The 230,686-nt window shown below is 37.3% G+C and carries 203 protein-coding genes, 12 tRNA genes and 7 pseudogenes (1 of these 222 running past the window's edge); 175 read left to right on the forward strand and 47 right to left on the reverse strand.

The window, feature by feature from the left end; genetic code table 11:
• Both FFM61_RS00255 and FFM61_RS00260 read left to right on the forward strand, forming a co-directional pair.
• Positions 1–308, forward strand: the end of a protein-coding gene (locus FFM61_RS00255; protein ID WP_074426681.1) for a TrkH family potassium uptake protein. It extends 1,036 nt beyond the left edge of the window; the window shows 308 of its 1,344 coding nt (coding positions 1,037–1,344); its start codon lies beyond the left edge, outside the window; its stop codon occupies positions 306–308.
• A gap of 36 nt (positions 309–344) precedes the next feature.
• Entirely contained in the window at positions 345–1,163 is an 819-nt protein-coding gene (locus FFM61_RS00260; protein ID WP_074426680.1) for a Cof-type HAD-IIB family hydrolase, read from the forward strand.
• A gap of 234 nt (positions 1,164–1,397) precedes the next feature.
• Here FFM61_RS00260 and FFM61_RS00265 read toward each other — a convergent pair whose 3' ends face one another.
• Positions 1,398–2,096: a ribonuclease H1 domain-containing protein gene (locus tag FFM61_RS00265; protein ID WP_074426679.1), complete on the reverse strand. Its 699-nt coding sequence runs from the start codon at positions 2,094–2,096 to the stop codon at positions 1,398–1,400.
• Positions 2,097–2,223: 127 nt separating this feature from the next.
• Between FFM61_RS00265 and FFM61_RS00270 the strand changes: the two genes are divergently transcribed.
• The 6 genes from FFM61_RS00270 (at position 2,224) to FFM61_RS00295 (ending at position 6,026) form a co-directional block, all read left to right on the forward strand.
• Positions 2,224–2,595 carry a GntR family transcriptional regulator gene (locus FFM61_RS00270; RefSeq protein ID WP_074426678.1) on the forward strand — a complete coding sequence of 124 codons (372 nt, stop codon included), beginning with the start codon at positions 2,224–2,226 and terminating at the stop codon, positions 2,593–2,595.
• 9 nt (positions 2,596–2,604) lie between these two features.
• Complete coding sequence (locus FFM61_RS00275; RefSeq protein ID WP_074426677.1) at positions 2,605–3,312, forward strand: ATP-binding cassette domain-containing protein; 708 nt, start codon at positions 2,605–2,607, stop codon at positions 3,310–3,312.
• On the forward strand, positions 3,312–4,025 hold the full coding sequence (locus tag FFM61_RS00280) for a hypothetical protein (RefSeq protein ID WP_074426676.1): 714 nt from the start codon (positions 3,312–3,314) through the stop codon (positions 4,023–4,025). The genes FFM61_RS00275 and FFM61_RS00280 overlap by 1 nt, the downstream gene beginning before the upstream one ends.
• Before the next feature lie 195 nt (positions 4,026–4,220).
• Positions 4,221–4,736 (forward strand): flavodoxin, encoded by a 516-nt coding sequence (locus tag FFM61_RS00285; RefSeq protein ID WP_074426675.1) that lies wholly within the window; start codon positions 4,221–4,223, stop codon positions 4,734–4,736.
• Between the two features lie 31 nt (positions 4,737–4,767).
• On the forward strand, positions 4,768–5,622 hold the full coding sequence (locus tag FFM61_RS00290; RefSeq protein WP_074426674.1) for an aldo/keto reductase: 855 nt from the start codon (positions 4,768–4,770) through the stop codon (positions 5,620–5,622).
• Between the two features lie 11 nt (positions 5,623–5,633).
• Complete coding sequence (locus FFM61_RS00295; RefSeq protein WP_074426673.1) at positions 5,634–6,026, forward strand: MerR family transcriptional regulator; 393 nt, start codon at positions 5,634–5,636, stop codon at positions 6,024–6,026.
• A gap of 169 nt (positions 6,027–6,195) precedes the next feature.
• Here FFM61_RS00295 and FFM61_RS00300 read toward each other — a convergent pair whose 3' ends face one another.
• Positions 6,196–6,876, reverse strand: a complete 681-nt coding sequence (locus tag FFM61_RS00300) for a DUF6198 family protein (protein WP_074426672.1) — start codon at positions 6,874–6,876, stop codon at positions 6,196–6,198.
• Positions 6,877–7,139: 263 nt separating this feature from the next.
• Here FFM61_RS00300 and FFM61_RS00305 point away from each other — a divergent pair, with 263 nt between their 5' ends.
• On the forward strand, positions 7,140–8,447 hold the full coding sequence (locus FFM61_RS00305; RefSeq protein WP_074426671.1) for an NCS2 family permease: 1,308 nt from the start codon (positions 7,140–7,142) through the stop codon (positions 8,445–8,447).
• Positions 8,448–8,673: 226 nt separating this feature from the next.
• On the opposite strand, the gene FFM61_RS00310 is transcribed toward FFM61_RS00305, so the two are convergent.
• The 3 genes from FFM61_RS00310 to FFM61_RS00320 form a co-directional block, all read right to left on the reverse strand.
• Positions 8,674–9,669 (reverse strand): D-2-hydroxyacid dehydrogenase, encoded by a 996-nt coding sequence (locus FFM61_RS00310; RefSeq protein WP_137604580.1) that lies wholly within the window; start codon positions 9,667–9,669, stop codon positions 8,674–8,676.
• Positions 9,670–9,684: 15 nt separating this feature from the next.
• Positions 9,685–10,833 (reverse strand): aminotransferase class I/II-fold pyridoxal phosphate-dependent enzyme, encoded by a 1,149-nt coding sequence (locus FFM61_RS00315; protein ID WP_074426670.1) that lies wholly within the window; start codon positions 10,831–10,833, stop codon positions 9,685–9,687.
• 185 nt (positions 10,834–11,018) lie between these two features.
• The gene (locus tag FFM61_RS00320) at positions 11,019–11,981 is read right to left on the reverse strand and encodes a 2-hydroxyacid dehydrogenase family protein (protein ID WP_074426669.1); all 963 of its coding nucleotides are present in this window, start codon (positions 11,979–11,981) and stop codon (positions 11,019–11,021) included.
• Between the two features lie 140 nt (positions 11,982–12,121).
• Between FFM61_RS00320 and FFM61_RS00325 the strand changes: the two genes are divergently transcribed.
• A complete protein-coding gene (locus FFM61_RS00325) occupies positions 12,122–12,718 on the forward strand; it encodes a TVP38/TMEM64 family protein (RefSeq protein WP_074426668.1) in 597 nt (198 codons plus the stop codon).
• Positions 12,719–12,756: 38 nt separating this feature from the next.
• On the opposite strand, the gene FFM61_RS00330 is transcribed toward FFM61_RS00325, so the two are convergent.
• Entirely contained in the window at positions 12,757–14,355 is a 1,599-nt protein-coding gene (locus tag FFM61_RS00330) for an APC family permease (RefSeq protein WP_074426667.1), read from the reverse strand.
• Between the two features lie 443 nt (positions 14,356–14,798).
• Between FFM61_RS00330 and FFM61_RS00335 the strand changes: the two genes are divergently transcribed.
• The 3 genes from FFM61_RS00335 to FFM61_RS00345 all read left to right on the forward strand — a co-directional run bounded on the left by FFM61_RS00335 (position 14,799) and on the right by FFM61_RS00345 (position 16,814).
• Positions 14,799–14,981: a hypothetical protein gene (locus FFM61_RS00335; RefSeq protein ID WP_074426666.1), complete on the forward strand. Its 183-nt coding sequence runs from the start codon at positions 14,799–14,801 to the stop codon at positions 14,979–14,981.
• On the forward strand, positions 14,974–16,071 hold the full coding sequence (locus tag FFM61_RS00340) for an SLC13 family permease (RefSeq protein ID WP_074426665.1): 1,098 nt from the start codon (positions 14,974–14,976) through the stop codon (positions 16,069–16,071). Before FFM61_RS00335 ends, FFM61_RS00340 begins: the two co-directional genes overlap by 8 nt.
• A 137-nt stretch (positions 16,072–16,208) precedes the next feature.
• On the forward strand, positions 16,209–16,814 hold the full coding sequence (locus FFM61_RS00345) for a sugar O-acetyltransferase (RefSeq protein ID WP_074426664.1): 606 nt from the start codon (positions 16,209–16,211) through the stop codon (positions 16,812–16,814).
• 91 nt (positions 16,815–16,905) lie between these two features.
• Here the strand turns inward: FFM61_RS00345 and FFM61_RS00350 are convergent, their stop codons facing one another.
• Positions 16,906–17,502: a sugar O-acetyltransferase gene (locus FFM61_RS00350; RefSeq protein ID WP_074426663.1), complete on the reverse strand. Its 597-nt coding sequence runs from the start codon at positions 17,500–17,502 to the stop codon at positions 16,906–16,908.
• A 274-nt stretch (positions 17,503–17,776) separates the two neighbouring features.
• Here FFM61_RS00350 and FFM61_RS00355 point away from each other — a divergent pair, with 274 nt between their 5' ends.
• From FFM61_RS00355 to FFM61_RS00365, 3 genes and pseudogenes are all read left to right on the forward strand, one after another.
• Positions 17,777–17,968, forward strand: a complete 192-nt coding sequence (locus tag FFM61_RS00355) for a hypothetical protein (protein ID WP_137604581.1) — start codon at positions 17,777–17,779, stop codon at positions 17,966–17,968.
• Positions 17,922–19,096 (forward strand): annotated as a pseudogene (locus tag FFM61_RS00360) (aminotransferase class I/II-fold pyridoxal phosphate-dependent enzyme). Before FFM61_RS00355 ends, FFM61_RS00360 begins: the two are co-directional and overlap by 47 nt.
• A 21-nt stretch (positions 19,097–19,117) precedes the next feature.
• Complete coding sequence (locus tag FFM61_RS00365) at positions 19,118–20,110, forward strand: D-2-hydroxyacid dehydrogenase (RefSeq protein WP_074426662.1); 993 nt, start codon at positions 19,118–19,120, stop codon at positions 20,108–20,110.
• 57 nt (positions 20,111–20,167) lie between these two features.
• Here the strand turns inward: FFM61_RS00365 and FFM61_RS00370 are convergent, their stop codons facing one another.
• Entirely contained in the window at positions 20,168–20,671 is a 504-nt protein-coding gene (locus FFM61_RS00370) for a YbhB/YbcL family Raf kinase inhibitor-like protein (protein WP_074426661.1), read from the reverse strand.
• A gap of 83 nt (positions 20,672–20,754) precedes the next feature.
• Positions 20,755–21,507, reverse strand: a complete 753-nt coding sequence (locus tag FFM61_RS00375) for a GntR family transcriptional regulator (protein ID WP_074426660.1) — start codon at positions 21,505–21,507, stop codon at positions 20,755–20,757.
• 279 nt (positions 21,508–21,786) lie between these two features.
• Here FFM61_RS00375 and FFM61_RS00380 point away from each other — a divergent pair, with 279 nt between their 5' ends.
• The 8 genes and pseudogenes from FFM61_RS00380 to FFM61_RS00420 all read left to right on the forward strand — a co-directional run bounded on the left by FFM61_RS00380 (position 21,787) and on the right by FFM61_RS00420 (position 29,842).
• Entirely contained in the window at positions 21,787–22,764 is a 978-nt protein-coding gene (locus tag FFM61_RS00380; RefSeq protein ID WP_074426659.1) for an SIS domain-containing protein, read from the forward strand.
• A 14-nt stretch (positions 22,765–22,778) separates the two neighbouring features.
• Positions 22,779–23,594, forward strand: coding sequence for a PfkB family carbohydrate kinase (locus FFM61_RS00385; protein WP_074426658.1), 816 nt, complete (start codon positions 22,779–22,781; stop codon positions 23,592–23,594).
• A gap of 149 nt (positions 23,595–23,743) precedes the next feature.
• Positions 23,744–25,384, forward strand: coding sequence for a peptide ABC transporter substrate-binding protein (locus FFM61_RS00390; RefSeq protein ID WP_074426657.1), 1,641 nt, complete (start codon positions 23,744–23,746; stop codon positions 25,382–25,384).
• A 138-nt stretch (positions 25,385–25,522) separates the two neighbouring features.
• A pseudogene (locus FFM61_RS09040) lies at positions 25,523–26,335 on the forward strand (ABC transporter permease).
• Positions 26,336–26,340: 5 nt separating this feature from the next.
• Complete coding sequence (locus FFM61_RS00405; RefSeq protein WP_137604584.1) at positions 26,341–27,264, forward strand: ABC transporter permease; 924 nt, start codon at positions 26,341–26,343, stop codon at positions 27,262–27,264.
• A gap of 12 nt (positions 27,265–27,276) precedes the next feature.
• Entirely contained in the window at positions 27,277–28,347 is a 1,071-nt protein-coding gene (locus tag FFM61_RS00410) for an ABC transporter ATP-binding protein (protein WP_074426656.1), read from the forward strand.
• Positions 28,340–29,230, forward strand: coding sequence for an ATP-binding cassette domain-containing protein (locus FFM61_RS00415; protein WP_074426655.1), 891 nt, complete (start codon positions 28,340–28,342; stop codon positions 29,228–29,230). Before FFM61_RS00410 ends, FFM61_RS00415 begins: the two co-directional genes overlap by 8 nt.
• 363 nt (positions 29,231–29,593) lie before the next feature.
• Entirely contained in the window at positions 29,594–29,842 is a 249-nt protein-coding gene (locus FFM61_RS00420) for a hypothetical protein (protein ID WP_074426654.1), read from the forward strand.
• 154 nt (positions 29,843–29,996) lie between these two features.
• On the opposite strand, the gene FFM61_RS00425 is transcribed toward FFM61_RS00420, so the two are convergent.
• Both FFM61_RS00425 and FFM61_RS00430 read right to left on the reverse strand, forming a co-directional pair.
• Positions 29,997–30,923, reverse strand: a complete 927-nt coding sequence (locus tag FFM61_RS00425) for a ketopantoate reductase family protein (protein WP_074426653.1) — start codon at positions 30,921–30,923, stop codon at positions 29,997–29,999.
• Between the two features lie 15 nt (positions 30,924–30,938).
• Positions 30,939–31,871 carry a LacI family DNA-binding transcriptional regulator gene (locus FFM61_RS00430; RefSeq protein WP_074426652.1) on the reverse strand — a complete coding sequence of 311 codons (933 nt, stop codon included), beginning with the start codon at positions 31,869–31,871 and terminating at the stop codon, positions 30,939–30,941.
• Positions 31,872–32,104: 233 nt separating this feature from the next.
• On the opposite strand from FFM61_RS00430, the gene FFM61_RS00435 reads away from it, so the two are divergent.
• The 4 genes from FFM61_RS00435 to FFM61_RS00450 all read left to right on the forward strand — a co-directional run bounded on the left by FFM61_RS00435 (position 32,105) and on the right by FFM61_RS00450 (position 37,177).
• The gene (locus tag FFM61_RS00435) at positions 32,105–33,457 is read left to right on the forward strand and encodes an SLC45 family MFS transporter (protein ID WP_174855254.1); all 1,353 of its coding nucleotides are present in this window, start codon (positions 32,105–32,107) and stop codon (positions 33,455–33,457) included.
• Between the two features lie 387 nt (positions 33,458–33,844).
• Entirely contained in the window at positions 33,845–34,978 is a 1,134-nt protein-coding gene (locus tag FFM61_RS00440) for a 5-methyltetrahydropteroyltriglutamate--homocysteine S-methyltransferase (protein WP_074426651.1), read from the forward strand.
• A 203-nt stretch (positions 34,979–35,181) separates the two neighbouring features.
• A complete protein-coding gene (locus tag FFM61_RS00445) occupies positions 35,182–36,537 on the forward strand; it encodes a dihydrolipoyl dehydrogenase family protein (protein ID WP_074426650.1) in 1,356 nt (451 codons plus the stop codon).
• A gap of 199 nt (positions 36,538–36,736) precedes the next feature.
• Positions 36,737–37,177, forward strand: coding sequence for a MarR family winged helix-turn-helix transcriptional regulator (locus FFM61_RS00450; protein ID WP_074426649.1), 441 nt, complete (start codon positions 36,737–36,739; stop codon positions 37,175–37,177).
• Positions 37,178–37,246: 69 nt separating this feature from the next.
• Here FFM61_RS00450 and FFM61_RS00455 read toward each other — a convergent pair whose 3' ends face one another.
• Positions 37,247–37,843: a hypothetical protein gene (locus FFM61_RS00455; RefSeq protein ID WP_074426648.1), complete on the reverse strand. Its 597-nt coding sequence runs from the start codon at positions 37,841–37,843 to the stop codon at positions 37,247–37,249.
• A gap of 3 nt (positions 37,844–37,846) precedes the next feature.
• Positions 37,847–38,305 (reverse strand): annotated as a pseudogene (locus FFM61_RS00460) (GNAT family N-acetyltransferase).
• A 182-nt stretch (positions 38,306–38,487) separates the two neighbouring features.
• Between FFM61_RS00460 and FFM61_RS00465 the strand changes: the two are divergent.
• A complete protein-coding gene (locus FFM61_RS00465) occupies positions 38,488–39,423 on the forward strand; it encodes a nucleoside hydrolase (RefSeq protein WP_074426647.1) in 936 nt (311 codons plus the stop codon).
• A 101-nt stretch (positions 39,424–39,524) separates the two neighbouring features.
• Positions 39,525–40,214, forward strand: a complete 690-nt coding sequence (locus FFM61_RS00470; protein WP_074426646.1) for an N-acetylmannosamine-6-phosphate 2-epimerase — start codon at positions 39,525–39,527, stop codon at positions 40,212–40,214.
• A 112-nt stretch (positions 40,215–40,326) separates the two neighbouring features.
• Here FFM61_RS00470 and FFM61_RS00475 read toward each other — a convergent pair whose 3' ends face one another.
• From FFM61_RS00475 to FFM61_RS00485, 3 genes are all read right to left on the reverse strand, one after another.
• Positions 40,327–40,566 (reverse strand): hypothetical protein, encoded by a 240-nt coding sequence (locus FFM61_RS00475; protein WP_074426645.1) that lies wholly within the window; start codon positions 40,564–40,566, stop codon positions 40,327–40,329.
• A 21-nt stretch (positions 40,567–40,587) separates the two neighbouring features.
• Positions 40,588–41,997, reverse strand: a complete 1,410-nt coding sequence (locus tag FFM61_RS00480; protein ID WP_074426644.1) for a glycoside-pentoside-hexuronide (GPH):cation symporter — start codon at positions 41,995–41,997, stop codon at positions 40,588–40,590.
• A gap of 186 nt (positions 41,998–42,183) precedes the next feature.
• Positions 42,184–43,314, reverse strand: coding sequence for an ROK family transcriptional regulator (locus FFM61_RS00485; RefSeq protein WP_074426643.1), 1,131 nt, complete (start codon positions 43,312–43,314; stop codon positions 42,184–42,186).
• A 225-nt stretch (positions 43,315–43,539) separates the two neighbouring features.
• Between FFM61_RS00485 and FFM61_RS00490 the strand changes: the two genes are divergently transcribed.
• Together FFM61_RS00490 and FFM61_RS00495 are read left to right on the forward strand one after the other, a co-directional pair.
• A complete protein-coding gene (locus tag FFM61_RS00490; protein WP_074426642.1) occupies positions 43,540–44,319 on the forward strand; it encodes an SDR family oxidoreductase in 780 nt (259 codons plus the stop codon).
• 80 nt (positions 44,320–44,399) lie between these two features.
• On the forward strand, positions 44,400–45,932 hold the full coding sequence (locus FFM61_RS00495; RefSeq protein ID WP_074426641.1) for an FGGY-family carbohydrate kinase: 1,533 nt from the start codon (positions 44,400–44,402) through the stop codon (positions 45,930–45,932).
• Positions 45,933–45,998: 66 nt separating this feature from the next.
• On the opposite strand, the gene FFM61_RS00500 is transcribed toward FFM61_RS00495, so the two are convergent.
• Genes FFM61_RS00500 through FFM61_RS00510 form a run of 3 tightly spaced genes read right to left on the reverse strand, consistent with a single transcriptional unit; the run spans position 45,999 to position 47,845 of the window.
• On the reverse strand, positions 45,999–46,352 hold the full coding sequence (locus tag FFM61_RS00500) for a CHY zinc finger protein (RefSeq protein WP_074426640.1): 354 nt from the start codon (positions 46,350–46,352) through the stop codon (positions 45,999–46,001).
• Entirely contained in the window at positions 46,297–47,274 is a 978-nt protein-coding gene (locus FFM61_RS00505) for a biotin--[acetyl-CoA-carboxylase] ligase (protein WP_074426639.1), read from the reverse strand. The genes FFM61_RS00500 and FFM61_RS00505 overlap by 56 nt, the downstream gene beginning before the upstream one ends.
• Before the next feature lie 10 nt (positions 47,275–47,284).
• Positions 47,285–47,845, reverse strand: a complete 561-nt coding sequence (locus FFM61_RS00510) for a biotin transporter BioY (protein ID WP_074426638.1) — start codon at positions 47,843–47,845, stop codon at positions 47,285–47,287.
• Between the two features lie 212 nt (positions 47,846–48,057).
• On the opposite strand from FFM61_RS00510, the gene guaD reads away from it, so the two are divergent.
• The 3 genes and pseudogenes from guaD (at position 48,058) to FFM61_RS00525 (ending at position 52,369) form a co-directional block, all read left to right on the forward strand.
• Entirely contained in the window at positions 48,058–49,401 is a 1,344-nt protein-coding gene (gene guaD, locus FFM61_RS00515; RefSeq protein WP_074426637.1) for a guanine deaminase, read from the forward strand.
• A 50-nt stretch (positions 49,402–49,451) separates the two neighbouring features.
• Positions 49,452–50,792, forward strand: a complete 1,341-nt coding sequence (locus FFM61_RS00520) for a uracil-xanthine permease family protein (protein WP_074426636.1) — start codon at positions 49,452–49,454, stop codon at positions 50,790–50,792.
• A gap of 224 nt (positions 50,793–51,016) precedes the next feature.
• A pseudogene (locus FFM61_RS00525) lies at positions 51,017–52,369 on the forward strand (MFS transporter).
• A gap of 196 nt (positions 52,370–52,565) precedes the next feature.
• Here FFM61_RS00525 and FFM61_RS00530 read toward each other — a convergent pair.
• Complete coding sequence (locus tag FFM61_RS00530) at positions 52,566–53,255, reverse strand: hypothetical protein (protein ID WP_074426635.1); 690 nt, start codon at positions 53,253–53,255, stop codon at positions 52,566–52,568.
• A gap of 509 nt (positions 53,256–53,764) precedes the next feature.
• On the opposite strand from FFM61_RS00530, the gene FFM61_RS00535 reads away from it, so the two are divergent.
• From FFM61_RS00535 to FFM61_RS00555, 5 genes are all read left to right on the forward strand, one after another.
• Positions 53,765–54,898 (forward strand): vitamin B12 independent methionine synthase, encoded by a 1,134-nt coding sequence (locus tag FFM61_RS00535; RefSeq protein ID WP_074426634.1) that lies wholly within the window; start codon positions 53,765–53,767, stop codon positions 54,896–54,898.
• 96 nt (positions 54,899–54,994) lie between these two features.
• Positions 54,995–55,252 (forward strand): hypothetical protein, encoded by a 258-nt coding sequence (locus FFM61_RS00540; protein WP_074426633.1) that lies wholly within the window; start codon positions 54,995–54,997, stop codon positions 55,250–55,252.
• A 130-nt stretch (positions 55,253–55,382) separates the two neighbouring features.
• A complete protein-coding gene (locus FFM61_RS00545) occupies positions 55,383–55,892 on the forward strand; it encodes a transcription repressor NadR (protein ID WP_074426632.1) in 510 nt (169 codons plus the stop codon).
• Positions 55,893–56,060: 168 nt separating this feature from the next.
• On the forward strand, positions 56,061–57,191 hold the full coding sequence (locus tag FFM61_RS00550; protein ID WP_083194385.1) for an MFS transporter: 1,131 nt from the start codon (positions 56,061–56,063) through the stop codon (positions 57,189–57,191).
• A gap of 155 nt (positions 57,192–57,346) precedes the next feature.
• Complete coding sequence (locus FFM61_RS00555; RefSeq protein ID WP_074426630.1) at positions 57,347–58,102, forward strand: MerR family transcriptional regulator; 756 nt, start codon at positions 57,347–57,349, stop codon at positions 58,100–58,102.
• 109 nt (positions 58,103–58,211) lie between these two features.
• Here the strand turns inward: FFM61_RS00555 and FFM61_RS00560 are convergent, their stop codons facing one another.
• The gene (locus FFM61_RS00560; RefSeq protein ID WP_074426629.1) at positions 58,212–58,886 is read right to left on the reverse strand and encodes a matrixin family metalloprotease; all 675 of its coding nucleotides are present in this window, start codon (positions 58,884–58,886) and stop codon (positions 58,212–58,214) included.
• A 234-nt stretch (positions 58,887–59,120) separates the two neighbouring features.
• On the opposite strand from FFM61_RS00560, the gene FFM61_RS00565 reads away from it, so the two are divergent.
• From FFM61_RS00565 to FFM61_RS00585, 5 genes are all read left to right on the forward strand, one after another.
• On the forward strand, positions 59,121–59,630 hold the full coding sequence (locus tag FFM61_RS00565) for a TetR/AcrR family transcriptional regulator (protein WP_074426628.1): 510 nt from the start codon (positions 59,121–59,123) through the stop codon (positions 59,628–59,630).
• Between the two features lie 17 nt (positions 59,631–59,647).
• Positions 59,648–60,703 (forward strand): ABC transporter permease, encoded by a 1,056-nt coding sequence (locus FFM61_RS00570; protein WP_074426627.1) that lies wholly within the window; start codon positions 59,648–59,650, stop codon positions 60,701–60,703.
• Positions 60,704–60,705: 2 nt separating this feature from the next.
• Positions 60,706–61,380, forward strand: coding sequence for an ABC transporter ATP-binding protein (locus FFM61_RS00575; protein ID WP_074426626.1), 675 nt, complete (start codon positions 60,706–60,708; stop codon positions 61,378–61,380).
• Positions 61,381–61,551: 171 nt separating this feature from the next.
• Positions 61,552–62,721, forward strand: coding sequence for a hypothetical protein (locus FFM61_RS00580; protein WP_074426625.1), 1,170 nt, complete (start codon positions 61,552–61,554; stop codon positions 62,719–62,721).
• Positions 62,722–62,735: 14 nt separating this feature from the next.
• On the forward strand, positions 62,736–63,902 hold the full coding sequence (locus FFM61_RS00585; RefSeq protein WP_074426624.1) for a metal-dependent hydrolase family protein: 1,167 nt from the start codon (positions 62,736–62,738) through the stop codon (positions 63,900–63,902).
• Positions 63,903–64,144: 242 nt separating this feature from the next.
• Here FFM61_RS00585 and dsdA read toward each other — a convergent pair whose 3' ends face one another.
• Positions 64,145–65,458, reverse strand: a complete 1,314-nt coding sequence (gene dsdA, locus FFM61_RS00590) for a D-serine ammonia-lyase (RefSeq protein ID WP_074426623.1) — start codon at positions 65,456–65,458, stop codon at positions 64,145–64,147.
• A gap of 167 nt (positions 65,459–65,625) precedes the next feature.
• On the opposite strand from dsdA, the gene proB reads away from it, so the two are divergent.
• The 4 genes from proB to FFM61_RS09230 all read left to right on the forward strand — a co-directional run bounded on the left by proB (position 65,626) and on the right by FFM61_RS09230 (position 68,838).
• Positions 65,626–66,471: a glutamate 5-kinase gene (gene proB / locus FFM61_RS00595; protein ID WP_074426622.1), complete on the forward strand. Its 846-nt coding sequence runs from the start codon at positions 65,626–65,628 to the stop codon at positions 66,469–66,471.
• Positions 66,452–67,699: a glutamate-5-semialdehyde dehydrogenase gene (locus FFM61_RS00600; protein WP_074426621.1), complete on the forward strand. Its 1,248-nt coding sequence runs from the start codon at positions 66,452–66,454 to the stop codon at positions 67,697–67,699. Before proB ends, FFM61_RS00600 begins: the two co-directional genes overlap by 20 nt.
• A 335-nt stretch (positions 67,700–68,034) precedes the next feature.
• Positions 68,035–68,700: a hypothetical protein gene (locus FFM61_RS00605; RefSeq protein ID WP_306452589.1), complete on the forward strand. Its 666-nt coding sequence runs from the start codon at positions 68,035–68,037 to the stop codon at positions 68,698–68,700.
• A gap of 3 nt (positions 68,701–68,703) precedes the next feature.
• Positions 68,704–68,838, forward strand: a complete 135-nt coding sequence (locus tag FFM61_RS09230) for a TraX family protein (protein ID WP_306452588.1) — start codon at positions 68,704–68,706, stop codon at positions 68,836–68,838.
• 172 nt (positions 68,839–69,010) lie between these two features.
• Here FFM61_RS09230 and guaA read toward each other — a convergent pair whose 3' ends face one another.
• Positions 69,011–70,564: a glutamine-hydrolyzing GMP synthase gene (guaA, locus tag FFM61_RS00610; RefSeq protein WP_074426620.1), complete on the reverse strand. Its 1,554-nt coding sequence runs from the start codon at positions 70,562–70,564 to the stop codon at positions 69,011–69,013.
• Positions 70,565–70,863: 299 nt separating this feature from the next.
• Between guaA and FFM61_RS00615 the strand changes: the two genes are divergently transcribed.
• The 6 genes and pseudogenes from FFM61_RS00615 to FFM61_RS00640 all read left to right on the forward strand — a co-directional run bounded on the left by FFM61_RS00615 (position 70,864) and on the right by FFM61_RS00640 (position 78,199).
• A complete protein-coding gene (locus FFM61_RS00615; protein ID WP_074426619.1) occupies positions 70,864–71,943 on the forward strand; it encodes a BMP family lipoprotein in 1,080 nt (359 codons plus the stop codon).
• A gap of 182 nt (positions 71,944–72,125) precedes the next feature.
• Complete coding sequence (locus tag FFM61_RS00620; protein ID WP_074426618.1) at positions 72,126–72,800, forward strand: GTP pyrophosphokinase; 675 nt, start codon at positions 72,126–72,128, stop codon at positions 72,798–72,800.
• 30 nt (positions 72,801–72,830) lie between these two features.
• Positions 72,831–74,270: a 23S rRNA (uracil(1939)-C(5))-methyltransferase RlmD gene (rlmD, locus tag FFM61_RS00625; RefSeq protein ID WP_074426617.1), complete on the forward strand. Its 1,440-nt coding sequence runs from the start codon at positions 72,831–72,833 to the stop codon at positions 74,268–74,270.
• Positions 74,271–74,711: 441 nt separating this feature from the next.
• On the forward strand, positions 74,712–76,082 hold the full coding sequence (locus tag FFM61_RS00630; RefSeq protein WP_074426616.1) for an FAD-binding oxidoreductase: 1,371 nt from the start codon (positions 74,712–74,714) through the stop codon (positions 76,080–76,082).
• Positions 76,083–76,101: 19 nt separating this feature from the next.
• Positions 76,102–77,251: pseudogene (locus tag FFM61_RS00635) on the forward strand (aminotransferase class I/II-fold pyridoxal phosphate-dependent enzyme).
• An 18-nt stretch (positions 77,252–77,269) separates the two neighbouring features.
• A complete protein-coding gene (locus tag FFM61_RS00640; protein ID WP_074426615.1) occupies positions 77,270–78,199 on the forward strand; it encodes an L-lactate dehydrogenase in 930 nt (309 codons plus the stop codon).
• Between the two features lie 256 nt (positions 78,200–78,455).
• Here the strand turns inward: FFM61_RS00640 and FFM61_RS00645 are convergent, their stop codons facing one another.
• On the reverse strand, positions 78,456–79,313 hold the full coding sequence (locus FFM61_RS00645) for an aldo/keto reductase (RefSeq protein WP_074426614.1): 858 nt from the start codon (positions 79,311–79,313) through the stop codon (positions 78,456–78,458).
• A gap of 157 nt (positions 79,314–79,470) precedes the next feature.
• Here FFM61_RS00645 and FFM61_RS00650 point away from each other — a divergent pair, with 157 nt between their 5' ends.
• Together FFM61_RS00650 and FFM61_RS00655 are read left to right on the forward strand one after the other, a co-directional pair.
• The gene (locus FFM61_RS00650) at positions 79,471–80,052 is read left to right on the forward strand and encodes a TetR/AcrR family transcriptional regulator (RefSeq protein WP_074426613.1); all 582 of its coding nucleotides are present in this window, start codon (positions 79,471–79,473) and stop codon (positions 80,050–80,052) included.
• A gap of 201 nt (positions 80,053–80,253) precedes the next feature.
• Positions 80,254–81,516 carry a Fic family protein gene (locus FFM61_RS00655; protein ID WP_074426612.1) on the forward strand — a complete coding sequence of 421 codons (1,263 nt, stop codon included), beginning with the start codon at positions 80,254–80,256 and terminating at the stop codon, positions 81,514–81,516.
• A 76-nt stretch (positions 81,517–81,592) separates the two neighbouring features.
• Here FFM61_RS00655 and FFM61_RS00660 read toward each other — a convergent pair whose 3' ends face one another.
• On the reverse strand, positions 81,593–82,342 hold the full coding sequence (locus FFM61_RS00660) for an amino acid ABC transporter ATP-binding protein (protein ID WP_074426611.1): 750 nt from the start codon (positions 82,340–82,342) through the stop codon (positions 81,593–81,595).
• A gap of 5 nt (positions 82,343–82,347) precedes the next feature.
• Complete coding sequence (locus FFM61_RS00665) at positions 82,348–83,049, reverse strand: amino acid ABC transporter permease (protein ID WP_074426610.1); 702 nt, start codon at positions 83,047–83,049, stop codon at positions 82,348–82,350.
• 412 nt (positions 83,050–83,461) lie between these two features.
• On the opposite strand from FFM61_RS00665, the gene FFM61_RS00670 reads away from it, so the two are divergent.
• The 12 genes from FFM61_RS00670 (at position 83,462) to FFM61_RS00725 (ending at position 96,453) form a co-directional block, all read left to right on the forward strand.
• Positions 83,462–84,274: a transporter substrate-binding domain-containing protein gene (locus FFM61_RS00670; protein ID WP_074426609.1), complete on the forward strand. Its 813-nt coding sequence runs from the start codon at positions 83,462–83,464 to the stop codon at positions 84,272–84,274.
• Positions 84,275–84,359: 85 nt separating this feature from the next.
• Complete coding sequence (locus FFM61_RS00675; protein ID WP_074426608.1) at positions 84,360–84,635, forward strand: acylphosphatase; 276 nt, start codon at positions 84,360–84,362, stop codon at positions 84,633–84,635.
• Between the two features lie 95 nt (positions 84,636–84,730).
• Entirely contained in the window at positions 84,731–85,627 is an 897-nt protein-coding gene (locus FFM61_RS00680) for a prenyltransferase (RefSeq protein ID WP_074426607.1), read from the forward strand.
• Between the two features lie 254 nt (positions 85,628–85,881).
• Positions 85,882–87,033, forward strand: coding sequence for an AI-2E family transporter (locus FFM61_RS00685; RefSeq protein ID WP_074426606.1), 1,152 nt, complete (start codon positions 85,882–85,884; stop codon positions 87,031–87,033).
• A gap of 99 nt (positions 87,034–87,132) precedes the next feature.
• Positions 87,133–88,587 (forward strand): glutamate--cysteine ligase, encoded by a 1,455-nt coding sequence (locus FFM61_RS00690; RefSeq protein WP_074426605.1) that lies wholly within the window; start codon positions 87,133–87,135, stop codon positions 88,585–88,587.
• A gap of 56 nt (positions 88,588–88,643) precedes the next feature.
• Positions 88,644–89,054, forward strand: coding sequence for a DUF6508 domain-containing protein (locus FFM61_RS00695; protein WP_074426604.1), 411 nt, complete (start codon positions 88,644–88,646; stop codon positions 89,052–89,054).
• 267 nt (positions 89,055–89,321) lie between these two features.
• A complete protein-coding gene (locus FFM61_RS00700; protein WP_074426603.1) occupies positions 89,322–90,671 on the forward strand; it encodes an amino acid permease in 1,350 nt (449 codons plus the stop codon).
• A 70-nt stretch (positions 90,672–90,741) separates the two neighbouring features.
• Entirely contained in the window at positions 90,742–91,635 is an 894-nt protein-coding gene (locus FFM61_RS00705; RefSeq protein WP_074426602.1) for an alpha/beta hydrolase, read from the forward strand.
• A 14-nt stretch (positions 91,636–91,649) separates the two neighbouring features.
• On the forward strand, positions 91,650–91,865 hold the full coding sequence (locus FFM61_RS00710; protein WP_074426601.1) for a hypothetical protein: 216 nt from the start codon (positions 91,650–91,652) through the stop codon (positions 91,863–91,865).
• 281 nt (positions 91,866–92,146) lie between these two features.
• A complete protein-coding gene (locus FFM61_RS00715; RefSeq protein WP_074426600.1) occupies positions 92,147–92,896 on the forward strand; it encodes a LytR/AlgR family response regulator transcription factor in 750 nt (249 codons plus the stop codon).
• Between the two features lie 1,116 nt (positions 92,897–94,012).
• The gene (locus FFM61_RS00720; RefSeq protein WP_074426597.1) at positions 94,013–94,957 is read left to right on the forward strand and encodes a YihY/virulence factor BrkB family protein; all 945 of its coding nucleotides are present in this window, start codon (positions 94,013–94,015) and stop codon (positions 94,955–94,957) included.
• Between the two features lie 125 nt (positions 94,958–95,082).
• On the forward strand, positions 95,083–96,453 hold the full coding sequence (locus tag FFM61_RS00725) for an NAD-dependent succinate-semialdehyde dehydrogenase (RefSeq protein ID WP_074426596.1): 1,371 nt from the start codon (positions 95,083–95,085) through the stop codon (positions 96,451–96,453).
• Positions 96,454–96,511: 58 nt separating this feature from the next.
• Here the strand turns inward: FFM61_RS00725 and FFM61_RS00730 are convergent, their stop codons facing one another.
• Together FFM61_RS00730 and FFM61_RS00735 are read right to left on the reverse strand one after the other, a co-directional pair.
• On the reverse strand, positions 96,512–96,814 hold the full coding sequence (locus FFM61_RS00730; RefSeq protein WP_074426595.1) for a hypothetical protein: 303 nt from the start codon (positions 96,812–96,814) through the stop codon (positions 96,512–96,514).
• Positions 96,815–96,957: 143 nt separating this feature from the next.
• Positions 96,958–98,019, reverse strand: coding sequence for a tRNA dihydrouridine synthase (locus tag FFM61_RS00735; RefSeq protein ID WP_074426594.1), 1,062 nt, complete (start codon positions 98,017–98,019; stop codon positions 96,958–96,960).
• A gap of 220 nt (positions 98,020–98,239) precedes the next feature.
• On the opposite strand from FFM61_RS00735, the gene FFM61_RS00740 reads away from it, so the two are divergent.
• The 5 genes from FFM61_RS00740 (at position 98,240) to FFM61_RS00760 (ending at position 104,112) form a co-directional block, all read left to right on the forward strand.
• Positions 98,240–99,247, forward strand: a complete 1,008-nt coding sequence (locus FFM61_RS00740; RefSeq protein ID WP_074426593.1) for a YeiH family protein — start codon at positions 98,240–98,242, stop codon at positions 99,245–99,247.
• Between the two features lie 171 nt (positions 99,248–99,418).
• On the forward strand, positions 99,419–99,970 hold the full coding sequence (locus FFM61_RS00745) for a 3'-5' exonuclease (RefSeq protein WP_074426592.1): 552 nt from the start codon (positions 99,419–99,421) through the stop codon (positions 99,968–99,970).
• Positions 99,971–100,145: 175 nt separating this feature from the next.
• Positions 100,146–100,658, forward strand: coding sequence for a GNAT family N-acetyltransferase (locus tag FFM61_RS00750; protein WP_074426591.1), 513 nt, complete (start codon positions 100,146–100,148; stop codon positions 100,656–100,658).
• Between the two features lie 368 nt (positions 100,659–101,026).
• Complete coding sequence (locus tag FFM61_RS00755) at positions 101,027–102,427, forward strand: APC family permease (protein WP_074426590.1); 1,401 nt, start codon at positions 101,027–101,029, stop codon at positions 102,425–102,427.
• A 212-nt stretch (positions 102,428–102,639) separates the two neighbouring features.
• Positions 102,640–104,112: an MDR family MFS transporter gene (locus FFM61_RS00760; protein ID WP_074426589.1), complete on the forward strand. Its 1,473-nt coding sequence runs from the start codon at positions 102,640–102,642 to the stop codon at positions 104,110–104,112.
• A gap of 90 nt (positions 104,113–104,202) precedes the next feature.
• On the opposite strand, the gene FFM61_RS00765 is transcribed toward FFM61_RS00760, so the two are convergent.
• Positions 104,203–106,269: a BglG family transcription antiterminator gene (locus FFM61_RS00765; RefSeq protein WP_074426588.1), complete on the reverse strand. Its 2,067-nt coding sequence runs from the start codon at positions 106,267–106,269 to the stop codon at positions 104,203–104,205.
• A 361-nt stretch (positions 106,270–106,630) separates the two neighbouring features.
• Between FFM61_RS00765 and FFM61_RS00770 the strand changes: the two genes are divergently transcribed.
• Genes FFM61_RS00770 through FFM61_RS00780 form a run of 3 tightly spaced genes read left to right on the forward strand, consistent with a single transcriptional unit; the run spans position 106,631 to position 110,054 of the window.
• The gene (locus FFM61_RS00770; RefSeq protein ID WP_074426587.1) at positions 106,631–108,430 is read left to right on the forward strand and encodes a PTS mannitol transporter subunit IIBC; all 1,800 of its coding nucleotides are present in this window, start codon (positions 106,631–106,633) and stop codon (positions 108,428–108,430) included.
• A gap of 35 nt (positions 108,431–108,465) precedes the next feature.
• Positions 108,466–108,909: a PTS mannitol transporter subunit IIA gene (locus tag FFM61_RS00775; RefSeq protein WP_074426586.1), complete on the forward strand. Its 444-nt coding sequence runs from the start codon at positions 108,466–108,468 to the stop codon at positions 108,907–108,909.
• Entirely contained in the window at positions 108,909–110,054 is a 1,146-nt protein-coding gene (locus tag FFM61_RS00780) for a mannitol-1-phosphate 5-dehydrogenase (RefSeq protein ID WP_074426585.1), read from the forward strand. The genes FFM61_RS00775 and FFM61_RS00780 overlap by 1 nt, the downstream gene beginning before the upstream one ends.
• 254 nt (positions 110,055–110,308) lie before the next feature.
• On the opposite strand, the gene FFM61_RS00785 is transcribed toward FFM61_RS00780, so the two are convergent.
• Complete coding sequence (locus FFM61_RS00785; RefSeq protein ID WP_074426584.1) at positions 110,309–112,156, reverse strand: FAD/NAD(P)-binding protein; 1,848 nt, start codon at positions 112,154–112,156, stop codon at positions 110,309–110,311.
• On the reverse strand, positions 112,153–112,815 hold the full coding sequence (locus tag FFM61_RS00790; protein ID WP_174855257.1) for an NAD(P)H-hydrate epimerase: 663 nt from the start codon (positions 112,813–112,815) through the stop codon (positions 112,153–112,155). The genes FFM61_RS00785 and FFM61_RS00790 overlap by 4 nt, the downstream gene beginning before the upstream one ends.
• 138 nt (positions 112,816–112,953) lie before the next feature.
• On the opposite strand from FFM61_RS00790, the gene FFM61_RS00795 reads away from it, so the two are divergent.
• Together FFM61_RS00795 and FFM61_RS00800 are read left to right on the forward strand one after the other, a co-directional pair.
• Positions 112,954–113,292 carry a hypothetical protein gene (locus FFM61_RS00795; RefSeq protein ID WP_074426582.1) on the forward strand — a complete coding sequence of 113 codons (339 nt, stop codon included), beginning with the start codon at positions 112,954–112,956 and terminating at the stop codon, positions 113,290–113,292.
• 116 nt (positions 113,293–113,408) lie between these two features.
• The gene (locus FFM61_RS00800) at positions 113,409–114,113 is read left to right on the forward strand and encodes an MIP/aquaporin family protein (RefSeq protein ID WP_174855255.1); all 705 of its coding nucleotides are present in this window, start codon (positions 113,409–113,411) and stop codon (positions 114,111–114,113) included.
• A gap of 600 nt (positions 114,114–114,713) precedes the next feature.
• Here the strand turns inward: FFM61_RS00800 and FFM61_RS00805 are convergent.
• Positions 114,714–115,199 carry a phosphatidylglycerophosphatase A family protein gene (locus tag FFM61_RS00805; protein ID WP_074426581.1) on the reverse strand — a complete coding sequence of 162 codons (486 nt, stop codon included), beginning with the start codon at positions 115,197–115,199 and terminating at the stop codon, positions 114,714–114,716.
• Positions 115,200–115,260: 61 nt separating this feature from the next.
• Positions 115,261–116,178, reverse strand: coding sequence for an NADP-dependent oxidoreductase (locus FFM61_RS00810; protein WP_074426580.1), 918 nt, complete (start codon positions 116,176–116,178; stop codon positions 115,261–115,263).
• Between the two features lie 388 nt (positions 116,179–116,566).
• On the opposite strand from FFM61_RS00810, the gene FFM61_RS00815 reads away from it, so the two are divergent.
• The gene (locus FFM61_RS00815) at positions 116,567–117,895 is read left to right on the forward strand and encodes an APC family permease (protein WP_074426579.1); all 1,329 of its coding nucleotides are present in this window, start codon (positions 116,567–116,569) and stop codon (positions 117,893–117,895) included.
• Positions 117,896–118,001: 106 nt separating this feature from the next.
• On the forward strand, positions 118,002–118,448 hold the full coding sequence (locus FFM61_RS00820; RefSeq protein WP_074426578.1) for a transposase: 447 nt from the start codon (positions 118,002–118,004) through the stop codon (positions 118,446–118,448).
• A 69-nt stretch (positions 118,449–118,517) separates the two neighbouring features.
• Here the strand turns inward: FFM61_RS00820 and FFM61_RS00825 are convergent, their stop codons facing one another.
• Complete coding sequence (locus FFM61_RS00825; protein ID WP_074426577.1) at positions 118,518–119,909, reverse strand: amino acid permease; 1,392 nt, start codon at positions 119,907–119,909, stop codon at positions 118,518–118,520.
• 443 nt (positions 119,910–120,352) lie between these two features.
• On the opposite strand from FFM61_RS00825, the gene FFM61_RS00830 reads away from it, so the two are divergent.
• From FFM61_RS00830 to FFM61_RS00845, 4 genes are all read left to right on the forward strand, one after another.
• Positions 120,353–121,744, forward strand: coding sequence for an APC family permease (locus FFM61_RS00830; RefSeq protein ID WP_074426576.1), 1,392 nt, complete (start codon positions 120,353–120,355; stop codon positions 121,742–121,744).
• 135 nt (positions 121,745–121,879) lie between these two features.
• A complete protein-coding gene (locus FFM61_RS00835; protein ID WP_074426575.1) occupies positions 121,880–122,869 on the forward strand; it encodes an asparaginase in 990 nt (329 codons plus the stop codon).
• A 23-nt stretch (positions 122,870–122,892) separates the two neighbouring features.
• Positions 122,893–123,207 (forward strand): YdbC family protein, encoded by a 315-nt coding sequence (locus FFM61_RS00840; protein WP_074426574.1) that lies wholly within the window; start codon positions 122,893–122,895, stop codon positions 123,205–123,207.
• A gap of 180 nt (positions 123,208–123,387) precedes the next feature.
• Positions 123,388–123,957: a hypothetical protein gene (locus FFM61_RS00845; RefSeq protein WP_074426573.1), complete on the forward strand. Its 570-nt coding sequence runs from the start codon at positions 123,388–123,390 to the stop codon at positions 123,955–123,957.
• On the opposite strand, the gene FFM61_RS00850 is transcribed toward FFM61_RS00845, so the two are convergent.
• The gene (locus tag FFM61_RS00850; protein WP_074426572.1) at positions 123,954–124,328 is read right to left on the reverse strand and encodes a PaaI family thioesterase; all 375 of its coding nucleotides are present in this window, start codon (positions 124,326–124,328) and stop codon (positions 123,954–123,956) included. The genes FFM61_RS00845 and FFM61_RS00850 overlap by 4 nt on opposite strands.
• Before the next feature lie 132 nt (positions 124,329–124,460).
• On the opposite strand from FFM61_RS00850, the gene menB reads away from it, so the two are divergent.
• From menB to FFM61_RS00880, 6 genes are all read left to right on the forward strand, one after another.
• Positions 124,461–125,279, forward strand: a complete 819-nt coding sequence (gene menB / locus FFM61_RS00855; protein WP_074426571.1) for a 1,4-dihydroxy-2-naphthoyl-CoA synthase — start codon at positions 124,461–124,463, stop codon at positions 125,277–125,279.
• Between the two features lie 90 nt (positions 125,280–125,369).
• On the forward strand, positions 125,370–126,821 hold the full coding sequence (locus FFM61_RS00860) for an o-succinylbenzoate--CoA ligase (RefSeq protein WP_074426570.1): 1,452 nt from the start codon (positions 125,370–125,372) through the stop codon (positions 126,819–126,821).
• A gap of 155 nt (positions 126,822–126,976) precedes the next feature.
• On the forward strand, positions 126,977–127,624 hold the full coding sequence (locus FFM61_RS00865; RefSeq protein WP_240005950.1) for a GNAT family N-acetyltransferase: 648 nt from the start codon (positions 126,977–126,979) through the stop codon (positions 127,622–127,624).
• Positions 127,625–127,847: 223 nt separating this feature from the next.
• Complete coding sequence (locus tag FFM61_RS00870; protein ID WP_074426569.1) at positions 127,848–129,200, forward strand: APC family permease; 1,353 nt, start codon at positions 127,848–127,850, stop codon at positions 129,198–129,200.
• Between the two features lie 208 nt (positions 129,201–129,408).
• On the forward strand, positions 129,409–130,104 hold the full coding sequence (locus FFM61_RS00875) for a response regulator transcription factor (protein WP_074426568.1): 696 nt from the start codon (positions 129,409–129,411) through the stop codon (positions 130,102–130,104).
• A complete protein-coding gene (locus FFM61_RS00880; protein ID WP_074426567.1) occupies positions 130,104–131,327 on the forward strand; it encodes a sensor histidine kinase in 1,224 nt (407 codons plus the stop codon). Before FFM61_RS00875 ends, FFM61_RS00880 begins: the two co-directional genes overlap by 1 nt.
• Positions 131,328–131,400: 73 nt before the next feature.
• Here FFM61_RS00880 and rpiA read toward each other — a convergent pair whose 3' ends face one another.
• Entirely contained in the window at positions 131,401–132,102 is a 702-nt protein-coding gene (gene rpiA, locus FFM61_RS00885) for a ribose 5-phosphate isomerase A (RefSeq protein WP_074426566.1), read from the reverse strand.
• 125 nt (positions 132,103–132,227) lie between these two features.
• Here rpiA and mutY point away from each other — a divergent pair, with 125 nt between their 5' ends.
• The 11 genes from mutY (at position 132,228) to FFM61_RS00940 (ending at position 141,463) form a co-directional block, all read left to right on the forward strand.
• The gene (gene mutY / locus FFM61_RS00890) at positions 132,228–133,328 is read left to right on the forward strand and encodes an A/G-specific adenine glycosylase (RefSeq protein ID WP_074426565.1); all 1,101 of its coding nucleotides are present in this window, start codon (positions 132,228–132,230) and stop codon (positions 133,326–133,328) included.
• A gap of 66 nt (positions 133,329–133,394) precedes the next feature.
• A complete protein-coding gene (gene rihC, locus FFM61_RS00895; protein ID WP_074426564.1) occupies positions 133,395–134,294 on the forward strand; it encodes a ribonucleoside hydrolase RihC in 900 nt (299 codons plus the stop codon).
• Between the two features lie 118 nt (positions 134,295–134,412).
• Positions 134,413–135,132, forward strand: a complete 720-nt coding sequence (rsmG, locus tag FFM61_RS00900) for a 16S rRNA (guanine(527)-N(7))-methyltransferase RsmG (protein WP_074426563.1) — start codon at positions 134,413–134,415, stop codon at positions 135,130–135,132.
• Positions 135,133–135,145: 13 nt separating this feature from the next.
• Positions 135,146–135,916: a ParA family protein gene (locus FFM61_RS00905; RefSeq protein ID WP_074426562.1), complete on the forward strand. Its 771-nt coding sequence runs from the start codon at positions 135,146–135,148 to the stop codon at positions 135,914–135,916.
• A complete protein-coding gene (locus FFM61_RS00910) occupies positions 135,903–136,808 on the forward strand; it encodes a ParB/RepB/Spo0J family partition protein (RefSeq protein ID WP_074426561.1) in 906 nt (301 codons plus the stop codon). Before FFM61_RS00905 ends, FFM61_RS00910 begins: the two co-directional genes overlap by 14 nt.
• Before the next feature lie 10 nt (positions 136,809–136,818).
• Positions 136,819–137,004 carry a DUF951 domain-containing protein gene (locus FFM61_RS00915; RefSeq protein ID WP_074426560.1) on the forward strand — a complete coding sequence of 62 codons (186 nt, stop codon included), beginning with the start codon at positions 136,819–136,821 and terminating at the stop codon, positions 137,002–137,004.
• Positions 137,005–137,027: 23 nt separating this feature from the next.
• The gene (ychF, locus tag FFM61_RS00920; RefSeq protein ID WP_074426559.1) at positions 137,028–138,131 is read left to right on the forward strand and encodes a redox-regulated ATPase YchF; all 1,104 of its coding nucleotides are present in this window, start codon (positions 137,028–137,030) and stop codon (positions 138,129–138,131) included.
• An 11-nt stretch (positions 138,132–138,142) separates the two neighbouring features.
• Entirely contained in the window at positions 138,143–138,883 is a 741-nt protein-coding gene (locus tag FFM61_RS00925; protein WP_074426558.1) for a DUF1129 domain-containing protein, read from the forward strand.
• 33 nt (positions 138,884–138,916) lie between these two features.
• Entirely contained in the window at positions 138,917–139,606 is a 690-nt protein-coding gene (locus tag FFM61_RS00930) for a response regulator (RefSeq protein WP_074426557.1), read from the forward strand.
• Between the two features lie 18 nt (positions 139,607–139,624).
• Positions 139,625–140,737 (forward strand): sensor histidine kinase, encoded by a 1,113-nt coding sequence (locus FFM61_RS00935; RefSeq protein ID WP_074426556.1) that lies wholly within the window; start codon positions 139,625–139,627, stop codon positions 140,735–140,737.
• A 30-nt stretch (positions 140,738–140,767) separates the two neighbouring features.
• Complete coding sequence (locus tag FFM61_RS00940) at positions 140,768–141,463, forward strand: phosphatase PAP2 family protein (protein WP_074426555.1); 696 nt, start codon at positions 140,768–140,770, stop codon at positions 141,461–141,463.
• A gap of 122 nt (positions 141,464–141,585) precedes the next feature.
• Here FFM61_RS00940 and FFM61_RS00945 read toward each other — a convergent pair whose 3' ends face one another.
• Positions 141,586–142,104: a DUF1836 domain-containing protein gene (locus FFM61_RS00945; protein ID WP_240005951.1), complete on the reverse strand. Its 519-nt coding sequence runs from the start codon at positions 142,102–142,104 to the stop codon at positions 141,586–141,588.
• Between the two features lie 197 nt (positions 142,105–142,301).
• On the opposite strand from FFM61_RS00945, the gene FFM61_RS00950 reads away from it, so the two are divergent.
• Positions 142,302–143,528, forward strand: coding sequence for an MFS transporter (locus tag FFM61_RS00950; RefSeq protein ID WP_074426554.1), 1,227 nt, complete (start codon positions 142,302–142,304; stop codon positions 143,526–143,528).
• A gap of 117 nt (positions 143,529–143,645) precedes the next feature.
• On the opposite strand, the gene FFM61_RS00955 is transcribed toward FFM61_RS00950, so the two are convergent.
• The 3 genes from FFM61_RS00955 to FFM61_RS00965 all read right to left on the reverse strand — a co-directional run bounded on the left by FFM61_RS00955 (position 143,646) and on the right by FFM61_RS00965 (position 144,693).
• Positions 143,646–143,718: transfer RNA gene (locus tag FFM61_RS00955), tRNA-Gln, on the reverse strand.
• Positions 143,719–143,727: 9 nt separating this feature from the next.
• Positions 143,728–143,810 (reverse strand) — tRNA-Tyr (locus FFM61_RS00960).
• A gap of 55 nt (positions 143,811–143,865) precedes the next feature.
• Positions 143,866–144,693: a metallophosphoesterase gene (locus FFM61_RS00965; protein WP_074428120.1), complete on the reverse strand. Its 828-nt coding sequence runs from the start codon at positions 144,691–144,693 to the stop codon at positions 143,866–143,868.
• 176 nt (positions 144,694–144,869) lie between these two features.
• On the opposite strand from FFM61_RS00965, the gene FFM61_RS00970 reads away from it, so the two are divergent.
• The 12 genes from FFM61_RS00970 to FFM61_RS01025 all read left to right on the forward strand — a co-directional run bounded on the left by FFM61_RS00970 (position 144,870) and on the right by FFM61_RS01025 (position 157,476).
• A complete protein-coding gene (locus tag FFM61_RS00970) occupies positions 144,870–146,315 on the forward strand; it encodes a peptide MFS transporter (protein WP_074428121.1) in 1,446 nt (481 codons plus the stop codon).
• A gap of 140 nt (positions 146,316–146,455) precedes the next feature.
• Positions 146,456–146,538: transfer RNA gene (locus FFM61_RS00975), tRNA-Tyr, on the forward strand.
• A gap of 9 nt (positions 146,539–146,547) precedes the next feature.
• Positions 146,548–146,620: transfer RNA gene (locus tag FFM61_RS00980), tRNA-Gln, on the forward strand.
• Between the two features lie 195 nt (positions 146,621–146,815).
• A complete protein-coding gene (locus FFM61_RS00985; RefSeq protein ID WP_074428024.1) occupies positions 146,816–147,562 on the forward strand; it encodes a DUF975 family protein in 747 nt (248 codons plus the stop codon).
• A gap of 80 nt (positions 147,563–147,642) precedes the next feature.
• Positions 147,643–149,529 carry an acyltransferase family protein gene (locus tag FFM61_RS00990; protein ID WP_074428023.1) on the forward strand — a complete coding sequence of 629 codons (1,887 nt, stop codon included), beginning with the start codon at positions 147,643–147,645 and terminating at the stop codon, positions 149,527–149,529.
• Positions 149,530–149,666: 137 nt separating this feature from the next.
• Positions 149,667–150,128: a MarR family winged helix-turn-helix transcriptional regulator gene (locus FFM61_RS00995; protein ID WP_074428022.1), complete on the forward strand. Its 462-nt coding sequence runs from the start codon at positions 149,667–149,669 to the stop codon at positions 150,126–150,128.
• A complete protein-coding gene (locus FFM61_RS01000) occupies positions 150,125–151,045 on the forward strand; it encodes a metal ABC transporter solute-binding protein, Zn/Mn family (protein ID WP_074428021.1) in 921 nt (306 codons plus the stop codon). The genes FFM61_RS00995 and FFM61_RS01000 overlap by 4 nt, the downstream gene beginning before the upstream one ends.
• On the forward strand, positions 151,042–151,734 hold the full coding sequence (locus FFM61_RS01005; protein WP_074428020.1) for a metal ABC transporter ATP-binding protein: 693 nt from the start codon (positions 151,042–151,044) through the stop codon (positions 151,732–151,734). Before FFM61_RS01000 ends, FFM61_RS01005 begins: the two co-directional genes overlap by 4 nt.
• Entirely contained in the window at positions 151,727–152,509 is a 783-nt protein-coding gene (locus tag FFM61_RS01010) for a metal ABC transporter permease (RefSeq protein WP_074428019.1), read from the forward strand. The genes FFM61_RS01005 and FFM61_RS01010 overlap by 8 nt, the downstream gene beginning before the upstream one ends.
• Before the next feature lie 140 nt (positions 152,510–152,649).
• A complete protein-coding gene (locus tag FFM61_RS01015) occupies positions 152,650–154,281 on the forward strand; it encodes an ABC-F family ATP-binding cassette domain-containing protein (protein ID WP_074428018.1) in 1,632 nt (543 codons plus the stop codon).
• Positions 154,282–154,602: 321 nt separating this feature from the next.
• A complete protein-coding gene (locus FFM61_RS01020) occupies positions 154,603–155,973 on the forward strand; it encodes a sugar porter family MFS transporter (RefSeq protein ID WP_074428017.1) in 1,371 nt (456 codons plus the stop codon).
• A gap of 162 nt (positions 155,974–156,135) precedes the next feature.
• Positions 156,136–157,476, forward strand: coding sequence for an MATE family efflux transporter (locus FFM61_RS01025; RefSeq protein WP_074428016.1), 1,341 nt, complete (start codon positions 156,136–156,138; stop codon positions 157,474–157,476).
• Positions 157,477–157,548: 72 nt separating this feature from the next.
• On the opposite strand, the gene FFM61_RS01030 is transcribed toward FFM61_RS01025, so the two are convergent.
• The gene (locus tag FFM61_RS01030) at positions 157,549–158,631 is read right to left on the reverse strand and encodes a GntR family transcriptional regulator (protein ID WP_074428015.1); all 1,083 of its coding nucleotides are present in this window, start codon (positions 158,629–158,631) and stop codon (positions 157,549–157,551) included.
• Between the two features lie 226 nt (positions 158,632–158,857).
• On the opposite strand from FFM61_RS01030, the gene FFM61_RS01035 reads away from it, so the two are divergent.
• The 21 genes from FFM61_RS01035 to FFM61_RS01135 all read left to right on the forward strand — a co-directional run bounded on the left by FFM61_RS01035 (position 158,858) and on the right by FFM61_RS01135 (position 182,433).
• Positions 158,858–160,471 (forward strand): xylulokinase, encoded by a 1,614-nt coding sequence (locus FFM61_RS01035; protein ID WP_074428014.1) that lies wholly within the window; start codon positions 158,858–158,860, stop codon positions 160,469–160,471.
• Between the two features lie 3 nt (positions 160,472–160,474).
• Positions 160,475–161,170: an L-ribulose-5-phosphate 4-epimerase gene (locus FFM61_RS01040; RefSeq protein WP_074428013.1), complete on the forward strand. Its 696-nt coding sequence runs from the start codon at positions 160,475–160,477 to the stop codon at positions 161,168–161,170.
• A 45-nt stretch (positions 161,171–161,215) separates the two neighbouring features.
• Complete coding sequence (gene araA / locus FFM61_RS01045; protein WP_074428012.1) at positions 161,216–162,640, forward strand: L-arabinose isomerase; 1,425 nt, start codon at positions 161,216–161,218, stop codon at positions 162,638–162,640.
• Positions 162,641–162,826: 186 nt separating this feature from the next.
• Positions 162,827–163,675, forward strand: coding sequence for an aldo/keto reductase (locus FFM61_RS01050; protein WP_074428011.1), 849 nt, complete (start codon positions 162,827–162,829; stop codon positions 163,673–163,675).
• 164 nt (positions 163,676–163,839) lie between these two features.
• Entirely contained in the window at positions 163,840–164,076 is a 237-nt protein-coding gene (locus FFM61_RS01055) for a hypothetical protein (protein WP_137604586.1), read from the forward strand.
• Positions 164,077–164,089: 13 nt separating this feature from the next.
• Positions 164,090–164,347 (forward strand): hypothetical protein, encoded by a 258-nt coding sequence (locus FFM61_RS01060; protein ID WP_074428009.1) that lies wholly within the window; start codon positions 164,090–164,092, stop codon positions 164,345–164,347.
• A gap of 302 nt (positions 164,348–164,649) precedes the next feature.
• Positions 164,650–165,381, forward strand: a complete 732-nt coding sequence (locus FFM61_RS01065; protein WP_074428008.1) for an amino acid ABC transporter ATP-binding protein — start codon at positions 164,650–164,652, stop codon at positions 165,379–165,381.
• Positions 165,382–165,397: 16 nt separating this feature from the next.
• Complete coding sequence (locus tag FFM61_RS01070; RefSeq protein ID WP_074428007.1) at positions 165,398–166,879, forward strand: ABC transporter substrate-binding protein/permease; 1,482 nt, start codon at positions 165,398–165,400, stop codon at positions 166,877–166,879.
• 193 nt (positions 166,880–167,072) lie between these two features.
• Positions 167,073–167,567: an aminoacyl-tRNA deacylase gene (locus FFM61_RS01075; RefSeq protein ID WP_074428006.1), complete on the forward strand. Its 495-nt coding sequence runs from the start codon at positions 167,073–167,075 to the stop codon at positions 167,565–167,567.
• A 2-nt stretch (positions 167,568–167,569) separates the two neighbouring features.
• Complete coding sequence (locus FFM61_RS01080) at positions 167,570–168,283, forward strand: hypothetical protein (protein WP_074428005.1); 714 nt, start codon at positions 167,570–167,572, stop codon at positions 168,281–168,283.
• A gap of 20 nt (positions 168,284–168,303) precedes the next feature.
• Entirely contained in the window at positions 168,304–168,972 is a 669-nt protein-coding gene (locus FFM61_RS01085; RefSeq protein ID WP_074428004.1) for an HD domain-containing protein, read from the forward strand.
• A gap of 88 nt (positions 168,973–169,060) precedes the next feature.
• A complete protein-coding gene (locus FFM61_RS01090; protein WP_074428003.1) occupies positions 169,061–169,792 on the forward strand; it encodes a GntR family transcriptional regulator in 732 nt (243 codons plus the stop codon).
• A 147-nt stretch (positions 169,793–169,939) separates the two neighbouring features.
• Positions 169,940–172,399: a phosphoketolase family protein gene (locus tag FFM61_RS01095; protein WP_074428002.1), complete on the forward strand. Its 2,460-nt coding sequence runs from the start codon at positions 169,940–169,942 to the stop codon at positions 172,397–172,399.
• A gap of 122 nt (positions 172,400–172,521) precedes the next feature.
• The gene (locus FFM61_RS01100) at positions 172,522–173,247 is read left to right on the forward strand and encodes a DUF4811 domain-containing protein (protein ID WP_074428001.1); all 726 of its coding nucleotides are present in this window, start codon (positions 172,522–172,524) and stop codon (positions 173,245–173,247) included.
• A gap of 147 nt (positions 173,248–173,394) precedes the next feature.
• The gene (locus FFM61_RS01105) at positions 173,395–175,290 is read left to right on the forward strand and encodes a M13-type metalloendopeptidase (protein ID WP_074428000.1); all 1,896 of its coding nucleotides are present in this window, start codon (positions 173,395–173,397) and stop codon (positions 175,288–175,290) included.
• A 185-nt stretch (positions 175,291–175,475) separates the two neighbouring features.
• Positions 175,476–175,913, forward strand: a complete 438-nt coding sequence (locus tag FFM61_RS01110; RefSeq protein WP_074427999.1) for a CopY/TcrY family copper transport repressor — start codon at positions 175,476–175,478, stop codon at positions 175,911–175,913.
• Positions 175,914–175,936: 23 nt separating this feature from the next.
• Positions 175,937–176,308, forward strand: a complete 372-nt coding sequence (locus FFM61_RS01115; protein ID WP_074427998.1) for a cupredoxin domain-containing protein — start codon at positions 175,937–175,939, stop codon at positions 176,306–176,308.
• Between the two features lie 25 nt (positions 176,309–176,333).
• Entirely contained in the window at positions 176,334–176,603 is a 270-nt protein-coding gene (locus tag FFM61_RS01120) for a cupredoxin domain-containing protein (RefSeq protein ID WP_074427997.1), read from the forward strand.
• 8 nt (positions 176,604–176,611) lie between these two features.
• The gene (locus FFM61_RS01125; RefSeq protein WP_074427996.1) at positions 176,612–178,531 is read left to right on the forward strand and encodes a copper-translocating P-type ATPase; all 1,920 of its coding nucleotides are present in this window, start codon (positions 176,612–176,614) and stop codon (positions 178,529–178,531) included.
• A 278-nt stretch (positions 178,532–178,809) separates the two neighbouring features.
• Complete coding sequence (gene adhE / locus FFM61_RS01130) at positions 178,810–181,503, forward strand: bifunctional acetaldehyde-CoA/alcohol dehydrogenase (RefSeq protein WP_074427995.1); 2,694 nt, start codon at positions 178,810–178,812, stop codon at positions 181,501–181,503.
• A gap of 99 nt (positions 181,504–181,602) precedes the next feature.
• A complete protein-coding gene (locus tag FFM61_RS01135) occupies positions 181,603–182,433 on the forward strand; it encodes an exodeoxyribonuclease III (RefSeq protein ID WP_074427994.1) in 831 nt (276 codons plus the stop codon).
• A 55-nt stretch (positions 182,434–182,488) separates the two neighbouring features.
• On the opposite strand, the gene FFM61_RS01140 is transcribed toward FFM61_RS01135, so the two are convergent.
• A complete protein-coding gene (locus tag FFM61_RS01140) occupies positions 182,489–183,025 on the reverse strand; it encodes a TetR/AcrR family transcriptional regulator (RefSeq protein WP_074427993.1) in 537 nt (178 codons plus the stop codon).
• 142 nt (positions 183,026–183,167) lie between these two features.
• On the opposite strand from FFM61_RS01140, the pseudogene FFM61_RS01145 reads away from it, so the two are divergent.
• Both FFM61_RS01145 and FFM61_RS01150 read left to right on the forward strand, forming a co-directional pair.
• Positions 183,168–184,649: pseudogene (locus FFM61_RS01145) on the forward strand (DHA2 family efflux MFS transporter permease subunit).
• Position 184,650: 1 nt separating this feature from the next.
• Positions 184,651–185,181 (forward strand): DUF4811 domain-containing protein, encoded by a 531-nt coding sequence (locus FFM61_RS01150; protein WP_074427992.1) that lies wholly within the window; start codon positions 184,651–184,653, stop codon positions 185,179–185,181.
• 252 nt (positions 185,182–185,433) lie between these two features.
• Here FFM61_RS01150 and FFM61_RS01155 read toward each other — a convergent pair.
• A tRNA-Glu gene (locus tag FFM61_RS01155) sits at positions 185,434–185,505 on the reverse strand.
• Positions 185,506–185,542: 37 nt separating this feature from the next.
• A tRNA-Glu gene (locus FFM61_RS01160) sits at positions 185,543–185,614 on the reverse strand.
• Positions 185,615–185,800: 186 nt separating this feature from the next.
• Here FFM61_RS01160 and FFM61_RS01165 point away from each other — a divergent pair.
• The 5 genes from FFM61_RS01165 to FFM61_RS01185 all read left to right on the forward strand — a co-directional run bounded on the left by FFM61_RS01165 (position 185,801) and on the right by FFM61_RS01185 (position 192,535).
• A complete protein-coding gene (locus FFM61_RS01165) occupies positions 185,801–186,472 on the forward strand; it encodes a histidine phosphatase family protein (protein ID WP_074428103.1) in 672 nt (223 codons plus the stop codon).
• Between the two features lie 7 nt (positions 186,473–186,479).
• On the forward strand, positions 186,480–187,766 hold the full coding sequence (gene hflX / locus FFM61_RS01170; protein WP_074428104.1) for a GTPase HflX: 1,287 nt from the start codon (positions 186,480–186,482) through the stop codon (positions 187,764–187,766).
• A 330-nt stretch (positions 187,767–188,096) separates the two neighbouring features.
• The gene (locus FFM61_RS01175; protein ID WP_074428105.1) at positions 188,097–189,824 is read left to right on the forward strand and encodes an ABC transporter ATP-binding protein; all 1,728 of its coding nucleotides are present in this window, start codon (positions 188,097–188,099) and stop codon (positions 189,822–189,824) included.
• Positions 189,814–191,601, forward strand: a complete 1,788-nt coding sequence (locus tag FFM61_RS01180) for an ABC transporter ATP-binding protein (protein WP_074428106.1) — start codon at positions 189,814–189,816, stop codon at positions 191,599–191,601. Before FFM61_RS01175 ends, FFM61_RS01180 begins: the two co-directional genes overlap by 11 nt.
• 199 nt (positions 191,602–191,800) lie before the next feature.
• On the forward strand, positions 191,801–192,535 hold the full coding sequence (locus tag FFM61_RS01185; protein ID WP_074428107.1) for an SDR family NAD(P)-dependent oxidoreductase: 735 nt from the start codon (positions 191,801–191,803) through the stop codon (positions 192,533–192,535).
• Between the two features lie 49 nt (positions 192,536–192,584).
• Here FFM61_RS01185 and add read toward each other — a convergent pair whose 3' ends face one another.
• Positions 192,585–193,595: an adenosine deaminase gene (gene add, locus FFM61_RS01190; protein WP_083194561.1), complete on the reverse strand. Its 1,011-nt coding sequence runs from the start codon at positions 193,593–193,595 to the stop codon at positions 192,585–192,587.
• Between the two features lie 182 nt (positions 193,596–193,777).
• On the opposite strand from add, the pseudogene FFM61_RS01195 reads away from it, so the two are divergent.
• Positions 193,778–195,129, forward strand: a pseudogene (locus FFM61_RS01195) (NCS2 family permease).
• Positions 195,130–195,154: 25 nt separating this feature from the next.
• Positions 195,155–196,933, forward strand: a complete 1,779-nt coding sequence (locus tag FFM61_RS01200; RefSeq protein ID WP_074428109.1) for an adenine deaminase C-terminal domain-containing protein — start codon at positions 195,155–195,157, stop codon at positions 196,931–196,933.
• Between the two features lie 209 nt (positions 196,934–197,142).
• Here FFM61_RS01200 and FFM61_RS01205 read toward each other — a convergent pair.
• Together FFM61_RS01205 and FFM61_RS01210 are read right to left on the reverse strand one after the other, a co-directional pair.
• Positions 197,143–197,214 (reverse strand) — tRNA-Asn (locus tag FFM61_RS01205).
• Between the two features lie 47 nt (positions 197,215–197,261).
• Positions 197,262–197,333, reverse strand: a tRNA-Asn gene (locus FFM61_RS01210).
• Between the two features lie 391 nt (positions 197,334–197,724).
• On the opposite strand from FFM61_RS01210, the gene FFM61_RS01215 reads away from it, so the two are divergent.
• The 30 genes from FFM61_RS01215 (at position 197,725) to FFM61_RS01360 (ending at position 230,660) form a co-directional block, all read left to right on the forward strand.
• Positions 197,725–198,447, forward strand: coding sequence for a MucBP domain-containing protein (locus FFM61_RS01215; RefSeq protein WP_074426734.1), 723 nt, complete (start codon positions 197,725–197,727; stop codon positions 198,445–198,447).
• Between the two features lie 20 nt (positions 198,448–198,467).
• Positions 198,468–199,433 carry a type I phosphomannose isomerase catalytic subunit gene (locus FFM61_RS01220; protein WP_074426735.1) on the forward strand — a complete coding sequence of 322 codons (966 nt, stop codon included), beginning with the start codon at positions 198,468–198,470 and terminating at the stop codon, positions 199,431–199,433.
• 147 nt (positions 199,434–199,580) lie between these two features.
• A complete protein-coding gene (locus FFM61_RS01225; RefSeq protein ID WP_074426736.1) occupies positions 199,581–200,933 on the forward strand; it encodes a MurT ligase domain-containing protein in 1,353 nt (450 codons plus the stop codon).
• A 4-nt stretch (positions 200,934–200,937) separates the two neighbouring features.
• The gene (locus tag FFM61_RS01230) at positions 200,938–201,645 is read left to right on the forward strand and encodes a type 1 glutamine amidotransferase (RefSeq protein ID WP_074426737.1); all 708 of its coding nucleotides are present in this window, start codon (positions 200,938–200,940) and stop codon (positions 201,643–201,645) included.
• 233 nt (positions 201,646–201,878) lie between these two features.
• Positions 201,879–202,481 carry a thymidine kinase gene (locus FFM61_RS01235; protein WP_074426738.1) on the forward strand — a complete coding sequence of 201 codons (603 nt, stop codon included), beginning with the start codon at positions 201,879–201,881 and terminating at the stop codon, positions 202,479–202,481.
• A gap of 19 nt (positions 202,482–202,500) precedes the next feature.
• Positions 202,501–203,586: a peptide chain release factor 1 gene (gene prfA / locus FFM61_RS01240; RefSeq protein WP_074426739.1), complete on the forward strand. Its 1,086-nt coding sequence runs from the start codon at positions 202,501–202,503 to the stop codon at positions 203,584–203,586.
• A 4-nt stretch (positions 203,587–203,590) separates the two neighbouring features.
• On the forward strand, positions 203,591–204,451 hold the full coding sequence (prmC, locus tag FFM61_RS01245; protein WP_074426740.1) for a peptide chain release factor N(5)-glutamine methyltransferase: 861 nt from the start codon (positions 203,591–203,593) through the stop codon (positions 204,449–204,451).
• 2 nt (positions 204,452–204,453) lie between these two features.
• The gene (locus tag FFM61_RS01250) at positions 204,454–205,482 is read left to right on the forward strand and encodes an L-threonylcarbamoyladenylate synthase (RefSeq protein WP_074426741.1); all 1,029 of its coding nucleotides are present in this window, start codon (positions 204,454–204,456) and stop codon (positions 205,480–205,482) included.
• A gap of 29 nt (positions 205,483–205,511) precedes the next feature.
• Positions 205,512–206,762, forward strand: a complete 1,251-nt coding sequence (glyA, locus tag FFM61_RS01255) for a serine hydroxymethyltransferase (protein ID WP_074426742.1) — start codon at positions 205,512–205,514, stop codon at positions 206,760–206,762.
• A gap of 46 nt (positions 206,763–206,808) precedes the next feature.
• Positions 206,809–207,438, forward strand: coding sequence for a uracil phosphoribosyltransferase (upp, locus tag FFM61_RS01260; RefSeq protein ID WP_074426743.1), 630 nt, complete (start codon positions 206,809–206,811; stop codon positions 207,436–207,438).
• A 302-nt stretch (positions 207,439–207,740) separates the two neighbouring features.
• On the forward strand, positions 207,741–209,018 hold the full coding sequence (locus FFM61_RS01265) for a solute carrier family 23 protein (protein ID WP_074426744.1): 1,278 nt from the start codon (positions 207,741–207,743) through the stop codon (positions 209,016–209,018).
• A 382-nt stretch (positions 209,019–209,400) separates the two neighbouring features.
• Entirely contained in the window at positions 209,401–210,111 is a 711-nt protein-coding gene (atpB, locus tag FFM61_RS01270) for a F0F1 ATP synthase subunit A (RefSeq protein WP_074426745.1), read from the forward strand.
• A gap of 38 nt (positions 210,112–210,149) precedes the next feature.
• Positions 210,150–210,368 carry a F0F1 ATP synthase subunit C gene (gene atpE, locus FFM61_RS01275; RefSeq protein WP_002828033.1) on the forward strand — a complete coding sequence of 73 codons (219 nt, stop codon included), beginning with the start codon at positions 210,150–210,152 and terminating at the stop codon, positions 210,366–210,368.
• Positions 210,369–210,393: 25 nt separating this feature from the next.
• On the forward strand, positions 210,394–210,909 hold the full coding sequence (gene atpF, locus FFM61_RS01280; RefSeq protein WP_074426746.1) for a F0F1 ATP synthase subunit B: 516 nt from the start codon (positions 210,394–210,396) through the stop codon (positions 210,907–210,909).
• Positions 210,909–211,451 (forward strand): ATP synthase F1 subunit delta, encoded by a 543-nt coding sequence (gene atpH, locus FFM61_RS01285; protein ID WP_074426747.1) that lies wholly within the window; start codon positions 210,909–210,911, stop codon positions 211,449–211,451. The genes atpF and atpH overlap by 1 nt, the downstream gene beginning before the upstream one ends.
• Positions 211,452–211,517: 66 nt before the next feature.
• Complete coding sequence (atpA, locus tag FFM61_RS01290) at positions 211,518–213,029, forward strand: F0F1 ATP synthase subunit alpha (protein ID WP_074426748.1); 1,512 nt, start codon at positions 211,518–211,520, stop codon at positions 213,027–213,029.
• 17 nt (positions 213,030–213,046) lie between these two features.
• Positions 213,047–213,928, forward strand: coding sequence for a F0F1 ATP synthase subunit gamma (locus tag FFM61_RS01295; RefSeq protein ID WP_074426749.1), 882 nt, complete (start codon positions 213,047–213,049; stop codon positions 213,926–213,928).
• 46 nt (positions 213,929–213,974) lie between these two features.
• Positions 213,975–215,375 carry a F0F1 ATP synthase subunit beta gene (atpD, locus tag FFM61_RS01300; RefSeq protein ID WP_074426750.1) on the forward strand — a complete coding sequence of 467 codons (1,401 nt, stop codon included), beginning with the start codon at positions 213,975–213,977 and terminating at the stop codon, positions 215,373–215,375.
• Between the two features lie 17 nt (positions 215,376–215,392).
• Positions 215,393–215,809, forward strand: coding sequence for a F0F1 ATP synthase subunit epsilon (locus FFM61_RS01305; protein ID WP_074426751.1), 417 nt, complete (start codon positions 215,393–215,395; stop codon positions 215,807–215,809).
• A 139-nt stretch (positions 215,810–215,948) separates the two neighbouring features.
• Positions 215,949–216,602, forward strand: a complete 654-nt coding sequence (locus tag FFM61_RS01310; RefSeq protein WP_074426752.1) for a deoxynucleoside kinase — start codon at positions 215,949–215,951, stop codon at positions 216,600–216,602.
• 10 nt (positions 216,603–216,612) lie between these two features.
• A complete protein-coding gene (serS, locus tag FFM61_RS01315) occupies positions 216,613–217,896 on the forward strand; it encodes a serine--tRNA ligase (protein WP_074426753.1) in 1,284 nt (427 codons plus the stop codon).
• Between the two features lie 256 nt (positions 217,897–218,152).
• Positions 218,153–218,235, forward strand: a tRNA-Leu gene (locus FFM61_RS01320).
• Between the two features lie 22 nt (positions 218,236–218,257).
• Positions 218,258–218,330 (forward strand) — tRNA-Thr (locus FFM61_RS01325).
• 6 nt (positions 218,331–218,336) lie between these two features.
• Positions 218,337–218,409, forward strand: a tRNA-Gly gene (locus FFM61_RS01330).
• A gap of 32 nt (positions 218,410–218,441) precedes the next feature.
• Positions 218,442–218,515 (forward strand) — tRNA-Arg (locus FFM61_RS01335).
• Positions 218,516–218,677: 162 nt separating this feature from the next.
• Positions 218,678–219,154: a CtsR family transcriptional regulator gene (locus FFM61_RS01340; RefSeq protein WP_074426754.1), complete on the forward strand. Its 477-nt coding sequence runs from the start codon at positions 218,678–218,680 to the stop codon at positions 219,152–219,154.
• A gap of 1 nt (position 219,155) precedes the next feature.
• Complete coding sequence (locus FFM61_RS01345) at positions 219,156–221,645, forward strand: ATP-dependent Clp protease ATP-binding subunit (protein ID WP_074426755.1); 2,490 nt, start codon at positions 219,156–219,158, stop codon at positions 221,643–221,645.
• 257 nt (positions 221,646–221,902) lie between these two features.
• Positions 221,903–225,517, forward strand: coding sequence for a DNA-directed RNA polymerase subunit beta (rpoB, locus tag FFM61_RS01350; RefSeq protein WP_483409862.1), 3,615 nt, complete (start codon positions 221,903–221,905; stop codon positions 225,515–225,517).
• Positions 225,518–225,665: 148 nt separating this feature from the next.
• On the forward strand, positions 225,666–229,322 hold the full coding sequence (gene rpoC, locus FFM61_RS01355) for a DNA-directed RNA polymerase subunit beta' (RefSeq protein WP_074426757.1): 3,657 nt from the start codon (positions 225,666–225,668) through the stop codon (positions 229,320–229,322).
• Between the two features lie 141 nt (positions 229,323–229,463).
• Positions 229,464–230,660, forward strand: a complete 1,197-nt coding sequence (locus FFM61_RS01360) for an iron-containing alcohol dehydrogenase (RefSeq protein ID WP_074426758.1) — start codon at positions 229,464–229,466, stop codon at positions 230,658–230,660.
• Positions 230,661–230,686: the final 26 nt, after the last annotated feature.

The following is a 230,686-nucleotide window of genomic DNA, read 5'->3' on the forward strand; positions in this document are numbered from 1 at the left end:
AGGCGATGATGTTAGCAGTTATTTCAATTGTTTTTGTCGCTGTTGTGTCATTGTTATTAACAATGACTGAAAAAATTCCGCAAGGACAAGGTTTAGAATATATTGTGTTTGAAGTAATTTCAGCATTTTCAACGACTGGTTTTTCTTTGGGCCTAACCCCTCATCTAACAGAATTTGGAAAAGTTGTGATTATGATTGTAATGTTTATCGGTCGTGTTGGTTTATATACAGTTATGTTTTCTGTCATGAATATTCGTGACAAACCACGTAAATTCCAATATCCGACTGAGGAAGTAATTATTGGCTAAAATAAAGAAAATATGAAAATGATGGGAGTTTAAAGCATGACAGAAATTAAAATGATTGCGTCAGACTTGGATAGTACGTTTTTAAATGATAAAAAGCATTATCATAAACCACATTTTACGGCTATTTTAAATCGATTATTGGCACAAAATGGTCACTTTGTGGTTGCAAGTGGTCGCGATGTTGCATCGGTAGATCCAATGTTTAAGTCCTTTGCGGGTCAATATGATTTAGTTGCTGATAACGGTGCAGTTGTCCGCACGGCTAAGGGAGAGATTATTCAAATGGTTGGATTACATGTAAAAGATGTAGCAGTCATTATGGAAGTTGTTAACACATTACCTTTTCAGCCGATACATGGCGCTATTTTCACCGGGATAACACAACCTTATATGTTAAAATCACAAGCGCGCATTAATCTGACTCACAAAGCTAAAATGGCTAAATTGTATCCGAATTTAAAATTTATTGATTCAGTTGACCAAATTAATGAGCCAATTTTAAAAGTAACAATTACGTACGAAGAAAATAAAATGCAGGCATTTATTGATGCAGCTCGTTTAACTTTAGATGATCGTGGTCATGTGACAACTTCTGGATATGGTTCAGTTGATATTGTGGCGCCTAAGATTAATAAAGCAAATGGCTTGCAGGTATTAGCTAGTCATTACGGCTTTAAACTAAATGAAAATTTAGCGGCATTTGGTGATGGTTTAAATGATGCTGAAATGTTAGCTGCAGCTGCCCGCCCATTTGCGATGATTAATGGTGATGAAACACTAAAAGATCTTTATCCGTTAGCTGTTGATGATAATAATCATGACGGTGTATTGAAAACAATCGATACGTTAATTTAAATAATTTCATAACAAGCCACCTTTGTTGTTAAAATAAAGGTGGCTTTTTAATTGCATAAAAATGCATAAATATACATACACTAATAATGTTGTTCAAGGAAACATCTGACAAAAGATTAAACGTATTAATATTTTGTTCCCCTTTATAAATGACAAGCAAATTCCTCTTGTTATTCATAGTGATTTTATTCACAAATGAGTGTAAAAAAATAGCCAGACTAGCTGGCCGGTAGTTTATGATAAATTATCCATAGCATCATTTAATAACTGGTCAACGGTAATGTTACCGTGACTTGTCGCATGGCCCTTTACCCAAATGAAAGATAGCCGCGTAGCGAGCGGCGGTATTAAGGCATAAATTTGCTGCCAAGCATCTAGATTAGCAATTTCACCAGAGCTTTTATGCCAATTATTATCTGCCCAGTTATACATCCAATTTGTGGCACTATCTAATACATATTTTGAATCACTGACAATAGTAATTGGGGCTGAAACTTTAGCTGCCTGTAAAAGCGCATTAATCAGGGCTAAAATTTCCATTTCATTATTTGTGCGCCCAAAATAGGCGCCACTATCGGTGAAAACTGGATCGGTTAGGTTAGAACCATGATAAATAGCAATTGCCCAACCGGCTTTATCACTAGCTTTGACATGACCACCAGCTACGTTGCCAGTATTACGGCTACCGCCATCAGTGAAAATATAATATTGATGAGGATCGGCTTTGAATTGACCATTATAAGCCGTTGTGTACTGACGTGATGGATCATTTTGTACAGCTACTTGAGAGTTAAACCAAGCTTGTGCTTCAGCTTGCGTTGCAAAGCCTTTAAATTTTGGTGCAGGTTTTGTGCGTGTATAAGCTTGGACTTGTGACCAAGGTTTTGTGTAAAGGCCTTCGTATTGATTACCGACAATGGCGTAAGTTTTCATAGTAAATCAGCTATCCTTAATCATAAATTTTATGACTTAATCATAACGTATTTATCGATATAGTGCCAAGTTGACAGTTAATATTGTTTTAGTGTAGTATAACAGTGCGACACTGAAAGGAGCTAACATGGAATTTAGTTCGAATCAACCGATTTATTTACAAGTTGCAACTTGGCTAGAACAACAAATTATGGCAGGTACGTATCAAGCTGGTCGTAAGATACCGGGGGTACGTGATTTAGCAGTAACACTAATTGTTAGTACACGAACTGTGCAAAACGCGATTAACCAATTAGTTGAAAATGGCTTAGTTGTTACAAAACGTGGGCAAGGTAATTTTGTTACTGAAGATCCGACGAAAATTAGCATTATAAGAGCAGATAAAAAAATTGATATAACCAAACAATATATTGATAATGTGATACACGTTGCGCAAATTAGTGAAATACCTGAACTAGTTGCGCATGCTATTGCTAAATATGAAGAAACACAATTATAGGGAGGCATAATGTTACAGGTAAATAATTTACATTATACAAAAAACCGGCATGTTATACTACGAGGCCTAAGCTTTACTATTCCAGAAAATCGTACTGTGGCTTTATTAGGTGAAAATGGCGTTGGGAAAACAACGTTAATGCGATTAATTGCCGGCTTGATTGAACCTAATCCACATTCAGACATTATGATTGATGGTGTTATGGGTGCAACGATTAAGTTGAAATTGTCATATGTTTCAACGTTGAGCTGGACTAACAATTATGATCGTGTGAGTGATGTTGTGGCCTATTTTAAAATGGGATATCCGGATTTTAATGAAGGGCGTATGGCAGAATTAATTAAATTTATGCGTATTGATCATAGTCAGCGCATTGCCAAATTATCTACTGGAACGATTGAAAAATTATTGATTGCCTTGACTATTTCACGAGACACATCAGTTTATTTATTAGATGAACCTTTTGGGGGCGTTGACGTATTAGCACGCAAAAAAATTATGCAATCATTGTTACACTGGTTACCAGAAGATGCGACTGTATTGGTATCAACACATTATATTCAAGAAATTGAGAGTTTAGTTGATGATGCACTTATTCTAAAAGATGGCCGCTTGTTGGCTTATCAATCTGTTGAAGATATTCGCCAAACAGAGGGCTTGTCGTTAGAACAATACTATACGCAACTATATATTGAGGATAATGGGGGGCGCGAATAATGTTAAAAAATACACGGCTCTTTAAAATTTTTGCTAAAGATTCAATGAATCATGCGTTGTTTATTACTGGTATTGGTGCAGTGGTCGCAATACTGATTATTATTTGGCAATTATTACCCTTTGTACCCCATAATACGTTAATGGCTGATGGTGGGAAAATTACTGCATTTAAAGATCGCGTTATTATATTTGAAGGTGTTTTAGCCTTTTTGATCGCTTTAGTTTTAGGTGCGCGGATGTTTATTTCATCTGCTAAATCATGGAATAAATCAAAATATGTTTTGTTACCAGCACGTATTGATCAATTGGTGATTTGGAATCTGGTTGGTCGGTTTATTGTGAATATTTTTGCCATGATGGTTACGGGTATTGTTTTTTTGGGATTAGAATGGTTGATGAATTCAAACTATCATGATGAGATTATGGATATCTTAACCTCTGTTACGATATATCATGTCGGCGCTTTTTTTGATGGTATAATTTCATTATATTTATTTGTGAATTTAGCGGTGGTAACGAATAACTGGTTAATGGGTTTCGTGAGTGATAAATGGCAACAACGCGCAAAAATATTTGGTCTAATTTTAATGATTTTTATTCTGGGTTATGGCTTATCATGGGTACCTGATAGCTGGATTGTAGATATTATTGCTGATATTGGTATGCTAGGGTTAATTTGGTATTTGTTGAGATATCACAATGAAGCAAAATAACTCATTAAGCAAGATCGCATTTTATAAAGGCCTGTTTTTAGAGTTAGTTTAGGTCATCAAAATTTGAATATCAAAAAAGACATGTTAATGATTAGCATGTCTTTTTTGTTGCTTTGGAGTTAACTCTAAGGTATATACTTCGAGTAATGATGATCTATAAAAGGCAATATTTAATTTAGAAAGGAAATTTCGTATATGACAAAAACACTTATTGTATTTTATTCGCGATCGGGTAATACGAAAGAGGTTGCTGAATTAATTCAAGCTATGGTTGGTGGCGACCTTATACGTATAGAAACACGCGAACGTCGTCCTACTAATTATCGAGAAGAAGTTGCTAAAAATCAGTTAGAACAAGAAACGCATTTTCTGCCTGAAATTGCGACTAAAATTGATAACTTTGATGAGTATCAAAATGTTTTCATTGGCACACCTACTTGGAATATGGCTTTACCACAGGCGATGGTTTCGTTTTTAAAAGAATATGATTTTTCTGGAAAGGTTATTTTGCCATTTAATACCAATGGTGGGTATGGCGTGGGCAGCACTTTTAATCAAATTGAAGCCAATATTAACGATGCAAAGATAACACCAGGGTTTTACACAAAAGGTGGTGAAGAAAGTAAGGGCATTTTATTTACAATTAAAGGTAGCTATAGAGATAGTATATTAGTGCAATTAGATAAATGGGTAAAACAAAATTATAAATAATACGGATTGATTAAATGAGGAGGATGTTAAAATGAATAATTCAGTAAAATTAAATGAACAAACAGAAATACCAAATCTAGGCTTTGGTGTTTATCAAATAACTGATCAAAACGAAGCAAAACAAGCTGTACTTGATGCGATTGATCAAGGTTATCGTTTAATTGATACTGCTGCTAGTTATGGCAATGAACATGCAGTGGGTGAAGCAATTAAAGCATCGAATGTAGCTCGTGAAGATTTATTGATTACTTCAAAACTTTGGGTGGATGACACAGGTTATGAAGCTACGAGACAAGCTATTAAGGATTCGCTTGAAAGATTGCAACTTAATTACCTGGATTTGTTTTTAATTCACCAACCTTATGGTGATATTTTTGGTTCATGGCGTGCAATGAACGAAGCAAAAGAAGCCGGGTTAATTAAGTCTATTGGTGTTTCTAATTTTTCAATTGCTCAAATTACTAATTTGGCGGAATTTAGTGGTGTAAAACCTGATATTAACCAAATTGAAGTTAATCCATTTAATCAGAATACTGAAGCCGTAGCATATCTAAAAAATTATGGTGTTAAAGTAGAAGCGTGGGCACCATTTGCCGAAGGAAAAAATGAGCTATTTACTAATGAAAAACTTCAAAAAATTGCAGATAATCATGGTAAGTCAATTGCACAAGTTGTGCTACACTGGATAGTACAACGTGGTATCGTACCGGTTTCTAAGTCAACTAAGCCAGAACGTATGGCTCAAAATCTAAATGTATTAAATTTTGAATTGACTAATGAAGAGATGGCTACAATTGCACAATTAGATACTGGTGAAAGCCAATTTTTCTCACATGAGGATCCTGATATGATTACTTGGATGGCTCACCGTAAAGTTGAAAAATAAGGCGAAAAACAATGAATGTGAAAGAAGCGAGTGAAAAAACTGGCGTATCTACTGATACAATTAGGTATTATGAAAAAGAAGGATTAATTCCAAAGATTACCCGTAATAATGTTGGCAATCGTGATATTGATGAAAGGATTATTCGTCGTATCAATTTTGCTAAACAAATGCGTGATGCCGGTATGTCAATTAAGGCACTGAAAGAATATACTGATTTAGTTGATGATGCTGAGGATAATACCGAAAAGCAAAAGAAAATTCTGCGTGAGCAAATTAATGCTATGCAGGAACGGAAAGATGATATTGATTTTGCTATTGCGCATTTAGAATATAAATTAGCTCACTACGATGATCACATGAAGAGAACTGAAGAAGAACTTCATGAATTAGAAAATAACAATTAAATATATGAAAGTTGTCACTTAAAAACTTTTGCCAAAAAGAACATGTTGTTGATAGATGTGTTCTTTTTTCGTGTTTATTTTTTGATTACGTCGTTTAGCAAATTTAGTCATAAAAAAATACCCAAAAACAAAATTTTTGGGTACTCATTTGCGGTAAAATGTTATTCAATCAAATTGCACCAATGTGTGTTAATTTATGATCTAAATGACTAAATATAAAGCGATCAGCGTAACCAACGAATAATCCTTGGAAGAAGAATGAAAAGAGGGTACCGATATTTAATGCCACGATTTCGCCAGAAGCTAACCACACAATCAGCGAAATAACCATGGGAAATGAAAAATTGAAAGTTTGCGAGATAGCAGCATTACCCTTGAAAAACATAAAGCGGGTGAGGTTAGTCAAATCGTCCATTGGATGCAAAATAAACTGCAGACGTTGGGTTATGGAAACCCCCATGGCGATGAAGATGATACCAATGAAGTCAATAACAATACGCCATACTAGTGGTAAATGTTGTAATGAAGAAAAATGCGTTGAAACAATACCAATAACACTACTAAAAGCGATTAAAAATAATAGATTACCGAAAATATGGGCCCAATCAATTGCCCGCTGTAATGCGCAGGTTACGATGGTGGCAATAACGCCGTAAATTAATAAAAAAATACTGATTGATATACCAGTAACATTAGCAAGGTTAGCGGCGGATGCAGTCCAAGGTGCTGATCCCATGTTAGTTGCAACGGTAATCCCGTTACCAAAAGCGTTAAAAACTAAACCTGCAATAAAATAAATACTAAGTTCAGCTGAAGATAATTTTCTTAATTGCCCATGATTGTTATACATAAAATACCCCTAAATATTAAATAAGTTCTTTTTTCATTCTAACAAACTTTACTAGGACTGACTGATGGATTTGAAGTTAATTATTTAACTAATGACACCAAATGCATTAACGTTCGGAAAAAGCGAAATAAAGTTCGCTTTTTGTTGGGTGAAATAAGTTGTTTACGAAAAAAATAAGATAAACTTTGATTTTTAATGACTAATTATAATACAATAGGAAAGTTGTTTAAAAAATTGAATTATGTATTAAGGGGTCTGGTTTTATGTTTGAACGTTATTTCAAGCTTTCTGAATCTGGAACATCTGTTAAAACAGAGTTACTTGCTGGTTTAACAACGTTTCTATCAATGGCTTATATTTTATTCGTTAACCCTTCAGTTCTTGGCGCAACGGGGATGGACAAAAATGCTGTCTTTGTTGCAACAGGACTAATTGGTGCTATTGCCACTATCTTTATGGGTGTTGTTGCAAAGTATCCATTTGCGATTGCTCCCGGCCTAGGTATTAACGCTTTTTTTGCTTATAGTGTCGTTATCGGTATGGGTGTTAAATGGCAAACCGCTTTAGCTGGTGTGTTTGTTGCCGGTGTGATTTTCTGGATCTTAACAGTCTTTAAAATCCGTGAGATTATCATTAATGCGATTCCAGCCGATTTGAAAGCTGCGATTGCAGGTGGTATTGGTTTGTTCATTGCCATGATTGGTTTGGTTGATGGTGGTATTATTTCTGCTAATAAATCAACAATTATTGGTTGGGGTGATTGGAGTGATCCGAAAGTGTTGCTAACCATTGTTGGTGTGCTAATTACTTTTGCACTATACGCTCGAAAAGTTCCAGGAGCTATCTTTATTGGAATGGTGGCAACATCAATTATTGGTTTATTTACTGGTTTGATTCCAATGCCTTCATCACTAGTTTCTAGTGTGCCAAGCTTATCACCAACCTTTGGTCAAGCAGTCTTTGGATTGAAAGATGTGTTTACCTGGGAAATGGTACCAGTTATCTTAACATTTTTGTTAGTTGCTTTCTTTGATACAGCTGGTTCATTGATTGGAATTGCCCGTTCAGGTGGTTTCTTAGTTAACAATGAATTGCCTCGTGCAGGTAAAGCATTGATGGCTGATGCAATTGGAATGTTGGGTGGTTCACTACTAGGAACTTCACCAACAACAGCATTTGTTGAGTCATCTACAGGAATTGCTGTTGGTGGTCGTACAGGACTAACTTCAGTCTTTACAGGATTGTTCCTATTATTGTCATTATTCTTCTCACCACTATTAGTTGTTGTGACATCTAACGTTACAGCAGCAGCTTTGATTATTGTTGGTGTATTAATGGCAAGTAATTTTAAGGCAATTAACTGGGATGATTTCCCAATTGCTGCTGCATCATTCTTAACGATTATTGGTATGCCATTATCATATTCAATTTCTGATGGTATTGCTCTTGGATTTATTGTTTATCCATTGTTGATGATTGTTACTGGTCGTGCTAAAAAAGTTCATCCAATTATGTATGGACTAGGTCTGTTATTCATTTTATTTGTTATTATTCTACAAACAAATGGATAAAAGTTTCATGTGAAACATTTAAAAAACGATATGCGTCTTTGTTTAGAAGATGCATATCGTTTTTTTGTTTTTTGCAGTCCACAATAAATGTCGTATCTAACTTATCAAAAAACCACTAAACGGGTAGTGCGACCGCTTAGTGGTTGATACATAGAATAGTCTTTCTTATCAATAATTACATTATACAAGGTAAGCTAAACCATGACTAATAAAAGGTACTATATGACTAATTTAATTCATGTTCACTAGTTTTTCCAGCAATGATTGTTAGCATATCATGTAATGAAATTTCGACCATATTGCGAATGGCATTATCTGTATAAAAACCAATATGTGGCGTAATAATTGCGTTAGGCATTGCCAAAATAGTTTTGAGATCATCATTATCAAAATCATTGTCAGAAAAATCATTGCTGAAAATGTCTGCTTCACCTTCTATTGTGTCTAATCCAGCGGCGGCAATCGTGTGATTATTCAAAGCAGCAATCAATGCAGGTGTATCCACAACGCCACCACGTGAAGCGTTAATAAAAATAGCGCTAGGCTTCATTTGTTGAAAAACAGATTCATCAAATAGGTGATAGGTGCTATCAAGTAATGGTGTATGGGTTGTAATAATATCAGCAGTTTTGAAAATGGTTTCATGATTAACGTATGTTAAAACACTGTTTAATTCAGGTCGATGGATAGGGTCGGCGGCAATAACTGTTGCACCAAGTGCTTTGAAAATACGGGCCACTTCACTACCAATTTTACCGGCACCGATAATACCAACGATTAAATCATGGATCTCACGAGATTGCAGACCTTCCCAGGTAAAATCATGATTTTGGGTACGTTGTTGTGCTGTATTCAAGTTACGTAATAACCACATGGTTTGGGCTAAGACCATTTCAGAGACTGAACGTGGTGAATAAGCAGGTACATTGGTGATTTTTAAATTATTTTGCGTTGCCAATGATAAATTAATGGTGTCATATCCAGTAATACGAAGCGTGATTTGTTTAATCCCAAATGCATGTAATTTTTCATATACGATGGGATCATCAATGAGATTGTCTTGCTCAGTTGAAATACCGTCATACCCTTTAGCCAAATCAACCGTATCTGGATTTAGGGTGACGGTATTCCAATCAATTTGGACATCATGATGATGGGTTAACCATTCGGTAACGACAATTTTTTCATCATCCATGATGTTATACATTAAAATTTTGATCATTAGCATTTCCTCTATTTAAAAAGTGAGTTTTTCAAAAGCACGGACAGCAGCAGCTAGGGTTGCCATATCTTGTGTAACAGCAATACGAATGTAGCCACGACCAGCATCCCCAAATGCTCGACCAGGAATAACTAAGACACCTACTTTGTCTAGCAAATAGTTACTGAAGGTGACATCATCCATACCACTGGCTGAAATGTCAGCAAAGAGGTAAATACTCCCAGCAACAGGTAATATATTTAGCCAGGGTAACTTGTTTAAAGCAGTGGCGACATAATTTAGACGATTACCGAATTCTTCCTTAAGTGCAGGTGTAAAATCATCAATATGATTTAAAGCATAAGTACCAGCTGTTTGCGAAATACTAGGTGCAGAAAATGTAATGCCTTCATTTAATAAACCAGCAGCGTCAATGATATCAGCAGGACCTGCTAAGTAACCAATCCGAAAACCAGTCATAGCAAAAACTTTGGATAATGACCCTGTGACCAAAGTGTGGTTTGGCGCAAGTTTTTCAAGTGGGGTAAATTCGTGATCGCCATAGACAAATGGCCAGTAAACTTCGTCAGCAATCAAATAGAAGTCATGCTCTTTAGCAAGGTCAGCTAGTACTTGCAGTAATTCTTGATCATAAACAGCACCGGTCGGGTTATTAGGTGTGTTGACCAAGATTGCTTTTGTTTTATCGCTAATTGCTGCCGTAATCGCTTCTTTAGTTGGTTGGAAACCGTTTTTAGCCTCACAAGTAACGATGATAGCTTTACCACCATTAGCTTCCACTTGCGTTTTATACGGTGAAAAGTAGGGTTCAAAGATGATGACTTCATCATTAGGGTTAATGATTGACCCAAAAGCTAAAAATGTTGCGTGACCGGCCCCAACCGTAGCACGAACATTTTCTTTTGTGTAAGATAAACCAAATTTTTCTTGATAAAAAGCAATGATTGCTTTCAAGTATTCGACATCGCCATCACTAGCTGAATAATGGGTATTACCGGCGGTCAAACTATCTTTAGCAGCAGTTAGTATGGGGGTAGCAGTTACCATATCGGGATCCCCAATTGATAAATCAATAACATTTGTCATTAAGGCAGCTGTTTTGCCAATTTCTGACATAATATTTTCTGATGGTTTACTAAATAAATTAGCTAGACTACGTGGCATTTGAACACCTTGCTTTCTCATTTTATTTTAATGTTATTATACATGTATTATGACTGATGTACAGAGCATGTTATATGGGGATGGTTTATTGTGTCTGACATGAAAAACAATAAAAACCGCATAACATCTGTGTCAGCGGCTTTTTTATCGTTATTAAGGTAAATTATTCGTTAATTTAGGATAACTTAAGGATTTACAATAAAGTTAGCATTTTCTTCTTGTTCAACCAAAATAATATTGTCAGCGACAATGTTGGCCATTGCGTCACGAGCCTCCACAGAAGCGTTGCCAATGTGGGGTGTTAAGATGACGTTCTTTAATAATTTCAAACCATCGTTCACATCAGGTTCGTTTTCATAAACGTCTAAAGCAGCCCCAGCAATTTCATCATTGTTAAGTGCTTCTAATAAAGCAGTTTCATCAATAATTGGGCCACGACCGACATTAATAATGGCAGCTGTGGACTTCATTGCTTTAAAAGCGCTCATGTTAAATTGATGATAATTTTCATCAGTCTGTGGCGCGCTAATGACAATAAAATCACTTGTTGATATTAATGTATTTAAAGATGCATAAGTAACCTTTTCTGAGCGTTCTTCAGGATCAGATAGTGGATTACGTTTATAGTATTGAACGTGCATCCCCAAAGCATTTGCCTTACGAGCAATGTCACGGCCAATATTCCCTAAGCCAACAATTCCTAAGGTTTGGCCAGCGATTTCATGACCTAAAAAGTACAAAGGTGCCCAACCAGGAAAACCTTCGCGACGCATTTTTTTGTCACCTTCAACAATTCGGTGGCTAAGTGCTAAAATAAGCCCGATTGCGACTTCAGAAACAGCATTAGTCGACACTTTTGGTGTGTTAGTAACAACGATTCCTTTTTCTTTAGCGTAAGCCGTATCAATGTTGTTAAAACCAGCACCAAAATTAGCAATTAATTTTAGCTTTGGCGCAGCATCGATGATATCATGGTCAACTTTAGTAGAAAGTGGTGTGATCAAAAAATCAATATCTTTAACGTTTTGTAATAGCGTATCGTGTGAAATGAGTTTTGTCCCGTCATATACAGTGACTTCAAAGCCAGCATCAATTAATTTTTGGGTGGCAATTTTAGGTAACTTTGCTGATAAATAAACCTTACTCATGATAGTCTCCTTTATGTTTTTGGCTACGCTTACATTATCTCGTTATTTACCTGAAACTTCAAATAAGTTATCCGTTGATTCTCTGGATTTTTTAGTAATATTTAGCTACAATAATTTTTAAAATACATTTGGGGGATGTCATGAACAAGCGTTATATACGACTCTTAATAAAAATATTATCAGTGCTGATGCTAATTTTATTAGGTTGGTTAATTGTTCGTTTATATCAAATTGGGATGTTTAATGATACGGATACTTTGATTAATATTTTGAAAAAGTATGGTATCTGGGCGCCTATTATATTTATCTTTGTGCAAATTATCCAAGTTGTGGTACCGATTTTACCAGGGGGTGTTTCACTAGCTGCGGGCGTGGTGATGTTTGGGCCTTGGTTAGGATTTGTATATAACTATGTGGGGATTGTTTTGGGGTCAATGATTCTTTTTTGGTTGGGACGACGTTATGGGCGACGGATAATCGATATATTTGTCAGTGAAGACACACTCAATAAATATATTGGGCGTTTAGATTCTAAAGGATGGCATTGGACATTTGCACTACTAATCTTTTCGCCGGTAGCACCAGATGATGCTTTGGTACTACTGACAAGTTTAACTAAGATGACTTGGCGTGAATTTACGTTCATTTTACTAATTGGTAAACCACTTTCTATTTTTATATATAGTTTGGGGATGTTGTATGGTGCAGATTGGTTATTACGAATATTGGGTAGTTAAAAAGAGGTTGGAATATTTTTCCAACCTCTTTTTATTATTTATTCTTTAACTGTTTGATTTAATTTTTCAGCTTGGTAATAATCAGGGAATACTTTGGCACTTTTGACACCCCAGTAGTAGAAACCTAATGAGATAACAATAATGACAACAAAATCCCAAGGATAATGAATCCAGTTAATACCATTGAATTCATGGCTACCAATGAATGAAATGATTGAAATAAAGATCAGATAAACGATTAACCACAAAGCTGATTTGAAAGCTTTAAGCGTATCGTTGTGCTTGGCTTTATATTCATAATAAAAGTAGATTGGTAGTCCTAACATGATGACGATGATAACTTCTACTGTAGTGGGCCACATTGACCAATAAATGGCCAGTGAGGCTAATACGAAAGCTACGGGGGCCATAATTGATAGGAAACGTAACTTAACAGGACGTTTGAAATCAGGGCCTAAACGTCTAAACGCAACGGTTGTAACTGGACCCGTTAAGTAAGCAATTAACGTTGAGGCACAGATAACAGTTGCTAGTGTTGACCAAGAACGGAACACTGAAACCATTAGCATACTGATAACAAAATTCGTTAACATCGCAGCGTGTGGCATTTGGAATTTACCACTAAGCTTACCTAAAAAGCTAGGGATGTGTTTATTACTTTCCATAGCGAAAAGGACACGCCCAGTAGAGGCGGCGAAAGACACGCCAGTTCCAACGGGTGAGACAAAGGCATCTAAGTATAATAGAACAGATAACCAATGAATACCTAATAAAATAGCCAAATCGGCAAATGGTGAACTAAAATTAATACCATGCCAACCATATTTTGCTAAGGTTGCTGGATCAATAGCGGTGATAAATGCACTTTGAATAAGGACATAAATCACACCACTGATTAGTAACGATAAGAAAATACCGCGTTTGACATTTTTCTTAGTGTCTTTAATTTCACTTCCCATATTAATCACAGTTTGAAAGGCATTAAACGAGAAGATAATTCCTGCCGTTGCCGTCGCTGAGAAAATAGGAGCAGAGCCATATGGCATAAATTCTTGTATTGAATGACCATAGTTACCCGTATGAAAACTTGAAAGTGTCAACATGATAATTGTAATCGCTGGAATACCAATTTTAAAAATTGAAATGAAATTAGTAAAGCGCGTTAATAATGTCACAGACCAAAAATTAATTAGAGTAAATACAAACATGAAAGCAAAAACTAGCAATAGTCCTGACGTTGTAATTTCACCGTTACTAAAAAATTGTTTTGTCCAATTAGCCCATGACCAAGGCCATGAACTCATATATTGAACAGCTGCAACGGCTTCGATTGGAATTAGCGCAATCAAAGATACCCAGTTTGACCAGGAAGAGATGAATCCTAGTAAGGGGCCGTGTGAGTATTGAGCATAACGGCTCATCCCCCCAGCCTCAGGAAACATGGTTCCTAACTCAATATAGTTATAGGCGATTGCAGCGATAACTAAACCACCAATCACCCATGAAATGATTGCTGCTGGTCCAGCAACACGGGTTGCCTCCCAAGACCCAAATAGCCAACCTGAACCAATTAGTGATCCAAGAGTCAGCATCACAAGTTGAAATAAGCCAATCTTCTTTGTTTTCTTTGACTTCATAAGTCCTCCTTCTAACAATAGCCACTATTGTAACAAATTTATGAAATAATACCAAATTACGAAAAAATACATATGACTTTGTCTTTTAAATTAATACATAATAAATATTTATCAATTTATTAATATACGAAAGCGCTTAAAAAACAATACAGCAATTCAATATATTTTGCAGATATACCATAAATAAAACACAAATTGATTGTAAAGATTATTACAAGCAAATTATTAACGAATAAGTTGATGTATGTTACGAAAGTTCGCTTAATGCCGAACTTTAAACGGTTTAATGTTAAGAGTATTTGAATTTTGTAAATAATATGGCTGTATTTTAATGATTAGTTGACCTTATGTTACAAGAATTTTGTTGCGTAATAGTCTATATTTTTCGATAATGTAACCTGTGTCTGTATTATTTTTTGAGCATCTGATTAAGGAGAACAGCCGTGATTTTTAAAAATCGTCTTGATGAGACAATCACAACATCAAAGTTAGCCATACTATTAATTCCAGCTATGACATTATCAGCTGGTATAACATCTTTAATGGCAGCTAAATCATATGAAATAATTAGGCTAGCAAATGCTAATGGTAAGGCAATTGAGGAAGAGAAGAAACTGCATGGTTAATCGTATTTTTACGTACCTCAAAAATGACATCATGTTTACTGTTAGTATGTCTTTGGCGGTCATAACGTCTTTTTTTGTGGTACCAGACTTTGGTGCTGTTAACTGGCATACCATTTTTAGTTTAACAACGATGATGATTTGGGTAAGTTTACTAGAAAATGCAGGTGTGTTACACGCTGTATCCGTTTGGTTAGTTAGTAGAAGTCATCATACACGAGCGTTAATGACCAGTGTGACGTTACTATCATTTTTCGGCGCAATGTTATTGTCGAATGATATTGCAATCTTAACGCTGATGCCAATTTATTTGCGCTTAGCATCTGAATTATCTAATCAATTAAAAATTATTGGATCGACTTTAATTATTATGGCTGCCAATTCGGGAGCGATTTTGTTCCCATTTGGTAAGTCACAAAACTTATATCTATTTGGACACTATGGTGTTAGCGTTGGTGAATTCTTTAAATGGTCAGGTGCTTTGACGGTTGCATCATTGATTTTGATGTTTATTATTACAAGATTTATTAAATCAACACCATTATCAATTAATTTACAACCGGCAGAACATATTGAAAGTCGCTCATTGACGTTTTTGATTATTACTGGAATTATCTTGATTGTAACAATTTTTGGTTGGTTACCATTTAATATTGTTGTCCCAATCATGCTAATTATATTCTTCATTTATAATCACAAAATATTTAAAATGGTTGATTATGGCTTATTGACAACATTCTTTTTCTTTTTTGTTGCCACAAATAATTTAGCAAACATACATATCGTACAGGATTTAGTTAGTTCATTATTTGATACACCATCACATGTGTTGTTTGGGAGTTTTCTGTTGAGTCAAGTGATTTCAAATGTACCGTCAACCATTTTGATTTCAACATTTACAGAGCACGCACATGAATTATTCTTAGGAACAAATATCGGTGGGTTGGGAACGATGATTGCATCGATGGCTAATTTAATTGGTTATCGTGTTTATCGCCAAATTGAACCAGATTCATCAGCTGCTTTTTTGCGATTGTTTATGGTATTAAACTTTGTTATGGCAGTCGTGTTACTAGTGTTATTCGGCATTTAATTAATACAAACAGTAAGGATTTGATGATGACATCAAGTCCTTTTTTATATGCCAAAAGGCGATAGTGGTATTAAATTGATCATAAAAAAGGTATAATTAAGAGGAGATTTTGGCTTTTTAATGAGTCGGAGAAAGAAATGCAGAAAAAATTAGATGAGCCAGATATTGAAACTTTAGCAAAAAAGGATATATTTGCAAAAGTAGCTGATGGAGATTGGTATCAATATGCCAAAGAACCGCAGATACAAGCGATTGTTAAGGCAAGTACACAAGCGATTCAACGAATCAATCAGACAGCTGTTACTGATACGCAAGAGGCATTGCGCCAAATACATGCGTTAGCACCAAATATAGCCGATGATGTTGAGTTTTATTTTCCAATAACTAATATTGAACACCCAAATAATTTGTATATTGGTGCAGGAACTTTTATCAATTTGAATTTTACTATTTTAAGTGCTGGTAAAGTTACAATTGGGAAAAATTGTTTCTTAGGACCCAATACACAGTTATACACGCCTAATCATCATCCACGAAATAAAGTGTTACGACGGGCTGGTTGGCAGTATGATTTGCCGATCACAATCGGCGATGATTGTTGGTTTGGTGGTTCGGTAATTGTGTTACCGGGCGTGACAATTGGGGATAATGTCGTTGTCGGTGCTGGGAGTGTTGTAACGCATGATATACCTAGCGATACAGTTGTTGCAGGTAATCCTGCTAAACCAATTCGTCATGAATGATAAAGCGTTGGGAAATAAAAGTGATCTAGCGTGAAAAAAGTAGTAAATTGCTCGATTTATCATCAATTTACTACTTTTTTATTATGGTGATTTAAATAAAATCGTTGCCAACAAAGCCAGTTTTATCGGCATCAGTAATTTTTCGTAGAACGTGGCAGGGGTTACCAACTGCCACGACATTATTTGGAATATCATGGGTCACAACGCTACCGGCACCAATGATGACATCATTTCCAATGGTGACGCCTGGTAAGACAGTAACGTTAGCAGCTAACCAGCAACGATTGCCAATGGAAATTGGTTTTGCGATGCAACCACCAATTTCACGTTCACGTGCATCAAAAGAGTGGTTACTAGTATATAAGCCAACCTTCGGACCAAACAAGACACGATCCCCAATTGTTACTTTGGCACCATCAAGAATTACAGCATCGTAGTTAGCGTAGAAGTGGTCACCTACATGGATGTTGCGACCAAATTCACAACGAAAATTAGGCTTAACTTCAGGGGCAAGACCAGCGCTACCAAATAAATGGCGGATTAATTGTTCTTTTTTTGCAGAATCAGCTTCTTGATTGAGTTCATTCGTTAGCTCAGTGGAACGATTTCGTTCGGCAACTAAGATTGGATCCAAATCATTATACGTTTTGCCCGTTGCCATATAGGCAAATTTTTCATCTAAATTCATGATATATTCTCCCAAAATTATAAGTATAATTAGCATATCATAATTATATTTACTGACTAAATAATAATAAATAGGTTGACAAATGGTTTTAGATTAGATTATTATGAGAATACAATTAAAGCCCAAGGAGTTATATTATGAAAAATCATCGTATATCACAAGTAAATAGTTGGCGTTATTACTTTCGTTTCTTTATGTAGTGTTTGCATCACATTAATACAGGTGCAAACACGAAACACATGTTTGTACCTGTGGGAAATGAAAGCTATTTGAAATGGCTTTAAAAGATCCTACAGGTTTAGAAAAATCTGTAGGGGAATTGTATTTGGTTATGGACGGCCCCTGGATTATTTCTATCTGGCGGGTCTTTTTTGTATTATTAGCACTTGTTGTAATGAAAATAACCAAAGAGGTAAAACATAATGGACATGACAAATTATTTGAATCGACAATTATCTGGCGTTAAAGCATCGGCTATCCTGACGTTTGCAAATTTTGCACAGCAAATTCCTAACGTTATTAACTTTACGCTAGGAGAGCCTGATTTTAATACACCAGATCATATTAAACAGGCAGCAATTAAGAGTATTGATGATGATCACTCACACTATGCACCGGCAAACGGAACGCTAACATTACGTCAAAATGCTAGCACATTTTTGGCAGGTAAGTATCGACAACACTATACACCCGATGAAATTATTGTGACTCAAGGGGCGACTGAAGCATTGTACACAGCGATTGTGTCGGTTTTAAATCCTGGTGATAAAGTGATTATTCCAACACCAACATTTCCGTTATATATTGCAGATGTTACCGTAGCGGGTGGTCAGCCAGTGTTGGTTAATACAGCGGCGACCGGATTTAAATTAACTCCTGAATTATTAACCGAAACACTGGCTCGTGAAGGTGATGGTGTTAAGATGGTGGTTTTGAACTACCCTAGTAATCCAACTGGCGTCGTTTACTCATCAGAGGAGTTAAAAGCTTTAGCAGACGTATTACGTGATAAGCCTATTTTTGCATTGTGTGATGAAATTTATAGTGAATTACACTACGATCAGCCACATGTATCATTGAGTAATTATTTACCGGAACAAACAATTTTGGTAACAGGTGTTTCCAAATCACATGCGATGACAGGTTGGCGCATTGGGTTGTTGTGTGCACCACAACCGTTGATTAATGAATTAAGTAAAATTCATCAATTTACAATTACGAGTACAGCAACCGTAACGCAAGATGCAGCAGCAGCAGCTTTAGGGGCAGGAAAAGATGATGCGTTACCGATGAGGATGCTTACGTTGCCCGTCGTGATTATATTTTGACAGCGTTGAACGAACTAGGTTTTGAAACGATTAAACCTAATGTCGCTTTTTACATTTATACAAAAATTGCATCTGATTTAGAACAAGATGATGAAAAATTTGCTTATGATTTAGCGGAAAAAGGGCTAGTTGCCGCAGTACCCGGTTCATATTTTGGCCCAGGGGGTGAGCATTACTTACGTTTGAGTTACGCAACGAGTATGGCTGAAATTAGGCAAGGTATGACTAATTTGAAGGATTATGTTGAACGACAACGGGCAGAATAATCTAAAACTAGGAGAATAAAAATGACAAAGATATTATTAATGAGTGTGCGGCCAGATGAACGGGCTGCAATGGTAGCGTGGGCACAACGGCATCCGAATGTTGAAATCACCATGTCAGAAGCTGAATTACATTCAGATACAGTTGAACTAGTTGCAGGATATGATGGTCTAGTGATTCAACAGCGTAGTCAAATTGAGGCAGATGTTTATCCACGTCTGCAGGCATTAGGTATTAAGCAGATTACTACAAGAACAGCCGGATATGATGTGATTGATTTAACAGCTGCAAAGGAAAACAACTTAGTGGTCAGCAATGTACCAGCATACTCTCCACGTTCAGTGGCAGAATTAGCTTTAACACACACGATGCGCCTAATCAGGAAACAAGAATTAGTAGATCAACGTGTGCGTGAACAAGATTTTCGTTGGGCTGGGTTACAAGGTAGTGAAATTCATTCGTTAACGATCGGAATCATTGGTGCGGGGCGTATCGGTGGGACATCAGCAGGCTTATTTCATGCATTAGTAGCAAATGTTATAGCTTATGATATTAAACCTAATCATGATTTAGATGATATTTTAACGTTTAAATCATTACCAGAAGTTTTGCAACAAGCTGATGTTATTTGTTTACATGTTGATTTAAATGAAACATCAGCAAACTTAATTGATGTAGCTGCTTTGTCATTAATGAAACCAACTGCTTATTTAGTAAATGAATGCCGAGGACCAGTTGTGGATACTGACGCATTGATTGATGCATTGGCAAATAAGCAAATTGCTGGTGCAGCGTTAGACACCATGGTTGGCGAAGAAACATTCTTTAATTTTGACTTACGTGGGAAAGCATTGCCTAATAAAAATTTAATTCGTTTACGTGAATTTGATAATGTTATTATTACACCACATGTTGGCTTTTATACTAATATTGCTGTACAAAATATGGTTGATATTAGTTTAGATGATACTTTAGCAATTATTACAGATGGTAATTGTAATCACTTAATTAGATGATATAAAAAACCTAATCTCGTAAGAGATTAGGTTTTTTATTATGTTTCATGTGAAACATTAGCGACTACGAGCAGGTAAATCTAATGAAGCATCTGCCAATACATGGCCGTCGATAGCTCGTCGGAAATCATTTAAAAAATAACCAGGAGTTAAGTCTAATTGGTCATCTAACGCAAATACTTTTAATGTATAATCATGCGTTTTATCAGGAGGCATTGGCCCAACATATCCTTGTGTAAGTGTGGGGTTATCTTGATGATATTGCGCATACTTGGAATTGGTTCCTGGTACGTATGAAATGTCACTATGAGCGATATTCTCTGGAATATCCGCTACAGGTAAATTAGCAGCTAACCAGTGAATCCATACAAAACCTGCTACTGGAACTGAATCGTAGTCAACAAAAACAATTGCAAGTGACTGAGTACCAGTTGGTATGTCATTCACTTTAATTGGAAAGTTAGTCGTAGGTATATCATCTAGTCGGTTTTCCGCTGGTGCAAATTTCGCATATTTATCAGGTAAAAAATGATTATCATCTAGGTCTACATTAATTTTCATAAGAATACCCTCCGTCCTTATTTACTAAAGTCAATCTATCATGATTGTGCAAAGCATGCAATTTTCTAGCAGGGTCGTGTGGGCTATTCATTTAGTTTAAATTGCCCGTTTAACGAGTCATCAATAAGGTAAGTCATTTTGTCGCCACGTACAACCATCTCAGAAACCTCAATGGGGAGATTGTTTTGATTTTCGGCGATTTTATTAACAATAAATACTGGCGTTGTTGTATCTATATGTAGTAATTTTTGTTGTTCTTGGTTAGCAAGATCTACATTTAATTCTTTTTGTGAATGTTCAACTAGCGTATTGTAATGTGTCGCTAATGTTTTATAAAGGGACATCTTTTCAGAAACCTCTGTTAGTAAGTTTGGAAAAAATCTAGCAGGTAGCCAAGCTTGGTCGATCATTAAAGGTTCTTCATTTAATGTGAGAACCCGTTTAATGAATAGTAAATCTTCGTCGTGATTAATGCCTAATTTTTTGGCAATGCTATCATCTCGTATAATTTCGCGTTTTAAGATGATGCTTTTATGTGTACTACCTTGGGATGATGCAAACTCACTAAACCTTGCGGGACCAGTAATTTTACTACGAAGTTTTGCATCTGGATTAGCAAAAGAACCTTTTCCCTGAATTTTTACTACCCAGCCTTCTTCAGTTAATAGATCTAACGCTTTGCGAATAGTAATGCGGCTAACATTATAAATTTGACATAATTCATTTTCACTAGGCAACTTTTCAGACTGTGAAAGAGTGCCATTGATAATGGTTTGTTTTATTTCGCTATAAATTTTTTGATATAAGGGCTGCATAATACCGAGAGTTTCACTCATGGATGGCCTCCTATTTTAATGTTATTTGTAAAACATTTATTTAATTGTATTATACATTCGACGACTTGTTATAACAAGTTACTAAGTGTGTTTATCTTGCCATATGATAATTAAATTAATCTTAACGTTCGCTTTTTAGTGACGTTTAAAGGCGTTAAATTAGAAAATAAGTAGAAAAATGAGTTTAAAGTGTTGGCTTAATGAGTTCGTGACTTTATATTAGCATATAACATCATATAACAAGTGATAAGTTCACTGGTCAGGATTAAGGAGAATGTCATGAAGGAACAATTTAAACAAGAGATTAAGACAGTTATTGAAGCAACACAAGCTAAGGGGGACATTGAAAGCATCTATTTGGTTGCCTGTGGTGGCTCACATGCATTTTTGCAACCAGCTGAATATGTGTTGAGTAAAGAAACAACGATTCCAACAACTGTTTTACCCTCACGTGAATTTATTACACGCGAACCTAAGGCATTGGGTGAGCACAGTTTGGTAGTTAGTTGCTCGCACTCTGGCACAACGCCTGAGACAGTTGCTGCAACTAAGTATGCCCGCGAACAAGGTGCTTTGACGGTTGCCTTTGCCTTTGCAGATGAATCACCACTTGAAAAAGAAGCTGAGTATACAATTCATTATGCTTGGGGTCCAGAAACTGACGCTTCAGACCTAAATACTGGTGTTTTGTACGGTTGGTTATTTGCTTACCTAAATGTTGTTAACCCAAGTGACAAGTATGATCGTGCTTTGAAGGCTTTGGATGTTTTGAACGATGTGACAACAAAGACACGTGAACAATACACACCAATTATTGCCAAGTGGGCTTCAGAGTTGAAGCGTGAGCCAATTGTATACTCAGTTGCTTCAGGAATTAATGCGGGTCAAGCCTATTCATTTGCGATTTGCTGGTTACAAGAAATGCAATGGGTAAACAGTGCTTACATTCATTCTGGTGAATACTTCCACGGCCCATTTGAAATTACAGACTTTGATGTACCATTCATCATGTGTGAAGGATTGGGAAAGGCACGTGCAATGGATGAACGTGCTGTGGACTTTGCTAAGAAGCACAGTGATAAGGTATATGTTATTGATAATAAGGACTTTGACATGTCATTAATTGACGAAGATTTGCAAGATTACTATTCACAAATCGTGTCTGGTGTTGTTTATCGTTTGATTGCAGAATCATTTGCTTACGAACGTGGTCACTCACTAGATGTTCGTCGTTACATGTGGAAGCTAGAATACTAAAAGTGGTGACGCCCATGAAATTAATAACGGTAGGAGATAACGTTGCTGATACGTACGTTGATTCTCACATCTTTTATCCAGGTGGTAATTGTGTGAATGTCGCAGTTGATGCTAAAAAGGCTGGTGCAGAAGCGGTTGGTTATATGGGAGTGTTTGGTAACGACAAACAAGCTGAACATATTCAGAAAGCTTTACGTGATGAACATGTTGATTTGACTAATTGTCGTCAAATATATGCGCCTACTGCACAGCCAAGCGTCTTTCTCACGGCAGATGGTGATCGTCAATTTGCTGCTGGACCTAAAGGATCGGCACAACATTTGGTTAAATTACGATTAACATCGGAAGATATGAAAACTATTTCAGAATATGATGTTTTACATACTGGAATTGACGCTAACATCGACCAGGAACTTGTGACCTTAAAGTCATCAGTGAAAATAGGTTATGATTTTTCAGATGTTAAAGATAAGGCATATTTAGCTGAAGTATTGCCAAACGTTAATTATGCGTTTTTCTCAGGGTCAGAAATGACAGATGAAATGGCAGAAACGTTTGCTAAATCATGTTTAGCGCAAGGACCGGATATTGTGGTCGTAACACGTGGTGCACAGCCAGCATTGGTCATGAGCAAGGATGCTTATTGTTATCAAGAACCGCAGTTGGCTGATGTTGTCGACACAATGGGTGCAGGTGATAGTTTTATTGCCGGATTTTTAGTTGCTTATACTGATACACATGATTTAGAAGCGGCTGCCTTGGCGGCCAGTCAAGGTGCGGCTAATACTTGTGGTGTTAGTGGTGGTTTTGGGCACGGGCAAGCTTATTAATAATTAAATAAACAAGTTCGAATCGTACAGCGAAGAGTTGTGCGTATCGAACTTAAGCATCAGGTCGTCAACTTATTGAGGGTCTGATGCTTAAGTTCCATAAGGGCAGTTCTATGCTGATGTCCGTTAGAAAGGGGAAAGTGGTTAACATGACTTATAAGAAAAAAGTATTAATTACCGTAGAAACACTCGTTGTTGTTGCCGGCGCTGCAGGTCTAGTCGTTAACCACGCACGCAACATTACGCGTGGTAGTACAGAAAAATTCACGATGGTGCAGACGTCACCGATTGATTCTTTGGATCCAATACTAGGATATAATCCAAGTTCAGGAACGGTCGTTGGTAACACATATGAAGGTTTGTACTCGGTGGATGACAAGAATAAGGTGCATTTAGCGTTAGCAGCTAAAGTAAAAACCTCTGAAGATGGTAAAACTAAAACCTTTACAATTAGAAAAAATGCTAAATGGAGTAACGGCACACCAGTAACGGCCGATGATTTTGTCTTTGCTTGGCGTCGTTTAGCTAATCCTAAAAATGCATCAGGATTTAACTTTCAACCAGGAGCCGCCGGGTTAAAGAACGCAGATGATATTGTGGCTGGTAAGAAACCCGTCTCAAGTCTAGGTGTTTCGGCCGAGGGTAAGAAAACACTGGTACTACATTTAGATCGCAAGGTACCTTATTTGAATAAATTGTTATCATTTAATGCATTTGCGCCTGTAAATGAGCAGTTTTATAAAAAAGCGGGTAAAAATTTTGCCCAAAATGATCAGAATTTGATCAGTGCCGGTCCTTATAAAGTAAAGGATTGGGAGTTAGGTGATAACGAGGTTACTTTGGTAAAAAATAAGGACTATTGGGATGCAAAGCATGTCCAAGCTAAGACCGTTAAAATGAATATTATCACTGATCCGGAGAAGGCGGCCATTGCATTTAAGGATGGTAGTGCTGATTACACCCCAATTAGTGGTCAATTAGCAACAAAGTTCAGAGAAGATAAGGCCTTTAAAACTGAGCTAGGACCTTTTACACAATATTTGATGATTAACATGAAGAAAAAGGGCTTGGACAATGCAGATTTGCGTAAAGTCATTAATAGTTCTATTAATAAAAAAACGATTACGAATCATATTTTAAAGGATGGTTCAGAACCAGTTAAATCGATGATTATGAAAGACTTGTATAAAGATACGACTAATAATGATAAAGACTTTGCGGACGAGTCAGCAGCTGGTTATACGTATTCACCAGCCAAGGCAAAAGCATATTGGCAAGCTGCAAAATCAGAAACGAACTTACGTGCTTTTACAATTACGTATGATGATAGTGATCCATCATATGCTAACGTAGCTGCTTATATGAAATCACAAATTGAAAAGAATTTACCAGGTATGAAGGTGACACTACAGCAACTATCTAAGAAGACACGTATCGATAAAATGGGATCAGGTGACTTTGAAACCGTCTTAACAAGATGGGGGCCTGATTATGCTGATCCATCAGCAATTTTGAGTATGTATCAGTCTGACAATGTCAGCAATTATGCTAAGTTTAACAGTCCAGAATACGATCAATTGTTAGCAGATGCTGCATCTAAGTATGCAGACGATACTGCTAAACGTAATGATACGTTGCAAAAAGCGAATAACTTATTGATTGATAGTGCTGCATCAGCACCGTTATATCAGTCCGGGGCACCTGTTTTGCAACGACAAAATATTCATGGCTTAGTACAACATATTTCTGGTGTGCCTTATACATTTAAGTATGTCACTTTGAAGCGATAAATTTTGTTGCAGCGTATTATATGATGAAAAAATATTGCGAATGGTAACTTGTTAAAAGGCAACCGGATGCTGATAGGGGTCGCCTTTTTGTTATATAACGGATTACTTTTTGAGAAAAAGGGGTTATTGTATGAAAAAATGACTCATGAACAAGTGCAAGCATTGTATGCAAAATATGGCTTAGATAAACCTGTTTTAGTACAGTTTTGGAACTATATTAAGAATATGATGATGGGTGATTTTGGTGTTTCATATTCTCTCCAAGTAAATACACCAGTTACACAAATCATTGCACAACACTTCCCAGTTTCGTTAACAATTGGGCTGCTAGCTACCATTTTAGGAGCAGTTTGTGGCTTTGTTATGGGAATTGTCGCTGCATTAAAGCATAATACGGTGATTGATAATCTAATGACAGGTATTTCAGTTCTTGGTGTTAGTTTGCCAAACTTCGTTGTTGCCTTGATTCTATCAATTATCTTCTCATTCCAATTGTATTTGTTACCAGCTGTCTATTCAGCAGACCGGCCGTTTATTTCAATTATCTTACCAATTATTGCATTGAGCACATTTACGATGGCATGTGTTGAACGATATGCACGATCAGAAATGATTGAGATTATGCATTCTGATTATATTCGTTTAGCGGATTCGAAAGGAATTTAGCGCCGGCAATTGGTATTAAAGCACGTTGTTAGAAATACATTAATTTCTGTCATTACTGTTTTGGCACCATTAATGATTGACCTAATCGCCGGTAGTATGGTGGTTGAAAAAGCATTTGCGATTCCTGGTCTAGGAACCACATATATTTCAGCTATTCAAGCGAATGATTACAACGTGGTCTTAGGGATTACGTTCTTCTATGCCATTTTATTTATTGGTATTATGCTGTTTGTTGATATTTTGTATGGCATTATTGATCCACGTGTCAGATTGGATAAGGGGTGATTAAAATGATAAGAAATATGCAATCAACTACCAACAATAACGACTTTTCTTTAGCTAATCGCGAGCAAAAGGTTGATCATTATTCTGGTGAATCACTATCGTTTATTCAACTTGTTTTTAGAAATTTTGCTAGAAATAAAGTCGCATTAATCAGTGTATTAGTCATTATTTTAATTGCATTAACCGCATTTTTAGGGCCGCAATTGAGTCATTTTAATCCCGATACACCAGATCCACAAAACTCTAATTTAACACCAGGTCAAAATGGGCATTGGTTTGGTACTGATAATTTGGGGCGTGATATCTTTACACGTGTGGCAGCAGGGACGGGCATTTCCCTGGAAGTTGCGTTTGTTGCGATGATTATTGATTTAATTATTGGTACAACGTATGGCTTAATATCAGGTTATTTTGGTGGCAAAGTGGACATTATTATGCAACGTATTACTGAAGTATTAAGCACAATTCCAATGATTATTATTGTGACATTGCTTGTTTTGGTGATGAAGCCAGGAATAACAAGTATTATTACTGCTATGATGTTGGTCGGGTGGATTAATATGAGTCGTATTGTTCGAGCGCAAGTATTAAAAATTAAGAATGAAGAATATATTTTGGCAGCTAAGACAATGGGGATGCCTAATAGTAAAATTATTTTTTCAGAAGTTTTACCAAATGCCATGGGGCCAATTGTGACGACATTTATGTTTTCAATACCAAACGCGATTTTCTTGGAAGCATTCTTAGCCTTTATCGGTCTGGGTGTGCCAGCACCATTATCATCACTAGGAACGATGATTAATGATGGGTATACACAAGCGATTGTTTTCCCACATATGGTTATTTTCCCAGTATTATTCTTAGCGTTAATTATGTTGGGATTTAATATTATTGCTGATGCCATTCGAGATGCGATTGAAGAAAGTTGAGGTTGGTTATTTATGAAAGAGACAATTTTAAAAGTGAAGAACTTGGCTGTATCATATACAACTTACCGAGGCAAAGTTAAATCGGTTAGAGGGCTAAGTTTTAAATTAAAAAAGGGTGAAGCCTTGGCCTTAGTTGGTGAGTCTGGTTGCGGTAAATCAGCCTCAGTGAAGCCAATTATGGGAGAACACGAAGCTAATCAAGTGATTGAAAGTGGTGAAATCATTTTTACGTATGATGGACCACAAGGTGAAGAGACTGTTGATTTGTTAAAAATCGATGATCAAAAAATGCAGCAAGAAATTAAAGGTAAGCAAATTGCCATGATTTTCCAAGACCCAATGACATCTTTGGATCCAACGATGAAAATTGGTAAGCAAATTGCGGAAGCGATTAAGACATCAAGTCATGATCTATCATCAGCTGAATTAACAGATAAAGTACGTGAATTGATTGATATGGTTGGTATTGGTCATATCGATACGGTTATGAATCAATATCCGCATCAATTATCTGGTGGTATGCGGCAACGTATCGTGATTGCCATCGCGCTATCTAGTGATCCGAGTTTGTTAATTTGTGACGAACCAACAACGGCTTTGGACGTTACAATTCAGGCACGTATTCTTAATTTGATTAAAAAGTTACAACGAGAACGTGGTTTATCGGTTATCTTTATCACTCACAACTTGGGAGTGGTTGCCAATGTTGCTGATCGGGTTAACGTTATGTACGCTGGTAAAATTATTGAAACTGGTAGTAGCGAGGATATTTTCTTTGATCCAAGACATCCATATACTTGGGGCTTGTTGTCAGCGGCGCCTGATGTCCATGATAATGAAGAAAAGTTGCCAACCATTAATGGGACGATTCCGGATCTAACGAAAGAAATTGTTGGGGATGCATTTGCACCACGTAATCCATACGCGTTGGAAATTGATTTTAAAGAAGAACCACCAATGTTCTCTGTTAATGAACATCATGAAGCAGCAACTTGGTTATTAGATGAACGGGCACCTAAAATTGATATGCCTGAGTTACTACAACAACGCATTATGAGAATGCGAGGTGAAGTTTATGACTAAAAATATTTTAGAAGTACATCACCTAAAACAATACTTTCCGGTATCTCGGCAAGAAGTTGTTAAAGCAATTGATGACGTTTCTTTTAATATTGAAAAAGGGGAAACGTTTGGCTTAGTAGGTGAGTCAGGAAGTGGTAAAACGACGATTGGTCGTGCTATTATTCGTTTGCATGATCCAACTGAAGGAAAAGTGATTTTTCAAGGTGAAACCATTTCCGGTAAATTGAACAAGAAGAATCAAGAGATGTTGCGTTCAGACATGCAAATGATTTTTCAAGATCCGATGTCATCACTAAACCCACGTAAAAAAATTAGCGATATTATTAAAGTTGGTTTGGATATTCATCGTCGCGATTTACGTGAACCTGAAAAAATGAAATTGGTTTATGATGTTTTACGAACAGTCGGACTAGATGAGTCTTTTGCGGTACGTTATCCTAAGGAATTGTCGGGTGGTCAGCGCCAACGTATTGGGATTGCACGTGCAGTTGTCATGAATCCACAACTAATTATTGCTGATGAGGCGATTTCAGCACTTGATGTTTCAGTTCAGGCGCAGGTTGTTAATTTGTTAAAGCAAATTCAAAAAGATACAGGGAGTGCGTTGTTGTTTATTGCGCATGATTTGGCAATGGTTCGTCATATTTCAGACCATATTGGTGTCATTCATCTAGGTCATCTGATTGAATTAGGTACGACAGAACAAATCTTTGAGAATCCATCGCATTCGTATACCAAAAGTTTGTTAGAATCTATTCCAGTAGCAAATCCTGTCACAGAAAGAGGCAAGCAACCAACAACTTATAGCGCAACTAAAGCTGATTATGAAAATCAATCAATGGTTGAAGTTGAAACAGGTCATTGGGTGCTAACTGAAAAGTAAAAAGATTAAAACACCAGAACAAAGGCATAAGTCTTTGTTCTGGTGTTTTGCTTAATTTCATAATTACAGTACCGATAAATCAGGAATTACACGTCATTTCCAAAGTGCGTTAATATCTAAGAAAAACCATTTTACAGACACATTTTATCTCTGTTAGAGTAAAAATATGATTAATAATTTTTTTATGTAATAAAGTAAACGGAGAGTAAATATGAGAAAAATTAAATTGATAGTAATTTCACTAATATCTACAATTGGAGCACAGATTCCTGTATCTATTGTCCCAACCTTTATCAAAACAGGCGTACCACAATTTGTAGTCCCTACTATTGGGTGGAATATCGAAATGGTATTGGTGTAATTATGACAGAAAATGATTTTAGTTTAACAAACAGTCTTGCTAATTTGACTACAGACCCTAATGGTACAAAAAAAGTACTGCAGTATATTGATAAACAACATGGAGCCAAGGATAAAATGATGCTCCACAATGAAATAGGTGAAATACTTAATCTAAAACTATCAATTGAGGATGGAGATAATATTTTAGCCTGTGTACTATCTTATTCAGAACATTATCATGATAAAATAATCGAATTAATAGCTAGCTAAAAAAGAGTAGGACAATCTACAAAAATTGTAGACTATCCTACTCTTATTTCAGTTAACAAAGGCGTTAGGGTGACAATAATATTATTTTTTTGTTCCCAATATTTTTTATAAACTATTCTTCAGCATTTTTCATGTCTCTTTATTGAGTGCTGACTTATTTTAAAGTAACTTCTTCGCGAGCATGAATCAATTCAGTAATTAATTCATTAGCAGGCGTTGGAATATTTAATTCTCGACCCATAAGGGCAATTGCACCGTTTAGATAATCTATTTCAGTACGACGTCCTGATGAGATATCCTGGTGCATTGATGGATAATGATCACCGGCTTGATCTGGTGCAAGTGCAGCGTTAATGGCCGTTAAGGCAAGTTTTTCGGTAAGCGGGATGCCTTTAGCTTTTGCTACGGCTTCGAATTCAAGAACTACCTTATCTGTTAAAGTAGGGACATATTCACTCTTATTTAGATCCATTACTTTACAATCTAACAGAGTACAGAAAGAATTTAATACGCTGTTAAGACAAGCCTTTTTCCAAATTGATAATAAAACATTATCGCTTTCACGAGGATTTAATTTGGCTTCTGCTAATGTGTTATTAATCACTGTTAATGTTTCATGTGAAACATTATTAATTGCCTGGAATTCAATATATCCTGAACCGTTCAAGATAACAGAACCTGGACCTACTAGTTCACTAGTCCATAGCGTAGTGCCTACTAGTAACGGTGATTTTGGTGCGAATTTTTGAATGGTTTCAAGGTTACCGATACCGTTAGATAAGCAAAGAATTGCAGTCTTTTTATTCAATAAGTGAGTAATATTTTGTAACATATCCTCAAGTTGCATTGCTTTGGTGAATAATAAAATCAAATCATAGGTGTCATGAACATCCTTAGGAAAGGCGGCCGGAATTTTAATAAATTGTTGCTCACCATTCGCTTCGACAGAGAGTCCTTTATCGTTAATCTGTTCAATATGTTCTGGCCATAAATCTAGTAAGGTAACATCATTGCCTGATTGTTGGAGCATGTAGCCAAAACGACTACCCATTGCACCACTACCTGCAATTGCTATTTTCATGATATATCCTCCAATTTATTTGGTTGTTTCACCAATAAGTAGTTCGGGAACAATGTACACAGATTGTACAGTCTTTCCGGATAATTCGTCTAATAATAAATGAACCATCTGTTGTGCAATGGCCTTTAACGGCTGTTTTACGGTCGTTAATGATTGTTCTGCTAGTTGATGGACATAAATGCCATCAAAACCAACGATGCCGACATCATGCGGAACAGATAGCCCTTGATAAATACAGGCACGTAATGCACCAAGAGCTAGACGGTCAGTCGCTGCAACAATACCGGTTTTGGGCATCAGCGACAGGCCTATTAAAAATTCGCGTGAGACATGTCCATCATTAGCTAGCTTATATATTTGAATCGGTTTTTTAGCTGTTTGCATCGCTTGTCGATACCCATTTTCTCGGTTCTTTTCAAAAGCCTCGTCAACATCCATACCTAAAAATAAAATCTGTTGGTAAGATTGTTTTAGTAATAGTTCAGTTGCCAATTGTGTACCGATAGTATTATCAATATCAACAGCAGTAATGCCGGGTTCACTACCGTATATTACTACTGGGATAGATAGATTACGTAAAGCATTATAGTCACTGTGGCGAACACCACTGATTAAAAAGCCATCCACATTTGTTACGTCAAAGTTATGCTCATGACGTATTTCAAGCGTGTAGCCATATGCCTGTAGCACATCAGTTAAATGTATTAACAAATGGGCATAGTAAGGCTCAATCTCGTCAACATTGTCTAGTAAGATGAAGGCAATGTTGTAATGACGATGGTTTGCTAATGCACGACCAGCACGATTTTGAACGTATCCTAGTTGATTAATAACCTGTTGTACTTCAGTTCTTATTTCCAAAGAGACTTGTTCGGGATGGTTAATAACCCGTGATACAGTCATTTTAGAAACATGGGCACTACGAGCAACATCTGATAACGAAACCATAATATACACCCCAATAATATTGTTTAATAATTAAATAAATCATAACACGAATAGGTAATATCGAATGGTTTGTTTTATCGATTGATGAAACTTTTGTGAAAAATATGTTAACGGTAACAGTGAGAATATACTTTATTAATTTAATAATAATAAAAGCTATAGTTTAACTTGTTAGTAAAGCGCTTACATATCGAGAGCGGTTATTAAATGCAAGTAGATTAAGGGGTTAAATTATGGAATCATTTAAAAATAATTTGGGTAAAAAACATTTACCAACGTTATCAATCACAACTTTGATGTTGATGACATTTGGTAATCTAGGAACATCAATGGCATTTTCATTACAAAGTGCCAATATGGGACGTATTTTTCAGACTTTGGGGGCAGATCCTACTAAATTAGGATTCTTCTTTATTTTGCCACCATTAGCAGGTATGGTTGTCCAACCACTAGTTGGGTATTTTTCGGATCGTACGTGGATTCCTAAAATCGGGCGGCGTTTGCCTTACCTTATTTTAGGAGCCATTGTTGCCATTGTTGTGATGATGCTATTACCGAATGCTGGTTCGTTTGGTTTTAAAGCATCAACTGCTTTATGGTTTGGAGCAGTTGCTATCCTATTTATGGATTTGTCTTCAAACATGTCAATGCAACCATTTAAGATGATGATTTCGGATATGGTAAATGACAGCCAAAAGGATATGGCTTGGTCATGGCAAACAATTTGGGGAAATATTGGTGGTGTTATTGCTAATTTATTCCCTTTCTTCTTTACGGCAATCGGTGTTGCAAATGTGGCTGCCCAAGGTGAGCTGCCAGCTTCAGTTAAGTGGTCGTTTTATGTTGGGGCGATTATTTTAGGTATTTCTGCGGCATTTACGATTTGGAAAGTCGATGAATATGAGCCTGGTAAATATGCTGAATATCATGGTATAGCCGAGAATACTGAAAAAATTAATTTGTTTAAGCTTGTCAAAAAAGCGCCTAAAGTATTTTGGACGTTGGGACTTGTGCAATTCTTCTGCTGGGCAGGATTTCAGTACTTATGGACCTATGGTACTGGTGCCGTTGCACAAAATATTTGGCATACAACAGATGCATCTTCAGCGGCTTTTCAGTCAGCAGGTAACTGGTATGGCGTGTTATCGTCAATTGAAACAGTTGCTGCCATTATATGGGGCTTAATGATTACGCGTTTGAATAATAAAACACGTAAACCAGCTTATACGCTAGGATTGTTGCTGGGAGCTGTCGGTTTCTTCATGCTAGCAGTGACCGGTTCAAAGGCCATGTCAGCGGTAGCTTTTGTTTTGCTAGGTATTGCGTGGGTAACGATGAATGCGATTCCGTTTACCATTTTAACGAATGCATTAGATGGTAAGCATGATGGTACTTACATGGGGCTGTTTAATACATGGATCTGCTTACCGCAAATTGTGGCATCAATTGTTTCGTTTGCGCTTTATCCATTGTTAGGTAACCAAATGCCACATATGATCTTAATATCAGCTACCTTGTTTGTTGTGGGTAGTCTTAGTGTTTGGTTTATTAAAGAAACTTCGGTTGAACGAGGGGACGCATTTTAACCTAAAATAGGTTTAATTGTTGACAATATCAGCTATTCAGATTATTATTAATGGCAAGTTAATAAGTTTTTGATAAGAAAAGATGAGTAATCAATGAGAAACCTTTTGCAGAGAGTCATGGTAGGTGTGAAATGACAAGGAAATCATGGTGAAGATGGTCTTGGAATGCAAACGAACGGTGAGTTTTAGAATGAGCCGGTCGCGGTTCTGCCCGTTAACGTGGAAAGGTATAGCAAGTATTGTGTACCTGATGAGAATATTATCTGCGAAGATAATGTTGTAAGTGGGTGGTACCGCGTGAAGTTGATATTGTTAATAACACGCCCCTAGAAGATGACGAAAGTTGTTTTCTGGGGGCGTTTTTTGTATAGAAAAGGGGTAGTTGATATGGTTAGTCAAACAGCAACAAAGTTACATTATGATATTGTCGGCAGTTTTTTACGACCAGAAGAATTAAAGCAAGCACGTGAAGATTTTGCATCAGGTAAGATTAATCGTGGTCAATTAACAGCAGTAGAAGATAAAACGATTCGGGATTTAGTCGCTAAAGAAATTGATGCAGGCTTAAAAATAGTTACTGATGGTGAATTTCGTCGGAGTTACTGGCACTTAGACACATTTTGGGGATTTGCTGGTATTAAGCATACAGTACCAGAGCATGGTTATTTTTTTCATGATGAGGAGACACGTGCCGATTCAGCGCAAGTTGTTGGAAAAATTGCATTTGATCCAGAACATCATGATTTAAAGGCTTTTAAATTTTTACGAAATTTGGTTGCTAATGAAGATGACATAACGGCACGTCAAAGTATTCCGGCACCTGCTCAGTTTTATGCAGAATTAGTGCGTGGTGAAGAAAATATTGCTGCACTTGAAAAGGTTTATGATAATCAAGATGATTTGATTGCTGATATTGGACAAGCTTATCATGATTTAATTCTAGCTTTATATGATGAAGGTTGTCGTGACGTTAAAATTGATGATTGTACCTGGGGAATGGTTGTTGATCATGACTTTTGGGAAAATATGACTAATGGTGATTTTGATTTGAATGAGTTGCAAGATATTTATTTGCAATTAAACAACGCAGCTTTGACGGATTTGCCAACTGATTTACGCATTAGCACCCATGTTTGTCGTGGTAATTATCATTCTACATGGGCAGCTAAGGGTGGGTATGCACCGGTCGCCAGTCATTTATTGGCTGGAGAAAACGTCGATGCTTTTTATCTAGAGTTTGATGATGATCGTTCTGGTGACTTTGCACCATTGGCTGAGGTACCGGCTGGTAAGCAAGTTGTGCTTGGGCTGGTTACAAGTAAGCAACCAGAGCTGGAATCTAAACAAACATTGATTGATCGCATTAAAGAAGCGACAGAATTCGTGCCATTAGAAAACTTATCACTTAGCACGCAATGTGGGTTTGCCTCGACTGAAGAAGGTAACAAATTAACTGAGCAACAAGAATGGGACAAAATTCGCTTGGTAGTGGAAACGGCGCAAGAGGTTTGGGGCGTTTAAGATATTTATTCTTAAAAAATAAAAATTATTAGTCAACCATTGGTGTAGTAGCTTTTGTGGTTGACTTTTTTAGTGTAGATGTTGATTTATAGGACAAAAAATTATACAAATTTTATTTAAGTGTTATAATTAATCGTGTACGATTGATTATGAAAATTTAGAAACTTAAGAATAGTTTTTAAGCTATTTTAGAGGAGGATATTATGACCGATTTTGATTACGATGTTGTATTTATTGGTAGTGGACATGCGGCATTTCATGGTGCATTTAAGTTACTAAAAGCCGGTAAAAAAGTGGCGTTGATTGAGGAAAGTAAGTTAGGTGGAACTTGTCCTAATTATGGTTGTGATGCTAAATTGCTTTTGGATGGTCCTTTTGAGGTAATTCAAGATAGTCAAAATTATAAGGGATTTGGACTTGATACGACTCCTCAGTTAAACTGGGAAGATTTGATGGCCTATAAACATGAATGGATTGATCGCCTGCCAATTATGATGAAAGAGTTAATTCCTAAGGTTGGTATCGATGTATATGAGGGACATGGTAAGCTACTTGATGCGCATCGAATCGATACCGGTGATAAGCAGATTACGGCTGATAATATTGTTTTGGCAACGGGCGCACATGATTCTGTATTACCAGTAACTGGCAAAGTGTATATCCATGACAGTAAAGATTTCTTATCTATTCCACATTTGCCAGAATCAATTGTCTTTATTGGTGCTGGATTGATTTCTCTTGAATTTGCTTCTATGGTTATGAAAACTGGTGCAAAAATAGAGGTTATTGAATTTTCTGATCGTGCTTTAGCACAATATGATCAAAAGTATGTTGATAAAGTGATCGCAAGACTAGAAGCAGAAGGCGTTAATTTCCACTTTAACGAGGCTATTAATGGTGTACAAAAAAATGATAATGGTTATGTCGTCACGACTGAGTCAGGATTAGCATTTGCAACTGATTATGTCTTTGGAGCTACCGGTCGCCAAGCTAATACGCAAGGCTTAGGATTGGATGAGGTTGGCATTGCTTATACTAAGAATGGTATTTCTGTTGATGATCATTTACGGACGAGTTTGAATAATGTTTATGTGAGTGGGGATGTTATCGATAAGCAAATTCCTAAGCTAACACCAACGGCAACTTTTGAATCTAATTATATTGCCAGTCAAATTTTGAGCGAGGATGATCAGCCAATTAATTATCCAGCCGTACCGTATGTTGCTTATACATTGCCACGTATCGCACAAATTGGTGTAACGCCAGAACAAGCACAAGCTGCATCAGATAAATATGAGATTAAAGTTTTGCCATATGGTCAAGGCTTTGATACTAGACATGATAATGATGCTGAAATGACGGTTATTTTTGAAAAAGAAACCCAAAAGGTTGCGGGAGCTGTCATTTATGGTGGTCAAGCAGCTTCGTTGATTAATATTTTAACGTTTGTTGTTGATAAGGGATTGACTAATGATGATTTGGAACAAATGATTTTTGGGTTCCCAGATGTCACTTATTCTGCATTAACGATGTTAAGTCCTAATGGTTTTATGGGTTAATTAATTTTTAGAATGAGCTTAAAATAGCAAGTTACCAATATAGTGGCAACTTGCTATTTTTGACTTTTATATGTGCTGTTATGTGTGAGTAAGCTAAGGATATTACCTGAGATTGATTATTCATAATGTGAATGGCGTATGTTTCATGTTATATTTATTTGAATATAAATATTATTTTCATGAAAGGAGACGATTAATTATGGTAGCACAAGAGATAGACTTAGCCAATCAACTATGTTTTTCAATCTATAATGCTAATCGTCTTTTTGCGAAGTTTTACCAACAGGCACTAGACGAATTTCAGTTAACTTATCCGCAATATTTAGTTATGTTAGCTTTGTGGGAGAATGAACCGATTAATTTACGTGAACTTGGTCAAAAATTGCATTTGGCAAGCAATACATTAACACCGTTACTTAAAAGATTAGAACAAAATGGTTGGTTAACACGGATACGGCCAACAGAAGATAAGCGCCAGTTAGTTGTTAGTTTAACGCCTAAGGGGCAAGAATTAAAACCTTTAGTAGAAGAACGGTTAGCAGAATGTGTTAAAAACATGGGTGATTTTGATATTAAAGAGTATCAAAATATGTTAGATGATAATCAAAAATTAATTACGACTTTGTTAAAATTGGTGTAAGATAAATTTTTAAAAAAGAGTGGGTAAGAAAATCATGATTTTCTTACCCACTCTTTAATTTGCTTCAATTTAAATAATGTCAGGCTTATTAGCAAGGACTTTACGACGATAATTAATAATGATAACCAATGAAATATCTAATAATAATAGATAGATTGTAAAAGCAACATTACTAAATGACCAATTAGCCGTTGCAGCTAAAATACCAGTTGTCGTTGATATAATACCACCTACATAATAAATCGGTGCTTCAGAATTTGGATTTAACCAAGCTTTTCGCAGTGTGGGTAAGGCAGCAATCGCATCACTGATAATTGAAAAGATAATTGCTAATATGGGATTGCTAGTTGCTAACCAAATGATTAATGCCAATAAAGCAACCACACCACATAGATAATCTAAGGTGGTTAGTTGCCAGTAAGCATCTCGATTAAACATAGAAGTGATAAATACTAATAAAGGCATGAAACCAGCCATAAAAACAGGTAAAATGGCCCAATTTATCCCAGTATCAGTGATAGTAGCACTAACTGATATTAAGGGTGCAATAGCCCAAAGCAACCAAGTAACCTTATTGGGTTGCACTCTACCTTGAATAGTGGCAATGAGATAAAATGATCCAAAGAAAGCGGAACATAAGACACCGACAATGACTAAGTATTGCACGATTTAATGACCTCCATTTAAAATCATATCTATGTGAGGAATATTATCCTCTAAGTAAACGTCTGAGACGGCTTCGAACCCAAATGATTAATAAAATGAGCGCAAGTAATTTTGTGCTCCAATTTTAATCATTTTACCTGGATAAAGGCGCTGAATTTCTGTAATAGTTGCGGTAACAATTTGGCGTCCAAAGTTTTTTTTGCGATAAGCCAAGGGGACTAATACACGCCCAAAGCGAATATAGGCATTATCACTGTCCTGAATAATACGTGTATAGGCCATCAGATGATTGTCTAATTTTAAATAAACATGGTGTGCATTAAAATCAGCTTCATCAATTTCTTGATAGGCACAATTTTGTTCAACAACAAAGACCTTTGTCCGCTCTTGCATAATGGTTAGTAGTTCTACTGGCGTTAAATCAACTGTACTTTTAATAATTAATTCCGGTTGTTGCATCATAACCTGCCCCTTAATTTAGTTAGCGGCCTTTTATAGTTACTAATTCTTAATGTTAACATATTGGTAACATTATGTAGCTAATTATTAGAAAAAAATGAAATTTCTAAAAAAACAGCTTGACTATTACATATTAGTTCCGTTATCTTTAGATAAATAAACAAAAAGAGTGGGGAACCTTTTCGATGAAGAACGTATATTTTAATCACGATGGTAATGTTGATGATCTAGTGTCATTACTACTTTTACTACAAATGCCAGATGTTAATTTATTAGGAGTTGGTGTTACTGATGCTGATGGTTATGTTGATCCTTCAGTTTCGGCATCACGTAAGATTGTTGATTTGTTTGGTACCGAAGGTCGTAAGCCTTTGGATATTGCTAAGTCAAATTCACGTGCAATCCACCAATTCCCGGATGCATGGCGTTTGAGCTCATTTTCATTTGATGATTTCCCAATGTTGAATGAACATGGTGCACCTAAGACACCTGTTGCAGCGAAGCCTGGTCATTTAGATATGATTGATAAGATTAAGGCATCAGAAGAAAAGGTAACGCTTGTTATGACTGGTCCTTTGTCAGATTTGGCACGTGCCCTAGAAGTGGACCCAAGCATTACTGAAAACATTGAAAGTTTGCACTGGATGGGTGGTGCCCTAAACAGTAAGGGTAACGTCGCTGCACCAGGTGCTGATGATACGATGGAATGGAATGCTTACTGGGATGCCGAAGCAGTAAAGCGTGTTTGGGATGCTGATTTGAAGATTGTTATGGTTGGTTTAGATAGTACTGATCAAGTACCATTGACACCTGAATTGCGTTTGCGTTGGGCAACACAACGTCAACATCGTGCATTAGATTTAATTGGTCAAGGTTATTCACTAGTACATTCTTTTGAAGCTAACTCAATTTACTATCTATGGGATGTTTTGACGACTCTAGCTAGCCGTTACCCAGAATTGGTTGAATCAATCCAAGTTAAGACAGATGTTATCACAGAGGGTGAATCAGAAGGCCGCACTTATCAAACAGATGAAGGTCGTGAAATTACCTTTATTACTAGTGTTGATGCCGATGCATTCTATGATAAGATTGATGAATTAGCTATATCAGCTGACTAATAAGTAAAAAATTTGAAATTACGATAATCCGTGTGGGTTATTGTAGTTTTTTTTTGCATGTTACAATAGGGTGATAGCGTATTCAAAGGGGGGAATTAATTATGGATAAGCAAACATTTATGGAGAAAATTGCAGGGGGGTTAATTGTTTCGTGCCAAGCGTTACCAGGGGAACCTTTATATACAGAAAAAGGGGGCGTTATGCCACTATTAGCGTTAGCAGCACAACAAGGTGGTGCTGTTAGCATTCGCGCTAATTCTGTACGAGATATTAAAGAAATCAAGGAACGGGTTGATTTACCTGTTATTGGTATTATTAAACGAGATTACTTACCTGAAGAGCCTTATATTACGGCAACTATGCGTGAAGTTGATGAATTAATGACGGTACAGCCTGATGTTATTGCTTTTGATGCAACGTTACGTCCACGGCATGATGAATTAACGATTAGTGAATTCATTGGTCAAATTAATGCAAAATATCCGGATCAATTATTAATGGCCGATACGGCGACATTTGCCGATGCTAGTAATGCATGGAAAGCCGGCGTCGATTTTGTTGGCACAACATTAGCTGGGTATACGAATGACAGTGAAGTAATCGATGGCCCTAATTATAAATTTATTCAGCAACTTGTGAATGCTGGCATCGATGTGATTGCAGAAGGTAAAATACATACACCTGCTGAAGCAAAAAAAATCCAGGACATGGGCGTTGCGGGTGTTGTTGTTGGCGGGGCGATTACTAGACCTAAAGAAATTACAGAACGTTTTGTTCAGGGGATGCAATAATAAAAGAGAAAAACCGTTGTGTTATACAACGGTTTTTTAGTTATATAAAAAGTCACTAAGTTCATTTTGAAATTAGTGACTAAACAAATTTATTTTAATTAGTAATATATTTTTAACTATATCGATGATCAATTAATTTTTCTAAAATTTTATTTTTTCTTGAATCACGAATAGCATCTATCTGACTATCTTCTAAATCATTAAAATCCTGTGCTACTAGTAGTGCTTCTAGGTATAAGGTTAATTGTTTTTTTATATAAATTTTATTATCTTCATTTTCATTTTTTGCATTACCACCTAGTAATGCTAGCGCAAAAGATTCAGGGTCTAACTGTAACATATCTTTTTTCATAATAAATTCTCCAGATTAACTTTATTCAGCTGAATTATCACCAAGCTTTTGGCGCAAAGCTCTCACAACATCGTCGTGCTTTTTTTCTGTTAATGTAATTTTTTTAAAGAAAATAAATGCAGAAATAACCAGCAAAATCATGGGGATATAAAACATAAATGTTTTAAATTGTATTAATCCTGAAGCAGAAATATCACTTGGTTTCACATTACCCGTCATACCGGCTCCAATGGCAACCAAGCCAACGATACCGTTGGAAAAAGCACCTGCTAATTTATCAATTAATGGACGTACTGAAAGTGTAACGGCTTCGTTTCGTTTACCACTTTTTAATTGTCCGTACTCTACCAAATCACTAATCGTCATTAATGTTGATAAGAATATCATTGGGTATGGGAAGAATATAATTGAAGCAGCTAACAATGCCAAGAACAAATTCTGACCTGCAAATGCAAATAGTATAAATCCAAGGAACATTAATCCAATTCCGCCAATATATACATATTTACGTGAAATTTTTTCTGCTAATGATGGGAATGAAGCAACTGAAACAACACCCAATACACAAGTAATAATACCAATATATGAATATGCTTCTGCATGCCCTAATACATAACGGAAATAGTACAAAAGAAGAGAGTTGTTAATAACGTAACTAAATGCAAATAAGAAATAACTCAATGCAAGCCACATTAATTGGTCATTAGAACCAATAACTCTAAATACGTCACGGAAACGCGTGTGTTCAACATTTTCTCGAATTAGATTTTTATCTTCTTTGACATTTCGTGCTAAGAAAATGGCGCCTAATGAAGCAAGTAAACCAATGACGATAGCATAGCCTAACCATCCCATGGAATTTTGTTCACCTTGTTTTGCACCAAACATTCCAGAAAATAGAGTAACTAACGGAACAATAACAATAATAACGCTTTGTGCACCTAATGTAGATCCGAAACGAGAGAAGGTACCAAACTTTGTACGTTCCTTACTATCCATTGATAACGCAGGCAACATCGACCATAAAGCAATGTCACTAAATGAATAAAAGATGTCCAAAATCAAAAATGCAATACCGAATAATACTAAGTAGAGCATTGGTTTGCTCAAAGCAAGACCACCAAAATCAGTAAATATTAGAATTAACATTAAGGATGCAATAATTGTACCAGCTAATAACCAAGGCTTGAATTTACCCCATCTAGTTTTGGTATTATCAACAGCACCACCAATCATCGGATCAAACATAATTTCAGCAACTCGGATAATAGTCATCAATAGTGTGACGTATCCGATCATTCTTGAATTAAAACCCGCATCGTTTGTTGTAAATAGTTGACTAGTAACAAACATTACAAAATATAAGCTTAAAGTATTATAAAATGCATCGTGTCCAAATGCTCCAAGCGCAAATGACATATATTTTTTCATCGTTTTTCCCTCAGTAAATGAATTTTTAGTATTGGTTCCTAGGCCACTATATTTCTAAAAATTCATAAGCGTCCCAAAGGAAAGAAAACGCTTACATGTTGTATATTAACAAATCAAATTCTAGAGTGCAACTTTTTCGTGAATTGTTCACGAAATAATCATAATCAGATGTTCAAACAGATTGCTTTAAATATTTTTAATAAATTTTTTAATCAACGGGAGTGCTGCCCCAACAGCAACAGGATGATTATGAGCATTTCCAATAGATAAATAAGAATTTTCTTTTGGAAATACGCTTATTTTTGAGATACGATTTTCTAAATAATCTATATCGTGAGCTTTTAAGTACATTGATAGTTCGCCAGCTAAGACGATTGGCGAATCAACAAACATATGTAAATTCATGATAGCTTCGGAAACGTCATCTAGATATTGATGCCATCTTTGTAATGTAGGAGCATCTCCTTGATCAACTAGGTTAAAAAATTGTGATAAAGTTTCTTTGTCGTCACTTATAAGAGCATTAATGGCAATGTATGTCTCAATGCAGTTATAGCGGCCACAGTAACATAGACGTTTGTCACTCATTGCAATTGTTATATGTTCCATCGTCCCCGAACGACCCCGAGAACCATTATATATTTTTCCATCCACCATCATAGCTGTCCCTAAGTGCGGACCAATTGATAAGTAAATGGCATCCTCGTGATGCGTAGAAATGCGTTCTTCAGCTAAGGCAACAGCATCAGCATCGTGTAGAAAGGAAACGGGAAATGATAAATATTGTTGCAAAACATCGGTCGTTACTCCTTGCATAGGCAAAATTTGACTATAAATAACTTTTTTTTGGTTTTGTGATACTAAACCTTGAATACCAATCCCTAATCCAGTAATACAATCCTCGTTAATATTTTTTCTAGTTATAAATGACTTAATTACTTGTGAAATTTTGTAATAATAATTATCTATATTCTTAAATACAATATCTGATCTGCATTCAGCAAATAATTCTCCACGAGCATTTAAGGCAACAATTAGTACGTAATCACCAAATATGGCCATTCCTAAACTTATAAATGCATTATTATTTAATTCATATGCTTGTGCAGGACGACCAGTCTTTTGTGTAGTAAATTCACCATCTTTAATAATTAGGTTGCGATCTAATAATTTTTTTAAATTACTCGTAATTGTCGGTAAACTATGACCTAAATTATCTGATATAACTTGTTTTGAAACTCGGTCATGTTGAAAAAACAAATGAAATGTTTCGGAAAAATTGTTTTTTTGTATGCTTTTCATTCCTTGATCTTTCATAATTTCCTCCCGAAATATAGATATATCAAAAGATTATCACTACTGGGTTTTATACGCAATTTCTCTTAATTAAATAAAGTGATTTTACATAAACCAGTTGACATTATGAAAACGCTGTCATAAACTGTGACTGTATTAAATAAAGTGATTTTACATAACTAGCGCTTAATTGGAAATTCATTATTATAGAATACAAAAATAAAAATTTATAATGTGAGGTTTATTATGACAACAATTAATGAGCGTTTGCGCCTAGATGGTAAAAAAATCTATGTTACTGGTGGGGCACAAGGGTTAGGTAAGTCTATGGCACAAGGTTTGGCAGAAGCTGGAGCCGACATTGCCATTGTGGATATCCAACTGGAAAAGGCACAGGAAACTGCTAAAGAAATTGCGGAATCTACAGGGCGTAACGTGATAGCTGTAAAAGCTGACGTTACTAGTCCAGAAGATGTAGATAAAATGATTAAGACAATTGTTACTAAACTAGGTGGATTAGATGTTGCGTTTAATAATGCAGGTATGGTAATTAATACGCCAGCAACTGAGACATCTTTTGAACAATGGCAAAAGGTAATTAATTTAAATTTGAATGGTATTTTCTTAACGGCACAAGCAGCCGGAAAGTATATGATTGAACACGGTGGTGGGTCGATTGTTAATACTGCTTCTATGTCAGCTCATATTGTTAACCGGCCACAACCACAAGCCTCATATAATGCTTCAAAAGCAGGAGTTATCCAACTTTCAAAATCGTTAGCCATTGAATGGGCTAAGAAAGGAGTTCGTGTAAATACTATATCACCTGGATATATGGCAACAGATTTAACACTTAATTCAGAAGCACTTAAGCCACTCATTAAGATTTGGAATGATTGGGCACCTATGGAACGTATGGGTAAGCCTGAAGAATTGCAAGGAATTGCTGTTTATTTGGCTTCAGATACCAGTAGCTTTGCTACTGGTGCTGATTTTCAAATTGATGGAGCCTTTACGGCTTGGTAAGCCTTAAATAAAATTGTGACTACTTCCTAGGCCACTGAATATCTTTTCTGAAAATATCTTTATAAGGACATTGAATAAATATGAATTATCTAATTGGAACAGATGTTGGAACATCCAGTGCAAAGAGCGTGCTAATGGATACTGATGGTAATCTTATTGCACAATCTTTGGTTGAATACGATGTTTTAACACCTAAAAATTTGTGGGCTGAACAATGGGCTCAAGTGTGGCTGGATGGTGCTAAACAAACTATTAAGCAAGTTATTAAAAAAAGTAAAGTAAATACTTCTGATATTAAAGGAATTGGAATTTCAGCTCTTTATGGAGGTACTGGTGTTCCTGTTGATTCAGAGGGAAAAGAAGTTCGGCCAACACTTATTTGGATGGACAGACGTGCTGAAAAGCAAGTCCAGTGGATTAAAAATAATATTGACCTTGAACACTTATCGAATATTACAGGAAATGACATTGTTGATCCTTACTATGGATATACAAAAATTTTATGGATTAAAGATAATGAGCCTGAAAATTGGCAGCGTATTAAGGAATTTTTACCACCGGATACATTTATTGTTAAAAGTTTGACAGGTGTTACAGCAGTTAATCATTCTGCAGCAGGTAATATTGGAGGTATATACGATATTAACCAAAATACTTGGTCAGATGAGATGCTAGATGAAATGGGCATTCCTAGTACAATGATGCCGGATAATTTAGTCGCTGGTAATGATATTGCGGGGTATATAACCCCCGAAACAGCTAAAGAGTTAGGTCTTACGCCTGGGATTCCTGTAATTGTTGGGGGTGTTGACGTTGGTGCTGCAAATGTTGGTATGGGTGTATTAGAACCAGGACGTTATGTTGCAGCAATTGGTACATCAATGAATGCGGCATTAGTTAGCGAGAAGCCAATTAAAAATAAAAGGCTTATTGTTTGGCCATATCCATATAACCCTCAGGAACTAAATTATAATTTTAGTGGTTCTGCGACCGCCGGGGGTATAACAAAATGGTTCCGTGACAATTTTGCACAGCTTGAGGTAGCAGAGCAAAAAAACGGTGGAGTAAATGCTTATGTTGCATTAGGTAAGGAATCAGAGAATATACCAGCAGGTAGTGACGGTTTGGTTGTTTTGCCTTACTTCATGGGGGAGCGTGCACCAGTTTGGAATTCGGATGCTAAAGGGGTATTATTTGGATTGTCATTGTCACATAGTAGATCACATATTTATCATGCATTTCAAGAAGCAGTGGCATATGCATTACGACATTCAATTGAATTAACGGATGAAAATCTAGGCGATTATATTGTAATTGCTGGAGGTGTTACGAATTCAAAAGATTGGGTACAGATGTTTGCAGATGTTACAGGGTATGCTGTGCGTACACCCCTTGAAGATGCCGAAGCCAATTTGGGAGACGTTATTTTAGCTGGACTTGCAACAAATACCTTAACATTAAATCAGGTTAAAGGATGGCAAGTACTCGGTGAAAAGGTTATTCCAGATAAGAAAAATCATGAAATTTATAATAAATATTTCAAATTATACAAAAAATTGTATCTTGATTTGAAAGATGACATGAGTGCCCTGACAGATATAAATAAACTTTAAAATATTTAAACATTAAAAATAATAAAAAAGATGTGAACCAGGATTAAATTTGGTTCACATCTTTTTTTATTTAAAATAAACGTCATGATGAAGTTTACATTTAGGATTAAAAGCATAATGACATTCAGGGCAGACGCCTTTTGAGTATGCTTGAAAATTCATGACGTGACGACAATGACCACATAAAATTTCAGTACTTGCTTCATTCGTTGGAACAAATGAGTGGTCTTTTAATGCATTGTGGCATAAATAACAGGCAAAAAATTGTTGGCATTGATCACAAGCTAATGCAACGACATCTCGTTGGGTATGATAGTGTTGACAACGACCATCGTCATCTAAAGCTAAGCCATATATTTTAGGGTTATTGGACGTTTGTTTTGATAACTTCGCCACTTGTAAATGATTTTGTAATGCCATTTTCATCCTCAATAATTAGACCACCATCGCTGGCAATTTGTTTGGCAGTCCCGTAGATAGTTTGATTGCCTAATTTCAATGTGACGTGTTTACCAATAACGTTGGAACGACGTCTATATTCAGTTAATAACGTTGCAAAATCACCGTGATAATAGGTATCGATAATATTTTTGATTAACGTTGTTAATAAGAGGTTGCGATCAAGTGTGGCTGATTTGTCGATGCTTTGGGCAATATCAGATAATTCGTCAGGAAAATCTTTGGTTGTTAGATTTAGACCAACTCCCATGATAAAAGCCGAAACCGAATTAGATTCAAGTTCAACATTAGCTTCCGTAATTATACCGCCAACTTTTTTATTATTAATAAATAAGTCATTTACCCATTTTAAATCGATTGTTTCTTTGGGAAAAAATGATTCCAATGTTTGGGCGATAACAACGGCCATATTAGTCGTTAATAACCCAACTTGATCCCAGTTATCAGTTGTATTGGGCAAGACTATTGTAAAATAAAGACCACTCGTGGCAGGCGAATAAAAATGACGACCACGGCGACCGTAACCTGCTGATTGTGCTTCAGCAGCAAAGAAGACGGGTTTGCTAACGGTATGAGTAGTCAAGTATTGTTTTGCTAAATGTTGTGTAGAAGTAACTGTTTTTTCAACAAACATGCCATCTATTAATTGCTTATCCATGTAATATCCGACAATATCTTCATCTAAAAAGGGCGTTTCAATATATTGATAACCTAGATTTTTACGACTCTCAATCTGATGCGCTTTCTTTTTTAAAGCATTGATAGCTTTCCAGATACTTTCACGGCTAACGGCCAAATCAGTTGCCAGTTGATCACCAGATAACCAGTCACCTTTATGTGCCAATAGTTCAAATAAAACTTTTTGCTTTGTTGTTGTCACCATCATGCTCCTTTTAAAATATCGTTTGCAGACTTGGTAGTTTTCTTAATCGTCTTGCTATGAAAACGGCTAAACCTGCTTTAATGATATCACCTGGTAGAAAGGCAAGGTTAGAAATAAGTGCCGTTCCTATTGGCATGTGTGATTGTACGGATAGCCAAATTGAACCAATTAAATCAATAAATAAAACACCAGCTACAACGACAATAATAAATTCTAACCACCATGATAATCGTTGTTGTTGCTTTAGGATGTGTAAGACTGTACCAAGCACGAAGGGGACTAGTAACCAACCAAGTAAATAACCACCAGTTGGACCAAGGAAGACGGCAAAACCACCACGCCCACCTGATAAGACTGGTAAACCAAATAAAGCAAGTACCAAGAATAAGCCAATTGATAGAAAGCTATACTTGGTACCTAATAGTTCAATTGCTAATAGTATACCTAGGTTTTGAATAATAATGGGAACAGGAATAAATCCTAGTGGAATACCAGGGAAAAAGCCTAAAACAATTAAAATAGCGGTCATCATGGCAGCTAGGGTTAATTTTTTCGTTCGTTGATTTGTCATAATACGTATATGTCCAATCCTTAAAATTTAGAATAAATTCATTATAATATTTAGTAACCTTTAAATCAATACAAGGGTTACTAAAAACATAATGCGAACGATTTTATTTTAAATATCATCAAAGTTAGTTATTTATTGCAATTAATAATGAAAACACATATAATGTTTGCTATAATTTTGAGTGTTGCAAAAATAACCATAAATTTTTTGAGGTGAATATTATCTATAAAACGGTATTAAAAGGCAGTTATTACACTGCCATTGATAAGAATCAAGTAGATTATCAAATAGATAGTTTGATTTGTATAGACGACGACGGACAAATTGCTAATATTGTAAAGCCAAATGATGAGAAATATGAAAAAATACAGCACGAGGCAGAACAACAAGGGAATTTGATGGCATTGACTAAAGATCAGGTAGTTATGCCGGGATTTATAGATTTACATGTGCATGCACCACAATGGCCAAATGCAGGTTTGGCATTAGATCGACCATTGTATGAGTGGTTGGATCAATACACTTTCCCACTAGAAGCTAAATTCAAAGATGCTGATTATGCGCATCTAGTTTACGATAATTTAGTCGAGACTTTGTTAGCAAATGGCACCACGACCGCACTTTATTTTGGGTCTGTTGATAATACCGGTAATGTTGAATTAGCTAAAGCTTGCTTAGCTCATCATCAACGTGGTTTTGTTGGAAAAGTTGTTATGGACAATCCGGCACAAACGCCAGACTATTATCGTGATGAATCTACACAGGTGGCGTTAGACGAGACAGAAGCATTTATTCATCAAGTTGAACAATTAAATAAAAACGAAAATATACCAGTAACACCAGTTATTACGCCACGCTTTTTACCCTCTTGTACAGATGAAGTATTAGCAGGGTTAGGCCAAGTAGCAACAAAGTATCATTTACCAATTCAATCGCATTGTAGTGAAAGCGATTGGGAAAATGGTTACGCCATTGAGACACATGGTAAACGCGATGCAGAAGTTTTGGATGATTTTGGACTATTAACCGATAAAACAGTTATGGCACATGGCACACTACTAAACGATGAAGATCTTGATCGTTTTAAGAATCGTGGTGTTGGCATTGCACATTGTCCAATTTCGAATGTGTATTTTGGTAATGCTGTTATGCCGGCTAAGAAAATTTTAGCTAAAGATGTAAAAGTTGGACTGGGCACCGATATTTCAGGTGGCTTTGATCCAAGTATTTATCAAAATATTCGTCAGGCAATTATGTCATCACGAATGCTTGATGAAGGCGTTGATAGTAAGGTATCTCCTGAATTACGTGGGAAAGGAGACGCAGCAATTACTGCTCGAAATGCTTTTTACATGGCAACTGTGGGTGGGGCACAAAGCCTTAACTTAACAACAGGTCAAGTAAAAGAAGGTTATGCAGCTGATTTACAAATTGTGCATACAAAGTATCCAACATTTGGTCATCAAGATTCTGAAGATACGTTTGACAAAATGATGTATCAAACGACAGCATCAGAAATTGATCATGTTATGACCCAAGGTATTTTTGTTAAGTAAAGTGTTTCACATGAAACATTAGCAATTAAGAATAGGAAAGAGAATAATTGATGGCAGAAAAAGAGAGCGGATTATTAATTGGTGCAAATGATAAAGTACCTGTAGCAGAGGCAGGTCTTTTAGGATTGCAACACGTATTGGCAATGGATGTCTATGTGCCACCGCTAATTATTGCAGGTTTGTTATCAATGAGTGCAGCACAAACTAGTGGCTTTTTACAGGTCGCATTTCTAGCATGTGGTATTGGTACATTGTTTCAAACATCATTATTTATGAAAATGCCAATGTCACAAGGACCATCATATGTGCCAATTGGGGCCATTGTTGGTGTATTTATGGGCAATGGTGCTGCTCATGGTGGTATGGCAACTGTGATTGGATCAAGTATTCTTGCTGCCATTTTACTGATACTATTAGGCTTTTCGGGATTTTATCAAAAAATTGTAAATAAATTAGTACCATCAATTGTTGGTGGGACAATTATTACTTGTGTTGGGCTATCGTTAATACCATCAGCCTTAAATGATAATATTTTTGAAGCTAGCGGTAATATTTACCAAAATATTGAATTAGCAGTTATAACGATGGTAGCATTGCTGGTTTCTATCACAATCGGAACTTATTTACCTAAGCTCCAAAAGATTTTTAAAATTGGATCAATTGTAATTGCGCTAATGATCGGAACAATTGTTGCAAGTTTCAAAGGATTAATGGATTGGTCAACAGTCTTAAACGCAGATTGGTTCAGCTTGCCAAAGTTTACAGCATTACATTATGGTATCAACTTTAACTTATCAGCAATTATTACGTTCATTATTATTTTTGTAGTCTTAACAACTGAAACAACGGGTACCTGGTTTGCCATGAGTGCAGTTACGAAAGAAAAGATTAGTAATAAGCAATGGAATCATGGTATTATCGGTGAGGGGATGAGTTGTTTAGTAGCAGCCTTACTTGGTAGCACGCCAATGACGGGATATTCGACGAATGCAGGTGTTGTCTCAATCACAGGTGTTGCTAGTCGCCGTGTTTTCGTAGCAGCTGGGTTTTGGTTCATTTTACTAGGATTTTTCGGTAAATTATCTGCACTGTTAGCAGCTATTCCAGCAGCAGTAGTTGGTGGTGTATTCGCAGTTATTGTTGTGATTATTATGTTAAGTGGATTGAACGTTATCGGTGATTTGAATATGACAGGTAATAAGGGGTATATTATCGGGGTACCGATCGTTATGACTTTAGCACTTGTATTTTTGCCAGATAAAGTCATTAACGATGCACCACAAATGATTCAATATTTACTAGGATCACCAATTACCGTTGCTGCTGTTACAGCAGTGATTTTGAATTTAGTATTGAATAAAAAAGAACCCAAGTCAGCAATGACTGATTAAGTGTAAAAGGAGCATAATTTTATGCTCCTTTTTTGTTTTACAAGATAATTAAATATGTCTTTTTGATGAAAAATAAATGACTTGAAGTTGCCAAAATAAATCAGTGATTTACAAGTGTAACCATTTGTAAATGTAATAATGAAATGTTAATATATCAGTATTGGAAGCGCTTACTTGTTGCTTTCAAAAATCACAATGGGCTATTGTATGATGGGAGTTATTTTATGTTTAATTTTTTGAAACCGTTACCGGATGCAGCGCAACGAGTACCACCAAATAAAGTTGAGTCAAGTTAAAAAAAATGGCAGTTTCGTGTGTTACTGTCGACCTCAATGATTTATATTGGTTATTACATTATTCGTTTAATTTTTACAGCACAGCAAAATGAGATTCGAGCAGCATATGGATTTTCATTAACACAAATGGGATTTATCTTATCAATGTTTGGAATTGGTTATGGGGTTTCAAAATTGATTATGGGGACCTTGGCTGATCATTCAAATGCTAATCGATATATTGCATTTGGTCTTCTGGCTAGTTCAGTTATTAATGTTGTTTTAGGATCAACCAAAAGTTTTACATTAATTCTGTTATTGATGTTGATGAATTCGATTCTACAAGGAATGGGCGCAGCTGCAGCACAACGTAGTATTTCATTATGGTTTGGGCGTAATAAAAAAGGTTCCTTTTTAGCACGTGGTACGGCCTATTCAATTTGGTCGAGTGCGCATAATTTTGGTGCCTTTGCCGCTGTCGCAAGTATTAATTTGTCAGTATTTATGTTTGGGTCAAGCGTTGCCTTTTCATTTTATACAGCCTCAGCAATCTCTGTTATTATTGCAATTATCTCACTATGGTTAGGTTCAGATAGGCCAGCAACGCAAGGATTACCAACAATTGAAAAATATTCTGGTGAGGCAGTTGTTGTTGATGGTGAGGTGGTTCAAAGTGAATTAACTGATGATTCTGTTTTTAAGGTATTTACTAAGTATATCTTGAAAAATAAATTAGTTATGGTGATTATTCTTGTCTCATTGTCATTATATGTTGTTCGTTTTGGTATTATGTCATGGATTCCAGGTTATCTAACTGAACATAAAGGCTTTAGTCAAAGTGAAGCTAAGTGGTTATTTGGAATTTTTGAATTAGCATCAGTGCCCGGTGTTATTCTATTAGGTTATATTTCTGATCTTTTAAAGGGACGACGCGCAATGGCAATGATTGGTTCGTTGATATTGTTAGCCGTTGATTTGACAGCTTATTTTTATGTTACTAATCATGCTGCTTTAATCGTTATCCTGTTATTATTAGGTAACTTAATTTATGCACCGATTACGATTATTGGGCTAATGGTTAACGAGGCTGTGCCAAAGTTTGCTGTTGGAATGTCAACGGGAGCAATGGGATTTGCACAGTATGTATTTGGTGAAGTAATTGGTACGTTAGGTGTCGCTTCGATTGCGCAAACGTATGGTTGGGCAGCCGCAGATATTGTTATTTATCTCTTTACAGCGATTGCTGTTGGTGGCGCGATTTACATTATGATTAAGCAAAATAGTATGCTTAAAGAAGTTTAAGTGAGGTTATGGAAAGCGCGCGACAAAAGGTGGTTTGAAGTCGGTGTGGAATGCGTTTATACTATAAAACTTATAGACTTATAATTAATATATTTTTAGTTAAAAAGATTGGCACATTTTCTTGTGTACCAATCTTTTTTACATATAAAAGACGAGAACTAATGAATTTCATTAATTCTCGTCTTCATTATGTGAGTTATTCATCAGGTAATTGGTACCTTAGATAGTACGTATTGTCTTTACTAAAGTAGTACATGTGACCATCGATGTAGTGATATCCTTGGACGGCACGACCATCATTTTCTACATAGTAGGTATGTCCATATGCTGATACCCAGCGGTTAGTTTGTAGGACCCCACCTTCGTAGTAGAAGAAGCCATTGTCGTGGTTTCTGAAGCCGGTGTACAATTGACCATTTTCAATCCAACGCCAGCCGACACCTTCAATGTTTAAATAGCCATTGGGGATGTCTTTACGAAGATAAAACGTGTTGTCTGAACCAAAATCATAGGCTTGACCATTAATCCATTGGTAACCTTGAACAGCACGACCATCATTATCAACGTAGTAAGTTAAACCATAAGCATTTTCCCATTGATTATTCTGGCGTACTCCGTTTACGAACCAGTAATATGAACCAGCATAGTAACGCAACCCCGTATAAGGTTGCCCGTTTTCTAACCAGTTGTAGCCACCATTAGCTGTAGAAACTTCAGGTGAATAAACGTACCCGGTCCGAGTATCTTGTTGTATCCTTGTAGTTTGTACAGTGCTTTCGCTAGTGTCTGCAAAAACAGGTGTTGTTGTGATAGCTAATCCACTAAGAACAGCACCACCTACTAAGGCTGATACTAATGAAGCTTTACTAAATCGTTGCATTTTCATTATGTGTACCTCCTTTGTATAGTAATAAGTCTACCGCAAATTCAATCATTATGTTACTAATATGTATCGAAAATGTTTCTAAAAAGTTACTGAAACTTGTGTGGAATCTGTATAAGTAAGTCTAAAAACAAGTTTTATTAGAATTTTTGTGATGGTAATAGTAGAACAAATTATTTAATAGGACTTGTATCTTAAAAATTATGGTGTTAGAATCTTTTTAAATTAAAAAACAATTAGAAATATGAAAAGAAGAGTAATGATGATGATATCTTTAACAGAGAGCCTCGTTGGTGAAATCAGGCAAGATATGTCATTGTGAAGATGAACTTGGATGATTTTCAAGGAGTTAACGCAACTTGAACGGGTGGCACCGTTATGACTGCCAATGAGGCACTGTGGTAATCATGGTGTAAATAGGGATGGTAACGCGAATATTCGGCCCAAAGGCAAAAATGTCTTTGAGTCGAATGTTTTTTTATTATAAAGGAATATTTCGGGGGATTAATAATATGACAGTAGCAACAACAAACCAAGTTAAGTTTCCAAATCGTTATGATATTGTGGGAAGTTTTTTAAGAACAGATGCATTGAAAGCAGCACGACAACAATTTGAAGCGGGTGAAATTACTAAGGAACAATTAACACAAGTCCAACATGCCGAGACTAAAAAAATTGTTGATACGCAAGTCTCGCTGGGGCTAAAAGACATTACTGATGGTGAGTTTAATCGTTCTTGGTGGCACTTAGATTTTTTGTGGGGGCTAGGTGGAGTCGCAACTTATGACTATCATGAGAGTTATAAATTTAAAGGGGGCCAAACACGAACTGATAATGTTGAACTTGTCGGTAAAGTTGCTTATAATCCTAATCACCCATTTTTTGATAGTTATCAATTTTTAGCATCGATTACACCTGAAGGCATTACGCCTAAGCAAACAATCCCTTCACCAACAATGTTGTTCCGTGATAATCGTAGTGATAATTGGTCAAAATATTATGATACATATGATGAATATTTGACGGATTTAGCAACGGCATATCACCAAACTCTTCAACACTTTTATGATTTAGGCGCACGTTATGTACAATTGGATGATACAACTTGGGCATTTTTAATTAGTAAGTTACATGAAACTAAATTAGATGCAGCGGCACATGAAAAGTATGCCAAAATTGCACGGGATAGTGTGAAAGTAATTAATGATGCTTTGGCTGATTTGCCTGATGATTTGACGGTGACAACGCATATTTGTCGGGGTAATTTCCAATCAACTTATTTGTTTGCAGGTGGTTACGATGATGTCGCTTCATATTTGGGTCAACTAAATTATAATGGTGTCTTCTTAGAATTTGATGATGATCGTTCAGGTTCATTTGATGCATTAGGTGAAATTTGGGCCGGTGATACTAATAAGCGGATTGTTTTGGGACTTGTCACATCAAAGAAACCTGAGATTGAAGATCAAAACGCTATCATTGCTCGTGTAAAAGAAGCTGCAAAAATTGTACCATTAGAAAATCTTGCATTATCAACACAATGTGGCTTTGCTTCAACTGAAGAAGGTAATAAATTAACGCAAGCCGAACAATGGGATAAGTTGGATTTTGTCATTAAAACTGCGAATGAAATTTGGAACCAATAAAATAATGTAAGCGCTTAAATAATGTGGATGAAACTGGTATAATAAACGTAACGATTTAATGTTAGGCAGACTGGTTTTGGGGAAAGGATGAGTATAATGACGTTAACACCGCGAATATCAATAGCAACCATGATGACGGTTTTACCATTGAAAGGAGAAATTTTCTTTAAAAAGGATAAAGAAGGTTTTTTTACAACATCTGATTTAGGCCCCAAGTTGCTAATAACACTTAAAAGCCCGGCTGAGATTGCGCAAATGCTCAAAGAATTTAATTTTATGATTGATGAACATACAGTTGATGCAGATGATAATGAATTAATCCGTTATACTGATTTATCATTAGTAAACGCATAATTAAAATGCTAATTGATAGTTTTTTAACTTTCAGTTAGCTTTTTTATTTGAAAGTAAGTGGGATATATTTTCATATCGTGTGGTTCGGGTTATATTTGTAATTAAGAGAAAATAACAGGAGTAATAAAATATGACGGGAATTCAACGACAAGAAGCGATTAAAGCAGCTTTAAGTAACCCAGATGCAGTAATTAGTGCAAATCAATTTGCAAAGCAACTCATGGTATCACGACAGACCATTGTGGGCGATATTGCACTATTACGTGCTAGGGGTGAACAAATTATAGCCACACCGCAAGGTTATCGCTATCAAGCTAAACAACAACACAGTACAATAATCGTTGTACAACATGACGCCCAACAAATTGAAGCAGAATTAACAGCATTGGTGGATGTTGGTGTAACGATTGCGGATGTTCAAGTTGATCATCCAGTTTATGGCCTATTGAAAGGTGAACTTGCAATTCAGTCAATAACTGATGTGAAACAGTTCGTGTATCATTTGAGTAAAACAAGTGGCGAACCATTGTCTGCGCTCACTGATGGTTTACATATGCACCGCATTGAATACGAAGATGTAGCTAATTTACAAAAGGCTAAAGCCGCCCTAAAAGATCTTCATATCTTATACGAAGACTAGTTCAGGTTGACAAGACACCCCCATCGGTCGTATGATGTTAGACATTACATGGGTGTCTTTACACCTAGATGGGAGTAACTGGCTATAAATAAGTCAGTATTGTGAAGTGTTGTGAGTAAAATACATAAATTGTTGACGGTGACAGGCCTAGCTTGGCTGTTTGATGCGATGGATGTTGGGCTATTGTCATTTATATTGGTGGCAATTCAGCAAGAATGGCACCTGTCTTCAGTTCAAGTTGGTTGGATTGGATCAGTCAATTCGATTGGCTTAGCTGTCGGTGCTGTAACTTTTGGTGTTTTGGCTGACCAGAAGGGCCGAAAAATGATGTTGATGGCAACCCTATTGATTTTCTCATTAGCAACTGGATTATCAGCATTTACGATGGGATTTATTGGATTTAGTGTGTTGCGTTTCTTTGTTGGTGTAGGACTAGGTGGTGAACTACCAGTTGCGACAACGCTAGTTTCTGAGCATGTTAGTAAGGAAAAACGCGGGCGCACTATTGTTTTATTGGAAAGCTTTTGGGCGGTAGGCTGGTTAATTGCTAGTTTGTTAGCATACTTTGTGATGCCACAATTTGGATGGCGAATAACCCTCGTTATTTCGGCACTTACTGGATTTTACGTGCTGGTTTTACGTCGTCATTTACCAGATGATGTGAATAAAACGACAATTAAAATAAAAAAAGAACATGTTAGCACTAAACTAGCTAAGTTATTCCATAAAGACTATCGTAATCAAACGATTATGTTATGGATTGCTTGGTTTATGATTATGTTTTCTTATTATGGTATTTTCTTGTGGTTGCCAAGTGTCTTAATCGGTAAAGGATTCAGTACAGTTAATAGTTTTGGATATGTCGTCATTATGACATTGGCACAATTGCCAGGATACTTTACATCAGCATGGCTTGTTGAAAAATGGGGTCGTAAGCCGGTAATTACCGTATTCTTATTAGGAACAGCTGTTTTTGCGGCTGTATTTGGTTTTTCAACTAGTCTGACAATGATTATGATTTCAGGTATGTTGCTATCATTCTTTAATTTAGGTGCCTGGGGTGCAATGTATGCTTATACGCCAGAATCTTATCCAGCAGCTATTCGGGCAACCGGTAATGGCTTTTCTGAAGGGTTTGGCCGTTTAGGTGGTGTACTTGGTCCGCTATCAATTGGCTTTTTTATCGGTCATGGTTTGTCATTTGCAAGTATCTTTAGTGTCTTTAGCGTTGCTTTGGTGATTGCAATCTTCGTTATCCTATTTTTGGGTAAAGAAACACGTGGTCAAGAAATTGATTAATTAAATAAAATAAAGGTCTATCTCCATTATATGACTAGGGATAGGCTTTTTTTATTGTATCGTGCATGTTTTTTTCTATATTTAAAATATTTAGTTGACCTTAACGTTACGTTACCCCTTATTATGGTTTTATCGTGAAAGGAATTTTTTGAGTTATGACATATACAATTAAAACTGTTGCGAAATTATCAGGCGTTAGTACAAGGACGTTAAGGTATTATGATGAAATTTCGTTATTAAAACCAGTAATGATTAATTCATCGGGTTATCGCTTGTATGGAGATGAAGAGATTAATCGATTACAGCAAATTTTATATTATCGTGAATTGAATTTTAGTTTGGAAGAAATTAAACTAATTTTAGATAATCCAAATTTTGACATTAAAAAAGCACTACAAATACAGTATCAGCAGCTTTTATCTCGTAAGGAACGTATCGAAAATTTATTGTTAAATATTAAAAAAACCATGCAGTATTATCAAGGAGAAATTGACATGACAGCCAGTGACAAGTTTTCAGCATTTAAAGTACAACAGATTACACAAAATGAACAACAATATGGGGATGAAATTCGTTCAAAATATGGTACTGATCAGGTAGATCAAGCTAATAAAAAATATTTACGATTAACACAAGCTGATATGGATGAAATGAAGTTAGTCGAAAAACAGCTTTTTGAGCAATTAGCAGCATATGTTTCAAAACCGAATTTGCAAGGAGAAATTGCACATGAAATATTTGAATTACACAAATTATGGTTGAGTTTTACGCTACCAGAATATTCTGCAGACATGCATAAAGGTATCGTAACAATGTATGTTGAAGATGAACGATTTAAGATGTATTACGATGAAAAAGAACCAGGTAGTGCAGAAGCTTTGTACCAGATCATTCACCATTATGTATCGTGATAATAGTGGGATTGTTTCATGTGGAACAATCGTTAATCAGTAAAAAAAACGTAAGTTACCAAATTTTTTGGTACCTTACGTTTTTTTAATTAGCTTTAAAAATTATGAATTATTTAACCGGATAAATCTTTCTGAGATTATTGATATCTTGTTCTGATAGTGTGGTGACACCTTGATCAACAGGATACATGACAGAATTTTTATTCTCTGTATGATTTAAACCAAGCGCGTGACCAACCTCATGAATGGCGGCTGATAATCGTGGGGGATATGCTGTATTTAATGTTGCTTTACCATGATTATAATCAATATTTACAAAACCAGTTTGAGAATAAATTTCAGGCCCGCCGATGCCTAATTCTTGGAAATTACTTTCATTTTGAGACGGTTTATTGTAGACACCTAATGTGAGTGTGTTTTTTGAATCACTTTGTTCTTGCGCAGTAATTTTAACAATACCAGTCGCATTATAAACGTCCATGGCTTGTAAAAATATGTGTTGGGTTTGTTGTGGAACATTATTATCAAATTTATAAGTATAAATGTTGGATAGTTTTTTATCACGAACAATTGATTCAATATCGTTATCAGCTTGTATAGTTTTGTCGGGCTGGGTCTCGCCTTGTTTTTTAGTTGTAATAGGGAGTTCATCCGACCACGTTTTAAAATTGGTAATTAAACTAGTTAATTCACTATTAATCTGTTGGCTAACCGTTGGCGTTGTTACCCAATTGTAGCCAACGAGGGCAACGACGATAAGTATGATGCCTTTAAAAATTTTCATTGTGGGTACCTTTCTGCACACCTAGAACAGGATGTAAACAATTTGAATTATAGTATATCAAATTAAGAAGAACCTTATAAATGCTTTCGTGAGCTGATTGATAAGAATACTTGATTAAGATATTAAGGCGGACAATAAATAAAACCACAATGTTGACACGGTGTCACTTTTTTGGTATACTAACATCATAGATAAGTGACACGGTGTCATTTTTTTAGAAAGTGGGGATAAATTATGGTTTCAAATACTTTTGAACATTTAGCGGATGACAAACAATTGCGAATTAGACAGGCATTGTTGCATGAATTTTCAACGTATGCTCTAGCACAAGCACAGGTAGCACGAATTGTTGCAGACGCTGGGATTGCACGAGGGGCTTTCTATAAATATTTTAGCGATTTAACGGATGCGTATCACTATGTATTGAATATTGCCCTATATGAAATCCATAAATCAATGCCTGCTGTTCCAACTACTGATAATGTTGAAACCTATATTGAATCGATTCAACGTTTTGTTCAAGAAACTGATAAGACGGGATATCGTGATTTAATCGCATTACATTATCGTTATAATGAAGGATTTTTAGGTAATCAACCATCTAAAATGTTTTCTGGAGATCATGGCGCTAACCAGTGGGCGATTACGCTTTTATATCATCAAACGATTAAAGATATTATTTTGGATCCGGATACGAGTTCAGCACGATTAGCACAACTACGATTTGTGCTAACAAGAAACTAACAAGAAAAGGGAAAATTATGTTTTTAGCACTTAAAGAAATTAGAAAAGAAAAGTTACGGTCGAGTTTAATCGTGGCTATGATTGTGCTAATTGGTTACCTTATCTTTATTTTATCAAGTTTAGCATTAGGATTAGCTAGACAAAATACAGATGCAATCAATTCGTGGCATATCAATCAAATTACCTTGAATGCTAATGCCAATGTGGATATGCGTCAGTCATTTTTAAGCGCTGATAATGTTGGTAAATTAAGTAACCAAGAAGCGGTTATTGGTCAAACGTCAGTTGTTGCTAAGTCTAAGCAACATAAGCAATTATCTGCTGTATTTATTGGCTTAAAGGATACACAATTTGTTTATAAAAATATACAACTTGTAAGTGGGCATAATGTGAGAGGCGCTCATGAAATTGTTGTGGATACTGCATTTAAAACGGCAGGGTATAAATTAGGCAATCAATTAACCTTGAATGATGATCAGCAAAAATATACGATTGTCGGCTTTACTGAAGGGGCAAAATTAAATATTGCGCCAATTGTGTATGGTCAATTAAGCACGTGGCAGAATTTACGTGGTATGTCCTCAGGACCAGTTGCATCAGCAATCGTTTCTAAAAATACGCATTTTAAAAATAATAATACTGGTGTTAAAACTTATACAAAACAACAAGTAATTGATAAACTTCCCGGTTATCAAGCACAAACGGCGACATTTGTGTTAATGATTGGTTTTCTAATGGTCATTTCATTGATTATTATTGCTGTATTTCTTTATATTTTGACGATGCAAAAAATACCAAACTATGCTGTTTTACGGGCGCAAGGTGTCCCAAGCAAAGTACTAGTTACGGCAACCATTTCGCAATCAATTTTGCTAGTTATTTGTGGACTAGTTATCGCAACCGGATTAACAGCTTTAACAGCGGTGGTGATGCCAGCATCCGTACCGGTTGCTTTTGATATACCTGTTCTTGGGGGCGTTGGTTTGGGCTTATTGTTGATGGCATTAATTGGTAGTTTAAGACCAGTTAGGTCAGTCTTGAAAATTGATCCAGTTTCGGCTATTGGAGGATAAACATGTATTCATTATCTGTTCAAAATGTTAATCAAATTTATGGTAACGGTACAGCAAAAGTGCACGTTTTGCATGATGTTAATTTTACTGCAGAACCGGGTACGTTGAGTTTAATAATGGGACCATCTGGTTCTGGTAAAAGTACTTTTTTGACAATTATTGGCGGGTTATTGACCCCAACAAGTGGTGTCGTTTCAGTCAATGGCACGAATTATACAGATCTTTCTAAAAAAGAACGGGATCAAGTTAGACTAGAATCAATTGGTTTTGTTTTACAAGCCTATCACTTATTACCCTATTTAACAGTTGCAGATCAGTTCAAATTAGTTGATAAAGTAAAACCGGAAGATAACCTTACTGAAGATGAGTTAAATAATGTGTTAGAAATGTTAGATATAAAGGAATTGATGAATAAATTTCCTAGTGAACTGTCAGGAGGACAGCAACAACGGGTAGCTATTGCACGTGCGTTGTATCCAAATCCATCGATTATTTTAGCAGATGAACCAACAGCAGCGTTGGATAGTTCACGTGTAACGGTTGTTGCTAAACTGTTAAAGGATCTAGCCGTAAAACATCATAAGTCAGTCGTAGTTGTGACGCATGATTCAAGATTGATGGCATCAGCAGATCATTTATATGAAATGACTGATGGTTATTTGACGCAAAAAAGTTAAATAGAGTAGGCTCGTTTCTACTAAAAGCCGCAGAAAAAAGTTTCTGCGGCTTTTTTAAATAACGATGTCATTAAAATGAGTGAATTATTAAGATTATTAAATAATGGTTTACAAAACGCTTGATTAGAAATATTATAATAAAATAACATTTCAATGAGAAAGAAGGCGTTTATGGAATTTTTAGGGGCATTTTTAATTGTTATGGTTTTCATGTTTATAGGTGAATGGGTGTCATCTTTAACTAAAGCTTATGTACCATCAATCTTTATTTCAGCAGTTTTATTTACAATTGGATTTTGGACAATATTACCTAAAGATATTGTTGCTAAGACCTCATTTGGTAGTGAATTCGTTGGTGTCTGTATCCCAATCTTACTAGTTCATCTAGGAACTATGATGAATATTCGGCAGTTATTGAACCAATGGCGTGCAGTAACCATTGCTTTGTCAGGAACACTTGGAACGATTATTTTAACGTTGACAGTTGGGACGCTATTATTTGATTGGCATACTGTGATTGCAGCAATTCCACCATTAACAGGTGGTTTAGTATCAGCATTGCTTATGACGGACGGGTTAAAAGCAGCAGGATTATCATCATTAGTTGCATTACCGGTTTCAATGTTTATTATGCACAGTATGATCGGCTATCCACTAACATCAGTGATGTTGAAGAAAGAAGGTCGTCGTTTATTACGTGAACATCGTGATAATCCACAAGCTGTAGTTGTTGAGAAGGAATCTGTTGAGACAGAGCCGAAAGCATTATTTAAATTGCCAGCGAAGTACAATACCAGTGCTTTTATGTTGGCTAAGGTTGGCGTAGTTGGTTTGCTATCAATTTGGGTGGCTGGTTTAATGAATGGTGCGATTAATGCAAATGTGATTGCGCTTATTCTGGGTGTTATTGGCCATCAAATTGGTTTTCTAGAAAAAGAAGTTTTGAATAAGACTAAAGTCTTTAATTGGTTGATGTACGGTTTGATGGCATATGTGTTGTCGCAATTAAGCGTTACAACACCAGACATGTTGGGCACGATTCTAATTCAAATTGTGGTACTGATTATACTTGGTATCTTTGGCATGTTTATTGCTTCATGGAGCTTGTCAAAGCCAATGAAGATGAGTAAAGAAATGGCATTTACCTCTTCGTTAACGGCATTATTTGGTTTTCCGGCTGACTATGTGTTAACGAATGAAGTTATTGGTCATTTGACGACTGATGAAAATGAGCGAGCTTACTTAACGGGACATATGATGCCAAAGATGTTGGTTGGTGGTTTTGCGACAGTGTCAGTGGCATCAGTCATTATTGCATCAGTATTTTTGAAGTTATTGTAAATTTGGGGGTAAATATGAAAGTCTTATATAAAAATGCAAATGTTTTTACAGGAAATAATACAGATTTTGAAGAGGGGATTGATTTTGTTGTTGATACGGAGTCTGGGGAGTTTGTATCAGATACAGCTGTTGATCAAGAGGTAGATCTAGCCGGTAAGTATGTTATGCCTGGGATGATTAATGCGCACACGCATATTGTTGCAGATCCATATGAAAAGATTGCAACATTAGGTGATAAAGATGTTACTGCAGCAACATCAACATTCTTAGCATTAAAGAATTTAAATGCATTGTTGACGGATGGCGTAACTTATATTCGTGATGTTGGTTCAGTATTCGATGTGGATATTGAATTATCAGCACTTGAAGAAAGTGGTGAATTAGTTGCACCAGGTATTATTGCTTCTGGAAATCCGCTAACGATGACAGGTGGTCATTTTAGTAATGGTAGCTACGAAGTTGATGGTGTCGACGAAGTTAAAAAGTTTGCACGTTTGGTAATGAAAAAGGGTGCACGTAATGTGAAGATGATGGCTACTGGTGGTGTATCATTTAGTGGTGAAACACCTTGGGACGTTCAGATGACAGAAGAAGAGTTACGAGCAGGTGTTATTGAAGCCCATCATAAGGGCCGGACAGCTTGTGCTCATGCGCAAGGAACTGAAGGAATTCAAAACGCATTACGAGCAGGTGTTGATTCAGTTGAACATGCTATTTTCTTGGATGACGAAACCATTCAAATGTTTTTAGATAAGGGGATCTACATTGTCCCAACTTTGACTGCACCATGGGCAATTAATCAAAATGCTGATGAATTACCTGAATTTATGGTAAAGAAGTCGTTGGCTGTTGAAAAGGCTCATCGTAAGAGCATTGGACAGGCAGCTAAAGCCTGTGTTAAATTGGCAATGGGAACAGATTCAGGAACTGCATACAATAATTTTGATAAGAATTCATCAATTGAATTGGCAATGATGGTTGATACTGGTGCAACTAACTTGCAAGTGTTGCAAGCAGCAACTGTTAATGGTGCTGATTTGTTAAAGATTAGTGATCATGCCGGATCGATTGAGACTGGTAAGTTAGCCGACTTTATTGTGCTAGATGATAACCCAATGCAAGATATCAAGGCTTTACAAGCAAAGAAGGTTGTTTACAAAAAAGGACATGTTGTTGCTTAGAAAAGCTGAAGCTTGCAAGCATAGTATGCTCGTGATTTAATAAATGTATGAAAAAGATATGTCATAAAGTTAAACAGATAGCTAAAGATCTTTGGGAAACAACAACAGAGTCATTTATAATTAGTATAGTTGCAGGAGCAATTGTAGACTTATTTAATTATTTAAAGAAAAAATTTTAGTATATAAAGGACCGGTAAATCACCACTTTAATGTGTTGATTTACCGGTCCTTTTGGTATTTCCTTAAACAGGAGCTAAAGTATCGTTTAATAATGCTTTTCCTTTAGAATAATTTGTGTCACGTTCGCTTTGTGGCATCATACTGCCACCAGTTGCCCAAACGATATGGGTAGCGTTTGGGGTATTAAATACGGGCATATTTTTGATGGTTGGTGCAATACCAGTAAAACCAGCAGCAGCAGAAGGCTCAACGGTAATATGTTGTGTGTCCTGTAACTGGGCAACATAGCGATAAATATCATTGTCTGGGAAGGTAACACTACCAAAGAGCAATGTACGCATAACGTTACCAGCTAAACGGGATGGCCGACCAACAGCGAGTCCGTCAGCAGCAGTTAGACCATCTAAACCAATGTCATACACTGAAATACGATTATTTAGCTGGGTCATCATACCAAGTGTGACTGAGGGGACGTGTGTCGGTTCACAGAAAACAGCGTGAACGTGCGGTCCTAAAATAGTTTTTAAACCGAAAGTGACACCACTTGGACTACCACCAACCCCTGCAGGTAAGTAAACGATAACAGGATGCTCTTGATCAACTTTAATTTGTTGGTCCTTGAGTTGCTTTTGTAGGCGGACGGCAGCGACAGCGTAACCTAAGAATAGGTCGTTAGAACCTTCGTCATCTACGAAATGGCAGTTAAAATCTGCTGCGGCAGCTGCTCGCGCTTTTGGCATAACAGCTGAGAAATTTGTATTAAATTCTTTAACAGTGACACCATTTTCACGTAGCTTATCTTTTTTCCATTGCCGTGCATCATGGGACATATAGACAGTGGTTTTAAAACCGAATGTGGCGGCAACGATACCAACGCTTAATGCAAGATTACCAGTTGAAGCAACAATCACACTATAATTAGAAAATAATTGGCGGAATTTGGTAGAAGCTAAAATACTGTAGTCGTCCATGTAAGCTAAACTACCATGGTTGATTGCGATTTTTTCGGCAAACTTTAGTACTTCATAAATGCCGCCGCGTGATTTAATTGAACCTGAGATTGGTAGTGCGTTATCGGCTTTTAAATATAGATTACCAGCCAAATCAGTTTGGTTTTGTTGTTCCCATGTTTTTTGCATGTCATTTAATAAAATTAGGGGAGATTCGATGATGCCATTTGTCGCAGCTGTTTCGGGGAAAACCCTAGCCAAGTAAGGTGCAAAGCGGTCTAGGCGGGCGACAGCATCAAAAATATCTGCTTTTGAAAAAGGCAGTTCAGCTTTCTGAGCGTAGTCTGGATTGCGCCAGAAAATAGGTTGTTGATTGATTAAATCTTTGATTTGGGGATGTTTTGTTACCAACGTTTCTAAACTCATATGCTATCAATCCTTTCGCCTTTTAAATTATTATAACGCGAAGCAATAATGGTCGGTTAAAATATGTTAGGTAACGTCACATGTAAGAGACTTATTTATAGCTATTTTATTTTCTTTTATTATTGTAAAATTATGATTAAACTTAATGAAAAATGGAGGCAATTCGCATGAAGTCGAATCGTCACATGGGAAATGTTTCGCGTATTGTTGTAAAAATTGGTACAAGTTCTTTAATGCATTCAAATGGTAAATTGAATTTACAGGCAATTGATCAATTGAGCTATACTTTAACAGGCTTAGTCAATGAGGGTAAGCAAGTTATTTTAGTTAGTTCAGGTGCTATTGGAGCTGGTATGGGTCAATTAGGATTAACAACTCGACCAGAAGAAATCCCCAAACAACAAGCATTAGCTGCGATCGGGCAGAGTGAGTTGATGACAGTCTATCAACAGCGTTTTGCTACTTACGGCCAAAAAATCAGTCAGGTGTTGTTGACACATGACGTTCTTGATTATCCACAAAGTCGGGAATATGTTCATAATACAATTGAACAACTACTTAATTGGGGGATTATCCCGGTCGTTAATGAAAATGATACGGTGGCAGTTGATGAGTTGGATCATCGGACAACTTTTGGTGATAATGATCAACTATCAGCAATTGTGGCGGTACGATCACATGCTGATTTGTTAATTATGTTGTCAGATATTGATGGTTTTTATACCGGCAATCCTCACAAAGACCGACATGCGCAATTGATTAAGGAATTACACCAAGTAACTGATGATTCATTAAAAAGAGCTGGTGGTGCAGGTACTGTATTTGGTACAGGCGGTATGGCAACGAAGTTAAAAGCAGCAGCTAATATTTTAAACCACAACCAAATGATGGTTTTAGCGAATGGTGCTAATCCGTCAATTATTTTTAATATTATGAATGGTGAAGAAATCGGTACGTTATTTATTGCGGAAAATAACAATGAGGAGTCGGATGATGACAGAATTATTAAATAAAATTGGTCAGCAGGCAAAAGCAGCATCTCAGGTGTTGGCACAATTGTCTACGACAACTAAAAATCAAGTTTTACGTGCAATGGCCGATGCTTTACTAGACAAAACGCCAGAAATTTTGGCGGCTAATCAAGAAGATTTAGCTGATACGACAGGTTTGGCAGATAAATTTATTGATCGACTAACGCTAACTGCAGATCGGCTTGCTGGTATTGCGGATGGTGTTAGAAAAGTGGCCGACCTACCAGAACCAATTGGCAATGTTGAACGTGGTTGGACAACGGAATCGGGATTACAAATTAGTCAGAAGCGCGTGTCCCTTGGTGTGGTGGGGATTATTTATGAAGCACGACCAAATGTGACTGTTGATTCAGCGGCGCTTTGCTTTAAGTCGGGTAATGCTGTTATTTTACGTGGTGGAAAAGAAGCGTTACAGACTAATATTAAAATGGCAGCGGTTTTGCGTGACGTTTTGGCTGAATTTGATTTACCACAAGACGCAGTTCAGCTTATTACGGAAACCTCTCACGAACTAGCCCAACAATTTATGCGCTTGAATCAGTATGTGGATGTCTTAATTCCACGTGGTTCATCACAACTAATTCAGACGGTTGTACAAAATGCAACGGTGCCAGTTATTGAAACCGGTGCTGGTAATTGTCATATTTATGTTGATGAAACGGCTGATTTACAGATGGCCGAAGACATTATTGTTAATGCGAAAACACAACGTCCGTCTGTCTGCAATGCGACCGAAAAATTACTAGTTAATACAGCAATCGCACCTGATTTTTTGCCACGAATTGCGCGAGCTCTTGCTGATAAACATGTCGAAATTCGCGGTGATCAGCAAACTTGTCAAATCTTGGGTGACCAGGCAAAGCCAGCTCAGGAAGCAGATTGGGATACTGAATATAATGACTATATTATTGCGATTAAAGTGGTGAATACGTTAGAAGCAGCGATTGATCACATCAATCAACATAATACAAAACATTCTGAAGCAATCATCACGACTAATTATGAACATAGTCAACAATTTACCCAACAAATTGATGCAGCTTGTGTTTACGTTAATGCTTCGACACGCTTTACGGATGGTTTTGAATTTGGTTTCGGTGCTGAAATTGGTATTTCAACGCAAAAGCTACATGCTCGTGGACCAATGGGATTAAAAGAACTTACAACAACGAAATATGTCATTTTAGGTCAGGGTCAAATTAGAGAATAAAAAGAGCGGTCGGCTGCTAGATAATTCTAGTAGTCGACCGCTTTTTTAATTTTCCTGATTATTATCAGGGGGACAGTTATATCATAATATAAATTATTGCTTTATGTGGCACGATCAAATCCTCTTACAAGGCTGCATTAATTTTAAAACGTTATTACTTTACAACAAAATATTATTGTTTTACAATAATTTGAGTTGAGGAATTAATGATAAGTTTGTTTGAAACAATAACGAGATTGTCTATCCTCGGGTTCAAAACGTCTTATCATGTAAATTTGAAAAAACTTACGCAAAATTAAGTTAGTGACAGCAATTAATTAATAGGAGGAAATTTTATGCCAGAACAAGCGAATAACTCTCGTTTTGGAAAACTGAATACATTTGATCTAAAAGTAATTGGTATTATACTCATGGTAGTCGATCATTTTCATGAAATGTTTGCATCTTTTGGTGCACCGGCGTGGATTGACTGGTTCGGGCGTCCTGTTGCAACTATTTTCTTTTTTGCTAGTGTTATCGGTTTTTCACACACACATAGTAAAAAAACATACATGTTGCGCCTCTACATCAGTATGGTGATCATGGCGCTGCTAATGAATGCGACACAAAGAATTATCGGATTTGATGAGGTGCAATTGATGAACAACATATTCCGTGACCTTTTTGTGGGAACGCTGTTTATGGCGTCTATTGATCAATTTGCAGCTATGAAAAATGGGCAAGCAGTAAAACATGGTTCTCTTGGCGTTTTACTTTTCGCTACGCCATTCATTTTTACGCTCATCATGATTCCGCTTTTATCTATCGATGTAACCGGATTTACTAATCAAATGATAGTATTAATCGCTAGTGCATTTAGTCCAGCTATCTTATTGGCAGAAAATGGGCTGATGATTTTGTTGATTCCTGTCATGTATATTTTCCGAAATGTTCGTTGGGCACAAATGTTAAGTATTGTCGGGGTTGCTTTACTGTACGGTTTGAGTGGTAGTACACAATAGATAATGATTTTTGCGATTATTCCGCTGTTATTATATAACGGGGAAAAAGGTCGTGGCATGAAGTACTTCTTTTACATCTTTTATCCAGCCCACATTATTATTTTGTATCTGATTGCTGCAGGAATACGTTTTCTATAAAATGGATATTTATTTGTCCCATGGTATTGATAACAGAATAGTTTTAACATTAAGCAACTAAGTTCTTCATGAATTTGGTTGCTTTTTTGTATAGCATTATCAAATAAAAAAGTACCGATAACTAACCTGTAAGATTAGCTGTCGGTACTAAATATTTTAGAAGTTATTTGTTTTATTCCCACTCAACAGTTGCAGGTGGCTTAGCTGTAATATCGTAGACTACGCGGTTAACGTGGGCAGTCTCATTTACAATACGACGAGAAATTTCTTCTAGGACATCCCATGTTAGCTTAGCAAAGTCAGCTGTCATACCATCAACAGATGTAATGGCACGAATGGCGATGGTGTGATCGTAAGTACGTTCATCTCCCATAACACCAACTGAACGAACGCCTGGCAAAACCGTGAAGTATTGCCATACTTCACCATCTAATCCTTGCTTGGCAATTTCATCACGCAAGATAGCGTCAGATTCGCGAACGATTTCTAACTTATCAGCAGTGATATCACCAATGATACGGATACCAAGACCAGGACCTGGGAATGGTTGGCGCCAAACAAGATTGTGTGGCATACCAAGCTTCTCACCAAGTGAACGAACTTCATCTTTAAACAATTTGTTCAAAGGCTCGATTAATTGGAATTGAATGTCATCAGGCAATCCACCAACGTTGTGATGTGACTTGATGGTTTGTGCTGTGTCAGTCCCTGATTCGATAACGTCAGTATATAACGTTCCTTGCGCAAGGAAGTCGATTCCATCAAGCTTTGCAGCTTCTTCATCAAAGACACGAATAAATTCATTACCAATGATTTTACGCTTCTTTTCAGGTTCAGTAACCCCAGCAAGCTTGCCTAAGAAACGTTCTTGAGCATCTACTTTAATAATATTTAGGCCAAACTTGTCACCAAGATCCCGCATCACTTCATCAGCTTCGTTTTTACGAAGTAGACCGTGATCTACGAAAATTGATGTTAATTGGTCACCAATAGCTTTGTGCAATAGAACACCAACAACTGATGAATCAACACCACCAGAAAGTCCAAGCAAAACACGCTTGTCGCCAACTGTTTCACGAATCTTTGCGATTTGTTCATCAATGAAATCATCCATTGACCAGTCACGGTTAGCGTGAACAGCATTTTCGATGAAGTTTTCTAAAATCTTCATACCATGAACGGTATGACGGACTTCAGTGTGGAATTGAACACCATATAATTGACGTTCTTTATTTTCCATCGCAGCAATAGGGGTGCTATCAGATGTAGCAACCGCAGTAAAGCCTTCAGGAACAGCACCGACATAATCACCGTGTGACATCAAAACAGTTTGTGTCTCAGGCGTGTCAGCGAATAAGGTGCTGTTTGCATCCAAAACGTTAATCTCAGTTTCACCATATTCAGATGTGTTGTTAGCAGGCAGTACTTTACCACCAGGTAACATGTGTGCCATAAGTTGCATACCATAGCAAACACCTAAAATAGGAATGTTTAGATTAAAAATTTCTGGATCAACAGAAAAGGCACCATCAGCGTAAACTGAATTAGGACCACCTGAAAAGACTAGGCCTTTAGGTTGAAGTTCTTTAATTTCAGCTGCGGTGATAGTGTGTGGCTTTAGTTCAGAATAAACACCTAATTCACGAATGCGTCGTGAGATTAGTTGGTTATATTGAGAACCAAAGTCCAATACAAGAATACTATCGTGTGTATCTGTGTTGGCCATGATATCCTCCATTTAATTTATAATTCTATTATACGTAGTTTATGATAATTTTCAATGCATGTTTATGATAATGTTCGTAGTTGTCGCAAATAAAATGACGCTTGATAAACTGCGAATTTCACATATTAAACTAATTTTTATTAATGGTTTTATCATTCAATAAAATATGGCGAAATATGCTAAAAAAGAGTCTTGCATTCTATGTTTGAGACCGCTATAGTAATTTACATTATTATATTTTTTAAGAACTCTTAAGTGAGTGGTTGGGTCGAGGGATTAATACTTGGAGGTATTCAAAGATGGTTTCACGTCGGATGATGATTATTGGTGGTGTAATAGTAGTTGCGATTGCAGGGATTGGTGTTGCATTAATGAACGGTGAAAAAGCAACTAATAACGATAAATTTACAGCAGCCATGGTATCAGATACGAATGGTGTTAATGATAAAGGGTTTAACCAAAGTGCATGGAATGGTTTACAAAAATGGGGTAAAGCTAATCATTTAACTAAGGGTAAAGATGGTTATAATTATTTTCAACCCAAAACAGTTGCTGATTATGATACACAATTAACGCAAGCAGCGACAGCTAATTATGACTTGGTTGCAGCTATTGGAAATACTTTTAAAGATTCCGTTGAAACTGTTGCTCAAAAACAACCCAAAACAAAATTTGTTTTGGTTGATGAGCAAGCCAATAAGAAATATAAAAATGTTGCTTCAGTCAAGTTTCATTCTGAACAATCTTCATATTTAGTCGGTGTTGCTGCAGCTAAAAAAGCACAAGAAGTTGGCGATAAAACGGTTGGCTTTATTGGTGGTATGCGTAATTCAGTTATTGAATCATTTTTAGCTGGTTACCAGGCCGGTGTGAAATCAGTTGATCCAAGTATTAAAGTAGATGCGACTTTTGCGGGAACCTTTTCAGATCCTGCTAAAGGACAAACGATTACAAAAGCTAAAATTGCAGAAGGTGAACATATTATTTTCCAAGCTGCTGGTGGTGTCGGTAATGGTGTTTTCCAAGCAGCTAAGGACCAAAGTGCTACGTTATCAGCAGGCTCAAAGGATAAAGTTTGGGTAATTGGTGTTGATCTTGATCAAACAAATATGGGTGATTACAAGACCAAAGATGGCAAACAAGATAACTTGACGCTAACATCATCATTAACGGGTATTGGTCGTGGTTTGCAATTAATTACCAAGCAAGCGCAAAATGATAAATTTCCTGGTGGTAAGACTGTTTATTATGGCCTAAAAGAAGGCGGCGTTGGTGTTGTGACAAAGAATTTGAACAGCGATGAAAAGAAAGCTGTTAACAATGCTAAACAACAAATCATTGATGGTGATATCAAGGTTTCAGCAGTGCCAAGCAAGTAAAAAGCAATTTGAGTCGAATTCGTACGAGCACTTTTCGTGGGATTTCGGCTTTTTAATATGAAAGAAAGTTCGTTTTTGTTGGCTATTATCGAGTAAAAAAATTTCGAAAAAGGTTTATAGTTCAGTATAATGACTTATAAGGCAACAACATTGCGCGATATAGCACATAAGGAATATTAAAAATGAATTCAAAAAGAAATACAATGAGTGTTAGAAAAATCCGGCAATTGCTTGGGGATGACAGCGAATATGATTGGATCGCTAATCAATTAACGCAAATTGCACAAATGTATCAAGTGTATGAATCAGCCCAGCGTGAAATTTCAACTAAGTTAGAAAATTTAGATGCTGAATTTGAAGTTAACTATAATCACAATCCAATTCACCATATTGATGGTCGTATGAAAGATCCACAAAGCTTGGTGGGGAAAATTAAAAAGAAAAATTTGGCACCAAACGTGGCGGCTGTTAAAAATAATATTTTTGACATTGCTGGTTTGCGGGTTATTACAAATTATATTGATGATATTTGCACAGTTGAAAAATTATTATCTCAGCAAGATGATGTAGAAGTTATTAAACGTAAGGATTATATTAAAAATCCTAAAGCTAGTGGGTATCGTAGTCTACATTTAGTAGTTAAAGTACCAGTGTTTAAGGCCCTTGAAGTTGAATCAATTCCAGTAGAAATTCAAATTAGAACGATTGGTATGGATATGTGGGCAAGTTTGGAACATGAACTGCGATACAAAACAGATGTTGACCGGGCGGAAGAATTTGCGGATAATTTAGTACATAATGCTAATGCATTATTTGATATTGAACAAAACTTCCAAGATATTCATCATGAATTATAATCAAAAGAAAGAGCTATTGTAGAACGAAATATGGAAAATAAACAAAAAAACCAATCACGTGATCGTAAAAATAATCATGTTTCACGTGGAACAAATAAACAAAACAGTGCACCAGTAAAAGTTGAAATTGGTGATCAACTATTAATCACAATTAAGCGCTTGGGTATTAATGGTGAGGGAATTGGATACTATAAACGTAAGATAACGTTTATCCCAGGGGCGTTACCAGGAGAAGTTGTAGAAGTTGAAGTTACTAACTTTACGAATAAATTTATTGAAGCAAAAGTACTTAAATTCAAGCAACAGTCTAAGCAACGTGTAACACCGGTTGATAATCAAGAAGTCGGTGGGGTTGAGTTAGCACACCTATCGTATGAAGGCCAATTAAAGTTTAAGCAAGACGTCATTCGTCAAGCTTTGGAAAAATATCGGCCTGCTGGTTATGCACATTATAAATTACTACCAACAATTGGTATGGATGATCCAACTGGTTATCGTAACAAAGCGCAGTTCCCTGTACGTGAGGTGAATGGTAAATTAGCGGTGGGTATGTACAAGCGTCAGTCTCACAAATTGATTGATTTACCAGTTATGACCACCCAACATCCAGCTACGTTAAAAGTTGTACGTACAGTTCGTGATATTTTGGCTGATATGCAATTATCGATTTATGATGAACGTCGTAACCGTGGTTCAATTAAAACATTAATCGCACGTGTTTCAGAATCAACAGGGGATGTGCAATTAACAATTGTGACGAATGGTCGTTCATTACCTGATTCGGACGAATTAATTACACGAATTCATGATGAACTGCCAGAAGTTGTTTCAATTCATCAAAATATTAATCGTGGCGATTCTTCATTAATATGGGGTGATGATACACGCCAAATTTGGGGTGAAGATTATATTACAGAAGACATAAATGGCAAAACATTTAAATTATCACCTCGTGCTTTCCTTCAACTAAATCCACGCCAAACACAACGCTTGTATCAGGAAACAATTAAGGCTTTGGATCTAACAAAAGCGGATAAGTTAATTGATGCCTATTCAGGTGTGGGTACCATCGGTATTTCATTAGCCGATCATGCCGGTGAAGTGCGCGGCATGGATACGATACCTGAATCAATTGATGATGCAACTGAAAATGTTATTGATAATGCAGTCGATAATGCAACTTACTATGTTGGTGCTGCTGAAGAATTAATTCCACAGTGGGCTAGCGAAGGTTGGATTGCGGATGCGTTGGTTGTTGATCCACCACGTACAGGGTTGGATGGTGCATTACGTCAAACAATTTTGGCCACGAAGCCGGATAAGTTTGTCTATGTTTCATGTAATGCTTCAACGCTAGCACGTGATTTGGTTGATTTGGCAAAGGTTTATCGTGTCGATTATATTCAATCAATTGATATGTTCCCACAAACAGCTCGTTGGGAAGGTATTGTTAAATTTACTAAGAAATAAAATTAATTTTAGAGATGTTAGTTTGCCATTTAAAGTGGCTAGACTGACATCTTTTTTGCGTATTTAAAGTAACATAAAGTCAAAATGTGAAACAAATGAGATTATTTTAATTTAATGATTGACTTTTCATAATACGCGTTTTACCATAATATGAGTAAACACGATGAATGGGTAAGTAGTTTGTAATGGATACGCAAAGCGAGTTGCAGATAGTGTAAGGCAATCGATTCAGCAAATGAATTTTGGCCCGGGAGTGATTGGAATTATGAGTAGTTAATATAAGTGATTTCCGGTGTGCGCGATATAGCATGTAAGTAATTCATGACTTAGTGAGCAATTTACAGTGATGTAAATTGAAACACGGGTGGTAACGCGATTTCAGTCGTCCCGTCGTTCCATATTTTTATGGTGCGACGGGATTTTTTTATTTAGAGGAGCAATATGACAACGACAAATTTTGCGTCTTTGCAATTGCCAGATGGTGAAATTGCATTAGACGAGCAAACAAGAGCCACATATGGGGCAAATGATTATACACAAGAGATTACAAACAAGGTGATGCCAGATGCAGTTATCTTTGCATCTTCAATTGCCGATGTCCAAGCAACAGTAAAGTTTGCGGCGACACATCAAATTGCAGTTGTACCACAGGGAGCTAAAACGTCTATCGTTAATAGCGCAGCTGGGTTAGCCGGCAGTTTAATTTTAAATCTATCACGAATGAATAAAATTTTATCAATAGAACCAGAAAACCAGGTTGCTACTGTTCAACCAGGTGTGTTGAATGGCGATTTAGATACGCAAGCACGTCAGGTTGGTTATTTTTATGCACCTGATCCAGGTTCAAAACCAATTAGTTCAATTGGCGGTAATATTGCGACCAATGCTGGTGGGATGTCTTCGCTGAAGTACGGGACAACGAAGCAATCGGTGCTAGGACTAAAGGTTGTTTTAGCAAATGGTGAATTGCTCACTTTGGGTGGTAAAACATTTAAGAATAATGCAGCATATGATTTAACTGATTTAATGATTGGTTCAGAAGGTACTTTGGGCATTATTGTTGAAGCAACACTGCGCCTATTACCAATTTCTTTGGGGCAACCGGTCACCGGATTGGCAACATTTCCAACAATTCATGAGTTAATGCAAGCAGTGCAAGCGGTTCAGGCTAGTGGCGTTAATCCATCAATGTTAGAAATTTTAAATCGCGTCTCTATTGAAGCGCTTGATGAGTATGAAGGTAGCCACTTGGGAAGTCATGGGGAACAAGCATTGTTGATTTTCCAAATTGATGTGGCTGCACCTGAAGCTTTAAGCACAGTTGAGCAAGTATTACATACATGTGGTGCAACAAAGATTGATGTTACTGCAGACCAGCAACGTACTAGTGAAATTATTAAAATTCGCCAGGATATTTTTGCAGCCGGCGCACAATATGGTCGCTTAATTGTTGAAGATGTGGCAGTTCCATTGGGGCAATTAGCCAAGGTAGCAGATAAAGCAGAGGAATTAGCAAGCAAGTATGATCAACGATTATTATTGTTAGGCCATGCAGGGGATGGTAATTTGCATCCAGATATTACCTTAGAAGATAAAGATGGGGCTTTACCAGAAGAAACGCAACGATTTATTGATGAACTATTAGCGTTCGTCATTGAAGTAAAGGGGACTGTTAGCGCGGAGCATGGTATTGGTAGCTTGAAGAATGCATGGGTACCAAAACAATTAGATGCAAATGTTAGAATTCTACAAAAACAAATTAAACAAGTATTCGATCCGTTGGGCATTTTAAATCCAGGACGCAAAATTTAGAAAATATAGGGGCGAAATTATGGGCGTAAATAAACGAGTAGCAGCAATTGAACCAAATGCCATCCGCGCATTTGATGATCAAACTAGTGGTGTAACAGATATTTTAAAATTAACACTTGGGGAACCTGATTTTTCTGTCCCACAGCATGTTAAACAAGCAGCAATTGATAGTATTAATAGTGATGATTCACACTATGCACCTTCTAAGGGAAGTGTGGCTTTGCGTAAGGCTATTCGTCATTTTATGATAGACCGTTATGATTTATCATACGATGCTGAATCTGAAATCATTGTCACTTTGGGTGCAACGGAAGGGATTTATGATACACTGACAGCTTTTGTGAATGATGGTGACAAAGTATTGTTACCAGCGCCTAACTTTTCAATGTATGATCCTACAATTGCATTAGCCGGTGGTGAAGTGGTCTATGTGGATACATCTAAATCTGATTTTTTGTTGACGCCTGCACAATTACAAGCAGCTATTGATGAATACGGCGATAAATTGACAACGGTTCTGTTAAACTATCCATCTAATCCAACAGGGATAACATATACGGCAGAACAATTAGCTGCACTAGCAGAGATTTTGCAAGGAACAGATATTACGGTTATTGCTGATGAAATTTATGCTGAATTGACTTACGATGCGCCACATTATTCAATTGCAAAATTTTTACCATCACAAACAGTCATCTTGAATGGTGTTTCAAAATCACATGCGATGACAGGTTATCGAATTGGGTTTATTGTTGGGCCGAAGGAACTATTAGCACCCGTTGCAACGTTACACCAATTTACAGTGACATCTGCTTCAAATCCTGCAATGGCTGCCGCAGCGGAGGCGCTTGGGTCTGCACAAGGAAAACTGGACTCTAAGGGGATGCGTGAAGCATATCGTGAGCGACGCGACTATTTGGTGCCGGCACTAAGACAATTAGGATTCGAAATCCCGCAGCCAACAGGGGCGTTTTACGTTTTTGCTAAACTCCCAGCTAATGTCAATCAGGATGATTATGAATTTGGTTAAGCGAGGCAAAGTTGCCGTTATTCCTGGTTCAATTTTCAACATTGGTGGTGAAGGCTACATTCGTATTAGTTATGCTTCATCTATGGATGTTTTGCATGAAGCAGTAAGACGAATTGGGACATTTTTGGAAAATTATTAATAATGGAGGGATAGCAGTATGACACGTAAAGTGGGGATTATTGGATTAGGACACGTTGGTGCAGCAATTGCGCATAGTTTATCAGCACAGGGAGCAGTAGATGAATTTGTCTTTATTGATATTGATGAAGCGAAAGTAACTGCGGAAGCACTGGACTTTGAAGATGCAAAAGCTAATTTGGAATATAATGCCAATTATGTTGTTAATGATTGGGATGCTTTGGCGGACGCCGATGTCGTAATTTCTTCAGTGGGTAAGATTTCCTTACAAGGGACAAGCGTCACTAAAGATCGTTTCGTTGAATTACAATATACAAAGTATCAAATTAAAGGGGTGTCTGAAAAATTAGTTGCATCAGAATTTAATGGTGTTTTAGTTGTTATTACAAACCCAGTGGATGTCATCACGACTATGTATCAACACTTTACTGGTTTCCCAGCAGAACGCGTTATTGGAACTGGGACCCTATTGGACACGGCTAGATTACATCGTGCTGTTGGACAAGCACTACAAGTACACCCAAAATCAGTTTATGGGTATAATGTGGGCGAGCATGGTAATTCACAATTTACGGCTTGGTCAACTGTCACAGTCAAAGATCAACCGATTACGGCGTATGGTTTGCCACTCTCAAAGTTGGATGAAGCAGTGCGGGCTGGCGGCTTTACGGTTTACGATGGTAAAAAATTTACCAGTTATGGTATCGCAAGTGCAGCTAGTCGACTAACAAAAGCAGTCTTGACTGATAGTTATGAAGAGCTACCTGTCTCTAATTATCGTTCAGAATATGGTGTTTATGTCTCATATCCAGTGATCGTTGGCCGTGGGGGAATTGTTGATAGTGTGCAATTGCATTTATCAGCAGATGAACAGGCAAAGTTAGACGCCTCAGCAAAATTGATCCATGATCGATATGAAGCAGTTATTGCTGAATTGGATAATGAATAATATGTATAAATATACATTTTAAATGAATAGTCAAATGACAAAAAGAACCACCAATTTACATGTTAATGTGTAAATTGGTGGTTCTTCAATATATTCAGAATGTCTTGTGTCACACGCTAGTTTAAAACGTGTTCCCAAAGACTGAATCCTAAATGTAACAACATTTAGGCGTATCACGCCCTACGCGTTGCTTCGGTCGCAACTCACCTAAACGATGTTACAACCGGATTCAAACCGTCTTGTGGCACACTCTAATTTAGAAATCAGCTTGTGAGGCATCTTGATGTGTTCCAGCAACACCTTCTAATTGATCAAGGGCTGTCATTTCTTCGTCAGTTAAGGCGAAGTCAAAGACATCGGCATTTTGTTCAATTCGTTCAGCATGAGTTGATTTTGGTAGTGGTAGGAAACCGTGTTGTAGCGACCAGCGTACCAATACTTGTGCTGCTGACTTATTATATTTTGTAGCAATATCGTTGATTTGAGGAACTTCTAGCAAAGATCCTGTTCCCAATGGTGAATAGGCTTCTGTTAAAATATTATGCTCATTGTTGAAGGCAACAATATCCTTTTCTAGGTCAGAAGGGTTCACAAATAGTTGGTTAACCATTGGGGCAATTGTTGCCGTCTTTAACAAAGCTTCAACGTGTTCAATTTGGAAGTTAGAAATACCAATGGCACGAATTTTACCATCAGTGTTGGCATCTTCCATGTAGCGCCAAGTTTCGGCATTGGCCTTGTCCCAATTACGACGATTGATTAATGGATTTGGCCAGTGAATTAGGTATAGATCTAGGTAGTCCAATCCAAGTAATTGTAATGACTTATCCAAGGCAATCTTTGCAGCTTCAAAACTGTGGCTGTCATTCCATAATTTTGAGGTAACGAATAATTCTTCACGTGGGATACCTGAATCTTTAATAGCACGACCAACTGAAGCTTCATTACCATAAGCAGCGGCAGTGTCAATGTGGCGATAACCAGCTTTTAATGCATCAAGCACACTTTGATAGGCGACATCCCCATCTGGCGTTTGCCACGTACCAAATCCAATAACTGGGATTTTAACCCCATTATTTAAGGTAAATGTATCGGTTAATGATGAAATGGTCATATACTTACACCTCTTATTAAATATATTTCAGTTAAATTTAGCTGATAATTCACTTCCCAGTATAACAAAAAATAACGCTAAACTAAATTATATAGTTTATCTACTTGATATAGTTGGGTATAATATTAAGGATAATAACGTGAGAAAGGAAAGTGAAATGTCAAAAGTTACAAAAGAAGCAATTTTTGAAGCAACGCAGGCTGTGTTGATGGAAAAAGGTTACGAAAAGGCACGTCTTGCTGATGTTGCGCGCAAATTGACAATTACGCCAGCTGCGTTGTACAAGCATTTTGCCAACCGTGATGCTTTATTTCAAGAAATGGATGAGGATTGGTTGTTGCATGTCGATGCACCAATCATAGCGGCCAGTGAGCGGGCTACAAAAGAGAATCGGGTGCAAGCGTTGCATGACTGGTTGTGGTTGCTTTCAACGCGTCGTCAAGCCAGTTTTGCTGAAGCACCAGAAATGTTAGCTTTTTATAAGTTTGAGTTAGGTAAGCATGATAGTTTAATTGAACCACGACTTAAAGAATTTGCAGCAGCTGTTGAAAAAATAATGGCATGGGACACGTTCCGTCAACAACGTGGTCAAACGGTTATGCAGACATTCACCTATTTTTATCATCCGTTTTTTGCAGGGCGCTGGGATGACAACTTATTTAAAACAATTTTTGAAACAACGTGGCAAGAAACGTTGCCTGTTGTGCAACAAGGATTAACGCAACAGCCTGAAGAATAAAAATTTAAAAGCTAACCAGGAATTGATGGCATGAGATATATCCTGAAAGTTAAAGTAAATATTTAACTTTCAGGATTTTTTTGTTTAGAACAGCTAATTATTTTAGTTAACTTTAAAATATTGCGTATTTTTACGCTTTAGTAAACAAAAAAATATGGTAATATATAAAGAATAGACATATTTCAAAATAAGGATGGAATTATGGCAAAATATAAATTATTAAAACAATATATTTACACAGTTGATGATAAGTCCTTACCTAAGAATATAATTGCTGATCAAGAATATAGGTGTCGTATTGATGGATATTCTACAATAATGACACAGATGCGACCTAAAATAATGAACGATGAAGAAAAGTCTACCACAACGTACCCAATATTTTTTGTTGAAACTGTTCGAATTAATGAATTAATTTCAAAAATGTATCGTCATTCAAAACAAATTATTCTTTTAGAAGATATCTTACCAGGGGTTGCTAAGACTAGTTTTATTAATACGTTATTAATTAATGAAATTCATGATACCAATGAAATAGAGGGCGTGGATACAAATCGTGAAGAAATAGGAACAATCATTGGAAATAATAAAAAAAATACGAAAACCAAGAGATTAGTTTCTACTGTAAATTTATATATTGATACTATCAGTGAAAAATCAAAAAAGATATTTCAGTTAAAAGATTTTAGAACTATATATGATGAACTTTTGCAAGGTGAAATTATAGATAAAGAGAAACCGGATAGTAGATATTTTAGAAATGGTTTTGTGCGAATTGGCAATTCGTTAGAAACTGTATATATCCCACCTGTTAAGGAAGAAGAAATATTTACTGCATTAACAAGTTTAATTGATTTTATGAATTCTCATAAGGTCGATCCGATTTTAAAAGCTTTGGTAACGCATTTTATGTTTGAAAATACGCATCCATTTTATGATGGTAATGGTAGGATGGGACGATATTTACTATCTTCGTATATCTCTTCAAAAGTAGATATATATTCAGGTTTATCGATTGCTACGGCTATCAGGAAACATAGCGATAAATATTATCGTACGTTTAAACAAGCTGATGATATGTTTAATCGAGGTGATTTGACGATATTTTTAGAAGACATGCTGACCATATTAGTATCGGGACAACAGGATGTTATTCAAGATTTAAGAGGTAAAAAGGAGAAATTAGATACAATAAAGCATAATCTTGCACAACAAGGACAGTTTTCAGATTTAGATAAGGGGATACTATTTATAATTTCTCAATCACAGTTGTTTAATATCGTTGATTCAACGTCAATCAAGGATAATGAGATAGTAGCGATTATTAATAAAAGAAAAGTGGCTGTGAATAGCATCAAAGGTGCTATTAAGGACCTAACTAGCAATGGCATATTAGTTGAAATTTCTAAAAATCCTTTAAAACATGTTATTAATAAGAAAACTTGGCATGAATTACTTATTTGAGTAAACTCCCCGAATTATATAAAAATATCCCGAAAGTAAGAATTTAACTTTCGGGATATTTTTTAATGAGTCACTGTTACGCTTCATTTTGATTGAATTTAAAAGCATTTAAGAAACGGTTAATACGCTCAGTCGGATTATTGAAAAATTCATCTGGGGTACCATCAAAGTTGATTTCACCATCTTCCAAGAATAACATCCGATCTGCCGCATGACGCGCAAAATCCATGTTATGGGTCACAATAATCATGGATTGATTTTCGTGAGCTAAGTCGTTTAACACACGTAAAACTTGCGCCTCTAGTTCTGGGTCCAAAGCAGAAGTTGGCTCATCCAATAGTAGATAATCAGGCGCCATAGCTAACGCACGTGCAATTGCAACACGTTGCGTTTGGCCGCCAGATAATTGATAAGGATAACGATCAGCCGTGTTGTCTAAATCAACAGCTGCTAATAATTCGTGTGCATGTTTAGTAGCCTGTGCCTTTGATTGTTTAAGCACATGCACAGGTGCTTCAATCATGTTTCCCATGATTGTTAGGTGGTCAAACATACGTGGTTGTTGGAAAACCATGCCTGTTTTACGACGTACCCATAATAAGGTTTCAGTTGTTAGTGGCTGGCTTAGATCAATCGTGCGGTCATCAATCGTATATTGTCCACTATCAGGACGTTCTAAGAGATTTAATGAACGCAATAGAGTAGATTTACCAGATCCAGATGGACCAACAATGACGGTTGTTTCATGCGGATTGAAGGTAACGTTGATGTCTTTTAGCGCATAATGTTCAGTATAACGCTTATCAATATGTTCTAATTTAAGCATGTTTTTTACCTCTGTTCTTTCACAAAACGGTCAGCCCAACGTTGAATATAGCGTTGTGGGAATGACAAGACGGTAACAAATAGTGCATAGATAACAGCAACCAATAGATACATTTGCAATGGTTCAAAGTTAACGGCGGCTAGTTGTTGTGATAGGTAGAACATTTCAACAATTGTCACAACGGAAGCAAGTGACGTATCTTTAACTAATGCAACAAATGAATTAGCTAATGTGGGGATAGAAATACGTGTTGCTTGTGGTAAAATGATGCGCAAAAATATTTGGCGATCAGTCATGCCTAAAGCCGCAGCGGCTTCACGTTGTGTATCAGGAATGGATGAAATTGACGCACGAATTGCTTCGGACGCATAAGCACCTGTGTTTAATGATAATACCATCACAGCAGCTGACCAACCTGAAGGAGATAACCAACTAATACCTAATTTTGGTAAACCGTAGAAAACAACGAATAATTGCACAAGCATAGGGGTTGAACGGAAAATCCAAACATAAAATCCAAGAATAAATTTTAAAATATGCCAACCAAGCTTACCAAATCCGGTAGCATGAGGGATATAAGAACGTAAAATAGCGACTGCACCAGCAATCACAACGGCAATAACAAAAGAAATTAATGCTAGTGGAATCGTGTATTTAATACCAGCAACAATTAATTGAGGTGCATAAGTTGCAATAAATTGAAACATGAGTCATCCTTTCAAAAAATGAACACAAAAAAAGTGTTAAACAATTCTGATAACATCAGATGCCTAACACATTTTTTACGATTATTAAAATGGTGTACACCAAGATAACCTATCGCAAAAAACGCGTTAGGCTCGCACAAGCAATATAGTTATGTGATGAAGCATGTAACATAATGATACCCCTTAAACGACAAATAAATTAGTAACATACTTTATTTTAGGGGTCTAACTAATTAAATGCAAGTAAAATCTAATTAGTTATCTAAACATTGACAAATTGTTAGTAAACAGAGTATGATTTGGCTCAGTAACTAAGAGAGGTAATGTTTATGAATTTTAGGATGCGATGTTAAAATAACCGGTGAAGTGACGTTAATTGAAGACAAATTAAACACCAGTTGAGGAAAATAAAATGAATAAATATACAAAAATCGCAGCTATTGCAGCTGTTTCATTAACTGTCGCCAGTGTTGGCGCATACACAGCAATCCCAAGTACTTCTGCCAAATCAACACCAGCATATCAAAAGAATTTGCATAAAAAAGGTACATTGACAATTGGGTTGGAAGGCACATACTCGCCTTATTCATATCGTGATAAGTCAGGTAAACTAACTGGCTTTGAGGTTGATTTGTCAAAGGCAGTTGCTAAAAAGCTAAATTTAAAGCATGAATTCACACAAACAAAATTTGACTCACTAGTTGCTGGCTTGGGCGCCAACAAGTATGATGTCGTTTACAATAACATGGGTAAGAATAAAGAACGTGAAAAGCATTATACGTTTGCAAGCCCATACTTATATACTAAAACAGTGATGATTACAAAACCCGATTCAGATATTAAATCAGCTGCTGATTTAAAAGGTAAGAGATCAGCACAATCGGCTTCATCTAACTTTGGTCAAGCAGCTAAAAAGGCTGGCACAAAGATCGTTTCAGTACCAGGATTTGCAGAAGCCATTGATTTAATCAATTCTGGTAAAGCAGATGTGACACTAAACTCACAAGATTCATGGGGAGTTTATAAAAAAGCACATCCTGAAACAAAACTGAAGGCTAAGACGACTAAACTATTGGATAATACATCTGCTTCACCAATGGTAAATAAGAAAGATAAAGCGTTAGCTAAAAAAATAACGAAGGCACAAAAAGAATTGAAAAAAGATGGTACAATGTCGAAACTATCAGAAAAATATTTTGGATCTGATTTAACGAAAAAACCATAGAATAACGTATAATATTAGTCTCAGGGAATTTGTCCTTGAGACTATTTTTTAATTACTGGATTTAATGTTAATAGAGGTGTTAATTATGTTGATTGCTAAAAAAATTATTGTACGTGGTCATGTACAGGGAGTTGGGTTTCGTTATTTCACAACAACGTTAGCTGAGGATATGGGCGTTGTAGGTGCTGTATGGAATAAAGAAGATGGGTCAGTTCATATTGAGGCGCAAGCTGAGGAAAGTGTGATGGCAGATTTTGTGGCTAAAGTGGGTGAATCGCCATCACCATATGGCCGAGTTGATTCGGTAACAACGCAAGACATTGCGGTACATGAAGATAGAAATAGCTTTCGTGAATTATAAAACGTTATCGTAGCCAGTTAGCAATGTGACATTGCATGACTGGTTTTTTTAATGTAAGCTGAGTTGTTAAGAGTTTTTAGGAGGCTTTGAAAAAAATGGCTATTAAAACATGGTTAAAATTTGTTGAAGTGCAATCATTGGTTGCGAGTGCATTACCGTTAATACTAGGTAATTTATATGCAGCCATCACGTATCAAAAGTTTAACATTGGTTATGCGATTTTATTTGCAATCGTTGTATTTTCATTACAAATGGTGGCAAATGTTTGGAATAATATTCAAGACTTTAAATCAGCAACAAGTGATGAATGGAAAAATGGTGTGAATAACATTGTTGGTAATGGCGGTATTTCACAGCGTCAATCATGGTTAACACTAGGTGTTTTAATTTTGATTGCGGCTGTTGGTGGGTTATGGTTAGCATTCCAAACAGGATGGCCTTTATTTATTATGGGAATCATTGGATTTATCGTTACTTACTGGTATGCAGGAACGCCATTACCGTTATCACGGACCCCATTTGGTGAGTTAGCTTCTGGTTTGACGATGGGCTATTTAATTTTCTTGAGTGCAACATATATTAATATTGCACCTACCTTTAATAGTGAGTTGGTTATTCATGCCATTATTGCTTCAGCTATTGCGTGGTTTGCAATTGGCGATATTATGTTGGCCAATAACATTGGTGATTATGAAGAAGACGTTGCTGAGGGACGTCATACGTTGGTGTGGCATTTAGGAAAACCACGTGCCGTTAAAGCGTTTGGCTGGATTTATATAGCAGGTTATGTGATGCTGATTATTGCGGTATTGCTGGGCATTTTACCTTGGTTAGCTTTGGTAGCGTTATTATCATTGCCAATTGTAATGAAAAACGTGCGTGCTTTTCAATCAAAGCCAATCAAACCCAATTTTCCATTTGCAATTAAAAATGCGGTGGTTATCTCAATCACTTTGGCGATTGGTTTAGTATTAGCTTTGATTTTTAATTAATAAAATTTAATTTTTTGCCTTGTTTCAGAGTGTCAATCTACCAAAATATAAATGGTGAGGTTGATGCTTTTTTTACGCATTCTTTTTCGAATGCCTGTGGAAAACCTGTGTATAAATTTGTGGATAAAATTAATTTAAACCTAATCTATTTGTTATTTATTTCACAATTAAAAGTGGTCAATTTATTAGCACCAGAAATTATTGTAGATGAGATTATCTGGTATAATTATAAAAAATGAAAGTGAGGGTGCGAAGTGTTAGCATACTTAAAACGTTCCAAGATGCTCTTTTGGACGCTTGAAATATTGGCTATTGCGCTACTGATTTTAGTTGTGACACAACTGCGCTTTATTTTAGAACCGATTAGTCAATTTATAGGGGCTGTTTTTGTGCCATTGATCATTTCGGGGTTTTTATATTATTTATTGAATCCAATTGTGGTATTTTTAAAAAAGATTCCGTTGGGTAAAGTAAAGCATGTGAGCCGCAGTTGGGCGATTACTATTGTTATGCTATTGTTGGTTGGTATTTTAATTGCATTGCTATTAATGCTATTACCAACATTGGTTGAGCAGATTACCGGACTGATACGTAATATTCCAGGGTTAATTGATACTATTCAACAGCTAGTGAATGAAATTAGTAAAATCAATATTGCAAAAGAGTATGGCATTAAACTAGATTTTAATAAAATACAAGATGAAGTGCAGAAATTTGGTCAAACCGTGGTAGCGGGGATGGCAACTAGTCTGAGTTCGGTAATCGGTAAATTAACTAATGTGACGATTACGGCAATTACAGTACCAGTTATGACGATTTATATGTTAAATGATGGTCATAAACTATCACCGTTTATTCAAAGAGTCTTTCCTAGCAAACAACAAGACCGTATTTCAGATGTGTTAAGTCGTCTAAATCAAACGATTGCCCAATATATTAGTGGGCAAGCAATTGAAATGTTATTTGTTGGTTTCTTTACAACGATTGGTTATTTCATGATTGGTCAAAATTATGCATTGTTGTTAGGTGTGTTTGCAGGTGTAACCAATATTATTCCTTATGTTGGGCCGTATATCGGTCTGATTCCAGCTTTGTTTGTAGCGATTACCTATTCACCACTACAAGCTTTATGGGTAATTATCGTTGTCTTAGTTGTGCAACAGGTGGATAGTAATTTGATTTATCCCAAGATCATGGGAGCTTCATTGAATGTACATCCGCTAACAATTATTATCTTATTATTAGCAGCTGGGAATATTGCGGGAATTGCAGGGATGATTTTAGCAGTACCTTTCTATGCGATTATTCGAACAATAACAGTTTATGCATGGGAGCTTTGGCAGGTACATCAAAATAATGATACCGTATCACAAGAAGATGAATCTGAAATTGATACAACAGTTTAACGCATGACAAAATATAATGAAATTGGCGCTTGTGTGTGGTATATTCCATATACGCAAGGCCTTTTTTATTTGGTATTAATTTTAATGAGGTAAAAGATTATGGCAGATGATTTACATTTAGGACAGATAATCGCAACTAATAACTTATATAAAGAATTAATTGGTGGAAAATTTGGTATTGAATTAGAAGCGCATCGCGTGTCTAAGACAGGACGGTTAAGTAGAATTGATCATTCTGCTAAACTAGGGTCAAGACGTATGCATCCCTATTTACAAACGGATTATAGTGAAACGCAAGCTGAATTGGTGACGGAGCCGGTCAACTCATTTGAAGCAGCGCGCGATCGTCTGTTGCAATTACAGTGGGTTTTACGTCATCATATGACGGACGATGAATCGATTTGGCCTTTAAGCATGCCACCAGAATTAAAACAAGATGATTTACAATGGTTGGACGAAAAATTTGAACGGACCTGGATGCAAGATTATCGTAATTGGTTGATGCATAAATATGGGTCAACACACGAAATAATGACAGGCTTACATTTAAATTATTCGTTACCACAGGATCTATTACAGCATTTATTTAAGGCAAGTGATGCAGTTGATTTTAATGTGTTTAAAGATCAAGTTTATTTTCATTTAGGACAACAAATAGTTGCACATCAATGGTTGTTCAACTATTTGTTTGGCGCCACACCATTTAATTTAAATGATACTGATTCAAGAACGCCACAGTTTAGTCAACCAGTTCGTTCGTTACGGACCAGTGAGTATGGCTTTGTGAATGATCATGGTGAAAAATTAGCGTACGTTGGTGACTATGAAAAATATAAACAGCAAATTGAAAAGCTATTGGCGGAAGGTAAGCTATTTTCGGAACATGAAATTTATGGTCCCGTTCGATTTAAAAAAATAGCAGCCGATAATCCGAGCGTTGACTATTTAGAAATTCGTTTGGTAGACACAAATCCTTTTGATATTGCTGGTATATCAGAAAATGAATTGAATTTGATTCATCTATTATTGATTTATTTTGTCATTAATGATGAACAGTTGCGTGATGAGGTTTTGCAAGGACAAGCTGAAACAGCTAATGAAGTGTCATTGCAAAAACCAACTGATGCCTTACCTAATAAAGATGCAGTCCTTGTGATTATGCAAGAAATTTCGCGGTTGGCCGATCATTTTGGGATGCGGTTTAATGACGGTTTGTCATTAATTACGGACCGCGTGTTAACACCAAGTAAAACGCCAGCAGCCAAGATGCTGGCTGTTGCACCAAATGCGGCAACGATGCAGACTTGGACAACTCAATTGGGCAATGATCGTGCACGTTATTTTAAAGAAAATGAGCAAGTGTTATTTGCCGATTATTTTGGTACCAGTCCATTAAGTGACGTTGTGAAAGATGCTTTGACTGTCGGTGTACGTGTCGTTGAGTATGATGGCAATCAAATTATGTTAAGTGTGGGTGATCATGTTGAACGTGCATCTGAACCTGTTAACATTAATGAACTTTTTCCAGAATTAGCACCCACTAACTTTAAATAAGTGATAAAATAGCAAATACTAGGCTAATAAATATTAATCGCTGGAGGAAGTTAAATATGAGGAGAGAACACCCCTTTGATTTTGAAAAATGGTATCCGTTTTTAGCTGATGCGACAGATAAAGAAGTGTCATGGGTGACAGATGAACATATGACAAAGCATCCGATTTATGATGAACAAATGTTGGCATTAGTGCAAGCGTTTGAATGGTCTGATTTTTATGATCAAAATTATGACCGTACCTTACATCAAAAAGGATTAGATCAACTACGTGAAGAAGAAGTAGATATGATTGCGCGGACAAGTTCTGATTTTAGAGAATTGCGTGCTGTTACTTCAGTTGTTATCCATGGTGAACGTCATCTTGAAGGTATGTGGGCAGCGATGTTGGGGAAAGGTATTTTATATCGCTTATTACAACGGCTGCAGAGTCAAACACCAATGGACTTTCCAGGACCAAATTATTAGGTGAAAATCTATTCTAAAATAACCGTCGGCTTAATAAGTTACGACGGTTATTTTTTGGCATTTAATATTAATTTTGTATGAATACTTTCATAATGCATCATTTATGTTTGAATTAATTAAAAATGATATAACGACTTATTTTTAAATGATTTTTGTATGAAAAAATCAAATGAAATTTTGAAAATTATAAAATTTCTTATATACTAGTTAATATGAAATTTTTAAGTATCGTAAACATGATGTCTTTATGAAAAAGGAAGTGTGAATATGTCACAACAAAAAGGATCCCCGCAGAAACTAGACAGAGGGTTAACTGGTCGTCATGTTGAGATGATCGCCCTAGGTGGAACAATTGGAACCGGTTTGTTCTTGGGAGCAGGTCGTTCAATTAGTGCTGCTGGTCCAGCTATTTTAATTGTTTACGCAATTGTCGGAATGTTTATGTTTTGGATGATGCGAGCATTAGGTGAGCTGTTGCTAACAGATCCTAACCGTGCTACTTTCGTTGGCTTTATTGAAAAGTACGTTGGACCTAAAGCCGGGTTTATCATTGGGTGGACTTATTGGATTGGGTGGATCACGATTGCCATGGCTGAATTGACAGCCGTAGGTACTTATATGTCATTTTGGTTTCCAAATATTCCGATTTGGATATGGGAGTTAATTATTTTGGCCATGTTGTACGGTATCAATATTATTGCCGTGGCAGCCTTTGGTGAAACTGAATTTTGGTTCTCAATGATTAAAATCATCGCCATTATTGTTATGATTGCAACGGGAGTTATTATGATGGTGATGCACACCAAAACATCATCTGGTGTTACTTCAATTAGTAATCTATGGCAGCATGGGTTTGTTGCTGACGGTGGTAGTCATTTATTAGCAGCGTTTCAAATGGTATTTTTTGCTTTCTTAGGAATTGAATTTGTGGGTATGACGGCAGCTGAAGCGCAAGATCCTTATAAAAACATTCCAAAAGCAATTAACTCAATTATTGTTCGTATTTTAATTTTCTATATTGGCGCCTTAATTGCCATTATGAGTATTCAACCATGGACAAATTATCATGCTGGTGAATCACCCTTTGTTCAGGTGTTCGCAGGCATCGGGATTACCGGAGCTGCCGGTATTATTAACTTTGTTGTTTTAACAGCAGCCGCCTCGTCATTAAATAGTGCTATTTTTACAACGGGTCGTATGTTATTCTCGTTATCAAAAGGCAAGGGATATGCTGGTAAAATAAATAAGCGGTACATTCCCAATAATGCGATTAACATTTCAGTATTATTAATTGCATTAGCTGTCGTATTGAACTTTTTTTTCCCAGCAAATGCATTTGATTTGGTGACGTCAATTGCATCAGCAGCATTCGTTGTGATGTATGGTGTGTTAGTTTATGCACACGTTAAGTACCGTAAAACGGATGACTTCAAAAAAGGAAAGCAATTATTCAAGATGCCTGGGGCACCAGTCACAGATTATCTAACAATTGCATTCTTGATTGGTATTTTTTTGATTTTACTATTTACAAAGGACACAATGCCAACAACGGTGTTAGCTATTGTATGGTTTGTAATAATGATTATCTTAAGTTTACGAATAAAAACTAAAAAATAGTGTATTATGAAAGGATAGTTGGATAGGCAACTATCCTTTTTGATTAGGTAATGATAGGAGGCTAATTAACGTGGCAGAAAAATTTATTGAACGACCTTATACACGGACGTTTGCAAAAACAGATTATATTAAACAACAATGGCAAGATATCCCTTATATGGCTGGTGAGCGTCATGATTTAGATATTTATTTACCAAATGAAGGACAGGGACCATTTCCTGTTATTGTGGATGTGTTTGGTGGAGGATTAGTATTTGGCGATAAGAGCTCACATAAACTTGATCCAGCGTTGAAGCTACTAGATCAAGGATATGCAGTTGCAAGTATTTCGTATACATGGATCCAAAACGCAGCATTCCCAACACAAATCTATGAAGTTAAAGCAGCAATTCGCTTCTTACGGGCGCATGCAGCAGAGTATCAATTAGATATGAATCGGGTGGCATTAATGGGTGAGTCGTCTGGTGCACATTTAGCTTTATTGGCAGGAGTAACTGCAACGGCAGATAAAATGTCAAATCGTGAATTTGGTGAAAACGCTGACGAATCTGAAAAGGTAAATGCTATTATTTCTCTCTACGGACCGTATGAATTTGATAAATTTATACCCCAATTTAAAGAGAGCGGTGTGGTGCCAAATTATTCTGAAACTGGAACGGCTGAATCATTTGAAGGTCAAATGTTTAATAAACAAGCACCAAAAGATGTGCCAGATAAGGTTAAAGAATATAATCCAGCAACATATTTTAGCGCAGCAATGCCACCAATTTTAGCTTTTGTGGGTACTGCTGATGTCATTGTCCCATACCAACAGACGGTTAACATGATTGCAGCAGCACGTCAGGTTGTGAGTGATGCTCGTGCTGAAATTCATGTTATTGAAGGTAAAGGACATGGACCAGGTGCTTATATGACGCCAGAAAATACAGAAATTAAAGCTAATTTTTTGCAAAAATGGCTATAAATTGAGGTTAAAGAATGCTAGGTGCTTTTGGTAAAACATTTTTTCGAGCAACACCGCAACAGTTATTTATGCAATTAATGATTGATATTTTGTGGTATTTGATTTTTAAACCCAGTGATTCATTTTCATTATGGGTATATATTATCATTTTACCAGGATTTGATTTAGTATCAGCCATTGGTAGTTTTTGGAATTATGTGAAAGATAACAAGCAACAAACAAAAAAATAATGTTTCACGTGAAACATTCAATTAACAGGCTACTTTTTAACAAAGTGGTCTGTTTTTTTACGCTCAATAATAGAAACTTAACGTTTAATATTTTTTGTTTATAAGTGAATGAATCAATTTAAGATTAATTGATATACGTAAGACGTTAGGGTTTTAGCTAAATTGAAATATTAGGATGATTTTTATTGGACTTTTTGATTTAAGATGTGTCTTTTTATATAACTGATTGCCAAATATCAATGGTTAATGTAATAGGCAACGTCAATGATGGAGGGAAATTGGTGTTAGAGATAATAATATTAGAAGATGGGCAGCAACAACTAACTTGGATATCTAATTTTATTAAGCGATATACGAAATTTGAGGAATTAGCAGTAACCATTAAAATTGCGACACCTGATGCTGAACGAATAAAGAATTTGATTCAAACGAGTTCGCATCAAAATTTGTTGTTTTTTTTATATGTTGCGAATGATGAAGGCGTTAGATTAGGAAAATATATCAGGAAAAAATTACCGGCGGCTAATTTAGTATTTATTGCAGCGTGTGAAGGGCAGTTATCATCAATATTGAAACATCGATTAGCACCGTTAGATTATATTTTTGATTTAACAAATGATGATTTGGTTGAAGAAGCAATCCGTAAAGATATTAATATCGCTTTAAAACGAACCGTCGATCATATGTACAATAATCCAGAGAAATTCGTGTACAAATTACAGAATTGCTATTATGATGTGCCGATGTCTGAAATATTGTATATCGCCTCTAAACCAAATTATGTTAACCGCGTTATTTTGTATACAAAAAACGCAGCGATTGAATTAAATGATTCCTTATCCAATATTGAAAAAAGGCATCCAACATTATTTCGCTCTCATAAAGGTTTTATCGTTAATTTATCTGCCGTTAATTATGTTGATGTCCAAGCTAATCGTATTTACTTTCGTAGTCATGAAGAATTATTTTGCCCAATATCGGTACGAAAAAAACAACGCTTTAAAGAAATCTGGCGACAAGAGAAACTATAAATTAGTAACGAATATTAGTGAAAAATTAACGTTAAATTCTTTTTTATCTGAATTTGTAAATTAAATTTATGATTAAGAGTGTGGAAGGAGGGAATGTAGTATATCGGTATTGTCATGATATATGAAAAAGTAAAATGATATTTTCAAATAAATATAGTCGATTAATACCATTACACTTGTTGTTATTTATTGTTAGTTGTCAGATTCCTGATTTAATTAAAACAGATCAATTTTTGTTGGAAGAAAGTATTCGTACGTACGGTGCTTTGACTATTATTATTTATATGGAAGTTAGGATGTATTGGGAAATAAATAATAGTCTTGGGTAGATAGTGATTGAAACATTTTAAACTTTGGCAGTTAACATTTGTTTTTATTACTATGTATTGTTAGAGATTGTAATTGTCGTATTAAATAGTGATAGAAAGTTAGGAGATAGAATGGAAAATCAATATCAAGTATTAACGATTGATGAAATGTTTTAATTTCAGGAAAAAATAATGATCAAAAACATTGGATACGCACTAATGATAATTGCATTTTTAGCAATACTATCTCCTTTAATTTATATGTCAGATAATATTTTTAAATTTTTAATTATCCAAAGTTATGGACCAATAGTTTTGTTGGGAATAGGATTAGCATTTATTTTGGGAGATAGAATAGGACTAATAGTATAGTACCTGTTGTTGCTGTTAGTTTACTATTTTCTCTATTTGCTGATCTGCTCACTCTCTATCTGCAACCACAAATAAATGCATTAGCACAATATAGTAGTACACAAAATTTAGCTGTGAGCGTTAGTACACCAACGTTAATAGGTATTATTCTGATGTTTATATCTGATTTTTTTGTGACGTATGTTGTTTCATTTTTGTTTATATTTATTGCTAATAGGTTTTATCAACGATACTAATATCATAAAATATTTTGGATGGCTTTATAATTTTTAGCGTGAAATTTTACTTTCGCGCTTTTATTTTGCTTGTCTTGTACTTGAATTCATAATTAATATCAAAACAAAGATAATCACTTGTTATTAACGGAATAATATTTGCTATCTTTAGTAAACATTGCGATACTGAAATATATATTTAATGAAGGAGATGAGTACGCATGCGACAAATACTTGTTGATGTACACCGCCTAACCAAGAAATTTCAGTTGATGCAGTTACAACTATATGTTAAAAGAGGCAATTTAAAGATGGTGGGACCAACCATTACTTATTATGCACTTTTATCATTGGTTCCAATCTTAATGAGTGTAGGGGCAGTTGCGAGTTTAGTTGGTTTAGATTCGCATGATTTAATTTCCTTACTATCACAACAGTTACCTGCAAATATTATGAATGTTTTAGAACCGATTATTCAGTCAGTTTTAAAAGGTGGCGTTGGAATTTTGTCATTTTCAATTGTGACAACCGTGTGGGCAGCTAGTTCTGTTTTAGCAATTATTCGTAAATCATTCAATGCTATTTATGATGTTCCTGAACGAGTTAGTGGATTATTAACTCGTGTTTTTAGCTTTCTATGGTTAGCAGCTATACTACTTTCCGTTGGTTTAGTGATGGTAGTTAGTGCAATTCTGCCTGCAATTATTGCTGCTATTCCAGAAATTGAATGGTTAGAAATTATTACTAAACAACGTTGGCTTATTACATTAGTTGGACTTTGGCTCATTATATGTTTGTTTAATGTTGCAATGCCTGCCAAACGTCTCGCATTAAAGCCATTGATTATTGGTTCGGGTATAGAAGTTGTCTTGATGATCGTTTTAAATTATTCATTTGGTTGGTATGCTCAATTTACCGTTAAAAATGTTGGCTTTTATCAGTCTTTGGGATCGTTGCTTGTGCTAATTGTCTATTTGAATTTAGTCGGGACTATTATGGTAATTGGACAGATTATTATTGCTTGGTTGGAAGGAATTTTTGCAACTAGTTTAAACCCGGTAGATCCAGTACCTGCAGCAGCTAAACGACCTGCTACTAAGCATCGCAAGACCGCCACAACGCAAAATATCACAAAGAAGGGTGAACGTAAGAAATCCCGTCGTTAAGGCATTGATTGTGATTTTAATAACGTTGAAATTAATAGATTGTGAAATGTTTTAGACGCTTTTTTTGAAAAATAGCGTTATAATAGTGGCGTAGAATTGTTGTCGTTTTCATTAAGGGGGATATTATGACATACAAAACCACATATCCATATACTGGGGAAGTTTTGCAGACGTATGATGATGCAACTGCAGCAGATTTAGAACAAGCATTGGCAACAGGTCATGCACTATATAAGACATGGCGTGGTACATCGGTTCGGGAACGTGCCGATGTATTAGCCAAAATTGCTGATGCTATTATTTCGCATAAGGAAGAATTAGTACAAGCAATGACTTATGATATGGGAAAGTTGTTGACTGAAGCTGAAGGTGAAGTTGATTTATGTGCTAGTATTGTTTCGTATTACGCAGAAAAAGGTGAGGAATTCATGGCTGACACGCCATTAGAAACATCTGCAGGTAATGCGCATTATATTAAGCAGTCAACTGGGATTATTGTTGCTGTCGAACCATGGAATTTCCCACTATACCAAGTTGTTCGTGTATTTGCACCAAACTTTATTGTTGGAAATCCAATTATTTTAAAGCATGCTTCAATTTGTCCAAAGTCGGCCCAATTGTTTGCAGATATTGTTTTGGAAGTTGGTGCACCCGAGGGAGCACTCAATAACTTGTTTATTGATTATGACTTGGTTGCTAAGGCTATTCATGATCCACGTGTAGCTGGTGTTTGCTTAACTGGTTCTGAACGAGGTGGTGCAGCTGTTACTAAAGAAGCGGGTGATGCATTAAAGAAGTCAACACTGGAGCTTGGTGGTAATGATGCCTTTATTATTTTAGACGATGCTGATTGGGATGAAGTTAAGGCAGTTGCACCAGGTGCGCGTCTATATAATGCTGGGCAGGTCTGCACGTCATCAAAACGTTTTATTGTGATGGCAGATAAGTATGATGAGTTTATTGATGTGTTAAAGGATGGTTTTTCAAAGGCTAAAGTTGGTGATCCAATGGACCCTGCTACTGATGTGGCACCATTATCATCAAAGAGCGCTCAAGAAAAGTTGCAGAAGCAAGTGCAAACGGCGATTGATGGTGGGGCAACCTTAGTTTATCGTCAAGATCCTGTTGGCGGGGATGGATTCTTCTTTGAACCAACAATTTTGACAGACATTACCAAGGATAATCCCATTTATAACCAAGAGATGTTTGGACCTGTTGCTTCAGTATACAAGGTAAACTCAGAAGAGGAAGCAATTGCCTTGGCTAATGATTCAAGTTATGGTCTTGGTAACACAATCTTCTCAAGTGATATTGACCATGCACAACGCGTAGCAGCTCAAATTGAAACTGGAATGTCATTTATTAATTCAGGTTGGGCATCATTGCCTGAATTACCATTCGGTGGTGTTAAGAACTCAGGTTATGGCCGTGAGTTAAGTGAATTAGGATTGAATGCATTTGTTAATGAGCATTTAATTTTTGAACCAACTAAGTAAAATATACGAAAGAACATGCTCCAATAAAGTTTGGAACATGTTTTTTGTTTGAAAATAATTAGTTACCAAACCATAAATTAGAAAAGAAAGCACTAAGACCAACTCCCTCATTAACGTTGTTAACTTCGGAAATGTCCAATACGATTCTAGTAAGAAAGCTAGGTGTTTGATAATTATGTTCTAATTGATATAAATTAATGTCTGCTTTTAGATCAAGCAAAGCTTTATTGAGATTATGCTCTTTTTTTGCATTAAACTTTAGGAAAATGGTATTTAATTCTGGATTGGATTTTGTTTCTGATGCGTGGGTACTTTTATCGATTAAAGTGAGTAATTCACTAAGAGATTTTTTACTACTCATGAGTATTTTACCTTTCTGAATTAATTACGTTGAAATTATAGCATGTCATATATGTTCGAGGGTTCAATTATATTGAACGTTAAAAAAGGTCCGTCAATCTCACCATTTTGAATGGTAGATTAACGGACCGTAAATATTTTTAACTATTTTGCTGTAATCGCAATTGTATCAGATGCCTTTTGTGCAGCCCATTGTTCATCAAATTGATCGAGTAATTCACGAACTTGGGTTGTATTGGTTGTATCCATCAATGCAACACGTAAATCAGATGCGTATGAGAAGTGACGCACATAAATTTTGAAGAAACGCTTTAACTTTTGGAAGTGCATTGGTCCAAATTCAGCCGTAAATTGATCATATAGATCTAATTGCATACGTAATAAGGTGAGTGTTTCATCCAAAGTGTGCTCTCGAGGCGTAATTTCAAAGGCAAATGGGTTTTCAAAGATACCACGGCCAATCATAATACCATCAATACCAGGGTGTTGACGAACTAATTCAAGACCGGCCTCACGATCTTTAATGTCACCATTAATTTGAATCAAAGTATTAGGGGCAATTTCATCACGTAATTGAAGTAAACGATCAATATATTCATAGTGCGCAGGGACTTTTGACATTTCCTTACGTGTTCGCATGTGGACCGTGAGCAATGGAATATCTTGTTTTAGAAGGAATGGAATCCATTCATCAAAAGTATCGATTTGATTAAAGCCCAGACGTGTTTTAACAGAAACAGTTAAACCGGCCGCCTTAGACGCTGCAATAATGTTTTTGGCATCTTCAAAATGGCGAATTAAATCAGAACCGCCACCATTTTTAACAACAGTTGCAGCAGGGCACCCCATATTTAAGTCAAAGGCTTCATAACCACGTTCTTTTAAATCGTAACCAGCTGCTTCAAAGTCTTCGGGACGGTTACCCCATAGCTGTGCAACAGGCATTTTTTCGGATTCTGCGACAGATAGGCGTCCTTGAACCGTGAACTTAGCTTTTGGATGTGTAATACTACGAGCATTTGTAAATTCTGTAAAGTAAACATCGGGACCACCAGCTTTGGCAACAACACGACGAAAAACTGAATCAGTAACAGCTTCCATTGGCGCCATGGTAAAGAATGGTATTTTTTTAAGACCGGGGACAGCCGGATGCTTTTGAGCATCATCGACGACGTTTTGCCAATAAGGCGATTTTACTTGGACCATTTCAAGTTCCTTTCATTGATAAATATGTATTTTTTCATGTACAAAATTATTTTTTAAAACCCTATCCATATTAGCGATATTTCATAGAATTTTCAAGATATTAACTTGTAAAAAGTACATAATTATTAATTTTGGCATGTGTATGAAACCTTTCTTAGCGTGGCCTTAAAGATTAAGGTGTATAATATGTATTTGTGAATGTATATTTAAGGAGTTTGTTATGAGAATCAAGAAAAATATGGTAGCAGGAATTGTGTTAACCTTAGCACTAGCTTTAGTTGCAAAACTGCTATCACCATTTTTACCAACATTGGGTGCGGAAGCGTTGGCGATGCTAGCAGGAATTGTTTTAGGAAATACTGTATTTGCTAATCAACGCTGGGGTGCTGGTGTTAAATGGGCAGAAAAGTATCCAATTGAGATTGGAATTGCGTTATTAGGGTTAAATGTTACTTTGCAAAATATGGAATCGCTTGGATGGAGTGGCGTTATTTTTATTTTGCTACAAATGGCATTAACGATTCTATTTGTCATGTGGATTGGTGGTCGTGTCTTTAAGGTGTCACCACAATCAGCAATGATGATGGGTGCTGGAAACGCTGTCTGCGGATCTAGTGCGATTGCGTCAGTTGCACCCGCTGTTGGTGCGACCGATGATCAACGACGGACGAGTGTTGCGACTGTTTCGCTAGCAGGAGTCATTTTGTTATTTGTTTTGCCAGTAATTGGACCAGCTATCTTGCCAAATAATATGATGGTTAGTGCTCTGATTGGTGGAATAGTACAATCTGTTGGTCAAGTTGCTGGAACTGCATCTTTGGTTGGTGGCAGTGTTGTGACTTATGCACCAATCTTTAAAATGCTACGTGTGATTATGTTGTCAGTTGTTGTTATTTTCATGGCAAATCATGCATCAAAGCTTTCAAATCTAGCAGCAACAACATCAGCAAAATCATCAAAGAAAACTAAAATTAATATTCCTTGGTTTGTAACTGTATTTATCATTTTTATGTTAATCAATTCATTTGTAACATTACCACATGTTTTAACTAATTCAGCAGAACAAGTCACGAGCTTCTTTGGTGTTGTTAACTTGGCTGGAATCGGCTTGAACCTAAAATGGTCAACCATCAAGTCATCAGGTGCTAAGTTCTTGGGCTATGGATTGGTAACAATTATTTTCCAAGTTGCAATTGCAATCGCACTAATTTATGTTTTAATGGGCTAAATCGTTAAGTTAGCAGATTATCAAAGTTTAACTTTGGTAATCTTTTTTTATGCTGAAAATCAGGGATAGGTTATCGTATCGATTAATTTATTGTTACAATAAGAAAATAGTGGTGTTTATATAGCAGGAATAGGGAACACTAATGATACTGATTGGGGAAGGAGTCAAAACGTGCTATTTACAGATTTAGAAAATTACGTTGTGTTTGACTTGGAAATGAATGGTAGTAATCAAATTATTGAAATTGGTGCACTTAAAATTACAGGAACTAAAAATATTGAGAAGTTTTCCGTAATTGTCAATAATCCACCGATTGGTAGCGCAATGAAATCATTTAAGTATATTACAAAAGCTATGGGAAGTAAGGATGGTTGGATAACGCTAGATATGATTCATCATGGTATTTCAGAGGAACGGGCATTGAGCAGATTTATGCGATTTGTCGGTGATTATGCCGTTGTCGGTCATGCCATTGTTGATGGTGATGTGCAATTAATCAAAGAAGGACTGCAACATAATAACTTAGGTAGGTGGGATACCCGTGGTAAGTTGTACGATACGCAGCAAATTCATGGTGCTATTACGGGCAATCCACAAGATATTTCATTAAAAGATTTGGCAGAGTTATACCAGGTTGATGCAGGTGAACAAAAACACCGCGCGTTGCCTGATTCTAAAGAGACGTTGGCCATTTTTTTAGCAATGAAAAAATCGTGGCGTTAATCATTTAAATTAATTATTCACTCATAAAAAATGAGATGAATTCTTATTTAAAAACTATTGGGTTTTTTGTCTAGATTTGTTAATATAATGTTCTGCTATTTAATAAATTAGTAGGTATTAAATAAGAAACGTACCATTATTATGCAATAATAATGACAACGCGGAGGATACGATTATGTTAATGTACACTAGACCAGCTCAAATGAAGGATTTTCCAGAAATTTGGGCTGCATTCCAAGATGGCGTTGCATACTTGGGAGAGCAAGGTGCATCACAATGGCAAGGTGAGGGTGCACCAAACGAAGATTTATTTAAAAGTGATATTGAACATGGCTGGGGCATTGTTTTAATTTATGATGGTCAAGTTGCAGGATATGGATCACTAGTTCCAGGTCCCGAAGATGAATATGAAATTTTGCAAGGTGAATGGGTTGGCGAAGAGCCTGAGTATGTGGCTATTCACCGTGTCACAATTAATTCAAATATTCGTGGCAAAGGTGTGGGAAAAACTTTGACGCGTGATTTAGTTAATTTAGCACGTGCACGTGGTTACCGCGACATTCGAATTGATACATTCCCAGAAAATATTATCATGCAAAATGTGATTAAAAAAACAGCATTTACATATAGAGGTATGGTGCCATTTGAACATGGTGATCGACTAGGTTATCAATTATTAGTAGATTAGTTTTTCATGAGATTTCTTTCATAAAATGATTGACAATGTTACAAAATGGGATTAACATCAACAAGGTAAACTAAAAAAGGAAGTGTAGATTATGCAAAATCATTTGTCAGTAACACAAGCGTTTAGTCACTTTACGTATTTCGGTTAGTCATCCGAATTATGCGTAAAGTTATTTACGTTGAACATTTGGATGACGGTAAAGGTATCCAAATGTGTGTGAAATCAAGATTAACTTGATATGCATTATCTGCATGTACACGTATTGGATACAATTTTGTTATCCAATACGTGTTTTTTATTATTTTCAGCTATTATTTAGTTTAAGGACAAATTGACGTTAACGTGATCGACACAAAAGGAGTGTGCGTATGGGAATGTGGCAAAGAATGTTTCAAAAAGAATCGTTAAACACTTATATGAGTAGCGACGGTAATTTTGAAAAGACATTAAATGCAAAAGATTTAATGGCATTAGGTATTGGTGCAGTTATCGGATCAGGAATTTTCGTTTTGCCTGGAACTGTTGCGGCAACAACAACTGGGCCAGCAATTATTTTTAGTTTTATTTTAGCAGCACTGGTATCTAGTTTAGTTGCTATGGCCTATTCTGAAATGTCTACGGCAATGCCAGTTGCTGGATCAGCATATTCATACGGAAATGTAATTTTCGGTGAAGTCATCGGTTGGGTTTTAGGTTGGGCTTTAATTTTGGAATACATGCTAAGTGTGTCAGCTGTTTCCACTGGTTGGTCAGCATATTTTGCAAACTTAATATCGCCACTAGTTAAAATTCCAACGGCGTTATCAGGAGCCTACGATCCAGCTAATGGGACGTATGTGAATATCGTTGCTGTGGTCATTGTATTATTAATTGGTTTGTTACTACGCAGTGGTTTACGGCAATCAAAACGTGTTGAAAATGCATTGGTTGTATTAAAGTTGGTTATTATCTTAGCATTTATCATTATCGGTATTTTCTTTATTAAGAGTAGTAATTATCATCCTCTTATTCCAGATCGAATTAATGGTGCATTTGGTTGGCAGGGAATTATTACGGGTACTTCAATGGTTTTCTTTGCTTTCTTAGGTTTTGATGCGTTATCAGCATCAGCAGCCGAAGTAAAAAATCCTAAGCGTAATATGCCAATCGGAATTATCGGTACTCTGATTGTTGCAGCTGTATTATATGGGGTCATGGGATTAGTTCTAACGGGGATGGTTCATTACTCAAAGTTGAATGTTGCTGATCCGGCCGCTTTTGCCTTGCAACAAGTTGGTCAAAATTGGGCATCATTAATTATCACAATTGGAGCACTAATTGGAATGGCAACGATGATGTACACGATGACTTACGCAGCATCGCGTTTGATTTATGCGGTTGGTCGTGATGGCTTATTACCTGGTGGTGTTGGTAAGGTGAACAAGCAAGGTAATCCCAATCGTGCGTTAACTGTCGCAACTATTGTGATTGCAATCTTTAGTGGTTTAGTACCATTGGATAAGCTTGTGGACTTAGTTAATGTTGGGACATTACTGGCATTCGTGGTTGTGTCTATTGGAATTTTGCCATTACGTCATCGACAAGATGTTAACCATGACGGATACAAAATGCCGGGATATCCCATTATGCCCATTGTCTCTGCTTTGTTATCAGGATTTTTGATTACACAATTACATGTTGAAACTTTAATTGCAGCAGGGATTTGGTTTATTATAGGTCTTATTTTGTATATGACATATGGTATTCGTCATTCACGAATGAATAAATAGATAACGTGAATTTTTTGATTCATGCTTTTAAATTTTAAAATGTCGTTGATAATTAAATTACGTTAGGAGCTAATTGGAAGAAAGGATGCAAATTCTTCTATTAGCTCCTAATTTTTTGTATATGATTGTTAATCATAACCTAACTTGTCGATAATGTTGTCGTTGTGCTACTATTGATTGTTAATGGAATTTATAAAATAGGAGTAGGCGTTTTGGAAAAAGAAAAAACGAATAAAGGAATGGTAACGTTTGCGTTATTTATTGCTACTTTTTTAAGTGCAATAGAAGGAACCATCGTTTCGACAGCAATGCCAACGATTGTTGGTGAATTGCAGGGAATTTCACTTATGAATTGGGTATTTTCAATCTTCTTAATGACGAGCACTTTGACAACCCCCATTTATGGTAAATTAGCTGATAATATTGGTCGTAAACCTATTTTTATTAGCGGATTAATCATATTCTTAGCGGGATCAGTATTAAGTGGGTTGTCAGCAAGCATGCCCCAGTTGATTTTTTGGCGTGCAATCCAAGGAATTGGTGCAGGAGCAGTATTACCAATCTCAAATACAATTATTGCGGATATTTATCCACCAGAAAAACGTGCCCAAATTATGGGGATTAATAACTCTGCCTGGGGTATTGCATCAGTCGCAGCACCTTTGTTAGGTGGCCTAATTGTTGATAACTTTAGCTGGCGCTGGATATTCTTTATTAATTTGCCGTTTGGTGTGTTGTCAATGATATTAATTGTTGTGTTCCTAAAAGAAAATGCACGTGCTGGACACAGTCGCTTAGATATTTGGGGAATTGTTTGGTTATCAGTCTCAATATCAGGCTTATTATATGGGGTTGAATTGATTAATAAGACAACCATAAACTGGATGGCTACCGTAGTTGTTTTTGCAGTAGCTATGATTGGTTTGATTTTATTTATTAGACAAGAAAAGCGAGCAGCTGACCCAATTATTTTACTTGATCTATTTAAAAACCCGACATTTGCGATTCAAAACTTTGCCGTGGGGATGATGTCAGTATTTTTGATTGCATTTGATGTTTACATTCCGTCATGGACGCAAGGAATATTGGGATTGCCAGCTACATTAGCCGGATTTGCGACAACGCCCAGCTCATTCTTTTGGATTATAGGTTCATTTTTTGCTGGTAAGATGCTATCAAGGTTAAAACCACAAAAAATCTTGATGATTAGTATGGGATTGTTAGTTGTTGGTGGCACAGTTGTTGCATTGTTACCAGCGAATGTATCATTTTATGTCTTCTTATTCATAGGAATTTTCTTGGGATTAGGCTTTGGTATTACAGTTACCGGATCAACAATCATTTCACAGAGTGTTGTTGCACCAGAACATATTGGGATGGCAACATCATTTAATACATTGATTCGTAGTCTCTCACAAAGTATCTTTATTTCAATTTTTGGTATTGTTATGAATCAATCATTGTTACATGGTATATCACAACATCCAGAAGCACATTTGAATGTTGATATGTTCAATAAAATGATTAATCCACACACGGTTGATGAATTACCTAATAAATTGGTACCAGTGATGCATAATATTTACCATTCTGGGTTACAGAATATCTTTATTATCGCAGTTGTATGTATGGCATTAGCGTTTATTTATAACTTGAAACATCAAGATCAAGGTGTCGTGCAATAATAATATAATAGTTTATGCAAAAAAAGCCGAAGATAACTTTTTATAAAAGTTGTCTTCGGCTTTTCTGTTTTGATTCACGAAAAAAATATTTTATTTCTTAATTGTGGCTAAAAATTTTTCAGTTAAAAATGAACGTAATTTATTGGTATTACCATGTTCAAAAAGTTCTGTATGTTCATCGTTCATAATGATTAAACTGCTAATCATACCAAGTGTATCACCAGTTAACTTATCTATATGTTGAGGTGCTAACATGACAATCATGCGCTTTACAGGAATTTCTTCTTGATCCATCGCCATCATGGTAAACGCTTGACTTAATTCGAATATGGCGCAATAAGGCTTTTTAACACCGACTGTACTAGTATGTAAAATTGCTAAATTGGTATCGGGAATACCAATCGGTGCTAGTTGAACTCTTTCCAGTAAATGATTGATAACATCTTGGTCATCAATAATAAAATCTTGCGGGACATTGGTAATAATTTTATGGGTGATTTCTGCTAATGAATCGTGCAAATTATTCTCAACTTCAGTAACATTAAAAATTTCCACAATCTGATTATACAGATGGATTTCATTTTCTTTTTCACGTAATACGGCTGGTGAAACTGAGAATTTGCTTTCTATTGGCAGCGGTTCTTCTTGAATTACTGAATACTTTTTTAAATAGGTTTGCAACCAATTACGAATCTTAGTCACATCATTTTCCAACAGAAGTAGACTTACGACTTGATAATCTCTTGGAAATTCTGGTAAATCGATGGTTGAAAGAATAATGTCGTAATTACGTTGTTCCAATTTATATAAATCACTAACTTTTGTCGTATCTATTTTTTGAATTTGTGGTATTTCGCGCATTAAACGACTTTTTAAAATTTGAGATGTTGAAAAGCCATTTTCACAGACAATTAATGCACGTAACTGACGTTGATAACCACGATTGGTATATTCATTTGCAAAATATAATAGCAGTAATTGTGACTCAGGTGTCGTTAATTCTTTATCAGGAAAAATTTCTAACCATTTTTCTTGAATGATTTTAAATAGGCGTGAGTATTTATTACTAATTTGTTGTAAAGTTTCAATTTGCACATTAGGTAATAAATCTTGCTCATGTCTAATCATATTTTCGATATGTTTCGATAAACGTTTAAAGAAATAGGGGTTTCGACGGAAATCCCAACCATAAGAAAGCGAAACTAATTCAACTAATTCTCTTACCTGAATCATAACGGAAAAATTATCGGTATCAAATGCTAATGAATGCGTGTTTAAATGTGCATTTTGCAGTTGCTGTGCCAAAAAAATGGCTTCTTTTTGCGTTACTTGTGGTGCGTCATCAACGGGATGCCAATGAAAGTTAGCAAAGAATTTATAAGTCATGCCTAAATACTCTAAATTCTTACCAAGCTTGGGCAATTGGTTAATTTCGTTATGATATGTGAAACGAAAAATCGTAATCGCAAACATCAAAAGCGTGCTAATGCGTTGTCTATCTGAATAAAAATTGATTTGTGGAAAAACATGATTTGCTAAATGGCAATTACATTCAAAAAGCAAATCGTACGGCAACAAAGTCATAAAATAATTTTTTGTCGTCAAATCAGGGTTATTTAAATAGCGCAAAAAAGAGTACCCATTGAGTTCAGTTAATAAAATACCACATAAAACTTGGCGCCGTTTAATTTCGTCACCAACGATTTGAACGCCAACACCCTTCTTTTTTTCAATGACTAAATGATATTCAGATAATGAGTCAGCTAAAGTAAGTAAATCATGCTGGATAGTGCCTTCACTGACATTAAGCTCAGAGGCAATGCTTAATATTTTGGTTGTTTCATTGTTTAGTAATAAATATGCTGCAACAGCATTTTGCCGTTGAGCAGTGGGCATTTCATATACTGAATGTTGATCAATTAGCGAATCTTTTAAAGTGTTTTTATTGTCATCGCTACCTTCTAAAAGATAACGACCATTATAGCTAGTCAGTATCAGATTATTTTGTTCCAAGAACAAACGAATGTTTGAAAATTCACGATAAAGTGTTCTGCGACTCACGTGTAATTGTTTTCCCATTTCTTTTAATGAGATACCAGCTGTCTCATTTAGTAATAGCAACAGAATTTGTTTTTGTCGTACGGAAAATAAAATCATTATTTTTACCTCTTTAAATTGAGAAAACAGATGATGAATGTATGAGGATTAAGGGAGTTTTCATAATTGATAGTCAATTAAAAATGGTAGGGGTCCTTTTTAAAAAGTGAGTGGACAGCTAAGATAATTTTTTATGAGTGAAAATGATTAAACAAATAGGCGACACACACATTAATCATAATGAAAGTTAAAGAAACTCGCAATAGTTAATGTAAGGGTTCTCATTTAATAATTTTTGGCACTGATACGTGTGCCAGGTTTGTCACTAGATTTTATTGAAAGCGCATACATTAACTTTTATGATGTAGTTAGCATAAATGTTTGAAGAAATTGCTAACTTTTTTAGAAAGAGGAAGACATAATGTCACAAGATACTAAGAACTTGTCAGAAAAGCCCAAGACAAGTTTAAAAGCTAAAGTGCAAAAATTCGGTACGTTCCTATCAGGAATGATTATGCCAAATATCGCAGCTATCATTGCTTGGGGTTTGATTACTGCAATTTTTCTATCACCAGGGGGCTGGTTCCCTGATGCAGCGATTAATAAAATGAGTAGTCCGGCACTTACTTACTTATTGCCATTATTGATTGGTTACACTGGTGGGAAAATGGTCTATGAAGACCGTGGTGCCATCGTTGGTGCCATCGCCACGCTGGGTGCTATTGTTGGATCGGATGTGCCAATGTTCATTGGTGCGATGATTATGGGACCACTTGGTGGTTGGTGTATGAAGAAGGTTGATAGTTTATTCCAGGCAAAAATTAAGTCTGGATTTGAAATGATCTATAACAACTTTTCTGCCGGTATTATTGGTATGTTGTTGGCAATTTTAGCAGAAATAGTGGTTGGCCCATTAGTTGTTGCCGGTAGCAATGTTATGGCAATCGGAGTCGACTGGATTATTTCCGTTCATGCACTACCATTAGCCAACATATTTATCGAACCTGCTAAGGTACTGTTCTTAAATAATGCACTTGGAAACGGTATTTTAGTACCGTTAGGAATTCAACAAGTGACAGATGCAGGAAAGTCAGTTCTTTTCTTATTGGAGTCTAATCCGGGTCCTGGTATTGGTGTTCTGCTTGCTTTTTCTTTGTTTGGTAAAGGTAGTGCCAAGTCTTCAGCACCTGGTGCAGCCATTATTCAATTTTTTGGTGGTATTCATGAAATTTACTTTCCATACATTATGATGAAGCCATCATTATTCTTAGCAGTTATTGGTGGTGGAATTACTGGTACATTCACTTTCCAAATGTTAGGTGCTGGTTTAAAAGCTGCCGCTTCACCTGGTTCTATTATTTCGATTTTATTGATGACACCAAAAGACTCATACATTGCTGTCCTTGCAGGAATTTTGTCAGCCGCGATTGTATCGTTTGTGATTGCAACAATTATTTTGAAACGTGATAAATCAAATCCTGAAGATGATGACTTTGCTAATAAACAGGCACAAGTGTCTAATATGAAGTCAGCATCTAAGGGGAAGACGTTAGTTACTAATGGAAGCCAAGCAATGGATTATGCAAGTGTGCAAAAGGTTATCTTTGCCTGTGATGCTGGTATGGGTTCTTCGGCGATGGGAGCTTCTCTGTTACGAGATAGATTTAAAAAAGCGGGGTTGCAAGATATTCCCGTTACTAACGTAGCTGTCCGTAATTTGAAAAATGAAAATGGTTTGTTAGTGGTGACGCAAGAAGAATTACAAGAACGTGCACAACAAAAGGCACCGCATGCATTGAGTGTAGCCGTACAAAACTTTATGAATAGTCCGCGTTATGATGAAATCGTTGAAAACTTAAAGGATGCACAATTAGGTGGGAGTGGTGCCGTAGATAAGCAATCGGCAGTAGTTGAAGCAAAAGAACCAGTTGTTAATGATTTTATAAATGTTGCTGAAATTCAGGTAGCTTATGATAAGTCAAATGCTGGGTCAGCTACTATGACCACGGATATTTTAAGTGAAAAAATCAATCATGCCAATAAGCAAACACGTGTTAAGCGAGTTGCTATTCGTGATTTGCAAGATAAAGATGGTAACTTGATTGTTTCAACACCGAAAATTATTGAAACGCTAACTAATAAATATCAACATGCCCAATTAATTGCAATTGAAAATCTTGTTGATAATAAGTTAAATGAAATTTCAAAAAACGTGCAATAAAAAATATAACGAGTAAATGAGAGGAATAAACGGTCATGGAACTACAAGCAGACATGATTAAGATAAATCAGAATTTTGTAAATGAAGATGATGCTATTAAGTTGGCAGGGCAAATTTTAGTCGATGCAGGATGTGTTACACCAGAGTATGTTGATGCAATGATTGATCGCAATAACGATGTTTCAACTTATATGGGTAACTTTATTGCAATTCCTCACGGGACAGATGCTGGTAAGCAATATATTAAAAAGACAGGTATCTCAGTTGTTCAAATTCCGACTGGTATTAATTTTAGTGAAAATAGCGAAACTAATAACAAAGTGACTGTTGTTTTTGGTATTGCTGGTAAAAATAACGAGCATTTGGACATTCTCTCAAAAATTGCGTTGTTGTGCAGCAATATCAACAATGTTGCAAAGTTGGCAGATGCCCAATCATCCCAAGAAATTATCACATTATTGAAAGAGGTTGAAAACTAATGAAAGCAGTACATTTTGGAGCAGGTAATATTGGACGAGGATTTATTGGTGAAACATTAGCATCAAACGATTTTTCAATTGATTTTGTAGATGTTAACGATACAATTATTTCAGCATTACAAGAACGTCACGAGTATGAAATTGAATTAGCAGCTACAGGACAAGAGAAAATTCGGGTTAAAAATGTAGATGGTATTAATAATGGTAAAGAACCAGAGAAGGTTGTGACAGCCATTGCAGAAGCTGACATTGTGACAACTGCTATTGGTCCTAAAATTTTAAAATTTATTGCTCCTTTAATTGCTGATGGATTGGTTGCACGTAAGCAACAAAATAACACACAAAAACTAGATGTTATTGCATGTGAGAACATGATTGGGGGATCAGATCATCTTAAAACTGAAGTTTATAAGACTTTGGATGATGAGAATAAGGCATTCGTTGATGAATATATCGGTTTCCCTAATGCTGCGGTTGATCGTATTGTGCCATTACAAAAACATGATGATCCGTTAATGGTTTCTGTTGAGCCATTTAAGGAATGGGTTATTGATGAGTCACAAATGGCCCGGCCTGAATTAAAGCTGGCCGGTGTTGAGTACGCACAAGACTTGGAACCTTTTATTGAACGTAAGCTGTTTTCTGTGAATACTGGACATGCTACCGTTGCCTATACCGGTAAGGCCTTGGGATATGAAACAATTGGGGATGCCATCAAAGATGAACGTGTTTTGGAACAATTGAAAGGTGTTTTGTCAGAAACAGGAGATCTTTTGATTGCAAAGTGGGGCTTTGATCGTGCGGGTCATGAGGCATATCAGCAAAAGATAATTGAACGTTTTGAAAACACTTATATTTCTGATACGATTGCCCGTGTTGGTCGGACACCAATTCGTAAACTTGGTTTTGACGAACGCTTTATTCGTCCAATTCGTGAAATTAAAGAACGTGGTCTGACATATGAAAAGTTATTAGAAACAGTTGGTAAGATTTATCAATTTGACGTTTTAGAAGATGATGAAAGTGTTAAGTTACTCCAAATGTTAAAAGAAAAGTTTTCTGAAGTGGTTGTTAAAACAACGGGACTTAGGGATAAAAATTTGATTGATGAAATTGCGGGTACGTTAACACAAGAATTTGTTTAACATTGACTGGGTATATTTCTTTTGAGAGAACGAGACAAAAGGCGGTTTGTAGCCGATGTGTAACACGCTTATGCTGATAAAAATAGCAGGATTATGATTAATACAATTTTAAATAAAACAAGTTGGGACAGCTTCTTATGTCGCAACTTGTTTTTTTGTACAAAAAAAGAATTATCAGTCCATGCTGTTAACAATTGGGTTGATGATTCTTTAAATGTGTACTAAAAAATGACCGTTACTTTAGTCCGCTTTGATTAATCAAAAATAGTATGTGCAATATTTTCAGCATCAATTAAGTTTTTATCTGAAATATTAGGACGAGGTGAGAAGGTTGTAAACCATGACCATCCCTCCGTTGGAACTCCCCAGATAAATAGGCCAGGAACTTCTTGATCGTGGGTATCGATTGCAGCTAATGTGTCTTTATTCATACGGGTTCCGCCTACTGAATAAGTTGTGCCATTTGAGCGTGTATACGTTGCTTCACTTAACAGACCATGATCACGTAAATTAGCTAATAGCGGGTTGTTTGTGTTCGTCAATGAAAGTGCTGACAAATGCGCTTCAACTAAGTTATCAACAGTCCAACGATTATGCCGACTATCTGTGACAACGTAATGTGTGTCTTGAATATCAACTTTTAAACCAGGCCCAGCAACAGTTAATAAGCCTGCTTCGATTAATGCACGCATTTGTTCAATACGTAAAATTGGTGGGCCAACTGAAATTAATGAATTGAATGGATTGAAGTGTTGCAAAAATTTCTCGTATTCATCAGCATTAAGATAGCCAGCATCCAAATAGTGACGAATAATTGAACGAATATCGCGTAACATATCAAAGGAACCAGCGTAAGGTGCGTCGTCGTTTCCTTTATAAGCATCATTGATATCCCATGTTAAGTAATTCATCATGAAATCGCTATATTCAACTTCGTCAGGTACGTCAGCAACAGGATTAAGAATACGTTGCCAATCCATAATATATTCTTCTGCAACACCGAATTGGCGCGCAGTTGTATTTAAATCATCACTTTCAGCTAAAGCATCCATGAAGTGATCAGCATTAAATGGCCAAGTAATACCGAAGTCATTGATGGTATTACGATAATGCTTATACTCTAATTCTTTTTGTAGTAATTTGAAAAAAGCATCGTAAGATAATTGACCATTATTTTCTGCAGCTAACTTATCTAAATTTTTGTTTGTAAAGAATGTTGGTTTATAACCGGCTTTAACTTTTTGATTGATACCACGTGCATGTAATGGTAGACCACGGCGTGAACCAGCAATAATATGAGGTTCCTTACCAGACGGTAGATAATATAGAATACTATTATTATCGCGAGCAAAACGACCGCCACGACCGATGGTCAGTTTTGCTAAGTAATCAAAAAAGCTTAATCCTAATCCACGTAGGACAACTTTTTGTCGGGCTGGAATATCATCTAATTTAGCCTCAGCTGGATGTGTTGGCTGGATATAAAGCATATTTTGATTGGCGGTAGCAGCCTCAGAAAAGGCTTGTTGTTCAGACGATAAAATACTATCGGTCATACCAGTTGCCAAAATAACCTTATCAGCAATAAAAGATGTATCATCATCTAGAACAACAGTGTATTGCGTTTCTTGTTGTTTAACATCAATCACTTGTTTACGCTCATAAGATAAAATAACATTACCAGGTACTTGTGTTCCTAAACGTTCATAAAACCATTGGCCGTAAGCACCAAAAAGCGCACGTGATGTAAACCGATTAGGATTAATACGAGAAATTTCATCTAGAAAATGCTCTTTATTAATAAATTGGCGGCGTTGGACATATTCTTTACCATATGTAATAGCCCACTCATAAAAGTTAGGACCATAAGTAGCTGTAGCAGCATGGTTTGGAACTGAAGGATCTGGGAATAATGTTAACTGGCGAGTAACTGTGTTCATCAAAAAAGTGGGATCTTGGTCCGGATTCCAAACGCGGCCACCGATTGGGAAATTATCATACAAGGTAATGTCAACAGGTTCCGTAATGCCTTTAGCGTAAGACATAAGGCGTTCTAATAATGTTAAATTACGTGGTCCGGCACCGACTAAAACTATTTTCATTGGGTGCTGCTCTCTTTCTTAAAATTTGATAATTCATCTGGTGAATAAATGCCGATATCTTTGACGTAGATATTCCCAGATCTTTTAAGACCTTCGTTTTGCAATAGGCCTTTTTTAGGATAAGCGAAAGTAACGGTTGCAGTAGCACGAATGGCTGAACCTAAAATACTACCAGTTGTCGCATGTAAACCGGAAGGAATATCAACTGAGACAACGGGGATGTTGGCAGAATTAACACGCTTAATCATATCACCAAGTTTGATTGGCACATGTTTTGATAAACCAGCACCAAATAAGGCGTCAACAATAACGGTGTAGTGACGGAAATCACGTACGCGATTATGTGGTGTAATACCATAGTTACGAGCAATTTCTAATTGTTTGGCAGTATTAGGTGCGGCACGATGTTCATCTCCTAACAATAGTAGGTCAACATTAACGCCTTTTTGGGATAACATACGGGCGACTGCGATTCCGTCGCCACCGTTATTTCCTAAACCAGCAATGACGAGTACATTAGACAAATCAAAAGCACCAGCACCTAGCACATCAATAACAGACATAGCTGCTCGTTCCATCAGAACTAGTGGGTGGACACCAATTTCATCAATGGTGTAGTGGCTAAACCGTTGCATTTCTTGGGCAGTGACTGAATCAATCATGAAAATCAACCTCCTTGTAAATTTTATATTAGTAATCAATTATAACGTCCACTGTTTATTATATCGCAACTGACTGTTAAAATGTTTCTAGTACAATATTTTTTAACATAAAGTAAGAAAAAGAGAGGAGAGATTATGGATATGCAAAAAATTCCAGAAGACATGCAAGATGTTCGCGACCGAGTTGCGTTAATGGCAGGTCGTGGATTTACCGTATCTGAAGAAGATGTTATTAAAGAAGCACTAAAAGCTGGCTTCCAATCAATCGTTGATGAAAAAATGGATGGTAATTACTATACTGTGCGCTGGGATGAAAATTTTAGTGCCTTACAAGTATTTGGTATGGACAATGAATTAGTTGGATCAGCTATGCCAAAAGAGGGTAGTGCTAGTTTTATTGCACAATTTGAAGCAAATGCCACTAATACTTGGTATACTTTGGATAAGGATGCTTTAAAAATTATTGGACGTTAAGTTTAAAAATTAGTTAATAAAGCTGATTTTAAGTACAATAATGTTATATAGTTAATGTTAGTTTATTTATTTCGTTATAAAACGAAGGAATCTCATTTAAGGAGCAATTATTGATTATGGAAAGTAATATGCGTAAATACCTAGCAGAGTTCTTTGGAACTTTGATGTTGGTCGCTGTAGGTACTGGTACTGTTGTATTGGTTGGTCTACAAACAGGTCCACTGCCTGTAGCCTTGGCATTCGGTATCGCTTTAGCAGCTGGTGCTTATGCCTTTGGACCAATTTCAGGTGGTCACTTTAACCCAGCTGTCTCATTGGGTGCTGCCATTAATGGTCGTATCACGTGGGGAGAGTTTGTTGGTTATGTGATTTCACAATTAATTGGTGGTCTTGCAGGATCAGCTATTGTTTGGGCAATTATGCAAAGTGTTGGTGCTAACGCCACAATGATCAAGCAAGTTGGTTTCGGTCAAACTGATTACACAGCACCTGTATCATTTATTGGTGCATCTGTTATTGAAATGATTTTGACATTCTTGTTTGTTCTAGTTATCTTGATGGTAACTTCAAAGAAGGCTTCAGCATCTTCAGTTGCTGCACCAATGATTATTGGTTTGACATTGGCTGCATTGATTATAGTAGGTGTTTCAGTTACTGGTGCTTCATTGAACCCTGCGCGTTCATTTGGACCAGCAATCTTCTTTGCAATGTTTGGATCAGCTACAGCATTGACTCACATTGCTGCATACTTCGTCGGACCTTTGGTTGGTGGGGCACTAGCTGCACTAGTTGCTAAGTATGGTCTTGGATCAGAAGAATAAAAATATTTAAAAATAAAGTCATGGCGAACGGAAATGTTTACCATGGCTTTTTTGTATGGTTCCAAAGCGGTAGTTATATCTGCTCTTTGTAAACGCGCACCAATCAGCAACATTCCTTATATAAGCCCAATTTTGACCCAGACGCCTGACAGCGTCAGGGCACAAAACAGGTCTTATACCGGAATGTTACCCGCAGATTGGCAACGCTCTTCATAAACGCGATGAACTACCAGTCCGTCAAAAATAAGCGATAAATATGTCATACGCCTACGCTTTGCTGCGGCAGCATGCCAAATTTATCGCTTATTTTAGACTCCAAAGCGGTAGTTATATCCGCTCTTCATAAACGCGATAAATTTTCAATCCAGGTAATATAAGCCACAAACACGGTGTAATGCCTGCGCAGTCGCTACGGCGAATACACCATATTTGTGGCTTATATTACCTGTCAAAACGAAAATTATATCTGCTCTTTGTAAACGCGCACCAATCAGCAACATTCCTTATATAAGTCCAATTTTGACCCAGCCGCTTAGCAGCGTCAGGGCACAAAACAGGCCTTATACCGGAATGTTACCCGCAGATTGGCAACGCTCTTTTTTAATCATGTGCTATTCTTGCTTCCGATGCGGCTGCTATAGCTGCAACAATATCATCGATGAAAGTATTTACACGGCCACCGTCGTGTTGTTCAGCATTTAGTTGGCCAATGATGCCTGGCTTGGTGCGATCCAAGTAACCAAAATTGGTCCATGAAATTGTGCCGTAAACGCCAAGAATTGACATGACTAATTGTTCATCAATACCATAGGTCGAATGGTCTTGACTAATACGGTTTTGTAGTGGTTCAGGTAATTGGTTTGTTTGAGCAAGATCGTCAATTGCCAATCCAGTCATAATGGCATCTTGAACTTCAGTTTTATGTAGGACATGTTTGATAGAATCAAGTGCAATTTCGTGTGTCATATCTGGGATATGATCTTTTTGACCGGCAACTGTTAACTCAGCAATTGCATCTAATGCAACACCACGATCGGCTAGCATTTTGACGACATCTTCGTAATAATCACGTTCAGTAAATAACATTTTTGGGTAAACTCCTTGTTTAATGATGCTCTTATTGTACCAAATATAATAACGAAAATTATTATTCGGTCATCGTTAAAATTGTTTTACCTTGTAGTGAATGATGGCGAGCTTGCTCATGAACATCACGTAAATTAGATAATGTGAATGGTAAGATTTGACCAATGCGAATTGAAATTTTATCGGTAGCCATATCATTAAATAAAGCCTGTAGATTAGGACGTTTACCATCTGAATATGTATTGGCAGCATCTATGTCAAATTCGGCAACAGCAGCATCATCTAAACCAGCTAAACTACGTAATAGGCCACCTTGCTTCAAAATTTTAGCTGATTGTATAGAAACTGACCCACCGATTGTATCTAATACAGCATCAAAATCAGCTAGTTCATTTTCATAAGCAGTATGGTAATCAATTGGTGTCACATTACCTAATGACTTTAAGTAGTCAAAGTCCGCTGGCTTGGCTGTTGCGAAAACTTGTGCGCCAATATTTAGTGCTGCTTGGATTGCGACAGAACCAACGGCACCTGCACCACCTTGAATTAAAATCTTTTGATTTGGTTTAACGTTTAAGTCTCGATGAATCATTTGGTAACCAGTTGCAGCACCGATAACGGCTGCGACAGCATGTGCATCATCAATATTATCAGGAACTTTAGTGGCTGCCGATTGACCAACAGGTACGAATTGGGCGTATGCTTTTTGATGGCGCGTTGCCGCAACGCGATCGCCAACCTTGAAATCAGTGATGTCTTCACCAATTGCAACGACTTCACCAACCACACTAGAACCGGGAATTAGTGGCAAGGACTCAGAAGTTCCCATTTTACCAGCAATGAATTTCACATCGTATGGATCAATAGCAATGGCATGATTTTTAACTAATAATTGTTTTTTTAGTAATTTAGGTATTTCTGTTGTAATAGTCGTAAGTTCAGTGACTGAACCATATTGATTAAGTTGAATAGCTTTCATGATGATATCTCCTAATATTTATATACAACAATAGTGTAACTTAATTTTCTTTTAAGTGGCATAATAAAAAATGGTATTTGCATGATGACTGACGGATGGCTAATTTTTTGATAAAAATAAAAAGAGATAAAAAACAGTTGCCAAACAATATATGCTGTGATAACTTATGTATATACTAAATCACGAACGAAATGAGGATATATTCTATGAATGAACGTAGTTTACAATTTGATATGATGACGTCCTCTAACCTGACTGTATTATCAAGCAGTTGGGTATTTTGAAGTGATTAATTATCGCTGATGAACGCCATTCAACTTGGTAATGCAGATTTGCTGTACTTATCTAGGTTGAATGGTGTTTTTATTTTACATTAAGGAGAAGGTGTATGGAAGCAGGGAAAAATGAGTTAAGGCGTTCGATGGGTGTATGGACGGGAATTTCAGTGGTGATTGGAACTGTAATTGGTTCTGGTATTTTCTTTAAGCAAGGACAAGTTTTAGAGACAGCAGGTGGGACTACTGCTGGTTTGATGGCGTGGTTAATTGGTGGTCTTATAACTTTAGCAGGTGGTTTGACTGTGTCAGAAGTTGGTTCAAGAATTCCTGAAACTGGTGGCATTTACATTTATATGAAGAAATTATACGGGGGATTTGCAGGATTTTTGACAGGGTGGACCCAAGTCGCAATTTATGCACCGGCAATTATTGCTTCAGTAGCTGCTTATTTTTCACAGTTATTCGCAAATTTTTTTGGTATCCCAATGACGTGGACACCATTAATTGGTATCATAACGGTTGTTTTAATTACGGCGTTAAATTCATTGGATAATCGAATTGCAGGCGCGTTCCAAGTTGCCACAACTAGTATTAAATTAATACCAATTGCTGCACTTGTTATTTTTGGTATTTTTTTTGGTAAGGCTGATGCTTTGGGACAAACGGTAGCACATGTTACATCAACGGGATCAGGTAATTTTGGTCTAGCGATTTTAGCAACTTTATTTGCTTATGATGGCTGGGCAACATTAGCTAATTTAGGTGGTGAAATAAAAAATCCTAGTAAAAATTTACCAAAAGCGATTGTTTTTGGTTTATTAATTGTAATTTTAGCCTACGTTGGGGTAACATATGGTATTTACCAAGCATTACCAGCAAATAAAATTGTTGCATTAGGTAGTGAAGTGCCATACACCGTTGCGACACAAGCATTTGGACAGTTAGGCGGTAAGTTAATAGCGATTGGTATTCTAGTATCAATGATTGGTACATTAAATGGTAAAATGTTAGCTTTCCCACGAATGGTTTATGCAATGGCTGAAGAAGGGGTTTTGCCACGTTATTTAAAGCGAATTAATCAGGCAAAGGAACCAATAGCAGCGTTGTGGACGACAGCTGTTTTAGCCATGATTTTGATTGTTTTGTCAGGTGCTGATTGGTTGTCAGATATGGCTGTGTTTGTTATTTGGCTATTTTATGCAGCAACATTTTGTGGGGTATTTATTTTAAGAGCAAAAGATCGTAAACAAGGTATTACATTAGATGCAAATACATTTAAAGCCCCTTTGTATCCCTTAGTTCCATTGGTTGCAATTGGTGGAGCACTATTTGTCTTAATTAATACTTTAATAGCTAGTTTTTCGATGGTGTTAATTTCTTTTGTGTTTGTTGCATTGGGAATACCTGTTTATTATTATTATCAATTTAAAAATAAATAATAATGGTTTGTCCCTCTATTAAAACCGATTATGTAAATTTGCCTGTTTATTGTAAAAGTATGCGATAATAAATATACAAATATAAATGAATAGGGAGTATATCAGGATGGGAAAATATCATGTGACAAATTATGAACAACTGTCGTTTGATGATTTTAATCAACCAACTGGTTTACCAATTAATCAAAATAATCGATGGGTTGTGCGTGCTGACAACATGCCATGGCATGATTTGGAAAAGCAATATGCAATGGTTTTTAAAAGTAAACGTGGCCCTAAACCATTACCATTTCGTTTAGTATTTGGTGCATTAATGATTCAGCAACTGTTAGAATTAACGGATGAAGAAACGTTAGAGCAAATCAAAGAAAATCCGTATTTACAATATTTTGTTGGTCAATCGGGTTATGTGTATGAACGGCCATTGAGTTCATCAACATTGAGTCGTGCACGACAACGAATTGGTGATGCAGAAGTTTTGGCAATGGTAAACGAAATGGAAGCGTTAATGGCGCAAAAAGGTATTAATTCTAAAATTGGTCGACAACATTAGTTTATAAATAAAATGAAAGGCTCTGTACTTGATTTGACAAGTGCAGAGCCTTTTATTAATAGAATGTTTTTAATTGTTGTGCGATTTACGTGCTTGAATAAAGTAAATAATTGAAAGTAAAATCAAAAAGCCAGCACCAATACTTACAGAAATACGAGTATCAGGATTAATGAACATAAAGATAACAATAATAATCAATGACAGTAAAGCAATGTAATTTGTTAATGGATAAAGTGGCATCTTAAATGGATGCGTCTCCATCAAATCTTTATTAGCGGCTCTAAAACGTAGTTCTGAAACTAAAATAACGAACCAAGGAACCATACCTGGTAGCACACTAGAACTATAAACTAAGACAAACAAGTTAGCGGTTGATTTACTATATGCTGAGAAAACCGTATTTAGAATAAGTCCAAGTAGAATACCACCAGAAATAGCGAAAATAGAAATATAAGGTACTTGATGTGAAGAAATTTTAGACAAAGATTTGGCTGTTTGACCGTCCCTTGATAATTTAAATAACATACGACTTGAGCTGTAAATACCTGAATTAGCACCTGACATGGCAGCTGTTAAGATGACGAAATTGATAATACCAGCAGCACCGGAAATACCAACTTTAGCAAAAGTTTCAACGAATGGCGAACCAACAGCATCTAGTTGATTCCATGGATAGATGGTTACGATAACAAAAATAGCACCAATATAGAAAATCAAAATACGCCAGACAATTGAACGAACCGATGAAATAATAGCATGTTTAGGATGTTCTGCTTCACCAGCAGTGATCCCAAGAACTTCGATCCCTTGATATGAACCAACGACAATTGATAATGCAAAGATAAATCCTTTCGCACCACCTGTAAAGAAACCGCCGTGTGCCCATAAATTAGATAGACCAATGGCATGCCAATTATTACCTAATCCCAAGAAAATGACCATCAAACCAAGGACAATCATGATGATAATCGTAACAACTTTAATCATTGCAAAATAAAATTCCATGGTACCGTATGCTTTGGCTGAAGCAAGATTGGCTAATGTTAAGGTAGCAATTACGACTATGCCAGAAATCCAACCTGGTAGATGAGGCCACCAATAATTTAAATAAGTGCTAACGGCAACAACCTCACTAATACCGACAACGATATATTGAAAAACGTTACTCCATTTTGTTAGATAACCAGCTAAAGGATGAATGTAGTTTGAGGCGTAATCAGCAAATGACCCAGTCGAGGGATTTATAAAAATCATTTCGCCTAAAGCACGCATGACCAGGTACAATAAAATCCCCACGAAGGCATACGCTAATAGTACTGAAGGACCAGTCCATTGAATGGTTGAAGTTGACCCCATAAATAGGCCGACACCAATGGTACCACCCAAGGCAATCATTTGCATTTGACCACCCGTTAAGGAACGTTTTAATTCTAAGTTATCTTTGCCCTGTTTCTCTTTCATAAACTTTCTCCTTTTTGTTTAAAAAGTATACAAAAAACCCATCCAATTAACCTGCACCGCTAAAAAGGGTGTCGAGCTGATTGGATGGGCCGTTAATAACTAATAATTTATTAATAGCACGCTAAACTCCCCAACCAGCCAAGATGGTGGTTGAGGTGGTGGTCGTTACTAAATTGTTGTTTTTCATATTAGACTTAAACATAATGAATGACCTCCATGCGTTAATTAATACTTAGAAGAATAGCATTAATATTCTCTGAATTCAAGGATTATTTTGAAATAATGAAAAACATCGACTTGTTTATTAATTAAATAATAATAATTTAGTCAGCGTTTTCTAATTTTTGATGAGAAAATTTTATCAGTTATATTCCGTTGATTAATAAATTAGCTGGTAGATAAGAATAATTTTTTAAGAGGGAAACAATGTGTAAATTAACATTATGGCAAAAATGTGTCGGCGTGAAAGTCCACAGAATTATGCGGATAAAGATGGCAAATTAAAAGCGGTATTAGGTAAACGAGAAATGATGGCAATGGGTATTGGAACGGTTATTGGCGCAGGTGTCTTTACCATGCCTGGCATTGTAGCCGCTGAATACGCGGGCCCGGCAGTTGTTATTTCATTTATTTTGGCAGCCTTAATTGCAGGCTTAGCCGCTTTAGCCTATGCTGAATTAGCTTCGGCAATGCCGTTTGCGGGTTCCGTTTATTCTTGGTCTAATGTTATTTTTAGTGAATTTGTCGGTTGGTTAGCTGGGTGGGCTATTTTAGCTGAATATTTGATTGCATTGGCGTTAGTTTCTTCAGCTTGGTCGTCATATTTTCAAGGTTTTTTAACTGGATTTGGCTTTGAGTTACCTAAACTTTTTCAGGCAGCGTTTAATATTAATAAGGGGACGGGCTTTAATTTATTTGGTGCGTTAGCAATTTTATTAATTGGTTATTTAGCGTGTCGTGGTTTAAAAAATATTGCCAGGATTGAGAATTGGTTAGTAATCGGGAAAATTTTCGTGATTATTTTGTTCATCTTAGTTGGTTTAACAGCTGTACAAGTAAATAATTGGGTGCCGTTTATACCACAACATCAACCAGGGACGCATTTTGGCGGGGTGTCGGGAATTTTGGCAGGGGCGACACAAATATTTTTTGCATATATTGGCTTTGATACGATTGCTGCTAACTCAGCTGAAGTGAAAAATCCACAAAAAACAATGCCACAAGCAATTATTGGTACACTAGTTATTGCAACGACACTATTTGTTGGTGTTGCGTTAGTATTAACGGGCATGTTCCCATATGAAAAGTTTTTAGACAATGCTGAACCAGCAGCATGGGCATTACGAGAATCAGGGCACTTATTTACAGCCAATTTACTGTCAGTTGTGGCATTGATGGGGATGTTTTCAGGCCTAGTGGCATTATTAATCGGCGGATCGCGTCTTATTTATTCATTTGGTCGGGATGGTTTAATGCCACGACAGTTTGCAAAAGTGGATCAAAAAGGATTACCTAAGACAGCTATTATCGTGATAACAATCATTGCGATTATATTAGGTGCAGTTTTTCCAATTGGCATGCTTGCTAATCTTGTTTCAGCAGGAACTTTATTGGCATTTATGATAGCGGGACTAGCAGTTTTACGATTACGAAAACGACAAGATATTCTGCATAACGGTTTTAAAATGCCATGGTTTCCTATTTTACCAATCATGACGGTATTAGCATCATTTATTTTATTGTTTTCATTAAATACAGCAGCAATTTGGTTAATGGTTGCGTGGCTAGTTATTGGGATATTAGTTTATTTGTTTTACGGTATTCAGCACGATTAAAAAAATAAAGTTATTTATTTGAAGCCAAAAGGGTCCTGCCCTTTAGAGGCTTTATTTTTATTTAATGGTATATCGAAAAAAATAAGTGTGCGATAATAAATAATAAGATATGTTTAGATAAATGGGAGAAAGCCGATGAAAAAGTTATTGGTTTTAACAACAGGTGGTACAATTGCATCTACCAAAACAGAGCAAGGTTTAGCACCTGGCATGACAGCAGATGAATTAATGACTTACGTTGTCCCACGGGATGACGTTCAAATGTCAGTTGAAAATATTATGGGAAAAGATTCAACCAATATGCAACCAGAAGATTGGTTGATTATTGCTAGTCGAATTTTAGAACACGAGGATGAATTTGATGGCTTTATTGTGACTCATGGTACTGATACCATGGGTTACACAGCTGCAGCATTGTCATATTTATTGTATGGCGTTAAAAAGCCAGTTGCATTAACGGGTTCACAAATTCCGTTGGGAGAATTACAAACGGATGCGATTCGAAATTTGGATGATGCTGTGACGTTTGTTAGTCAAACGCATTTAACTGGTGTTTATTTAGTGTTTAATGGTTTAGTTATGATGGGAACACGAGCCGTTAAGACGAAAACTAAGAGTTATGATGCGTTTGAGAGTATTAATTATCCATATTTAGCTAGTGTAAATGCTAGTGAAATGGTGTCATTATATGAACCAGAACCTGAAAAACATCAATTGCAATCGCACGCTTCATTAGATCCAAATATATTTGTGTTAAAGGCCTTTCCAGGATTGTCCGTTGATATTTTTGATTATTTAGTAGATCACACTCATGGTGTTATTATTGAAAGTTTTGGTAATGGTGGTTTACCATTTCAAAGACGTAATTTGATTCCTGGTATTGAAAAATTAATTGCTGCAAATATTCCAGTTATTATCACAACACAGATTTTAGAAGAAGGGCAAGATATCAATTTGTACGAAGTTGGTAAACGAGTTGCTGATGCTGGTGGTGTAACGGTCGGCGATATGAATACGGAAGCGGTTGTCGCTAAATTAATGTGGGTGCTAGATCAAACACGTGATCCACAAATAATCACACAAATGATTCAAACACAAGCAGCATATGATATTGGGTTCGTTTAACGCAGACGATTTAGGAGGAACAAATGGCAAAATTATCATATGATATTTTAGAAAAATTCGGTTCATTATCAACCAATAAAAGTGGTTGGGAACTGCAACTAAATTTCGTGCAATGGGGGGATAATCAACCGAAGTTCGATTTAAGATCATGGTCACCTGACAATAGTAAAATGGGTAAAGGTTTAACATTATCTCATGAGGAGATAGTTGCTTTAAACAAGGTTTTAACGGCTATTTTATCAGCTGAACATGCTCCAATTGTTGATAACGATACAGTGGTTGAAAAAACCGAAGAAACTGACACACACCCTAAATGGGGACGTTTGAACGATATGTAGTAGCCGTGTATAAGGGATCGAAATCGTCCACCATTATATGCTTAAGGACATCAATTCACTACTAATAGTGAAACTGATGTCTTTTTTATTATGACGAAAAAAGTTAGTTAATGACGTCATTGTTGCACGTTGTTTTGTTGTCTACACTAATAACAGTGATTTTGAAATGGAGACAAGACAATGAAAATTACAATTATTGATGGCGTGCTTGCCAAGCAACAACGAATAGATTTGATTATTGTAGCAGCATGGTTAAATAACCAGGTTAATCAGGTTGTTGTGTTGATGGATTTTATGGTATCAGACTATGCCAATCAACTCTGTCAAGCATTGCGAGAAAATGATGATACCTGGCAATTTGTGCAAAAAGAAGGCATTATGTTGCTACATAAAGAAAAAACGTTCCGTGATTTGGAACGTCAATTAATGGGCAATGGGAAATTGCAAATTTTTGATTTTAATAAGATGGCAATTGTTATTCCTAATGTCGATACGAAGAGTTTGGCATATCTGCCTAACCAAATAGAACAAATTTCAGATTATCTGTATGGACAGATGAAACCAATGTGTTTATTGCCAACGCAACATGCTATTGATCATCTGATGACAAAAGGTTGGCGGTATGCTAACGCCCAAACTAGTCTAGGACCAATTATTTTAACTGATGCCACAACGACTAGTAAGGTGACCAGTATTTCATGTCATAATCAACGACTATCTAATAGTGTTTTGCTGACTTTAATAGATTAAGGCTTACTAGTAATCATAATGGTGACAGTTGATGTAGCGGTTTGTTGTTGGGTTTCTTCTATAAAAATAGCCACTTGCCAAGTTTGAATACGATGACCGAGTTTTACAGGCGTTGCAATGGCTGATAAGGTGCCGTGATTGGCTGGAGATAGATGATGCGTATGAATATCGACACCAACAGGTATATGGTTGTTATCAGTTATTGATGCTTGAGCTCCCAAGCTAGCGGCAGTTTCAGCTAAAAAAGCATTGATACCACCATGCACAATGCCATAAGGTTGTTTAATGTTGTCAGAGATGGGTAAGCGGATAATCGTTTTTTCAGCCGAAACAGTGGCAGTCTGCACATTGAGATATTCTAGGGCGTTCATCATAAAACCTCACTTAAATAGATTCTTGTTAATCATCATTCTAATATTAATTTGGAAAAAATAATAGAAAAAGATTATACTACTAATAGTGTTTACAGAATTAAAAGACAAAAATAGGAAGTGCAGATAAATATGACAGTAGAATGGTCAACAGTTAAAGAATATTCAGAAATTTTCTTTGAGCGTACTGATGCAATCGCAAAAATTACGATGAATAATCCACGTCATCATAATGCATTTACACCAGATATGGTGCAAGAAATGATTGATGCCTTTTCAATCGCCCGTGATGATGCTTCAATTGGTGTGATTATTTTAACCGGTGAAGGTGATAAAGCTTTCTCATCTGGTGGTGATCAATCAGTTCGTGGTAATGGTGGGTATGTTGGACATGACCACATTGCCCGTTTGAATGTTTTGGATCTACAACACTTGATGCGTATCATTCCTAAGCCAATTATTGCAATGGTTAAGGGGTGGTCAGTTGGTGGTGGTAACATTTTGCAACTAGTTTGTGATTTGACGATTGCTGCTGACAACGCTATGTTTGGACAAACCGGTCCTAAGGTTGGTTCATTTGATGCTGGTTATGGGTCAGGCTACTTGGCACGTGTTATTGGTCATAAGCGTGCCAAAGAAGTTTGGTTTTTGAATAAGTTTTACACAGCCAAAGAAGCTTACGATATGAACTGGATTAATCGTGTGGTACCACTGGCAGAAGTTGAAGATGCAACGATGGAATGGGCTAATATCATCTTACAAAAGTCACCAACTGCTTTGCGCTTTATTAAGGCTGCAATGAATGCAGATACTGATGGTTTGGCTGGTTTGCAACAATTCGCTGGGGATGCAACGATGTTGTACTATACAACTGACGAAGGAAAAGAAGGAAAGGACGCCTTCTTAGAAAAGCGTGATCCTGATTTTTCAAAGTATCCGAAATTCCCATAAATAAGTGATGAGACTCGATAGGTGACCATTAATCATGGCAACTGTTGAGTTTTTTATCATGTCATCATAAAACGTAAAAAAGGAATGCATATGGATAATTGGCTTACAAAAAGAGCACAGTTGACGCCAAATCGCTTAGCTGTCCAATATCAAGAAACAAAGCTAACTTTTTTACAAATGCAAAATAGCGTATTAAAGTTGGCTTCACAATTAGCGCACTATGCTAAAAACGAAGAACGAGTAGCAGTTATCACATCAAATAATTTACAAGGTTACTTGATGATTTTAGCCGTGCAACAATTAGGTAAGACGGTTGTTTTAATTAATCGACGCTTGGCAGCGCGTGAAATTGATTTTCAGTTAAAAGATGCTGCAATTAATTTAGTTGTGCAGGACGATGACTTTAAGTTAGCATTATCAGCCGGGCAACAACTGTCTTTTGCAACAGTTGCTGATACGACTGTTACGGATGCTATAACACCAGTCTCTGATTTTGATCTAAAAAAGGTTACATCGATTATGTATACATCAGGGACGACGGGTAATCCTAAAGGTGTGCTGCAAACATTCGGTAATCATTTTTATTCGGCTGTTGGTTCGGCATTGAATTTAGGAATTATGCCAAATGATGTCTGGCTTGCGGTGGTACCAATCTTTCATATTAGTGGTCTATCAATAATGATGCGTTCATTGATTTACGGTATGGGTGTCCGTTTGGTTGAAAAGTTTGATGTTCAAAAAATTAACGCTATTTTGTTGGCTGGTGAAGTGACAACAATTTCGGTGGTACCGATGATGTTGACGCGTTTATTAGCAGCTTTACCTGCAAATACGCAATATCACCGTAATTTTCGAACAATGTTATTAGGTGGTGGGCCTACTGATTTAACAACCTTGCAGAAGGCAACAAATGCTGGCATTGAAGTTGTACAATCGTATGGCATGACTGAAACTGCCTCACAAGTAATTGCTTTAGACGCAGCAAATGCACCACGTAAAATTGGGTCAGCTGGTCAACCGCTATTACCGGTTTCTTTACGGATTGCGCACCCTGATAATAAGCAACATGGGCGTATTCAAATTAAGTCACCAACATTGGCGGTCGGTTATTTGAATCAACCAGAAAAATATGCTGATTCATTTGAAGATGGTTGGTTTGACACTGGTGATATGGGTTGGATAGACGATGAAGGCTTTTTGTACATTGATGGCCGTGAAGGTGATATGATTTCGTCGGGTGGTGAAAATGTTTTTCCGGATGAAATTGAGAGTACATATGCAGAATTATCTGAAATTGCACAGATAGCTGTAGTGGGCGTGCCTGATGAAAAATGGGGTGCAGTGCCAGTTGCCTTTATTATTTTTGAAGATGATAAAGTAATATCACAGGAAGCTTTGCGTGATTTTGGCCGTGAAATGTTAGCACATTATAAAGTGCCAGCTAAATTCTATCAACTTGATGAATTTCCAAGAACTGCTAGTGGTAAAGTGCAACGTCATAAATTAGTTGATGCTATGACAGATGCAAGGCTGATAAGCTAACTATTTGAATTTTTTAAATGAACGTTTATAATAGTTTTTAATCTAGGAAAGGGGGTGATACGTTTTGGCAGATTTAAACAATCAACGAAATGTATCGCCCTTGTCATAAGGAAACAAGGGCGATACGTTCTGTAGGTTAGTAGATAACTACTAACATGATTATGCAGATTGTAATTAATGAGCATAATCAGGAGCATCAAGTGACGAGCTTGGTGCTTTTTTATTACCATGATATAATCGTGGAGAAACAAGAAAATAAGTTAAATGAGGTGTTAGAAATGGAAATCATTGACGTTACGCCAAATACACAAAAAGATTGGGAACGTATTTATGCTGAGGCATTTCCTGCATATGAACAGCGACCAATTGCAGAATTAGTGGCGCTAGTTGAACAGCAAGATGCCATAAAAATGCAGGTGGTTGTAGATGATCAAACCGTTGTTGGTGTTGCTTATCTATGTGAAATTGGCCTGTCAAAAGCATTCTTACTATATTTTGCTATCGATGCAACAATTCAAAGTAAGGGATACGGTAGTCGTGCTTTAGCTATATTGAAAGAACGCTATGAAGATGGTCTTATCCTAGAAGCCGAACAGATGGGAACACAAGCTGAAAATGAAGCACAACGGACACGACGCTATGATTTTTATATGCGTAATGGCTTTGAAGATAAGCGGTTGTTATCTGAAAATTCTGGCGGGGTATTCCACTTGTTAGCAAGCACACCTGACATTAGTGCCACTGAATATCTACAAGCTATGCATGCGCTGTCAATAGAGGCAATTGTACGTAGAGATGATTAATTTAATAGCAATGATTTAATCAGTAGTAAACTATCAGGTGTCTTGATGGTTTACTACTTTTTATTTATAACTATAATTTATTTAATATTAAATATTACCTTTTAAGACTAATTATTTGGTAAAATTATGATTAATAAAATATCTATGATTTAGATACAACAGGTATTTCAACACGATTAATTTAGGGCTAGTCTAGGACATAGAAAGGTAGGGCTTGTGTGGTATGGCACAACAGGGTTTAAAACCTAGTATCAGTACCTTTGGGATTATTTCTTTAGGTGCTGGTGGGGTAATTGGAAGTAGTTGGATTTATACAAATAGTCAATTTTTTCATCAATACGGTGCGGGTGGTGAGATTTTTGGGCTTCTAGCAGCATCAATTTTAGCGATTTTGGTATCATTATCGTTTGCTGAATTATCGACAATTTATCCAAAAGCTGGTGGTGAAGTCGTTTATGGTTATGAGGCATTTGGTAAAAAAGGAGGCTTGTTTGCAGGTTGGGCATTATTAGGATCATATTTGAGTGCTTTAGCATTTTATGTGACAGCATCAAGTATGTTGTTATCACAAATCATCCCCAAAATTGCAACGGGACCAGCATACTCATTTGCAGGGGCTAAAGTTCACTATATAGAACTGATTTTAGGTGTATTAATTACATTATTTATTTTTGCAATTAATTATCGTGGAGCTAATTTGACTAGTAACGTGCAAATTGTCTTGTTTGTGCTTCTTATTTTAATTGGTCTTATCTTGATTGTTGTAGGTTTTAGTCATGGTAAGCCAAGTAATTTTTGGCCAGCTTTTTATGATCATCAGACGAAAGCCCCTGAAATTTTCCGCTTTATTTTACCAGCAATGACTTTCTTAACGGGTTGGGAGTCGATTGGTGTGATGGCTGAAGAGGTCAAGACGCCAGCTCGTAAAATTGGTCGTATTGTGGTGATTGCCATTATGATTGCATCAGCATACTACTTGTTAGTGTTGTTAGCATCAGCATGGGTTCATCCTTGGCAAAGTACAGCAATGATGGAAATGGGAACAGTTGATGCATTCAAAGCAGAAGGTTTCCCAATACTTGGAACAGCTGCTTTTATTATTGCTTTCTTAGGATTAGGAACTAGTTTTTTGGCATTGTTTTCAGCAGCGCCGCGGTTAATTTACTCATTAGCAGAACAAAAAATTTTACCAAGCTATTTTGCTAAAATTCACCCAAAGTATGGGACGCCAAGTCGTGCAATTATTATGACATTAATCTTAGTGTTAGCATTAGGCTGGCTTGGTAAGGGTGCCCTAACGTATTTCTTGGACATTGGTGGTTTCTTAACCGCATTAGCTTGGGGAGTTAACGCCTTTAATTTGGTTGCTATTCGTAAGAAGCACCCCGAGTTAAAGGGGGGATTCCGTAATAAGCATTTATCATTACCAGTTATTGGTGGTGTGATTGCCATTTTGATTGCGGTGTCAACAATCATTCCCGGTACATCAGTTTCGTTGGTTTGGCCATATGAATATGTTATTTTAGGCATCTGGATTGTGATTGGTTTGGTAAGTTACTTTACAGGTAAGAAATAAATTTCGTTTAAGAGAACTATGAGCAATATCATGGTTCTTTTTTTATGAAATAAAGTATATCTAAGCAATTATTGCGTATAGGTTTTATAATGAAACCAAGAAACCTTAAATATTTAAGGTTTCAGTAAGCTGATAATAGGCACTTTTTAAGGTTCAACGCTTATAGTCACATTCAAAGAGAGAAATAAGTATAAGAGGGTGGTGCGTTATGGTTGAAAATACAATTAAATTATTAGTAGTTGAAGATGATTATGCGTTAAATGATACGGTAAAAGAAACGATTTCAGAATTAGGTGAAGTTGTTCAAGTTCATGATGGTGATGAAGGGTGGTTTGAAATTGAATCTGGGGTATATGATGCCGTGATTTTAGACGTCATGTTACCAGGACAAGATGGTTTTACGATTTTGAAGAAGGCTAAAGAAGCCTTGCCAAATTTACCGATTTTGATGTTAACAGCTAAAGGTGAATTGACCGATAAGATGCAAGGGTTTGATCTAGGGGCTGATGAATACGTTACAAAACCATTTTATAAAGAAGAACTTTTGGCACGTTTAAAGGCATTACTTCGTCATACAGGTGTTTTGGGACAAGATGGTGCTTTGGAAGTTGGTAATATTCAAATTTATGTCGAACAGCATAAAGTTTTAGTTGGTAATGAAGAAATTAGTTTACAAGGTCGTGAATTTGGACTACTAGTTTATCTGGTACAACATGTTGGCCAAATTGTTACAAAGGATCAAATTTTTGATCGCTTATGGGGCTTTGATTCAGACACTTCTTTGACAGTAGTCGAAGTTTATATGTCTAATCTACGAAAGAACTTACGCCAAGCGGAGGCGCAAGTTAATATCAAAACGTTGCGTAATGTTGGTTATACGTTAAGTGCAACAAATGAGGATTAATGGCTGATACCAAAGTGGTCAAAGAACCACATTATCAGTGGCGTAGATTTAAAAAGTGGTTGCAAAGAATCCGCGCTTCGCTACCACAACAAGTAAAGATGACCATTTTAATGGTGATGGGTTTTACATTTGTCTTCGTATTGATTGGCACATTTACCATTAATCAATTTCGGACAGTTATGTATGGTAATGCGCAGCATCGCGTAAGCCGAGTTTTTGATGTGCAAACTAATCGTTTTGATCGGCCTATCGTTCAAACTGAAACGGCACAAGTCACTGATTTTGTTGATTCTTTTAAGGTATTGAATTTACCAAAAGAAAACAAAGTTTATTTACGAGATTACCGTGGTAGTTGGTACTTCTTTAATCGGCGTGGTGATGAATTGGCTTATGTGGATGTTACAGCAGAGCACGAATTAGTTGAGTCATATCAAACACGATTATTTTGGATTTATGTCTTATCCGAACTTGCGTTATTATTAATGGGCATGGCATTAACTCGTGCTAATATGCGGCCTATTATGCGATCTTGGAATCAACAACGCACATTCGTTGCCGATGCAGCGCATGAATTTAAGACGCCGATGACGGTAATTCAAAATAATTTGGAACGAATGCTTGAACATCCAAATGACACTGTAATCGATCAAGTTGAAAGTGTTGCCAATGCGCTAACTGAAGTTAGACATTTAAATAATTTAACGGGTGACTTACTTACCTTGTCGCAAGCTGACGCTGATATTCCATTGTTTGCGTTTGAAGAGATCGATTTGGCATCGACAATTCATGAAGTGGGTGATATTTATGCTTATAATGCTGCTGAAAAGAAACAAACTTTAGAAGTGATTGCACCAGAAACCATGCCAATTGTGGGAGATTCTCAACGCTTGCGTCAATTACTCGTGATTCTAACTGATAATGCACAAAAGTATGCTGGTGAGGGTGCTAGTGTGAAAATCGAAGGTAAGATGGTTGGCAATAATGTCAAAATTATGGTTTCTGATACGGGACCAGGTGTATCTGATGAAGATAAGAAACATTTATTTGACAGGTTTTATCGAATTGATAAAGCACGGTCACGTTCAACGGGCGGACATGGCCTTGGACTATCTATTGCGAAGTGGGTCGTACAGGGGCATCGCGGTACCATTGATATTCTTGACAATCAACCGCAAGGAACAGTCTTTAAAATTTTGATTCCTAAAGGGCAAAAAAACGCCTAATAAAAAAGCTTAACAAACCGAGAATTAGTCTGCATGGCAGTTACTAAAACTAAGGGATGTTAAGCTTTTTTATTTAGACTAATGGTAAGGGATGAGCATCAAATATATCAATGCTCTCATCTTCACGACCAACAATCACTTGGTCAACAACGTTTAAGAATAAGCCATGTTCAACAACACCGACCATACTTGTTAGTTCACGTCCTAAGGTAAATGGGTCAGGCATTTTATTAAGATGTAAATCAATTAGATAATTGGCAGAGTCAGTACGGACAGGATTGCCATTTTGATCTAAACGCCAAGTGGGCTTGTAACCTTTTACTTCAAGACGTTTAAATAGTTGGTCAGCACCGTATGGAATAATTTCTACGGGCAAATAGTGGGTTAAATGATCTGATAATTTAGAACCATCAACGACCCAAACGTTACGCTTTGAATTGACCGCAACAATTTTTTCCCAAAGGAGCGCAGCACCACCACCTTTAATAGCAGCAAAATTTTCGTCAATTTGATCAGCACCGTCGATGGTTATATCGATATGATCAACATCGTCAACGTTATGCATTGGAATACCAAGTTTTGCTGCGGTGCGTCGTGTTTTATCAGAAGTTGGGACGCCCTTAATTTTAAGACCATCTTCGGCAACACGCTTTCCAAGTACCTCAATAACATAGGCAATCGTTGAACCAGAACCGATGCCGACTACCATACCATCTTCAACAAGTTCGGCCGCACGATACCCCGCTAATTTCTTCAGTGAAGTTTGATCTGTCATAAGGAAAATCCTCTTTCTATGTATATTATTAATTATATTATCGCGCATTAAGTTAGATTTAGGCAAATCAAAAATTATAAAATGTTACACTAAGTAAATAACTTTTAAAAAGGTGGCAAATTTTCATGATTGAAATGTGGGATGATGATAAAATAAACGCTTTTCAAGCAACATTATTAACTTGGTATGATCAAGAAGGTAGGTCAACACTGCCATGGCGTCAGGATAGAGACCCTTATCATATTTGGGTATCTGAAATTATGTTACAACAAACACAAGTCCAAACAGTGATTCCCTATTTTGAACGATTTATGGCAACTTTCCCAACAATTAACGATTTGGCAATGGCACCAGAACAGGTATTGTTAAAAACATGGGAAGGGTTGGGCTATTATTCAAGAGTGCGTAATATGCAAAAAGCAGCACGACAGGTTATTGATGATTATGCCGGTGTTTGGCCAGATAATATGCAAGAATTGCAAAAATTAGTCGGTATTGGTCCTTATACGGCTGCAGCAATTGCTAGTATTGCATTTGATGAACCAGTCCCAGCAATTGACGGTAATGCCTTTCGGGTCTTGGCACGTTTATTTGAAATTGATGCTGATATTGCACAACCTAAAACACGTAAAATTTTCTTTGAATTAGGGCAACAAATTATTGATCAAAAACGACCGGGAGATTTCAATCAAGCCATTATGGATTTAGGTTCATCTTATATGACTGCTAAAAGCTATGATAGTGAGCACTCGCCTGTTAAAGCATATAACGCTGCATACTTAGATGGTACAGAGGAATTTTATCCGGTTAAGTCTAAGGCACCAAAACCTAAGCCGGTGACCTATTTTGCAATTGCTATTAAATCACCAGCGGGTTATTTGTGGGAACAACGGCCAACAAAAGGGTTGTTAGGTGATTTTTGGATGATGCCACTATATGCATTGACGGATTTTATTTTAGATAATGATGCGAATTGGACTGAAGAAGAAATGATTCAAGCCACCCAAAATCGTTTAGCAGCAGATTATGGCATTGTTGCTGACTTAAAAAAGATTTCTGGTCGGCCAGTAACCCATGTGTATACGCATTTAAAATGGACCGTAACAATCTTAACAGCGACAGTTCCGCAACAAAATTTACTGCGTGGTCAATGGCAAACGGTGGCTGATATTCAAAATGATCCGCAACCGAAAATACAAGATAAAATTTGGCAACGTTTAAAATAAAATAGCGGCCATTATAAGTAGGCATGTGATACTATCTAAGTATTAAAAAGGGGATAAGGTATAGAAATGACGCAAAAGATATTGTTGGATATGGACCCTGGTATTGATGATGCGGCTGCATTATCAATTGCGTTAACTGATGATGCATTTCAAGTAATGTTACTCACGACAGTAGCAGGTAATGTTTCGGTTGATAAAACAACCAAAAATGCTTTGCATTTGATTGAATTTTTCAATCAAGAAAACGTGGTACCAGTGGCAGCCGGAGCATCCACGCCATTAATTAAAAAATATGTTGACGCTTCTGATATTCATGGGGAATCGGGGATGGCTGGTTGGGAATTTCCAACAGTTAAAACAGCTGTTTTACCAGAACATGCAGTTGTCGCAATGCGTCAGGTCTTGATGAATAGTCAAAAAAAGATGATAGTAGTTGCGACCGGGGCATTTACTAATATTGCATTGCTAATTCGTATGTATCCAGAGGTGTTACCTAAAATAGCGCAAGTTGTTGTGATGGGTGGTTCTTTAGGTGTAGGCAATATAACCAGTGTTGCAGAATTCAACGTGTATACAGACCCGCACGCAGCGCAAATCTTGTTTACATCTGGGTTACCAATTAAGATGATTGGGTTAAATGTCACGTTGCAGGCTTTATTGAGCAAAGCAAATATCGATAAGTTAGGTGACATCAATCAAACTGGTAAAATGTTGCAAGCTTTATTTGCTCATTATGCTGATGACCAAGATGGCGCAAAACCAATGCATGATGTGAATACATTGTACTATTTGGCACAACCAGAATCTTTTGTTTTTGAAGACTACAATGTTGCTGTCGTCACACAAGGACCGGCTACTGGGGCAACTGTAGCAACAAAAACCAATTACACAAATGTTAGCGTTGCCACATCAGTCAATGTTGCTGCATTTAATAAGTGGTTTATGGAAAAAATTACGGCAATTTAGTTGTTGTTTCACGTGGAACATTAATGTGACACATGACAGATACAACTCGGCCAGACTATTGAATAGATAGGCATTTTGCGGTATTCTTTTAGTATTGGAATCAGTTTGGAGAATGATAATGAATCCCGAAGAATTTGCGGCGGCATTACGCGATAAAAACATTGTTTTAGATGATAAACAACTAGCACAATACCAAACGTATTATGATCGATTGGTAGCAGTTAATGAACATATGAATTTAACAGCCATTACGGATCGAGATGAAGTGTATTTAAAGCACTTTTATGATTCGTTAACTTTGGCGTGGGCGTATCCTAAATTACAAAGTGATCAACTTAGCATGGTTGATGTTGGCGCTGGTGCTGGTTTCCCATCGCTACCATTAAAAATAGCGTTTCCGCAATTAAAAATCACTATTATTGACGCTTTAAATAAGCGCATTAAATTTTTACAAGAATTAGTCGATGAATTAGGACTTGAAGATGTCACTGTTATTCACGCACGGGCAGAAGAGTTTGGTCAAAAGAAGGCCCCTAATCGTGAACAATATGATGTAACGACAGCACGTGCACTAGCACGCTTGAATGTATTGGGTGAATTAACTTTGCCATTGGTAAAAGTAGGTGGTGTGCTACTAGCAATGAAAGGTAGTGCAGCTAACGAAGAACTTGAAGAAGCACAAGGTGCTATTAAAAAGTTGGGTGGCAAAATTGGCGAATCCATTTCAGTTAACTTGCCCAATGGTGATCCCAGAACAATTATTGTGATTGAAAAAGTTGGACCAACACCAAATCGTTATCCACGAAAGCCAGGGGATCCAGCACGTAAACCATTGTAGAAAGGAGAACATAATGGGACACATTATTGCATTAGCAAACCAAAAAGGTGGTGTTGGTAAAACAACGACTACGGTTAATTTAGCTGCTGCATTAGCTAATTTTGGTAAAAAAGTATTAATTATTGATACTGATGCCCAGGGAAATGCAACTTCAGGAACCGGTGTACATAAATCTAATATTGAACAAGACATCTATGATGTATTAATTAATGACGTACCATTGATGGAAGTTGTTCTACCAACCTCACACGAGGGTGTTGATATTGTACCAGCGACAATTCGTTTGGCAGGTGCTGAATTAGAATTGGCGCCAGTTATGGCACGTGAGTTGCGATTAAAAAATGCGCTTGGTGATGTTCGCGAAAAATATGACTATGTATTGATTGATAATCCTCCTTCATTAGGGCTTGTCACGATTAATACTTTTTCAGCTGCAGACTCAATTTTAATTCCGGTACAGGCAGAATATTATGCACTAGAAGGTCTTGGACAACTAATGAATAATATGAAACTAGTTAAGCGACACTTTAATCCTGATTTAAAAATTGAAGGTGTTTTGATGACAATGGTTGATCCACGTACTAACCTATCTGCTGATGTTGTAGAAAATGTCCGCGAGTACTTTAATAGCGAAGTATATGATACGGTAATCCCACGTAACGTACGTTTATCAGAGGCACCTTCACGTGGGCTGGCCATCATTGATTACGATCCTAGATCAAAGGGTGCTGAAGTTTATACAAATCTAGCAGAGGAGGTCCTTAAATCTCATGGTGAAATCTAAAAAAACAGGTTTAGGGGGTCTTGGTGCAAAAGGTGGTGGCTTAGGCGCATTGTTTGCTGACCAAGGGTTAGATCATACAGTCAATGGTAGTGATGAAGTTCGGGATATTACAATTGATAAGATTGTGGCAAATCCTTTTCAACCACGCCGCGTTTTTGATCAAAATAAATTACAAGAATTAGCAGATTCAATTAAACAAAATGGTGTGTTACAACCAATTATTGTGCGCCATAATCCTAAAAATAATAGTCAATATGAATTGCTAGCTGGTGAACGACGTTGGCGGGCCTCACAATTAGCTGATATGACTACTATATCAGCAATTGTCCGCAAGCTGGACGATGATCAAATGTTGCAAGCGGCTATTTTGGAAAACTTGCAGCGCGAAGATTTAACACCGTTAGAAGAAGCACAGGCTTATCGTGACATGATGGATGGTCTTAATTTGACACAAGCGCAAGTTGCTAAGCGATTAGGGAAAGCACGTTCAGCAGTAGCTAATTTTTTGCGATTGTTGAATTTACCAGACGAAGTGAAAAGTTTATTAAATGCAGGCCAGTTATCAATGGGACAAGCACGAACATTGCTAGGACTACATAATAAACGCCGTATTACACCAGTTGCTAAGCGTGCCATTACCGAAGGGATGACGGTTCGACAATTAGAACAGTTAGTAAATAAATTGAACGAACAAGCCACCCCAACTAAAAATCAAGCAAGTCTTTCACCTTACATCAAAGCATCAACAACAGCGCTAGAAGATAAATTTGGTACGAAAGTCCATATGACACGCAATCGTAAAGGTGCAGGTAAGATTGAAATTACATATTTGTCAGATGAAGATTTAAATCGGATTTTTGATATGTTGAATATTGATCTTGATGAGCAATAAGGAGGCAACAATGTATAAATTATATGATGTTGTTGAAATGAAAAAACCACATGCTTGTGGGATTAATGAGTGGCAAATTATGCGTGTTGGTGCGGATATGAAAATTGTTTGCCAAGGTTGTCAACGCCAAGTTGTTATGACCCGTCATGAATTTGATAAAAGATTTAAACGTGTATTGAAAAGTGCACAAGAATAAAAAGAGAGATAGGTAAATATATAATGGCTCTTACAGCAGGAATTGTTGGCTTGCCAAACGTCGGTAAATCAACGCTATTTAACGCAATTACTAAAGCAGGGGCAGAAATGGCCAATTACCCATTTGCTACTATTGAACCAAATGTGGGAATGGTTGAAGTGCCTGATGATCGTTTAGCTCGAATTCAAGAATTAATTCCAGCTGACAAAGTAGTACCAACAACTTTTGAATTTACTGATATTGCCGGTATTGTAAAAGGGGCCTCACAAGGTGAAGGGCTTGGTAATAAGTTTTTGGAAAATATTCGTCAAGTTAATGCAATTGTGCATGTTGTACGTGCATTTGATGATGACGACATTACCCATGTTTCGGGTAAAGTTGATCCATTGGATGATATTGAGACAATCAACACAGAACTTGTGTTAGCTGACCTGGAGTCAATTGACAAGCGCTTTAGCCGCGTTGAAAAGGCTGCTAAGTCTGCAAAGGATAAAGAAGCCATTGCGGAACTAGCGGTTTTGGAGCAATTAAAGCCAGCTTTGGAAGCTGGTAAGCCAGCGCGCTCAATCGAGTGGGATGATGATGAACAAAAAATCATCCATGATTTGTTCTTGTTAACATCAAAGCCCGTATTATACGTTGCCAATGTTGCCGAAGATGATATGGCAGATCCCACAACATCTGAGTACTTCCAACAAATTAAGCAATATGCTGATGGGGAAAATGCTGATGTTATTGGTATTTCTGCACGTGCTGAAGAAGAAATTGCTGAAATGGATGATGAAGATAAAGCGGAATTTATGGAATTGCAAGGAATTACTGAGCCTGGATTGAATCGTTTGATCAGAGCAGCCTACCACATGCTTGATCTACGAACATTCTTTACAGCCGGTGGTAAGGAAACACGTGCTTGGACATTCCGTGCTGGGATGAAGGCGCCACAAGTTGCGGGCGTTATTCATTCGGACTTCGAACGAGGATTTATTCGTGCTGAAACGTTCTCATTTGAAGACCTTGATAAGTACGCATCATTGAAGGCAATCAAAGAAGCAGGACGCCGTCGTTCAGAAGGAAAAGAATATGTTGTACAAGACGGTGATATCATCGAATTCTTGTTCAATGTTTAATTGGGGGAACTATGACAGAGTCAAAGGAACAAACACAAGTACAGGATACAAAGCTGACGTTGCCGACAGTGCAAGAACTAGCAACATCTGGATTAACAAAGCGTAATCAAGAGTTTATCCGTCAAATGGTTATTTTAGCTAATGGTGATGATACCAAAGCGCAATTAATTACTGAAGTGGGGGCTAAGTTATTAACAGCACAAAAGACTGGTCAAACAGCACGTCAGTTGTACAATTCACCCGCAGAAGCAATGGGCTTGAAGACCGTTGAAGAAAAGCAAGAAGAATCACGTGGCTATGCTAGTTATGGTTTTTGGCCCCTAGCAATTGATAATGCGATTGCATTCTTTATGATGTTTAGTTTTATGTTCGGACTAACTTTGCTATTCAGTCATAATACGGCATCAATGGAAGGATCTGGGGGAGCTGCTGGTATTACATCATTAATCTTAACGTCAATTTTGGGTGGTGTATTCTTCTCAGCTGTAACATTAATGATTACGCCACGTCGTGATGGTAAGCGTGTATCAATATGGAAGAAAATTTCTGTAACAATTGGTGCATTTGCAATCTGGTTCTTAGCATATCTTGGATTCGCTTACTTACCACCAATTATCAATCCATTATTACCAGGTTGGGTTTATATTATCTTTGCTGTTTTGGCATTCCTTGGTTTCCGTTACTGGCGTTCAAAGACAGGTATACGTGGTGGGTTCTTAGGAACAAACAGCACGCAATCACGTTCTAAGTAAAAGCTAGTCAAAAGAGACAGTGGGGATAGATTAATGAAAATTTTGATTGTTGATGATGATCATGAAATTGCTGAACTACTAGAAATTTACGTTAAAAATGAAGGCTATGAGCCGGTAATTGCTAGCGATGGTAAAGAAGCGATGACTAGAATTCGCACAAATCCAGATATTGGATTGATTATTTTAGACATTATGATGCCTGAAATGAGTGGAACCGAAGTTTTGAAAGAAGTTCGTAAAGATAATCCAGTACCAATTTTGTTATTGTCTGCCAAATCAGGGGCAATGGACAAAATTCAAGGATTAATTACGGGTGCTGATGATTATGTTACAAAGCCGTTTAATCCATTAGAAGTGATGGCTCGTGTTCGAGCATTATTGCGCCGTGCGCAAAATGGCTTATCACAGGCAACGCCTGAAGTGTTAGATGTTGGTCCGTTGACAATTAATAAAGATAGTCATGAAGTGAAAACTGCAGACGGTATAGATATTAATCTAACGGCACTTGAGTTTGGTATCTTATATTTGTTAGCATCTCATCCTAATCGTGTGTTTAGTGCAGATGATATTTTTGAGCGTGTTTGGCAACAAGAATCAGTTGTATCAGCCAAAACAGTGATGGTACACGTGTCACACCTACGTGATAAACTTGAGGCTGCCACTGGTGGTAATCAAGTTGTTCAAACCGTTTGGGGTGTCGGTTACAAAATTGAAGTACTTTAATAAAGAAAGGCAGTGGGGATGAAACTAAAAATACTGAGTTGGCTTGAATTAACGGTCAAGGCAGTGGTTTCCGCCCTGCTTTTTGTATGCACGGGACTAGGCATTGTCTTGCTGTTACAACCACATTGGCAAAGCCATAATTTATGGACAGAGATTAATATCATTGCACGAAGATTTCCAATAATTGTTAGTATTACGAGTATTGTTTTATTAATACTTTGGTTATTCTTAGTGCGCCGGTTTTATCAACAAACAAAACTAAATGATTTAACTGTTGCTGTACATAATTTAGTGCCTCAAGTTGGTGATACAAAAAGTCCGGGTTTAGCCACTGAACATTTTGGCCATCGTTTTCAACCGCTAGTGAATAACATTAATAATGTTTATGAAGCAGCGCAGCAAGCGATTTTAGAAGAGCATGCGATTGAACGCTCTAAAGATGAGATGGTTACAAATGTGTCTCATGATTTGCGAACGCCCCTGACATCAATTTTGGGTTATTTGGGGTTGATTATTAATGATAAGGACCAACAAAAACTCAGCCATGAAGATATTATGAAATATGCGAAAACAGCATATGATAAGTCTGGTCAAATGAAATCGTTGGTAGAAGATTTATTTGATTATACGCAAGTGCGGCAAGTTGATTTTAAATTGCATTGGGCACCATTGGATTTGGCGGCTATGTTGCAGCAATTGGCTGTTAATTATGAATTAGAAGCCAAAGAAAAAAATGTTGTGATATCAGTGGTATCCAAGCCGATGGTTATTGAAATGATGGGTGATCCAGATCGTTTGGCCCGTGTTTTTATGAATTTGATTAATAATGCGCTAAAATATGGTGAAGGTGCGACCTTTATTCGATTAACAGCTAAAATTTTGGCTAAAGATAATGAAGTAGAAGTACGCGTGACAAATAATGGTGCTAAAATTCCAAACGAGTCACTTGAGCGATTATTTGATAGGTTTTACCGAGTTGAAAGTTCCCGTAATGTTAAAACAGGTGGTACTGGACTTGGATTAGCAATTGTTGATAGTGTGGTTGACGCACATGGTGGCCGTGTCAGAGTTGAATCGGATGATGAAATGACAAGCTTTATTATTAACTTGCCACTGATGTCAGAAGATTAAAACTTATTATAAACTGGAAAGGTTTTAACAATGACAAATAATAAAATAGAATTTAAGGGTGGCCAATTAATTTGGGCAACTATTAGTTTGATCCTATTCTTAGCGATGAGTAGCATGGTGATGTCTAATAGTGCCCTCATTAATCATTTTGATGATAGTGTGACACAATGGATTCAGACATCATTTGGGTTGCCCAAAATGGACTATGCGCACGGGCTATTTAATAGTTGGATGACGTTTAGCGCTACGTATGGTGATGCCAAAACCATGGTGGTTATTACCTTTATTGTAGCGATTATATTGTTTATAAGACGCTACCATATTTTATCATTATGGTATTTGGCAGTTGTTGGTACAGGTGGTCTATTGGGGATCATGATGAAAAATGTGATTGAACGGCCACGACCACACGGTCATTTAGCAATCGACGATGGTTTTTCATTTCCCAGCGGGCACGCGGTTAGTGTAACATTGGTATGCTTAGCATTAGTGTTAATTTTCATACCAATGTTAAAGAAATCTTGGGCAAAAATCACGGCGTATATAATTGTTTTACTATTTTGGTTTAGCGTTTTGTTTTCAAGAATATACTTCAGTGCACATCATCTAACGGATGTATTGAGTGGTGTGGTCTTAGGTGTTTTTTGGATCTGTATTGCTATGGCTGTTTATGGCATGGTTAGCGGTTGGCTAAAAACAGTTATTTTTAAAAAATCAAAAATATAAGCTAAAAATGGAAAAATCCTGTCAATATAACATCTCTGTGTGTTGTATTGACGGGATTTTTTGTCGCTATAAAAAAATAGGAAATAAAAAACGCTTACCAATATGCGGGAAGCGTTAAAAAATTATTTTGTTGTTGGTACTTCTTTGATAGGGTGTTTTTGTTGTAGTAAGGCGAGTGATTTTTCAGCCTCAAGCTTGTGGAAGAGAACGCTAGCAGCTGATTGCATTAATTGCGTTTCTATAGATGCGCCCTCACTAGGAATATTAGTAGGGTTTTTGAAGTAACCCAATAGTGTATCGACAAAAGAATTAAAAGCATTTTTAGGATAGTCATTAGCTGTTATTTGGTCAATAGCAGCACGGATTTGATCTAGTGAAAAAATTGGCTTTAATAATGAAATGATTAAAATATCCGCAATTTGAAGTGTTTGATAACGCTTTTTTACGGGAGCAATAATCATCTTCTTTTTAACGTAATTATTAATCATTGTTGAAGTAACCGTTGGTAATTCTAGCGGTGTTAAAACGGCATTGATATATTCAACTACTTGATCCATATAAAGATCAAAATTAGGTAAATCATCCCAATGAGGAAAAAGAATATCTTCAAAGTTATTTTTTTGTAGATTGTTTTCAGTCACTTTAGTCACCTTCAATTCATTATTTGCTGTATAAGCATCATTATAACACATCTAGACTATAAAACTAAATAATGCGATAGTATAAACTACTATATCATTGTTTTGCAAATGTAATCGTAACATCGATTAGGACAAGGAGAACTGCCTTGTGGTAGTATGGAAACAATTTGATTTTTGAGTATAGGAGGTAAATTGGTATGCAAGAATTTATGGCATTGAATCGTAATTTAAAGTTAAGGACGTTAACGGTTTTTTTAACGGTCTTATTAGGTAGTTCGATTGGGCCAAACATGACAATTTATTATGTGCAATATTTTGGAGCTTTTATTTCAGGCCTTTTATTGATGATTGTATCCGTAGCGGGTTTTATAGCCGGCTTGTATGGTGGGCATTTGTCTGATGTATGGGGTCGAAAAAGGGCCATGTTAACGGGATCAGCATTGATTATCATCGGATATGGGCTCGCGATGTTTATGAATGCGCCTTGGTATACAAATCCGTATATCACATTTGTGGGCTTTTTATTAGCATCAGTTGGTGCTTCATTTGCAGATCCTGCAGAACAGGCAATGATGATTGATGCTTCTACAATTGCTAATCGAAAATTTGTTTATGCGTTGATTTACTGGGTGCTTAACATTGGTGTTATGATTGGTGCTGCAATTGGTGGATGGTTCTTTAGAGATTACTTATTTGAATTATTAATGGGATCAGTGATGGTTGGTTTTATTAATGCATTGATTATTAAATTTGGTATGGCAGAAACTTTAGATATGACCCATATCCAATCTAATTCGTCTGTGTGGAGTGCCGTCAAATCATATGGACAAGTTTTATCTGATAAACGCTATGTATTATTTATGTTTGGGTCAATTTTTTCGGTAGTGATTTACACACAACCTGATTTTTATTTGGCAGCGCATTTAACGAAATCATTTAATGATTATACTTTTATGGGTATTCATTTTTATGGGCAACGTATGCTGTCATTTATGCTAGTTATTAATACAATTTTAATTGTATTAGTAATGAATTATATTAATCGTTTTACAAATAGATGGGCATTACGTCGAAGCTTTGCATTGGGTACTTTTTTACAAGGATTTGGTTTTGCGATGTCATTCTTATTGCATGATTTTTGGCCATTAATTATGGTGACATTTGTCTTTACGCTAGGCGAGATTATAAATGTGCCATCAAGCCAAACAATGCGTGCCGATATGATGAATCCAGCTAAAATTGGGGCTTATTCGGGTGCATTTGCCGCTACACGGCCGGTTGGTAACATTGTTGCTGGTTCAATGGTGTCGCTATCTCAGTTTACTAATGACTTGGGAATGGCTGGTGCATTGATGGTTGGGACATTTATTGCAATTGTCACGATTATGAAAGCTTCTAAGATGCCAGCACGGTTTGACGATTAATGGTACAAGAATAAGCATTATTAAAAACAGTAAATGACCAACATTGGAGGTGATTTACTGTTTTTTATGTAAAACAAAAAAGCCAACAAGCGTAATCGCTCATTGACTCTTTGTTAGCTGGGATAGCTGGATTCGAACCAGCGAATACACGGTACCAAAAACCGATGCCTTACCACTTGGCCATATCCCAATGATGAAATGGGGGCTATAGGATTCGAACCTATGAACCCGAAGGAATGGATTTACAGTCCACCGCGTTTAACCAGACTTCGCTAAACCCCCATATATTTAAGTAATACTTAGTATCACCTCAACGAATATATACTATACAGAATTATTATTTATTTGTCAACACTATTTGAATAAGTTTATTTACCCAACTTTGATAAAAGTTATCGGCAGCCCATTCTTTTAGATGATGACGATTATAACCAACGCTAGCATTATAGTATGTTAGCTCTTTTTTTTGGCGGGGAGGAACTGTTATATGAACATGACCGTAAAATATATGTTGCACATTAGGATATTCAGCAAGTAATAGGCCTGTTTTTTTTGACCCCAAGACACCATTAACCATCGCCCACCGTGAACTGGGGTCAGGATAGTATAGCTCATCATTAATAGGTGAAAAATGTGTAAAAAAAACGACCTGTTTATTGGCATTTAGCGCATCATCTAGTAATTGGTGCATCTGGGCGTGTCCTAAGGCCATGCGCTCAATATCACTAATGGGTTGATCAATGACCCGATCATAATAAAATCCAGAACGGAAGCGGACGATTGCGGCGGGATCAAGTAGGGGTGTAAAACTATAATCGTACCAACCGTTATGACCAATGATGCGCCAATTAGAATTGGGGATATCAATATATTGATTATGTAAGTAGAGTGGATCTAGATCAGTTTCTAATTCATTAAATGAAATATTACGGCCCATATCATGATTGCCTGCAATAAATAGCACCTTGGTTTGCTGGCCAAGCGCATTTTGTAAATCATGGACGTAATGTAATGATTTCTCAAAGTCGTTGAATAAATCGCCAGCAATTAAATAATAATCGGGTTGTAGTTGATGCAATGTTGTTGCTTGTTGATGTAATGACTGGGCAACATCTTGTTTATTAACGTCAAAGTGATTATCACTGGACACGATAATTTTAGTCATGTTACTACTCCCCTCTTTTTTTCACACAATATCATAATCTTATTATAACAAAAGGGGCAAAAAGTTAATGTAAAATGAAAACATCCTTGTCGAAAGTTACATTTGCGAGTAAAATTTAACAAGTGACATTAGATTGTCTAGAGTAGAAAACAGAATTTGAATAAGGAGCTTTTTTCATGCAAACGGAAAAGAAATTCCTGGGACAACCATACGGTCTAAAAACATTATTTATGACCGAAATGTGGGAACGTTTCAGTTACTATGGTATGAAAGCCATCTTGTTATATTACATGTGGCACTTAATTAGTACTGGTGATTTAAATATTACTAAGGCTACAGCGGCCTCAATTATGGCTATTTACGCATCAATGGTGTATCTATCAGGAGTAGTTGGTGGTTTCATCGCTGATCGTATATTAGGACAACGACGAACAGTATTTTGGGGTGGGGTATTGATCATGTTTGGTCATATTGCACTAGCGTTGCCATTTGGGGCCTCTGCAATGTTTGTCTCAATGGTATTAATTGTTCTTGGAACTGGATTATTGAAGCCAAATGTTTCATCAATGGTTGGTTCATTATATGATGACAATGATACATCACGTGATTCAGGATTCTCAATTTTTGTGTTCGGGATTAACTTAGGTTCATTTATTTCGCCATTATTAGTTGGTTGGACACAAGAAAATATTGGCTTCCATGCGGGATTCTCATTGGCAGCTATTGGTATGTTCTTTGGATTGGTACAATATCATTTCGGTGGTAAGCACCTTCATGAAGATTCAAACTATGCGCCAGATCCATTACAAGAAGAAGAAGTTAAGCCTTTGGTTGTAAAGACTGTACTAGGTATTATTTTCTTCATTCTAGTTGTTATTTTGATGAACTTGATGGGTTGGAATAGTTTGCAAAACTATATTAACTTGCTAACAATTGTCGCAATTTTGTTGCCAGTATCATATTTTGTGATCATGACAACTTCAGCTAAGGTAACAAAGGAAGAACGCTCACGGGTATTTTCATATATTCCATTATTCTTAGCCGCAGTATTATTCTGGGCCATTGAAGAACAGGGATCAATTGTTTTGGCAACATTCGCTGCTGAGCGAGTAGATACATCATGGTTCCCAGCATCATGGTTCCAATCATTAAATCCATTATTTATTATGCTATACACACCATTCTTTGCCTGGTTGTGGGTTAAGTGGCAAAAGAATCAACCATCTTCACCAATGAAGTTCGCAGTTGGTTTGATGTTTGCTGGTGCGTCATTCTTATTGATGGCAATACCTGGTACTTTGTTTGGCACTGATGGTCATGTTTCACCATTATGGTTAGTTGGTTCATGGGCTCTGGTTATTATTGGAGAGATGTTGATATCGCCAGTTGGTTTGTCAGTAACGACTAAACTAGCACCAAAAGCATTTATGTCACAAATGATGTCAATGTGGTTCTTGGCATCTTCAGCTGGATCAGCATTGAACGCACAGTTAGTTACTTTGTATTCAGCAGATAATGAAGTTGCTTACTTTACATGGTTTGGACTAGCTTCGGGTGTACTTGGTATTCTATTGATTTTCTTAGTACCACGTATTAAGCGATTGATGGCTGGTGTACAATAGACAAAAACTTTTAAACAGCGTATACACTTGTATACGCTGTTTTTTAATTTTAAGTTTTTTCAAAAAAAGCTTGCAATATGTATTTCTACTTGGTATGATATAAGAGTTGTCAGGGGCATTAGTGTCAGTCAGTTATATATGGGGGTTTAGCGAAGTCCGGTCAAACGCGGTGGACTGTAAATCCATTCCTTCGGGTTCATAGGTTCGAATCCTATAGCCCCCATTTCATCATTGGGATATGGCCAAGTGGTAAGGCATCGGTTTTTGGTACCGTGTATTCGCTGGTTCGAATCCAGCTATCCCAGCTAATAAAGGGTCAATGAGCGATTACGCTTGTTGGCTTTTTTTGTTTTATTTATTATGATTTCATCATTAGTAAAAATTGGTTTTTAATCGTATAATTAAAAGATATGCTATTGGCACAAATGTTTAATATATCACCATAAATGAGGGTAGTTATATGTTAAACTTTAATGAATATAATTTAAGAAGGGTGTTTTATGTTTACTAATTATGATTTAAAAAAACGATCTAAAACATACGTTAGTGGTGAAAATTTTGGGACAGCACTCAAATTGTCAATTATTTTAGTGATTTGGCAGGTTATATCATCAGTACGTGAAAATTTAGAACCATCAGGAAATATTAATTCTGAGGATATTCAAACGATGAGTGGGGTGGCTTCCAAAACGTTTGCTGTTGGAATCCAAATTTTAACGACTAGTATTCTAGCTGAGGTATTAGTTGGTATCTTTACATTAGGTGTAACTTTTGGCTTTGTTGAATGGCATCGGCGTAACAAAGCGCCAGAACAACCGGTCAAAGTGGGACTAAAGTTTTTGGGATCAAAAACAATTATTGACGTCGTTGTTTTGTTAGGGGTCCGTTTTATTTTTACAATGCTTTGGACTTGTTTATTCATTATTCCAGGAATTATCAAGACATATTCATACTCACAGGCAACCCTATTATATGCAGATGATGTTCGAGCTGGTCGTGAAATTACGTCAATTACTTCATATTTGAAAAAGTCAGAAGAAATGATGCGGGGTTACCGGTTTAAACTATTCTGGTTACAGGTTAGTTTTATTCTATGGTGGATATTAGTTGGCATTACTTACGGAATTGCTGGCTTCTATGTTGTGCCTTATTATCAAGCAACAATGGCAGAATTTTATTTAGCAGTACGTAATAATGAACCGATTAATCGAGCAAAAATGCATTTTGATGAAAATGATGAATTATAAGAGAAATTTGATTTGTAAAAACCACTAATTTAGAGGAATTTATTTTTATATAATTTTAGAAGTGTTTAGGAAGAGAAAAAATGAGCCAAGATGTTACAAATAAGCCACGTTATATTACGGGATTTGATGGGCTTAGAGCAATTGCTGTTATTGGGGTAATCATATTTCATTTATGGCCAAATGCGCTACCTGGTGGATGGATGGGCGTACCGCTATTCTTTGTTTTATCGGGTTATTTAATTACAGATCTATTAATACAAGAATATGATCGTAATGGTCGGATTGATGTGTTGGCTTTTTACAAACGGCGCGTTAAGCGTTTATATCCAGCACTGGTCATAATGCTGTTTGGTACAGCTACTTATATTGCGTTATTTGCCCGTGATTTGCTTTATAATTTAAGGGCAATTATTGGTAGTAATATGCTGTATCTATACAATATTTGGGCAACCAAAAATGGTGATTCATATTTTGATTCTTGGGGTGGGTCATCGCCATTTACCCATCTATGGTCGCTATCAATTGAAGGACAATTTTATTTGATTTGGCCAATTATTGTGATGTTATTGTTAGGATTACGTATTCGTCGCATTTCAATTGGGTTTACTTTAATTGGTGTTGCAGGTGTTTCAGCCATTTTGTTAGGACTTTTGTATGATCCAATGAACATTAATCGTGCTTATTATGGATCAGATACTCGTGTCTTTGCAGTATTGTTTGGTGCTGCTTTAGCATTTGGATGGCCTTCAAAACGAATGAAACAGGTTTTATCACCGCGTGTGAAACGAAATCTAAATACATTAGGTGCGATTGCCTTAGCATTAACCATTGTTACCTTTTTTGGATTAAATGGTGAGTGGCGTATGACTTACATGGGATTGATGTTTGTGGTAACTGCAATTATGACAAGTTTAATTGCCATTACAGCGCACCCGGCTTCATTTTTAAGTCATGCATTGGACAACAAGTTTTTTAATTATTTAGGAAAGCGGTCATATAGTATTTACTTATACCAATTACCGGTATTTGTGTTTGTTGATCGATTGGTAAAACAGCATGATACATTTTGGATGGATTGTTTAAAGATTATCATTGTTTTATTACTGGCTGAATTAAGTTATCGTTACGTTGAAAATGTTTTCCGTCATATGAAACAAAGCAAACCATGGTACATAGCGTTTGTAGCACAACGTCGCGTGCAAATGACTGTTGTCGTTGCTTTGTTGTTAACGCTGGGAACTGCTTATGCAGTATCTGCTCAAGAAACAGCACATGCCAAGCCGAAAAACACGTTAGAAAAGCGATTAGATACTAATAAGGATCGCATTAGTCAGGCGAATAAAAAGGTAGTAGAGCAAGCTAAAAAAGCGGATAGTAAAAAAACAGATAGTCATAAGGTTGATCCAAAGACACTTTCGCAGGCAGACCGTGATTTGATGAGTAAATATAGTTTATCAGCCGACCAATTCTCAACATTACGTGATCAACGTGTTACGGCAGTCGGCGATTCCGTTATGGTCGATGTGGCACCTGATTTACAAGAACTCATGCCAAATACTGTGGTTAATGCAACAGTTGGCCGTCAGGCATATTCAATTCCAGATATATTGGAATCTTACGATAGTCAAGGTTTGTTGTCACAAAACGTCATTATTTCTATTGGAACGAATGGAACCATTGGCGAAAATGACTTTAAAAAAGTGATGGACCTTGTTGGTAAAGATCGCCAAGTATTTTGGATTAATGGATTTGCTAATCGTGACTGGGTTGATAAGAATAATAGTTTCTTGTCTAAGCAAGATAGTCAGTATAAGAATCTACATATTGTTGATTGGGCAGCGCTTGTAAAAGATCATCCAGATTGGTTAGGGGATGATAAAGTTCATCCTAATCAAGATGGTTCACTACAATATGCGAGTCTAATTGCTAAAATTATGGCAGGTGTGTATAAAGATGCTGATAAGTAACGCATCAATTAAATAGATCATTTAGGAAGCAACATTCATCGTTTTAGAGAATGTTGCTTTTTTTAATTGGCTTGCACTAACTAATAGTACGTGTTATTATTAACTGGTTAATTAACCAGTTAAGGAGATTGAGAGTAATGACAAAAGACTCATATGCAAATCAAGTTGATAATTTTTTAAATCGTTTGAAATTATCTTCTGAAAACCAGCGCGAAGTTTTAATTGGCGTTAATGAAACAGATATTACAACCACTCAGGGGCATTTATTGATGTTGCTCGCGCAAAATGGACCACAAACAAATTCTGAATTATCACGTGCGTTACATGTATCAGGTGCCGCTGTGACGAAGGCCATGAAAAGTTTATGTAGTCGTGATGAAGCGATGGTTAATGTTGTACCAGACGAAGCGGATCATCGTGTTAGTCGCTGGTCGCTAACTACCCTTGGTATTGCAATGGCTTCAGCTCACACGCAACGACATCGGGAAACTTTAGCAGAGTATGAAAGTCTTTTAGCTAATTTTTCGGAAACTGAGCAACAAACTATTAGCGAATTTCTGTCACAATTATTAGAACGTTTGCCTGGAGGAAAATCATGATATCGAAAAAGCAAAGTTTTATTTGGGTGCCAATTTTAATTGTTATTGTCTTACTAGGAATTGTTTTTTATCAAGTAGGGGAACGTAAGGAACAAACAACCAAGCAAGTAACAAGCGATCAGATTCAAGTGGTAGCAAGTTTGGATAGTTATGGTGAAATGGCTAAGGCTGTTTTGGGTAACGCAGGTAGTGTTGTAAGTGTGATTAATAAGCCAACAATGGATCCGCACGAATATGAACCAACAGCTAGTGTGGCTAAGCAATTTGACAAGGCAGACGTAATCATTTCTAATGGTGGTGGGTTTGATAATTGGAGCGTAAATTTTGCCAAACAAAATAATGATGCCAAACATATCAATTTAGCCAATGTTTACCATTATAAGGATGGTGAAGGTGGTGGTAATGAGCATTTTTGGTATAAAACAGATATTACAACTCGGTTACCTAAAGAATTAGCTGCGACATACGGGCAATTAATACCAGCAAAGAAAGCTTATTTTGAAAAAAATGCCCAAGCTTATCAAAAAAAGGCTGATAAATTAATTGATTGGCAAAAGCGAGTGAAACAACATCTTGATGGCAAAAACTTATTAGCAACCGAACCAGTTTTTGATAATACGTTATTAACGTTAGGTGCAAATAAGAAGGACACGAAATTTGCGCAAGCAATTGAAGAAGGGGATGATCCCACACCAACTGATGTCCGCCAATGGCATCAACTAATTGATCAAGGACAGATTGCAGTAGTGATTGATAATCCGCAATCTACAGGAAAATTAGCAATACAAGGGGTGGATTATGCAAAAGCACATCATGTACCTGTTGTAAAAGCTCGTGAAACAAAACCGGCAGACACGAGGTATATTGATTGGCAAATTAATCAACTAAAGGCATTAGATGAGGCGTTATTGAAATGATTATTTTAGACGGTAAAGATATCGGAATTAAATTTGATGACCGGTGGCTTTATCAAAAGGTGAATTTTAGGATAGAGCAAGGCCATAATTTAGCGTTAATTGGTGATAATGGCGTTGGTAAAACCACGATGATTCGCGCCATGTTAGGTCAAGTACCATTAACAACTGGTGAATTTATCTGGCATGATGATAGTAATCGGAAAATTGCGTATGTACCGCAATACCGTCCTGATATGCAGGCGTTTCCTTTACGAGTGAGTGACTTTGTTGGCTTAACTTTTGATCAGGGATTGCGACCATGGTTATCAAAAGCAGAAAAACAAAGATTAACTGCGATTTTGGCAATTACGAATTTAACGGATATTGCAGACAAGCGTATTGATAATGCATCCGGCGGTGAACGGCAACGTGCTTATTTGGCACAGGCGCTCGTGCAAAATCCAGATATCTTGATTTTAGATGAAGCAACGGCTAATTTGGATAATGTGGCTAAATATGCGTTGATGGATGTTGTGAAAAATTATCAACACCAATATCAATTAACAGTAATAATGGTGAGCCATGATATTGATATTATGCAAAAATATGCAGATGAATATTTGTTATTAACAACACATGGCAGTGAATATGAAACAATTGGTCATTTGGATGTTGCTAAGTTAAAGGAAGGGGGACAGATGCTTGTTTAATTTTCCGTTTATGCAACATGCATTGATTGCTGGGACCCTAATTGCAATTATGAGTGGGTTGATTGGCCCATTTATTGTTGCGCGGCGCATGTCTTTTTTGGCTCACACATTAAGTGAGATTGGTTTTGCGGGGGCCTCGTTCGCCTTATTTATGAGTTGGTCACCTTTAGTGGGAATGTTATTATTCTCAGTGGTTGCATCAATGAGTGTCGGTGGATTAGGGATTAAAGAACAGCGTTCAGAATCACTTATTTCAGCGGTGAGCGCAGTAGCAATCGGATTAGGAATTGCATTTTTATCACTATCTGATAAAAATGCTACTGCAGCAACTGGTATTTTATTTGGATCAATTTTTAGTATCAATAAGGGGGATGTTTTAGAAGTTGCAATATTAGCAATTTTAGTCATTTTAGTGACTTTGTTGATGTTTCGTCCACTTCGACACTTTGCCTTTGATTATACGACAGCTAGTTTTAGTTTAAAAAACTTACCATTGATCGAAGTGTTGTTCTTAGGATTGATGGCTGTAACGGTAGCAGTTTCAGCGCAAGTCGTTGGTTCACTTTTGATTTTTATTTTAATGATTTTACCAGCTAGTTCAGCAATGCGCTGGGGACGAACAGTGTGGCAAATTATTGGTTTGTCGATTTTATTTGCAGTTGTTGGTGTTTGGCTAGCACTTGGATTGTCATTTTGGCTAGATCTCCCAGTATCATTTTTTATAGCATTAATTGAAGCCGTTATTTATTTTGTCAGTTTAAGTCGAAAAAAGTAGGCGAATAATACCCTGATTCAGGCATTAAGCTTGCGTATGAATAGGGCATTTGATAAAGTTATAATTGGTATGCTTGTATAAAGCAGATGATAATAGATGAATAAAAATAACGCAATACTTTGTAGGAGAAGAGATCAAATATGTTAACAGTTTCAAATGTATCAGTGGCTTTCACTGGTAAAAAATTGTACGATGATGTGAATTTAAAATTTACACCAGGTAATACTTACGGAATTATCGGAGCAAATGGAGCAGGTAAGTCAACTTTCTTGAAGGTGTTGGAAGGTAAATTACAACCAACGACTGGTAATGTTTCAATGGATACTAATGAGCGTATGTCATCATTAGTACAAGACCACTTTGCATTTGACCAATACACAGTTTTGGACACTGTTATGCAAGGGCATAAAGAACTTTATGATGTTAAAAATGAGATGGATGGTATTTATCTACATGACCCATTTACTGATGAAGATGGTATTCGTGTCGGTGAATTATCAGCACGTTTTGAAGAACTAGATGGTTGGACAGCTGAAATCGAAGCTAGTCAACTATTACAAAACATTGGTATTCCTGAATCACAACACCAAACACCTATGTCAGATCTACCCGAAGTTACCAAAGTTAAGGTTTTGCTAGCCCAAGCTTTGTTTGGTAATCCTGATATTTTAATTTTGGATGAGCCTACTAACGGTTTGGATACCAAGACAATCGCTTGGTTGGAAGACTTCTTGGCTGATTATCAAAATACAGTGTTGGTTGTTTCCCACGATCGTCACTTCTTAAATGCCGTTTCAACAATGATCTTAGATGTGGACTTTGGTAAAATTAAGTTATTCGTTGGTAACTATGACTTTTGGAAGCAATCTTCTGAATTAGCACAACGTTTGCAATCACAAGCTAATGCTAAAAAAGAGGAACAAATTAAAGAGTTGCAAGACTTTATTGCGCGTTTCTCTGCTAATGCATCAAAGTCAAAGCAAGCAACATCACGTAAGAAGCAATTAGATAAAATTACACTAGATGATATTCAACCATCATCACGTAAGTACCCATACATTAATTTTGAAATTTTACGTGAAATGGGTAATGACATGTTGCGTGTGGAAGGTGTTTCAAAGAGTATTGATGGTGTAAAGATTTTAGATAATGTCACTTTTACAGTTAATCCCAATGAAAAAGCATTGATTATGGCTGAAAATGACGTTGCTGCTACGATGATTTTGGATATTATTGCAGGTAAGGTAAAGCCAGACGCAGGTAAGGTTACTTGGGGTGTTACGACCACACAAGACTACTTAGCTAAGGATATGGCAACTAATTTCCCTAATCCAGACCGTCCTATTTTGGACTACCTACGTGATTTTGCCTCAAAGGAAGAAAGTGATAATACTTTCCTACGTGGTTTGTTAGGACGTATGTTATTCAAGGGTGAAGATGCTGAAAAGACATTGGATGTCCTTTCAGGGGGTGAGAAGGTTCGCGTGATGCTATCAAAGTTGATGCTAACAAAGGCCAATGTTCTAATCTTGGACGACCCTACTAACCATTTGGATTTGGAATCAATTACATCATTGAATGATGGTTTGATTAACTTCCAAGGTGGATTAATCTTTACATCACATGACCGCACATTTGGTCAAACAATCGCTGATCATATCGTTGTTGTTTCAGACCAAGGTGCAATTGACCGTGCTGAAACAACGTATGATGAATTTATGGCTCATCCAGAAGTGCAAAAGCAACTGGCTGCTAAAAACATTGTATTGTAAAAATTAGAAAACAAATTAAAAAGCCAAGCTGTAAACGGTAAAAACGTATATAGCTTGGCTTTTTTAGTGTGTATCATTTTAAATTTGTATCGAAATAATGATGGTAAGTCAGGAAAATTTGTATGTTTTAAATAAATCTCTTTTAATTTGTCCGTACAACATGCTATAATAAAAAATGTTGATGAAAGCGATTACAAATTTTGCGTTAGTTTGAGTTAAGTTAATTTTTATATTGAAGGGTTAACTCATTAAAATTAAGTAATCAATTTCAATGTTTATTTATAATCATGTGGGGATACATGGTGTTGGAGGGATTATTTCATGTCTGAGAAGAAAATTTCTAGTAAATTTATTTACTTCTTTGGAGCCTTTGGTGGTATCTTATTCGGATACGATATTGGTGTTATGACCGGTGCATTACCATTCTTGCAAAGTGATTGGAACTTATCTGGTGGGGGTGTTACTGGTTGGATTACATCATCATTGATGTTAGGTGCTATCTTTGGTGGTGCTATTGCCGGACAATTATCTGATCGTTTGGGACGTCGTAAGATGGTTCTTTATTCAGCTATTCTATTTATGATTGGATCTGTATTGGCTGGAGTTTCGCCACATAATGCAGTTGGTTATCTAATTTTTACTCGAGTTGTTTTGGGAATCGCAGTTGGGGCAGCTTCAGCTTTAGTACCTGCTTATATGTCTGAAATGTCACCAGCTGATCGTCGTGGTAGTCTTTCAGGAATTAATCAATTAATGATTGTTTCTGGAATGTTAATTTCTTATATTATGGACTTCTTGCTTAAGGGTTTGCCCGAACATTGGGCATGGCGCTTGATGTTGGCATTAGCTGCTGTTCCTGCTTTGATTCTATTCTTAGGGGTATTGCGTTTGCCAGAATCACCACGTTTCTTAATTAAGACGGGAAAGAATGACGAAGCGCGTCAAGTTTTGTCTTGGATTCGTAAGCCAGAAGAAATTGATGCTGAAATGGCAGCAATCACAGAAACTGCTAAAGTTGAGCAAAAAGCTGAAAAGTCTACGACGTGGGGATCTTTGTTAGAAGGACGTTACCGTTACCTCGTTATTGCTGGTGTGACAGTCGCTTTCTTCCAACAATTTATGGGAGCCAATGCAATCTTTTACTACATTCCATTGATTGTTGAAAATGCGACCGGACAAGCAGCTGCAGATGCACTACTTTGGCCAGTTGTTAACGGTGTTATCTTGGTGTTAGGTGCGCTATTCTACATGGCGATTGCCGAAAAGTTTAACCGTCGTCACTTGTTAATTTTGGGTGGTACTGTGATGGGACTTTCATTCATTCTACCAACAATCATTAACTTGTTTATGGATACAAACCCAATGATGATCGTTGTCTTCTTATGCATATTTGTTGCCTTTTATGCCTTTACTTGGGCGCCATTGACATGGGTTTTGGTTGGTGAGATCTTCCCATTGGCAATTCGTGGGCGTGCATCAGGATTAGCATCATCAATGAACTGGGTAGGATCATTTATTGTTGCCTTGATTTTCCCAATCATGACAGCCGCAATGTCACAAGAAGCAGTATTTGCTATCTTTGGTGTTATCTGTTTAGCAGCCGTTTTGTTCATTATGTTCCGTGTTCCAGAAACACGAGGACATTCATTAGAAGAAATCGAAAAGCTAGGTGCAGAAAAGAACGTAAAATAATTGGTTGTAAGTTTAACTCGGTATATAAATTATACCGAGTTTTTTTGTGGTTAAACTAAAGGTAATTGTAAAAAGTAGATTTATTAATAGACAAACAATCGATAATTATTCTATACTTTAACCTAATGTTAATGTGAGTTTAGTAAGTGAGGAGCAGTGAATATGCAAGATCTAACAAGTGGAAAACCCACTAAAGTTATTCTGATGTTTGCCATCCCGCTAATGATAGGGAATATGGTACAACAACTGTATAATATTTCTGATACGCTGATTGTTGGGCAGACATTAGGTGTTAATTCATTGGCTGCAGTTGGTGCAACGGGAAGCATTCAATTTTTAATTATGGGTTTCGTGCAAGGATTTAGTTCTGGAATGGCAATTATTACGGCGCAACGATTTGGTGCGCAAGATGTACGTGGCGTACGAGAGTCATATGCAACTAGTATCATTGCAGGTGTAATCATGTCGATTATTCTAACTGTCGTTAGTTTGGTATTTTTAGACGTATTATTAAATGTGATGCAAATGCCAGCTGCAATTTATGATGAAGCTAAGCTCTTTATTGGTATTATTTTGTCCGGAACTATTATGACGATGGGGTATAATGTCATTTCAAATGCGATGCGTGCAGTGGGTGATAGTAAGGCGCCTCTATACTACCTGATTATAGGTATGATCGTTAATGTGACATTAGAATTATTGTTGATTCTAAAATTTCATTGGGGTGTTGAAGGAGCAGCAACGGCGACGGTGTTTGCACAATTCGTCTCAGTTGCCATTTCGCATTGGCATATTACAAAATTTAACGATACATTAAGACTTGGCTGGTCAGATTTTAAATTACCAGTGGGTGATTTGAAAAAACATTTGTTGGCTGGATTACCAATGGGTTTCCAACAATCAATTATTGCAATTGGAGCCGTGACATTAGCAACGGCAGTTAATACATTAGGAACGGATGCCGTAGCTGCGAATACGGCAGCTTCTAAGGTTGACCAAATCAGTACGCAACTTCTAATGTCAATTGGTGTTGCAATGGCTACTTATACGGCACAAAACTTTGGTGCTGGCAAGTATGATCGTATTCTAGAAGGTGTTAAAAAGTCGTTAACAATTTCAATTAGTTTAAGTTTTGTACTCGGGGCAATCGAAGTTATTTTCGGTCGCCAATTGGTTACTTTATTCGTGGGTGCTGGGCAACATGAAGTTATGAATTTGGCACAAGAATTTTTCTGGGCAAATGGACCATTCTACTTTATTCTAAGTACACTATTCATTTTGCGTTATACATTGCAAGGATTAGGGGATGTACGAACACCAACTTATGCTGGTATGGGTGAAATGGTTATGCGTTCTGTTACAGCCTTTTCATTGGTAACTTGGTTTGGTTTCTTCGGAGCCAGTTTAGCTAATCCATTGGCCTGGTTAGGATCGTTATTATTCTTGATTCCGGCCTGGCGTCGTATGGTGAAAAAATTAAGAGGCATGAAAAGTGCAGTTTAAATAATATAAATATTGTTGTATGAAAAAGCAGGCAAGGAAAAGCTTATATTTTCCTTGCCTGCTATTTTTTTGTTATTTCGATTTTACAGATGAATTACGAACAATGATATCTGGCTCATAAATGATGTCATGACCAGGTTGTCCATTGATAATATCAAGAAGTATCTGTGCAGCATCGCGCCCCATCTTACGTTTAGGATGACGATTAGTGGTTAGACTAGGGGTCATGTAAGATGACAAACCGTAATCGTCAAAGCCAACAATGGCAATGTCTTCAGGAATTCTAAAGCCCAGCGATTTAATTAAATCACTGGTTTGGATTGCTAATGAATCATTGTATAAGGCTAATGCCGTTGGTCGATTAGGCATTTCTAAATAAGTTTCGATTTTATTTAAAATTAAGGTATTATTTTCTTCATCATTTGATTGGTACATGATGAGGTTGCTATCCAGTGCGTAGTCAGGCTGAGTTTGAAATGCCTTATAAAAACCTTGCATACGATGGGCACCTTGAATATCGTCAACTTTGAAGACGCCTAAAATACGTTTGTGACCTTGTGAGATGAGATGTTCGACCAACTGGGATTCTGCTTCAATATCGTTAATCCCTAGGTAATTGAAGTTGAGATTATCATACGTAGAATTAATAAAAACCGTTGGAATGTTCAGCTTTTTAATTTGATCATACAAATCTTTATTAGGATTTGGTAATGCTGACATTGTTGGTTCAATGATTAGTCCACTAACACCACTTTCAATGATACGTAATAAACTACGGCGTTCACGGTCGAAAGTATTGTGAGTATTACTGATAAATAAAGCATAGCCGGCATCAGAAATCACTTGGTCAATACCGCTGATTATTTCTGGAAAAATATAATCTGCTAGATGGGTTGTGACAACACCAATGACTTTATTTTCAGTTTTAACAGCGGGTACTTTTTTCCAATCATTTACATACATCCCATCACCTTGAATGCGATATAAGTAGTGTTCTTGTTCTAGTCCTGCAGTAGCGCGTCTAACAGTATAACGGCTCACATTGTATTGTTCAGTTAGGTTTGCTTCAGTTGGTAATTTATCACCAATTACAAATTTACCAGAAATAATATCATTGCGGAGCCCTTTTTTGACGATGTCATACTTTGTATCCATAATGTGCCCCCGTTTTTAAACATAGATAATAAGTCTCATTATACAAAAAAAATTACCTATAAAAAAGTGCGCAATCACCCCGTCTGATAAGGAATCAAAAAGTAAAGAATTATTTGTACATACAAATTTTTGATTTTTAACTTGATTTGTACGTACAATTGTTTTATTATAATATTTGTAAACGGTTACAAATACGAAAAAGTTCTCATCTGAAGGGAATAAAGTAATGAATAAAGAACAAATTCAAGAACAAATTACAACAGGGAAAGCCGCTTTGGGGGTTGAGTTTGGTTCTACTCGTATTAAGGCAGTGCTAGTCGCAACTGATTATTCAGTCATTGCGGTTGGTAGCCATAATTGGGAGAACAAGCTTGAAGGTGGTGTTTGGACATACTCATTAGAAGATGTCTGGACAGGTTTACAAAGCGCTTATAAAAATTTAACAGAAGTCATTGATGATGAATACGGTGTAAAAGTGACACGTTTGGCATCGTTTGGTATCGCAGCTATGATGCACGGTTATTTAGCCTTTGATAAAGATGATCAATTGCTAGTGCCATTCCGTACGTGGCGTAATGCTATTACTGGTCAAGCGGCTGCTGAGTTAACAGAAATGTTTGATTTTAATATTCCACAACGTTGGAGTATTGCACACTTGTACCAAGCAATTCTAAATCAAGAAACGCATGTCAAGGAAATCAATTTTTTCACCACATTAGCTGGTTATGTTCATTGGCGTTTGACTGGTGAAAAGGTGATTGGTATTGGGGATGCATCAGGTATTTTCCCAATTGATTCAAACACAAATGACTACAATCAAGAGATGATTGATAAATTTAGCTCATTAAAGACAGTGCAACAATATTTGTGGGAATTACGAAATATTTTGCCAACTGTGAAAGTGGCTGGTGTTGAAGCTGGTAACCTAACAGAAGCTGGGGCTAAGTTACTGGATCCATCTGGGACACTACAAAGTGGAGCAGTTGCAGCAGCGCCTGAAGGAGATGCTGGAACTGGTATGGTTTCAACTAATTCAGTTAAGCAACGCACGGCTAATGTATCTGCTGGAACATCAGCCTTTGCGATGGTTGTTTTGGAAAAAGAATTGTCACAAGTTAATGAAAATATTGATATGGTGACAACGCCAGATGGCTCAGCTGTTGCCATGGTGCACATTAATAACAGTACGTCAGAAATTAATTCTTGGGCGCGTGTCTTTACAGAGTTCGCAGCAGCCGTTGGCGCAACAGTAACTGGTGGTGAAATCTTTAGTGCATTGTTTAACAGCGTATTAAAGGCTGATCCTGATGCAGGTGGGTTACTAAGCTATGGATATCATTCAGGTGAAAACATCACAGGAATGGCTGAAGGACGACCAATGTTTGTCCGTACACCAAATGCAAAGTTTACTTTGGCAAACTTGATGCGCATGCATATCTACAGTGCTTTTGGTGCCATGAAGATTGGCTTGGACGTCTTGGCTAAAGAGCAAGTTGCGATGGATTCGGTCATTGCACAAGGTGGTATTTTCACAACACCAGTTGTTGCACAAAAGATGTTAGCAGGTGTGATGAACACTCCCGTAACATTGATGAAAAACGCGGGTGAAGGTGGTCCATGGGGAATGGCCGTCTTATCACAATTTGTTACCAATCGTACGACTAATCAAACATTAGCTGATTATTTAGATAATGATGCGTTCCAATCACAAGAGAGTACAACAATTGAACCTGATCCAGAAGATGTTGCTGGTTTCGCACAGTTTATGGCCCGTTACGAAGCAGGATTACCAATTGAGCAAACTGCTATTGATCAGATGCCAATTGTTGAGGAGGATTAAATAATGTTAGAAGATGTTAAGCAACGTGTTTATGATGCTAACATGGCTTTGCCTAAGCATGATTTAATTAAATTTACTTGGGGAAATGTTTCAGAAATTGATCGTGAAAGTGGCTTGTTTGTCATTAAGCCTTCAGGGGTACCATATGACGAATTAAAGCCAGAAGATATGGCCGTTGTTGATCTTGAGGGTAAGGTTGTCGAAGGTGATCTTAATCCATCAAGTGATACAGAAACACACCGTGTCCTATACAAGGCATTCCCAGAAGTTGGTGGAATTGTGCATACGCACTCACCATGGGCAGTGTCATTTGCTCAGGCTGGTATTGATTTACCAGCTGCTGGCACGACACATGCGGATACATTCTATGGAGATGTACCGGTTGCTCGCCAGATGACTGAAGAAGAAATTAAAGGCGAGTATGAGTTGGAAACAGGTAATGTGATTGTTGAAACATTTAACAAGCGCGGGATTGATCCAATGGCTGTGCCAGCTGTTTTGGCACAAGATCATGGTCCATTTACTTGGGGACCAACTGCCGATAAAGCTGTATATAATGCAGTGGTGTTGGAAGAGTCAGCTAAAATGGCTTACCATACATTGATGTTGAATCCGCATGGTATTCATGTTTCACAGGCACTATTAGATAAGCATTATTTGCGTAAGCATGGGGCTAATGCTTATTACGGTCAGAAGTAGACGTTTAGTTGTTGTTATTTAGATATTTCAGGGGGAAATAAAATAATGTTAAGCACAGAAAATTACAAGTTTTGGTTTATTACAGGGTCACAATTTTTGTACGGTCCAGAAGTATTAGATAAGGTAGAAGCAAATGCTAAGGATATCGTTGATAAGTTGAACGAATCAGGGAAGCTACCTTACCCAGTAGAGTTTAAGTTAATTGCAACTACTTCAGAAAATATTGCTTCAGCTATGAAGGAAGCTGATTATGATGACTCAGTAGCTGGGGTTATCACTTGGATGCACACCTTCTCACCAGCAAAGAACTGGATTCGCGGAACACAATTGTTGCAAAAGCCATTGCTACATTTCGCAACGCAATATCTACAAGAGCTACCATATGATGATATTGACTTTGATTACATGAATACAAATCAATCAGCCCACGGTGATCGTGAGTATGCATTTATTAATGCACGCCTACGTTTGAACAATAAGATTGTTTATGGTCACTGGTCTGATGAAGAAGTGCAAGCACAAATTGGTAAGTGGATGGACGTTGCAGTTGCCTACAACGAATCATTCAACATCAAAGTTGCAGCATTCGCTGATAAGATGCGTAATGTTGCAGTTACCGATGGTGATAAAATTGAAGCACAAATCAAGTTTGGTTGGCGTGTAGACTACTGGGCAATGGGTGACTTAGTTGCTGAAGTTGATGCTGTTAGCGACGAAGACATTGATGCTAAGTACGAAGAACTACAAGATGTTTACGATTTTGTTGTTGGTGATAATACACCTGAAAAGTTTGAACACAGTGTTAAGTACCAAATCCGTGAATACTTTGGTTTGAAGCGCTTTATGGATGCTCGTGGTTACACAGCATTTACCGATAATTTCGAAGATTTGTATGGTCTAGAACAATTGCCAGGTTTGGCAACACAAATGTTGATGGCTGAAGGTTATGGATTTGCTGGTGAAGGTGACTGGAAGACTGCCGCATTGGCACGCTTGATGAAGGTTATGTCACACAACAAGCACACGGTCTTCATGGAAGATTACACGCTTGATTTGCGTAAGGGTCACGAAGCCATCTTAGGATCACATATGTTAGAAGTTGATCCAACAATTGCTTCTGATAAGCCACGAGTTGAAGTTCATCCAATGGATATTGGTGGTAAGGCTGATCCAGCACGTTTGGTATTTACTGGTATGGAAGGGGATGCTGTCGATGCAACCCTTGCTGATTACGGTGATGAATTCAAGTTGATGTCATATGACGTCAGAGGTAACAAACCTGAAGCAGAGATGCCATTATTGCCAGTTGCAAAGCAATTATGGACACCAAAGCAAGGCTTGCGTGATGGATCAGTTGGTTGGTTGACCCTTGGTGGTGGTCACCACACAGTATTATCATTTGACATTGATTCAGAACAATTATCAGATTTGTCAGCTATGTTTGAATTAACATATGTTGATATCAAGTAATACACACAAAAAAATCTAAAATCTCATTAAAAAAATCTAAAATCTCTCATATTTAAATTGTCGGTAATGGTGTGTCGTTAAAACATATTGTTACTGACTTTTTATGTTATCTGGTATGATATAACATTGAGATGTTAACATATGAATAAGATGAGTCTTCATTTAAAAAGGGGAACAAGAAACACAATGGATATAACAACGAAACTTCAATTAGCAGACGGTTATCAAATGCCACAACAAGGTCTAGGGTTATACAAAGTAACAGATCAAGAAAACTTAACGCAGGTGGTTAAAACAGCTTGGCAAACAGGATACCGTTTGTTTGATACGGCACAAATGTATCAAAATGAAGCTGAGGTTGGGAATGCTTTGCAGTCATTAGATGTTTCTCGAGAAGATTATTTTGTGACAACAAAGGTTGCTGAAATGAATCAAGGTTACGATGCAACGCTTGCTTCAGTTGAACAATCATTAAAAGACTTGCAGATGGATTATGTGGACTTATTAATGGTGCATTGGCCATTGCATGAACAATTCTTTGATACTTGGCGTGCATTTGAACGCTTGCAAGAAGAAGGACTTGTGAAGTCCATCGGAACCTCAAATTTTGGTATGATTCATTTGCAATATTTGGCCACGCAGGCCAATGAAATGCCGGTAGTGAATCAAATTGAGAACCACCCTCATTTGGTACAACCTGAATTACGCAATTTTTTGCGAGAAAATGATATCGTGACGCAAGCTTGGGCACCACTTGGGCGCGGGTCTGTTTTGGCTGAACCAGTCATTGTTGAAATTGCTAAGAAATATCACAAGTCACCAGCCCAAGTCGTTTTGCGCTGGCATTTGGCGAATGGCACCAGTATTATTCCTAAATCAGTTCATCCACAACGAGTAATCGAAAATGGGGACGTCTATGACTTCTCATTGACAGTGGAAGAAATGATGGCAATTGCTAATTTGAATAATTTTACCCGGATTAGTCAAGAACCAGAACAAGTGTATGAACGTGGTAGTCAATACCCACACCATTAGATAAGTAAAACTAATTATATAGTAGACCGAATCAACGTTATTTTGATTCGGTTTATTTTTTTGCAATTTATGTGACATTTTAAAGGCTTTAAATCGTTAGTATAAGTGTCAGCAAATTAGCTGATGTTTTGAATGGCCATTCGATAAAAAAATAAGGAGACTGCATGATGGTAGAAAATAAGAAAAACCAGGTAGAGGCAATTAAGGTAAAGATTATCGGTAAGGGTCCCAATGATTTAGTTGTAAATCGGCAATTTTTTGTCAAAAAGGGTACGACACTTATGGAACTGTCAGAACTAGCCCGAATTGTTGAGTTGCTTGGTGTAGAAGAAAAAATCGAGAAGATTATTACAATAGATACGAAAGAACACGCATTGGAATCCACAAAAGTTAGTCAATAAGGAGGAAATAGTGATGGATCAAGTATTGGAATTATCATTTATGGCTAAGGGAAATACTGCAACGTCAAAAAAGGTGACAGTGATGAAGTTAAAGAATCCGGATGTCACATTGACCCAGGAGATGGTATATCAAGCGATGTTAAAGTTAGCTGATTTATTATTCTTGGTAAACGCAAAAGGTGAGTCGGTGACTTTGGGCACACCTTACATGGCGCAATTAGCCAGTACAAATAAAAAAACACTTTTTGAGATGACACAAAAACTCGCTTAATTAAAATGAAAACACTGGATATTACATGTTGCAATGTATATATTCAGTGTTTTTTGTATAATCAAAACTAATATAAGGCGTTTTTTGAATTTTTATTGCATAAATTATCGTTAAGTGCTAATATTTATACATTGATAACGAATAGTAGTTGGGCAGTAGTCGTTTGGATGAGTAAAAAAGAGGTATATGTGCTTCTTTATTGCATAAAAAATATGCTTATAAGCAATTTTAACCCTGTTTATTGCATATAATTTCAGTTACTGTTAGTGTTTTATGGATCAGCAATAGATGGGAGTCAAAATATGGCAATTTTAGAAATAAAAGATTTACATAAAGAGTACGGTGGTAATACAGTATTAAAGTCAATTAATGCTGGGGTTGAAGAAGGTGATGTTATTGCAATTTTAGGGCCTTCTGGTACGGGAAAATCAACATTATTACGTGAGTTAAACATGTTAGAACATCCAACATCAGGTGCTGTGATTTTTGACGGTCAAGATATTACACAAGCCAACGAAGCACAACTTGATAAGATTCGGCAGGAGTTAGGAATGGTTTTTCAAAGCTTTAACCTTTTCCCTAATATGACTGTTTTGGATAATGTCAAAATTGCATTGGTAAAGGTTAAGGGTGTTGCTGATAGTGAAGCAACTAAAACAGCTGAGAAATTTTTGGCGAAAGTGGGCGTAGCAGATAAAGCAAATGTTTATCCAGCATCATTATCTGGTGGACAACAGCAACGTGTCGCGATTGCTCGAGCATTGGCCATGAATCCTAAAATTATGTTGTTTGATGAACCAACATCAGCATTAGATCCTGAAATGGTTGGAGAAGTCTTGAAAACAATGCGTGAATTAGCGCTAGAAGGTATGACAATGCTTGTCGTAACTCACGAAATGGGCTTTGCTCGTGAAGTGGCTTCAAAAATTTGGTTTATGAGTGATGGCGAAATGACAGCTTACAATACGCCAAATAACTTTTTTGAAAATTCAGATTCAGAACGTGTACAGAGTTTCTTAGCGAAGATGTTGTAAGAGAGGCATTTTATTTATGAAAAAATGGGTAAAAAAATTAGTCATGTTAGCCATGACCGTTGGTTTGGTAATGAGTAGTGGGCTAGGTATTGTGGGCATTTCATCCGTAAGTGCTGCACAATCTGATCCAACGTTAGACCGAATTAAGAAGTCGGGAAAGTTAGTTGTCGGAACATCAGCTGACTATGCTCCCTATGAATTCCATACAACTGAAAATGGTAAAGATAAGATTGTTGGATTTGATATTGCGGCGGCTCGTGAAATCGGTAAGCAACTAGGTGTTAAAACTGAAATTCAAGAAATGAGTTTTGATGCTTTGCTTGGTGCGGTTAAAACTGGCAAAGTTGATGTGGTTGTTGCCGGTATGACTGAAACACCAGAAAGAGCACAAGAAGTTAATTTCTCAAAACCGTATTTTGTTGATAAAAACGTTGTGTTAACCTTGAAAGAAAATAAAGATAAGTGGGCAACCTTAGACCAATTACGTTCAGCCAAGTTAGCTGCACAGGTTTCTTCTAAACAGGACGACTTAGCACATGAATTAACTGATAAAAACGTTGTTTCATTGAAAAAGATTACCGATGAAGTGACGCAATTAACACAAAAGAAAGTTGATGGCGTTGTTGTTGCAAGTACAACTGCTAAAAGTTATCTAGAGCAAAGTAATCAATTTGCTGTTTCACCAGCTAAATTACCAGGGATTAGCAATGGATCATCTGTTGTTATGAATAAAAACGCCACGGTCTTGCAGGCAAAAATTGATAAAATTTTGGATGACCATATTATTGGGGCACCATTAAAGAAAATGCAAGATGATGCTATTAAGCAAATGAATAAGCAAGAGTCATTTTTCCAAAAGTATGCACCTTACTTTATTAAAGGAACAGGATATACAATTGGATTAGCTGTTATTGGTGTGCTATTTGGTATTATATTAGGAATTATTTTTGCTTTGATGAAGTTGTCATCTGTCAAGGTGCTAAGATGGTTAGCTGCTGCTTATATTGAAGCAGTTCGTGGTGTACCATTATTGATTCAAGTATTTATTGTTTATTTTGGAACGCAAGCAATTGGGTTGAACGTTTCAAGTTTCTTAGCTGGTGCAATCGCCATGTTTTTAAATTCAGGTGCGTATGTTGCCGAAATTATTCGTTCAGGAATACAAGCAGTGCCTAATGGTCAAACTGAAGCAGCCCGTTCATTGGGATTTACTAAGGGGCAAACAATGCGTTACATGGTGTTACCACAAGCCATTAAGAATATTTTGCCAGCTTTGGGTAATGAATTTGTCACGGTTATTAAAGAAGGTTCAGTTGTCTCAGTTATTGGGGTAGGTGAACTAACCTTCCAAACATCAGTCGTCCAGGGTGCTTCGTTTAAGCCATTTATTCCACTGATGATTACAGCTGTCATTTACTTCATTTTGACGTTTGGTATTAGTCGTTTGTTGAATTTGTTTGAAAAGAAATTACGTAAGTCAGATAAGACTTTGGGTTAATAGTATAGATTAAAAGCATAAAATAATTGTTTTAAACAAAGACATCAATCTACTATTTATAAAATGGTTAGATTGATGTCTTTTAAATATAACAAAAGGTGTAACTATAACGCCTTTTGTTATATTCTTATATATGTAAAAAAGTACAATTTGATTAACATATTAAAATAGATAAAAAGCAAGGAGAGACTGCATGGCAAAGAAGCGACGTATTAAGAAAAATTTAGTTGAGCAAATTTTAGATAAAGCAGATATTCCATATGAAACCATTGTGTTTTCTGGTGGTATGCAACGTAATCAGTCCGAATTAGATGCCTATGGGCTAACTGATCACGATATCTACAAAACATTAGCTTTAGAAGGTAATGTTACGGGACCAGTGATTGGAATTGTACCAGTTGATGACCATCTGAATGAAAAGAAGTTAGCTGCTGTATCAGGTAATAAGCGCGTTGATATGATTCCGACAAAAGATTTACAAAAAACGACAGGGTATGTGCATGGTGCTAATAATCCAGTCGGAATATGGCAAACTAAGAAATTCCCAATTTATTTTGACGATAGTGCCAAACAAGCAGGTATGATTACAATATCAGCTGGTGAAATTGGCCGATCAATTCGCATCGATGCAGTTGCGTTAGCTGAATTTGTGCACGGTCAATTTGCGCCGATTAGTACGGACGAATAAATATGATGGAAATGATGATTGGGCGTTCAATCATTTGGGTGCTCTTGATTTTTTTAATTATGCCTTTAGCTGCAAGTTATGTCATTTCATGGTTGACGATGAAGTCTCAACGGCATTTAATGTTGCGCTTTGGTCAACATGCGCCATTTATTTTTAGTTGGCTGGGGACAATCGTTCATGAATTAGCACACGCATTATTAGCACTGTTGTTTGGTCATCATCTTGATAAAATCGTGTTGTTAACAAATCCTTTTAAATCAGATAAAGACAGACGATTAGGCTATGTAGACCATTCATGGCATTCGCATAATCTTTATCAACGTCTGGGTAATTTTTTTATTGGGTTAGCGCCAATGTTGGTGATTTCTTTGGTTACCGGGATAATAACGCAAATTTTATGGCCAAATTTATTTGACATTCAAACACTGGGGTGGCATGTTTTTGTGGGTGTACCTGGTTGGCAAATTGTGATTTGGATATGTCTGATATTCAATCTAAACTTGGGGATGAATATTAGTTCAGCTGACTGGCATAATGTATGGCAAGGCTTGACAGTGTACATCATGTTTTTGTTAATTGTGGGTCTAATTCTCGGATTGTTTATTATAGATGATGCTCTGATTTGGGAAACAGTTGGATATTGGTTGGCCATGACGTGGTTAATCAATTTTGGCATTAGTTTAGTTATTATGGGTCTGACGAGTATATTAGTATAGCAGAATGATGGGGGAATAAGATGGGATATGATGAAGCAGAAAAGTTAACACACATTAAAGAATTTACGAAAAAAGTTTTGCAAAGTGACAAGACTGGTCATGATATGACACACATTGAACGAGTATTGGCGATGACTCAGCACATATTAGTGACAGAACCAACTGCAAATGCTTTTGTGGCACAAGCAGCAGCCCTTTTACATGATACTTATGATGACAAATTATTTGATGATGTAGAGTTAGCAAAAGCACGTGTGATCAAGCTATTAACAGATATTGCGGTACCAGCTGAACAACAAGTTGATATTTTTAATATCATTGACAATATGTCATGGAGTAAACAACGTTTTGGTAAACCAGTAAGATTATCGTTAGCGGGCAAAATTGTCCAAGATGCAGATCGTTTAGATGCTATTGGTGCGATTGCAATTGCCCGCGCAATCCAATTTGGTGCTATTAAAGGTGATCCTTTATATGACCCTGCGATGCCACCGCGTCGAATCGCAACTAAGGCGGCTTATCGTAAAGGTGAAGGTAATACCGTTATCAACCATTTTTACGAAAAATTATTTCTACTGAAAGATTATTTGAATACGCTCGAAGGACAACGAATTGGTATTGAACGTGATCGGATTATGCATGATTTTGTGAATCAATTTGAAAAAGAATGGCAACAAAAAGATTATTAAAATAAGCGAACAAGAAAGTGGTCGATCAATTTTTGGTTGGACCACTTTTATGTTATGATTATACCTTGTAACGAACAGGAGGTTAACAATGGCCAAAGAAGTCCTATATATGAAGGTGCTCAATGATTTAAATAGGCGTATAAATGCCCAAGAGTTTCCTGATTTAAAACTGCCAGATGAACGGTCGTTAGCAACTTCATATGGTGTTTCACGTAGCTCAATTAAACGCGCTTTAAATGTGTTAGTGCGACAAGGTATTATTTTTAAAAAACGTGGTTCGGGTACGTTTGTTAATCCATTGTATTTAAAGAATCAGGGGATGTTTCATGCCGTCGGCCATAACTTAGGTGTTTCTGATGCCTTTCGGTTTAATGGTGAAACGCCTGCAATTAAATTGTTAGTTTTCGAAAAAGATGCTGCCAATGAAGAAGATAAAGAAGCATTATTTTTAAATGAATCAGATGAAGTATATCGCATTAAACGGTTGCGTACTTTGCAAAATCAAGCTTTCATGATTGAAAATGCGGTTATCCCAGTTAAACTACTGCCCGTATTAACGGCTGAAGATATGACGCATTCTATGTTTCAATATGCAGAGCAAACAACAAAGAGAGCTGTAACAAAATCATTTATGACGATTACAGCAGAACCATCACAGGATGAAGATCAAGAGTATTTACAGTTAGGCGCCAATGAACCAGTCGGCATTATGTCTGGTGTGTTTTTCTTGGATGATGGCACACCGTTTGAAGTCGGCCAAATGCGGGTTCATTATAAATACATGCGCTACAATAGTTTCGTTAGTTTGGACGGTGAATAAACTGTTTTTTTGTACCGTAATTGGAACGGTCCAATTGAGAGTTTTTTATTGTACCTAAGTTCAAAATCTGTTATTATAATACTTGTAATCCAGAAGATAACTTCTGCGATATAACCTTTCTCAAAAATAAAAGGAGATTTAATCAAAATGGCAGTAGATTTTGATTCAAAGGCATATCTAGAAAAGGTAGACGCTTGGTGGCGTGCTACCAACTACCTTTCAGCAGGTATGATCTTTTTGAAGAGCAACCCATTATTTTCAGTAACTAACACACCAATTCAAGCGGATGATGTTAAAGTAAAGCCAATCGGTCACTGGGGAACTATCTCAGGACAAACTTTCTTATATGCACATGCTAACCGTTTGATCAACAAGTTTGACTTGGACATGTTCTACATCGGGGGACCTGGTCACGGTGGTCAAGTTATGGTTACGAACTCATACTTGGACGGTACTTATACTGAAAGTTACCCTGAAATTACACAAGATGTTGATGGTATGGCACGTTTGTTCAAGCGTTTCTCATTCCCTGGTGGAATTGGATCACACATGACTGCACAAACACCAGGTTCATTGCACGAAGGTGGTGAGTTAGGTTACTCACTATCTCACGCAACTGGTGCTATTTTGGATAATCCTAACCAAATCGCTTTCACTGTTATTGGTGATGGTGAAGTTGAAACTGGTCCTGCAATGACTGCATGGCACTCAATCAAGTTCATCAACCCTAAGAATGATGGTGCAGTATTGCCAATCTTGGACTTAAACGGATTTAAGATTTCAAATCCAACAATCTTCTCACGTATGAGTGATGAAGAAATTACTAAGTTCTTCGAAGGTTTGGGATACTCACCACGTTTCATCGAAAACGATGATATTCACGACTACATGGCATACCACGAATTGGCTGCTAAGGTATTTGATGACGCTATTTCAGATATCCAAGCTATTCAAAAGGCAGCCCGTGAAGACGGTTGCTACGCTGATGGTGAAATTGCTGCATGGCCTGTTATCATTGCTCGTTTGCCAAAGGGTTGGGGTGGACCCACTCACAACGCAGCTGGTGAACCAATTGAAGATTCATTCCGTGCTCACCAAGTGCCACTTCCTTTGGAACAAGGCAAGATGGATACTTTGCCTGAATTCGAAGAATGGTTGAATTCATACAAGCCAACAGAATTGTTTAATGCTGATGGTTCATTGAAGGCAGAAGTTGCTGAAATTGCTCCAAAGGGCGACAAGCGTATGGCAGCTAATTATGCTGCTAACGGTGGTCGTCGTCGTGGTGATGCACCTACTGATTTGACTTTGCCAAATTGGAAAGACTTTGCTAACGAGATTACTGATGAAACTCGTGGAACTGAATTGGCAGACGGTAGCAAGAACATGGACATGAATGTCTTGTCAAACTACTTTGCTGAAGTTTCAAAGTTGAACCCAACTTCATTCCGTATCTTCGGACCTGACGAAACGATGTCAAATCGTTTGTGGGGTATGTTCGAAGTAACTAACCGTCAATGGATGGAACAAGTTAAGGAACCTAATGACCAACACCAAGCACCTGAAGGTCGTATCTTGGACTCACAATTGTCAGAGCACCAAGCTGAAGGTTGGTTAGAAGCATACACATTGACTGGTCGTGTTGGTGTCTTTGCATCATACGAATCATTCCTACGTGTTGTGGACTCAATGATTACACAACACTTCAAGTGGTTGCGTCATGCTTCAGAACAACCATGGCGTAATGATTATCCATCATTGAACTTGATTTCAACTTCAACTGCTTTCCAACAAGATCACAACGGTTACACTCACCAAGATCCTGGAATGTTGACACACTTGGCTGAAAAGAAGGCTGATTTTATCCGCCAATACTTGCCAGCTGATGGTAACACTTTGTTGGCTGTCTTTGGTCGTGCATTTACTGAACGTCACAAGGTTAACCATGTTGTTGCTTCAAAGCAACCACGTCAACAATGGTTCTCAGTTGATGAAGCTGAAGAATTGGCTACTGAAGGAATCAAGGCTATTGACTGGGCATCAACTGTTGCTGAAGGTCAAGATGCAGATATCGTCTTCGCATCAGCTGGTGTTGAACCAACTATCGAAGCACTTGCTGCATTGCACTTGATCAACGAAGCATTCCCAGCCGTTAAGTTGCGTTACGTAAACGTTGTTGAATTGCACCGTTTGCTAAACAAGAATGGTAAGATGAACCACGAACGTGCATTGTCTGATGAAAAGTTCAACGCATTGTTTGGTGAATCAGGAACACCTGTTATGTTCGCATTCCACGGCTTCGAAGATTTGATTGAATCAATATTCTACGAGCGTGAACACTTAGGTGCTCATGTCCATGGTTACCGTGAAGATGGTGATATTACAACCACTTACGATATGCGTGTATATTCAGAATTGGATCGTTTCCACCAAGCTAAGGAAGCTGCACAAGTTTTGGCTGCCAAGGGTGTTATTGCTGCTGATGAAGCAGAAGCCTTTGATAACAAGATTGATGCTATCTTGGCAAAGCACTTCGAAGTTACTCGTAACGAGGGACATGATATCGAAGAGTTTACTGACTGGAAGTGGACTGCTTTAAACAAGTAATCTACTGATCAGATTATTTTGAATCAATAAAATAGAAAGCTCATAATTACTACTTTTGGTGATTATGAGCTTTTTTTGGTATAATTTAAAAAGGTGAATACGTTTTTTGAAGGAGAAAAATCATGATTGTCTTGTTGGTATTAGGGATTGTTTTGCTGGCTTATGCGGCAATCCAAGGAGTGGTGCATCATCAAGTGCGATGGGTGCCAATTGTCGTTGGTTTATTGTTAACTATTTCTATGAGTTTTGGTGTACGTCATGCGCAAGGACAACATTTTTTGATGTCGAAAGTTCCTTTGACAAAAACACAAAAAATTCAACCTGCAGTTATAGTTAATGATTTTCATTTAATTACAACTGAGCAAGGGGTTGAAAATCGTTTACGTTATACATATAAGACGAATGACAAAACATACCAGACGCTAACGCAACAAGCGAAAGCAGAGGTTGTTGCTGGTAAAAAAGCATCATTGAAGACGACAGTGATGACATATCAAGCCAACTCAACTTGGCGTCGTTTTTTGTTGCTAGGACAGGATACTTTAGAAAAGGGAACGACGACTTATAAGTTGACGTTACCTGAAGGGTGGTATGTTGTACCAGCTAATAAAGTTGATGATCTACAAAAAATGGTTCAAGATAACGAAGGTAAATTAGCTAATCAAGTTCGTGATGAAATCAATAAAGAAGTGACAGTGAAAGTAAAAGCGGATAAAGATTTTGTTGATGATAAAGCAGGACAAGATAAGTTGAAAAATAATGTCATTAAAAAAGTAACGACTGATTCAAATAAGCAATTAAAGGTCGATATGGTTAATCAAATTGCACAATGGCAAAAGAATAACTAATTTAGATGATAGGTAGAACACGCTAAGATTGATACTCTTACACGTGTTCTTTTTTATAAATGACTTTAAATTTTAACGAAATATGTTCGGAAATGTTAAAGTGTGTTATCGTATTTTATAAGAAAAATAGAAATTTGAGGTGAAACAATGGGGACTCGTCAACAAGATGATTTTTATAAAGCCGTCAATGAAGATTGGATTGCACAAGCAGTAATTCCAAATGATAAATCACGTACTGGGGGATTTATTGACTTAGCTGATGAAATTGAAGCATTAATGTTAGCTACAACCGATAAGTGGCTATGTGGTGACAATGTACCTGATGATAAGGTACTAACTAATTTTATTAAATACCATCGCTTAGCATCTGATTGGGAAACGCGTAATGCATTGGGAACGAAACCAGTTCAACCGTTGATTGAACGTTATCAAAATTATGCATCATTTGCAGACTTTGCCAATGATATGACTTCTTTAGAAAAGGCAGGCTTGCCGAATGCTTTGCCATTGGGAATTGCGCCTGACTTTAAAGATGCACAAACTTATGTCCTCTGGGCCGACGCTTTGGGCACAATTTTGCCTGATACAACATACTATGAACCAGGTCACCCACAAGGTGCTGATTTATTGCAGACTTGGCGTTCATCACAAGAGGCTTTGCTAGCTAAATTTAGTTTTGCTGCTGATGAAATTCAAGATTTACTAGATAAAGCAATTGAATTTGATGCACGGGTGGCTAAAGTCGTACTAAGTCAGGAAGAATCATCAGAGTATGCTAAATTGTATAAGCCATACAAGTGGACTGACTTTACCGCTTTAGCGCCTGAATTGCCATTAAATGATGTGGTAACAGCAATGATTGGTGAAGAACCAGATATGGTGGTGGTACCTGAGGAACGTTTTTGGCATGCTGCTGATCAATTCTTCTCTGAAGATGCCTGGCCACTATTAAAGGCTACTTTGATTATTGGTATTGCCAATGCCTACACAGGCTACTTATCTGATGACGTCCGTGTATTAGGTGGTGCTTACGGACGTGCTTTGTCTGGTACCCCAGAAGCTAAGAGTCAGAAAAAAGCAGCGTATTACTTAGCAGAAGGACCTTTTAATCAAGCGTTAGGTTTGTGGTATGCACATAAAATATTTTCATCAGAAGCGAAAGCAGATGTGGAAGACAAAGTAACAAAAATGATTGATGTATACAAAGAACGTTTGCAAAATACGACTTGGATGCAACAAGCGACACGTGACCAAGCTGTTGTGAAGTTAAATGCGATTAAACCACATATTGGTTATCCCGAAAAGTTGCCTGATTATTATGAAGATAAAATTGTTGATGAAGGAGCTAGCTTGTTAGAAGCCACGCAAAAGTTTGGTCGTCAAGGTGTTGCACGTGCATGGGCTAAATGGCATCAAACGGTTGACCGTGATGAATGGCATATGCCAGCGCACATGGTCAATGCGTACTATAATCCACAACAAAATCAAATTGTTTTCCCGGCTGCTATTTTGCAAGCACCATTTTATAGCCTGGACCAATCAGATTCAGCTAATTATGGTGGGATTGGTGCGGTTATTGCGCATGAAATTTCGCATGCTTTTGATACGAACGGGGCTTCGCTTGATGAACATGGTAGTTTGAATAATTGGTGGACTGATGAGGACTTTGCAGCCTTTAAGGAACGGACTCAAAAAGTTATTGAACAATTTGATGGCTTGGAATCATACGGGGCAAAGGTAAATGGTAAATTAACAGTTTCTGAAAATGTTGCTGATTTAGGTGGTTTAGCTGCCGCTTTAGCCGCTGCACAACGTGAAGAATCATTCTCTGCAAAAGAATTCTTTGAAAACTGGGCAACTATTTGGCGTATGAAGGCCCGCCCGGAATTGATGAAGTTCTTTGCTGCAGTTGATGTGCATGCACCAAATGAAGCACGTACGAATGTGATTGTTTCTAATTTTTCTGAATTCTATGAGACTTTTGATGTTAAAGAAGAAGACGGTATGTACCGTGGACCAGCAGATCGTACGATGATCTGGTAAAAATGGTTTAACTACTAATCAGAATGGATTGCGTTGTATCATTTAAAATTTAATTTTTTGCCACATATTTTAAGAACCTTAATTTATCGTATGATGAATTAAGGTTCTTTTTTGTTGACGTTTGTAAACAATAAAGATATAATGATTGTAGTTACAAATGTAAACAATAAAAAGGGAGTGATGTAATGGTGCAAGCAAGTGATATGTCAAATGCTGAATGGCAAATGATGCGTGTGATTTGGACAATGAAAGAGGCAACTAGTAGTGAGATTATTACTGCGATGCAGCAAAAGAAAAAATGGTCCGAATCAACAATTAAAACGTTATTGCGTCGTTTAGTACAAAAAGAGATGTTAATGACACAGAAAGTTAGTCGTCATTTTATTTATCGCCCCTTAATTGTTGAAGATGATGCGATGATTCAAATGACATCTGAGGTTTTTGAACGGTTATGTAGTATGAAAAAAGGGCATACGGTAGCTGAATTAATAACTGATATGCCTTTGAGTCAGTCAGATATTATGAATTTACAAGATATATTGAAGCAAAAAATGATGACGGCGCCTGAGACAATTGCTTGCGATTGTTTGGCGCCTGCATCATGTGAACGTTGTGCGGAATAACTAATATATAAGGAGCACTAATTATGACAAGAATGATAGTGTTGATTGTTGGGATTGCATTGATTGGGTTTATTGCTTGGTGGTTCTTTGGTAAACACGAAGCACAAACTGAGTCTGCTGTCGTTGATAATGATCAACAAAATGTTGACGTTTTGGTAAAAGGTGGCTATTCACCAGAACAAGTGGTTTTAAAGCAAGGCGTACCTGCCCAATTGCATTTTAAGCGGACAGATCCATCGAGTTGTTTAGATCATGTGGTTTTTCCGGATTTTGGTATTAATCAAGCACTGCCAGAAAATGAAACTAAAACGATCCAAATTGATACAAGTAAAGCTGGTGAGTATGAGTGGGCATGTGGAATGAACATGTTTCACGGTAAAGTAATTGTCAAATAATGAGTTAAGGAAAAGGGGTTACAAAATGAGTGATGTACAAAAGATTAATGTAAATGTTGCCGGGGGCTACGAACCAAGTGTTATCAATTTAAAGCAAGGTGTACCTGCAGAAATTACTTTTACAAGAACTAATGCGCAGGGTTGTTTAGATGTGGTACATTCTAATGATTTAAATTTTGAAGAGACACTACCTATTGACGAACCTAAAACAGTAACCATTGCGACTGATAAGCCAGGCGAATTTAACTTTAGCTGTGGGATGGATATGTTTCACGGTACCATTAATATAAAGTAGGTGACGAGATGAAAATAACGACACGGTTTTGGGTTTCATTAATATTGTCATTACCGATGTTGATTGAAATGGTGTTAATGCCATTTACTCACTGGATGTTGCCAGGTGGGCAAGTCACAATGTTGGTATTAACAACGATTGTGATGTTGATATCAGCGCGTCCATTTTTATCGAGTGCGTGGGCATCATTTCAAAAGCATCATTCCAACATGGATACTTTAATTGCTGTGGGTACCGGGACAGCATATGTTTATAGTATTTATGCAATGTTTACAGGCAGAGCTGTTTTCTTTGAAAGTGCCGCCTTTGTGATTACTTTTGTACTACTGGGTCAAGTTTTTGAGGAAAAAATGCGTGATAATGCCTCGTCATCTATTGAAAAATTAATGGATTTACAGGCGAAGGATGCACTAGTAAAAAGAAATGGTGAATTTGTTAAGTTACCATTGTCAGAAATTGTCACAGGTGATTTAATTAGCGTCAAACCAGGTCAAAAAATTGCGGTTGATGGTGAAATTGTTACAGGATCAACAACGATTGATGAAGCGATGGTCACTGGTGAGAGTATGCCAGTAAGCAAGCGTGTTGGGGATGATGTTATTGGCTCAACGATGAATATGTCAGGATCCTTTGTGTTCAAGGCTAAAAAAGTTGGTAACGACACCATGTTAGCGCAAATTGTTACGCTGGTAAAAAAAGCGCAATCAAGTCAGGCGCCGATTCAACAATTAACTGATCGGGTATCGGATGTTTTTGTGCCGATTGTGTTAGTTGTTGCAGTATTAACATTTTTAATTTGGTATGTTTTCATTGGTCATGATGTTGCAAATTCATTGATTTTTGCAGTTTCAGTTGTGGTGATTGCTTGCCCGTGTGCACTTGGTTTGGCGACGCCAACAGCTTTGATGGTGGGGACTGGACGCGGTGCCAAACTAGGGATTTTAATCAAAGATGGTGAAGTTTTAGAGCGTGCAAATGATGTTGATACCATTGTATTTGATAAGACTGGTACGATTACGGTTGGTCAACCTAAAGTAACTGATATTATTGGAGACAATCAGCAAGTATTAATGGTAGCTGCTCGGTTAGAATCAGGCTCAGAGCACCCATTGGCACTGGCGATCTTAGGTGAAGCAGATCGTCAACATTTTGAGGTAACGGCTGTTGAAAATTTTGAAGCAGTATCAGGTAAAGGTGTGCAAGCATTAGTTGATGGTCAGCAAGCATTTGTTGGTAATGAACGTTTGCTGCATGATTATGAAATAACAGATGATCTTAAGCAAAAAATGACCCAGTTGCAAGATGAAGCGAAAACAGTTGTCCTAGTTGGTTTGCAACAACAAATCATTGGCTTGATTGCCATTCAGGATACACCAAAGGATACGTCAGCTGCTGCAATGGCAGCATTAAAAGTGCGTGGCTTACGCACAGTTATGTTGACGGGTGATAATGAACATGTTGCGCAAGCAATTGCCAAAGAAGTTGGGATTGATGAAGTTATTGCCAATGTGTTACCGGCTGAAAAAGCGGATCAAATCAAAGACTTACAGGCAAAACATACAGTTGCCTTTGTTGGTGATGGTATCAATGATGCACCAGCGTTAACAACCGCTGATGTTGGTATTGCGATGGGTGCTGGAACGGATATTGCTATTGATGCAGGTGGTATTGTTTTGGTAAAGAATGATTTACGAGATGTGGATATGGCATTGGCATTAAGTAAAAAAACGTTTAACCGAATTAAACTAAACTTGTTTTGGGCCTTTGTTTATAATGTGTTAGGTATTCCAGTAGCGGCTGGTGTATTTTATAGTTTTGGTTTTATTCTAAGTCCAGAAATTGCTGGTGTTGCAATGGCGTTGAGTTCGCTATCAGTTGTGATTAGTTCTGTTTTGTTGGGTAGGACTAAGTTAGCATATAATGTTTGATTTGACTAAACATGAAATTTTCGTTTTTGGAAATTTCATGTTTTTTTGTATATTCACAAGCTTAATGATAATGAATTTATGTAAGCGTTTTATTTGTTAATTAATTCACAATATATAGAGTTTGAAGTAATTTTAAAGTTTGTGAAGATGTCGTTGCATCAGTTTTAACCGCTATTTTATAGCGTTTAACGGTTGACTGCTAGCTTGTATTTGATATAATTATATTGTTCAGTAATGAGCAATACGATTAAATCAGAACAATCTGAGAGGTATAAATCATGACTAATATGAATAAAAAGAAAAAAGTGCTAACACCTGATGAAAAAGCTGCCCATTATGCAGCAGCTGAAGAGATGACTAATAAATTAGTTGATCAAGCAGCAATCGCTTTACAAAAATTTGCAACCTATACACAAGAACAAGTTGATAAAATTGTTGCAGCGATGGCCTTAGCTGGTTCTGAAAATGCATTATTACTTGCTCATGAAGCGTATGAAGAAACAGGACGCGGTGTTATTGAAGATAAGGATACTAAAAATCGTTTTGCATCTGAATCTGTTTATAACGCTATTAAAAATGATAAGACTGTTGGTGTTATTTCTGAAGACAAGGTAGCTGGAAAAGTTGAATTAGCAGCACCATTAGGAATTTTGGCAGGAATTGTTCCAACGACTAATCCAACTTCAACGGCAATTTTTAAGTCAATGCTAACTGTAAAAACAAGGAATGTTATTGTGTTTGCCTTTCACCCACAAGCGCAAAAAGCATCATCTCATGCAGCTAAGATCGTTTATGATGCAGCAGTTGCAGCAGGTGCACCGAAGCATTTTATTCAATGGATTGAAATGCCCTCAATTGATGCTACGAATACATTGATTAAAAATCCAAAAATTGCATCGATTTTAGCAACCGGAGGACCTTCAATGGTTAATGCCGCTTTACATTCCGGTAATCCATCTATGGGAGTTGGTGCTGGAAATGGTGCAGTCTATATTGATAAAACGGCTAACGTTGATCGGGCCGTTTCTGATTTGTTACTATCGAAGCGGTTTGATAACGGCATGATTTGTGCTTCTGAAAATTCTGTTGTAATTGATGCTTCAATTTATGATGAAATGTTGCAAAAATTACAAGAACAAGGAGCATACTTAACACCTAAGCAGGATTATCAAAAGATTGCTGATTTTGTGTTTAAACCATCAGCTGATGGCTATGGTGTCACAGGACCAGTAGCTGGTCGTTCAGGTCGTTGGATTGCTGAACAAGCTGGTTTGAAATTGCCAATTGATAAGGACGTTTTGCTATTTGAACTTGATAAGAAGCACATTGGGGAGCCATTATCATCAGAAAAGCTAAGTCCATTACTATCAATCTATAAAGCACAGGATCGTGATGAAGCAGTTGAAATTGTACGCGCATTATTAAACTACCAGGGGGCAGGGCATAATGCAGCTATTCAAATTGGTGCGCAAGATGATCCATTTGTAAAAGAATATGCAGATCGTGTTGAAGCATCAAGAATTTTGGTTAATCAACCCGACTCAATTGGTGGTGTTGGTGATATTTATACCGACGCACTACGACCATCGCTAACGTTAGGAACTGGTACTTGGGGGAAGAATTCATTGTCGCATAATTTGTCTACGTACGATTTATTAAATATTAAAACGGTTGCTCGTCGTCGTAATCGCCCACAGTGGGTACGATTGCCTAAGGATATCTATTACGAGACAAACGCCATTACTTATTTGCAAGAATTACCAGATGTTGATCGGGCATTTATTGTCGCAGATCCTGGTATGGTAAAATTGGGGTTTGTTGATAAAATTTTGGATCAATTTGCTTTACGTGACGACCAAGTTAAGACATCATTTTATGGTTCAGTCAGCCCTGATCCAACTATTTCACAAGCAATTGATATTGCCCGCCAAATGGCTGATTTTAAGCCAGATACGGTCGTCTTGCTTGGAGGTGGTTCAGCATTAGATGCTGGGAAGATTGCTCGCTTCTTGTATGAATATTCAGCAACTAAGCCGGGTATTTTATATGATGATGCTGGTTTGAAATCATTATTCCAACAATTGGCCCAAAAATTTATGGATATTCGTAAGCGAATTGTGAAATTTGAGCATCAACGTTTAACACAAATGGTGGCAATTCCAACAACGTCAGGAACTGGTTCAGAAGTTACACCATTTGCAGTAATTACTGATGATGAAACACATGTTAAATATCCGTTGGCCGACTATGAATTAACGCCACAAGTTGCCATAGTTGATCCAGAATTTGTGATGACTGTGCCAAGTAAGACAGTTGCATATTCTGGGATGGATGCATTGTCACATGCCTTAGAATCATATGTTTCAGTGATGTCATCTGAATTTACGCGTCCTTGGGCATTGCAGGCCATTAAGTTGATTTTTGATTACCTAGAAGCATCATATCATTATGATGCCGCACAACCAACTAAGGAAGGTGAGTTGGCACGAACAAAGATGCATTATGCATCAACCTTAGCGGGAATGTCATTTGGTAATGCGTTCTTAGGGTTGAACCACGCAATTGCCCACAAGACAGGTGGTGCCTTTGGATTACCACACGGATTGGCTATTTCAATTGCGATGACGAATGTGATTAAATTCAATGGTGTCACTGGTAACGTGAAGCGCACGCCTTTCCCACGTTATGAAACCTATACAGCGCAAAAAGATTATGCTGATATTGCTCGCCACATTGGTTTGGTAGGTAAAAATGATGCAGAATTAGTAACGGCTTTAATTAATAAGATTAAAGAGTTAGCCGAACATCTTGATATGGACTTAACACTATCTGGTAATGGTGTTAAAAAAGAAGACTTTGATCGTGAATTATCAGGATTGATGGATTTGATTTATAATGATCAAACAACACCAGGAAATCCACGGCAACCAAAGTTGAATGAAATTAAGCAATTACTAGAAGAGCAGTTCTAAATAATATATTAACAACACCAGACAAAACTTACGCATAGTCTGGTGTTGTTTTTTGTTATAATGAACGCAACTGATAATTTGAAGAGGAACGGTGGGAAAATGAAGTTTATATCATGGAATATCGATAGTATTAATGCGGCTGTTGAGCATAAGTCGGCACGTGGGGAAATGACCTGGCAAGTATTGCAAGACATTGCAGCACAACAACCAGATGTGCTAGCGATTCAAGAGACAAAGTTAAAAGCAACTGGGTTAACAAAAAAACAAGCAACAGCGCTTGATGAATTGTTTCCAGGTTACCACCGTTATTTACGTACGAGTACGGGCCGTTCTGGTTATTCAGGAACAATGATGTTATCACGTCAAGAACCAATTAATGTAGAGATGCCGGAAATTGGTGCGCCTGGTGAAATGGACATTGAGGGTCGTGTGATTACGCTTGAATTTGCAAATGCCTATGTTTCAACGGTTTATACGCCGAATTCTGGTAGTGCGTTAGCTCGGTTGGATGATCGTCAATCATGGGATGATGTTTATCGGGCATATATTCAGCAATTGGATGCGAAAAAGCCGGTTATTTTTTCTGGTGACTTTAACGTTGCACATCAAGAAATTGATTTGAAAAACCCGAAGTCAAATCATAAAAAAGCGGGCTTTACGGATGAAGAACGTGGGCATTTTAGTTCTTTACTTGATGCTGGTTTTACGGATACGTTCCGTTATTTGCACCCTGATCAAACTGGTGTATATACATGGTGGGCACAAATATCAAAAACATCAAAAATCAACAATTCTGGTTGGCGTATTGATTATTATTTAACATCTAATCGTTTAGCTGATCAGTTGACTGAATTATCTGTTGTTGATACTGGTGCACGCCAAGATCATGCACCGATTATGTTGACGATGACGGATGATTTTAGGCTTTAAAAATAGAACATTGCGGTTGGAACAAAATAAAATGTTCCAACCTTTTTATATGCAATTACAAGATACTATTATTTAAGTAATGTATTGTTAGTTCAGCCATTTGTTTAGGTGATTCTTGTGTGCCAGATGTAATCCATTCTGAAATGATACTAAAAATTATGCCAACTATAACATATAGACGGTACCTTTCAATTGAATTTGCTGGCATATCACCAACTTGATTAATAATCTGATCAGAGAGTAATTGATAAAAATAATCAGATAAACCATTTTGTAGTAGTAACGCAATACGTTCTTTTTCTGAGTAAATTATTTCAAAACTTTCTTGAACACCAGGTAAATTATTTTGCTCATTTAGGAAGGGATTTTCTTTAAGTGGATAACGTCGATTAAGTTGTATTTGTTGAAAATAAAAGACTAATATATCCTCAATTGTATCGAAATTTCGATAATAGCTTGCCCGTGCGACATTAGAAGCTTTAATTAGCTCAGTTATTTTTATACTGGAAAAAGATTTTACTTTTAACAATTTAAATAGACCGCTAACGATTTGGTTTTTTACACGCAAATTTTCTTGCTGACTATGGTTCATACGAATTCTCCTGATACAGTATTGCAAATATTGACTCACTGATACATATTGTATCATAGTTTTTTTAATGGTACACTTTTTTAAATTCAGTGGAACGATTTGTTTCATTGAACAAATAAAAAAGAATGAGGCGAGAAGAGAGATGAAAGTAGACCAACACGGTAAAAGTTATAATCGCACGGTTGTGTTGTCTGTAATGATGATTGCTGCGATGTCGGGTGGTTTGATGCAAACATCGTTAGGAACGGCATTACCAACATTGATGACAGCGTTTGATATTAATTTGGCAACTGCACAGCAGGCTACCACGTGGTTTTTGTTAATGAATGGGATTATGGTGCCATTATCAGCGTATTTTGCAAATCGTTTTTCAACTAAATATTTGCATATTATATCGTATGGATTGTTAACTATTGGTGTTTTGATGAGTATGTTGACACCAGAAAACGGTAATTATTGGTGGATGTTTGTTGCTGGTCGTATTGTAGCAGCCATTGCTGTTGGTGTCATGTTACCGTTACTACAGGTTGTTATTGTGAATATGTATGCACCCAAAGAACGTGGTGTCGCCATGGGATTGATGGGCTTAGTTGTTGGAATGGCTCCTGCTTTTGGGCCAACACTAACAGGATTTATTTTAAATAAAGATCATACTTTATTTGGCATAACAATTTCGAATGATTGGTAATCAATTTTTATTTTGCCACTTATTTTAATTGTTGTTGCGACTGTACTTTCACCATTTTTTATTAAAGATGTGTTAAAGAACAAGCCAGTTAAGCTAGATTTGATTTCAATTGTCACTTCAACAGTAGGATTTGGTTTATTCCTATGGGGCTTCACAAATGTTAGTTCCGATGGTTGGGGTGACCTAGCAACCGTTGTTTCACCTATTGTAATTGGTGTTATTATTTTGATTATTTTTGGATGGCGTCAGTTAAAGCTGCCAGTACCATTTTTAGATATTCGGGTATTTTTAAATAAAAACTTTACTATTCCAACTATCGGATTATTGCTAGTCACTATGGCAATGTACGGGGTTGAGATGATGTTACCAACGTATTTGCAGAATGTACGTGGATTAACCCCATTAGATTCTGGATTAACCTTGTTATGGGGTGCACTATTCATGGGATTTGTAAGTCCGATTGCAGGTGCTTTATACAACAAGGTCGGAATCAAAAGATTGTCTTTTGTCGGCTTTTTCATTTTGTTATTAGGAACGCTACCTTTTGTGTTCTTGACCGAACAAACACCAACAATTATAATCACTGTTTTGTATGCATTGAGAATGGTTGGTATTGCCTTGCTAATGATGCCATTAACAACGGCTGCAATGGGGGCATTGCCTGATGAAAGAGCTGCAGATGCAACAGCAGCCAATAACACATTACGGCAAGTTTCAAGTTCTGTTGTGGTGGCCTTAATGACTTCTGTTGTTCAAAATGTTATCAATAATAATACGCCAAATGATGCGATGAAAAAAACAGCACCTTTACAATATGCTAAAAAAGCATTGGACGCGTCATTGGATGGTTTTCAATGGGCATTCATCATCAGCCTTGCTTTCGCAGTGATTGGTCTATTATTTGTTATCTTTATGAAAAATGAGAAGGAGGCCTAATATGATTCTGTGGATAATTGTTATTACAATGATATTGATGATTGTTAGTTTGCTACTGATAAATAATCGTCCATTACGTTATAGTTTGGGTGGATTATTCATGTTTGTGTTTATTGGCTTCGTAATTGCTTTATCAGCGAATATGTATAATCATTACGGTATGTCAAAAGAGACAACGGTACAGCGTAAGCAAATTTATTCAGCTGCACCTACAAATGTTCCGGTGGGGATGCTAATAACCAAAAAAATTGAAAATAATCATTATGTTATGATGTTTAAAGATTCAGCAGATGATCAGAAAGCTACTGCACATTTTGTTCCAGATGAAGATAATGTCTTAGACAGCTTGAAAAAATCAGCTAATTATAAAAAAACACATAGTAACACTGCACAAGTCGTTACGAAAACCACAAAATGGCAGTATAATTCTGATTTAATGTCATGGTTATTTAAATTTAAAGATGAAGACCGTTTAGTTAAAGTTACGCATACTGTGGAAATTCCAAATAATTGGCAAGTTGTAAATAAATAGTGTTGGATATACGATTTTAAAAATATTGTGACTAATACTAAAATTAGATAAGTTAAAGAGTTAAAGTGGAAGTAAGTGTTCCGTTTTAACTCTTTATTTTGTAGAATTGCTTCATTAGGTTATTGATGAACTTGCTACTTAATAAAAAAGAGTAGCTAAGGAAATTTTAGTGTTTTCCTTAACTACTCTCTAATTTAACCAAATTTAATTGGTTTTTTATTTACGTGTAATCAAATTGCTGATCTCTAAGTATAGCCCAACAGGGAGTCGAACCCTGGATTCCGCGCTGAGAACGCGACGTCTTAACCACTTGACCATTGGGCCATGATGATAATACTAGTTAGCCAAAGCTATTTATAAATAGCCCAACAGGGAGTCGAACCCTGGATTCCGCGCTGAGAACGCGACGTCTTAACCACTTGACCATTGGGCCAATACCATCATTTGCATATTAACAACAATAATTAACTATACATGTAAAGTCTATGACTGTCAATATGAATGTTTTATAAATCACAAATTTTATTAAATCATAATTGAAAATAGGCAACTTAATGAGTATTAAGACACTTAATGATACAATTATACATAACATACTAACAACGAAGAGGGATAAATAATGTCATTTAATTTATATTTTGTACGACATGGGCAAACAATTTTCAATCATTATGAACGAATGCAAGGATGGAGTAACGCACCACTGACGGATAAAGGGATCTCAGATGGTTATGCAGCGGGTGATCGTTTAGAAAATATTCGTTTTGATGGTGCTTATTCATCAGATTTACAACGTGCTATTCAAACAGCTGAATTTGTTTTGTCACGTAACAAGCAAAGTGGTGATTTGAAGGAACCGGAGCAATTACAACAATTCCGCGAACAATTCTTTGGCTTTTTTGAAGGGTTACCTAGTAAAAAAAGTTCACAACTAGTTGCTGAAAAGAATGGTTTCAAAGACATGGATACCTATAGTGACTTAATGACTAACCTAAGTCAGGATGAAGTCATGGATGCGATGCATGCTGCTGATCCAACTGGTGACGCTGAAGACGCCCAGATGTTTTGGGCACGAGTTGAAAAAGGGTTAGCACAACTACGTCGTAATACACGTGAAGGACAAAATGTCTTAATTGTTTCACATGGTACATTGATTCGTAATTTAGTGGCCAAATATGCTTCACACGAACGAGCAGCTGAAAAGCCTGAAAATGGTTCAATTACAATTTTTGAAGTTTCTGATGAAGGTATGAAACTAAAGACCTATAACGATACAACAACGAGGTGGTAAAACATATATGATAGAAAATGAGCAACATCCTAAACGCCAAGTTATTTTAGCCGGATTAGATCAGCAAAATGAAAATTTTGAATATGAAATGACAGAATTGGCTAATTTAGCAGCGGCAAATAATATGATTGTTGTGGGGCAATTAATTCAAAAACTGGAAAGACCTAATGCATCAACGTATTTTGGTAAAGGTAAGGTGACTGAATTAAAAGAAGCTTTAGAATATTATGGGGCAGAAATGGTGGTGACTAATGATGAATTATCACCATCACAAATTCGTAATCTTGAAGCTGGGACACAAGCCGATATCATGGATCGAACAGCCTTGATTTTAGATATCTTCGCATCACGAGCTAAAACAAAAATCGCCAAATTACAGGTTGCTATTGCGCAACTAAAGTATCAATTACCACGTTTACGTACATCTATGAATGTTCGGCTAGATCAACAAACTGGTGGTGGCGGTGGTAGCTTTACTAGTCGTGGTGCTGGTGAAACTAAGTTAGAAATGAATCGTCGTCATATTCAACATCAAATTTCATTAATGCAAGCTGAATTAACAAATATTGAAGCTGATGATGAGACGCGTCGTGCTTATCGTGCTAAGCAAAGTATTCGTAATGTTGCTTTGGTGGGTTACACTAATGCAGGTAAGTCAACGATTATGAATGAATTGGTAAAACGATTTGGTGATAATAAGGAAAAAACAGTGTTTCAAGCAGATATGCTGTTTGCAACACTAGAGACGTCAGTACGTAAAATTCAATTACCAGACAATCAAAATTTCTTACTATCTGATACCGTTGGATTTGTGTCAAAGTTGCCTCATGGTTTAGTGGCAGCCTTTCGAGCAACATTAGCTGAAGCGGCTGATGCAGATTTGTTAATTCAAGTTGTAGATTATGCAGATCCACATTATCAAGAAATGATGGCGACAACTGCAAAAACGTTAAAAGAAATTGGTGTTGGTGATATTCCAATGGTGACAGTTTATAATAAAGCTGATCAAATCCCAGAACAAGTATATCCTGATCGTACTGGTGATACGCTGGTGCTATCAGCATTGGATTCAACATCACAAGATACACTCGTTGACGTCGTTAAAGAACATATTTTTGCTGACTATATCACAACAACATTGCACATTCCGTTTAGTGATGGCCAACTTGTTAGTGAATTAAATGAGCAAGCGACGGTACACGAACTTAGTTATGATGAGTCGGGAACGGTTATGAAAGTAACATTGACCCCAATTCAGGTTGCTAGATTTGAAAAGTATCAAATAAATGAATAATCAATAGTTATACTTAAAAGGCGCTAGCTAACATCCAAAGTTAACTAGTGCTTTTTTTGACTGAATATTGTGCATAAGCAGTTTTTTATGCCGTAACGCTTATTAAATTTCATTAAATCTTGGATAAATTCCAGTTAACAAGCACGTGAATAGTTAAAAATTGTCATTAATAATCATGATGCTATTTTTTGACTTATGACAATCAAAAGTGGCGGCATTGTTTATTATTAAGGATTAAATTTTTTTGTGAACTAAATTAACAAAAATGACATCACAAGTGATACAATATCGTACTACACAGATAAAATTAAATATTTGGAGGAACAGCAAATGAAGTTGTTAAAGCCTTATTGGAAAGGCTATAAGTTTGACCTAATAGTTGCTATCTTGATGGTCTTAATTTCGTCGATTGCGATGCTATTGCAACCCATGTTGTTAAGTAATATTGTTCAAGCGATTACAGATGATAATATGAACAAAGTTAATCAAATTGGATTACAATTATTAGTTTTAGCAGTGATTGGGTTAGTAGCAGGGATTATTAATACAATTTTTGCTGCACGTGCCTCACAAGGTATGGCAGCCGATGTGCGTGAAAGTGCATATCGTAAAATTCAAACATTTTCATTTGCGAATATTGAAAAGTTTTCGGTTGGAAACTTAGTTGTTCGACTAACTAATGATGTGACGCAAATTCAAAATGTTTTGATGTTGGTACTACAACCACTAATGCGGATGCCGATTCTGTTTATTGGTGGCTTTATTTTGGCAGTACGCTCAATTCCACAATTATGGTGGATCATCCTTGTTATGGTCATTTTGGTTGGTTCAGTTGCTTATTATGTGGCAACTCATATTGGTAAAAAGTTTGGCCGCATTCAATGGTTGATTGATAAAGTTAATAATAAGGTTAAGGAAAACCTGCAAGGTGTGCGCGTTGTTAAGTCGTTTAACCAAGAAAAAGCTGAAGAAAGGCGATTTACTAATGTTTCAGATGAATTAAAAGACGTCAACATTGAAATTGGTTATTTCTTTGCCATGGTCATGCCGGCATTTATGTTTATTGGCCAAGGATTGATGGTAGTCGCTATTTATTTAGTTGGAAATATGGTTGATACTGACCCAGGTTTGTTAGCGCAAGTTACTGGTTTTACTAATTATATTATGATTATTATGAATGCCATTATTATTGGTGGGATGATGTTGTCATTTGCAACACGTGCATTAGTTTCAATGGGTCGTATTCAAGAAATTATGAAAGCTGATCCTGAGCTATCATATAGCAAAGATGGTCAAAAAATTACTGACGGTCGTGTCGTATTTGATAACGTTGGTTTTACGTATGATGGTGAGGAAAAGCCAACACTTCAGAACATTAGTTTTGCAACTGAATCTGGCCAAATGATTGGTATTGTCGGTGCCACTGGCTCTGGTAAATCAACATTGGCACAATTGATTCCGCGCATTTATGATCCAACATCAGGATCGGTTAAAATTGGTGGCGTTGATTTGAAAAATGTTGATGAGGTTTCATTACGTGATGCAGTCGCTTTTGTACAACAAAAAGCAACACTATTTTCTGGGACGATTGCCGATAATTTAAGGCAAGGATTATCAACGGCTGACGAATCAGATATGAAACGGGCAGCCGATATCGCACAAGCCTCTGAATTTATCGAACAATATGATGATAAATATAATCACGTGGTGGAAGAACGTTCAGCTAATTATTCTGGTGGACAAAAACAACGTTTGTCAATTGCGCGAGGTGTCATTGCATCACCTAAAATATTGATTTTGGATGATTCAACCTCTGCACTGGATGCGCGCTCGGAAAAGTTGGTTAAAGAGGCCCTTGATGAGCAGTTAAATGACACGACAACTTTTATTATTGCTGAAAAAGTTTCATCCGTTATTAATGCGGATAATATTATCGTATTGGATGAAGGAAAATTAGTTGCTTATGGCCCACATCGTGAGCTGTTGGAAACGTCACCAGTTTATCGTGAAATTTATGAAACGCAAGAAGCAAAGGAGGTGCGCCACGATGACAAATAATTTGTCTGAATCAATTCGTTTCTTTTCACATTATTTGAAGCGGTTTAAGTGGTCTTTGCTGGCGATTGTTGTTTTAACAATTACAGCGACTTGGCTACAAGTTAAGGCACCTGTTTATATGGGGCGCTCGATTACGGAATTATCAAAGTATTTGATGACCTATCTAAATCCTGTTACCAAGAGTCAAGCTAATTTGAATGACTTCCATCAAGCTTTGTTCTTGTTTGCTGGCTTTACGTTGCTGATTTTAATTGCGTTATTCTTAAATGCTTTGACACAAGCAGTTGTCGCACCTAAATCAGTTAATGATATGCGAACAGGTTTGTTCGCTAAGTTGCAACGCATGACGGTACGTTATTTTGATAATCATCAAGACGGTGAAATTTTGTCGCGTTTTACATCTGATTTGGATAATATCTTTAATGCAATGAACAATGCTGTTTTTCAGATATTGCAACAAGTAGTCATGTTCATTGGTGTTATTTGGATGATGTTCAATGAGAGTCCTAAGATGGCAACTGTGACGATGGCGTCAACGCCAATTGTGATCATTGTTGGTGTTATCATTATGGTTCAAGCTAAAAAGTATGTTGATATTCAGCAAGCTGAAGTTGGTCACTTAAACGGTTATATTAATGAACAAATTAATGGTGAAAAGGTCATTATTACTAACGGGCTACAAGAAAAGTCAATTGACGGCTTTATCGAGCATAATAATAAAGTACGTCATGCCATGGTTCATTCACAGGCATGGTCAAATATATTAAATCCGATTATGCAGGGATTGAGCTTGGTTAATTTGGGGATTGTGATTTTCTTTGGTGCAACACAAGCTTTGTCTGGCGATGTGGCATCACGTGCAGCTGGGTTAGGATTGATTGTGACATTCGTGTCATTTTCACAGCAATATTTCCAACCAATTTCTCAAATTACGTCCCTTTACAATATGATGCAACAAGCAATGACTGGTGTTCACCGTGTTAACGAAATTTTGGCACAAGATGACGAAGTTAAACCAGCAGCTGGTGTGAAGTTTAATGGTATTAAGCATGATGTTAAACTACAAGATGTTCATTTTGGTTATAACCAAGAACGTGAAATCATCCATGGCATTAATATTGACGTTAAAAAAGGTGAGATGGTTGCGTTAGTTGGTCCAACTGGTTCGGGAAAAACGACGGTGATGAATCTTTTGAATCGTTTTTATGATGTGACATCGGGAGCAGTATTGTTTGATGGTGTTGATATTCGCCAAATGGATTTAACTTCATTACGTGATCATGTTGGTATTGTGTTGCAAGAATCTGTGTTATTTAGCGGGACAGTTCGTGATAATATCACTTTTGGTAAGAAAGATGCGACCGATGAAGAAGTGATTGATGCCGCTAAGCAGGCTAATATCCATGACTTTATTATGACGTTAGAAAATGGGTATGATACCGAAATTTCGGATGAAAATTCAGTGTTCTCAACTGGTCAAAAACAATTGTTATCAATTGCGCGTACGATTTTGACAGAACCAGATCTATTGATTTTAGATGAAGCAACGTCAAACGTTGATACTGTGACAGAAGAACGTATTCAACGTGCGATGGATAATGTGATTGCTGGTCGTACAAGTTTTGTAATTGCGCATCGTTTAAAGACAATTTTAAATGCTGATAAAATTGCCGTGCTAAAAGATGGTAATATTATTGAGCAAGGTAACCATGAGAGCTTGCTAGCTCAAAATGGTTTCTATGCTAGCTTATATAAGAATCAAATGATGTTTGAGTAAAAATGAAATTACACACAAAGGTTGTCATAAGATCACGTTAGAGTGGTTGCAGTGATAACTTTTTTGTTGGCTCTTTATTATAGTGAAAAAAAGCACAATCTATAAGTGAAAGCGCTTGCTAAATCGAGAAGATTCATTATAGAATAGTTTTATAGATAGGTAAACGTAAACATTGTGTTCTTTGAGAGGGGATAAACTCATGGGAAAATTTACAGATAAAGTTTCAGTTGTTACTGGTGGTGCTTCTGGAATTGGATTAGCATCAGTAAAAAGCTTGTTATCTGAAGGGGCAAAAGTTGTGATTGCTGATTTTTCTGACAAGGGTGACGAAGTGGCTGCATCATTGGGGGATGAAAGCAGCGTGTTATTTGTTAAGACTGATGTCACCGTTGAAGATGATGTGAAAAACGTCATTGCAAAGGCAGTGAGTCAGTTCGGCTCGCTAGATATCATGGTAGCTAATGCAGGAATTGCTCGTGATGGTAATATTACCGATATGTCATACAAGCAATGGTCAGATACTATTGATATTAATTTGAGTGGCGTGTTCTTATCTGATAAATACGCTATTGAACAAATGCAAAAGCAAGGTCACGGTGGTGCTGTTGTCAATATGGGATCAATTCACAGCTTTGTTGGTAAAGTTGGTGTGACAGCTTATGCGTCAGCCAAAGGTGGTGTAAAGCTATTGACGCAAACACTAGGTGCAACTTATGCCTCTGAGGGTATTCGAGTTAATGCGGTAGCACCAGGTTATATTGATACACCGTTAATTGCTGGTGCTGATAAGGAAGCCTTGGTTGCCTTGCACCCAGCTGGACGTTTAGGTAAGCCTGAGGAAATTGGTAAAGTTGTTTCATTCTTGGCAAGTGATGATGCATCATTTGTTAACGGAACAACATTGTTAGTTGATGGTGGTTATACAGCAATCTAATAAAAAAATAAAAAGAGGTTTAGAAAAATCTAAACCTCTTTTTACGTTATTAATTTATTTTGGCATAATCATTTAATTCTTTAATATAAATAGCTTTCTTTTCATCGCTAATCCATGAGGTTTCAAATGCATTACGAGCTAGTTTGATGATTTGTTCCTTGGTTAAATCATAGGTAGTCGCTAATGCGTAATAGTTATCAGCAATATAACCACCAAAGTAAGCAGGGTCATCAGAGTGAATAGATACTTTAGCATCACGCTCTAATAATGATAAGACTTCTTCACCTTTCATCTTTGGTGAAACATATGTGTTTGAAAGAGGACATGAAGTTAAACCAATATGGTGCTTTACGACAAAGTCAACTAAATCAGGATCTTCAACAATATTTGTACCGTGATCAAGTCTTTCAACGTCCATTTGTTCAAGGGCTTGACGGATGTGCTCAATTGAATCTTTTTGATCAATGTCACAGTGTGTTGTAAGATGCAGACCAGCTGCTTTAGCATCTTCAAATTGACGAGCGAATTTTAGAGGTGGATTATTATGTTCGTCGGAATCTAAACCAACACCGATAAACATATCCTTATATGGTAACGCTTGTTCAAGTGTTTGACGGGCAGATTCTTTTGAGAAGTCACGTAGGAAACACATAATTAAATCAGCATCAACGTTTAAAGCTCGTGCATCAACAATGGCACGGTGTAAACCAGTAATGACGTCTTTAAAACTAACGCCACGACTAGTGTGGGCTTGTGGGTCAAAGAATATTTCCACGTGACGGACATTATTTTGTGCAGCCCGCTTGAGGTAACTAAATGCTAATTCATAAAAATCTTGTTCATGTTGTAAAACATTCATTGCTGGATAATAAACACCCAAGAAGGAAGCTAAATCATCGTATTCGTAGGTTTTTTTAACTTCATCGATCGTTTCTTGGCCAATATCGATATGATTGCGTTTAGCAAGTTTTAGTTTTAGTTCTGGTTCAAGCGTTCCTTCAATGTGTAAGTGAAGTTCGGCTTTTGGCATATTTTGCGTAAACTCACGTGTTACCGTCATAATGTTTATAATCCCTCTTTTCATTGTTTTAATAACGACATAAAATCATTTTACCATGATTAAATGATTAGTCAAATGATTAAAAAACGAACAATAGTGTTGAATTTAAAATTAATGTATGCAATAATTCGATTTGTTGCTTAAAATAATTTTCATGAAATTAAGAGGAGAAGAGAGAAATCATGAATGAATTTGACGGGTCTAAAGTACAACCAACTGGCTTTTTAGATAAGTTTTTTCATGTTTCAGCACAAAAATCAACTGTTAAGCGCGAAATGTTAGCAGGGGTTACCACTTTTGTGTCAATGGCATATATTTTATTTGTTAATCCAAGTATTTTGGGTGCTGCAGGTATGGATAAAGGTGCTGTATTTACAGCGACTGCATTAGCAGCAGTTATTGGATGTGTGTTGATGGGAGTGTTGGCAAACTACCCTATTGCAATTGCGCCAGGCTTAGGTGATAATGCTTTCTTTGCTTTTCGGTTGTTTTGGGAATGGGAATTCCTTGGCAAAAAGCAATGGCTGGTGTGTTCGTGGCGTCGATTTTGTTTACAATTTTGTCGTTTTTAAAAGTACGAGAAGTTGTCATTGATGCTATACCACAGGACTTAAAATATGCCATGGCTGCTGGAATTGGTATTTTTATTGCGTTCGTTGGCCTACAAGGTGGTGTCCTAATTGTTGCTGATAAGTCTTCGTTAGTAGCGATTGGTTCGCTAACGGTACCAACGACTTGGTTGACGATTGCCGGTGTGTTTGTTATCGCAATTTTAATGGCTAAACGGGTACCAGGTGCTATTTTTATTGGGATTGTAGTGACAGCAATTATTGGTTTAGTAACGGGCTTGATTCCAATGCCTGATCAGATTATTTCTATGGCACCCAGTTTGGCACCAACATTTGGTGTGGGTGTTACCAATTTGCCATCGATGCTTGATCCACAAATGTGGGCTGTTGTTTTAGTATTTTTATTGGTTGCATTTTTTGATACAGCTGGTACTTTAATTGGTTTGGCACAACAAGCTGGCATTATGAAGAATGGTAAGATGCCACGGATTGGTAAAGCTCTGATGGCAGATTCGTTATCAATGTTAGGCGGGGCTGTTATGGGAACAACGCCCACTGCGGCTTATGTTGAATCTTCAGCTGGAATCTCAATGGGAGGTAAGACCGGATTAACATCGATTACGACGGGAGTATTATTCTTGTTTAGTTTGCTGTTCTCGCCATTGTTAGGTGTGATAACGGATCAAGTAACAGCGCCAGCATTGATTGTGGTAGGTGTTATGATGGCCTCATCCTTGCGTGAAATTCATTGGGATGAATTTGAATTAGCATTGCCGGCATTTCTAACAGTTGTCGGTATGCCACTGACATATAATATTTCATACGGAATTGCGTTTGGCTTTTTGACTTATCCAATCTTGATGACAGCTGCTGGCCGTCGTAAAGAAGTTAACGGCATCATGTGGGCAATGTTGATCGTCTTTGTTGTATTATTGTATGTTTTAAATGTGTTACCAAAACAGTAATTGATTAAGGGAATAGGGGAGTAGAATGACAACTTTAGCAGAATTAGAAAATTATATTGATGCCGGGGCAGCAAAAATTGCAGCAGATATCGTAATTGAAAATGGTACCTTGGTAAATGTTGATACAGCAGAATATTATGCAGCAAATGTGGCGATTTATCGTGACCGTATTGTCGCAGTTGATGCCGATGTTTCAGACTATGTTAATGCAGATACAAAACACATTGATGCAACAGGAAAGTACATTGTGCCTGGTATGATTGATGGTCATATTCATGTTGAATGTAGTAAGTTGAGCTTGACCCGTTTCTCTCAAGCAGTTGTCCCACATGGTACGACGAGTATTGTATCTGGTTTAGACGAATATATTTCTGTTGTTGGCTTAGATGGTTTAACAGAAGTGTTTGACGAATTAGCTACGTTACCAATGAAAGTAATTTGGGGTTTGCCTTACAAGACCCCTTATACGATTCCAGAATCAACGGTTGCTTATAATGTAACTGGTGATGATCATGATGAATATCAAGCTTTAGAACAAACGTATGGTGTTTGGGAAACTGTTCGAGAGGCAATTCAAACCAAAGATGAAGATACATTGCGTGCAATCTTAGCAGCGCAAAAGTATCATAAGCCTATTTTTGGTTGTTCACCAATGGCCACCGGTAAGGATTTAAATCAATTTTTGATGGGTGGTGTTCATATTGATCATGAAAGCTATAGTCATGAAGAATTTTTAGAAAAAGCACGTAAGGGGTTGCGTGTTGTTATTCGTGAATCATCGGTTACAAAATTCTTGGCTGAAAATATCAGAGCAATTACTGAAAACACAGCTAATGTTGCGCGTCATACGAGTTTTTGTACTGATGATGTTAATGCGCATGATATTTTGACACATGGGCATTTAGATCATATGGTCAAGCTAGCTATCAAAGCTGGTGTTAGTCCAATGACGGCCATTCAAATGGCAACGATTAATGGTGCCGAAGCTTATCATGTTGATAATCAAGTTGGTTCAGTTGCACCAGGTAAGCAAGCTGATGTGTTATTAGTTGATGACCCAACTAATTTTAATGTTGAGACGGTTATCAGTAAGGGTGAAATCGTTACGGTTGCTGGTGAAGAGCAAATGTCATTGATGCCACCAAAACGCAGCGCAAGTATTCTAGATACGGTTCATCATAGTCCGCTAACTGCAGATGATTTTGCTTATCATGTGGCTGATGATGCTAAACAAGCAGTTGTACAAACGATTAATAGTGTGGGACCATTTGTTCGTAAACGTTTAGATGTGACGTTGCCAGTTATTGAAGGGGTTGTTCAACCAAGTGTGGCAGATGATGTTGCATTGGCATCAGTTATCGAACGCTATGGCGTCAATGGTAATCATGCTCGTGGATTTATTTCAGGTTGGTCAATTAAACGTGGTGCCATTGCTACTACGATGGCACCTGACGATAATAACTTAGTCGTTGCTGGTGTTAATACGCAAGACATGGCTTTAGCTGCTAATACATTAATTGCATGTGGTGGTGGTCAAGCTGTGGTTGTTGATGGTCAAGTTATTTCATTGCTTGAATTACCAATTGCCGGTATTAATACGGACATGGCACCGAGTGAGTTAGCACAAAAAGAACTTGATTTGAAAGAAGCGGCTCGTCAATTGGGTAGCCAATTACCAGATCCATTATTCTATCTATCGTTTTTGCCAATTACGTCTATTCCAGATTTGGCATTAACAGATGGGGGAAATGTTGATTGTCCTAATTTAAAGTATTTTGATCCAATTCTTTCTTTAGAAAAATAGTGCGAGACAAAATACTTTTGAAGTCGTCAATTGTGTTGTAATGAGGTTTCAGACTTTTGGAACACGTTTATGCGATAAAATTACATTTTTAATTAAAAAAGTTGGGACATCTTTTTGCCCCAGCTTTTTTTATGCTTATATCTTTATTTTGATATATTTTTATGCAAAAAAGCATCGAACATATTACTAGTTCGATGCTTTTGTTATGACTGCTCTGGCTGGGTTCGAACCAGCGACCTCCTCATTAACAGTGAGTTATTCTACCACTGAACTACAGAGCAAAATTGATTAAATGATTAGACATAAGTGACATATGAGACCTATGTAACTGCTCTGGCTGGGTTCGAACCAGCGACCTCCTCATTAACAGTGAGTTATTCTACCACTGAACTACAGAGCAATAATTGTTTAAATCAATAGATTAACTATACAACGCTTCTTATTAAAAATCAACTATAAAAATGAATGTTTTTTAATTTTATTTTTATATAAAGTAAAACTATTTAGAAAAAGATTTTATTATTTTTATTCAACCCTATTTATAAGTTGTTTGCCATGATTAGAATAAAATTCAAACTGAATTGTTGATGTCTAATAGGTATTCATTAATTAGTGCGTGTTCATAATATACAATTTATAAAATTAAAAGTCAACAAGTTAAATGAAAAAAACTTAATCTTGATAAGATAGTATATTAAGAAAGCGTTGAAGAAAAAGGATAATAAAGCAAGAAAAAATACAATTTAATTGGTATGATAGAGATAATAAAAAACGATGAGGGGGCGACACAAATGGCAAAATTTCAACTAATGGGAATGCCAATCTGGGTTTATGCCAAAGATATTGATACAAAGGGTGCAATTGAACGTGCAAGATTGATTGAGGGACACGTTGATGAGTCCTTTAATGTTGAACCAAAAGAAATTGATGGTTATCGTTTTGTATCTGCAGCTGGTGTCACTGCAGGGGTCTTTACGCAAGAAGATACGCATACGATAACGTTTTATTACCGGCATGCGCAAGTGGCCGAGACACAAGCACTGACAGATAAATATTTACATGTTTTTTCTGAAGTACAACCAGTCGTTTCGATTGAAGATCAAACGGCAATTGGACAAAAATTATGGTCAGGATCCGTTGCTAAAGTAGCGCAACGAATGGCATCTCGTACCGGTGAGTTTTGGTATCAATTAGCTGATTCAAGATGGGTCAAGTACGATATGAGAGTTATGAAATTAGCGAATGATGATGGCCGTAATCAACGCCCAGCATTTGATTGGCAACGCCCAACGAATTGGGAGCCTGTTACGTATCATGCAACAGGGAGTGTGGACTATGTTCCAGGCGCAGACATTGCTGTTTATGCACAACCATATGGGCGTGAGATTGGACGGTTACAGCATGGTGTCGAAATTGAAATAACAGAAAAAGTAATTGATTCAGCACAAGTTACTTGGTATCACATCGCACAACAAGGGTGGATTTCAAGTATTTATGCATCATTAGACGATTAAAACAGCCAAGGGGGGATGTAATGACAGAACCATTAATTTTAAAACCAACATTACATGAAAAAATTTGGGGCGGCACAGCGTTACGTGATATTTATGATTTGGATATTCCGTCAGAAACAACGGGGGAAGCTTGGGTGATTTCTGGTCATCCTAATGGTGTTGTTTCTGTTATAAATGGTAAATACGCTGGTAAAACAGTGGCACAATTATGGCATGATGAACCACAATTATTTGCTAATCAAGATGTTGACCGTCCTTTCCCGTTATTAGTAAAAATTTTAGATGCACATCAAGATTTATCAGTTCAAGTACATCCGAATGATCATTATGCTAAGGAACACGCTGGGGAATTAGGTAAAACAGAATCGTGGTATATACTGGCTGCTAAGCCTGGCGCCATGATTTATTATGGTCATACTGCAACTGACAAAGCAGCGTTTGATAAAGCGGTCGATACAGGTGACTGGGATCATTTATTACAAAAAGTGCCTGTTAAAGCTGGTGATTTCTTTTATGTACCATCAGGAACTTTGCACGCATTGGGTGCAGGTGTTTTGACATTAGAGTCACAACAATCTTCAGATGTGACTTATCGTGTCTATGATTTTGATCGGGTTGATGCTAAGACTGGTGAGAAACGTGATCTACATTTAGCAGATGCGAAAAAAGTGACATCAGTTCCTTTTGCGCCAGAAAAGCCAGTTCAGATTGTGTCGCATATTGGCGATTTGACAATAACTAATTTAGTATCTGCGCCATACTTTAATGTGGTGAAGTGGGAGATTGCTGGTAAAGCAACACTTGATGCGACAGCACCATATACTTTAGCAACAGTAGTTGATGGTCAATTAGATCTGATTGTTGATGGCGTTACTTATCATTTAAATAAGGCGGCCAGTTTCATTTTGCCAAATGATGTGCAGTCATGGCATTTGGCAGGTGAAGCAACTCTGATGACAACGACACCGGGACCAAAATCAAAATAATGTTAATGTAAATAAGTACACCAACGGTATAAAAATAGCGGTGGTGTTTTTATTTATTTAAAATGGTAAAATTTGTTAGATGCTTATATTAGCAATAATTTAAAAATACAAAAAAGCGTGACTAACTGACACGATTAGGAGGATGGCATGAGCCTTAAAAGTGGATTAGCAACTTTTGTTGGTAAAAGTACATATACGCTGTTGTATGGCGTTTTACATCGCGGAGGTACATCGCTACCAGGTAAACTAGCAACTAAGATTGATCCAAATGTGATGAAAAGTTATGCTGAAAAATATGATGTTATTTTAATTACAGGAACCAATGGTAAGACATTAACAACAACCTTGACGACACGAGTATTACGTGAAAAATATGCTGATGTTATTACTAATCCTTCTGGGTCGAACATGATGCAAGGGATTACAGGCACCATGTTGACGGCCAAACTTAAGGACAAAACGCAACGACCAATTGCGTTGTTGGAAGTTGATGAGGCTAATGTAGAGTCAGTTGCGCGTCAATTGAAGCCCAAAGCTTTTGTCTTAACAAATATTTTTCGTGATCAATTAGATCGATATGGCGAAATTTATACGACTTATGAAAAAATCTTAAAAGGGATTCGTCTATTTCCAGGAGCAACGGTAATTGCGAACGCTGATTCACCCATTTTTATGCGTGGTGATTTACCAAATCCCAAGGTTTATTTTGGCTTCAATCATTTACAAACAACCAATAGCATGCGGGCACCGCATAATACCGATGGTGTTTTGTCACCGACGGATAATTCAATTTTGCGTTATCACTTTATGACGTTTGGTAATCAAGGAGATTATTTCTCAGTAACTGATGATTTTAAACGACCAGCATTAGATTATGCTGTGACAAGTTTAAATAAGTTAACCCCTATTTCATCAAATTTTGATATTGATGGTGTAACTTATCAAATTGAAATTGGCGGTATGTACAATATCTATAATGCACTAGCGGCGTATGCAGTTGGACGTTTTATGGGTGTATCAGCAACACAAATTCAGAAAGCATTTTCATCAAATGCGCAAATTTTTGGTAGACAAGAATCTGTTAAGGTTAAAGACAAAGAAGTTACGATTGTGTTGATTAAAAACCCAGTCGGTGCGAACCAAGTCATCGACATGATGAAAACGGATGAACAGCCTTTTTCAATGTTGGCGTTGCTAAATGCTAATTATGCAGACGGTATCGATACCAGTTGGATTTGGGATGCTGACTTTGAATCTTTGCATGATACAGGCATTAAAGCAGTAGCGACTGGTGGTGAACGCTACAAAGATTTGTATGTTCGTTTAAAGATGGCCGGTTTTGGTGACCATCCTGTTTATCAAGATTTACAAAAAATTGTGCCAGCAATTGCCAGCATGCCAACGAAACGTGTTTATATTTTGGCAACTTATACGGCAATGTTGCAATTGCGAGCGGAACTAAAACAACAAGGTTATATTAATACGGGAATGGGGGATTAAATCAATGGCTGAATACAAAATCAATGCTGCTCATTTGTATGGTGATTTAATGAATACCTATGGTGATTTTGGTAATATAGTTGCTTTACGTTATTATGCACAAAAAATTGGTGTGGCCGTTGATCAACATATTGTTTCTTTAGAAGATAATTTTGATGCGAAAGATTATGATTTTGTTTTATTTGGCGGTGGCCAAGATTATGAACAAATGATTGTTGCTGAAGATTTGCCTAAAAAAGCAACAGCACTAAAGGCTTACATTGAAGATGATGGCCCCTTCTTAGGTGTGTGTGGTGGTTTTCAATTGATTGGTCAGTATTTTATTTTGGCAGATGGAACCAAAGTGAATGGTATTGGGGCGCTTAGTCATTACACACTTAATCAACCAAATGGACGCTTTATTGGTAATGTAACGATTGAAGATGAAGTAAATGGGCTAGAATACCATGGTTTTGAAAATCATCAAGGTCGGACTTTCCTAGGGGATGATGAACGTCCTTTGGGTCAAATTATTAAAGGAAAAGGGAACAATGGTGAAGATGGTGGCGAAGGATTGGTTTATAAAAATGCGTATGGTACGTACTTCCATGGCCCAATTCTAACGCGTAATGGTAATTTAGCGTTGCACATGTTGCAACTTATCTTGGAGCGCAAGTATCCGCAAGTGGATTGGCAGCAAAAAATTGCAACCATTACACCAGAATTTTTCTAAATTAATCGAGAATGGACACGACCAAATAAAAAGGTGCGTCCACCCCGACAAAGCAGTAAGTTGCTGATGTAACTTACTGCTTTTTAAATCCGTTATGTTATGTGACATATTTTAGATGGTCGTGAAAGCGCATTTAATTTACCTTTTGTGTCAGCGTCTTTTTTTTATTCACAATTTTGTTATACTAGAATGGAGTGTAAATCGGAGTTTTACAGGAGAAAGGCAGGAAAAGCATGGCGCAATTATTTTTCCGCTACGGTGCAATGGCCAGTGGTAAGAGTATTGAAATTTTAAAAGTTGCTCATAATTATGAAGTACAACAACGTCAAGTATTGTTGCTAACGAGTGCGTTAGATAATCGTTCTGGTGTTGGTGAAATTGCTTCTAGGATTGGTATGCAACGGTCTGCTAGGGCTATACAAGCTGCTGATGATTTGTTTGAACTAATCTCACAGCAAAAGAGTATTGCAGCTGTCTTAATTGATGAAGCACAATTTATGACTAAGGCGCAAGTGTTGCAATTAACGCGTGTTGTTGATGAACTGGAAATCCCGGTGTTAACGTTTGGTCTAAAAAATGATGCATTTAATCAATTATTTCCTGGTTCAGAAGCCTTGCTTATTTATGCAGATAAAATTGAGGAAATGAAAACACTTTGTTCATTCTGTGGTCGTAAAGCAGTTATGAACCTACGCTTTTCAAATGGGCATCCTGTATACGAAGGTGAACAAGTCCAAATCGGTGGTGATGAAGCTTACATGCCTGTTTGCCGTAAACATTATAATCAACCAGATTTAGTTGCTTTAGCGCGACGAACATCGATAAATAAGGAATAAATTAAAGAGGAAGAACATTATGGATGAAATTTTTGATAAATTACAATCTGTTGTAGATCGTTATGAAGAAGTCAGTGAAATGATTTCTGATCCCGATGTGATTGCGGATACGAAACGTTTTTTGGCGCTATCTAAAGAAGAAGGTAGTCTGCGTGATACCGTTGAAAAGTATAAACACTATAAAGAGATTACTGATGGTATTGCTGAAAATGAAGAAATTTTGCGCGAAGAAGCTAATGATTCAGAATTAGAGGAGTTAGCTAAGGAAGAATTAAAAGAATTACGTGCTGAAAAAGAGACAGTTGAAGAAGAATTAAAGATCCTGCTACTTCCGAAAGATCCTAATGATGATAAGAATATTATCATGGAAATTCATGGCGCTGCTGGTGGTGACGAAGGTGCGTTGTTTGCGGCTGATCTTTATGATATGTATGTACGCTATGCTGAAAAACAAAATTGGCAAGTTGAAATTATCGATGAGAATAAGACAGAAATTGGTGGTTACAAAGAAATTGTTTTGATGATTACTGGTAATAACGTCTACTCAAAATTAAAGTTTGAGAATGGTGCCCATCGTGTCCAACGAGTTCCTGAGACAGAATCAGCTGGACGTGTGCATACGTCAACGGCAACAGTTGGCGTGATGCCAGAGTATGAAGATGTTGACATTGAAATTGAAGATAAAGATTTGCGTGTTGATGTCTATCGTTCATCTGGAGCCGGTGGACAACACATTAATAAGACATCATCAGCTGTTCGTATGACCCACTTGCCTACAGGAATTGTTGTTGCAATGCAAGATCAACGTTCACAACAACAAAACCGTGCCAAGGCAATGGAAATTTTAAAGACGCGTGTTTATGACTACTATGCCTCACAAAACGAGGCTGAATATGCGCAACAACGTAAGACAGCTGTAGGAACTGGTGACCGTTCAGAACGTATTAGAACATATAATTATCCACAAAACCGTGTGACTGACCACCGAATTGGTTTGTCATTGAATAAGTTGGATCGTATTATGAATGGTGAATTAGCAGATGTGATTGATGCTTTGTTAATTGCTGATCAAACAGCAAAGCTAGAGTCGTTAAAGCAAGGATAAAAATATGTTTGATGAACAATGGACGATTCAAGCAGTTCGTGAATGGGGTGATTGGCAACTTGAACCCTATATTCATGATGAAATAGAACGCATGGCACAAATCGACTATTTACTGACCGGTATGATGGATTGGAATTATGCACAATTAGCTAATAATTCAAACACAGTATTGGAAGATGAAAAGCGCTTACGTTTTATGGTGGCAGTGCGAGCGATTAAAGGTGGCCAACCAGTTCAATACGCGCTGGGACACGCTGCTTTTTATGGTCGTGAATTTAATGTTGATCGACGTGTGTTAATCCCGCGTCAAGAAACTGAAGAATTAGTAGAATGGATTTTAAAAGATCATTCTAATAACACTCCTAAAACAGTTTTAGATATCGGTACTGGTTCAGGAGCGATAGCTGTTACGCTAAAAGCGCAGCGATCTGCATGGCATGTCCTAGGATCTGATATTTCTAAAGATGCTTTGGTTGTCGCAAAAGAAAATGCCCAATTATATGCACCGACAGTCGCGTTTTTAACTAGTGATTTGTTTACAGATGTAACAGGTACGTTTGATATTATTGTGGCAAACCCACCATATATTGATCGTGATGAACAACTAGTGATGGATGAATCAGTGGTTGCTTTCGAACCAGATGTCGCTTTATATGCAGACGACAATGGATTAGCAGTGTATAAAAAAATTGCAACCGGCCTCCTTAATTACCTAAATCCTGGTGGGGCAGCCTATTTTGAAATAGGGTATCAACAAGGACAAGTTTTAGTTGATCTGTTTGCTGCTTTGCCAAGTGTGCAAGTGACTTTACGCCAAGATTTAAGTGGTCATGACCGAATGATTAAAGTATTGCGGGAGATGTAGAAATGATAGAAACAAAAATATGGACAGTTGATGAAATGGACGCAGCAGCACGAGCTATTAAGCGCGGTGCGTTAGTTGCCTTTCCAACAGAAACAGTTTATGGATTAGGAGCAGATGCTTTTAATGAAGAAGCTGTTAGTAAAGTATATGCCGCAAAAGGGCGCCCTTCTGATAATCCATTAATTGTGCACGTTGCTGATCCAGAACAAGTTTCTGAATTTGCAGTTGTCAATGAGCAGGCCAAAAAGTTAATGTCGGCATACTGGCCAGGCCCTCTAACGATGATTTTGCCGGTTAAACCAGGTAATTTGTCATTGACAGTTACGGGAGGTTTAGATACAGTTGCCATACGCCTACCAGATAATGATGCAACACGCCAATTAATTCGAGCTAGTCAAACGCCGATTGTTGGTCCATCTGCAAATACGTCTGGGAAGCCATCCCCAACATTAGCAAAGCATGTTTATCATGATTTGCATGGTAAAATTGCGGGGATTTTAGATGATGGCCCAACAAAAATTGGGGTAGAGTCGACCGTTCTTGATTTATCCGCTGATATACCAGCTGTTTTACGCCCGGGGAAGATTACACCCGCACAAATTGAAGCAGTGCTACAAACCACTGTGGATTCCGAAATTCATCATGTAGCTGATAACGAAACGCCAAAGGCACCAGGAATGAAATACCGCCATTATGCACCAGATAAAAAAGTGTATATGGTGGCGCCTGAAGATTGGACGCAAGCGATTATTTGGATGCAAGCGCAATTAGAGCCAGTTGGTCTAATGTTGACGAATGATTTAATTAGTCAGCACCAATTAGCAGGGATGGATTTTATTTGGTCGTTAGGTGATAATAACGAGACTGCTGCAGCAAAGTTGTTTGCAGGGTTACGCTATTTTGATGATAAAAAGGATATCCAAACTATTTTGGTAGCAGGACTGCCACAATTAGATGTAAATGGTGCTTATAATAACCGGTTGGGTAAAGCGGCTGGCGGACATTGGATTAGTGAGTTGTTTAATAATTAACCTGTTTTGACTGATGAGGAGGTCAACCTATGACAAATTACCGTGATTTTGATCCACAACTATGGGCTGCAATCGATCGTGAAGCTGATCGACAAGAGCATAATGTTGAATTAATTGCATCAGAAAATATTGCTTCTGCTGGTGTGCGTGCTGCTCAAGGAAGTATTTTAACGAATAAGTATGCAGAAGGATATCCTAATAAACGCTACTATGGTGGAACTGAGTATATTGATCAAGTAGAACAGTTAGCAATTGATCGTGTCAAAGAATTATTTGGCGCAGAATATGCAAATGTGCAACCACATTCTGGTTCACAAGCAAACGCTGCCGTTTATGCTGCTTTGTTGGTACCAGGTGATCATGTTTTAGGACTTGATTTAGATGCAGGTGGTCATTTAACACACGGTTCACCAGTTAATTTTTCAGGTAAAAATTATCATTTCCATGGATATGGATTGAATGAGGATGAGTTGATTGATTATGATCAAGTCGCTGCTTTAGCTATTGAATATAAGCCAAAGCTAATTGTAACGGGTGCATCAGCTTATTCACGGTTTATTGATTTTGATCGTTTCCGTGAGATTGCTGATTCAGTTGGTGCATACTTGATGGTAGATATGGCACACATCGCTGGCTTAGTTGCGGCTGGTGTGCACCCTTCACCAGTTGGTATTGCGGATGTTGTAACCTCAACAACACACAAAACATTGCGTGGACCACGTGGTGGATTGATTTTGGCAAATGCTGAGCTAGGAAAAGCACTTAATTCTGCTATTTTCCCTGGTACACAAGGTGGACCACTAGAACATGTGATTGCTGGTAAAGCAGTTGCCTTTTATGAAGCAATGCAACCTAGCTTTAAGACTTATGGTCAACAAGTCGTTGCCAATGCTAAAGCAATGGCAAAAGTATTCAATGAATCAGATTTGGTCCGAATTGTATCTGGCGGAACTGATAATCATTTGTTTAACTTAGATTTGACTGAAACTGGTATTTCAGGTAAAAAAGCCCAAAATGTACTAGATCAAGTTTATATTACGACCAACAAAGAAGCGATTCCAAACGATCCACGTAGTCCATTTGTTACATCAGGTATTCGTATCGGTACACCGGCAATCACGACTCGTGGCTTTAAGGAAGCTGAGGCGACTCAAGTTGCTGAATTAATATTACAGGTTTTGGCTAATCCAGATGATGAAGCTAATCTTGCAGAAGTTAAACAAACAATAGTCGACTTAACAAGTCGTTTTCCTTTATCAGCGATTGAACACGCTAATTAGGATAGAAAAAATTATATAATTAAGAAAAATGAAATGAGGCTTTTAAATGAGTAAGCTAACGGTTTTTGATCATCCACTAATTCAACACAAATTAACGATTATTCGTGATAAGAATGTTGGAACAAAGGAATTTCGTGAAATTGTTGATGAAATTGCTTCGTTAATGGCTTATGAAGTGACACGTGATTTACCAGTTGAAGATATTGAAATTCAAACACCCGTTGCAACGACAACGCAAAAGACACTTGCTGGTAAAAAACTAGCAATTGTGCCTATTTTACGTGCTGGTTTGGGAATGGTTGATGGTATTATGAAGTTGATTCCAGCTGCTCGTATTGGTCACATTGGTATGTATCGTGATGAAGAATCATTAGAGCCAGTTGAATACTTCGTTAAGTTGCCAGAAGATATTGATCAACGTGAGGTATTAGTGGTTGATCCTATGTTAGCAACAGGTGGATCAGCTGTCATGGCAATTGATGCATTGAAAAAACGTGGTGCTACTAAGATTAAGTTAATTACATTGGTTTCAGCGCCGATTGGTGTTGAAACAGTGCAAAAGGCACACCCTGATGTTGATATTTTCACAGCAGGCTTGGATGATGAACTTAATGAACACGGATACATCATTCCCGGTCTTGGGGATGCTGGTGACCGTTTGTTTGGTACTCACTAAATAATTTAAAACAAAGCTGAGATGAATTTTCACCTCAGCTTTTTTGTTTTAAATGAAACATATGATTTTTAAACGTTTTACTATAAAAATTATATGTTTACTAACTTTGTTAACTAAGATATAATGAATCACTGTAAATACCTTTAACTTGGTCCTGTGAGGCTAATAAGATTAATTTGTTGTGACGGGGTCTATTTTATCGTCATAATAACTATCATATTAGAAAAGTGAACCAAGCTGAGGTGTCTTGTATACCTCAGCTTTTTAATACTAATTTTTGTGTCGTATGAAAGGAAAATATGATGGAAACGAAACGTGATGTCGTTTTAGATGTAGATGAGAAACCAAAATTTTGGCAGTGGATAGGATTATCATTGCAACATATGTTTTCAATGTTTGGTTCGACAGTATTGGTACCGTTGTTAGTTGGTTTGAATCCAGGAATTGCATTATTTAGTTCTGGAGTGGGAACTTTGCTTCATATTTTAATAACACAACGTAAAATTCCGGCATATATGGGATCGAGTTTCGCGTTTATCATTCCAATGGTTGCGCTAATGAAAACAACGGGGTATCCAGGCGTTGCCACAGGTGTTATTTCCGTCGGAATTGTGTATTTGATTGTTGCACTCGTTGTCGGCCTAATTGGAACTGGATGGATTGAGACATTATTGCCACCTATTGTAGTTGGTCCGATTATCATGGTGATTGGCTTATCATTGTCAGAATCAGCCGCTGAATCAGCAACATTATTGAATGGTAAGTATGATATACGTGTATTTTTAGTTGCGATGTTAACCTTAGGGATTACAATTTTCTTTAATATGTATATGCGCGGTTTCTTAGGTTTGATTCCGATTTTGCTTGGTATTGTGGTTGGTTATATTGTTGCCGTGATGGTTGGTTTGGTTAATTTTCAACCAGTAGCAGACGCAGCATGGTTTGCACTACCAGATTTTGATATACCATTTGTGGATTATAAGCCGATTATTCATTGGGATGCCATATTAGTGATGGCACCAATTGCATTAGTGACCATTACAGAACATTTAGGCCATCTAATGGTCTTGGATGATTTGACAGGTCGCGATTATATTAAAGATCCTGGTTTGCACCGCACATTAGCCGGTGATGGAATGGCATCTTTGTTTGCTGGTTTAGTTGGTGGACCTTCAGTGACATCATATGGTGAAAATATTGGTGTTATGGCCATTACTAAGGTGCACTCGGTGTATGTTTTGATTGGTGCAGCTACCTTTGCAATTCTATTTTCATTTGTTGGTAAATTATCAGCATTGATTCAATCAATTCCAGGAGCTGTTACGGGTGGTGTTTCATTTTTGTTGTTTGGTGTAATTGCAGCATCTGGTTTACGAATTATTGTTGAAAATAAAATTGACTTTAATTTAAAGCGTAATTTGATGATTTCATCGTCAGTATTGGTTATTGGAATTGGAAATGCATACTTGCAATTAGGTCATGGCAATAGCATTGTGCAGTTCTCGGGCGTTGCGATTGCAACTGTCTTAGGAATTGTGTTGAATTTGATTTTACCTGATAAAGCTGTTTCAGAAAGATAAGTGAAGACAACGTAATACTTTGTTAAAGCAGTGCTTTAGCTGGTTGAAAAATAAAAATAGCAAATGTCCATCAGTTGGTCATTTGCTATTTTTTTATGTAGCGGAATTTATTTTATCTAATAAATTTTTTAAGCAGATGAATTGTCGTAGTTAAATGATTTCCTTTTTTGGATAGATGAAGCTCTCCTATTCTTTTTTGGAATAGTTGAAATCTTGATATAATAAGCTTTAATGTAGACAGTTGCAAAAATGAGACACATTAGGGAGCGTTTGATGATTGAATTACCTTCCAAAAGGGGTAATATAGGGGGGAAAGTTAAACGGTTCTTTTTAAAGCAAACCGCTTGATATTATTTTGATGGAAGAAAAGAGGTGAATTTCATTGGAGAAAACCGCGACCTTTAGCATTGCGGGGTTGACGTTTGATTGGAGCGTGGTTATTTCAACAATAGTTTCAATGACGATAGTTTTTTTACTAGCATTATGGGCTTCACGGAAATTGGTTATGAAACCAGCCGGGAAGAGTAAGCAAAATATGTTAGAGTGGGTCATTGATTTTACTAATAACATTGTTGATGGATCATTACCTAATAAGACTGGTAACAATTTAAAGTTTTTTATATTTTCCATGTTTTTGTTCATCTTTGTTGGGAACCAATTAGGTGTTGCCTTTACAGTCAAAGTAGATGGTAATACATTTTTGAACTCACCAACAGCAAATCCATTAGTGACAATGGGATTAGCATTAGTTGCGATTTCTATTGCCCACTTCTTGGGAGTTGAAAAACAAGGATTTAAGAAATACTTCAAGTCGGTATATTTGTCACCATTTAGTGTCTTGTTCCCCTTAAATCTTATTGAACAATTTACGAGTTTCTTAACATTAGGACTTCGTCTGTTCGGTAATATTTTTGCTGGTGAAATGGTCTTGTCTCTATTGTGGCAGTTGGCACAGTCTGCTGGTGCATTATCATTTGTCCCAGCGTTTGTGCTCGCGATTCTATGGCAAGGATTTTCATTGTTTATTGGGGCTATTCAAGCGTTTGTCTTCGTCACTTTGACGACTGTCTATGTTTCGGAAAAGACAGAGTAACTATAGTAACTGTTTAAATTAATTGGAGGATTGTAAAAATGGATGTTGCAACCATTGGTGTTGGTGTTGCCGCAGCTGGTGCCGCTATCGGTGCTGGTATTGGTAACGGTATTGTTATTTCAAGTATGATTGCTGGTACAGCACGTCAACCTGAATTAGAAGGTAAATTGCGTACGAATATGTTTATCGGAGTTGGTTTGGTCGAAGCCGTTCCAATCATCGCTATTGCTATTGCATTCATGTTGTTAGCACGATAATCGAAACGCGGAGGCCAACTAAATTATGTTTAATCAAATTGTTCTAGCAGGTGCTAGCGAAGGGTTGGCTTTGGGTAATATGTTGTTTGTGCTAGTGGCATTCCTAGTATTAATGCTTCTATTGAAGAAGTATGCTTGGGGTCCAGTAGTAAAAATGATGGAAAAACGTGCGGAGAAAGTTGCTCACGATTTGGATACTGCAGAAGATGCACGTCAAAAAGCCGAAGAAATGGCTGCAAAACGTTCAGAGCAGTTGCAATCAGCACGTACTGAAGCTAATGGCATTGTTTCTGATGCAAAAGCCGCAGCAGGTAAGCAACGTGATCAAATCGTTGCTGACGCTCATGCAGATGCCCAAGCGACAAAAGAACAAGCTAGTGCACAAATTGCACAAGAACGTTCAGAAGCAATGGCTGACGTTAAGAGTGAAGTTGCTGAACTTTCAGTAACCATCGCACAAAAGATTATCCAAAAAGAACTAAAGTTAGATGATCAAAAAGCGCTTATTGACGCTTACATTGAAGGGTTAGGGAACAAGTAATGGCATTAGATAAAGCAACGATTGCTAAGCGGTATGCCGTTGCTTTGTTCGAATTAACCCATGATCAAGGTACTGATGAAACGACAATGGCTGAACTATCAGCTATTCGTGAGGTGTTGGTACAAAATCCAGAATTTACAAAGGCATTGTTGTCATTGCGTATTAATGAGGATACGAAACGTCAAATGTTAGCAACCTTATCAGAAGATGCGAGTCAAGTGGTGAAAAACTTGATTGAAATGACATTTGACTATCGACGTATTCAATATTTACCAGCTATTATTACCAAGTATGAAGAGCTTGTTAATAAAGCAGCAGGAATTGTTAATGCCATCGTACAAACAGCGGTACCGTTAAGTGATGAACAAGTTCTACGATTAAAAGAGAAACTTGTTGATCGTTTTCAGGCTAGCGAAGTGCGTTTAACGCAAATCGTGGATGAAAACATACTTGGTGGTGTTATCGTGAAAGCAAATGACCAAATTTTGGATGGATCATTAGCAACTAAATTAGCTGCTATTCGTCAGAGTATCATTCGCTAGTAATCGAAATTGAAATTGATGTTGTGTGATGAATAGACACACTATAAAGAAAGAGGAACTGCTGAAATGAGCATCAAAGCTGAAGAAATCAGTTCACTCATCAAAAAGCAATTAGCTAATTATCAAGACGACTTGACAGTTCAAGAAACTGGAACTGTTACCTACATTGGTGACGGTGTCGCTCGTGCAACTGGGTTGGAAAACGCTCTTGCCGGTGAACTTGTCGAATTTGAGAATGGCGTTTATGGTATGGCGCAAAACTTGGAATCAAATGATGTTGGTATCGTTGTTCTAGGTGAGTACGACAATATTCGCGAAGGCGATACTGTTAAGCGTACCGGCCGTATCATGGAAGTGCCTGTTGGTGAGCAACTGATTGGTCGTGTTGTAAATGCTTTGGGACAACCAGTTGATGGTATGGGCCCAATTGAAACAGGAAAGACACGTCCTGTTGAAGTTAAAGCTCCGGGTGTTATGGAGCGTAAGTCTGTTTTTGAACCACTACAAACAGGGCTGAAAGCCGTAGATGCTTTGGTACCGATTGGACGTGGACAACGTGAGTTAATTATTGGTGATCGTAAAACTGGTAAGACATCAGTTGCCATCGATACAATCTTGAATCAAAAAGACCAAGATATGATTGTTGTCTATGTTGCCATTGGACAAAAAGCGTCAACTGTTCGTACACAAGTTGAAACATTACGTCGTTTGGGTGCAATGGACTACACAATTGTTGTAACTGCTGGCCCATCTGAACCAGCCCCTATGTTGTACTTAGCACCTTATGCTGGTGCTGCAATGGGTGAAGAATTTATGTACAACGGTAAACATGTGTTGATTGTTTATGATGATTTATCAAAGCAAGCAACGGCATATCGTGAGCTGTCATTAATTCTTCGTCGTCCACCTGGACGTGAAGCCTATCCTGGTGATGTTTTCTACTTGCATTCACGTTTGTTAGAACGTGCTGCAAAGTTATCAGACGAACTAGGTGGCGGATCTATGACTGCTTTGCCAATTATTGAGACACAAGCGGGAGATGTTTCAGCATATATTCCAACTAACGTTATCTCAATTACTGACGGTCAAATCTTCTTGGATGCTGATCAGTTCTATGCTGGTGTTCGTCCTGCCATTGATGCTGGAACGTCTGTTTCACGTGTTGGTGGGGATGCCCAAATTAAGGCTATGAAGAAGGTTGCTGGAACATTGCGTTTGGACTTAGCTTCTTTCAAAGAACTAGAGTCATTTGCGCAATTCGGATCAGATTTGGATGAAGCAACACAAACAAAGCTAGCCCGTGGTCGTCGTACCGTTGAACTATTGAAGCAACCATTACATCAGCCATTACCAGTTGAAGAACAAGTGTTGTCACTATATGCTTTGACACATGGCTTTATGGATGATGTTGCGGTTGATGATATTCTACGATTTGAATCAGAATTGATTGCAGCAGTGCGTGCATCACACAATGATTTGTTAGAGACAATTGTCGAAACAAAGAGTTTGCCTGATACAGATGCAATGGATGCAGCAGTTGCAGGATTCAAAGCAACGTTTGCTGGTTCGGCAAAATAATAAAGGAGGGGCGATAAATGGCAGCTTCTTTACAAGATATTCAACGCCGCATTGCCTCAACAAAAAAGACGCGTCAGATTACTAGTGCCATGCAGATGGTATCAACTGCTAAGTTAAGCCAAATTCAACGTCATGGTGGTTCATATACGGTGTATGCTGAAGCCTTACACGATGTTGTAGCCCACTTGGCAACTGCACACATTAATAATGTTTCAGGAACATTGCTTGAACATCGTGATGTTGAAAAAGTAGGTTTTTTGGTCCTATCTTCTGATCGTGGCTTAGTTGGTGGTTATAATTCAACCCTGTTAAAGGAGATAATGGCGCAAATTACCAAACGTCAATTAACAACAGACCAAGTTGTTATTTTAGCAGTTGGTGGTAATGGAGCTGATTTCTTTAAAAAACGTGGTTTTGACGTTTCATACGAGTATCGTGGTGTTTCTGATGTGCCAACCTTTAATGAGGTTCGTGAAATCGTGACAACTGTGACAACGATGTATGATAATGAAGTCTTTGATGAACTCATGGTTGGTTATCAGCATTATGTTAGTCGTATTTCTAATGAAGTTCACTTAGAAAAAATGCTACCTGTCTCAACAGATGATCTAGCAGAATCTAGAGATGATACTAAGTTAACGGCTGATTATGAGATGGAACCATCGTCTGAACAAATTTTGGGTGTGGTATTACCACAGTATGCTGAAAGTTTAGTCTATGGTGCTATTCTGGACGCGAAGACTGCAGAACATGCTGCATCAGCTAATGCGATGTCTTCAGCGACTGATAATGCCAAAGATATTATTGATTCACTTGGTTTACAATATAACCGGGCGCGTCAGAGTGCAATTACGACGGAAATTACAGAAATTACTGGTGGTATGGCCGCTTTGAATTAAAAGTTGTTTGCATCAGATTTAATACAAACGAAGGAAGGAAACGACAATGAATACCGGACAAGTTGTTCAAGTCATTGGCCCCGTTGTCGACATTGCCTTTCCATCAGATACAAAGATTCCAGATATTAACAATGCGTTGGTTATTGAAAAGGGTGATCAAACGACATTGACAGTTGAAGTGTCTTTGTCTTTGGGTGATGGTGTCGTACGTACGATTGCCATGGATTCAACAGATGGATTGCAACGTGGAATGAAGGTAACGGACACTGGAAAGTCAATCAGCGTCCCTGTTGGTGAAGAAACGTTAGGTCGTGTGTTTAATGTGCTAGGAGAACCAGTTGATGGTGGTGAAGCACTTGGAGACGATGTACCACGTGATTCAATTCACCGTGATGCACCAGCATACGATGAATTGTCAACATCAACAGAAATTTTAGAAACTGGTATCAAAGTTATTGATCTCTTAGCACCCTATGTTCGTGGTGGTAAGATTGGTCTATTCGGTGGTGCTGGTGTTGGTAAGACGGTATTGATTCAAGAATTGATTCATAATATCGCACAAGGTCACAATGGTATTTCTGTCTTTACTGGTGTGGGTGAACGTACCCGTGAAGGTAATGACATGTACTATGAAATGCAAGGGTCAGGCGTTTTGAAACAAACAGCCATGGTCTATGGTCAAATGAATGAGCCACCTGGTGCACGTATGCGCGTGGCTTTGACAGGTTTGACGATTGCAGAGCACTTCCGTGATGTTAATGGGCAAGATGTGTTGTTGTTTATCGATAACATTTTCCGTTTCACACAGGCTGGTTCTGAAGTGTCAGCTTTGTTAGGTCGTATTCCTTCAGCTGTTGGTTATCAACCAACTTTGGCTACTGAAATGGGACAATTACAAGAACGAATCACTTCAACTAAGAAGGGTTCAGTTACGTCAATCCAAGCAGTATACGTGCCGGCTGATGATTATACCGATCCTGCGCCTGCAACAACATTTGCTCACTTGGATGCTACTACTAATTTGGAACGTTCTTTGACACAGCGAGGTATCTATCCAGCGGTGGATCCGTTGGCATCAACATCAACGGCATTGGCGCCAGAAATTGTTGGTCAAGAGCACTATGACGTTGCAACTGAAGTACAACAGACGTTACAACGTTACCGTGAATTACAAGATATCATTTCTATTCTAGGAATGGATGAATTGTCAGATGATGAAAAGACGGTTGTTAACCGTGCTCGTCGTATTCAATTCTTCTTATCACAACCATTCTCAGTTGCCGAAACATTTACCGGTTTACCAGGTGAGTATGTGCCTTTGTCTGAAACTGTACGTAGTTTTAAGGAAATTTTGGCTGGTAAGTATGATCAATACCCTGAAGATGCATTCCGTAATGTTGGGGTCGTTGAACAGGTAGTTGATAAAGCTGCTAAGATGGCTGATTAAGCAAAGGGGGCGGTGCAATGAGTGAACACACCCTACATGTTAAGGTGGTTACGCCAAATGGTGTTGTGTTTGAGCATGAGGCTGCATCGTTAGTGGTATTGGATACAACTAATGGTGAAGAAGGTATTATGGCACAACATGCACCTATTATTTCAGCGTTGCAAATTAGTGAACTTAAAGTGATTGATGAGGCAGCGGATTCAGAGGAAATCATCACGATTAGTGGTGGATTTGGTGAATTCTCTAATAATCAATTAACGATTGTTTCTGATAGTGCAGAACGTGCTAAAGACATCGATGTTGAACGAGCAAAGAAAGCTAAAGAACGTGCTGAGAAGCATATAGCTGCTAGTGAAACTGATGATATGGTTCGTGCCCAAACGGCTTTATTACGTGCGGCTAATCGTATTCATGCCGTTACTGGTAATAAGTAATACATTAAAGGCCATCAAATTCGAACAGAATTTGGTGGCCTTTAGTGTATTTTTATATCTTATAAAACTTGATGTGTTAGATACCGTAAAATTTGATAGAATAGAACTTAGTATTGATTAAAGAAAGTAGGACAACAGGATGATCGTATTATCAGGAACTATTGGTGCCGGAAAGACCAGTTTAACAACGATGCTTGCAGAACATTTAGGAAGTGAAGCATTATACGAATCCGTTGATGATAATCCGATTTTGCCATTGTTTTACGAGGACCCAAAGCGTTACGGTTTCTTGTTACAAAATTATTTTTTAAACAAGCGGCTGGATAACATCAAAGATGCACAAGGTAGCCAATTAAATGTTATTGATCGATCTATCTTTGAAGATTTGTTGTTATTTAAGCTAAATGCTGATTTAGATAGAGCAACCCAAACTGAAGTGCAAATTTATGGTGACTTGTTAAATAATATAATGGAACAAGTTGATTTTTCAGATGATGCTATTGTTAAAACACCTGATTTATTGATTTATATCCATGTTAGTTTTGATACAATGTTAGAGCGTATTAAAAAGCGTGGCCGTGAATATGAACAAATTGCGAATGATCCATCATTATATAATTACTACAAAAGTTTAAATGAACGGTATGTGGCTTGGTTTGAATCCTACGATCGTTCACCAAAATTGAGTATTGATGGTGACCGTTTTGACTTTGTAACGGATGATGAGGCGGCTAAGCAAGTATTAGCAATAATTGATGATAAAATTAAAACGCTAGATTTGAAAAATAATTAGGAGAATTATTATGCTAGATATGAAAATAATTCGTCAAGAGACGGAACAAGTAAAAGAACGTTTAGCAACTCGTGGGGTTGATCCTAAAGAAGTTGACGCACTAGTGGCTGACGATGCTAAACGTCGTGAATTGTTAGTACAAACTGAAGAATTAAAGGCCCGTCGTAATACAGTATCAGATCAAATTGGCCTAAAGAAACGTCAAAAAGAGGATGCTAGTGACGTCATTGCTGAAATGCAAAAGGTTTCAGCAACGATTAAGTCATTAGATGAACAAGTGGTAAACTTGGACGAACAAATTAAAAATCGTGCCTTGCATTTTCCTAATTTGCCAAATGATACAATTCCTGTTGGTGCTGATGAAGATGCTAATCGCGAAGAACGTCAATGGGGCGAGATCCCAACTTTTGACTTTGCACCAAAAGCTCATTTTGAAATTGGTGAAAATTTGGGTATTTTAGACTTTGAACGTGGAGCGAAGGTTTCGGGTGCCCGTTTTGTCTACTACGTTGGTCAAGGGGCTCGTTTGGAACGTGCTGTTTATAACTTTATGTTGGATGAACACCAAAAAGAAGGTTATAAAGAAATGATTACCCCATACATTGTTAAGAATGAGGCAATGTATGGAACTGGTCAGTATCCAAAGTTTATGGACGACGCATACCGGGTTGGTACTAATGATGATATGACATTAATTCCAACGGCTGAAGTGCCATTGACAAATTATTTCCGTGAGGAAGTGATTGATGATGCCAAGCTACCATATAGTGTGACAGCATTGTCACCAGCTTTTCGTCAAGAAGCTGGCTCAGCTGGTCGTGATACACGTGGTTTGATTCGGATGCACCAATTTAACAAGGTTGAAATGGTTAAGTTTACAAAGCCTGAAGATTCATACCAAGCTTTGGAGGATATGACGCTTAATGCTGAAACTTTGTTGCAAAAATTAGACTTGCCTTATCATGTGATTACATTATCAACAGGAGACATGGGATTCTCTGCTGCTAAAACATATGATGTGGAAGTTTGGATGCCGCAACAAAATATTTACCGTGAAATTTCATCTATCTCAAATACAGAAGCTTTCCAAGCTCGTCGTGCACGCATTCAATATCGTGATGAGAATGGTAAGTTACAATTTGTTCATACTTTGAATGGTTCTGGATTGGCAGTTGGACGTACTGTTGCAGCTATTTTGGAAAATTATCAAAATGCAGACGGAACGGTTACAATTCCAGAAATTTTACGCCCTTATTTTGGTGCTGATAAAATTGTTCCAGAAGACACAATTTAAAAAATGAGAACTAAAGACTAGCATGAAGTAATTCGTGTCAGTCTTTTTTGCTTTATTGGATGATGAAATAAAAAATATTAAAAAAGTAATTGCAAAAATATGCAAAAGCTAGTAATATATATCGAGTGGTAAAGAGCTGATAATTGTTATGTAATTTGAGGCACGCGTTAATTAATTTAAATAAAGTATTGACACTTATTTGATAATTAGCTATACTATAAAAGTTGTCGGATGTTATATTCGACTGACGTCTGTTGCGGATGTGGCGGAACTGGCAGACGCGCTGGATTTAGGTTCCAGTGCCCCTAGGGCGTGCAGGTTCGATTCCTGTCATCCGCATATATCGTTTATCGATACAGAAGCCGACTTAGCTCAGCTGGCAGAGCGCTTCACTAGTAATGAAGAGGTCGCTGGTTCGAATCCAGTAGTCGGCATCCCATGCGAATATAGTTCAGCTGGTAGAACGCTACCTTGCCATGGTAGAGGTCGCGGGTCCGAATCCCGTTGTTCGCTTTCTTCCAAATGGGAAGCTTTAAAATTAATTTGCACCTATAGCGCAACTGGATAGAGTGTCTGACTACGAATCAGAAGGTTGAAGGTTCGAATCCTTCTAGGTGCATCAATTGAAAACCATCAAGAGAAATCTTGGTGGTTTTTGTGTCAACAAATAAACGTGAAACAAACGATACTGAATATTTTAAAAAATGTGGGGTTTTAGTGGCATTGTGTTGCAATGCGTTCTATAATTATGTCAATATTGGTCAAAGGGGGGGTGTTGGTTATGAATGATTCAAATATGTCTGATAATATTGAGACGTACTTGAAGCAGATTTTGCAGCAAGCGCATGAAATTGAAATTCGTCGCGTTGAACTTGCCCAACGATTTAATGTTGTCCCATCGCAGATTAATTATGTGATTAAAACCCGTTTTAACACGGAAAATGGTTATCTAGTTGAATCAAAACGTGGTGGTGGTGGTTATATTCGGATTGTTAAAATGGCATTACGAAATGAACCGCGTCTTATTGAAGAAATAAAACAACAACTCCCAAAGATAGTTAGCTTTAGAACAGCAACATCAGTAGTATCAAGCTTGTGTCGTGAACAAATTTTAACCGTCCACGAAAGTGAATTAATTTTGACGTTGTTGTCAAAAGAAACACTAAGTGTCGGTGATGTGACTGTTCAAGGTCAGTTACGAGCAAGGTTATTACAACAATTATTAAGCCGTTTACGGTTTGAAAGCGAGCGTAATTAATATGGATAATCAATATACACCAAGTGCAAAAAATGTCTTAGTCGTTGCACAAGAACAAGCAAAATATTTTAAACATCAAGCGGTTGGTACCGAACATCTATTGCTTGCGTTAGCGATTGAAAAAGAAGGTATTGCTAGCAAAGTATTGCAAGAATTTGATGTTAGTGATGATGATATTAAAAGCCAAATTGAACAATTTACTGGCTATGGCACGTTGTCTAGAAATGCTAAAAGTGCCTACTTGCCATATTCGCCTAAAGCGTCAGATATGATGCGCTTAGCCCATGAAAATGCTCAGGAATTACATCAAGATCAAACAGGTACCGAGCACTTGCTTTTGGCACTGTTATTAGATGAAACGATTTTTTCATCGCGTATTTTAGCTAATCTGAATGTTAGTCCTGCTGAAATGCGGCGTGCAACGTTACGTAAATTGGGTGTTAAAGATATCGCTAAAAAACGTGACCCACGCCGTAATCGACGCGGGCAGCAACCGGAAACAGAAGGCACGCCAACTTTGGATATGTTGGCGCGTGACCTAACGCAATTAGCACGCGATGATAAAATGGATCCTGTTGTTGGGCGTGAAGCTGAAGTTAAGCGGGTTATTCAAATTTTGTCACGTCGAACAAAAAACAATCCTGTTTTAATTGGTGAGCCTGGGGTTGGAAAAACGGCAATCGCAGAAGGTTTGGCACAACGCATTGTCGCTGGCGATGTTCCTTCAGATATGACCCAAAAGCGGTTGATGATGCTTGATATGGGATCATTAGTTGCTGGTACGAAATATCGTGGTGAGTTCGAAGATCGTTTGAAAAAAGTGATTGATGAAATTCAACGAGATGGTCAGGTAATTCTCTTTATTGATGAGTTGCACACATTGATTGGTGCCGGTGGCGCTGAAGGTGCCATTGATGCTTCGAGTATTTTGAAACCAGCATTGGCTCGTGGTGAATTACAAACAATTGGTGCGACAACGTTGGATGAATATCAAAAGTATATTGAGGCTGATGCTGCCTTAGAACGTCGTTTTGCACAGGTTAGTGTTGAAGAACCAACGCAATCAGATGCAATTGAGATTTTAAAAGGGCTAAAGCCACGTTATGAGCAACATCATCAAGTGTCAATTCCAGATGATGCAATTGTTGAAGCGGTAAAACTATCGGTGCGTTATGTTACGGATCGCTTCTTACCTGATAAGGCAATTGATATTATGGATGAAGCAGCTGCTAAAGTTCGCATCGATCGTGTAGGGCATCAAACGCCAGTTGCTAAACAACAAGAAAAATTACTGGCTTTGCGTCAAAATAAGGATGAAGCGATTGAACAGTTGAACTTTGAATTAGCTGCCGAATATCGTAAAAAAGAGATGCGGCAAAAGCGTCAAATTGATAAATTGCTAGATAAGCAAAATGAAAATCTAACTAATAATCAATATGATTTGGCGTTGACAGTCCATGATGTTGCCCAAGTAGTCTCTGAACAAACGGGTGTGCCATTGACACAAATGGAAAAATCAGAACAAGAGCGTTTGATTAATCTAGAAAAGGTATTGCATAATCGCGTGATTGGCCAAAATGAAGCTGTTTCAGCGATTGCACGTTCTATTCGTCGTGCGCGTTCTGGTTTAAAAGATCCGCAACGACCAATCGGTACTTTCTTGTTCTTGGGACCTACTGGAACGGGAAAAACGGAATTAGCAAAAGCTTTGGCTGAAGCGGTCTTTGGCTCAGAAGATAACATGATTCGTGTTGATATGTCAGAGTATCGTGAAGCATATTCTGCCAGTCGTTTGGTTGGGTCTGCACCGGGTTATGTTGGCTATGAAGAGGGTGGTCAGTTAACAGAGAAGGTCCGCCGTCATCCATATTCAGTTGTCTTGCTAGATGAGGCTGAAAAGGCACACCCAGATATTTATAACTTAATGTTACAAGTTTTTGATGATGGGTATATGACGGATGCTAAGGGACGTAAAGTTGATTTTAGAAATACAATCATTATTATGACATCTAATTTAGGTGCAACACGTCTACGTGATGAAAAGTCAGTTGGATTTGGTGCTGTTGATAAGTCAGCTAATTATGATGCAATGCGTGACACAATCATGAAGACGGTTAAAGAAACATTCCGCCCTGAATTTGTTAATCGTTTGGATGAAATGGTTGTATTCCGTTCTCTAAATAAGGATGAATTACATCAAATTGTTAAGCTGATGGCTAAATCCGTTTTGCAACGCATTAGCGAGCAAGACTTTAACATTAAAATGACACCTGCAGCGATGGATGTCGTTGCTAAAGCCGGCTTTGATCCAGAGTTTGGTGCTCGTCCAATTCGACGCGCATTACAATCAAAGGTTGAAGATGCCCTTTCCGAAGAACTATTACTTGGTAAAGTTACGATTAATGATCAGGTGACGGTTGGTGCTAAAAATGGTGAAATTACGATTAACGTTAAGCCGCTAAAACAAGACACTGCATCTGTGTCGGGTTAAATTAAAAAAGTAAGCGTTGACAAGAAGTCTTTTTCTTGCTAATGCTTACTTTTTCTTGTATACTTAATAATAGTTTAATTGTGTATAAAACAATGGTTGACAGGAAATATTGTCCCTGAAAGCCTACATAGCAACGACAAGAGCATTTTCAATTGTGGGGATGCTGTTGTCTTTTTTGCACTTAAAAACCGGTATAAAACAGAAATTGTAAACAAACTGTAATAAACTGGATGCACAGTTGGCCAATTCAAAGCGAGGTGGAAAACTTGGTAGGAACGCTTGTAAAGTATGGTAAACACCGTGTTCGTCGTAGTTATGCTCGAATCAAAGAAGTTCTTGATTTACCTAACTTAATCGAAATTCAAACGGACTCATACAACTGGTTTTTGGATGAAGGATTACGTGAAATGTTTATGGACATTTTACCAATCGAAGACTTCCAAGGTAAGTTGTCTCTAGAATTTGTGGACTATAAGCTCATGGAGCCTAAGTACACAGTAGAAGAAGCACGTAACCATGATGCTAATTATTCAGCACCATTGCATGTTACGTTGCGTTTAACAAATCAAGAAACTGGCGAAATTAAATCACAAGATGTTTTCTTTGGTGATTTCCCATTGATGACACCAGCAGGAACTTTCATTATTAATGGTGCTGAACGTGTTATCGTTTCACAATTAGTACGTTCTCCTGGTGTGTACTATAACGAAGAATTAGACAAGAATGGTCGTCCAAACTTTGGCACGACTTTCATTCCAAGTCGTGGTGCTTGGTTAGAATTTGAAACTGACGCTAAGGGGCTTAGCTATGTTCGTATTGACCGTACCCGTAAGTTGCCAATTACTGAATTGGTACGTGCATTGGGTTATGGTTCAGATTCTGAAATCCTACAAATGCTTGGTGATCAATATGATTCAATTTCATTAACGTTAGACAAAGACGTACATAAGGTCATTGAGGACTCACGTGTAGAAGAGGCCTTGAAGGACATCTATGAGCGTCTTCGTCCGGGTGAACCTAAAACTGCTGACTCAGCACGTGCATTGTTGACAGCTCGTTTCTTCGACCCAAAGCGTTATGACTTGGCACCTGTTGGTCGTTACAAGATCAATAAGAAGCTATCATTAAAGTCACGTTTGATGGGATTGACATTGGGCGAAACACTAGCTGATCCTGATACTGGTGAAATTATTGCGCAAAAGGGTGCCGTCATTGACAAGCAAGTTATGTCAGTTTTGTCACCTTACTTGGATCGTGACGATTTTAAGCGTACCACTTTCACACCATCTGATGATGCTGTTGTAACTGAACCAATGGTTTTGCAAACAATCTTAGTCGAAAATCCAGAAGATCCTGAGAAGACTTTGCCAGTTATTGGTAATGGTCAATTTGATCCAAAGGTTCGAACAGTTAAGCCTGCTGACATTATTGCGGGTATGAACCACTTCTTAAACTTGCCATTAGGCATCGGTGCAACTGACGATATTGATCACTTGGGTAACCGTCGTATTCGTCGTGTTGGTGAATTGCTACAAAATACATTCCGTATTGGTTTGAGCCGTATGGAACGTGTTGTACGTGAACGTATGTCAATTCAAGATCCTGATACTGTAACCCCACAACAATTGATTAATATTCGTCCAGTTGTTGCGGCTGTTAAGGAATTCTTTGGTTCATCACAATTGTCACAATTTATGGATCAAACAAATCCATTGGGTGAATTAACGAACAAGCGTCGTTTGTCAGCCCTTGGACCTGGTGGTTTGACACGTGATCGTGCTGGATATGAAGTTCGAGACGTTCACTATACGCATTATGGTCGTATGGATCCGATTGAAACACCCGAAGGACCTAACATTGGATTGATTAATTCATTGGCGACTTACGGACGTGTTAATAAGTTTGGTTTTATTGAAACGCCATACCGTCGTGTTGACTGGGATACACATAAGGTTACTGATCGTATCGACTACTTAACAGCCGATGAAGAAGATAACTTTGTGGTTGCACAAGGAAATTCTGTCTTAAATGATGACGGGTCATTTTCTACTGATACTGTTTTGGCACGTAAGAGTGATGTCAACGTTGAAGTACCAATTGATCAAGTTGATTACATGGACGTTTCTCCTAAGCAAATTGTTGCTGTTGCCACAGCAGCTATTCCTTTCTTGGAAAACGATGACTCAAATCGTGCTTTGATGGGTGCCAACATGCAACGTCAAGCAGTTCCTTTGGTTGATCCACACGCACCATTAATTGGTACGGGTATTGAATATAAGGCTGCTCATGATGCGGGTGTTGCGATTATTTCAAAGTATCCAGGTGTTGTTGAATATGTTGATGGTCGTGAAATCCGTATTCGTCGTGAGGATGGTTCATTAGATAAGTACGCTTTGATGAAGTTCCGTCGTTCAAACGCAGGTAAAAATTATAACCAACGACCAATTGTTAAGGTTGGGGATGCTGTTGATGCTGATGAAGTATTAGCTGACGGACCATCAATGGAACAAGGTGAATTGGCTTTGGGACAAAACCCATTGATTGCCTTCATGACTTGGCAAGGATATAACTTCGAGGACGCCATCATTATTAATGAGCGTTTGATTCGTGATGATGTTTATACGTCAATTCACATCGAAGAATATGAATCAGAGGCTCGTGATACAAAGCTTGGCCCTGAAGAATTCACACGTGAAATTCCAAATACTGGTGAAGACCAATTGAAGAATTTGGATGAACGCGGAATCATTCGTATTGGTGCTGAAGTAGAAGACGGTGATATTTTGGTTGGTAAGGTAACGCCTAAGGGTGTAACCGAACTATCAGCTGAAGAACGTTTGCTACATGCTATCTTTGGTGAAAAAGCACGTGAAGTACGTGATACTTCATTAAAGGTACCTCACGGTGGTGGGGGTGTCGTACAAGACGTCCGTATCTTTACTCGTGAAAACGGTGATGAGTTGTCACCTGGTGTTAACATGATGGTTCGTGTCTACATTGCCCAACGTCGTAAGATCCAAGTTGGAGACAAGATGGCCGGACGTCACGGTAACAAGGGTACTGTTTCAGTTATCGTTCCTTCTGAAGATATGCCATTCATGCCTGATGGAACACCAATTGACATTATGTTGTCACCAATGGGTGTGCCTTCACGTATGAACATTGGACAAGTGCTTGAATTGCACTTGGGTATGGCTGCTCGTGAATTGGGTATCCACGTTGCATCACCTGTCTTTGATGGGGCGCGTGACACAGATATCTGGGATGCTATTCAAGAAGCTGGTTTGCCAGCCGATGGAAAGTCAATCCTTTACGATGGTCGTACGGGTGAATCCTTTGATAAGCGTGTGTCTGTTGGTATCATGCACTACATGAAGCTAGCACACATGGTTGATGATAAGATTCACGCCCGTTCAATCGGACCTTACTCATTAGTTACGCAACAACCACTTGGGGGTAAAGCACAATTCGGTGGACAGCGTTTCGGAGAAATGGAAGTTTGGGCTCTTGAAGCTTATGGTGCTGCACATACATTGCAGGAAATCTTAACATACAAGTCTGATGACGTTGTCGGCCGTGTTAAGACATATGAAGCCATTGTTAAGGGTGAGCAAATTCCTAAGCCAGGTGTTCCTGAATCATTCCGTGTGTTGGTTAAAGAATTACAAGCACTTGGTTTGGACATGAAGGTCTTGGACGCCGAAGAGCGCGAAATTGAATTGCGTGATATGGATGAGGATGATTCAGTTCTAAACGTTGAAACAGCTGGTCAAAAGACTGACCAATTAGCCCAAGAATTTAATGCAGATGGTACAAATACATCAGCAGCTAATTCAAATAGTGTTGCTAATACAACCGATAGTGCTAAATAAAAATTTAAATAAAGTGTAGCCGACCTAGTTTTTGCTAGGTTTGTGCTTAGTGTGAAGGGTATTATGCTAATAGTCGGCATACTAAGGACAATCCTAGTAGAATTTTAGGTCGGAATTGTATAAAGAACCTATGAAAGGGGTCGAACAATTGATCGATGTCAATAAGTTTGAAAGTATGCAGATCGGTCTGGCAAGCCCAGATAAGATTCGCAGCTGGTCTTACGGTGAAGTAAAAAAGCCTGAGACAATCAACTACCGTACACTTAAGCCTGAAAAAGATGGCCTTTTCGATGAACGTATCTTCGGACCTACAAAAGATTATGAATGTGCCTGTGGAAAGTACAAGCGTATCCGTTATAAGGGCATCGTTTGTGACCGTTGTGGGGTTGAAGTAACTTCAGCTAAGGTTCGTCGTGAGCGCATGGGTCACATTGAGTTGGCAGCACCAGTATCACATATCTGGTATTTCAAGGGTATCCCATCACGTATGGGACTCGTTTTGGACATGTCACCACGTTCACTTGAAGAAGTTATTTACTTTGCTTCATACGTTGTTACTAAGCCTGGGGATACATCACTAACTGAAAAGCAATTGCTATCAGAACGTGAGTATCGTCAATTAAAGGCAGAATATGGTAATGCTTTTGAAGCTGGTATGGGTGCTGAAGCTGTCCAAACCTTGTTATCAAATGTTGACTTGGAAGAGGAAGTAACAGAACTAAAGGCACAATTGCGTGAAGCAACTGGTCAAAAGCGTGTTCGTGCTGTCCGTCGTTTGGACATTATTGAAGCCTTTGTAAAGTCTGGTAACAAGCCAGAGTGGATGGTTATGGATGTTATTCCAATTATCCCTCCTGACTTGCGTCCAATGGTTCAACTTGAAGGTGGCCGTTTTGCCACTTCAGATTTGAATGATTTGTACCGTCGTGTTATTAACCGTAACAATCGTTTGAAGCGTTTGCTAGAGTTGAATGCACCTGGTATCATCGTGCAAAACGAAAAGCGTATGTTGCAAGAAGCAGCCGACGCATTGGTTGATAATGGTCGTCGTGGTCGTCCAGTTACCGGTCCTGGTAACCGTCCATTGAAGTCACTATCACACATGCTTAAGGGTAAGCAAGGACGTTTCCGTCAAAACTTGCTTGGTAAGCGTGTCGATTATTCTGGTCGTTCAGTTATCGACGTTGGTCCTTTCTTGAAGATGAACCAAATGGGGCTACCTCGCCCAATGGCTATGGAATTGTTCCGTCCATTCATTATGAAGGAATTGGTTAAGCGTGATTTAGCTGGTAACATCCGTGCTGCTAAGCGTAAGATTGACCGCCATGATGAAGATGTTATGGATGTTTTGGAAGATGTTATTAAGGAGCACCCAGTTCTATTGAACCGTGCACCAACGTTGCACCGTTTGGGTATTCAAGCATTCGAGCCAGTCTTGGTTTCTGGTAAGGCGATGCGTCTACACCCATTGGTAACCGAAGCTTATAACGCCGACTTTGATGGGGACCAAATGGCCATTCACGTGCCACTATCTGATGAAGCACAAGCTGAAGCGCGTTTGCTAATGTTAGCTGCGGGCCACATTTTGGCACCTAAGGATGGAAAGCCTATCGTGGCACCATCACAGGACATGGTTATCGGTAACTATTACCTAACGACTGAAGAAGCTGGTCGTGAAGGTGAAGGCATGATCTTTAAGGATCTTAATGAAGTTCGTACGGCTTACCAAAACAAGTATGTGCATTTGCACACACGTATTGGTATCCAAACAGCCTCATTGTCTGCTGAAAAGCCATTTACTGCTGAGCAACGTTCACGTATTATGATGACTTCTGTTGGAAAGCTATTCTTTAATGATATCTTGCCAGCAGACTTCCCATACTTGAACGAGCCAACAGAAGCTAATTTACATGAAATTGACAACCGTTTCTTCTTGGAACCAGGTGAGGATATCAAGGCACGTTACGCTGAGACACCAATCTTGCCACCATTTAAGAAGGGTTACTTGTCAGACATTATTGCTGAAGTCTACAAGATTTACAAGGTTACAGAAACATCATTGCTATTGGACCGTATGAAGGACTTGGGTTATGATGAATCAACTAAGTCTGGTTTGACAGTGGGAGTTGCCGACGTTACTGACTTGAAGGAAAAGCCAGAAATTATCGAAGATGCTCACAAGCAAGTTGCAACTGTTACAAAGCAATTCCGTCGTGGTTTGATTACTGATTCAGAACGTTATGAGCGTGTTATTGCTATTTGGAATAAGGCTAAAGATGACATCACTGAAAAGCTAATTGAACACTTCGAACCAGATAACAACATCTTCATGATGTCTGATTCTGGAGCTCGTGGTAACATCTCTAACTTTACGCAATTGGCTGGTATGCGTGGTTTGATGGCGGCACCTAATGGTCGTATCATGGAACTACCTATTATCGCCAACTTCCGTGAGGGACTATCTGTTTTGGAGATGTTCTTCTCAACTCACGGTGCTCGTAAGGGAATGACCGACACGGCCCTAAAGACTGCCGATTCTGGTTATATGACACGTCGTTTGGTTGATGTGGCACAAGATGTTATTATCCGTGAGGATGACTGTGGTAGCGATCGTGGTTTGGATGTTTCAGCCATTATGAATGGTAATGAAGTTATTGAATCATTGTACGAGCGTATCTTGGGTCGTTATGCACAAAAGTCAGTCTTTGAACCACAAACTGGTGATAAGTTGGTTGGACATAACGAGATGATTACAGAAGATATTGCAAAGCGCATTATCGAAGCTGGTGTCACAACAGTTACAATTCGTTCAGCATTTACTTGCAACACTGAACACGGAGTTTGTGTTCGTTGCTATGGTCGTAACATGGCTACTGGTGATGTTGTTGAAGTTGGTGAAGCTGTTGGTACTGTCGCTGCACAATCAATCGGTGAGCCAGGTACGCAATTGACTATGCGTACTTTCCACACGGGTGGTGTTGCCGGAAACGATATTACACAAGGTCTTCCTCGTGTGCAAGAAATCTTTGAAGCACGTAACCCTAAGGGTCGTGCGATGATTACTGAAGTTACCGGTGAAGTAACAACTATTGAAGAAAATCCTGCTGATCGTACTAAGGAAGTAACTATCCAAGGTGAGACAGATACACGTACTTACACTTTGCCTATGTCATCACGTATGCGTGTTGGTGAAGGTGATCATATTCACCGTGGTGAAACGTTGAACGAAGGTTCTGCTGATCCTAAGGAAATTATCCAAGTTCGTGATACATTGGCAACAGAAAACTACATTGTGCTTGAAGTACAAAAGGTTTACCGTATGCAAGGTGTTGAGATTTCTGACAAGCACATCGAAGTTATGGCTCGTCAGATGTTGCGTAAGGTCCGTGTTATGGATCCAGGTGAAACAGATCTATTGCCAGGTACTTTGATGGATATCGCGCAATTCCGTGATGCTAACGAAGGTACATTGCTTAAGGGTGGTTTGCCTGCAACAGGTCGTCCTGTTTTGCTTGGTATTACAAAGGCTTCATTGGAGACTAACTCATTCTTGTCAGCTGCATCATTCCAGGAGACAACCCGTGTCTTGACTGATGCTGCTATTCGCGGTAAGAACGATCCACTTGTTGGTTTGAAGGAAAATGTTATTATTGGTAAGCTAATCCCAGCTGGTACTGGAATGAAGCAATATCAAGAAATTTCAGGTAAGGTCGTTGCAGACCCAATTGTTACTGCTTCTGAAGAAGACAATAATATGCCAACTTCAATTGCTGATATTGAAAGTGCAATGAACTTAACAAGATAAAGTGTTCTTATAAAGGATAAACTTTGTAAAACATGGTAAAACATCCTATCGATGACATTCATTTGTTATCGATAGGATGTTTTTGTTAAGATAGGGATAGTTAAATTCATAATGTCACAATCTAAATCGTAGGAGGATTGTATGGAAGATTTTAGTTTTCAAAATAAGACAGCTATTCGTTTTGGTAAGCACCATATTGATGAAGAATTACATGATGCTGTTGCGCAATTTGGGCAAAAGGTGTTGTTAACTTATGGTGGTGGTTCCATTAAAAAATCTGGTCTATATGATCGAGTACAAGAAGCATTAGCTGATTTACAAGTATTTGAATTATCAGGGATTGCCCCTAACCCAAAAATTGATTCAATTCGCGATGGTCAAAAATTAGCAAAGGACCATGATATTGATGTGATTTTATCGGTTGGTGGTGGTTCAGTATTAGATGCCTCAAAGGTAATTGCTTCAGCAAAATTTTATGATGGCGATGCGTGGGACTTAGTTGCTGATCGTGGTGGACAATCACGATCGAATATTGATCAGTTACCTGTTGTGGATATTTTAACTTTGTCTGCAACGGGTTCAGAGATGAATGCTGGTTCGGTCATTTCAAATCCAGATTTGAATGTTAAGCTAGGTACATATGGACCTAATACGCCGGCGGTTTCATTTTTAGACCCACAATTAACGTATTCAGTTTCAAAATGGCAAACAGCAGCCGGCTCATTTGATGTATTTTCACATTTGGCGGAACAATACTTTGATCGGGCAAAAGCTAATGATGTTACGAGTGGTATTATTGAAGGTATGATGCGCTCGGTTATTAAGTGGGGCCCCATTGCGTTGGCAGAACCAGATAATTATGATGCTCGTGCTAACTTAATGTGGGGTGCAACGATGGCGCTAAACGGTATCGCCCGTTCAGGTAACAAAAATGGTTGGACGGTTCACCCAATTGAACATGAGCTATCAGCATACTACGATATTACACACGGGGTTGGCTTGGCTATTTTAACACCTCGTTGGATGAAGCGTGTTTTGTCAGATGAAACACAAGCTCGTTTTGCTCGTTATGGTCGTGAAGTATGGCATTTAACTGGGGATAATGATTTAGACGTGGCACAACGCGCTATTCAAGCAACATATGATTGGATTAAGTCACTTGATATCCCAATGATACTTCCTGGTGTTGATATTAATTCTGAAGAAAAATTTGTTGAAATGGCCCAAGAAGCGGTTCGCATTGGAAGATTGAATCAGAATGGTGGTTATGTTAATTTAACCGTTGATGACGTGACAGCATTGTATCATGATTCTATGACAACGATTGGTTTTGAATAAATAAAATATTAATTGTTTTACAGGCA

It is taken from the genome of Weissella hellenica (assembly GCF_005405545.1).
Classification (GTDB): Bacteria; Bacillota; Bacilli; order Lactobacillales; family Lactobacillaceae; genus Weissella; species Weissella hellenica.

Excerpts from the sequence above, each read along its gene's own strand:
- FFM61_RS00260 (WP_074426680.1), top strand. The coding sequence starts at position 345 with ATGACAGAAATTAAAATGATTGCGTCAGACTTGGATAGTACGTTTTTA.
- FFM61_RS00265 (WP_074426679.1), bottom strand. The coding sequence starts at position 2,096 with ATGAAAACTTACGCCATTGTCGGTAATCAATACGAAGGCCTTTACACA.
- FFM61_RS00270 (WP_074426678.1), top strand. The coding sequence starts at position 2,224 with ATGGAATTTAGTTCGAATCAACCGATTTATTTACAAGTTGCAACTTGG.
- FFM61_RS00275 (WP_074426677.1), top strand. The coding sequence starts at position 2,605 with ATGTTACAGGTAAATAATTTACATTATACAAAAAACCGGCATGTTATA.
- FFM61_RS00280 (WP_074426676.1), top strand. The coding sequence starts at position 3,312 with ATGTTAAAAAATACACGGCTCTTTAAAATTTTTGCTAAAGATTCAATG.
- FFM61_RS00285 (WP_074426675.1), top strand. The coding sequence starts at position 4,221 with ATGACAAAAACACTTATTGTATTTTATTCGCGATCGGGTAATACGAAA.
- FFM61_RS00290 (WP_074426674.1), top strand. The coding sequence starts at position 4,768 with ATGAATAATTCAGTAAAATTAAATGAACAAACAGAAATACCAAATCTA.
- FFM61_RS00295 (WP_074426673.1), top strand. The coding sequence starts at position 5,634 with ATGAATGTGAAAGAAGCGAGTGAAAAAACTGGCGTATCTACTGATACA.
- FFM61_RS00300 (WP_074426672.1), bottom strand. The coding sequence starts at position 6,876 with ATGTATAACAATCATGGGCAATTAAGAAAATTATCTTCAGCTGAACTT.
- FFM61_RS00305 (WP_074426671.1), top strand. The coding sequence starts at position 7,140 with ATGTTTGAACGTTATTTCAAGCTTTCTGAATCTGGAACATCTGTTAAA.
- FFM61_RS00310 (WP_137604580.1), bottom strand. The coding sequence starts at position 9,669 with ATGATCAAAATTTTAATGTATAACATCATGGATGATGAAAAAATTGTC.
- FFM61_RS00315 (WP_074426670.1), bottom strand. The coding sequence starts at position 10,833 with ATGCCACGTAGTCTAGCTAATTTATTTAGTAAACCATCAGAAAATATT.
- FFM61_RS00320 (WP_074426669.1), bottom strand. The coding sequence starts at position 11,981 with ATGAGTAAGGTTTATTTATCAGCAAAGTTACCTAAAATTGCCACCCAA.
- FFM61_RS00325 (WP_074426668.1), top strand. The coding sequence starts at position 12,122 with ATGAACAAGCGTTATATACGACTCTTAATAAAAATATTATCAGTGCTG.
- FFM61_RS00330 (WP_074426667.1), bottom strand. The coding sequence starts at position 14,355 with ATGAAGTCAAAGAAAACAAAGAAGATTGGCTTATTTCAACTTGTGATG.
- FFM61_RS00340 (WP_074426665.1), top strand. The coding sequence starts at position 14,974 with ATGGTTAATCGTATTTTTACGTACCTCAAAAATGACATCATGTTTACT.
- FFM61_RS00345 (WP_074426664.1), top strand. The coding sequence starts at position 16,209 with ATGCAGAAAAAATTAGATGAGCCAGATATTGAAACTTTAGCAAAAAAG.
- FFM61_RS00350 (WP_074426663.1), bottom strand. The coding sequence starts at position 17,502 with ATGAATTTAGATGAAAAATTTGCCTATATGGCAACGGGCAAAACGTAT.
- FFM61_RS00355 (WP_137604581.1), top strand. The coding sequence starts at position 17,777 with ATGGCTTTAAAAGATCCTACAGGTTTAGAAAAATCTGTAGGGGAATTG.
- FFM61_RS00365 (WP_074426662.1), top strand. The coding sequence starts at position 19,118 with ATGACAAAGATATTATTAATGAGTGTGCGGCCAGATGAACGGGCTGCA.
- FFM61_RS00370 (WP_074426661.1), bottom strand. The coding sequence starts at position 20,671 with ATGAAAATTAATGTAGACCTAGATGATAATCATTTTTTACCTGATAAA.
- FFM61_RS00375 (WP_074426660.1), bottom strand. The coding sequence starts at position 21,507 with ATGAGTGAAACTCTCGGTATTATGCAGCCCTTATATCAAAAAATTTAT.
- FFM61_RS00380 (WP_074426659.1), top strand. The coding sequence starts at position 21,787 with ATGAAGGAACAATTTAAACAAGAGATTAAGACAGTTATTGAAGCAACA.
- FFM61_RS00385 (WP_074426658.1), top strand. The coding sequence starts at position 22,779 with ATGAAATTAATAACGGTAGGAGATAACGTTGCTGATACGTACGTTGAT.
- FFM61_RS00390 (WP_074426657.1), top strand. The coding sequence starts at position 23,744 with ATGACTTATAAGAAAAAAGTATTAATTACCGTAGAAACACTCGTTGTT.
- FFM61_RS00405 (WP_137604584.1), top strand. The coding sequence starts at position 26,341 with ATGATAAGAAATATGCAATCAACTACCAACAATAACGACTTTTCTTTA.
- FFM61_RS00410 (WP_074426656.1), top strand. The coding sequence starts at position 27,277 with ATGAAAGAGACAATTTTAAAAGTGAAGAACTTGGCTGTATCATATACA.
- FFM61_RS00415 (WP_074426655.1), top strand. The coding sequence starts at position 28,340 with ATGACTAAAAATATTTTAGAAGTACATCACCTAAAACAATACTTTCCG.
- FFM61_RS00420 (WP_074426654.1), top strand. The coding sequence starts at position 29,594 with ATGACAGAAAATGATTTTAGTTTAACAAACAGTCTTGCTAATTTGACT.
- FFM61_RS00425 (WP_074426653.1), bottom strand. The coding sequence starts at position 30,923 with ATGAAAATAGCAATTGCAGGTAGTGGTGCAATGGGTAGTCGTTTTGGC.
- FFM61_RS00430 (WP_074426652.1), bottom strand. The coding sequence starts at position 31,871 with ATGGTTTCGTTATCAGATGTTGCTCGTAGTGCCCATGTTTCTAAAATG.
- FFM61_RS00435 (WP_174855254.1), top strand. The coding sequence starts at position 32,105 with ATGGAATCATTTAAAAATAATTTGGGTAAAAAACATTTACCAACGTTA.
- FFM61_RS00440 (WP_074426651.1), top strand. The coding sequence starts at position 33,845 with ATGGTTAGTCAAACAGCAACAAAGTTACATTATGATATTGTCGGCAGT.
- FFM61_RS00445 (WP_074426650.1), top strand. The coding sequence starts at position 35,182 with ATGACCGATTTTGATTACGATGTTGTATTTATTGGTAGTGGACATGCG.
- FFM61_RS00450 (WP_074426649.1), top strand. The coding sequence starts at position 36,737 with ATGGTAGCACAAGAGATAGACTTAGCCAATCAACTATGTTTTTCAATC.
- FFM61_RS00465 (WP_074426647.1), top strand. The coding sequence starts at position 38,488 with ATGAAGAACGTATATTTTAATCACGATGGTAATGTTGATGATCTAGTG.
- FFM61_RS00470 (WP_074426646.1), top strand. The coding sequence starts at position 39,525 with ATGGATAAGCAAACATTTATGGAGAAAATTGCAGGGGGGTTAATTGTT.
- FFM61_RS00475 (WP_074426645.1), bottom strand. The coding sequence starts at position 40,566 with ATGAAAAAAGATATGTTACAGTTAGACCCTGAATCTTTTGCGCTAGCA.
- FFM61_RS00480 (WP_074426644.1), bottom strand. The coding sequence starts at position 41,997 with ATGAAAAAATATATGTCATTTGCGCTTGGAGCATTTGGACACGATGCA.
- FFM61_RS00485 (WP_074426643.1), bottom strand. The coding sequence starts at position 43,314 with ATGAAAGATCAAGGAATGAAAAGCATACAAAAAAACAATTTTTCCGAA.
- FFM61_RS00490 (WP_074426642.1), top strand. The coding sequence starts at position 43,540 with ATGACAACAATTAATGAGCGTTTGCGCCTAGATGGTAAAAAAATCTAT.
- FFM61_RS00495 (WP_074426641.1), top strand. The coding sequence starts at position 44,400 with ATGAATTATCTAATTGGAACAGATGTTGGAACATCCAGTGCAAAGAGC.
- FFM61_RS00500 (WP_074426640.1), bottom strand. The coding sequence starts at position 46,352 with ATGGCATTACAAAATCATTTACAAGTGGCGAAGTTATCAAAACAAACG.
- FFM61_RS00505 (WP_074426639.1), bottom strand. The coding sequence starts at position 47,274 with ATGGTGACAACAACAAAGCAAAAAGTTTTATTTGAACTATTGGCACAT.
- FFM61_RS00510 (WP_074426638.1), bottom strand. The coding sequence starts at position 47,845 with ATGACAAATCAACGAACGAAAAAATTAACCCTAGCTGCCATGATGACC.
- FFM61_RS00520 (WP_074426636.1), top strand. The coding sequence starts at position 49,452 with ATGGCAGAAAAAGAGAGCGGATTATTAATTGGTGCAAATGATAAAGTA.
- FFM61_RS00530 (WP_074426635.1), bottom strand. The coding sequence starts at position 53,255 with ATGAAAATGCAACGATTTAGTAAAGCTTCATTAGTATCAGCCTTAGTA.
- FFM61_RS00535 (WP_074426634.1), top strand. The coding sequence starts at position 53,765 with ATGACAGTAGCAACAACAAACCAAGTTAAGTTTCCAAATCGTTATGAT.
- FFM61_RS00540 (WP_074426633.1), top strand. The coding sequence starts at position 54,995 with ATGACGTTAACACCGCGAATATCAATAGCAACCATGATGACGGTTTTA.
- FFM61_RS00545 (WP_074426632.1), top strand. The coding sequence starts at position 55,383 with ATGACGGGAATTCAACGACAAGAAGCGATTAAAGCAGCTTTAAGTAAC.
- FFM61_RS00550 (WP_083194385.1), top strand. The coding sequence starts at position 56,061 with ATGGATGTTGGGCTATTGTCATTTATATTGGTGGCAATTCAGCAAGAA.
- FFM61_RS00555 (WP_074426630.1), top strand. The coding sequence starts at position 57,347 with ATGACATATACAATTAAAACTGTTGCGAAATTATCAGGCGTTAGTACA.
- FFM61_RS00560 (WP_074426629.1), bottom strand. The coding sequence starts at position 58,886 with ATGAAAATTTTTAAAGGCATCATACTTATCGTCGTTGCCCTCGTTGGC.
- FFM61_RS00565 (WP_074426628.1), top strand. The coding sequence starts at position 59,121 with ATGGTTTCAAATACTTTTGAACATTTAGCGGATGACAAACAATTGCGA.
- FFM61_RS00570 (WP_074426627.1), top strand. The coding sequence starts at position 59,648 with ATGTTTTTAGCACTTAAAGAAATTAGAAAAGAAAAGTTACGGTCGAGT.
- FFM61_RS00575 (WP_074426626.1), top strand. The coding sequence starts at position 60,706 with ATGTATTCATTATCTGTTCAAAATGTTAATCAAATTTATGGTAACGGT.
- FFM61_RS00580 (WP_074426625.1), top strand. The coding sequence starts at position 61,552 with ATGGAATTTTTAGGGGCATTTTTAATTGTTATGGTTTTCATGTTTATA.
- FFM61_RS00585 (WP_074426624.1), top strand. The coding sequence starts at position 62,736 with ATGAAAGTCTTATATAAAAATGCAAATGTTTTTACAGGAAATAATACA.
- dsdA (WP_074426623.1), bottom strand. The coding sequence starts at position 65,458 with ATGAGTTTAGAAACGTTGGTAACAAAACATCCCCAAATCAAAGATTTA.
- proB (WP_074426622.1), top strand. The coding sequence starts at position 65,626 with ATGAAGTCGAATCGTCACATGGGAAATGTTTCGCGTATTGTTGTAAAA.
- FFM61_RS00600 (WP_074426621.1), top strand. The coding sequence starts at position 66,452 with ATGACAGAATTATTAAATAAAATTGGTCAGCAGGCAAAAGCAGCATCT.
- FFM61_RS00605 (WP_306452589.1), top strand. The coding sequence starts at position 68,035 with ATGCCAGAACAAGCGAATAACTCTCGTTTTGGAAAACTGAATACATTT.
- FFM61_RS09230 (WP_306452588.1), top strand. The coding sequence starts at position 68,704 with ATGATTTTTGCGATTATTCCGCTGTTATTATATAACGGGGAAAAAGGT.
- guaA (WP_074426620.1), bottom strand. The coding sequence starts at position 70,564 with ATGGCCAACACAGATACACACGATAGTATTCTTGTATTGGACTTTGGT.
- FFM61_RS00615 (WP_074426619.1), top strand. The coding sequence starts at position 70,864 with ATGGTTTCACGTCGGATGATGATTATTGGTGGTGTAATAGTAGTTGCG.
- FFM61_RS00620 (WP_074426618.1), top strand. The coding sequence starts at position 72,126 with ATGAATTCAAAAAGAAATACAATGAGTGTTAGAAAAATCCGGCAATTG.
- rlmD (WP_074426617.1), top strand. The coding sequence starts at position 72,831 with ATGGAAAATAAACAAAAAAACCAATCACGTGATCGTAAAAATAATCAT.
- FFM61_RS00630 (WP_074426616.1), top strand. The coding sequence starts at position 74,712 with ATGACAACGACAAATTTTGCGTCTTTGCAATTGCCAGATGGTGAAATT.
- FFM61_RS00640 (WP_074426615.1), top strand. The coding sequence starts at position 77,270 with ATGACACGTAAAGTGGGGATTATTGGATTAGGACACGTTGGTGCAGCA.
- FFM61_RS00645 (WP_074426614.1), bottom strand. The coding sequence starts at position 79,313 with ATGACCATTTCATCATTAACCGATACATTTACCTTAAATAATGGGGTT.
- FFM61_RS00650 (WP_074426613.1), top strand. The coding sequence starts at position 79,471 with ATGTCAAAAGTTACAAAAGAAGCAATTTTTGAAGCAACGCAGGCTGTG.
- FFM61_RS00655 (WP_074426612.1), top strand. The coding sequence starts at position 80,254 with ATGGCAAAATATAAATTATTAAAACAATATATTTACACAGTTGATGAT.
- FFM61_RS00660 (WP_074426611.1), bottom strand. The coding sequence starts at position 82,342 with ATGCTTAAATTAGAACATATTGATAAGCGTTATACTGAACATTATGCG.
- FFM61_RS00665 (WP_074426610.1), bottom strand. The coding sequence starts at position 83,049 with ATGTTTCAATTTATTGCAACTTATGCACCTCAATTAATTGTTGCTGGT.
- FFM61_RS00670 (WP_074426609.1), top strand. The coding sequence starts at position 83,462 with ATGAATAAATATACAAAAATCGCAGCTATTGCAGCTGTTTCATTAACT.
- FFM61_RS00675 (WP_074426608.1), top strand. The coding sequence starts at position 84,360 with ATGTTGATTGCTAAAAAAATTATTGTACGTGGTCATGTACAGGGAGTT.
- FFM61_RS00680 (WP_074426607.1), top strand. The coding sequence starts at position 84,731 with ATGGCTATTAAAACATGGTTAAAATTTGTTGAAGTGCAATCATTGGTT.
- FFM61_RS00690 (WP_074426605.1), top strand. The coding sequence starts at position 87,133 with ATGGCAGATGATTTACATTTAGGACAGATAATCGCAACTAATAACTTA.
- FFM61_RS00695 (WP_074426604.1), top strand. The coding sequence starts at position 88,644 with ATGAGGAGAGAACACCCCTTTGATTTTGAAAAATGGTATCCGTTTTTA.
- FFM61_RS00700 (WP_074426603.1), top strand. The coding sequence starts at position 89,322 with ATGTCACAACAAAAAGGATCCCCGCAGAAACTAGACAGAGGGTTAACT.
- FFM61_RS00710 (WP_074426601.1), top strand. The coding sequence starts at position 91,650 with ATGCTAGGTGCTTTTGGTAAAACATTTTTTCGAGCAACACCGCAACAG.
- FFM61_RS00720 (WP_074426597.1), top strand. The coding sequence starts at position 94,013 with ATGCGACAAATACTTGTTGATGTACACCGCCTAACCAAGAAATTTCAG.
- FFM61_RS00725 (WP_074426596.1), top strand. The coding sequence starts at position 95,083 with ATGACATACAAAACCACATATCCATATACTGGGGAAGTTTTGCAGACG.
- FFM61_RS00730 (WP_074426595.1), bottom strand. The coding sequence starts at position 96,814 with ATGAGTAGTAAAAAATCTCTTAGTGAATTACTCACTTTAATCGATAAA.
- FFM61_RS00735 (WP_074426594.1), bottom strand. The coding sequence starts at position 98,019 with ATGGTCCAAGTAAAATCGCCTTATTGGCAAAACGTCGTCGATGATGCT.
- FFM61_RS00740 (WP_074426593.1), top strand. The coding sequence starts at position 98,240 with ATGAGAATCAAGAAAAATATGGTAGCAGGAATTGTGTTAACCTTAGCA.
- FFM61_RS00750 (WP_074426591.1), top strand. The coding sequence starts at position 100,146 with ATGTTAATGTACACTAGACCAGCTCAAATGAAGGATTTTCCAGAAATT.
- FFM61_RS00755 (WP_074426590.1), top strand. The coding sequence starts at position 101,027 with ATGGGAATGTGGCAAAGAATGTTTCAAAAAGAATCGTTAAACACTTAT.
- FFM61_RS00765 (WP_074426588.1), bottom strand. The coding sequence starts at position 106,269 with ATGATTTTATTTTCCGTACGACAAAAACAAATTCTGTTGCTATTACTA.
- FFM61_RS00770 (WP_074426587.1), top strand. The coding sequence starts at position 106,631 with ATGTCACAAGATACTAAGAACTTGTCAGAAAAGCCCAAGACAAGTTTA.
- FFM61_RS00775 (WP_074426586.1), top strand. The coding sequence starts at position 108,466 with ATGGAACTACAAGCAGACATGATTAAGATAAATCAGAATTTTGTAAAT.
- FFM61_RS00780 (WP_074426585.1), top strand. The coding sequence starts at position 108,909 with ATGAAAGCAGTACATTTTGGAGCAGGTAATATTGGACGAGGATTTATT.
- FFM61_RS00785 (WP_074426584.1), bottom strand. The coding sequence starts at position 112,156 with ATGAAAATAGTTTTAGTCGGTGCCGGACCACGTAATTTAACATTATTA.
- FFM61_RS00795 (WP_074426582.1), top strand. The coding sequence starts at position 112,954 with ATGGATATGCAAAAAATTCCAGAAGACATGCAAGATGTTCGCGACCGA.
- FFM61_RS00800 (WP_174855255.1), top strand. The coding sequence starts at position 113,409 with ATGGAAAGTAATATGCGTAAATACCTAGCAGAGTTCTTTGGAACTTTG.
- FFM61_RS00805 (WP_074426581.1), bottom strand. The coding sequence starts at position 115,199 with ATGTTATTTACTGAACGTGATTATTACGAAGATGTCGTCAAAATGCTA.
- FFM61_RS00810 (WP_074426580.1), bottom strand. The coding sequence starts at position 116,178 with ATGAAAGCTATTCAACTTAATCAATATGGTTCAGTCACTGAACTTACG.
- FFM61_RS00815 (WP_074426579.1), top strand. The coding sequence starts at position 116,567 with ATGGAAGCAGGGAAAAATGAGTTAAGGCGTTCGATGGGTGTATGGACG.
- FFM61_RS00820 (WP_074426578.1), top strand. The coding sequence starts at position 118,002 with ATGGGAAAATATCATGTGACAAATTATGAACAACTGTCGTTTGATGAT.
- FFM61_RS00825 (WP_074426577.1), bottom strand. The coding sequence starts at position 119,909 with ATGAAAGAGAAACAGGGCAAAGATAACTTAGAATTAAAACGTTCCTTA.
- FFM61_RS00830 (WP_074426576.1), top strand. The coding sequence starts at position 120,353 with ATGGCAAAAATGTGTCGGCGTGAAAGTCCACAGAATTATGCGGATAAA.
- FFM61_RS00835 (WP_074426575.1), top strand. The coding sequence starts at position 121,880 with ATGAAAAAGTTATTGGTTTTAACAACAGGTGGTACAATTGCATCTACC.
- FFM61_RS00840 (WP_074426574.1), top strand. The coding sequence starts at position 122,893 with ATGGCAAAATTATCATATGATATTTTAGAAAAATTCGGTTCATTATCA.
- FFM61_RS00845 (WP_074426573.1), top strand. The coding sequence starts at position 123,388 with ATGAAAATTACAATTATTGATGGCGTGCTTGCCAAGCAACAACGAATA.
- FFM61_RS00850 (WP_074426572.1), bottom strand. The coding sequence starts at position 124,328 with ATGAACGCCCTAGAATATCTCAATGTGCAGACTGCCACTGTTTCGGCT.
- menB (WP_074426571.1), top strand. The coding sequence starts at position 124,461 with ATGACAGTAGAATGGTCAACAGTTAAAGAATATTCAGAAATTTTCTTT.
- FFM61_RS00860 (WP_074426570.1), top strand. The coding sequence starts at position 125,370 with ATGGATAATTGGCTTACAAAAAGAGCACAGTTGACGCCAAATCGCTTA.
- FFM61_RS00865 (WP_240005950.1), top strand. The coding sequence starts at position 126,977 with ATGATTATGCAGATTGTAATTAATGAGCATAATCAGGAGCATCAAGTG.
- FFM61_RS00870 (WP_074426569.1), top strand. The coding sequence starts at position 127,848 with ATGGCACAACAGGGTTTAAAACCTAGTATCAGTACCTTTGGGATTATT.
- FFM61_RS00875 (WP_074426568.1), top strand. The coding sequence starts at position 129,409 with ATGGTTGAAAATACAATTAAATTATTAGTAGTTGAAGATGATTATGCG.
- FFM61_RS00880 (WP_074426567.1), top strand. The coding sequence starts at position 130,104 with ATGGCTGATACCAAAGTGGTCAAAGAACCACATTATCAGTGGCGTAGA.
- rpiA (WP_074426566.1), bottom strand. The coding sequence starts at position 132,102 with ATGACAGATCAAACTTCACTGAAGAAATTAGCGGGGTATCGTGCGGCC.
- mutY (WP_074426565.1), top strand. The coding sequence starts at position 132,228 with ATGATTGAAATGTGGGATGATGATAAAATAAACGCTTTTCAAGCAACA.
- rihC (WP_074426564.1), top strand. The coding sequence starts at position 133,395 with ATGACGCAAAAGATATTGTTGGATATGGACCCTGGTATTGATGATGCG.
- rsmG (WP_074426563.1), top strand. The coding sequence starts at position 134,413 with ATGAATCCCGAAGAATTTGCGGCGGCATTACGCGATAAAAACATTGTT.
- FFM61_RS00905 (WP_074426562.1), top strand. The coding sequence starts at position 135,146 with ATGGGACACATTATTGCATTAGCAAACCAAAAAGGTGGTGTTGGTAAA.
- FFM61_RS00910 (WP_074426561.1), top strand. The coding sequence starts at position 135,903 with ATGGTGAAATCTAAAAAAACAGGTTTAGGGGGTCTTGGTGCAAAAGGT.
- FFM61_RS00915 (WP_074426560.1), top strand. The coding sequence starts at position 136,819 with ATGTATAAATTATATGATGTTGTTGAAATGAAAAAACCACATGCTTGT.
- ychF (WP_074426559.1), top strand. The coding sequence starts at position 137,028 with ATGGCTCTTACAGCAGGAATTGTTGGCTTGCCAAACGTCGGTAAATCA.
- FFM61_RS00925 (WP_074426558.1), top strand. The coding sequence starts at position 138,143 with ATGACAGAGTCAAAGGAACAAACACAAGTACAGGATACAAAGCTGACG.
- FFM61_RS00930 (WP_074426557.1), top strand. The coding sequence starts at position 138,917 with ATGAAAATTTTGATTGTTGATGATGATCATGAAATTGCTGAACTACTA.
- FFM61_RS00935 (WP_074426556.1), top strand. The coding sequence starts at position 139,625 with ATGAAACTAAAAATACTGAGTTGGCTTGAATTAACGGTCAAGGCAGTG.
- FFM61_RS00940 (WP_074426555.1), top strand. The coding sequence starts at position 140,768 with ATGACAAATAATAAAATAGAATTTAAGGGTGGCCAATTAATTTGGGCA.
- FFM61_RS00950 (WP_074426554.1), top strand. The coding sequence starts at position 142,302 with ATGCAAGAATTTATGGCATTGAATCGTAATTTAAAGTTAAGGACGTTA.
- FFM61_RS00965 (WP_074428120.1), bottom strand. The coding sequence starts at position 144,693 with ATGACTAAAATTATCGTGTCCAGTGATAATCACTTTGACGTTAATAAA.
- FFM61_RS00970 (WP_074428121.1), top strand. The coding sequence starts at position 144,870 with ATGCAAACGGAAAAGAAATTCCTGGGACAACCATACGGTCTAAAAACA.
- FFM61_RS00985 (WP_074428024.1), top strand. The coding sequence starts at position 146,816 with ATGTTTACTAATTATGATTTAAAAAAACGATCTAAAACATACGTTAGT.
- FFM61_RS00990 (WP_074428023.1), top strand. The coding sequence starts at position 147,643 with ATGAGCCAAGATGTTACAAATAAGCCACGTTATATTACGGGATTTGAT.
- FFM61_RS00995 (WP_074428022.1), top strand. The coding sequence starts at position 149,667 with ATGACAAAAGACTCATATGCAAATCAAGTTGATAATTTTTTAAATCGT.
- FFM61_RS01000 (WP_074428021.1), top strand. The coding sequence starts at position 150,125 with ATGATATCGAAAAAGCAAAGTTTTATTTGGGTGCCAATTTTAATTGTT.
- FFM61_RS01005 (WP_074428020.1), top strand. The coding sequence starts at position 151,042 with ATGATTATTTTAGACGGTAAAGATATCGGAATTAAATTTGATGACCGG.
- FFM61_RS01015 (WP_074428018.1), top strand. The coding sequence starts at position 152,650 with ATGTTAACAGTTTCAAATGTATCAGTGGCTTTCACTGGTAAAAAATTG.
- FFM61_RS01020 (WP_074428017.1), top strand. The coding sequence starts at position 154,603 with ATGTCTGAGAAGAAAATTTCTAGTAAATTTATTTACTTCTTTGGAGCC.
- FFM61_RS01025 (WP_074428016.1), top strand. The coding sequence starts at position 156,136 with ATGCAAGATCTAACAAGTGGAAAACCCACTAAAGTTATTCTGATGTTT.
- FFM61_RS01030 (WP_074428015.1), bottom strand. The coding sequence starts at position 158,631 with ATGGATACAAAGTATGACATCGTCAAAAAAGGGCTCCGCAATGATATT.
- FFM61_RS01035 (WP_074428014.1), top strand. The coding sequence starts at position 158,858 with ATGAATAAAGAACAAATTCAAGAACAAATTACAACAGGGAAAGCCGCT.
- FFM61_RS01040 (WP_074428013.1), top strand. The coding sequence starts at position 160,475 with ATGTTAGAAGATGTTAAGCAACGTGTTTATGATGCTAACATGGCTTTG.
- araA (WP_074428012.1), top strand. The coding sequence starts at position 161,216 with ATGTTAAGCACAGAAAATTACAAGTTTTGGTTTATTACAGGGTCACAA.
- FFM61_RS01050 (WP_074428011.1), top strand. The coding sequence starts at position 162,827 with ATGGATATAACAACGAAACTTCAATTAGCAGACGGTTATCAAATGCCA.
- FFM61_RS01055 (WP_137604586.1), top strand. The coding sequence starts at position 163,840 with ATGATGGTAGAAAATAAGAAAAACCAGGTAGAGGCAATTAAGGTAAAG.
- FFM61_RS01060 (WP_074428009.1), top strand. The coding sequence starts at position 164,090 with ATGGATCAAGTATTGGAATTATCATTTATGGCTAAGGGAAATACTGCA.
- FFM61_RS01065 (WP_074428008.1), top strand. The coding sequence starts at position 164,650 with ATGGCAATTTTAGAAATAAAAGATTTACATAAAGAGTACGGTGGTAAT.
- FFM61_RS01070 (WP_074428007.1), top strand. The coding sequence starts at position 165,398 with ATGAAAAAATGGGTAAAAAAATTAGTCATGTTAGCCATGACCGTTGGT.
- FFM61_RS01075 (WP_074428006.1), top strand. The coding sequence starts at position 167,073 with ATGGCAAAGAAGCGACGTATTAAGAAAAATTTAGTTGAGCAAATTTTA.
- FFM61_RS01080 (WP_074428005.1), top strand. The coding sequence starts at position 167,570 with ATGATGGAAATGATGATTGGGCGTTCAATCATTTGGGTGCTCTTGATT.
- FFM61_RS01085 (WP_074428004.1), top strand. The coding sequence starts at position 168,304 with ATGGGATATGATGAAGCAGAAAAGTTAACACACATTAAAGAATTTACG.
- FFM61_RS01090 (WP_074428003.1), top strand. The coding sequence starts at position 169,061 with ATGGCCAAAGAAGTCCTATATATGAAGGTGCTCAATGATTTAAATAGG.
- FFM61_RS01095 (WP_074428002.1), top strand. The coding sequence starts at position 169,940 with ATGGCAGTAGATTTTGATTCAAAGGCATATCTAGAAAAGGTAGACGCT.
- FFM61_RS01100 (WP_074428001.1), top strand. The coding sequence starts at position 172,522 with ATGATTGTCTTGTTGGTATTAGGGATTGTTTTGCTGGCTTATGCGGCA.
- FFM61_RS01105 (WP_074428000.1), top strand. The coding sequence starts at position 173,395 with ATGGGGACTCGTCAACAAGATGATTTTTATAAAGCCGTCAATGAAGAT.
- FFM61_RS01110 (WP_074427999.1), top strand. The coding sequence starts at position 175,476 with ATGGTGCAAGCAAGTGATATGTCAAATGCTGAATGGCAAATGATGCGT.
- FFM61_RS01115 (WP_074427998.1), top strand. The coding sequence starts at position 175,937 with ATGACAAGAATGATAGTGTTGATTGTTGGGATTGCATTGATTGGGTTT.
- FFM61_RS01120 (WP_074427997.1), top strand. The coding sequence starts at position 176,334 with ATGAGTGATGTACAAAAGATTAATGTAAATGTTGCCGGGGGCTACGAA.
- FFM61_RS01125 (WP_074427996.1), top strand. The coding sequence starts at position 176,612 with ATGAAAATAACGACACGGTTTTGGGTTTCATTAATATTGTCATTACCG.
- adhE (WP_074427995.1), top strand. The coding sequence starts at position 178,810 with ATGACTAATATGAATAAAAAGAAAAAAGTGCTAACACCTGATGAAAAA.
- FFM61_RS01135 (WP_074427994.1), top strand. The coding sequence starts at position 181,603 with ATGAAGTTTATATCATGGAATATCGATAGTATTAATGCGGCTGTTGAG.
- FFM61_RS01140 (WP_074427993.1), bottom strand. The coding sequence starts at position 183,025 with ATGAACCATAGTCAGCAAGAAAATTTGCGTGTAAAAAACCAAATCGTT.
- FFM61_RS01150 (WP_074427992.1), top strand. The coding sequence starts at position 184,651 with ATGATTCTGTGGATAATTGTTATTACAATGATATTGATGATTGTTAGT.
- FFM61_RS01165 (WP_074428103.1), top strand. The coding sequence starts at position 185,801 with ATGTCATTTAATTTATATTTTGTACGACATGGGCAAACAATTTTCAAT.
- hflX (WP_074428104.1), top strand. The coding sequence starts at position 186,480 with ATGATAGAAAATGAGCAACATCCTAAACGCCAAGTTATTTTAGCCGGA.
- FFM61_RS01175 (WP_074428105.1), top strand. The coding sequence starts at position 188,097 with ATGAAGTTGTTAAAGCCTTATTGGAAAGGCTATAAGTTTGACCTAATA.
- FFM61_RS01180 (WP_074428106.1), top strand. The coding sequence starts at position 189,814 with ATGACAAATAATTTGTCTGAATCAATTCGTTTCTTTTCACATTATTTG.
- FFM61_RS01185 (WP_074428107.1), top strand. The coding sequence starts at position 191,801 with ATGGGAAAATTTACAGATAAAGTTTCAGTTGTTACTGGTGGTGCTTCT.
- add (WP_083194561.1), bottom strand. The coding sequence starts at position 193,595 with ATGACGGTAACACGTGAGTTTACGCAAAATATGCCAAAAGCCGAACTT.
- FFM61_RS01200 (WP_074428109.1), top strand. The coding sequence starts at position 195,155 with ATGACAACTTTAGCAGAATTAGAAAATTATATTGATGCCGGGGCAGCA.
- FFM61_RS01215 (WP_074426734.1), top strand. The coding sequence starts at position 197,725 with ATGGCAAAATTTCAACTAATGGGAATGCCAATCTGGGTTTATGCCAAA.
- FFM61_RS01220 (WP_074426735.1), top strand. The coding sequence starts at position 198,468 with ATGACAGAACCATTAATTTTAAAACCAACATTACATGAAAAAATTTGG.
- FFM61_RS01225 (WP_074426736.1), top strand. The coding sequence starts at position 199,581 with ATGAGCCTTAAAAGTGGATTAGCAACTTTTGTTGGTAAAAGTACATAT.
- FFM61_RS01230 (WP_074426737.1), top strand. The coding sequence starts at position 200,938 with ATGGCTGAATACAAAATCAATGCTGCTCATTTGTATGGTGATTTAATG.
- FFM61_RS01235 (WP_074426738.1), top strand. The coding sequence starts at position 201,879 with ATGGCGCAATTATTTTTCCGCTACGGTGCAATGGCCAGTGGTAAGAGT.
- prfA (WP_074426739.1), top strand. The coding sequence starts at position 202,501 with ATGGATGAAATTTTTGATAAATTACAATCTGTTGTAGATCGTTATGAA.
- prmC (WP_074426740.1), top strand. The coding sequence starts at position 203,591 with ATGTTTGATGAACAATGGACGATTCAAGCAGTTCGTGAATGGGGTGAT.
- FFM61_RS01250 (WP_074426741.1), top strand. The coding sequence starts at position 204,454 with ATGATAGAAACAAAAATATGGACAGTTGATGAAATGGACGCAGCAGCA.
- glyA (WP_074426742.1), top strand. The coding sequence starts at position 205,512 with ATGACAAATTACCGTGATTTTGATCCACAACTATGGGCTGCAATCGAT.
- upp (WP_074426743.1), top strand. The coding sequence starts at position 206,809 with ATGAGTAAGCTAACGGTTTTTGATCATCCACTAATTCAACACAAATTA.
- FFM61_RS01265 (WP_074426744.1), top strand. The coding sequence starts at position 207,741 with ATGGAAACGAAACGTGATGTCGTTTTAGATGTAGATGAGAAACCAAAA.
- atpE (WP_002828033.1), top strand. The coding sequence starts at position 210,150 with ATGGATGTTGCAACCATTGGTGTTGGTGTTGCCGCAGCTGGTGCCGCT.
- atpF (WP_074426746.1), top strand. The coding sequence starts at position 210,394 with ATGTTTAATCAAATTGTTCTAGCAGGTGCTAGCGAAGGGTTGGCTTTG.
- atpH (WP_074426747.1), top strand. The coding sequence starts at position 210,909 with ATGGCATTAGATAAAGCAACGATTGCTAAGCGGTATGCCGTTGCTTTG.
- atpA (WP_074426748.1), top strand. The coding sequence starts at position 211,518 with ATGAGCATCAAAGCTGAAGAAATCAGTTCACTCATCAAAAAGCAATTA.
- FFM61_RS01295 (WP_074426749.1), top strand. The coding sequence starts at position 213,047 with ATGGCAGCTTCTTTACAAGATATTCAACGCCGCATTGCCTCAACAAAA.
- atpD (WP_074426750.1), top strand. The coding sequence starts at position 213,975 with ATGAATACCGGACAAGTTGTTCAAGTCATTGGCCCCGTTGTCGACATT.
- FFM61_RS01305 (WP_074426751.1), top strand. The coding sequence starts at position 215,393 with ATGAGTGAACACACCCTACATGTTAAGGTGGTTACGCCAAATGGTGTT.
- FFM61_RS01310 (WP_074426752.1), top strand. The coding sequence starts at position 215,949 with ATGATCGTATTATCAGGAACTATTGGTGCCGGAAAGACCAGTTTAACA.
- serS (WP_074426753.1), top strand. The coding sequence starts at position 216,613 with ATGCTAGATATGAAAATAATTCGTCAAGAGACGGAACAAGTAAAAGAA.
- FFM61_RS01340 (WP_074426754.1), top strand. The coding sequence starts at position 218,678 with ATGAATGATTCAAATATGTCTGATAATATTGAGACGTACTTGAAGCAG.
- FFM61_RS01345 (WP_074426755.1), top strand. The coding sequence starts at position 219,156 with ATGGATAATCAATATACACCAAGTGCAAAAAATGTCTTAGTCGTTGCA.
- FFM61_RS01360 (WP_074426758.1), top strand. The coding sequence starts at position 229,464 with ATGGAAGATTTTAGTTTTCAAAATAAGACAGCTATTCGTTTTGGTAAG.